Origin of the sequence: Desulfolithobacter dissulfuricans (genome assembly GCF_025998535.1) — a bacterium.
In the GTDB taxonomy this organism is placed as follows: domain Bacteria; phylum Desulfobacterota; class Desulfobulbia; order Desulfobulbales; family Desulfobulbaceae; genus Desulfolithobacter; species Desulfolithobacter dissulfuricans.
Genome location: NZ_AP024233.1, coordinates 1,614,802 through 1,845,487 on the forward strand (window position 1 = coordinate 1,614,802; position 230,686 = coordinate 1,845,487).

The window sequence follows — 230,686 nt, forward strand, 5'->3', positions numbered from 1 at the left end:
CAGAATGGCCGTCCTGATATCATACATGAATCCCTGGATGCCGGTGGCGATGGGCGGGGACTTGGCAATGGCAGCGGCGGCATAGGCAGCCAGGCCCACCGGCGGGGTGTCATCGGCCAGGATACCGAAGTAGAAGCAGAACAGGTGCGCTGCCATGAGTGGAACGATAAAGCCCTGCATGCCACCGATGTTGACGATGGCAGGCGCGGTCAGGGAGGCCATGACGATATAGGTGGCGGTGGTGGGCAGCCCCATGCCGATGATCAGGCTGGCGAGAGCGGTAATGACGAGCATCAAAAAGACATTGCCCATGGACAGCACGTCGATGATCTCCGAGATCAGGTTGCCAAGACCAAGGGCCACCACGCCGACGATGATGCCGGCCGCGGCGGTGGCCAGGGCCACGGCCACCATGTTGCGGGCCCCGGAGGCCAGGGCCTCGAAAATCTGGACAATGGCCTTTTTAAAGGCCGGACCCAGGGGTTTCTTGTTCTTCCAGGCCAGGAAAGGCTCCTGTAAGAGCATAATAATGGCCATGACCCAGATGGCGTTGAAGGCGGCCAGTTCCGGCGAATGGCGTACCACGATCAGCTCGTAGAGGAGCATGAACAGGGGCACCAGGTAATGGACACCGGAGAGCAGGGTCTGGAAAAAGGGCGGCAGTTCGCTCTTTGGCAGGCCGCGGATACCGAGCTTGGAGGCTTCGATATGGGAGATGAAGAACAGGGCCGCATAGGAGGCAAAGGCCGGAACGGCGGCAGCCTTGACGACCTCGATATAGGGCACGTTGACGTACTCGGCAATGATAAAAGCGGCCGCGCCCATGATCGGCGGCGCAAGCTGCCCGTCGGTGGAGGCAGCCACTTCGGTGGCCGCGGCCTTGGTGGCCGGATAGCCAACCTTCTTCATCATGGGAATGGTGAAGGTGCCGGTGGTGACGATATTGGCAATGGAGGAACCGGAGACCAGGCCGGTCAGGCCCGAGCCCATGATCGCAGCCTTGGCCGGCCCGCCCTTGAAACGCCCCAGCAGGCTGAGCGCCAGCTGGATGAAGTAATGACCGGCACCGGCCTTGTCCAGCATGGCGCCAAAAAGGACAAAGAGAAAGACGATGGTCGCCGACACGTCCAGGGGAATACCGTAGATACCCTCGGTGGACATGGTCATCTGCCCGACAAAACGGTTCAACGAGGTGCCCTTGAAGGCGATCAGGTCGGGCATGTAGGGCCCGAGAAAGGAATAGGCGATAAAACAGGAGCCGATAAAGGGCAGGGCAGGGCCGATGGTCCGCCGGGCTGCCTCCAGCAACAGGATAACCAGGCCGATCCCGGCCACCAGGTCCATGGTGTTCGGGGCCCCGTACCTGGTGGTGATACCCTCGTAGTCAATTATTATATAGAGGGCGGCCAGGGCGGCGGTCACGGCCAGGAGCATGTCGAGCAGGGGAATTTTTTTATGCTCGGCGAAATATTTCAGGCCGAAATAGGGTTTCTTGAACAGGGGATAGTTCAGGTAGACGATGGCCAGGGCAAAGGCCAGGTGGATTGCCCGGATATAGGTTGAATCCAGCAGGATCCACTTGGGCAGGGCCAGCTGGAAAAGGGACCAGCAGACCGCAATGGTTGGTATAAGATACTTCTGCCAGCCCTCCGGCTTTCGGCCGATCCCTTCCTCGGCTTCGGCCAGTTTTCTGGCAACCTCAACTCCGTCATCAACCTTTTCGACTCGAATTTTGCTCATATCAGTACCAATCACAATATAAACCAGAAAAAAGCCCCCGATCGGCAGTGTATCGGGGGCGCCTTGTCAAAAAATATACATGACCCGGACAGACGGCCCCATGCAAAGCCATCCCTGACCGCCGGGACAGCGGGGAGACGCAGTACTCTCGGGGAGCCGTTGTCCTTCTGGACAATATCGCGACACCTTCTGCCGCCTGGACCGGACTCCATTTTCCGGGTACCGGCACCGGTACCCGGAAAACGATTTCCGACACGGAAAACCGGCGACAGCAGAGACTGCCGCCGGCTGCGAGCATGGGTTATTTCATCAGACCGACTTCCTTGAAGTACTTCACGGCACCGGGATGCAGCGGTGCGGACAGACCTTCGAGCATGGACTCTTTGGTCAGAGTGGAATAGGCAGGATGCAGTTTCTTGAAGTCGTCGAAGTTGTCGAACACTTCCTTGGTGATGGCATAGACAACGTCATCGGGTACCTTGGCGCTGGTCACCAGGGTGGCCTTTACACCAAAGGTGGGGACGTCCTTGTCGTTCTGGGCTCCGGGGTACATGGCCACCGGGATGACCGAGCTGGCATAGTAGGGATACTTGGCCAGGAGTTTGTCGATACCGGTGATGGATGCAAAACGTACCTTGCGGGCGCCGGAAGTGGCTTCCTTGATGGCTCCGGAGGGATGGCCAACGGTGTAGAAAAAGGCGTCGATACGACCGTCCTGGAGCAGGCCCGGGGCCTCGGAGGCCTTGGCGCTTTCAGCCTGCAGGTCTTTCTTGTAGTCGATACCCACGGTCTCCAGGGCGTCAATGGCATTCTGGCGCTGACCGGAACCGGGATTGCCGATGTTGACCTTCTTACCTTTCAGGTCGCGGATATCCTTGATGCCGGCATCCACCGCAGCCACCAGGGTCACCGACTCGGGATGGATGGAGAACACGGCCCGCAGGTCTTTCTGCGGTCCCTTCTTCTCCCACTCGGCCAGCCCGTGGACGGCCTGGTACTGGCGGTCGGACTGGGCGATACCGAACTCCAGGTCACCACTCATAACGGCATTGATGTTGAATACCGAGCCGCCGGTGGACTCGACAGTGGCCCGGATGCCGTACTGCTTTCTCTTCTTGTTCACCATTTTGGCGATGGCGCCGCCAGTGGGATAATAGACACCGGTGATGCCGCCGGTACCGATGGTGACAAAGGTTGTCTTTGCCTGGGCCGTGGCAAGGGTGAACAGCATGGCTGCTCCCAGTGCAACTGTCGCTAAAATTCCTCGCTTCATACGTACCTCCTGATGAATTTGGTGAGGGGTTTTGGGTGTTGCTTGGTTACCATTTTTCTATATTAAACAAACCGCCAATTGGCAAGCGAATCATCACCCAAAAAAATAAAGAATCCAGCTCCAGATTCTCTTGCTTTTTTTTGGGAGAGTCTGTATTGCGGAGCTATCGATAACCCAGAAAAAAAGGTCGGCCAGAGGCGGTTCCACGGGGCGGAATCTGATCCAAGGGCCGGCCGGAGAGAAGAGATCATGGCAAACAAAACACCCACAGATTCAGGCACTGCCTGCAAGAAGAAAACAGCCCGTAAAACGGGCAAGACAAGAGAGAAGTTTGATGTCGCTTTCTACCTTGCCTGGTGCAAGGCCTGCGGCATCTGCATCGCCTTCTGTCCTCAGAAGATCATCGCGGCGGATAAGAACGGTAAACCCTACATGACCGACTCCGATCGCTGTGTCGGCTGTCGTTTCTGCGAAATCCACTGTCCTGATTTTGCCATCACCGTGTCTGCCCGGACACCCAAGAGGAGGGAGAACGATGCCTGAGACCAACAACCGCCGACTGCTGCAGGGCAATGAGGCCATTGTCCACGGGGCCCTGGCCGCCGGCTGCCGGTTTTTTGCCGGCTACCCCATCACGCCGGCTTCTGAAATAGCCGAGCAGCTCTCTGTCCTGCTGCCCGGTGTGGACGGCACCTTTATTCAGATGGAGGATGAAATCGCCTCCATCGGCGCGGTCATCGGCGCCTCGCTGGCCGGGTCCAAGGCCATGACCGCCACCTCGGGACCAGGTTTTTCCCTGATGCAGGAAAACCTGGGCTTTGCCTGTGTGGCCGAAGTGCCGTGCGTTATCGTCAATGTCATGCGCGGAGGACCGTCCACCGGGTTGCCCACCTGTCCGGCCCAGGGCGACGTGCAGATGGCCCGCTGGGGAACCCATGGCGATCACCCGATCATCGTTCTGGCTGTCTCCTCGGTAAGCGATTCCTTTTCCATCACGGTCAAGGCCTTTAATCTCTCGGAAAAATACCGGGTTCCGGTCATCCTGCTCTCCGACGAGGTGGTGGCCCATACCCGTGAGTGCGTGGAACTGCCCGACCAGAGTGATATCAAGGTGGTTGACCGCATCCGGCCGAGCATGCCGCCGGACTGGTACAAACCCTATGAGGGCGATACCCGCGGAGTTCCGCCCATGGCGCCCTTTGGCGAAGGGTACCGCCATCATGTCACCGGCCTGATCCATGATGAACTGGGTTTTCCCACTCAGAACAGCCGCGAGATCGAGGCTTTCCACGAGCGGATCACCCAGAAGATCTGCCGCGGTTTTCCTGAGATCCAGATGACCAAGGGCTTTATGCTCGACGACGCCGAAGTGGTGGTCATTGCTTACGGTTCCGTGACCAGACCTGCAATGCGCGCGGTCCAGGAGGCCCGGGAAAACGGGGTCAAGGCCGGGTTGTTGCAGCTCATCACCCTGTTTCCCTTTCCGCGCCGGACGGTGAGCCCGCTCCTCCAGCAGTGCCGGGCCGTGCTGGTCCCGGAGATGAACCTGGGCCAGATCAGCCGTGAGGTACAGCGGGTGAACCAGTATGACTGCCGGATCGTCAAGCACAACCGGGTCGACGGCCAGTTCATCACCCCCATGGAAATTTTCAAGAAACTCGTCAAACTTTAAGCGAGAGAGAGGATACATATCATGCCTATTTCGGCTCAGGCGCTTCGCCACGAATATCTGCGCCATAACAAGAAATTCCCCCACGTATGGTGTCCGGGCTGCGGCAACGGCATCGTCATGGGTGCCCTGCTCCGGGCCATCTCCCGGCTGGAACTCAGCAAGGACGAGGTGGTGCTGGCCTCGGGAATCGGCTGTTCCGGCCGCATGCCCACCTACCTGGACTTCAACACCCTGCACACCACCCATGGCCGGGCCCTCACCTTCGCCACCGGGGTCAAGCTGGCCAACCCGGCCCTCAACGTGATCACCATCATGGGGGACGGCGATGCCACTGCCATCGGTGGTAACCACTTCATCCATGCGGCCCGGCGCAACCTGAACCTGACCGCGATCATCATCAACAATTCCATCTACGGTATGACCGGAGGTCAGTACTCACCGACCACGCCCTTTGGTTCCAAGTCCACCACCTCGGTGTATGGTCATATAGAGCACGACTTTTCCATCGCCGAACTGGCCGTCACCGCCGGGGCCTCCTTTGTTGCCCGCTCCACGGTCTATCACGCCGATCTCCTGGACCGGCTCATCGAACAGGCGATCGGCAAACGGGGTTTTGCCGTGGTCGAGGTGATCTCCAACTGCCATATCCAGTACGGACGCCGCAACAAGCTCGGCGGAGCCGTGGATATGCTCAGGAGTTTCAAGGAAAAAGCGGTCACCATCCAGAAGGCGTCAACGCTCACTCCCGAGGAGCTGGAGGGAAAGATCACCATCGGCGTACTGGCCGACCGTGATTTGCCCATCTCCACCGAAGAGTACAAGAAGGTGCGGGAAAAGGCCCGGGCGGCAAGGAGGCAGAAATGAAAAAAACACAGGAAACCAAGAAGAGAGAGCGTTACGAAATCCGGTTCTCAGGTTCAGGTGGCCAGGGGCTGATCACCGCGGCCGTGGTTTTTGCCGAGGCGGTGGGGGTCTATGACGGCAAATATGTCTGCCAGACCCAGAGTTACGGTCCCGAGGCCCGGGGTGGTAAGAGCAAGGCCGAAGTGGTTATCAGCGACTCTCCCATCGATTACCCCAAAGCGCTGGAGCTCGACCTGCTGCTGGCCATGAACCAGGCCGCCTGCGATGCCTATTTCTACGACCTCAAGCCAAACGGTCTGCTCATCGTCGATTCCTACCTGGTGGAGCAGTATCCCACCAGCCGGATCATCACCATTCCCTTTACCCAGATCGCCCGCGAGGAGATCGGCCGGGAACTGGTGGCCAACATGGTGGCCCTTGGCGCGGTGGGCCTGCTCTGCGGACTCGTGAATCTGGACAACCTGGAAAAGGCCCTGCTGGCCAGGGTTCCGCCGGGAACCGAGGAGATGAACTCCAAGGCCCTCAAACGGGGGATCGAGGAGGCGGCCAAGATAGACCTGAACAGCCTGCCCCGATCGATCATGAGCGAAGACGAGGAGGTGTAATATGAAGGTTGTGGCGTTCAACGGCAGTGCCCGCAAGGACGGCAACACGGCCATGCTGATCGGCTATGTTTTCGAGGAACTGGAAAAGGAGGGGATCGAGACCGAGCTGGTTCAACTGGCAGGTAAACATCCCCACGGCTGCATCGCCTGCTACTCCTGCTTCAAGAACAAGGACCGGAGGTGCGCGGTTACGACCGACTGCATCAACGAGTGCATCGAGAAGATGGAATCAGCCGACGGCATCATCCTGGCCTCGCCAACCTATTTCGCCGATCTGTCCACCGAGCTCAAGGCCCTCATAGACCGGTGCGGCATGGTCTCCCGGGCCAACGGCGACATGTACCGGCGCAAGGTGGGGGCGGCGGTGGTGGCCCGGCGCCGGGGTGGGGCCATTCACGTCTTTGACTCCATCAACCACTTCTTCACCATCGGCCAGATGATCATAGTCGGTTCGTCCTACTGGAATATCGGTATCGGCCGAGACAAGGGAGAGGTTGCCGGAGACGAGGAAGGCGTGACGACCATGCGCAATCTGGGCCGGAACATGGCCTGGTTGCTGAAGAAACTCCACTCCTGATCCCTGTCTTTTCTCTGCCTGGGTCCCGGGACCGATTTCGTCGCCTCCGGGACCCAGGTTTTTCCAGCCCCGTATCCTCCGGGCTCTCCCCACCGGATACGGGTTTTTTATTTTCTGCTTTCTTCATGTCCTGCGTCCTGACACGTTTTTCCGCTGGTCATATCCTGCCATCTCCAGGGATTTCCATATTCCCATGTTTTTAATTGACCAGAATTTTTCCAAAACATATAACTGACAGTAGAGGTCACCATTTCCCTTCATCAATGGCCATAAACCCTACTGCAAGTTGGATAACCTGTTGCGGGACAAGGAGGAAGTTAATGCTGGTTATCTGCGAGGAGTGCGCTAAAAAATACAACATCGATGAAACACGGATGAAAGGGGACCGGGCCCGGTTCACCTGCCGCCAGTGTGGACACCTGATCATCGTGGAAAAGCCGGCACCCAGAAAAACCACTCCGCCTGGTCCCAAACCGAGACCCGCTGCCAGGGGGGAGAATGACCGGGCAGAGCAGAAAAACAAAAACGATAAGGAGCAGGACTCCGGGACCATGCCCAGGGACTCTTCCGCGGCTCCGGAAGCGGCAAAGGATGATAAGTCCAGAGCCGTTCCCGCGAACCGTGGCCGGGGAATGCCCATCTCGGTTTACCTGCTGCTGGCGCTCTTTGTCGGTGTTCTTTCCATCTCCTCTGCCCTGGCTTATATCTCCATGCAGTATATCCCGCAGTTGGTCAACGAACAGGTCGGGCTGCGGACCGCGGCCATCGCCATGGCCTTCAAGGGTTCTATCACCAAACCGCTGCTGATCCGCAACTATCTGCAGGTGAATAAAGAGGCGGAACGGATCAGCCGCCTGCCCGGAGTCGCCTATGCGGCGGTGGTCAACGACCGCGGGGTGGTGGTGGCTGGATTTTTCAGTGATCCTGGTCGATTTTCCCCTGAATTTGCAGCCAGTATCCGGAAAAAGGGCTTCCCGAAGGGTATCATCGGGCAAAACAGGCTCAAAAAGGGCCAGCAACAACAGGATGCCGAGCTGCTGATCGGTGGCCAGCGGATCCATGACCAGGTCCTGGCCCTGGATGAAACCGGTGGTGAAATTCACGTCGGCATCTATGGAGCGGACATCGACAGAACTATCAGAAAAGCCCTGCTCTCCTCATCCTCCCTGTCCCTGCTCGGCCTGATCCTGGGTAGTGGCATCCTGATCTTTCTCCTCCTGGCCCGGGCCATTTCCAGGCCCCTGCAGGAACTGACAGAGGTTGTCAACCGGATCAGTCTTGGCGAGGTGGACCTGGTGGTCCAGCCCAGGGGGCCAAGGGAAGTCCGGGAGCTGGCCCTGGCCTTCGAGAGGATGCGTTATTCCATAAAAGCCGCCATTGAAAGGCTGCGCAGCCGCTGATTTTTTTCTCTTTTCTGTCAGCCTGTGCAGGACGAGAGGTCTCCCGTGAAGATGCTGCCTGAATGTACGCTCCTGGCGCTCCGCCTGCTCCTTTGTCCGGTGCTCCTGCTGGTTTGATGGAACTCCGTGAAGGGAATGCTGTCCTGCAGGCCTTGAAGATCAGGTCCTTCAGGCCAGCCCGCGACAGTGAGTACGACCCCGTCCGGCGGGCTGCCGGCCTGATGGATTCTTCAGAAAACAGGTTCGGCCAGACCAGATAACCACAGTCCCTCGCACGATCTACCAGGTGACGGGAACCTGGCGTCAGTCTGCCCGGTGCCGATCAGTCACAACTACCACCGTAACCCACAGGTTGTCCATGCTCATTCCAAGGGAAAAACCACATCTCACTGGTCTCAACAGTTATTATCTCCGGATTGACAAGTTTGTCGAGCATCTTCAGGGCGAAATAGGCAGCGGCTGTATCTACTGTCGGGCTGTCGATCAGGAACTGCTGATCTATTTCGATGAACAGGAAATTTTGCGCGGGGTTGTCCAGGATGATGGTGCCCAGTCAAGGGTCTCTCCTTCGCTGAAACCAGTGCTCGAAGCCCTGAACGCCAAAAATTTTGTGGTTAGCGTCTATTACCTGGACCCTAATGCGATTTTTTTCTGGAGCCAGATGGGACCGTTTCGCCGGGCCAGGAACCTGCTCACCTCCAGGGACATCGGCCTGCCGGAGCTCATGTACAGACTGGAACAAAAAGAGTTTTCAGGCTTTGTCGATGTGGAGCTGCAAAACGGCGAGAGCGGCCTGCTTTTTCTCCACCGGGGAAAACGGGTAGGCGGTTCCTACTCCTGGGGGCAGGGCGGGTTGAGTCCGGCCAGGGAGGCCTACCAGGGCCTGGTAGAGCGGTTGGCCGGAACCGAGGCAACCTACAGAGTGGGACATTTTCAAAGGGAGCAGGTGGAAGCGGAGGTCCGGACCGGGAACAGCCATCCGGAAGAGACTGCGGGGCCGCAATCCTTTGCCGATCTGGCCACCGCCCTGGAGGAATTTCTTGAGATTTATGGTCGGATCATGAAACGGCGCAGCCGGCAGGATCCTGTCATTCTGCTCAAGCAGTGTTTTCTCGACCACCTGGACAAGTACCCCTTTCTCGACCCCTTCAGCTCGCCGTTTCAGTACGAAAACAACCGGGTGACCCTGGCTGACGAGGCCAGGGGAGAGGAGATTGCCGAGGCCGTGGTCGGCTGCGCCTGGGAGGTGGCCTCCCGCCACCGGGCAGAAAAAAAGTTCCGGACAGAGCTGGGCAAGTGGGCCTACCGATCGGCCCTGGAAGATCGCGGTATAGCTGTGGAACGCTGACAGACAGGGATAAGGGAAAGGCTCAGACCGGCGGAGAGCTGTGCCTGCCCGCGAGCTGGCCGCAGGCGGCGAGAATATCTTCGCCCCGGCTGTGGCGGATGAACACGGAAAAGCCGTGTCTGCGCAGGATCTGCTGAAACCGCAGCATCCTTTCCCGTCCCGGACTGCGAAACTCCTCATTATCAGTGGCATTCATTGCGAGCAGGTTGATCTTGCTGGGAACCCCTCGCAGCAGCCGGGCCAGTTTTTCCGCGGTTTCGTCCGAATCGTTGATACCGGCGAGCATGGTGTATTCAAACATGATCCGCTGCCGTTTTTTCATGGGAAATTTTTTGCATGCCTCGATGAGCTCGGCCAGGGGGTAGCGGTCGTTAACCGGCATGAGCCGGCTGCGGGTCACGTCATCGGCCGCGTGCAGGGAGACGGCCAGGTTCACATCCGTGGCCTGGCCCAGTTCCATCATCTGCGGGACCAGCCCACAGGTGGAGACCGTGATCCGTCGGCTGGCGAAATCAAGACCCCGCTGCTCGGTGAGGATGGAAAGCGCGGTGAGCAGGTTTTTCAGATTGGCCAGCGGCTCCCCCATGCCCATGAAGACCAGGTTGGTCAGCCTGCCCCGGTCGTATTCCAGCATCCAGTCGCGGACCGCGCAGACCTGGTTGACGATCTCGGCCGGTTGCAGGTTACGGGTAAACCCCATGCTTCCGGTCATGCAGAACCGGCAGCCCATGGCACAGCCGGCCTGGGACGAAACACAGAGCGTGTTGCGGTCCTCATCGGGGATGAGAACCGATTCGATGACAAAGCCGTCCTCGAGCCGGAACCCGAACTTGGCCGAGCCATCCCGGGACTGCTGGACAACGGGCTCTGTGAAGCGACTGATCCGCGCATGACGACCCAGGACAGCCCGGAACTCTCTGGCCAGGTCCGTCATCTGAAAAAAATCCGTGACTCCGGGGCGATACAGCCAGGCAAGGATCTGCCGGCCGCGGAAGGCCGGCTGGCCCAGCGATTCGACAAACCGAATCAGGCCCTGCTGGTCGAGATTTTTGAGATCGGTGAGTTCTTGTTCCATATATTTTTTTATCCGAAAATCACCACAAGTTTGGATAATTCCATTGTTATTTTCATATGTCGAAGTCTTCGCTATCTGTTGTGGCTGGGCCGTGCCGAAACCCGGAGTCTCCCTTCGGTCGCTTACCTGGTCCAGCCATGCTGGTTTATGTGAAAGTCTCGTCCCACCCTCCAAGGGGACAACAGCTCGATGACAGCTGAGCTTTGTAGGTAATCACCTTTTTTTGTATTCCGCACTGCCTGCGCTACAGCGCTCGGAGTGGTTCCGGTTTCAGGGCCAGATGCCCCTCCAGGGCCCGGTCGATGATGGCGAGAAATTTTTCCCGGTCGCGGGGTAACCGTCCGTCCAGGCTGAAATAGTTGGAAGCATGGTTGGCCTGGAACTGGGCCCTTTTGACCTCGATGGCCGCGACCAGGGTCCGCAGCTCGGCAAAGAGCTGGTCCGGCGGCGGCAGGACAAAGCGGCCTTCGGCCGCGGCCCGGCCAAGTTCGGTATTTTCGAGCAGCATCAGGGTCAGGACCGCGATCTGGCTCGGTTCCATCCGGCCAAGCACCCGGGCGGTGGCCAGGGCGTGTTCCCTTGACCGATCGACCCCGCCAAGACCGAGCAGGCAACTGACCGAGAGAAAAAGACCTGCCTCCCGCACCTGCCGTCCTGCCCGGACCATGGACCGGGCATCAGCACCCTTGTGCACGGCCTTCAGGACCGTGTCGTCCCCGCTTTCAAGTCCCATGTATACCCGGCCAAGTCCCAGAGAGCGCAGTTCACGCAGCTGGTCCACATCCAGGCGGAGGATATCCCGGCAGTTGGCATAAAGGCTGATCCGGCGGACCCAGGGCAGGCTGGCCCGTATCTGACCAAGAAGTTCCACCAGTCGGGCATGGGGCAGGACAAGCACATCGCCGTCAGCCAGAAACACTGTCTTCTGGCGCCGGCAGTACCGGGCGGCAAAGGCGAGATCCCGGGCAATGGTCTGCCGGTCCTTGACCCGAAAGGTCTTGTCCCGGTAAGCGCCGCAGAAAGTGCACCGGTTATGGGAACAGCCCACCGTGACCTGGAGAATGATGGAACCGGCCTCGGATGGGGGCCGGATAATGGTTCCTTCGTACTGCACGAAATCCCTCAAGGGTTGCCGGCAGCTGTCAGGGCCGGAAGCAGGTCGATATTTTCTCCTTCAGGAGAAGGAGGGAAAAAAAAGAAAGAGAAAAAGAGAGCTCAGCCGTTTTCCCTGGCAAACCGGTCCATGAAATCCACCAGCTTTTCCACCCCTTCACGGGGAAAGGCGTTATAAATCGAGGCCCGGCATCCGCCGATGGACCGATGTCCCTTGAGACCGTCCAGCCCCTGCTCGGCGGCCTCGGCTATGAATTTTGCCTCCAGCTCCGGAGAGGGGAGGTTGAACGAGACATTCATCATGGAGCGGGACTCCTTCTGCGCATGTCCGCGATAGAAATCCGTCGCATCGATGGCACTGTAGAGCAGGGCTGCCTTTTCCTCGTTGCGGCGCTGCATGGCTTCGACACCGCCCTGCTCGCGGAGCCAGTTCATGACCCGGCCCACGCAGTAGATGGCAAAACAGGGCGGGGTGTTGAACATGGAGCCCTTGTCGGCATGGGTTTTATATTTCAGCATGGTGGGCAGGTTGTCCGGAGCCCTTTCCAGCAGGTCCTCACGGATGATGACCACGGTCACGCCGGCCGGCCCCATGTTTTTCTGCGCCCCGGCAAAGATGATCCCGAACCTGCTCACGTCTATGGGCCGGGAGAGGATGTCGGAGGACATGTCGGATACGAGCATGCAGTCGGCCCTGGGCATGTCCTTGAACTGGGTCCCGTAGATGGTGTTGTTGGAGACAAAATAGAGGTACTCGGAATCCGGGGCCACCGTGTACTCGTCATCCCGGGGCACCCGGTTGAACTTCTGCTCCTGGCTGGAGTATGCCACCTCGATATCGCCAAAGAGCCTGGCCTCCTTGATCGCCTTGTTGGACCAGGTCCCGGTGTTGAGGTAGGTTGCCTTCTTGCCCTCGCCGAGCAGATTCATGGGAATCATGAAGAACTGGGACGAGGCGCCGCCCTGGAGAAAGAGGACCTTGTAGTTGTCCGGTACGGCCAATAGTTCGCGGATGAGCTGCTCGGCTTCCTCGGCCACGGCCATGAATTCCTTCGACCGGTGGCTCAGCTCGATGAGGCCGATGCCCCGGTCTTTGTAGTTGACAATATCTTTTGCCGCCTCCTGGAGTACGGAATAGGGCAGGGTGGCTGGTCCGGGGCTGAAGTTATAGATACGTTCAGGCATTGGTTTACTCCTTGTTAGGCTGAAAGTTACAGGTCACTGATCCAGATCAACTAACTGTTCCTGCAGCAGGAAGAAGAGATCGCCTGCTGGCGCAGGGCCTCGTAGAGGACAATCCCGGCGCTCATGGCCAGATTGAGGCTGCGGATGTTGGGGTTGGTCATCGGGATGGTGTAGCAGCGGTCCTGGTAGAGGTCCAGGATCTCCTCGGGCAGTCCCCTGGTTTCCCGGCCGAAGACCAGGCAATCGCCGGGACGGAAGTGGGCCTCGTAGTAGGGCCGGCGGGTCTTGGTGGTGAAAAAATAAAGCCTCTGTTCATCCTGGGCCTCAAGAAAGGCATCCACATCCGGCCAGTGATTGATCCGGACATGTTCCCAGTAGTCGAGTCCAGCCCGTTTGAGATGTCGATCGTCGGTGGAAAACCCCAGCGGATGGATCAGGTCCAGGACCGAATCCGTGGCCCCGCACAGCCTGGCAATGGAACCGGTGTTGGGCGGAATTTCCGGCTCCACCAGGGCAATATGAAACGGAGAGCTTTTTTTTCCGGTGTCTTGCATGAATGATTCTTCTTTTCGAACAGGTTTCTGAACCGTGGTTTTTACTGAACCGCATACAGTACCAGTATATATAGAGCTTGCAAAATTAAAAATACGTCTTACATTCGGTTTTTCAGCCCGAAACTGGAATCAGGTCCGGACCGCCACGTGTTTCCTCTTCTTTTCCCTTCAGGCAGACCGAACCTGAAATCCCGAAACCTCAAACCTAACTCAAGTGAACTGATCATGGCGCTTATAGTCCAGAAATTTGGTGGAACGTCCGTGGGGTCCACCGACAAGATCAAGGCGGTGGCCAGGCGGGTCCTGGACTGCCAGCAGCAGGGCAACCAGATGGTGGTGGTCCTGTCTGCCATGTCCGGTGAAACCGACCGACTCATCGGCCTGGCCAATGAAATCCAGAAAATTCCCAGCCTCAGGGAAATGGACATGCTGCTCTCCACCGGCGAGCAGGTCACCATTGCCCTGTTTGCCATGGCTGTCAAGGAGATGGGCGGCGACGCGGTTTCCCTGCTCGGCGATCAGGTCCGGATCCAGACCGACACCATGCATACCAAGGCCCGGATCAAACATATCGACACCGACCGGATAAAAAAACACCTGGATGAGGGCAGGGTGGTCACCATTGCCGGCTTCCAGGGGGTGACCGACGACGGCGACATCACCACGCTCGGCCGCGGTGGCTCCGATACCACGGCGGTGGCTCTGGCCGCGGCGCTCAAGGCCGATGCCTGCGAGATCTTCACCGATGTGGACGGGGTCTTCACCACGGATCCCAATATCTGCAGGAATGCCCGCAAGATTGACCGGATTTCCTATGACGAGATGCTGGAGCTGGCGAGTCTGGGGGCCAAGGTCCTTGATATCCGTTCAGTGGGGCTGGCCAAACGCTACGGCGTTCCCCTGCATGTACGTTCAACTTTTACCGACAATGAAGGCACCTGGGTTGTGGAGGAGGAAAAAATCATGGAGTCCATGCTGGTTTCCGGTGTAACATACAATAAGAACGAGGCCCGAATCACGATTAACAACGTTCCCGATCAGCCCGGGGTGGCGGCCAAGATCTTTCTGCCCATCTCCGACGCCGGGATTATCGTTGACATGATCATCCAGAACACCGGCACCAGGGCCAATACGACGGACATGACCTTTACCGTCCTGCGTAACGACTACGAGCGGGCCATGAAGCTGCTCAAGGAGATCAGCAGTGAGATCGGGGCGGAAAGCGTGACCGGCGACGAGGACATCGCCAAGGTTTCCATCGTCGGGGTCGGCATGCGAAACCATTCAGGTATCGCCTCAACCATGTTTCAGATCATGGCCAAGGAAAATATAAACATTCACATGATCTCCACCTCGGAGATCAAGGTTTCCTGTATCATAGACGAAAAGTATACAGAACTTGCGGTCCGGGCCCTGCACGATGCCTTTGCGCTCGATAAGGAGCCGGTACACGAGAAACTTCCCGAACCGGACACGACACAGCACGGATAAGCCCTCGCTTGCGAGGCAGGAGTGACGCATGAACATAGAGGTATATGATACGACCCTGCGCGACGGTACCCAGGCGGAGAACTTCAACCTTTCCGTGGACGACAAGATCAAGGTCAGCAGGAAGCTGGACGAGCTGGGTATAGACTTCATCGAAGGGGGCTGGCCCGGTTCCAATCCCCTGGCGGTGGAGTACTTCGAGAAGATGAAAACCGTTGAGCTCAAACATGCCAAACTGACCGCATTCGGCTCCACCAGACATTTTCAGAATCCACCGGAAAAAGATCCCAACCTGCAGGCCCTGCTGGCAGCCAGGACACCGGCCATAACCATCTTCGGCAAGAGCTGGGACGTGCATGTCTTTGATGCCCTGCGCATCGAGCTGGAAGATAACCTGCAGATCATCGAGGACTCCCTGGCCTACCTGCGTCCCCGGGTCGAACATCTGATCTATGATGCTGAACATTTTTTCGACGGCTTCAAGAACAACCGGGAATACTGCCTGGCAACGCTCGGCCGGGCGGTGGCCGGCGGGGCGGAAACCATCACCCTCTGCGACACCAACGGCGGTACTCTGCCCCATGAGATCCAGCCCATTGTCGAGGAAGTAAAAAAATACCTGGACCGGCTGGATCGGCCGGTACGGCTGGGTATCCACTGCCACAACGATTCCGAGTGCGCGGTGGCCAATTCGCTCCTGGCGGTCCAAAGTGGTGTCACGCAGATTCAGGGCACCATGAACGGCTATGGGGAACGATGCGGGAACGCCAACCTGACCTCCATCATCCCGGCCATTGTCTTCAAGATGGGCCTGGAATGCGAAGTGGCCAACCATATTGACAGGCTCTATGAGACCTCCCGCCTGATCAACGAACTGGCCAACCTGCCCCACAACCGGTACCAGCCCTATGTGGGTGAATCCGCCTTTGCCCACAAGGGTGGCATCCACGTAAGTGCCGTGGAGCGCAATCCACTCACCTACGAGCATATCGAGCCGGAAAAGGTGGGCAATATCCGCCGGATCCTGATATCCGACCAGGCGGGGAGGTCCAATGTCCTCCACAAGGCCAAAAAATACGGTCTCAAGCTGGAGGCCTCGGATCCGGTGGTGGCGGCCATCATCAACGAACTCAAAGAGCTGGAGAACCAGGGCTACCAGTACGAGGGGCCGAGGCCAGCTTTGAACTCCTCATGCGCCGCGCCCTGGGCCTCCAGCGGCGATTTTTTGACCTGGAGGGTTTCCGGGTCATGAACAACAAATACCGGATGGATAAACCACCGCTGACCGAGGCGACCATCCGGCTCTATGTCGGTGGGAACGAAGTGCACACCGCCTCCATGGGTGACGGGCCGGTCAACGCCCTGGACCGCGCCCTGCGCAAGGCCCTGACCCGCTTCTACCCGAGCCTGGAGGAAATGGAACTGGTGGATTACAAAGTCCGGGTCCTCTCCGGCGAGCACGGCACCGGGGCCAAAGTCCGGGTCCTCATTGAAAGCCGGGACCACAAATGTTCCTGGGGCACGGTGGGGGTCTCGGTTAATATCATCGAGGCCAGCTGGCAGGCACTGGTAGATTCGGTCAACTACAAGCTGATGAAGGATGAAAAGGACAAGTAGCCAGGTAGGCCACGCCCATGCCACCGAGGGCTGAACACGACCTCTGAACCGGGACTGAAGGGACGAACAATCATGACCGGGTCACGACTTTTAAAGAAGGACAAGCGCTTGCTTGTCCTTCTTGCGTTTGGCTGGTGGTTTCTGGCCGAGCCGTTTCTTCCCTGGTCGTGGCCTCCATCTCCGGAGCCGTCCCTGAGCCCGGAAGGAGGGCAGGGGATTCAGGGCCTCCTCAGTGAGACCGGCGGGAGTGACGACCGGGAAAAGGTCGCGGATGAAGGGGAACCGCCGCCCCGGCTGGCCCTGCTGCTGGGCCGCCCGGTAGCTATCAACCGGGCCGACGCCAGGACGCTGGGCATGCTGCCGGGCATTGGCCCCCGGCTGGCTGAAAATATCATCCGCTTTCGCCGGGAGCACGGGTCCATACAGGATGACGAAACCCTGCTGCAGGTTGCGGGAATCGGCAGGGAAACTCTGAAACGGCTGCGCTCCCTCATCATTTATGACCAAGAGCCATGACACCATTACCGATAAATGAACCGGTCCTGGTCCTGATCGGCCCGACAGCCATCGGCAAGACCGACCTGTCCCTTGAGATCGCCGACCGCTTTGGATGCGAAATCATCTCCATGGATTCCATGCAGGTCTACCGGTACATGGATATAGGCACGGCCAAAGTCTCGGCTGCAGAGATGGCCCGGGTCACCCACCATCTCATTGATATCATCAACCCGGATGAACAGTATGACGCGGCCCGCTTTGTCCACGACGCCCTGGAGGCCGTGGACAGAATCCGGAGCCGGAACAGGATTCCCCTGCTCACAGGTGGCACGGGCCTCTACCTGAAATCCCTGGTCCACGGCCTGTTCGATATCCTGCCAACAGACAACGACCTGCGCGACAGGCTGCGGCAACGTCTGCAGGAAGAGGGGAGGGAGGCCCTTTTTTCCGAACTGGCCCAAGTGGATCCGGAAACCGCCAAACGCATTCACCCAAATGACAGCCAGCGGCTCCTGCGGGGGCTGGAGATCTTTTACCTGACCTCTGTCCCCTGGTCTGTTCATCTCCGCAACCAGCGGCAGCAACAGGAACGGTCGAGGTTCACCAACATCCTGCAGCTTGGCCTGCGCTGCGAGCGGGACCTGCTCTATGAACGCATTGGCCGGCGGACCACCATCATGCTGGACCAGGGGCTGATCGAAGAGGTGGAGCAGCTGCGCCGGATGGGTTATGGACCAAAGCTTGGTTCCATGCAGTCCATCGGTTACCGTCACGCCAACAGATATATCGACGGGATATGGGACGCAGCCACCATGCAGGAGACACTTGTGCGTGATACAAGAAGATATGCCAAGCGACAGATGACCTGGTTCACAGCCCAAAAGGATATCGAGTGGTTTGAACGAACCAGGACCAGGGACGTTCTGGCCAGGATCGAGGTTTTTCTCGCAGGGTGCGGTGGTCCTGAATCTCTTGCTGTCTGAAGAAAAATTTTTCTGATTACCATCAATCTTCAGCATTGAAACCGGTGTCGACCTCGTGTGCCAGGCGAAGCTCTGGCGAACCTGGTGGCTGCGATGCCACCCGCGGTAATTGCCTGTTCACCGCGAAATCGCCGACCCGGCGTGTAGGGGTAACCCGAATCGTCAAGCAGGGTCGGAAAAGGCCGTAAGGTCAGATAGAGTATAGGCCGTAACATCTGTGAACTCGATTCGGCCTCGTTACACATTTGGCGGCGGCGACCCTCCGAGGTCATGGGGAAGCCAGTCATTGACGCGATGAGACAACAGGAGCGTTGCGTTGGGCCGCCCGGGGTGTTTGGAGATGGCATGTACTCAAGGGAGCGCCAGGGAACCTGGGAGACCCGGCGGGACGGGCAGGGCAGCAGATAGCCCGAGTCCAAACGCTGGAGGGGAATGCATAACCCTCTGTGCGGTTCCGGCCGGGAGTCGGACCTGCTCATAGTAGTTTTGAAGCGGGGTAACTCCCGTGGAGCGAAGGGGCAGGACTTTGATCGTGTTTCTGACAATGGAGGAAGTCCCGCTTGGAGTACACATGTTTGTCTCACACTACGGATAAACGGGCAGGGCAGGAGTTCGGCCTGAGCCCGAAAGTCTCCCTCTTGCGAAAGAAACTGGGCCACAAGGCCAAGCAGGAACCGGAGTTCCGATTCTATGCCCTGTACGACCGGGTGTATCGCCTGGATGTACTGCAAAGTGCCTGGAACCGGGTTTACGCCAATCGAGGCGCTGCCGGGGTGGATGGAGTAAGCCTTGCGTCCATCAAGGAGAGTTCGGAAGGCGTATCTGGCCAGCTGCGAACAATACAGCAGGAATTGAAGGGTAAGACCTACCGGCCCATGCCGGTGAAACGGGTCTATATCCCAAAGGCGAATGGCAAGATGCGTCCGCTGGGCATCCCGACCGTCAAGGATCGGGTCGTGCAGATGGCGGTCCTGTTGATCCTGGAGCCGATTTTCGAGGCAGACTTTGAGGACTGCTCGTACGGATTCCGCCCGGGCCTTAAGGCCCATGATGCTCTCGCCGCGATTCGGCAGGCGCTCAAGGCGGGATTTACCGAAGTTCTGGATGCGGATCTGAGCAGCTACTTTGACACGATTGACCATGGCAAACTGATGCAATGCCTGGAGCGTCGAATAGCTGACCGATCCGTTTTGAAGCTGATCAGGATGTGGTTGAAAAGCGATATCGTGGAAGCGGATGGGCAGGGCGGTCGCAAGATCACTCGCTCCCGCAAGGGTACGCCACAGGGTGGAGTCATCTCGCCTCTGCTGGCCAACATCTTTCTCCATGAATTCGACCAACGCTTTCACAGCTCGGAAGGTCCCCGCAATTTTGCCAACGCAAGGCTGGTACGATATGCCGACGACTGGGTTATCATGGCTCGGTACATCGGACCTCGCATTCACGCCTTTGTTGACAAGACGCTGGGGGAACTCGACCTGATCCTGAATCGGAACAAGACAACCATAGTTAACTTGAAAGATCCCGGCAGTAGTTTTGATTTCCTTGGATTTACGTTCCGCTTTGACCGCAGTCTGTACGGAGCGGGCCGGTACCTGAACATTGTCCCTTCTGCCAAGAGCTTGAAACGGGCGCGAGAAAGGATACATGCTCTGACGATTCGCAGGATTCAAAAGCCGGTAGAAGAAGTAATTGACCACGTCAATCGATTTCTGATTGGCTGGGGCAACTACTTTTCCTTCGGATACCCGAAGGTATCGTTCAAGACGCTTGACTGGTACGTGCAGACCCGGTTCAGTCGCTTTATGAGGACACGGAGTCACCGGCACTGCCGGCACCTTGATGGAGCGTCGTTGTACAGGGCGCTCATGTCTAAGGGGCTGGTCTATCTGCATAAAAGAGCCGTCAACTCCCTGTGAATGCCTTGAGGCGAGAGATCATCGGAGAGCCGGATGCGGTAAAACCGCACGTCCGGTTCGACGAGGGGGCGCTGTCCGCAATGAGACCTCCTCTGATATGTAGTAGCCGCGTGCGGCAGGGCATAGTCGTTGAAGATCATTGTTGACAGCGCTCTACTCTACACTTGTTTAACGGGACGCCATAAACCCGTCCCTGGGGGCTTGACTGTGGCCATCCAGGCCACAGACACCCGTGAAACAAGTGAGGCCGACACCTTCAGGCATCGGTGGCTGAATTTCAGTGGTAATCACAAAAATTTTTTCTTGTTAAAAAAACGTGGCCTGGGAACCGACCGTGCCTGATTGTTAAAGTGTTACTTTAAGTTTCTCAATGAATCCAACCAAGACAGTATCAGTTCTGCAACCGGTCCGCACCAGCCATGACCTGAGGACGCATCAGAAACTGGCAGAAAAACTGGGAATTCCTCTCCCGCTGGCGACCCTGCTCTGCCAGCGGGGGTTGTGCGAGGCCGAAGAGGCCGCCCGTTTTCTCCATCCCCAGCTTGCCCAGCTGCCTCCACCTGAAAAAATGCAGGACATGGACCGAGCCGTGGACCAGATTATGCGGGCCTTCCAGGAAAGGCAACAGGTCATCGTCCACGGCGATTATGATGTGGACGGCATTTCCGCCACAGTGCTTCTGGTCAGTTTCCTCAAAACCCTGGACATGGATGTCCGCTGGCATATTCCAAACCGCCTGGTGGAAGGCTATGGCCTGCACCGGGATGTGATCGGCTCGCTGGCAGCCCAGGTGCGGATGCCGGCCCTGCTCATCACAGTGGACTGTGGGGTGGCGGCTGTGGAAGAGGTGGCCTATGCCCGGCAACTGGGATTCAACGTGGTGGTCACCGATCATCACCTGCCCACCGAGACCCTGCCACCGGCAGAGGCCCTCCTTAATCCACGGCGCAAAGACTGCGGATTTCCTTTTCCAGCCCTGTCCGGGGTCGGGGTAGCCTTTTACCTGGCCTGGGGTATACGCAACCGGTTGATCAGGGAGGGATTCTGGAGCAGGGAAAGTGCGCCAAACTTGAAGAGATATCTGGATCTGGTGGCCCTTGGTACCGTGGCGGACGTTATGCCCATGCTTGAGACCAACCGTATCCTGGTACGGGCCGGGCTTGAAGTGCTGACCGAGCGGGCCCGGCCTGGTATCTGGGCCTTGTGCGAACAGGCCGGCCTCAGTGAAGGTCGCATCCGAGCAGAAGATATCGGTTATCGGTTGGCCCCGCGTATCAATGCCGCCGGAAGGCTTGGTAAACCCGAGCTGGCCATACGGCTTTTGCTCTGCCAGGAAGCTGATGAAGCCCTGGAAATTGCCGCCAGCCTCGAACAGGCCAACCTGGAAAGGCGAACCATCGAAGGCCGCTCGACCGATGACGCCCTGGAAAAAGCCAGGGATCTGGTAGTGGCCGGGAAACGGGGCCTGGTTGTGTACGGAGCCGACTACCATCCGGGCATCGTCGGCATCGTGGCCTCCAGGGTAGTGGATGCCTTTGGTTTGCCTACGATCATTCTCACCAGGGACACCGGTGAGTCCACAGGAATCCTGAAAGGCTCGGGCCGGTCTTTAGAAGGACTTAATTTGTGCGATATTTTAAAGAGATGTGGAAAACACCTCATGCAATATGGAGGGCATGCCATGGCTGCGGGATTAACCCTGGAAGAGAGCCGGCTCCAGGAGTTTACCGAGATGTTTAGCCGCCTGTGTGCCGAAATAGTCAGTGGGGACCGGGAAGGCCGGGTTGTCTACGATTACCAGGCAAAGAGCGCAGAAATCTTTTCCCGGCAATTTATCCAGACGTATGAATGGCTCGAACCTTTTGGTGAAGGGAACCCTGAACCGGTTTTTCTGCTGGACAGACTGAGGCTGCTGCAACCGGAGATCTTGAAAGAACATCTCCGGTTTCGAATCAAACTCAACAATACAATCTACCGCGGCATTGGTTTCGGTATGGCCCCCAAACTCAGTCAGGCCCGGTCCCGATCCGTGCGCCTGGCGTTCAGATTAAAGAGATCTGTCTACCGGGGAGAGGAACGGATCGAGCTCCATGCGGTACACATCGAGCCAACCGATTGATTTATATAGAAGTATTAAAATTTAACATAATATATATTATGCGACATTGTTAATATGGCCATAAAACTGCCGGCTCGAAACCGTTGCAGGGCCACCTGGAGCCCATTTTCCTGCTGGACATTTTCAGGGCCCTGCTGTCTAATATCTGACCCCGGCGGAACCATCCATCACTCCCGCCTGACACCAGGTATAAAATTTAACGCTCATTCAGGAAGTAACAAATCGTTTTTCATATTGCATTGTAAGTTTGCAGCGCCCAATTCTTTCAAGGAGATAATGTTATGAACCGGGACGTGTACCAGGAACCCCTTGTCAGCCGGTATACCAGCCGTGAGATGCAGGAACTCTTTTCTGAAAAGTTCAAGTTCACCACCTGGCGCCGCTGCTGGGTCGCTCTGGCAGAAGCACAGCATGAACTGGGTCTTTCCCTGGTCACCAGGGAGATGGTCGACGAGCTGAAAAGTCATATCGAAGATGTGGATTTCGAGCTGGCAGCAAAAAAAGAAAAAGAGATCCGCCATGATGTCATGGCCCATGTCTATGCCTATGGCAAACAGTGTCCCAGGGCCGAGGCCATCATCCACCTGGGCGCCACCTCCCAGTTCGTGGTCTGCAATACCGACCTGATCATCCAGAAAAAGGCGCTTGGGCTGGTCAAGACAGCCCTTGTCAACGTTATAGCCAATCTGGCTTCCTTTGCCAGGAAGTACAAAGAGATGGCGACGCTGGGCTTCACCCACTACCAGCCTGCCCAGCCGACCACCGTGGGTAAACGCAACACCCTCTACATCCAGGACCTGCTCATGGATCTGGAATACATCGAGATGCTAGAAAAACAGCTCAAGGCCCGGGGCGCCAAAGGTACGGTCGGAACCCAGGCCACCTTCCTGGAACTCTTTGGCGGCGATCATGCCAGGGTGCGCGAGCTGGACCGGCTCGTTTCGAAAAAACTCGGGTTTGACACTGTTTTTCCCGTGACCGGTCAGACCTATCCCCGCAAGCTGGACATGAAGACCGCTGAAACCCTGGCTGGTATCGGGGCCTCAGCCCATAAGTTCGCGGTCGACATGCGGCTGCTCTCCAACCTGAAGGTCCAGGAAGAACCGTTTGCCAAGAAACAGGTCGGCAGCTCAGCCATGGCCTACAAGAGAAACCCCATGCGTTCCGAGCGGATGACCGGGCTGGCAAGAAAACTGATGGGCCTGCCGGCAAATTTTGCTGCCACTGCCGCCAATCAGTGGTTTGAGCGCACCCTGGACGACTCTGCCATCCGCCGCATGGACATGGCGCAGGCCTTCCTTCTCACCGATGCCATATTGAAGCTCTACGTCAATATTACAAGTGATATGGTTGTATATCCGAAACAAATTGAAAAATATCTGCGCACGGAACTTCCGTTTATGGCAACAGAGAAAATCCTCATGGCCTGTGTGGAACGGGGCAAGAGCCGCCAGGAAATGCACGAGGTCATCCGCGAACACTCTGTGGCCGCGGGTCTTGCGGTCAAGGAGGAAGGCCGGGATAATGACCTGCTGGACCGGCTGGCAGCCGATGAACGGATTCCCTTTGACCGGGAGGAACTCAGCGGCCTGCTCGGCAACTACCAGGAGTTCACCGGCCGGGCCACTGAACAGACCGAGGAATACCTGGACGAGGTGGTGCAGCCGGTACTGGAGAAGTACCGGGAGATGATCGGCCAGGTGGACTCCAGCCTCAAGGTGTAAGGTGACAGAGGAGCGCATCACAGAGCTGTACCTGCGGATCCGTCCGGCGAGTATAGGATTCTTCAAATTCCTCCTCGAGGGGTATGACGGTCTTGCCACTCTCTCGACCCTCGATCGTACCAGGGGGCTGGTCCGGCTGATGGTCCCCTCTTCCAGGTACAGCGAACTGCTCGATGTGGTTTCGGCCCTGGCGCCCCGACTCAGGAACGAACCAGACAATCAACATGAAAATTAATTTTTATTTTTATCTTATTGTGATAGCGATATAATGTCAGGATTTGTATACATCAAGACCTTTGGCTGCCAGATGAACGAGCGCGACTCGGAAATCATGGAGCACCTGCTCGGCCAGGCCGGGTACGTCACCACCGAGGTCATGGAAGAGGCTGATCTGGTCATCCTCAACACGTGCAGCATCAGGGCCAAGGCAGAACAGAAGGTCTTCAGCCTGCTGGGGCACCTCCGCCAGCTCAAGGAAAAAAAGGAAAGAAAGAATAAACCGCTGTTCATCGGGGTGGCCGGCTGCGTGGCCCAGCAGGAAGGGGAACGGATCATCAGGCGGATGCCGCACGTGAACATCGTGGTCGGCACCCAGCAGTTCTATCACCTGCCCGATATGCTTGGCCGCCTGCAGCGTGGCGAGTCCACCAGCGAGGTGGCCACCGACCTGTCGAGTTCCTTTGCCATTCCCGCGCTCCAGGAGATGACCTCCCCCCCTGCCCCGTCCCAGTTCCGCAAGTTCGTTACCATCATGCAGGGATGCAACAACTACTGCAGTTACTGCGTGGTTCCGGAAACCCGGGGCCGGGAGATCAGCCGCCCGGTGCGGGATATCCTGGAAGAAGTTGAAAAACTGGTCTCGGCCGGAGTCCGGGAAATCACCCTCCTTGGTCAGAACGTCAACTCCTATGGCCGGACCAACCAGGTGGCCAGTCAGGATGTAACGTTCAGCGATCTTTTGCGGTTGGTCGCCAGGACACCGGGCCTTGAGCGGCTGCGGTTCACCACCTCCAACCCCAAGGATCTCTCCACCGAACTGATGCGTTGTTTTGCCGAGATAGATATCCTCTGTCCCCAGTTCCACCTGCCGGTCCAGTCCGGTTCCAACCGGATTCTGGCCCGCATGAACCGCAAATATACCCGTGAACTCTACCTGGAACGGGTTGCGGACCTGCGCAGCTTTCGCCCCGATATCGCCCTGACCACCGATGTGATTGTGGGCTTTCCCGGCGAGTCCGAGGCAGACTTCGAGCAGACCATGGACCTGCTCCGGGAGGTCCGCTACCACGGATCCTTTTCCTTCAAGTATTCCGATCGACCCGGGACCCGCTCCTCGGGTTTTGACGATAAGGTTCCCGAAGAGGTCAAAAAGGAACGGTTGGCCCGCTTCCAGGAACTCCAGGACGAGATCAGCCTGGAGCGCAATACCGAATATGTTGGAAAAACTGTGGACATTATGGTTGAATCAATTGGCAGAGAAGGAATTTCCGGGAGAACGACCACAAATCACATCGTCCACTGCCCTCCCCTGCCCGGGGTCGGGCCCGGAGATACCGTTCCTGTCCGCGTCGTCCAGGCAGGCAAGCACTCGCTCAAGGGAGACTTTGTCGGGCCTCAGCTGGAAGCCGGCGGCCGGAAATAAAAAAAAATCTGATTACCATCAATCTTCAGCATTGAAACCGGTGTCGACCTCACCCGTTTCACGGGACGCCATAAACCCGTCCCTGGGGGCTTGACTGTGGCCATCCAGGCCACAGACACCCGTGAAACAAGTGAGGCCGACACCTTCAGGCATCGGTGGCTGAATTTCAGTGGTAATCACAAAAAAAATGCAACCGACAGCTGCCCATGATTGATCTGCACACCCACACCTTTTTCAGCGACGGCGCCCTGGTACCGGCCGAGCATCTGCGCCGGGTCGAGGTTCTTGGTTATGAAGCTGTGGCCATTACCGACCACGCCGACTCGTCCAACCTGGACTTCATCATTCCACGGATTGTCAAGGCCGCCCAGGACCTGAGTCCCCTCTCCAGTACCCGCCTGATTCCAGGTATCGAGCTGACCCATGTCCCCCCTGAACTCATTGGCCCGCTTACCGCCCGGGCCCGGGAACTGGGAGCCCGGATCGTGGTTGTCCATGGCGAAACCCCTGTGGAACCGGTGAAACCGGGCACCAACCGGGCCGCCCTGGAGGCCGGAGTGGAACTGCTGGCCCATCCGGGTTTCATCTCTGAAGAGGATGCCGCCCTGGCGGCGGAAAAGGGCATTTTCCTGGAACTCTCCGGCCGCAAGGGACACAGCCTGACCAACGGTCACGTGGCCAGGATGGCGGAGAAGACCGGCGCACTCCTGGCCGTCAATGCCGATGCCCACGAGCCCGGTGACTTCCTCACCAGCGAGATGGCGAGAAAAGTCGCCCTTGGAGCCGGCCTTTCCGAGGAACGCTACAAGAAGCTGCGCCGGGACATGGCCGAGCTCGTTGATTGCCTGAAATAAGCTCAATGTCATAAGCGAGCCTGGAGACTCCGAAATACAATTTTTCAAGGTAGCCATAAAAAGATAGAAAGAACAATTGCCGTCACCTGTAAACTGACGACGGCTGCCGATCTCTTCTGTCCAATCCAGGTAATTCCGCATCTCTTGCATGGCCAACCGGGGCTTGCCACCCTCCTGCCCCGGTCACGGACCACTCAACTCAGATTCAGCCAACGAAGGTTCCGATAACGGATCTGCTGGGTCCACTGTATAGCTGCCATATCAGGTGGTTCATGGAAGAATCCAGCTGCCCGGGAAAGTAGACATTTCTCACTGGTGAATGCTATACCTGAAATGAGAATGTTATTCGTTATCAATCCAGACCGCTGCATTGTATGAAGCCACAGAAGAAACAGCGAAAAATACTTGTCGTCGAGGATGACATCTCCCAGCGCATGCTGTTGAAAATGGCCCTGGAAGCCACCGGTTTCCAGGTCATCGAGGCGGCCAATGGCAGCGAAGCCATTGGGTTCTTTGAAAGCGATGTCGATATCCGCTTTGTCATAACCGATCTCAACATGCCGCTGATGGACGGTTTTGAACTGATAAGCGAAGTCCGACGCAAGGAGCGGCGCTACACGTACCTCATTGTTCTGACCAACAGGGACAACAAGGAAAGCGTCACCAGGGCCCTTCGGGCCGGGGCCGACGACTACCTCACCAAGCCGGTATGCCAGGACGAACTGAATCTCCGGTTGACCGCCGGCGAACGGCTGCTTCGCCTGGAAAGCCAGGAAGAACTCATCCTCTCCATGGCCAAACTGGCCGAATACCGGAGCCAGGAAACCGGCTTTCATCTGGAAAGAGTCCAGTACTACACCCGCCTGCTGGCCATGGACATCCATGGTCATCATCCCGAGCAGAAGCTTTCGGTATCCATGGCCGACGAGATAGCCCGGGTCAGCCCCCTCCATGATCTCGGCAAGGTCTCCATCCCGGACCATGTGCTCCACAAACCCGGCCGTCTGACCGATGAAGAATTCGCAATGATGCAGAAGCACACGGTCTTCGGGGGTTCCATTCTGCTTGAGCTGTACGAGAAAACCCATGACAATTACCTGCTGGTAGCCTACCAGGTGGCCATGTACCATCATGAGAAATGGGACGGCAGCGGCTATCCGCACGGACTCAAAGGCGAAGATATTCCGCTGGCGGCCCGCATCGTTGCCTTGGCCGATGTGTATGACGCGGTGAGCAGTAACCGCTGCTATAAAAAATGCATGGACCACAACCTGGCCAGATCCATCCTGTGCAACGGCCGGGGCACTCATTTCGACCCCATGGTTGTCGATGCCTTTCTCCGTCAGGAAAATGTGTGGTTGACGATTCGGGAAAAATATGTCGATGAAGACCATGTTCAATGATATAAGCTCCCCGTTCCACCTCCCCCCTTTCCCCTTTTCCAAGCAGACCTGCCCCCGGGCCGCCTTATGAAAAAATCATCACCCATTGTCTACGGCTCCGTTCTGGCCGTGGTGACCCTCATTATCGCCGCCCTGATCTTTATCGGCAAGATCAACCGCCAGAGACAAGCCCGCGAGATTGATGTCTACCAGCAATTCGTGGAATTTGAGACCAAGGGACTCCTGGGCCGCTTCGAACAGCTCCGGACCCTCAACCACCTGCTCACCAGTGACCCGACGATTCTCGATACCCTGGGCCGGTACAAGAAAGGACTTACTCCCGATTCGGGCGCCATCGACACCATTGACACCCTGCTCCACAATATTGCCCAGATCCAGCATGTTTCCACCGCCTACCTGCTCGATACCTCCGGGACCTGCGTATTTTCCAGCCACCCGAGTTTTATCGGCCATGATTACAGCTTCCGGCCCTACTTCACCCAGGCCCTGACCAGGGACCATGCGATCTATGTGGCCCGAGAGATAACCTCCCACCAGCTCGGAATCTATCTCGCCCACCCTATAGCCGCCGGCGAGAACGTCCTCGGGGTCGCGGTATTGAAAATCGATCCGGCCTTTTTTGATGTATCCCCGATTTTTTCCTTCACCGTCCTGCCGCTGGACCAGAACCAGCTCCGCGTGGGGTTGGTGACGGAGCAGGGTGTTTTTGTCGATATCCTCGGCAATACCCTGCATGCCATGGAAACTCTGGACCCTGAACAGATAAAACAGCTCGAAATCTCCAGGCAGTTTCCGGTCAAGTCCATCCAGAATCTTTCCTTTCCTCCCGGAACCTGGGCCACGGTCAAGCGGTCCGGTTTTTTGCAACAGTCGGCCGGTGGCCAGCAATACTATCTCTTTGCCCGCCCGCTCGGTACCACCGGGCTCTTTTTTGTCCACATGGCCGAGAGCGCCTGGTTCCACAGCGCGGTCCAGCCCATCTCCGGTTTTTACAAGGCTCTGCTCCTGGTTTTTGCCTTCATGCTGGTCATTGCCTGCGCGCTGATCTATCTCTTTGACAAACGCCACCGGACAATCCTCGAACAGTCCACCGTCCTGGCCGAGAGCGAAGATAAACTGCGGCTCTTCTCCAAGGCCGTCGAACAAAGTGGCAACAGCATCATCATCACCGACAGCCGGGGCGACATCATCTACGTCAATCCCCATTTCACTCGGGTAACAGGATATACCCTTGCGGAAGTGCGCGGAAAAAACCCGCGGGTGCTGAAGTCGGGCTCCCAGGATTCCTCGGTCCACCAGGAGCTGTGGCAGACCCTGACGCGGGGCGAGACCTGGAAAGGAGTCCTCCACAATAAAAAGAAGAACGGGGAGCTCTACTGGGAGGAGGCCACTATCTCGCCGATCTTTGGCTCGGATGGCGAGACGACCCATTATATCGCTATAAAAGAAGATATCTCTGACCGCGTTGCCCTGACCCAGCAGCTGCGCGAGGAAAAGGAAAAACTGCAGTTGATCGTCGAGCATGCCGGCCTTGGTATCGCTATCATTATTGAAAGACACATAAGCTGGGTTAACCAGGCCGGCGTGGACCTGTTCGGCTACGATTCGGTAGATGAGGTAATCGGGAAATCAGTCATGCTCATCCATGCCAGCGAAGAAGTTTTCCAGCAGGTTGGCAGACAGGCCTACAAACAACTTTCTCAGGAAAATACGGTCTTTAAAACAGAGATTCGTATGCGGAAAAAAGACGGCTCGCTTTTCTGGGCCGCGATCACCGGCAAGGCCCTGGACCATAAGAGACCGGACCAGGCTGTTATCTGGATTGTCGAGGATATCGATCAACGAAAGAAGGACGAAGAACAGCTGAAACAGGCAAAGAGGGAAGCGGAAGAGGCCAACGCCATGAAAAGCAGGCTTCTGGCCAACATCAGTCACGATATCCGGACGCCTCTTCATGGGATACTGGGCACCTTTTCCCTGCTTCAGGCCCAGCCGCTTGGCAAGGAACAGGAAAAGCTGGTTATCACCGGCAACCGGGCGGCCGAGTTCCTTCTCAACCTGCTCAACAACCTGCTGGATCTTTCCAAGATCGAGGCCGGACAGCTGGTGCTGGATAACTATCCCTTCAGCATCAGGGAACTGCTGGGCGAGGTCGGAGAAATCCTCGCCGGTCAGTTCAGCCAGAAATCCGTCGCCTACCGCTACCAGGTTGCCAGCTCCATTCCCGAGATCCTCATCGGTGATGCCCTGCGGATAAAACAGATCTTCATCAATCTGGTCGGCAACAGTCTCAAGTTCACCGAGCAGGGCTCGGTGAACGTCTCGGTGGCAGGAGAAAGAGAGGAGGACGGCAACATCCTCCTCACCTGCCAGGTCCGGGATACCGGCATCGGTATTGCGGCCGACAGGCAGGAACGACTTTTCGAGGCCTTCACCCAGGCTGACAATTCCATTACCAGGCAGTTCGGCGGCTCGGGTCTGGGTCTGTCCATATGCCGGGAACTGTGTACCCTCATGGGCGGCAGGATCTGGTTTGAGAGCAGGGAGGGCAAAGGCACCACATTCTACTTCACCCTGCGTTGCACCATCGCCAGCGACCAGAGCCTCGACAGGGACATGGTCGAGAGCAACGAGTCGGCCCCGAGCCTCCCGAAGTCCCCGCTGGCCATTTTGATTGTCGACGACAATGAGGCCAATCAGGATATCCTGCGCATGATGCTCGAGCGCGATGGCCACCGGGTCCACATCGCCGCAAATGGCCTGCTTGCCCTGGAAAAGCTGGTCGACTCCTCCTATGACCTCATCTTCATGGACATGCAGATGCCGGTCATGGACGGACTGACCGCAACGCGGCTGATCCGCGAATGCGAGGCCGGCCTCCAGCCTGATAAAGCCAGACTGGTGGACCCGGAACTCCTGGGCACCCTCAGCCGATCCCTGCGCCACACCTATACACCCATCGTCGCCCTGACGGCCAATGCCCTCCAGGACGACAAGCGACGCTGTGAGGAGGCGGGGATGGATAGTTACCTGATCAAGCCGTTTCAGCGCGAGCAGCTGCTCCACATCCTGGCCGATTTTGCCCCTGCACCGGCCCCGGGAAGCGGTGACGCCGAGCAGACCGGCGCTGGTCACCCCATACCCGATCTTGACGTACTCAAGGGATTCATCCGCGAGCGCTACCCCTTTTCAGAAGAGCAGATCACCACCCTGGTCACCACCACCATCGAGACCATCTCAGGCGACCTGGAACTGCTGGCCCGCCATGCCGGGGCCGGGGAGATGAAAGAAATCGGGGCGCTGGCGCACAAGATAAAGGGGTCGGCCCTCAACATGGGACTGGAGTATCTTGCCCGGGGACTGAGCTGCCTGGAAGAGGCCGCCGCAGAGGGGGACAGCGGAACCTGTCAACGAACACTTCGCGATCTTGAGCTCTGGTGGTACAGGTTCAGCCACCAGCTCGACCAGAATAGATAGCTGGTCCCGACCCGCCTGCGTTCAGCCAGACGTGGCCGGAACAGACAAAAAACAACGGTTATTTTGCGCCGGGTTTGACAATGGGATAGCCACGCCGGGCCCAGTCATAGATGCCGTATCTCAGGTTGTAGATCCGCTTGAAACCATGATCGGCCAGGATCTTGGATGCCACCGTGCTCCTGTTGCCAGTGGCGCAGTAAACAAAAATGTCATCGTTCTTGTACGCTTCAAGCTCCCCTATCCTGGCCTGGAGGAGCTGGATCGGCAGGAGGTGGGCTCCCTTGATGGCCAGCTGGGCATACTCCTTCGGGGTCCGGACATCGAGGATAAAGGGCTTCAGGTTGGCCAGAATCCTTGCACCCTGGGCCGCATCCACCTCGGTGTAGTTGGGTCGCACCAGTTCAATTACCCGGATCGTTCCCGTATAGTCTCCCAGGGTGTAGGCATAGGACCCGGCTTTCTTCATCTTGAAATAGGGTGATTTGCCCGGGTCCGGCTGCACGATCTGTCTGTAGCCCAGCTCAGGCACGGAAAAGAGCAGCGGTCCGAGCCGGGAATCGTAGCGGAACTTTATGTAATCGCCGCGATACACGGTAAAATCATATGTTTTTTCCATGGGCGGCACGGTCAGTATCCGATAACCGCCGACAATTCTACCGGAAACCCGCTCACCACTCTGGCTGTCCACAGGCAAGGTGAGAAAAGAAACAAGCAACAGCAGGATTGAAAAACGGCTGATATTATGAAACATGACAGGAATTCTCTTCAGTAATTTTTTTTATTGATAGTTTGCCAGGACGGTTTATCAGGCCGTTGAAAAACTACTGCGCTTGATGATACTGCGTCAAAATTCGGCTCAGGTAAGCGACCGAAGGGAGACTCCGAATGCTCATGTACTTCCCGTACACTGCGCTTTTCGCCTCATTTTTCCTTGTCTCATCTTCGCTCGCTACGTCTTTCAACAGCCTGTTATGCGTCATCCTCTGAGCCCGGGCCTTCGAAACCAGGCAGGGGCGAAAGGACCGGCTTGGCGGTGGCGGGCTTGCCGGTGATGTTGCTGACCCGGCGCACAACCCGGTTACTCACCCGCCTGCCCTTGGCGCCCGGTCCCTTGATCAGGTAGTCGTCCATCTCGATCTCAATGGCATTGTACCGGGCCCGGCTCGAGGGCACCAGGCTGACTCTGGCCCGGATCCCCGTCTCGCCCACGGCCAGGAACTGGATGAGCGAGCGCTTGTGCTCGGGGAAAAGGCGGTACTCCCGGTTGATGATGTACTTCGGGGTCCTGAACCGCTTGACATATGACATGTTTTCCGCGCCAAAACGGTAAATTACATTAAATACCTGATCCTTTCTCACAACTCCCATCCACAAAAGATCGCTACCGACAAAGAGCTTGTCGGCCACGGAGATGACCTTGTAGCGCCCATCCTTGTAGATGAGCAGGATCCTGTCGTATTCCGAGCAGTGCAGGTCCAGGTCTTTTTTAGGATTTTCTTTTTTGACCTTGTAGCCCAGAAAGCCGCTGTCCCGGTGATAGCAGAGATGAAGGTTGGACAGGGCCGCCGCCCGGGCATCCACTTCGTCAAACTCCCTGATCTCGCTCTTGCGCGGGAATAACTTGCCGTATTTTTTGAGCAGCCCCCGAAGATAGGTAATGGTGAAACCGACGAGGTCTTCCAGGTGTTTCTCGATGATCCGGATATTCTTTTCCAGGGTATCGATTTCCTTCTGCTGGCGGTTGATGTCATAGCGGGAAATTCTTTTGATCCGGATCTCCAGCAGACGTTCGATATCGTCCTTGGTTACCTTGCGCTGCAGTTCGTCTGCATATGGCAGCAAGGCCTGGCGGATAGTGGAGATAACCTCCTTGTAGCTGATCTGTTCCTCGATCTGTTTGTAGAGCCGCTCTTCGATGAAGATCTGCTCGAGCTTGCGGGCATGCAGTTTTTCCTGCAGCCTGCCAAGCTCGATGCGCAGTTCCTTTTCCAGGTCCGCCTTCAGCTTCGCGGTGTTGTGCCGCAGTACATCCTCCACCTTCATCAGGCAGGGCATGGAATCCTTGATCACGACCAGATTGGGTGAGATGGCCAGTTCGCAGTCGGTGAAGGCGTAGAGGGCGTCGATGGTCTCCTCGGCGTGGACGCCGCGGGGCAGTTTGATCTCCACCTCCACCTCTTCGGCGGTGTAGTCATTGATGGAGACAATTTTGAGTTTGCCGGCCTTGGCCGCCTTTTCCACCGAATCAATCAGGGTCTGGGTAGTGACGTTGTAGGGCAGCTCCCGGATTACGATGGTCTTGTCGTCTTTGGTCTCGATCCTGGCCCGGCAGCGCAGCCGGCCATGGCCGCTCTGGTAGTCAGAGACATCAATGATCCCGCCGCGGGGAAAATCGGGATACAGGGTGAACTCCTGGCCCTGGAGGCAGTCGATCATGGCCTCGAGCAGTTCGCAGAAGTTATGCGGCATGATCTTGGTGGCCATACCCACCGCAATGCCCTCGGCCCCCAGGAGCAGGAGCAGGGGCAGTTTGGACGGCAGGGTCACCGGCTCCTGCATCCGTCCGTCGTAGGAGTCCACGTACTCGGTGAGATCACGGTTGAAGAGGGTCTCTCGGGCCAGCGGCGTGAGCCGGCATTCGATGTAGCGGGCCGCCGAGGCCTGGTCGCCGGTGAAAATATTGCCGAAATTACCCTGGCGATCAATGAGGTAGCCCTTGTTGGCCAGGTTGACCAGGGCGGCGAAGATGGACTGGTCTCCGTGGGGATGGAGCTTCATGGTCTCGCCGACCACGTTGGCGACCTTGTGATAGCGGCCGTCATCCATGTTATACAGGGTCTCGAGAATCCTTCGCTGCACGGGCTTGAGGCCGTCATCGATGTCTGGGATGGCCCGTTCCCGGATCACGTAGGAGGTGTAATCCAGGAAGTTGGTATCAAAGAGGCGGTGCAGCCGGCCGTGGCCTGTCTTCTGAGTAGTGTGCTCGCTCATACCGGCCTCAATACAAGATGGTCCATGATGTACTGACGGCGTTCCGGGGTGTTTTTGCCCATGTAGAACCGGAGCACCCTGCTCACCTCGGAGACCGAATCGATGTCCACCCGGTCAAGGCGCATGTCCGGGCCGATGAACTGCTTGAACTCGGGCGGCGAAATCTCGCCCAGCCCCTTGAACCGGGTCACCTCCACGTTGTCCGCCTTGCCCCGCCCTTTGAGGGCCTTGATGGCTGCTTCCTTTTCCTCTTCCGAATAGCAGTAGGTGGTCTGCTTCCGGTTCCGGACCCGGAAAATCGGGGTCTGGAGGATATAGACATGGCCAAGTTTGATCAGCGGCTCGAAATAATGGAGAAAAAAGGTCAGCAGCAGGTTGCGGATATGGAGCCCGTCCACATCGGCGTCCGTGGCCAGAATCACCTTGTCGAACCGGAGGTTGCCCACCGACTCCTCGATATCCAGGGCCCGCATCAGGGCATACATCTCATCGTTTTTGTAGAGCAGATCCAGCCGCTGGCCAAAGACGTTCATGGGTTTGCCCTTGAGTGAGAACACGGCCTGGGTCATGGGATCGCGGGAGGAGACGATGGAACCGGCAGCCGACTGGCCTTCGGTGATGAAGATCATGTTCTCCCGGCCTTCCCTGGACGGCTTGCCCCTGCGGGGATGGTACTTGCAGTCCTTGAGCTGGGGAATCTTGAAGGCCACCTTCCGGGCCTTGGCCTTGGCCTCCCGGCGGACCGACTGCAGCTCCCGGCGGACCCGCTCGTTTCGCTGGACCTTGTCCATGAGCAGTTCCGCGGTTTCAGGATGCTTGTAGAGATGGGTCGCCACAGCTTCCCTGACCGTGTTGACGATCCAGGGCCGGATATCGGTGTTGCCCAGCTTGTTCTTTGTCTGGGACTCGAACACCGGTTCCTGGACCTTGACTGCCAGGGTGCCGACAATGCCGTCCCGCACATCCTTGCCGGTGAATTTCTTGCCGGAAAACTCGTTGACCCCTTTAAGGATCCCCTCCCGGAAGGCCGAGAGATGGGTGCCGCCCTCACTGGTGTAGGTGCCGTTGACAAACGAATAATAGGTATCGGAATAGTCATCGGTGTGGGTGAAGGCGAACTCCAGCGACTTGTCGGCAAAATAAAAGGGCGGATAGAGCTCCTTGCCGTCCAGTTCATCGGCCAGCAGATCCAGCAGCCCGTGTTCGGAGTAGTAGCAGTTGTCGTCGAAATAGAGCCGCAGCCCGGCATTGAGATAGGCGTAGCGCCAGAGTCGTTTGTCGACGAACTCCCGGTCAAACTTGAAACCGGAAAACAGCTCGCCATCGGGCAGAAACTCGATCAGGGTACCGTTCTTCTCGTCGGTTTCCCCTTCTTCCTCGGACTGCAGATCACCGCAGGAAAAAACGGCCTTCTTGTAGCGGCCGTCCCGATAGGCGCAGACCATGAAATGGGAAGACAGAGCATTGACCGCCTTGGTGCCCACCCCGTTGAGACCGACCGAGAACTGGAACACATCGGTGTTGTACTTGGCACCGGTATTGATCACCGAGACGCATTCCACCACCTTGCCCAGCGGAATGCCGCGGCCGTAATCGCGGACCCGACACAGACCATTGTCCTCGATGGAGATATCGACCTGCTTGCCATAGCCCATAATGAACTCGTCCACGGCATTGTCGATAACCTCCTTGAGCAGGATATAGATCCCGTCGTCCGGGTGGGAGCCATTCCCGAGCCGACCGATATACATACCGGGTCGCTTGCGGATATGCTCAAGCGAACTCAGGGTTTTTATCTTTGATTCGTCGTAGAGATGGGAGGACACGTTTTGCAATGAAGAATTGTGAATTATGGATTATGAATCAATGTCAGCCGGGATACGGTTTGTTTTATGCTTTTCTCCAGTCAGAAACAGGGGTTTTCTTTTGTTTTCAGCATGATGCATTCATGGCCACCGGTGCAGCCGCTGCCTCGGTTCAGGCCTGTGCGGCCCCGGAATGAGCGACATGAAAGCGCCATGCACGGGTAGGAAAGCGGATGCCGATGATCCCCGGAACTAATCAAAACAGTTTACCCACTTGTCCCCAACAAGTCAAAAGATATGACACGCACGGTTCTCACCATAGGCGGCTCCGATCCCACCGGCGGTGCCGGGATTCAGGCCGACATAAAAACCCTGACCATGCTCGGAGTGTACGGGGCTGCGGCAATCACCTGCGTCACGGTGCAGAATTCCCATGGCGTCACTGCTATCCAGCCCCTGGATCCGGAACTGGTGGCAGCGCAAATCAGGGCCGTACTCGACGACCACCACGTGCACCATGTGAAGATAGGCATGGTGGGATCCACCCCCATTGCCCGGGCCATAGGAGAGAGCCTCGCCGGTTTTGAGGGGAGGTTATCTATGATCCCGTCCTCAGCGCCACTACCGGTCAACCCCTCATGGAGGAATCCGGACTGGACTCGCTCAGGCGGGAACTGTTGCGCCGTACAACTATTCTGACCCCGAATCTTCCCGAACTGGCCAGATTGACCGGGGCCGACGGGCCACTCGATGTCCGGCGGGCGGTGGAAGAACTCCTCACCACCTCGAACTGCTTGCGGGCAGTGATCGTCAAGGGGGGCACCTCCTGGATCCGCAGCTTACCGACACACTTTTCCTACGAAATAACAATGAAATACAGAGCATATCTGTCGCACACCATAAGATTCTGACCACCAACACCCATGGCACCGGATGTACCTTTGCCTCGGCTCTTGCCGCGTATCTCTGTCGAGGGTTTTTCCTGGAACAGGCTTTCCGGAAAACGGTCGCCCTTCTCCAGCATCTGCTTGCCCGGAGCGCCGATAAAAACATTATTCGTCATCCAGGGGATGTGGCCCCATGCTACATTCCGTTGGCATGGTTTAGAAGGAATATTGTCAAATGCACTCGCCTCATCCCTGTCCCTGTTCTCGCTCTTTGGTAGCCGGTCTGGCGCTGTGCCTGTGGATCTCTCTCTTCCTGCCGGCCGGTCATGGTCTGGCCGGGGACAACCCGCCTCCCACGTCAAAACAGACACAAGCTGTTCAGGAGATGCAGGACAATATCCTGCCGACCCTGAAATCCATTCTGGAATTACGGGCTGATCTGCAAAAACAACTGAGAGAAAAGAAAAAACAGCTCAAGCGAAGCTCATCAGACAGCGAAAAGCTGCAGCTGCAGGCGGAAATAGCATTGCTGGAGCAACAGCTCAAGGAATCCGGGGATGATTTCACCCGAATCGCCACCGGCATCGATCCAAGGGATTTCCAGCCGAAGAAAAAAGAGGAAAAATTCGATTTGAAGCAGGAAATAACCTTCCTCCTCAAGCCTCTAATCAGCGAAATGAAGCAGATGACCGCCAGGGTCAGGCAGCAGGCCCAGCTCAATGTGGAGATTGAACAGTACTCCAAGTTACTGCCGGAAGCCGAGGAGGCTGTCCGGAACATTACAGAACTTCTCAAAAAAACCAAAGACAAGGCCCTGAAAAAACAGCTCGGGAAGGAACTGACAGCCTGGAAGAACCGACAAAAAGAGCTAGAAAACAAACAAAATATCGCCAGGATGCAGCTTGAGCAGTTGAGCCGGAGCAAGACGTCCGTGCGTGAAGATCTGCAGGAGTCCATCAAACATTTTTTCCGGACCAGGGGAGCGTACCTGTTTCTGGCCCTGGCCACTGTCACACTTGTCATCTGTACCTGTTGGCTGCTGCACAGATTCCTGGTCAGAATCCTGCCCGGCTATCGGCGGGAACATATCCCCCTGCGGCTCCGCATCCTGGATCTGGTCTTCAGGGCCATGACTTTCATCCTCGCCGTCACCGGCCTTTTCGGTGTCCTGTACGCAGCCCAGGACTGGGTTCTTCTGAGCGTGTCGATCATCTTCCTCATGGGGATCGGCTGGACCGCCCGGCAAACCATACCCAAAATCTGGAATCAGAGCCAGCTGATGCTCAACATCGGTTCTGTCCGGGAAGGTGAACGGCTCGTGATAGATGGAATTCCCTGGTTTGTTCGAAAAATCAATGTGTTTACCATTCTGGAAAATCCTGACCTCGGGGTGACGCTTCGCGTGCCCATCGGCAAGCTGCTCGACATGGAATCACGGCCTTTCAATCGCTGGGAACGGTGGTTCCCCTGTAAACGGGATGACTGGGTAATTCTTGCCGATGGAACCCGTGGCAAGGTGGTCAGCCAAAGCCATGAAGCCGTGGAACTGGTCCAGCGGGGCGGGGCGCGAAAGATCTATCGGACCGCTGATTTTCTCTCCCTGTCCCCCTGAATCTCTCAAGCAACTTCAGGCTCAAGGTACCCTTTGGCATCAGTTATGACCTGCAGGAACAGGCCACCGCACGGATCCCCGACACCCTGAGCCGATATATTTCGGACAGGATTGGCGAGGAAGGTTATGGTGACTATCTCAAAAACCTGAGGGTGGAGTTCATGGAAGCCGCTGACTCGTCACTGAACCTGGTGGTCATCGCTGATTTTGACGGCGAGATGGCTCCGCTCTACAACCGGCTGCGGAGAGCCTTGCAAAAATGGTGCGTCGAGGCCTGTACCAGGGAAGACTGGGAGATTCCCTTCCCGCAGCTGACTGTCCACAAGGTCTGAAACGAACAGCAGAAAACAAAAAAAGTGTCGAAAAAAAGGGTGTTGTCAGCCTAGTCTCAAGGGCAGGCCGGGTAGCGGCTATTCCATCATATGGATGCGCTCGCAGTCCGGACAGATCCAGGTGGGGCCGTTACTCATGCCCCATTTGTTTTCCTCGAAGCATTCCGGGCAGATCTGAAAACCACAGGTGCAGTTCCAGCAAAAGGGTTTTTCCTGCCGGCAACAGTGGCAGCGGAATTCTTTTTTCCGTCGCCGGCGGTTCCCGGCTCCGGTTGTCTTTTTTTTCTCGTCAGTCATCTTGTTGTGGAAGAAGTTCTCGGTCAAGCCAGTTGAGATACTCTGGACTGGCATCGATGATTTCCGTGGCAACGATCTCCGGCACCTCGTAGGAGTGCATGGACGTGATGGCCTCACACAGACGGGGAAAAAGATCGAGCCGCGATTTCATGGTGCAGACGATCTCATGGGCCGATTCCACCTTTCCCTGCCACCGGTAGACCGAGTGACAGTTGGGCACGATCTGGACACAGGCGGTGAGCCGGGCCGCCACAAGCTGTTCGGCCACTTTTTTCGCCTCTTCATACTTCTCAAAGGTCGTCACTACCTGAATATATTTATTCATGATCACGCCCCCGCACACTGGTTTTTTTTTATGTTATGGAATATTGTAATCATCCCGGAGTAACTTGCAACATGCGGATGAAATCTCCCCCTGCCCGGACGTACACCACGCGGTGAGCAGGGAACTCACTCCACAGGCTGAGGTTTTTCGTTTTTCACATCACTTGGTACCCGGTAGGCGACAAAATGCTCCTTGCAGTTGATGTGGGCAATTCCCACACGGTGAGCGGTGTTTTTGCGGGAGAACGGCTGATCTGCCAGTGGCGGCTCAAGTCGGATCAGGACCGGACCGCCGACGAACTGGCCATCCGCTACCATGCCCTCTTTCAGATGGCCGGCGTGGACCTGGGACAGATAGACGGCTTTGTGCTTGCCTCGGTGGTCCCCACCCTGGAGAGCAGCTGGCTCGGATTTGCCGAAAAATACCTTCGCCATCTCCACTCCGCCCCACTGTCTGTCAACCATAAAACCGATACCGGCATCACGGTCAGAACCAGGAATCCCGCTGAAGTGGGCGCCGATCGGATCGTTAACGCTGTGGCGGCCTGGGACCGTTTCCAGGACCGGCTCATCGTGATTGATTTCGGTACCGCCATCACCTTTGACTGTGTTTCCCACAGGCGGGAATACGTGGGCGGCACCATCCATCCTGGTATCGGCATTTCCCTGGACGCCCTGGCCGGCCGTACGGCCAAGCTGCCGCGGATCGATATCGACCGCAAACCTGACCAGGTCATCGGCGATACCACGGCCAGCGCCATCCGCTCCGGTATTCTCCATGGATTCGGCGGGTTGGTAGACCGTATGGTGGATCTGATCAGCGAGCAGCTGGGACCTGCCGGCGAGACCGTCCACACGGTGGCCACCGGCGGCATGGCCCACCTGATCGCGCCCTATGCCCGGACCATCAGCCAGGTCGACCCCCTGCTCACCCTCACCGGACTCCGGCTGATCCATGAACGTTACCAGGGCTGAGATGGAAAAAAAAGCAATCCCTGTCCTGCCCCCACCCCTGCGCCCCGGCGACACCATCGGCCTGTGCGCTCCGGCCGGACCAGTCCGTGAGCCAGGCCGTCTGCAGCGGGGTATCGCCCTGCTCCGGGAGGCGGGTTTCCGGATCAAAACCGTCCGCCCGGCTGATCAGTACGCGCCAGAGGAGATGTACCTGGCCGGACCGGATCGCGAACGGCTGGACGAACTGCACCGCCTCTGGGCTGACGAAGAGGTCAAAGCCGTCCTCGCCGTCCGGGGCGGATACGGCTGCCTGCGTCTGCTCCCCGGTCTTGACTTCAGCTTCATCCGCACCCGGCCCAAGTGGCTGATCGGCTTTTCCGATCTCACCGTCCTGCTCAACACACTTTTCAGGGAAGCCGGCCTCCTCACCCTCCACGGACCCACCGCCCACTCGCTCACCGGGCTTGACCGGGATTCCATCGAACGGTTTTTCGCCATCCTGGGTGGCAGCTTTCCCGCCATGGAGAGCCGGGACCTGGAGATCCTCAAACCGGGTCGGGGGCGGGGGGAACTTGTCGGCGGCAACCTGTCCACCCTGGTTCACCTGCTCGGCACCCCCTGGGAGGTGGATCTGCGCGGCCGCATCCTGATCCTGGAAGATACCGGCGAGCCGCCCTACCGGTTGGACCGGATGCTGACCCAGCTGGCCATGAGCCGTGGTTTCAGCGACCTGACCGGCCTGATCCTGGGTATTTTCGATCCTGGCCACGATGACCGTCTGGAGACCCTCCGGCTGCAGGAGATGGTATGGCAGCGAGTCCTGGAACTGTGCCATGATCTTGCGTTCCCGATCTGGGGCGGCCTGCCCTTTGGCCACCTGGATCGGAACCAGGCCTTCCCCATCGGCATGGAAACAGAGATGGACGATCTGGCCGGCAGGCTCCAATTCCATCCGGGCTCAGCCCGGCAGGCGGGATAGGACGATGATCGGACGCTGGCTGAAAACCATTGGCGCCACCCTGCCCCTGCTGCTGGTCTACTGGCTGATCCTGTGGCCGGGGTTGCTGGCCAGGGACCAGATGACCACCGGCCAGTTTCTCACCTATCTCATGATCTGGGTGATCCTTTTCATCGTCTCCCTCCCCCTGCTGCTCAGCGGTCTCATCCGCCGATTCTGGTTTTTCCCGGGCAACGGCGAGCCGGTGGCCCCGGAACTTCTCCAGTCGCTGCTGCTTTCGGTCAACGAGATGCACGCCGGTCCTGTCCGGGCCCGGAAAAAGAGAAAAACCATCGTTGTTTCCTGGCGATGCGAAAAGGGGTTGTGGTGTGAACGGATGGAACAACTGGGACTCAAACGACTCTTTGAGCTCAAACTCCGGTTCGATCCGGCCACCCGGACCGTGATCGTGAGCGGCCGTACCAGGTCGGTTGACCTGAGCCTGTGCCCGGTCAAGGTGAAACAGGGCTGGCTGAGCTTTCCCCGGCCCTTTTTCGGCATCCGCCTGGGAAGCGACTGGGGGTTTGCCATCTATCGCCAGACCCGTCCCGAAGACTACAGCTTTACCCCCGGCGAGCTCCTCAACCCCGTGGTCAACGAAATCCTCCGCAACGGCTGGAACATCCGCCTCTCCGTGCTCTGAATCTGCCGGGCACGGTGTCTCAACAAAAAAGAAAATTGGCAAATCGAGTAGGGTGAGGCAAGGTAATTAAGCTTGCCTCATCCCTCTCACAGAACCGTACGTACGGGCCTCGTATACGGCTCCTGTTTATTTTCCTTCATACTGAAACAGAAATTCCGGTCTGTACAGATGCGAAGTCAAAGAGACCCATTTCCCCATGCAGGTAGCTGTTGGGTAGGGCATAATGGCTCAGTGGACTTGCTGCGTTGGCCCAGGAGTTCATCTTGATACTTTTGAATTCTCCTTTATAGCCCAGCTGTCTCAGTCTGCGGTGTAGCCTGCACGGCTTTTTCCACAGCTTCAACTGAACAGCACGCAGCCGTCTTCTGATCCACCTCATCAGCCGAGAAAACTCACCCTTGCAGTTCGCTATTCGAAAGTAGTTGGCAAAACCCCTCAGCAACCGGTTGAGATCGGCTATCACCTTCTCAAGGTTCACCGGGGAGTTACGCCGGGTCATCGCCTTGACCTTCGCCTTGAAGGCCCTCACCTTGCCTCGCTGTATTCGGGTCATTACGGAGTGGATACAAACTCCGAGAAATTTGATTCCCTTAAGGCTGTGACTTATGTGGGTCTTCTCCTGATTGACGGTCAACAGCAATTCCTCTTCAAGATAGCGACGGGCCTGGTTCAGTGCATTTTCGGCTGCGCTCTTTGACTGGCACAGGATCAGGATGTCGTCCGCATAGCGGACGATGCGGTGGCCACGATTCTTCATAAACTGATCGAAGGAATCAAGGTATACGTTGGCAATCAACGGGCTGATAACTCCGCCCTGCGGACTGCCGACCTCGCTGGCCTGCCAACCATCTCCTGTCAGAACACCGCTTTTCAAAAACTTCTCCAGCAGACCAAGAATACTTCCATCGCTGACCCGGCGACGGAACGAGGCAAGGATCAGGTCATGGTTCAACGTGTCGAAACATTTCGACAGATCCATGTCCACTACCCATTTCCGCTCGTACGTCCGGATGAACATCGTGGCTTTGCTGATTGCCTGGTGACAACTCCGACCAGGACGGTAGCCGTAGCTCGACGGATGGAAATCGCGGTCAAATATTGGTTGAAGTATATCCAGCAGGGCCTGCTGTACCACACGGTCACGGACTGCAGGTATGCCGAGTAGCCGTTTCCCGCCGTTCGGCTTCGGGATCTCAACCCGTCGCACGGCCAGCGGTTGGTAGCTCTTGTTCTGCAGTTCCGTCAGGAGATGATCAATGTTGGCCGCTAATGATCCGGCAAAATTATCAATGGACTGGCCGTCTATACCGGCAGCTCCTTTCGAGGATTTCACCTTGTAAAATGCCTTGAACAGGTTCTCCCGGCTCAGCATTCGATCATATAGACTGTACCAGACTTCAACCATACTCCTGTCCTGCGTTTCCCTTCCTCTATTTCAACCTGGAGACTTCGGTTCTTCAATGGGCGCGACCGCTTTCTATCCTCATGGGCAATATACGATCAACACTCCCATCTACTCCGATGAACGGCCGAAATCGGCAGAGGACCTGTCACGGTATACCGCCGATAGCGTGCCCCGTCCCGTCGGACGGCTTGTGCTCAGCCTGCAGGTGTTCAAGCTTCCGGAAAACCTTCAAATAAACTTCATCCCTTCGCAACAGATATGGCTTTTGGCTCATAACTGCCCCCAACGAACCAGGCCGTTGGGTCACTCCGGTTTTATCCTCCACACTGTTACCAGGCTTCACAGGCCGGAATTTCATCACTACTACGGAATCATCTGCCACCTCACACCGCTTCGATCCGCCTTGGATTTCTCCTTGTGCTTCTCTTTTTCCGTTAAATGCGGAAACAGTGCAAGGCTTCCCCGGTTAAGGCGAACTCCCTGTGAGCGACCGCATCCTCAATCACGTATCAGGACTGACCAGGTATCGGGCTTCGCGCTATTTGGGACGCTTACCCTCCTGATACGCCGAATCAGGTTCGCTTGCGCTATGTGCCGCTCACCTCCTATCGCTTCCTTCAGACTCTGCCGTTACCAGCAACGCCCTTACGATTCGGCTTGTCTTCCCCCTGGTCAGGGTGACGCCTGCGTAACGCAGGCTGGGTTTGCCCGCCATGCCGGGCAAACTAAAAAAGACCCGGCCACCAAAGTGACCGGGTCTTTTATCTTCTTTCTTTTTTTTGAGGGTCAGGCTTCGACCTCTTTCTCCAGCAGCCGGGCCAGCCCGGCCTGGGCGAACTCGATATCAGGATCCATGGACAGGGCAATCTGGTAGTTGTGGATGGCCTCGTCGTGCCGGCCGAGCCGCTCCAGGTTGATGGCCAGATTGGCATAGTCGATGGCCGACACCGGGTTGAGCTCGACGGCCCGGGAAAAATGAAAGGCCGCCTGCTCATGGTTATCCTGTTTGAAGTGACAGACACCGAGGATGTTATGGATATCGGGCCGTTCATCATCGAGCCGGCGACCAAGCTCCAGGACCTCCACCGCCTCGCTCCACCGGCCGAGATCCCGCAGGCAGCATCCCTTGTAGGAGTAGATATAGGGCAGGTCTTCCTCTTCAGGATTGCGCTCAAGAGCCCGGTCAAAACAGCCCAGAGCCTCTTCCACCATTCCCTGATCGTAGAGATTGCGACCGCGATAGAACTCGAGATAATAGGCCTCGGGCAGCATCTGCTGCATGGCTGAAAGTTTCTCTTCCAGGGCCGCGGGTTCAAGCAGCTCGGCTGCCAGCTTGGCGGCAAAAAGCGCCGCATCACCACCGGCGGCCCGCTCCCGGAAATGGGCCCCGGGAACAATCGTGTAGATGGCCGGGATCTGCAATTTATCGTGGATGGTGTTGACCACCAGAACCTCCATGCCGATCCGTTCCAGGGCCCGCAGCGAGTTGTCGATTTCCTGGCGCATATCCGGCGCACTGATATCAACCATCTCATCGAGACGAATCATTCTCTCCGGCCGAACCACATAGTCCACCTCGTCCAGGCTCAGGGGCTTGGGCAGACCGGAGGCCACATAGTTGGCCTCGGTGTTGAAGTCGCCGGCCAGCTGGGCCACCTCGGTCAGGGCCCGAATCAGCGCCTTGGTCGGATCGGGCGTGGTGCCGGCGGTGTAGACGATCTCGCTTTTCTCCGGGAAGGTGGAGGGATCCCAGGCCAGGGCCGCAACCGTTGGCATGCCGGTATCCAGGGAGAAATCGTTCAAGTAAAGCTCGATGCCGCACCGCTGGAACCGCTCGATCAGCCGCCGGGCCACCGGATCGGTGACCGATTCGGGATCGATCCCCGGGGTCCGGATCCTCTCCCTGGTCACCACGGCACAGACGTGACGTTCCACGATCTCGGAGATGCCCTGGAGAATCGCCTCCTCATAGGTATTGCCCGCCGAAGGGCCATTGAACTCGTTGATGGCATAGAACCAGGAAAAAGGTACCAGGACCTCGGTCTCCCGGGTCAGGGAGGTGGCCCAGGTCCAGCGCATGGGCAAACCTTCCAGAAGCTGCTCGAGCAGCCCGGAATCATTCTTGGTGTCATGTACCGATCGGAGCAGGACATCCACGTCGAGAACCGGATAGCCGGCCTCGCGCATGGCCCGGTAGTCACCGACGACGAAGTTGTCGGGATTTTTCAGAAAGCTGAAAAAACTGAACCGCTCGCCAAGCTCCATGCAGGCACTGGCCCGGGACTGCTCCGGGGTTGAGCCCTTGCCCATCTGTTTCTTCGTGCCGATGGTCTTGAGGGCGTCCTCGCCGCAGACACTGAAATAAACGGGGATATCAAGCCGCCCGGTATCGATGCGCCGGACCTCTTTGAGGATATCAAGGCCGGTGGCCTTGAGCCGCTCGTGGAAGCGGGCAACGGTTTCTTCCGGCGTACAGGCCTTGTCCTGGTCATAGGTATACACCTTCTGACAACTTGAGATGCGTATTGGTTGTTTTCTCATGGGAAGTATTGGTTTTTAGTTAATGAAAAAAGGCTGGGATGCAGGTCCCGACATCCCACATTGTGGTTTATTTGCTCCGGCTATACTGAGCATAAAATGACAATTCATGCAAGAGAGATATGCAGGAAAATAACATTTTTTATTTTTATTTTTACCTGAATCACTGAAACTGGAATTTCCTCTGTCTTCGATACCAGGAAGAGACCCATTGATCAGAGTACACTCTATCTTTATTCCTCCTGATTTCCGGCTGTGAACAGGTCAGCCCAGGCGATGGACTTGATATAGAGGTGCATTATCTCATCCGGATCCACCCCGATATCGGCCAGGAGTTTACGACTCCGGTCCCAGTCCCCCTGTTCCTGGGCGATCACCGCTTCGAGCAGAGGGCGCATGGGCCCGCGCCGGTGAACCAGGGCCTCCTTGATCTCGGCCGTCACGGGCAACTGCTCCATGATGTTTTTCATCTCGGCATCCAGCATGGCATCCAGGAGAGAAAAAAGACCCAGGAGAAAATAATTGCTCTTGTCGCCGGCCATCCGACCGCGCTCTGCCAGCAGCTCGCAGAGCCGGGCCCGGATAACCGAGACCCGCAGCAGCTCTTCGGGTTTATCCCCGGCCATGAAACTGGTAGCCACCAAGGAAACGAACTGCCGCACTCCCTTTTCGCCCAGATAGACCAGGGCATGCCGTATGGAGGTTACCTCGCTGACCAGGGAATAATAGGCCGAATTGATATAACGGAGCAACTTGTAGGAGAGCGATGCATCGGAGCCAACCAGTTTTTCGATCCGGCCTATGGAAAAATCCGGCTTGTTCACCTCGATGAGCAGGTTGAAGAGATTGATCTTGGTGGAGCCCACCTCCCGGCGCTTGAGGACTTCGGGCCGGCGGAAGAAATACCCCTGAAAATAGCTGAACCCCAGTCGGACCGCCTGGTCAAACTCCTGGTAGGTTTCTATCTTCTCCGCCAGCAGGCGGATACCGCGGCCCCGCAGGGAGCGGCAGATATCCTCCACCCCGTCCAGGGGCGTCTGCATGATATCCACCTTGATGATGTCGGCCAGGTCGATGAGCGGCTCCATGCCGGGGGAAAAGACAAAGTCATCCAGGGCCAGCATGTACCCCTGCTCCCTGAGCCGCAGACAGGCGTCGATGATCTCCGGACTTGGCGGTACATGCTCAAGTATTTCCACCACGATCATGTCCGGGGGAAAAAAGGTCGGGAGATTCTCCAGGAGCAGTTTTTCCGTGAAATTGATAAAGGCGCGTCCGGTACCGACCAGGGTCTGCATGCCGATGGAGAGGAGGCTGTTGGCCGCCACCCTGGTGGTGGCCAGGTCCCCATCGGTTTCCTGGTAGACATTCTGCCCGGCGGTGCGGTAGAGGAGCTCGTAACCGAAGACCCGCTTGTTCCGGTCAAAGATGGGCTGCCGGGCCACGTAAACATCCATGCTCACGGGAGTCCCTCCTGTTCATGAACAAAGGATTCAAGGATATCGGCGACCCGCTCAGGCCAGTCCCCGCCATGGCCCTTGAGGTAAACTGTCCGTTCCTGCTCGTCGGGACCGCGCACGAGGGTGATCTCCAGCCGCTCCTCCGGCACCAGGCTGCCGAGCCGTTCCGGCCATTCCACCACGGTCACGCCGGAGGTGGTCAGATACTCGTCCAGGCCGGCGGCCAGGATATCATCCTCGCCCATGAGCCGGTAGCAGTCCATGTGGTAAAGTGGCAACCGGCCGTGATATTCATGGAGCAGGGCAAACGAGGGGCTGGACACATACTGTTCGCCAGGCACTTCCAGCCCCTGGCTATGGCCTGGGTCAGGGTGGTCTTCCCCCGCCCAGGTCGGCGGAGAGCAGGATCAGGTCACCGGGCCGGGACCGGGTTCCCAACAGATGGCCAAACCTCTCTGTATCGGCCAGCGATCGGAGGTGAAGAATCATGTTATTTTCTGAACTACCCATCGCACTGTTTCTGAAACTGACTGTCCGCGGCCGGGACCGGGATGGTGAATACCACCAGCGTGCCCTGCCCCCGGGCCGACTTGATCCGCACCTCGCCGCCGAGCATGTTGGCCCGCTCGGTCATGGCGGTCAGGCCGATTCCCCGTTCGGAAGCACACTGCTGCTCGATTTCCTCCAGGTCAAACCCTTCCCCGTCGTCCTGGAGACGGATAACGAGCTGTTCCTCGCCAAGCAGAAACTCGATGTCCATATTCCGGGCATTGGAGTGGCGGCCCACGTTGTTGAGCGTTTCCTGGATCAACCGGTAGATCAACCGCTGGGCATCGTGGCCGAACAGGTGTCCCAGCGGACAGGGCTGAAAGGCGCAGCGGATACCGTAGATCTTGCTGAAGTTGAGGACCAGATTCTCGATGGCCGCATCCAGACCGAGGTCATCGATGATCACCGGGCTCAAGTTCTTTGACAGCCGGCGGACGTTCTCGATGATCTCATCGAGCACGCCGCGGAGCTGCTCCAGGTTTCTGTTGATCTCGACCATCGATATCTCACTGGAATCATGCAGCTTGTTCTGCAGCACCTTTATCTGCAGCTTGACCGCAGCCAGCGACTGACCCAGTTCATCGTGGAGTTCCATGGAGATCCGTTTGCGTTCACTCTCCTGGGCCTTGATCAGGGCCGAGGAGAGAAAACGGAGCCGCTCCTCGGAATTGCGCAGCTGTTCATTGGCTTCCTGCAGGAGTTCGTTGTTGCGCCGGAGCTTCTCGGCCAGCAACCGGTTTTCCCTCGTCAGCACCCAGGTCTGTACCGCCTGGTCGAGGATCAATCCCAGCTGGACTATATCCCAGGGCTTGAGCACATACTGATAGATATGGCCCTTGTTGATGGCATCAATGATATCGGAGACATCCACATAGCCGGTAACGATGATACGCACGGTCTCCGGGCTTTTCTCATAGACCCGGCAGAGAAAATCCACCCCGCTCATCCCGTCCATTTTCTGGTCAGAGAGGACAATGGCGATGTCCTTTTCCCGCTGAAAGATCTCCAGGCCCTCCTCGCCGGAAGCCGCGGTCAGGATATCGTACTGGTCACTGAAACTGACGACAAAGCTTGTGGTGTTGATAGGATCGTCGTCAACAAAGAGTACCTTGATCTGTCGATCCTGGATGGAGCCTGGAATGTGTCCTGATATCATCTGCAGTGTCCCTTACTCGATCCACCAGGTCATGAGCAGCTGGTAGGGGTTATAGTACAGGGGCAGGGTTTCGGGCTGGTGGAATCGGGCAGAATACGCCAGTCGGTGGCTGGCGAGATACCAGTTGGGCACCACGTAGTACCCGTACCAGAGAACCCGGTCCAGGGCCCTGCAGGCAGCGGTGAGCTCCTCCCTGGTCCAGGCGTAGACAATCTCATCCACCAGAGCGTCCACCACAGGCGAGCGCACCCCGGCCAGATTCCTTGATCCCTTGCGCGTAGCCGAGGTGGAATACCAGTAGTCGCGCTGTTCATTGCCCGGCGACTGGGACTGGCCAAAGACGTTGACGACCATGTCAAAATCGAAATTCTTTATCCGGTCCGTGTAGAGAGCCGGGTCAATGGTCCGGTAGGTGGCCTTTATACCGAGTTTATGGAGATTTTTCACATACGGGGCCATGACCCGTTCAAAGGAGGGGCTGATGAGAAGGATTTCGAACTGAAACGGTTGACCGGCCCGGTTCTGCAGCAGGCCGTCCTTGACCCGCCAGCCGGCCTGCATGAGCAGCCTGCGGGCCTGGCGCAGGTTGCCGCGCAGACTGTTTGGCGGACTGGTGGAAGGCGGCGTGAGCGGAGTGGTGAACACCTCCGGCGGCAACTGGTCGCGATACGGTTCCAGCAACTTGAGTTCCCGGCCCCGGGGCAGACCGGTGGCCGCCAGATCCGAGTTGGAAAAATAGGAGTTGCTGCGGGTGTACTGGTTGAAGAACAGGGTCCGATTGGTCCATTCAAAGTCAAAGGCCAGGCCGAGGGCCTGGCGGACCAGCGGATCCTGGAACAAGGGCCGGCGGGTGTTGAAGACAAAACCCTGCATGCCGGCATTGTTCTTGTGCGGAAACCGCTTCTTGACCAACTCGCCGTTGTCGAAACGTCGTCCCTTGAGATCCCGCACCCACTGTTTGGCGATGTTGACCACCATGAAATCGAATTCGCCGGCCTTGAAGGCCTCCACCGAGACGATCTGATCCTTGAAATACTTGATGGTGATGGTGTCGAAATTGAACATGCCACGTCGTACGGGATGGTCTGCGGCCCAGTAGTCTGGGTTTCTCTTGTAGGTGATCGATTTGCCCGGCTTCACCGCCGCCACCACATAGGGCCCCGAGCCAAGTGGCGGGGTTCGCATGTCGTCCAGGGAGTCAAAGGGATGGCGGGTGTAGTAGGCTTTACTCAGGACCGGCAGCTGGGCGACGATCATGTGCAGCTCCCGGTTGGGCCGGGAAAAGAGAAACTGGATCCGGCGATCGTCGAGGATCCTGGCCTCGGCGATGTCCTGGAGATAGATCTGGTAGAAGGGGTGCGCCTTGTCACTTTTGAGGATATCAAAGGAAAATTTCACATCCTCCGGGGTCACCGGCGTGCCGTCGGAAAAACGGGCCCGGGAATCGATGGTGAAGGTCACCGAGGTCCGGTCACTGGCCAGGTCGATATCACTGGCCACCAGGCCGTATTCGGCAAACGGCTCATCAAGGCTGGCCACGGCCAGGGTCTCGAAGACAAACATCTCCAGGCCAAAGGGCGCGCTGCCCTTGAGGGTAAAGGGGTTCATCTTGTCAAAGCTGCCAAGATCATGCAGGACCAGGCTACCCCCCTTGCGGGCCTTGTCCGAGGTGTAGTCAAACCGGGTGAAATCAGCGGGATATTTCAACTTGCCGTCAATACTGATCCCGTGAGCCGCCAGGGCCTGGAGCGGAGCGAAAAGACAGAAAAACAAGATAAAGATCCACTGAAAAACTGGCATGAAATCTTATGGTCCGGGAAAAAGTTACAGGGTGAGCATATCCTTCGTATTATACACCCGATTCAACCCCGGTCAACAACGGTGGAGAAGGGAAAAGAAATTCCCTGGAAATAATTGACCAATTTCCAGCACAGGTGTAAAAAGGAGAATTCATTTTTCATTTTCGCGTACCGCGCTGAAGGAGGTGTCCGCCGCCCCTCAGCTTCCTGCAGATCATCCCATGGAGGACAGGAATGGGACAGACGATAACCCAGAAAATATTTGAAGCCCACCTTCGAGATACCCCGACCCCGGGCAACATGGTGCTGGATCTGGATGTGGTCATGTGCCACGAGATCACCACCCCCATCGCCATCATGGATCTCATGGACAAGGGCATGGACCGGGTCTTTGATCCGGACAAGATCAAGGCCGTCATCGACCATGTCACCCCGCCCAAGGATTCCAAGACCGCGACCCAGTCCAAGATCATGCGTGAATGGGCCCGGCGGCACGGCATCAAAGATTTCTTTGATATCGGCCGTAACGGGGTCTGCCACGCCCTGTTCCCTGAAAAAGGTTTCATCCGGCCCGGCTACACGGTCATCATGGGCGACTCCCACACCTGCACCCATGGTGCCTTCGGGGCCTTTGCCGCCGGAGTGGGGACCACGGATCTGGAAGTGGGCATCCTCAAGGGGGTCTGCGCCTTCCGCGCTCCCAAGTCCATGAAGATCGAGATCACCGGAACCCTGCCCGAAGGGGTCTATGCCAAGGACATCATCCTGCGGCTCATCAAGGAGCTGACCGTCAACGGTGCCACGGATCATGTCATGGAGTTCCGCGGCCCGGTGGTGGAGCAGATGGACATGTCCTCGCGGATGACGCTTTGCAACATGGCGGTGGAGGCCGGGGCCACCTCTGGTCTCTGCCTGCCCGACGAGACCACGGCCCGCTACCTGTGGGAGTTCATAAAGGATGACTATGAATCCCTGGAGGCGGCGGTGGAGGATTTCAAAAAATGGCATTCAGATCCCGATGCCGACTATGCAGCCTCGCTGACCCTGGATGTCTCTGACCTGGAGCCCCAGGTGACTTTTGGCTTCAAGCCTGACCAGGTCCGCGATATCGGCGAGATGGCCGGCACCCGGGTGGACCAGATCTACATCGGGTCCTGTACCAATGGCCGTATCGAGGATATCCGGGCCGCAGCCTCCATCCTGAAAGGCAGAACCATTGCCGATACGGTGCGGGGCATCCTGACCCCGGCCACCCCGGCCATCTATTCCCAGGCCCTGGACGAGGGGCTGATCAAGATTTTCATGGACGCCGGCTTCTGCGTCCTCAACCCCACCTGCGGCGCCTGCCTCGGCATGAGCAGCGGCGTGCTGGCCGAAGGGGAGGTCTGCGCCTCGACCACCAACCGTAATTTCAATGGCCGCATGGGCAAGGGCGGTATGGTGCACCTGATGAGTCCGCTCAGTGCGGCGGCGGCCGCGATTACCGGCGAGATCACCGATCCGCGGCAGTTTCTGTAAGATTTCCGTAATACGTGAGTGGCTACTTTCTGTACTGATTGCCGGCATTGACCTGCAACTCCGGCAGAGCCAACCCTGGAGAGAAAAAATGAAAGAATTCGGTGGACCGGCATTCTTTATCGATAGAAACGACATCAATACCGATGAGATTATTCCGGCGAAATACCTGACAGAGATTTCCAAACAGGCGCTGAAACCACACCTGCTCGAAGACCTGCACCTGGAAGGCCAGAACTTTGATCCGGCCAGCGAGGAACTGCAGAAGGCCCGGGTCCTGGTGACCCGTTCCAACTTCGGCTGCGGCTCGTCCCGGGAACACGCGGTCTGGGCCCTGGAGGTCAATGACATCAACGTGGTGATCGGCGAGAGTTTTGCCCGCATCTTCCGCCAGAACATGTTCAACTGCGGCATCCTGGCCGTGGAGCTCGACCCGGCGGACCTGGACAGGCTCTTTGCCCTGCCCGGCGAGGTCTTCATCCGGGTGGACCTGGAGCGTGAGGAACTCACCGCCACCGCCGGTGACGAGTCGGTGACCTGCTCCTTTGGCCTCAACCCCTTTGACAAGAAGCTGGTGGCCGCCGGCGGCTGGCTCGCCTACGCGGACCAGAACTATTAGGCCCTTCGGCCACGTCTGTTTACGACCCCAAAAAAAAGGCCGCCAGGCACGGGAATTTTTTCTTTTCTCATCCCCGTGCCTGGCGGCCTTTGGCGTTCATACGCCAGTTACCGGCCTACCCTACAGGCCCACCTCGGCAAGCTGTTTGACCAGCTTTTTCTGCTCCCGGGTCAGTTTCTTCGGGATCTGCACCAGGATCCGGACATAAATGTCGCCCCGCCGGCCAATGGGTCCGGACGGCAACCCGTGACCCTTGATCCGCAGCCTGGACTCCTGCTGCACCCCGGCCGGGACCTTGACACTGAAGGTCTTGCCCTCCAGGGTGGTGATTTTGACCGTGGTACCGAGGCAGGCCTGGCTGAAGGGGATCTTGCGCTCGACGATCAGGTTGTCCCCGTCCCGGGCAAAATCCGGGTGGGGGGCTATATTTATTTTCAGGTACAGATCTCCGGGAGGACCGCCGGCAGAACCGGGCTGGCCCTTGCCGGTGAGCCGGAGCCTTTTGCCGCTCTCGATACCCTTGGGTATCTTGACCGAGACATTCTCGGTTGTGCCATTGTGGCGCAGCGAAATCGTCTTTTCTGCCCCGTGTAGCACATCCTCAAGCGAAATGGTCAACTCGTAGGTGATGTCAGCGCCCTTGACCGCCTGGGTCCGGCAACTCCCGCTCTGGCAGCCGCCACCCATGCCGCCCATGCCGGCGGCATGGCCGAAGATCGATTCAAAGGGATTACCCCCCTGGGAGGAGCGGAAACTCCCGCTGGTCCGAAACGAGCCCGCACTGAAACCGAACTGACGCAGGATGTCATTGATATCAAAACCCCGGAAAATGTCCTCCTGGGAATAGCGCTGATGAAACTCGGTGGAGCCGAAGGTGTCATACTGTTTGCGCTTCTCCGGATCGGAGAGCACCGCATAGGCCTCGTTGATTTCCTTGAACTTGGCCTCGGCCGTCTTGTCCCCCTTGTTGCGATCAGGGTGGTATTTGAGGGCCAGTTTACGGTAGGCTTTTTTGATCTCAACGGCTGAGGCGGTCTTTGAAACACCAAGAACCTCGTAATAATCCATGGACATTGTGTGGTATTTTTTCTAGGTACGAATTGACGTGCAGTAACCGTTTCTTCTCCGACAGATTCATTGCGCCTAAACTATAATACCGATTTACAGCTTGTCCATTTTGCGGACGCAAAAAAGGTGGAAAGGTCACCCCTTCCACCTTGTGTGGATACCCCCTGCGGCCGACCCGGCAATCATGCAGAGCCGGCCGCTGTCCGGTTCATACCAGCGGCGCTGTCTGGCCGGGCACCCCGTTAAAAGGGGACGTCGTCGCCAACCCCGGGAGGCGGCTCGTAGGAGGACTGTTCCTGGGTAAAGTTGCTTCCCCCGCCACCACCGTACTCTCCGCCGCCGCCACCGGAACGGGGCGAGAGAATCTTCATCTCCCGGGCCTCGATTTCCGTGGTATAGCGGGGATTGCCGTCCCGATCTTCCCATTTCCTGGTTCGGATGGAGCCCTCGATATAGACCCGGGTACCCTTGTTGAGGTATTCGCCGCAGATCTCTGCCAGCCGACGCCAGGCCACGATCCGATGCCACTCGGTGCGTTCTTCCTTGGAGCCATCCTGGTTGCGCCATGTCTCGGAGGTTGCCAGGTTGAAGTTGGCCACCGGCGTGCCGCTCTGGGTGTAGCGAATCTCGGGATCTGCTCCCAAATTACCTATTAATATTACCTTGTTAACCATTTTTCCGTCCTTACATTTACCGTGGGTGTAGTGGAAATTTTATCAGGCTGTATAATACCTGGCACCGGGGAAAAATCCAGTGCGATTTTTGTTCCCGCGTTTGTTTGTTACCCGGTGCTTGTCGAAAAATACCATATTATGGGCAGGCACTGCCTGAGAGTGTCCTGTCCAGCATGGCCGGCAGGCCACCCCGCTCTCCGGGGGTAAATCCCAGCACCTCCTGCCATACCCGGTCACTTTCCATGCAGAAATAGAGACAGGTCCGTGGATGGAGCCGTGGCAGGAGGGCGTCGGCAAGCACCTTGTACATCTCGAGCCGCTGGCTGATGAAATATCTGGCCTTGCCGTCCAGCCCGTCGACGAATTCCTCGTAAAAAAACCGCGACTGCGGGAAACGGGTAGCGGCGATACCTTTAAGCGGCGGCAGGTAGCGCAGGGCCCCCATGCTGATCCAGGCGATCCGTTCGGCCGGGACAGTGGCGAAGAGCCGGTCAATGGTCTCTCGGTATCCCTGCTCCCAGCCCTCGTGCCAGATGATAGGATCGAAATGGAAGGCCAGGTGGTAGCCCCATTCGGCGCAGGTGACTGCGGCCTGGAGGCGTTCATCGAGGCTGGCGGTCCGGATCTCCTCGCTGGCCATCACCGGCGGGCTGTTCAATGACCAGGCCACTACGGTCCGGCCGCGGTGGTCGAGACCCTGCAGGTTGTCGATAACCACGCTCTTGGTCTTGAGCTCCAGGACACAGTTTTCCTTTTTCCCGGCCCTTCTTGCCATGTACTCCACCAGGTGGCGGCTCAGCCCGGTCAGCCGGTCCAGGGCCAGGCTGTCGGTGAACTCGCCGGTGCCGATACGAAAAAACTCCCTGGGTCCGGCCCGGTCCAGGGCCTTATCGAGTTCCGCGAACATATCCTCGATATTGACAAACACCGAGAGCCATGGATTGTTGAGATAGGCCTGAAGGATGCAGTAGACGCAGTCCATGGGGCAGTTCATCCCCACACTGAGGACCTGGTACTCGCAGCACCGGTACTCCCTGGTCGCCGGACAGGGCTTGAAAAAAGTGCCCCGGTTACGGCAGAGCAAAAGATGGTGTTTGCCGCGGGTCAGGTTGTCAGGGTACCTCCCCGGCACCTCAGGCACCTGGCCTTCTTCGAGTACGGTTACCGGCAGCCTGCTGCGATCGATGATCTCGCGGGCATAGGGCAACTCGCAGCAGTCACGGTTCACGTAGAGATGGGTGACATAGGCGGCGGGATCGCCGTAGGACATAAAAAAACCTCTGTATATGCTTTATGCCTTTAATCTTTGTGATTACCACTGAAATTCAGCCACCGATGCCTGAAGGTGTCGGCCTCATCCGTTTCACGGGTGTCTGTGGCCTGGATGGCCACAGTCAAGCCCCCAGGGACGGGTTTATGGCGTCCCGTGAAACGGGTGAGGTCGACACCGGTTTCAATGCTGAAGATTAATGGTAATCAGATTACGTTTTCTAATGTTTCAGGCCTTTTCTCGGCGGAGCAGACAACCATGTCAGCAATTGTCTGCTTCGGTGAACCGGTCCGGGAGTTCGAGATAATACTGCCCTTCCCCGCTCCGGCCGTGCTTGAGGCAGCCACGGCCGTAAATGGTACATTTTCTGCGCAGTTCAGCCAGGGCCAGCCGGAACATCTCCCGGTCTTCAAGGCCGTTTTCAAGCAGCTTGACCAGCGAGCGGATACGGTACCGGTCCATGCCCTGGCGGTGGATGGCGGAGAGCTGGTCAGGTCGGCCGCCGTCCTTGATTGTCAGCGGTTCACCGACCAGCAGAAAGGGAACATGGACACTGGCCCGGAGCCAGAGATCATAATCCTCGCAGCAGACCATGTCTTCATCAAAAAGGCCGAACCGGTCAAAAAACTCCCGGCGTACCATGACGGTAGACATACCCACCACGCACATGGCCAGGCAGCGGGCAAAAATATATCCGTGGGGCGGGTCATGCTTCTTCTTCTGGTTCACCCGTTTACCCTGGCGAAACCATATTTCCCGGGTATGGGAAATCAGGTAGTCCGGCAAACGGTCCATGGCCCGGCGCTGCACCTCCAGCTTTTGCGGAACCCACTGGTCATCGGAATCGAGGAAGCAGAGCAGGTCCCCCCGGGCTTGGCGGATCCCCAGGTTCCTGGCCGCCGAGGCGCCCCGGTTTTCCTGGTACAGGTACCGCACCGGAAAGTCCGCTCCGGCCGCCACGGAGGCCACCACCTCGGCTGTGGCGTCGGTGGAGCCATCATCCACCACCAGAAGCTCATCCGGTGGCCGGGTCTGAGCCAGGACCGAGTCCAGGGCCTTCTTCAGCAGAACGGCCCGGTTGCAGGTGGGAATGATTACAGAAATCATGGTACTCCGGTCAACGGACGGGAATTTGTTATGGCACAGACCTTATGATCTCGGGTATACTGAACAGTTACGAGACAGAAAATCTTTTCTGGTCACGGGCCCTGATCCGAGCCAGCCACTCCTGCACACCCCACAGGTCAAAAACATACATGTACACAGACATCCTGATCAACGCAACACCCTATGAAAACCGCATTGCCCTGGTGGAGGCCGGTAACCTGCTGGAATTTCATCTTGAAAGGCCGGCGGAAAAGGGTCTGACCGGTAACATCTACAAGGGCCGGGTGGTCCGCGTCCTTCCCGGAATGCAGGCGGCTTTTGTCGATATCGGCCTGGAGCGCACCGGTTTTCTCTACGTGGACGATATTCACATCGCGGCGACCGATGATATCGAAAATCGCATGACCAACGGCGACCAGCCCTGCACCCAGTACACCCTGGACTCCCCTGAGCAGGACAGCCCTGGCCAGTCGACCGGTGCGCCGAGTATCGATGAACTGCTCAAGGAGGGCCAGGAAGTCCTGGTCCAGATTTCCAAAGAGCCCATTGGCACCAAGGGCGCCCGCCTGACCTGCCACATCACCCTGCCCTGCCGCAACCTAGTTTTCATGCCGCTCACCGACCATATCGGTATCTCCCGCAAAATAACCGACGAGGAGGTCCGCCAGCGGCTCAGGGAAACCATTGAAAAGCTGCGTCCACAGGGAACCGGGTTCATTGTCCGCACCGTGGCGGAAAACGTCAGCGACGAGGAGCTGGAGGCAGATATGGAGTTTCTGCTCGTGCTCTGGGACGAGATCAAGAGCGCGGCCGCCAAGGCTCCGGTCCCCAGCCTGGTCTACAAGGACCTGGACATGGTGCTCCGTTCGGTCCGCGACCTGTTCACCAAGGATATCAATGAACTGATCGTCGACTCCAGGCCGGTGTACGAACGGTTGCTCTCCTTTGTCCAGACATTTGCCCCGGAACTGCAAAGCAGGATCATCCACTATGACGGGGCCACGCCGCTGTTCGAGTCCTACGGTATCGAGGTGGACATCAACCGGGCCCTGGACAAGAAAGTCTGGCTCCGTTCAGGCGGCTACATCATCATCGAGACCACCGAGGCCCTGACCGTCATCGACGTCAATACCGGGCGCTACGTGGGCAAGAATGATCTGGCCGAGACAATATTCAAAACCAACATGGAGGCGGTCAAGGAAATCGCCTACCAGCTGCGGCTGCGCAATATCGGCGGGATCATCATCATCGATTTCATAGACATGGACAGCGAGCAGCACCGCGAGGAGCTGTTTACCGCCTTCCAGGAGGCCATGCGCAAGGACAAGAACCGGGTCAACATCCTCAGGCTGTCCGAGTTCGGCCTGGTCCAGATGACCCGCAAGCGCTCCTGCGAAAGTCTCTCCCAGCTCATGAGCGAGCCCTGTTTCTACTGCGGCGGCGACGGGATCATCAAGTCCAGGCGCTCCATCTGCTACGAGATCTTCCGCAAGATCTCCCGGGACGCAAAAAAAATCGGAGGCCGCAACGTGACCATCAAGGTCCACCCCCGGGTGGCCGACATGCTGCTGCGAGAGGAAAGCTCCAATATTGAACTGCTGGAGCAGGAGACAGGCAAGCGCTTCACCATCATCCCGGTCCGGGATATTCATATCAAGCGCTATGAGGTCATCTGGAAGGAATAGATTTCAATTAGTCCTGGCCACCGCCGCGCTGGCAGACATCCAACCACTATAAACAGATTTTATACCGGAAAGGCCGGTTTCAGACATGGCACGACATAACAGACTCAGAAAATCCAGAAGAAGTGGCGGCCTGGGCCGCAAAATCCTCTTTTTCCTCCTGATCATCCTGATCTGCGGGCTGGCGGTCGGCGGGCTGATCCTCTTTGAAAACGAGGAGCCCTCCATCGCTATCGACACCGACATCCAATACCTGGGCAGCAACGCCACCCTCCCCTGGCATGCCCGGGACGGGAAGAGCGGCATCTCCTCAATTGTCATTTCCATCGTCCAGGATGGCAAATCCGCCGTCCTCCTGGAGAAAAAGTTTTCGCGCCAGGCCTGGTTTTCCCAGGCCGGACCCGCCAGCGAGAGCGGTACCTTTTCCTTTGACGCCCGCAAGGCCGGAATCAAGGACGGCAAGGCGGAGCTGGTCCTCCAGGTCCGTGATTTCTCCCTGAACAAGACGTTTCAAGGCAACAGCGGCGAGCAGCGGCTGGAGGTGGTTGTCGATACCCGCGCTCCCAGGGTCACGGTGGCCCATGCCCAGCGCTACATCCGCCCGGGCGGTTCGGGAATCGTGGTCTACGACCTCTCGGAAGAAACCGTCCGTCACGGGGTTCTCATCGATGACAACTTCTTTCCAGGCTATCCTCTGCCCATCAGGGAAAACCGGTACATCGCCTACATCGCCCTGCCCTGGAACGCCGGACCGCCGCAAAAAACCGAGGTGATCGCCGAGGACAAGGCCGGGAACCGTGGCAAGGCGGTCTTTTCCATGATCTACAAGAAGGTCCGGGAAAAGAAAGACCGGATCAATGTCAGCGACGGTTTTCTCAAGCGTAAGATCCCCGAGTTCGAGGCCCATTACCCGGAGATGAGCGGTTCCGAGGTGGAAAAATATCTCTTTGCCAACAACGAAATCCGCCAGCGCAATGCCGAGGCCATCAGGGAGCTCTGCGCCAACCCTGTGCCCGAACAGCTGTGGAAAGACCGCTTCCTGCGCATGCCCGGGGCCGGCCGGGCCGGATTTGCCGACCAGCGGACCTATTATTACAAGAACAAAGCCATTGACCACCAGGTGCACCTGGGAATGGACATCGCCTCCACGGCCAGGGTGCCGATCAAGGCAGCCAATAACGGCAAAGTTATCTACACTGATTACCTGGGTATCTACGGCAACACGGTGATCATCGACCATGGCCAGGGGCTTTTCAGTCTCTACTCCCATTTAAGCCGCATCGACACCGAAACCGGGACATTGGTCAAGAAGGGCGATCTGATAGGTCATTCCGGGGCCACCGGCATGGCCGGTGGTGATCACCTCCATTTCTCCATGCTGATTCACGGCATCTTCGTCACCCCGGTGGAATGGTGGGATCAGCACTGGATCGATGTCAACATCAATGCCGTGCTCAGTGACAGTCAGCTCTAAATCCCTGCCACCCACTGTTGCCTCCGGGATGACAGCGAGCTCCTACCCCGGCCGCCTCGCCGTCATCCCGGAACTGTGACCCGGAGCCCATCTACCTGCCATGCCGCGCCTCCGCCTGCCGCTTCTGCTCTACAGCTACATCGCCACCGAACTTCTGGCGCCGTTTTTCGCCAGCGCGGCCATCCTCTACTGTGTCTTTTTCCTGGTCCGGCTCATGCCTATTCTGGAAGAGGTCCTGGCCCTGCGTATCGGCTTTGGCGACTTCGTCCGCCTCTTCACTTATCTTTCCCCGCATATGCTGCTCTATGTCCTGCCCATGGCCAGTATGACCGGGGTCATCATCGGCTTTACCAGGATGACCACCGAACGGGAGATCCTGGCCCTCAAGGCCTGCGGCGTCAGTATCTACCAGCTGGTCCTGCCCGTGGTCCTGGTGGCCGCGGCCATCACCGGGATAACCCTGCTCTTTTCCGTCCATCTGGTTCCGGCGGGCAAGGTGGCCATGCGCCAGCTCATGTTCCAGCTGGCCAGGGAAAAGATCGACCGGGGTATCGAGGCCGGCACCTTCACCGAAGCCCTGGGCAACCTGGTGATCTATGTCGACAGTGTGGACCGGGACAGACAGTGGCACGGGGTCTATGTCTCGGACATGCGGGGCCGGAAACAGCCCATGATCACCATGGCCAGGGGCGGACACATGGAGGCCGATGTGGAACGGATGCTGGTGACCGTGGTTCTGGAGGACGGAACCCTGCACCATGCGAGCGGTCCGGACAGCCAGGTTATCCGTTTTCAGCGCTACCTGCTGCAGATCCCGGTCGGGACTCCCGGCGGCTTCAAGAGTGTCAAGCAGGGCAAGGGTTCCATGACCACGGCAGAACTCAGAGACGCGTCAAAGCAGGCCGGTCCAGGGACCAGGCAGGGTATCCGCTACCTGGTAGAGCTGCATAAACGACTCACCCTGCCAGTAGGCTGCTTCATCCTCAGCCTGCTTGGTGTCCCCCTGGGACTGCAGGCTGTTCCCGGCAAGAGGGCCATCGGCATTCCTCTGGGGCTGGGTTTTTTTATCTTCTATTATATCCTGTTCACCACCGGCACCAACCTGGTGGAAAATCTTAAACTGCCCCTGATGGTCGGGATGTGGATGGCCAATGGTATCCTGGCCCTGACCACAATCTATCTTTTTTACCGGACCGAACAGGAAAAAAGCCTGGTGCCCGAACCGATGCAGGATCTGTTTTTCACCCTCTGCCGGCGATACCTGGACCCGGCCGGACGCGTGCTGGGCCAGCTGTTCGCCCGCCACATCCAGGGACGACGGCCTTCTCCCCAGGGGGGTGCGGCGCAGGAGATGTCGCTGCTCATCCATGCCGATCCCCACCGCCGCATCTTTCACCTGCCCCGCTGTGCCCTTTATCATGACCAGCGCTGTACCATCCATTTCAAGGATATCGAGGTTGCAAAAAAGGCCGGCTTTGTCCCCTGTCCCTTCTGCCGGAACCTGCTTGAAAACGAGCGGAAAAAATAAGAGACCCGCCTGCCGGGGGTGGGGGCGGAATCAGCTCCCCTTCTTCTCTTCCTTCCGGGCCTGGTCAATACCCTTCTGGAGCGCGGCCCGGTGCACATGGCCGGCATAATGGACGGGGCTCTTGCCACTTACAGGATCAAAACGGGACGGGTTGGCCACGCAGAGATACTGAATTTCCCGCGGCAGCAGACTCAAGGCCTCGTCGACCTCGACGCCGACCACTTGAGAGAGCACGTCCCAGGTGGCACCGCAGGGCGCCCCGCGCAGCACCTCCAGGCCAACAATGCGGTTTTCTTCCAGCTGAACCCGGTATTCGGGCAGCCCGAACTGCTCGCCATAGGGACCCAGATTTTGGTGGCGGCCAAGTCCGCAGCATGTGAACGGGGTCAGAGCCCCCTCGCTTTTGCGGCCCGAGGCAATGACCGGTATCCCCTTCCGGACGCAAAGCGAGACCAGATAATGGGATAGATCGGGATGGGTCAGGTAATCGAGCACCAGATCGGCGCTGAAATCATCCTCAATGTAGACCTCCGGTTCATCGATGAAATCAGGCAGCGCCTCGTCGATGCGGACAATCCGGCTGATCTCGATTCCCCGGCCAAAACGTCCTATGCCATCTATTTTTTCCCGCCCCGAACCATTCTGTTCAAAAACAACTATCTGCATACAAATTGCTCACCAGCCAAAAAAGATATATAGTTTGTACTAACACCCATGCAGGCTCCCACGGCCTGCACAACGAAACATGAAAGCTGTTGTCCCCCTGGAGGATGGGACGAGACTTTCATATAAACCAGCACGGCTGGACCAGGTAAGCGACCGAAGGGAGACTCCGGGTAAGCGACCGAAGGGAGACTCCGGATTTCGGCACTGCCCAGCCACAACAGATAGCGAAGACTTCGACCTATGAAAATCACTATGGAATTATCCAAACTTGTGGTGATTTTCGGATAATCCGTTGTACTCTATCCTCTGCAGCAGAGATTGTCGAACAGGGAATTTTTCCCCAGTCCAGACCCAGCCCTTGTCTGGCAACTGAGCACAGCCAGGAACACGCCATGAAACTTGCCACCGCTTCACAGATGCAGGCCCTGGACCGCCGGGCCATCGAAGAGTTCGGGATTCCGGGAATCGTCCTCATGGAAAACGCCGGCCGGGGAACCCTGGAGTTCATCTGCCATGAACTCGGGCCTGTGGCCGGCCGGACCGTGGTCCTCTTCATCGGTCCAGGCAACAACGGCGGCGACGCCCTGGTCATCGCCCGCCACGTCCATAACCGGGGCGGCCATCCCCTGCTCTTTTTCCTGGTCCACCCAGACAGCCTCCGCGGTGATGCCGGGATCAATGTCCGGATCGTCCAGGCGCTGGACCTGCCCAGTGAGGTGGTGGACGACGACACCGATCCAGCCCGGATGCGGGAGATCATCCTCCACCACCATGCCCGCAACCCGGTCCTTGTCATGATTGATGGACTGTTCGGCACCGGGCTGACCCGGGAGATACAGGGCCGCTTTGCCCGGGTCATAGAGCTGATAAACGACCTCTCCCGGCATGCGGGCTGGCCCGTGGCCGCGGTGGACATCCCTTCCGGTCTCCACGCCGACACCGGCCAGGTTCTGGGCACCGCGGTGCGGGCCGACCTGACCGCCACCTACGGCGTGGCCAAGCCGGCCCATTTTCTCAACGGGGCCGAGGCCGTGGGCCGCCTCCAGGTGATCGACATCACCATTCCGTCCCGGGTGGTGGCTGAAGCCGGACTCGAGGGCGAAACGGTGGGTCCGGAAATCGGCCGCCTGCTGCGGCCCCGGACACCGGCGACCCACAAGGGTACCTACGGTCACCTGCTCATCGTCGCCGGCTCCATCGGCAAGACCGGGGCGGCCATTCTCAGCGCTCTGGGCGGACTCCACTCCGGCACCGGTCTGGTCAGCCTGGCGGTGCCCCACGGACTGAACCCGATTTTCGAGACCGCCCTGCCCGAGGCCATGAGCATACCCCTGCCGGGCAGCGAAACAGTCCCCGGTTATGAGGACTACGACCTGATCCTGGAGGCTACCGGGGGCAAGAGCGCCCTGGTCATCGGCCCGGGCCTGGGTACCGATTCCCGGACCAGGGAACTTGTCCTCCACCTGTACCGGGACGTGACCCTGCCCATGGTACTCGATGCCGATGCCTTGAACATCCTCGCACTTGAGCCCCACCTCATCGACAACCCGCCGGCCCCACGGATCCTGACCCCCCATCCCGGCGAAATGGCGCGCCTGACCGGCCTCTCCACCGGCGCCATCCAGGCCGACCGGGTGGGGGCCGCGACCTTTTTTGCCGGACGGGCCGGCCAGAGCGAGATTATCACCGTGCTCAAGGGCGCCGGCACCATGATCGGTGATTCCCGGGGTTCCTGGGCCGTCAACACCAGCGGAAATCCCGGCATGGCCACCGGTGGCATGGGCGATGTGCTCGCCGGCCTTATCGGCGGTCTCCTGGCTCAGAAATACGCCCCCTGGGATGCGGCCCGCCTGGGGGTCTACCTCCACGGCCTTGCCGCCGACCTGCTGCAGGACCGCAAAAAGGTCGGCTTCACGGCCTCGGAGGTTGCGGCCATGCTGCCGGAAGCCATGACAGAACTCATGGCGCAAACCAGCCACTAACAGTACCGGATATTTTTCAGAAAAGACAACAACTACTGACAAGAGACCAACATGCTGCAGGCAAAAGACATCATGACCCGCGAGGTCATCACGGTAAACGAGGATCTCCCGGTAAAGGAACTTGCCAGGATCCTGTCGGAAAACAGGATCAGCGGCGCCCCGGTCCTGGACGAGCAGGGCAAGGTGGTCGGCGTGGTCACGGAAAGCGACCTCATCGATCAGAACAAGAAGGTCCATATCCCGACGGTGGTGGCCATCCTCGACAGCTTCATCTTCCTGGAGAGCCCGGAAAAGATGGAAAAGGATCTTCGCAAGATGGCCGGTACGCGAGTGGGTAATATCTTCACCCGGGAACTGATCGCCGTAACCCCGGACACCCCGCTGGATGAAATCGCCACCCTGATGTCGGAAAAAGGGGTGCATACCCTGCCGGTCATGGAGGGAGAAAACCTGGTAGGGGTCATCGGCAAATCCGACATTATCCGGTCCATCTACTCCTGAACCCGCCCAGGCTTGCCGACCGGGCCCGGAACCCTATCCACCGGTGGTGGGCAGCTCGGAGCGGTCTTCGGCGTAGAGCTCGAAGCGGTTTCGGCCCTTTTCCTTGGCCCGGTACATGGCGATATCGGCATGGCGAAGCATGGTTTCCGCGTCCTCACAGTCCAGGGGATAGATGGAGATACCGATACTGGCGCCGATGTAGCACACGTGCTTGCCCGCTTCGATGGGTTCGCTGAGCAGATCGATGGCCTTCTGGGCCACGTTCCTGGCCCCTTCCACCGAGTTGGAACTCTCGAGCAGGATGACGAACTCGTCCCCGCCAAGCCGGCAGACCGAGTCCGAGGAACGGAGCATGCTGGTCAGCCGGCGGGCCACCTCCTTGAGGACCAGGTCCCCCACCGCATGGCCGTAGGTATCGTTCACCGGCTTGAACCGGTCCAGGTCGATGAACAGCAGGCAGAGCATGCGGCCGTACCGCTTGGCCAGGGAAATGGCCTGGGGCAGCCGCCGGTGGAAATAGTTGCGGTTGCGCAGACTGGTTAGGGAGTCGTGATTGGCCATGTAGCGGATGATCTCGGCAGCGGCGTGGCGTTCTGTGATATCCTGAAAGACGATGACCCCACCCTTGATCCGGCCGTCCCGAAGTATCGGCGTCGCCCGGTAGTCGGCCAGGAAGCTGCTGCCGTCGTGGCGGACCATGCGGATCTCGTCGTGATGGATGGACGCGGGCTGAAAATTTCCCGGGACCAGAAAGGGGCAGGCATTGACATTGAAGTCGTCGGTGCCCGGCATGGAAAGCTTGAAGATGGTATCGCATCGCCGGCCGATGACCTCGTCGCGCTCGTACCCGAGCATGGTCAGGGCGGCCGGATTGATGAAACTGATGCGCCGATCCTCATCGACCCCGCATATGCCGTTGGCCGCCGCGTCCAGGATCATCTCGTAATTGCGGGAAAGCTGTTCCAGCTCATGGCGGGCCAGGCTGGCCCCGAGGATGTAGCGGATCCGGTTCTTCAGGACCGACCACTGGATGGGCTTGCGGATATAGTCCACGGCCCCGGCCTTGAAGGATCGATCGACGCTCTCTTCGTCCTCCAGGGCGGTCACCATCAAGACCGGCGGCGGATTTTCCAGGGAGGCCCGGATGTTCTCGCAGATGGTATAGCCGTCGTAGTCGGGCATGGCTATGTCCAGGATAATCAGATCAAAGGTGGCCGCGGAAGCCATGTCCATGGCCTCCCTGCCGTTAGCCGCTCCCTGGACCTCATACCCCTCGCCTTCCAGAAACTGGATCAGCAGCATCCGGATGACTTCGTCATCGTCGGCGACCAGAATACGGGGAATGCCACCTGAAAACAGAGCTGCTGTCACGGTCTTCTCCTCCCTGTAAGAGCAAGAGCCCTTCTACCTTGCCGTCGTCTTCATTCTGCAGGAAAACTTACTTATTTTCAAGGAGTTTCATAAGTTTTTCCCGAACCATTTCAGCCTCACGGCCGATCTGGCCGATCAGCGGCCAGATATTGTCCAGGTTTCCGGCCCGTCCCATCTGTTCCGCCTGCTGACACAGTCGGGTCAGCTGCCGGGCCCCGAACTGGCTGCAGCTGCCCTTCAGGGTGTGGGCCGCCCGTTGCAAGCTTTCCCCGTCCCCGGCCCAGGCCGCCTCTTCCATCTGCTGAACGCGGTTTACCAGATCCTCTGCAAACACCTCAATAATCACATCTATCTTCCCGACATTACGGACAAGCCTGTCAATCACCTCCTGATCGAGAACCTCGGTTTTACCGGTGGTGTCCTGCCGGGAAGGTGCTTCTCCACCGGTCTCCTCTTCCAGGACAACCCGGATGGCTCCGGGCGACAGCCAGGTGTCGAGAACCTGCTGCAGATCCTGGCGTGAAAAGGGCTTGGCCAGGTAACCCTCCATGCCGCACCGCTGGCATCGCCTCCTGGTTTCCTCGGTGATATCGGCGGTCAGAGCGATGATAACCGGACAGCGGTCACCGCTGGATTCGGCATTGGCCCGAATCTGGACCGCGGTCTGGAAACCGTCCATGACCGGCATCTGACAGTCCATGAAGATGAGGTCAAACTCCTCTTTCAGGCAGCGGTCCACGGCCTCCGGCCCGCTGCTGACCGCAGCCGACACCACCCCGCTGCGCTTGAAGATCTCCTCGATGACGATCCGGTTAGTGCTATCGTCATCAACGATGAGGATCCGGGGGGACCGGGAGACGGCCGGTACGGGTTGATTCGATCGATCCGGCCCTGATCGGGGATCAGAGACCGTGCCATCGGTCTTTTTCTCCCTTCGCTGAGACGCATTGCTGCGGATGAGAGGCAGTGAGAAGAGAAAGGTGGTTTTCCGTTCAGGAACGGAATCCACCCCGATCTCGCCCCCCATGAGCGAAACCAGGTCATAGCAGATGGCCAGTCCCAGACCGGTACCGCCGTGGTGCCGGGTGGCCGAGGTGTCGACCTGGCTAAACGGTTCAAAGATGGTGTCGATCTTGTCCCGCGGGATGCCGGGCCCGGTATCGCTTACAGAAAAAAGGACGGCGTCATGACGGTCACGACGGGACGTGACCTGGACCTGGAGGGAAATGGTCCCTTGGTCGGTGAACTTGACCGCGTTGCCGACCAGGTTCGCCAGCACCTGGCGGATCCGCTGGGGATCCCCCACATATCTCCGGGCCAGGGCGGGGTCAATCTCGGTATCCACCTTGATCCCCTTTCGGTCCGCGGTCGGGGTGTAGAGCTCGCTGACTTCCCTGACCAGCCGACGCAGATCAAAGGAGCGGGATTCGATGATCATCTTCCGGGCCTCGATCTTGCTGAAATCGAGCAGGGAATTGATCAGGGTCATGAGGCTCTGGGCCGAGGTCAGGATGAGGCGGGCGAAATGACGCTGTTTGTCATCCAGGCCGGTGCCGAGCAGCAATTCGGTCAGGCCGATCACCCCGTTCATCGGGGTCCGGATCTCGTGGCTGATCATGGCCAGAAAATCGGATTTCGCCTTGCTGACCGCGTCCGCCCGGGCCACCTTTTTCCGCAGAATTCTGTTTTCCTGTTTCAGCCGGGCAACTTCCCGGCTGAGCTCTTCGATACTGAGCTGGGTATCTGACTGCTGGGTCATATCAGAAAAGTCGCAGTTGACGTGAGGACCTTTTCTTCCGCCTGGTCCGGGGAGCGGTATGGGTTATCTCATGCAGGGCGGCCGGGCCGATTTCATCGATAAACCGGGACCGGGTGCACAGGCATCGCTTTCCATGCACCATGCGCGTCCGGCAGTGAGAGAGAAAAAGCAGCCGACTGCTCCGTGTCATGCCCACATAGAAGAGTCGCCGCTCCTCTTCCAGGTGGGTCATCTCGTCCCCGGCATCGGCGCTTTCCCCGCAGTCCTGCCCGGCTGGCTGCCGGCGCCCCATGGGCAGGAGATCCTCCTCCACACCCACCAGGAAAACCACGGGGAATTCCAAACCCTTGGCGGCGTGAAGGGTCATCAGGGTGACGGCTTCGGCCCCGGGATCATATACCGGGGAGGTGCTGTAGTCCTGCAGATGACGGGCAAACCCGTCCAGGTCCTGACCAAAGGTCGCCGCCAGCTGGAAAAAACGCACCATCTCAGGTTCCTGCCGGTCAAGCTTGTACCGGTCGATGAGCTCTGAGAGAAACGGTTCCGGATCTCCCTGGTTCCACAGGTCCCGCATCCGGCGGGCCAGGGAAAGAAAGGAGCTCAGCCGCCTGTCCGCTCCAGGTTCGACACCGGAGGCGATGAGGTCGGCAAGATCCCCGGCGGGAATCGGTCCGCTGCACGGCAGTGTCCCCTCCAGGCCGGCAAGAGTCCGGCTGCCGACACCCTCTTCCCTGCGCAAAAGATCGAGCAGCTGGCCGCTGTCCGCCCGGTCGGCCGCCAGGAGAATCCAGTGGTAGAGTATCCGCAGATCGCCCTTGCTGTAATAAGGCACAAGGTCGACCACCTGTACCGGAATGGAGGCCTCACCGCAGGCCGTGGCCAGAACCTCGGCCTGCCGGCCTGTGCGATAGAGGACGGCTATATCGCCAAGACCTGCCTCGAACCCTTTCTCCTCACTGTCGACAAACAGCTGATTATGCTGCAGCCCGTCAATGACCCGGTGGCTGGTCCCGCCGAGGAGATCCTGGATCCGGCCAACGACAAAGCGGGCCTCGGCCGACTCGTTGTCGGCCTGGTGGTGGTATATCCGGCCCTCTGCTTTCCGGTGACAGACCACGGGTTGTCCGGTTGAACTCCTCCGGTTGTTGGCAATGACCCGGGCGGCCGCCCTGACTATGGTCTCGCCGGAGCGGTAGTTACGAAAGAGATGGTACTTCTCCGGAGCCAGCTCGTCGATGAAGCGGAAAAACCAGCAAGGATCGGCGCCGCGGAAGCCGTAGATGGCCTGGTCCGGATCACCGATCACAAAGACCGGACATTCGCTGGCAAGTTCGCGGACCAGGAGATACTGGGCCTCGTTGCAGTCCTGGAACTCATCCACGAGGAGATGGCCGGTGTGGCGGACGATCTGATCCCGGATGGTGGCATCTCCCAGGAGCTCAAGCATGGCCGGCACCACCCCATCGATATCGACCAGGTGGTTATCTTCCAGGTATTCCATGTAGGAGGCAAACCACGCCGGTCGAGGGCTTGAACGATGCCCGAGAAGGACCCCGATCCTGGTGGCCCGCTGGCGCAGCCGGGTGATCGACAGATCGGGAAACAACCGGCGAAGAACCAGGCGCCGCAGCCCCGGTCCGGCGACCTGGAGCTGTGGCCGGTACTGTCTGAGCCAGTGGAGACAGTAGCCGTGGAAGGTGGCGACCCGGACATCGGCCCCGCTACCGACCGCGACCAGGATCCGTTCCCGGACCTCATCGGCCGCCTTGTTGGTGAAGGTGATGACGGTGTGGGCCGTATTCGGTTCGGCCCGAAGCTGGTGGATGACCCGCTGGACCAGAGTGTAGGTCTTTCCGGTTCCCGGCCCGGCGGTGACGATGATGCGGCGGCCGGGACTGTGGATGGCCGCCTCCTGCTCCGGATTGGCAGTTGCCGCCGGCTCAGCCCGATCCTTTTGGGTCAGGGCTTTTTCGGGGAAGGCCGGCGGCCGGGATTCTTTTTTTTTGCGCGGCCGGGCCGGGGAGACCCCGAAGAGCTGCAACTGGCCGGCCAGCCGATCCCGTTCCTCCGGGGAGAAGACCTTGATCACCCCGAACTGGCCATCAAAGCCTGGCTGACGGATCACTCGCCCTTTTCGGACCCGGTCGATGGCCTCGGCCAGCATCGGCGAACCATGGTCGGCAATGTCTCCGATCGGCAGCTGCAGAAGAATATCAAATTCCGAGCCGAACCGGTTGATCAGCCCGGCATAGGCAGTCATGACCCTCTTGGTCGCCGGGCCGGTACCCAGCAGTTCGCTGAGGATTTCCGGCAGGGGGATCAGGCTGTGGACCGCCGGCGAGCCGGGCGGGTAGACCGCTTCAGGCCGGTCTGCCAGTTCCATGACCCGGTAGAGGACGCCGATGGTGAGCGGCCGGCCGCAGACCGGGCAGATTCCCCCATGCTCCACAGACTGGGCCGGCTCCAGGCAGACACCGCATTTTCGGTGGCCGTCGCAGTGATATTTTCCTTCTTCCGGGTAGAACTCGATGGTGGCCGCAAAGACCTGTTTACCGGATTCGTCCTGCGGCCTGCGGATGGCAGCCATCATCTCCGGGTAGCTGAACCCGGTATCGAAGAGGTTGGCCTCGCGGCCGAGCTTCTGGGGAGAGTGGCAGTCGGAATTTGAGATCAGGGTATAACGGTCCAGACCTGAGATCCGGCGGTTCATGTCCGGATCCGAGGAGAGTCCTGTTTCCAGGGCAAAGACGTGCGGCGTCAGATCACCGAAACACTCTTCGATATCATCAAAGCCGGACTTGGAACCAAAGAGGGAGAACCAGGGGGTCCAGATATGGGCCGGGACCAGGACACCGTCGGGCACGGTCTCCAGGACAATTTCCAGCAGGTCGCGGGAATCGAGCCCGAGAATGGGGCGGCCGTCGGCTTCCAGGTTGCCGATGCCGGCCAGCCGACTGTTCAGTCGTCTGACCGAGGCGAAATCCGGGGCGAAGATCACGTTATGAACCTTGCGCACCCGGCCGCCTCGTTTATAAATCAGACTGATCTCGGCGGTGAGGACAAAACGGATTTGGGAGGTATCGGGGGGCTGCACCCCCACGGGCAGGATCCTGCCCAGGTCGACCGGCCGTACATCCTGGCGCAGCCGGTACAATCCCGGTTCGGCCTCTTCCAGGTGCTCCTGGAGATGGGCGAACCAGGCCGGATGGGTGAAATCACCGGTTCCGAGGACCTGGATACCCTTGATGGCGGCCCAGGCGGCAAGACCGGGGATGTGGCTGGCCTTGCTCGTGGCCCGCGAATACATGGAATGAATGTGCAGATCAGCAATATAGCGCATCGGCCCTTCCGGATCAGTTTACAAAATCCAGCCAGCGGACCGGAAACCGGTCTGCCACCTGATCGGTGTCCCACGGTGCATAGATTGTCAATCCCCGGTTTCTTCCCCCTGGCACCGGTAGAGCCCGTGCTTTTCGATATACTCCAGGACCACCGGTGCGACCATGGCCGGCCGTCGTCCGGCCGCAAGTTCCTGGCGGATCCTGGTGGAGGAGACCGGTACCTGGACCGAGTCGATGTAGGTGATGGTCCTGTTGCTGCCCGGGACCGAGGAGCGCCAGATATTCGAGGAACCATGGCGGACATATCCACCGGGCAGCCTGTCGATGGCGTCCTGTACGGCGGCCGGGGAGATACCGGGCCGGGCGGCCACCAGCAGGTGACATCTCTGCAGAATTTCCCCGTAACGGTACCAGAGATGCAGCTCCACCAGGGAGTCGGCCCCGATGACCAGGTGGAAAACAGCGGGCCCCAGTCGTCCTTCCAGCCCTTTCAGGGTATCAATGGTGTAGGACGGTGTCTTCAGTTCGGCCTCGATCCGGGAGATAACGACCTCGACCTGTCCGGGCCCGGGCCAGCCGGTGCGGTTTTTTTCGTCCAGGGCCAGCTCCAGCATGGCGACCCGATGGTGAAAGGGGGCCACGGGAACACGTTTATGGGGCGGGAGATAGGCCGGGACAAACAAGAAGAGATCCAGCCTGGTGCAGGCCAGGACCGCCTCGGCAATCCGGATATGCCCCTCGTGTACAGGGTCAAAGGTGCCGCCGAACACCCCGATATGGTGTTTATTTTCCACCTTTCAGCTGGTCCGGTAACCACCAGGTGCCGGAGCGAAACCTGAGCCGAGCACAACCGCGACACACCGGGACACGGCTCCTGGCCCCATGGCCCTACGAGCGGACCTCACCTTCCCCGTAGACAATGAACTTGCGGGTGGTCAGCTCCTTGAGGCCCATGGGGCCGTAGGCGTGCAGCTTGGTGGTGGAGATGCCTATCTCGGCCCCGAGGCCGAACTGGCCGCCGTCGTTGAACCGGGTCGAGGCATTGATCATCACCGCCGAGGCATCTACCTCGCGCAGGAACCGCTGGCCGTTAAAGTAGGACCGGGTAACAATGGTCTCGGTGTGCTGGGAGCCGTACTGCTGGATGTAGGCCATGGCCTCGTCCATGTCGTCCACTACCCGGACCACCATGATCAGGTCGAGAAACTCGGTACCCCAGTCCGACTCGCTGGCCGGAACCATATCCGGAACAATGATACAGCTGCGCTTGCAGCCCCGCAGTTCCACCCCGGCCTTCCGCAACTCCGCCGCCACCACCGGCAGGAAGGTTTCGGCGATGTCCCGGTGGACCAGCAGCCCTTCCAGGGCATTGCACACTCCGGGACGCTGGGTCTTGCCGTTCATGACAATGCGGACCCCCATGTCGATGTCCGCATCCGCGTCCATGTAGACATGACAAACCCCCTTGTAATGCTTGAGTACCGGAATCCGCGAGGTTTCGGCGACAAAACGGATCAGCCCCTCCCCGCCCCGGGGGATGATGACGTCCAGATACTCCTCCTGGGCCAGCATGACATTGACCGCCTGGCGGTCGGTGGTGGGGATGACCTGGATCACCGCCGGATCGACCCCCTCTTCCCGGAGAACGTCCTGGACAATGGAGGCCAGGGCAAGGTTGGAATGGAGGGCCTCGGAACCGCCCCGCAGCAGGATGGCGTTACCCGACTTGAGGCAGAGCGCGGCCGCATCGATGGTCACGTTGGGCCGTGATTCGTAGATCATGCCCACGACCCCCAGCGGCACCCGCATGCGGCCGACCACGATCCCGGAGGGCCGGCGCTTCATGTCATCGACCTCGCCCACCGGATCGGGCAGGGCTGCCACCTCGCGAAGGCCCTGGACCATGGAATCGATGACCTTGTCGGTCAGCGCCAACCGGTCCAGCATGGCCGCGGACAGTCCTTTCTCCCGGCCGGCGGCCAGGTCGAGCTCGTTTTTACGACCAATATAGTCCCTTTCCTCCTGCAGCCGCTCGGCTGTACGCAGCAGAACCCGGTCCTTGACCGAGCCCGGCAGAGCGGCCAGCTGCCGCGACGCCGTTCTGGCGGCCCGGGCCATTTCCACCACTGTTTCTTCTATGCGCCCCTGGTCCATACTGTTTTCCTCCTTCACTCCTTCAGGCAACATCGCGTGGCGCGATATTGTCGCTTCTGTCGAGCAGCACCAGGTTATCACGGTGGATAACCACGTCACTGTCCTTGAATCCCAGAATACCGGCGATCTCGCTGGACCGGTGCCCCTTGATCTTCCTGGTATCATCGGCACTGTAATTGATCAGCCCGGCAGCCACAAGCCTTTCCCGCCGGTCCAGGCAGTGCACCGGCGCCCCGACCCCGAAATCCCCCCGGACCTCGAGGATGCCGGAGGGCAGCAGGCTCTTGCCCTGGTCCCGGACGGCCCGGCAGGCGCCGTCATCCAGGATCAGAAATCCCTTGGGCCTGAGCACATGCCCGATCCAGTGTTTGCGACTGGTTATTTTGTCACGGGCCGGGAGAAAGAAGGTGCCCACCATGTCGCCGCTGAAAAGCTGGCGGAGAATATCCCGGTTCCGCCCCGGACCGATAAAGGAAGAGCCGCCGCAGACCGAAACCATCCGCGCGGCCCGGATCTTGGTCTGCATACCGCCGGTCCCGAGCCGGCTGGTGGTATGACCGGCCATGCACTCCACATCCGGGGTGATCTCGGCCACCGTGTAGACCGGCTCGGCCCCGGGATCGGTGACAGGATTGGCGGTGTACAACCCGTCCACATCGGTGAGCATGATGTACATGTCGGCCCCGATCATGTTGGTGATCAGCGCTCCCAGGGTGTCGTTGTCACCGAAACGCAGCTCCTTGACCGACACGGTGTCGTTTTCGTTGATGATGGGGACAACCCCGAATTCAAACAGGGTATAGATGGTATTGCGAACATTGAGGTACCGGTCCCTGTGGGCCAGATCCTCGTGGGTGAGCAGTACCTGGGCCACCAGCTGATCGTAACGGCCGAATGCCTGCTCGTAAGCCTGCATCAGCAGTCCCTGCCCCATGGCGGCCAGGGCCTGTTTGACCCGCAGCTCCTCGCCGGGCTGCCTGCTGATCCCCAGCCGCTGACGGCCTGCGGCCACGGCACCGGAAGAGACCAGGATCACCTCCCGGCCAGTGGAACAGAGAAAGGAGATCTCCCGGGCCAGGTTGTCGATCACCTCCTGGTTCAGACCGTCTGCATCGGTCAGTACCGCGCTGCCAACCTTGATCACCACCCGCCGGGCCTGATCAAACAGGGTCTGACGATAAAAAAGCCCATCCTCGCGGTTCACCTGGAAGGTCATAGGGCCTCTCCGCGCTCCAGGAGCTCGGCCAGCAGTTCCTTGAGCTCTTCGATACCCTCACCGGTCTGGGCGGAAATGGCGTGCACCGGCTTGCCGGTCTGACCAAGCAGCTTCAGCAGCTCCGCCCGCCGCTCCGAACCGATCAGGTCGATCTTGTTGAGCAAAACGATATGCTGGCGCTCCAGGAGCTCGTCCTTGTACTGCTGGAGCTCATTTTCCAGCACCCGGTAGTCAACGAGCGGCTGATCGTCTTCACTGGAGCCATCAATCACATGCAGGAGAATGGAGGTCCGCTCCACGTGACGCAGGAACCTGTGGCCAAGGCCCACCCCCTGGTGGGCACCCTCGATGAGCCCGGGAATATCGGCGATGATGCAGGACTCACGGTACTTGAACTGGAGCACCCCGAGCTGGGGCTCCAGAGTGGTGAACGGATAGGAGGCGATCTTGGGATTGGCGGCCGAGAGCCGGGACAGCAGGGTCGACTTGCCAGCGTTGGGCAGGCCGATGAGTCCCACATCGGCCAGCAGCTTGAGCTCGATCTTGAGCCACCGTTCCTCGCCCGGCTGGCCAGGGGTTGCCTTTCTCGGGGCCCGATTGGTGGAGGTGGCGAAACGGCTGTTGCCAAAACCACCTTTGCCGCCCCTGGCGGCGAGAAAGACCTGGTCCGGCTCCACCAGGTCGGCGAGGATCTCGTCGGTCTCGGCGTCCCGGATCACGGATCCCAGTGGCACCGGAACATAACAGTCCCGACCACTCTTGCCATGCTTGTCCTTACCCATGCCGTTGGCGCCGCGCTCGGCCTTGAAATGAGAGCGGTAGCGGAAATCCATCAGGGAGATCTTGCGCGCATCCGCGACAAGATACACGTTGCCGCCCCGGCCGCCGTCACCGCCGTTGGGCCCACCCCTGGGCACATATTTTTCGCGCCGGAACGACACGCAGCCATTGCCGCCGTCACCGGCCTTGACGAAAAATTTTGCTTCATCCGCAAATGCCATAACTCATCCACATATCATGCCTGCACCGCATACCCGTCCAAATACGGGATAAGGTCGCTCCAGGTTTTTTTCTTTTCTGATACAGCTTGTCCTGCAAAAATATGTTTACCACCAAAGCTTGGCCGTTATCAACCTGAGGGCTGACATCGCTCCTTTCCTTCCTGCGGAAAAATTGTAATTGCGAAACGTTACGCCATTACTGCTACCGTTTTCCGGCAGTTGGCGATGGTCTTCCTTATCCAGGCTGAGTTTCAACGGTAATCAGATACAAAAAAGACTCGATACCAGGATGGCCTGGTATCGAGTCTTTGAAACTTCTTGCCGTTCCGACACCGATGCCGGAGGGCAATATATTATCGCCGGTAAAAACCTTTTTCAGGCAGCGGGATACACGGAAACCCGCTTACGGCCCTTCCCGAAGGATTCAAACTTGACCACACCATCAATCTTGGCAAACAGGGTGTAATCCTTGCCGCAACCGACATTTTCACCCGGATGGATCCTGGTCCCCAGCTGCCGGACAAGGATGTTTCCTGCTTTGACTTCCTGACCGCCGAAACGCTTCACGCCGCGGCGCTGTCCTATACTGTCGCGACCGTTACGTGAGCTGCCGCCTGCCTTTTTATGTGCCATGGTTGTATCTCCCTGTAAATCGGCTATGCAGAAATTTCCTCGATGGTCAGAGCTGTATACTGCTGACGATGACCACGCTTGACCTTATAGCCCTTCCGACGTTTCTTCTTCATCACGAGCACTTTCTTGGCCTTGCCGTGCTCGGCGATCCGGGCCTTGACCACGGCGCCGTCGACCACAGGCTGACCGATCTTGACATCGTCTCCGTCGGCCACCAGCAGAACATCGGAAAGCTCGATTTCATCACCCACATTGCCCTGCAGTTTTTCCACACGCAGTGTATCGCCGGCGGCAACCTGGTACTGTTTGCCTCCGGTGCGGATTATAGCATACATGCGACTCCTCCATATAATCGAAGCATAAAAACAATCTAAAAGCTCAGCGAAATATCATAATAAACTCTATAACCCAGGTTCATGTCAAGTACAAATGTCGTTCACCATGGATCGATACCTTTTTTCCGTCCTTTTGGCCGGAAAAAGCGCCCGACCGTACCACATATTCATGATTTTCCCTTGAACAGGGAACTTATTTTCGATAGCCTGTGAAAGAATCAGATTTGTTCAAGTCAACATACTCAAAAAACAACACCAGACAGAGGCAAAAACCATGCAGAAATACGAATGTCCCTGTGGCTACGTCTACGACCCCGAGGAAGGCGACTATGAAAACGGGATCGATCCGGGTACCCCGTTCGAGGATCTCCCGGACGACTGGGTCTGTCCAAAATGCGGGGCCGAGAAAGAACACTTTTATCCGGTTGACTGACCCGGCCACGGCTCCGGTCCCGCGTACCTTCCCTGTGCACCGGCAAGCCGTCTCCTCCCCAGGGAGAATCTCCTGACGCTGCCGCTGCGCCCCCGGCCGTGCGGCAGCGACCTTCATCCGCCCAGCCAGACGGGGAGCCCCTCCCCTCGCCACCTGCAAAGCCCTGCCGTCAACCGCAGCGAAAAAATATCTCTCACCGATTCCGGTTGTGTATTACGTTTTTTTTTTATACTATTTCCTGAGAAACTGAAGAGAAAAAAACTAGTTATCTTCAATCCTGAATTAAGCGATTTTCATTTCGCCGTTTCACTGCTGCCCCAAGATGCGAGTCTTGCGGTGTTTAATTGTAGTTTAGCCTACATGGAAGGCTGCAAGGCGAAGCAGGTAAGAGCAGCGAATCGTAGACTCCGGATTGGGGTAGAATGGAAACCCTCAATTCAGGTTCAATAACTCCAGGAGCTGCATCAATGTTTTCACAGCAAAAACAACTGACTGGGATACTAACCTTAATTCTTGTCCTGACCGTGGGGATCACCACCTTGCAGGCCAGGGGCTTTGACAAGCCCGAACAGCTGGTCCTGCAGAGCGAAGGGGTGTTCAAGAGTTTCATGAATGATCCCAACATGGAATGGTTCCGGAAAAATATCGATCGCGCCAAGGGGATCTTCATTGTCCCGCAGATGCTGCGCGGCGGCTTTTTCATCGGCGGTTCAGGCGGTTCCGGCGTGGTCCTGGCCCGGGACCCCCAGACCGGGGAATGGAGCTATCCCGCCTTCTATACCATAGGCTCCATCTCTTTCGGTCTGCAGATGGGGGCGGATGCATCGGAAATCATCCTGATGATCATGACCAACTCCGGCATGGAGGCTTTCCTGTCCACGGAATTCAAGCTGGGCGGCGACATTTCCATCGCCGCCGGCCCTGTGGGTGCCTCAGCCAAGGTTCAGACCGTGGATATCCTCGCCTTCGGCCGTTCCAAGGGTGCCTTTGGCGGGCTCAGCGTCGAAGGAGCGATCATCGCTCCCCGGCATGAATGGAACGAGATGTACTACGGTCGACCGGTTCTGCCGGCGGATATTCTGATCAGACATTCGGCCAGGAACCCGCAGGCGGACAACCTGGTGGCGGCCATGCCCGGAACCGGGGTCCTGCTGCCGGAGAGAAAAAAGGTAAAGGCCCCTGGAAAACCACTGGGCTATTGACCCCCCGCTGGAGCAAACGCGCCCCGGCACCACCGCAGGCAAACCGAAAAACACCCCGATGCCATCGCGCATCCGGGTGTTTTCCTGATCCCCCCATAACCATACGAAAAAATAGGAGGATACGTGAAGGCGAGAGATATAATGGTCACCATCAGTGACTATCTGGCCCCGGATATGCCACTTCGGGAAGCTGTGCTCCAGATGCGGAACAGCAAGCGGCACCACGGACTGGCGGTCAAGGGCATGCTGGTCCGGGACAAACAGGACAATGTGGTCGGCATCCTGTCGATCAAGGACATCATGCGGGCTGTGATCCCCCCCTACCTGTCTGTGGATTTAAGTGTTTTTTCCTGGGATAATATGCTCGAGGACATGACGAGAAGGGCCAGGGAAAAGACCGTGGCAGATGTCATGACAAAAGAGGTTGTTTCTGTTGCGGACGACGACCCGCTCATGGTCTGCGTTGACATAATGATCAGAAAAGGGTTGCAGCGTCTGCCGGTCAAAGATGAGGACGGGGAGATCATCGGCATGGTTTACATCCGCGACGTCTACAACCTGATTGCTGATATTCTGGTCAAGGAGGAGAACTGATGGCCCATGGTGAAGCGGTGCAGGCCGCACAGACTCTTGTCCTGGATTCTTCTTTCTGGCTCGCATGCGGCATCTTTTTTGTCGCCCTGGCCATCATTATTTCCGAAAAAATCCACAAGACCGTCGTCGCCCTGTTCGGCGCCTCGCTGGTCCTTGTCCTGAAACTGCTCGAGCAACACGAGGCATTTCATCTGGAAGAATTCGGGGTGGACTGGAACGTCATCTTCCTGCTGATCGGCATGATGACCATCATCAACCTGATGCGACCCACTGGTTTTTTCGAGTACATCGCCATCAAGAGCGCCAAGGTGGGCAAGGGTGATCCGCTGCGGATCATGGTCATCTTTGCCGTCATCACCGCCGTGCTCTCGGCCCTGCTCGACAACGTGACCACTGTCCTCCTGTTGGCCCCGGTGACCCTGCTCATCGCCGACGCCCTGGAGGTGGACCCCATTCCCTACCTGCTCGTCGAGGCCCTGGCCTCCAACATCGGCGGCACCGCCACCCTGATCGGTGATCCGCCCAATATCATGATCGCCTCCAAGGCCAAGCTCAGCTTCCTGGACTTCGTCATCCACCTGACTCCGGTGGTCATCGTCATGATGGTCGTCTTCGTGCTACTGATAAAGCTGGTCTTCGGCAAACGGCTCAAGACCCGTGATGAACTCAAAGAGCGGATCATGATGATGGACGAGAAGGAGGCCATCAAGGACCCGGTCATGCTGACCAAGTCCCTGGTCGTCCTGAGCATTGTCCTGATCGGATTCGTCCTCCACGGGGTCTTTCATTACGAGCCCGCCACCATCGCCCTGTTCGGGGCCGGACTCCTGCTGCTGCTCTCCGGCACCCATGAACCGCACCATGTTCTGGCCGAGGTGGAGTGGCCGGTGATCTTCTTCTTCATCGGATTGTTTATAATGGTCGGCGCCATGGTCAAGGTCGGCGCCATCAGTCTGATGTCCCAGAAGATGCTGGCCCTGACCCAGGGCAACCTGTTCGCCACCTCCATGGTGATCATGTGGTTCTCGGCCATCGCTTCGGCCGTGGTGGACAACATTCCCTACGTGGCCACCATGAACCCGCTGGTCATCGATATGGCCCGGGAGATGTGGCCCGAACTCTCGGGCAAGGCCCTGCTCCAGCATCCCGACCTCATGCCCATCTGGTGGTCCCTGGCTCTGGGCGCCTGCCTGGGCGGCAACGGCTCGCCCATCGGCGCCTCGGCCAACGTGATTGTGGTCGGCATGGCCGAGAAAGCAGGGCACCGGATCAGTTTCATGAAATTCGTCGCCTACGGGGTGCCGATCATGTTCCTGACCGTGTTTATCTCCATGATCTATGTCTGGCTCAGGTACTACGCCCTGGCCTGATCCTTCCTGGTACCGGGGCTGTCCGATGGTCCCGGTACCCGCATCTCATCCAACCGGATACCTGCTCCATGGAGCCGCCCACCTTTCACAGCAAACGGTCTCCTGACGGCGAAACGGTGCTGATTTTCCAGGGCCAATGGAAAACCAGCCAACCCCTTCCCCCGCCGGACGCCGCCACCGCGACCCTCAAGGGTGCCAGGCAGATCCGTTTCGACTGTCGCGGCCTCCGGGGCTGGGACTCGGCCCTGCCGGTCTTTCTTTTCACTCTGCTCAAACCGGCTGCCGACACCATCACCATCGATTTCTCCGGCCTGCCCGACGGGGTCCAGACCCTGCTCAAGCTGGCCTTCGCGGTCGAGCGCACGGAACCGGCCCGGGAACAGCCCAGCCGTTTCCCCCTGCTGCACAAGACCGGTCTCAAGGTCATCCGCCTGTACCGGGAAGGAGGTGAGCTGGCCGCCTTCACCGGTGAGCTGGTGACCGCCCTGTACCAGATTCTCCGCGGCCGGGGCGGATTCCGGCGCCAGGACCTGTGGTTTTTCATCCAGGAATGCGGGGCCAACGCCCTGCCCATTGTCTCGCTGATCGCATTGCTGGTCGGCGTCATCCTCGGCTTTGTCGGCGCCATCCAGCTCCAGCTTTTCGGGGCCCAGATCTACGTGGCCGACCTGGTCGGTATCTCCATGCTGCTGGAAATGGGGGCCATGATGACCGGCGTGATCATGGCCGGCCGGACCGGCGCCGCTTACGCGGCCCAGCTCGGAACCATGCAGGTCAACGAGGAAATCGACGCCCTGCAGACCCTGGGCCTCTCCCCCGTCGCCTACCTGGTCCTGCCAAGGATGATAGCCCTTATCCTGATGATGCCGCTGCTCTGTCTTTATGCCGACCTGCTCGGTATCATCGGCGGGGCCGGTATCGGCATCGGCATGCTGGACATCTCGCCGGTCAGCTACCTGCAGCAGACCCAGAATGCGCTCCAGCTCGACCATCTGGTCGAGGGCTTGATCAAGGCCACGGTCTATGGTTTCCTGGTCTCCTTTGCCGGCTGCCTGCGCGGCATGCAGTGCGGCCGCAGCGCCTCGGCGGTCGGCGACGCCACCACCTCGGCGGTGGTGACCTCCATCGTCCTCATTGTGGTCTCCGATGCGATCATGAATGTTGTTATCCATTTCATCAAGACGGTGTTCTGATGACAGGCGGCCCGCAAGAGAAAAAACAGCGCAACCAGGACGAATGCCCGCTCCGGGTCGAGAACCTGACCATGGCCTATGGCAGTTTCATTTTGATGCGCAACATCAGCTTTGAGGTGCGAAAAGGGGACATTTTTGTCATCATGGGAGGATCGGGTTGCGGAAAATCGACCCTGCTGCGCCATCTCATCGGCCTCAAACGGCCGGCTTCTGGCAGGATCTGGTACCGGGAGACGGATTTCTGGGGTGTGGACGAGGCGCAGCGGGCCCGGATAATGCGGCGGGCCGGTATTCTCTACCAGTCCAGCGCCCTGTGGAGTTCCATGACCCTGGAGGAGAACGTGGCTCTGCCCCTGCAACTCTATACGGACCTGTCGGAAAAGGCTATCGCCGAACAGGTGGCCTTCAAGCTGGCCCTGGTAGGGCTGGCCGGCTTCGAGTCCTTCTACCCGGCCCAGCTTTCCGGCGGGATGCGCAAACGGGCAGCCCTGGCCCGGGCCATTGCCCTGGATCCTGAATTTCTTTTTTTCGACGAGCCCTCGGCCGGTCTGGACCCGGTCAGCGCCCGGCGGCTCGATGAACTGATCATTGAACTCAGGGATTCCCTGGGAGCGACCGTTGTCATGGTCACCCACGAACTGGCATCCATCTACTCCATCGCCACCAATTCCGTGTTCCTGGATGCCGGATCGCGCACCATGCTGGCCACCGGCAATCCCAGGGATCTGGTCCGGGAGAGCGACCAGCAACCGGTGATCGATTTCCTGACCAGGGGCACCGGAAACAGAGAGGTACGGCTGATATGAGCAAAAAGGCAAGCCCGACCCTGATCGGAACCTTTGTCGTCGGGGCCCTGTTCCTGCTTGTCGCCGGAATCTTCATCATCGGCAACATCAAGCTCCGCGAACAGACCAACCGCTTTGTCCTCTTTTTCAACGGCTCTCTCAACGGCCTGGACACCGGGGCGCCGGTAACCTACAAAGGGGTTCCGGTGGGCCAGGTGGCCGGGATCGAGATCGTCTACGACAAGGACACCGGCGAATACCTGACCCCGGTCTATGTCGACATCACGGTCAAGGATTCCAGCGGCAGATCCTATTTCGAGGAGGCCGGTTTCAAGGATGCCGGTTCCTTTTTCCAGGCCCAGATAGAAAGAGGACTTCGGGCCAAGCTGAAGATGCAGAGCCTGGTCACCGGCAAGCTCTACATCGAGCTCTCCTATTTCCCGGACACCGGCACCAGGCTGCGTAAAACAGAAGGGCCCTTCATGGAGATCCCCACGGTACCGTCGGAACTGGAACGGCTGACCCAGGCCCTGGAAAATCTCCACCTGGAGGAGATCATCAACAAAACTGTCTCCATCCTCGACAACATCAACTCCATCCTGACCTCCAGCGCCTTCCACGAAGGCATGGCTACTCTCAACACCACCCTGAAGGATCTTGACATCCTGCTGGTGGACCTGGACCGGGAACTGCCCCTGATCAGCAGTGAGCTGCGCCAGACCCTTGACCGGTTTGCCACCCTGACAAACAATACCGATACCCTGGTGCAAAATACCAACAGAAACACCGATCTGCTCAGTAAACAGCTGCAGAAGAGCCTGAACAATGCCGACAAGACCATGGCCAGCCTGGAGACAACACTTAAAAGCCTGCGGGAGACGGTCTCCGAGGATTCGCCCTTCTTCTTTACCCTGATCCGGACCGTGGACGAAATCTCCCGTACCTCGACCTCTGTGCGCCAGTTCATCGACTATCTGCAGCGTCACCCCAACGGTCTTATCGCCACCCCCAGAGAGGAAACAAGATGAAATCCTTTCGTTCCCTTCTCCTGCCCGTACTCGGGCTCCTGCTCCTGTTCGGACAGGGCGGCTGCATCACCCAAAGTGTTCCTGTCAGTCAGTACACCCTGGTGCCCCTGGCCCGGGAACCGCTGGCATCGACACGGGAACTGCCCGGTCTGCTCCTGGTGGGACCGGTACAGCTGCCGCCCTACATCGACGGGCCCGGCATCGTAACCCGGACCGGGGACAGTCGCATAAACCGCTCCAGCCGCCATTTCTGGGCCGGACCCCTGGATACCGTGGTCAGGGACACTCTGGCCGCCGATCTGTCCCGGCTTCTGGATTCCAGCCTGGTGGCTCCCTGGCCCGGCCCCCGGTTCGGTGACCCGGCCCTGCAGGTAGAGATCACCCTGCTCTCTTTTATCGGTGAACCGGGCGCAGAGTTCACCTGCGAGGCCATCTGGAGCCTGGGTGACACCCAGGCCAGACAGATGCTCCGCCGCCGCACCTTCCGCACCGTCCTGCCCCTGGATGATCCAGGCTACGAGACCTATGCCCGGACCGGTTCCCAGGCCCTGCACCAGCTGGCCCGGGAAATCGCCCGCGCCGTTATCGCCTCCGAGAGGCCATAGACAGGACGAGCCCGGCGATCCAGGCACCGGCTCAACCGGAGGCCCCTTTTTCCAGAGGCTGCATATCCAGCTGTACCAGGTGGTAGTAGCTGCCCCTGCGGGCCATAAGTTCGTCATGGCTGCCCTGTTCCACGATCTGCCCCCGGTCCATGACCACCACCCGGTCCACCCGTCGGATGGTGGAGAGACGATGGGCAATGATAATGGAGGTCCGGCCCTGAAAGGCCTTGTCCATGGCCTGTTCCAACAAATTTTCCGTCTGGGTGTCCACCGAAGCCGTGGCCTCGTCAAAGATGAGCACCGCCGGGTTGCGGTAATGGATCCGGGCAAATCCCAGCATCTGCTTTTCTCCGACCGACAGGGTGCGGCCGGTCTCGCCGATGCGTGTTTTCAGGCCATCGGGCAGCCCGGCCACGAACTCCTCCATCCCGGCCAGCCGGATCACCCGGGCCAGCCGGTCGCGATCCAGGGGGTCATCCAGGACGATATTGGCCTCCAGGCTGTCGGGCAGAATGAAGACCTCCTGGAGGATGACCCCGATCACCCGGCGGAGATAGTGGAGGTCAAAGACTCGCAGGTCGACCCCATCCAGGAGGATCCGGCCGCGGAGTGGATCGTGGAGCCGGACCAGCAGCGAGAGGATCGTCGACTTGCCGGCCCCGGTGGAGCCCACCAGGGCTATGGACTCACCGGCGCGGACCTCCAGGTTGAAATCCCTCAGCACCAGTTCCTCCTCCTGGTAGCCAAACGCCACATGCTCAAAGAAAATCCGTCCCCGTATCCTGGGCGGCCGCACCGGCCTGGTCACGCCGGGGGCGGCCGGTACCGTCTCGATGGTCGGTCTGGTGTCGAGCAGGGCAAAGATCCGCTCGGCAGAGGCCAGAGCCGACTGGACAATGGAATATTTCTGGGACAGTTCGCGGATGGGTTGGAAAAAGAGCCGCATGTAAGAGAGAAAGGCGGCCAGCTCGCCGAAGGTCAGCCGGGTTTCGAGGATTTCATGCCCTCCGTACCACAGTATGGCGGCCACGGCCACCGTGCCCATGAGTTCGGTAAGCGGCATGAAGACGGCAAAGAGCCGGATCTGGGCCAGGGTACAGTGGAGGTAGCCCGTGTTGAGGCGGTGGTACTTCTCCATGCTTCTCTGCCCGGCGCCGAAAAGCTGGAGAATGTGCACTCCGGACAGGGCCTCCTGGAGGAAACTGTTCAGCCGGGCCAGCTGGGTGCGGATGGCGCGGAACCGTTCCCTGGCAAGCCTGGAAAAGACCATGGTCATCACCAGGGACAGGGGAAGAAACAGCGCCATCAGAGATGCCAGCCTGGCGTTCATCCAGAACAGCAGACCGACGATACCGCCGAGCTTGAGCAGGTCCCCCACCAGGGTCACCAGCACCGAAGTGAACATTTCGTGCATGTTCTGGATATCGTTGGTCAGCCTGGTCACCAGCCGGCCGGCCGGCTGGTGGTTGAAAAAGTTCATGTCCAGGCGGAGCATGTGGGCAAAAAGCTGCTGCCGCAGACCGTGCATGATGGCCTGCCCAACCCGTTCAAGGACCACGGTCTGCAGAAAACCGGCAACAAAGATAAAAACCACCAGTGCCGCGTAGACCGCGGCGATCCGTCCCAGACCCTGTATCCGGGTGGCCGGGTCCAGGGTCTGGGCGGTGATGTAGCGGTCTATACCGGCCTGCATGAGCCTGGGCAGCCACAGACTTGCCGCCGTCACCAGCAGGGCCAGGACCAGAGCCAGGCCAAGGCGAGGAGCATGATGGCGCACGTAGCCAAGTATCCGCCGCCAGAGCCTGACATCGGTCAGGCTGCCTACCTGCTCCCCTTCAAAATAACCGAAGTTTCGCATTTACCCGCCGAGCTCCCCGCTGCTGTGCTGTTTCTCGTACATGATCCGGTAGAGCCGGCTGCGCTCAAGCAGTTCCCGGTGGGATCCCTGGTGGATCACCCTGCCCTGTTCCAGGACCACGATCCGGTCCATACTGCGCAGCAGTTTTATCCGGTGGGAGACGACCACCACGGTCCGGTCGGCCCGGGGCTGGCATAGCCAGGAGAGAATCTTCTCCTCGGTATCCACGTCAATGGCCGACAACCCGTCGTCGATGATGAGTACCGGCCTGTTGCTGAGCAGGGCTCTGGCCAGGGCAAGACGCTGGCGCTGACCGCCGGAGAGGTTGACTCCGCGCTCACCGACCGGGGTCTGGTACCCCCGGGGCAGCTCGAGGATCTCCCCGTGGATGGCCGCCTGCCGGGCCGCCTCTTCCACCTCGTCCCGGGTGGCTCCGGGCCGGCCCAGGAGAATGTTCTCGTAGATGGTATCTCCAAACAAGGTGGGTTCCTGGTCCACCCAGGCGATATGGCGACGCACCAGATCAAGGGTCAGGGTGTTGACATCGCGGTGATCGAAAAAAAGCGTTCCATCGGCCACCGGATACATGCGGGCAAGCAGCCGGCAGAGAGTGGACTTGCCGCTGCCGCTGCGTCCAGTGATCCCGATAAGCCCGGGACCGATCTCCAGCTCGATATCCCGCAGAACCCGTCGGCTGGTACCGGGATAGGAAAAATCCAGCCGGCGCAAGGTAAAGACCGGCTCCCGCACCGGCCGCTCGTCGGGCCGGGGAGGATCAGTCAGTATTGGCCTTGCCCGCAGCAGGGTCTGGATTCGGCGCAGCGAGGTCACCCCCCGCTGCATGATGTTTGTCACCCAGCCCACCGCCATCATGGGCCAGATGAGCATGAAGAGATAGGAAATGAAGGCGACGAACTCGCCGAGAGAGATCACCGAGAGGATGACCAGCCTGCCGCCGAAATAAAGAACCAGCAGCATGCCCAGGTTGCCTACCAGGGTGGCGGCCGGAAAGAGAAGACCCTGAATCGTGGCCACCCGCAGGCTCTCCCGGACCAGTCCCCGACCGAGCCGGTCAAAATGACGGGTCTGCAGCCTTTCCAGGGTGTAGACCTTGATCAACCGGATGGAGACCAGGGTGGTGCGGGCAAACTCGGTGAGCAGGGCAAACTGCTGTTGGACCCGGTTGAATCGCCGGTGCATCCTGGTGGCCAGTATCCGGGTGAAGAGTACCAGAAAGGGCATGGGCAGAAGGGCCATGAAGGTGAGAGAAACGTTGATGTGGAGCATGAAGCCGATCACGGCCACGGCCATGACCAGGGCATCGATGGCCGCCACCAGCCCCATGCCGCAGGCCATCTGTACCGAAGCGGTATCATTGGTGGCGTGGGCCATGATGTCGCCGGTGGAACAGCGCTCGAAGAAAACCCGGTCCAGTCCCAGGACATGCTCAAATATCCTGTCGCGGAGAATCCGTTCCAGGCGGCGGGAAAATCCGATGATCTGATATCGCCAGACAAAACGCAGCCCGGCCACCCCCAGTCCGGTGAGCAGGATGAGCCCGCCGGTCTTGAGCAGGGTCTGGCCGGTGGCCGTGCCGGCATCCAGCCGGTCGACACCGGAACCGAGCAGGCGGGGGATGAGCAACTGGAGGAAATCCACCCCGAGAAGGGCAATGAAGCCCAGCAGGAGCCGGGGCGGTACCGGTGAAAAATCGGCAGGATCAGGCCCAGAGCCTCGGTCGTGGTGGTCTCGGAGGATTCGGATGCGCTGTCCTTTTTCTGTGGGGTATTGCCTTGCAAGGGATGTTGTCGCCTGATAGACCGAGTAGTGAATTCCCTGGGATTTCCCGGGCTATCTCCTCCCTTTGAGAAGCTCCCGGTAGGCATTGGTCAGCTCGATAAACCGGTCGTGATCGCCCCCCTTGTCCGGGTGGAGTTCATGGGCCTTTTTCCGGTACAGGGCGGTCAGGGCCTTTCTGTCCATGGTCGCCAGTTCCTTCCGGCTGATCCCGAAGACAGTGCTGGCTTCCCCCACGGACATGGATACCCGGCCTCCGGCGGGCCGGCGATGGCCGGAGCCGATGAACCGCCGGGAGAAATCGTCCCAGCTGTGACGACCGGGAAAACCGTAATCAAAATACATGACCACGTAGCGAACCAGGTAGGGGGCGAGCCTTGCGTGACGCTCAATGCCCAGCCAGAAATCCGCTTCCCTGTCCAGGCGGCAAACCTCATCGAGGAAGAAACGATCAAGCTGCTCCTCATCCAGGGCTTCGGGATGGCTACGGGAGACCGTGGTCCTGAAAAACCGCTGCAGGTTGAAGATGGTGAACACGTAGCGCTTATACTCGTGTGGTTTCAGGCTCTGTTCCTGTTCTATGAAATACTGCTCCAGTTCATCACGCGATTTGTCCAGCAGGACCCGAAACAGGGCCGGGGAGCGGTTGAGTTCCCGCTGATCGGTCTGGCCGAAGCGGAGAAAATGCTGCCTCCTCCGATCAAATTCATGGGTCTCCTGCACGGCCCGCCGCCGCAGTTCGCCGTTCATCGGTTTCCAGCGCCGATGACTCTGACGGTCCATGAAGGGGGTGATACGATCCCGGATATAGGGATCGAGAAAGATGAAGAACAATTTCTCCACTTCAAAGGGATCCGGCTCCAGGCCGCACCGGCGGAGGCGCTCGATGACCTCGGAATCGATGTAGTAGGAGGTTCCCCCGGGATAGACGATATAATCCCCGGGCGACGGACCGAGCTCCACCAGATCCCGGTGGACCAGGCGCCCGTCCAGCTCACAGCTCTGGCGGATGGTGTAGTGGATCTGTCCGGCAACGAACCGGCGTGCGAGATACATGGGTGCTGACATCTCCTTTTATACCTGCAGAGATCTCAAACCCTGCCCCTTTCCACCTGCTGGAGAATATCCTTCACCATGTCGATGGAATAGGGCTTGACCAGGGTTCCCTTGAAATGATAGGCCCCGGGATTGAGGATAACCTGGTCGGCGGAGTCGCCGCTGGCGGCAATCATGTTGGCGTCCGGATCAAGGCTGCGGATCTGGCTGGCCGCTTCCCGACCGCCCATTCCGCCGGCGACGCGCAGGTCAAGGACCACCAGGTGGAACGGACTGTTTTCCTCCAGGGCCTGTTCGTAGAGACGGACGGCCTGTTCACCGTTCTCGGCCAACTCGACCGAGCAGCCCAGGTGGGAAAACATCTTGGAGCTGACAATGCGCATCATCTCGTCGTCGTCCATGATCAGGGCCCGTATGGTGTTATCATCCGGCGAACAGGTCTGGACCAGGTTCTGGCCGGAGGCCAGCGGAAAGTAGAGATGGACGGTGCATCCCCTGCCCGGCTCGGATTCGATACGGACAAAACCGCCGTGTTTCTTGACAATGGCATGGACAATGGTCAGTCCCAGGCCCATGCCTTTCTGGACCCCCTTCTGCTTGGTGGAAAAATAGGGATCAAAGACCCGGTCGAGCAGCTCCGGGTCGATTCCCGGGCCGTTATCAGTGATGGCCACATGGGTATAGGGTCCCTGGCGGAAAAGAAGCCCGGTTTTCTCCCCTTCCCGGCCACCATCCACACTGTCCATCCGGATGGTGATCTCGCCGTCATGTCCCACCGCTTCCAGGGCATTCTGGAGGATATTGGAAAAGACCAGAACGATCTGGGCCGAATCCACATCCACGGGCTCCAGATCATCAGTAGCCTCAAACACGGTCCGCACATCGGTGCCCTGGACGGTGCGCTCCAGCACATCGGCCAGCAGGGCCCGTATGTCCACCTGGCTCCGGGATGGCAGATAATTGTCGGAAAAGGTCGTGAACTGCCGGATGAGAGCGGTGGTATGCTGCAGGGCCTTGTCCGCCTCCTTGAGGAGCTCCACCATTTTGGGACTTTCCTTGCAGCAGAGCAGGGCCATTTCCACGTTACCGTTGATTATGGCCAGCAGGTTGTTGAAGTCATGGGCAATGCCGCTGGCCATCATGGACATGGCATCCAGTTTCTGGATCCGCTGAAGTTCCCGCTCCAGCTGCTGCTGGCGCTCCTGGGCCAGCTTGCGCTCGGTGATATCACGGAAAATACCGATGATGAAGATCTGGTCCTCTTCGACCAGGGGGACGAGATTGACCGTCACCTGGCGGTCCAGGAGGTGCAGAGGGGTATCATCGTCGTAGACAAGCGGCTGGAGATCATCTTTGTCCAGGGCCTCCAGCCAGTCCTCCATCCGCTTGCCTTCATCGGCGGACAGATATTCGGGGAACCGGCAGGTCAACACCCTGGCTTCTGGCTGACCAAGGATTTCCAGCATGGCCCGGTTGGCCATGAGCACCCGCCCGCTGCCATCGAGCTCCACCACCCCTTCGCTCATTCGATCAAGGATGATCTCGTTATGGCGCTTGGCCATCAGCAGTTCACGGGTCACCTCCCGGGCATGCAGGCCGTCCAGCCCCTTGACGTCGCGGTCGTGCCGCTCGCCCCGGTGGTATTGGGCCAGGGCGTCGAGAATGTACTGACGCATGATCGAGGCCGGTCCCTTGGCGATACAGACATCCGCCTCCAGTTCCTGGACATTCATGCCGTCTTCCAGGGCGATACCCGAGAGGACTACCAGGAATATATGTCTGTAGCGGGGAGTACTGCGAATGACGCGGCAGAGCTTGGCCCCGTCGATCTTGGGCATGACCAGGTCGGTGAAGATGATATCGGGTTTGAACTGCGGCACCATATCAAGGGCCAGCAGACCGTTATCAGCCGTACAGACCTCACAGCCTTCCTGCTCAAGGATGACGCTGAGAATTTTGAGTACAACAGGACTGTTATCAACTACTAGAACCTTGAGCTTTTTCATCACCGAGAAGTTCCCTCACGGCAGTGACCATTTCCTGGACATCAAAAGGTTTGCAGAATACCCGATCGGCACCGAGTTCGGACGCTGCAGGCAGATAGGCTTCGGGCCCGATCCTGCCCCCTCCTGAAATGGCAATGATTTTCACACTGCTGTATTCTTTTTTCAGACTGCTGATGGTTTCCAATCCCTCCTGTTCGGGCATAATCAGGTCCGTAATCACCAGATCGGCAGGATTTTCTCGCTGCATCTCCATGGCGATGCGCCCGTTTTCCGCAAGCATCACTTCGTAGCCGGCCCATTTAATGACGTGGCTGAGCAATTCTCGCATATGTTCATCATCATCTATAACCAGGATCCTCATTCCTTTCTCCGACTGTTTACTGTTTTGCGGATGGTCTGGGCAAGAAGACGCATATCAAGCGGTTTCATCAAAAAGGTGCTGATGCCGGCGTTGCGGGCCTCGTCCGGGGTCACGGCCTCGCTGAAGCCGGAACAGAGGATTATCGGCATCTCCGGCTGCAGCTTGTGGATTTCCCGGGCAAGATGCAACCCGGTCATGCGCGGCATAGTCTGATCGGTGATCACCAGGTCGATGCGCTCCCCCTCGGTCCGCACGTACTCGAGGGCCCGTTCAGGCGAAGTGGCCGGCAGAACGGTGTAGCCAAGATATTGAAGCATTCTCGTACGCATGGCAACGATCTCCTCCTCGTCGTCGACAAAGAGGATGGTTTCCTTACCCAGTGGCAGGGCGACAACCACATCGTCCTGGGCCTCGGACTCCTCCGCCGCGCAGGGGATAAATACGGTAAACTCGGAACCCTTGCCCTCCCGGGAGCGGACATCGATGATGCCGTCGTGGCTGGTGACGATTCCGTGGATCACGGCCAACCCCATGCCGGTCCCCTCGCCCACCTCCCTGGTGGTGAAAAAGGGGTCAAAAATACGTTCAAGAAGGTCGGCCGGGATCCCGTGACCGTTATCCTTGACCTGAAGCATCAGGTACCTGTCCGGCCGCAGGTCAGGGTAGCGTTGCAGCTCATCGGGGCCGGCATCCACATTGCGCAGGGTTATCTCCAGCCGACCCTCTTCATGGTCGATGGCCTGGGCAGCGTTGGTGCACAGGTTCATGAACACCTGATGGATCTGGGTAAGATCGGCATGGATACGGCAGACATCGGGATCGATATCGGCCTTGATCTCGATGGTGGCCGGCAGGGAGGAACGCAGCAGCTTGATAGCCTCCTTGATGGCCGGGACGATGCTGACATTCTTGCGCCTGGAGGCAGACTGGCGGCTAAAGGCCAGAATCTGGCTGACCAGATCCTTGGCCCGGTTGGCGGCCTTCTTGATGGCCTGCAGATGCTGGGTTATCTCCGGCAGGGTGAGCGTGGGGTCGCCGTCGTTGTTCTTTCCCGGCAGACGATAGAGCAACAGATCAGTGTTACCGAGAATAGCCCCGAGGATATTGTTGAAATCGTGGGCTATACCACCGGCAAGGGTGGCGATGGCCTCCATCTTCTGGGCCTGGATCAGCTGCTTTTCCAGGGTCCGCTGCAGAGTGATATCCTTGGCGGTGTAGGCATAACCGAGGAGTTGCCCATCTTCGACGATCGGGGCGCAGTTGACATGGAAGGTCCGGCCCAGGTACCGGTGCTCCACTTCCTGTTCCTGCATGTCGCCACTGGTACTGCTTTCCGGGACCGGACAGATGCGGCAGGTTTCCTTACTGCCGGCAAAGAGCTCGTAACAGTATTTGCCTTCAAGGGGTTTGCCGCCGCCGAGCAGTTTTTTGGCCGCGGCATTGCCCTTCCTCACCTTCAGGTCCGGGCTCAGGATGATAACAGGATCCTTGATGGCATCGAATGTCCGCTGCCATTCCCGTTCCGTCTGGCGCAGAGCGCGGAGGGTCTGGCGGTGGCTTTCGGTCTCCCGCTCCAGTTCCCGGCTGGCTCGCTGCGGGGCAGCGGTGATGTCTGGGTTCGATGTCTGATGTATACTTTTCTTTTTCTTCCCAAACATGAATGCTCTCGTTTTAAAAAACATTAACCGCCAAGGTTGAAGCGGGGTCAGGCGGCGACCTTTCCCCCGGGATACCGATGCGTTGCTGTTCCCCTGCGGCCTCGCCGCCCGGGAAATGAAAGGGGTTCTGCTCTGCCCGCCAGCCGGTCCAATTGCCCGGACTCGCCGGACAGGGGCGGCTCCACTGGCCCCTACAGCCGGTCCTCGGTTGCAGATTCCCAGGGATGCCGAAACACGGTTTCACGGAAAAAACGGATCAGACCTTCCCTCCGCCCGACGATACGGATCTGCTCCGGAATCAAATTTGATATTTTATTCCGCATAATTGACATTTTATATTCTATATGGGTGGCGAACCTGTTGTCCAGGTACCAGGTATAAAAAAGTCCAAAAAGCAGACCCGGCGGAGTAAATCCCTCGTCGCTGTTCACCAGGCGGGAATAGCATCTGGATCTTCTGGTAGAGGGCTGCATCCGGGCCAGACGGAGGAAGGTATCCAGTTCGTCACAGGAGAAAAAGCTTTGCAGGTGATGCTGTTCGCGGACCGTGAGCCGAAAGATGCGCCCAACCTTCTCCCCGTCCAGCAGCACATCCTCCATCTCTTTCTTCTCCGCGTAATTGCCCAGCAGAGACTGGCCAAGGGCGAGAAGAAAAGCCATCTCGAATCGCTCCAGGCTCTCGGTCATGTCGCAGCGGATCTTGATCCGGCGATCGCGGGGATCGTAGAACGAGAACACATTATCCCATTTCTGGCTCCGGTGCCAGCAGTCCCGATCCACCAGGGAAATCCCCTGCACGTACTCCAGGTGCTCCAGGAGAATATCGGGATGGTTCCAGATGATCTCGGAAATCCGCTCAAGGAGCCACTGCCGTTCGGTGGCCGGCATGCCCTCGTTGAACCGGGAGTTCTGGGATATCTGTTCGGTGCTGAGATACTGGAGAAACACCCGCACCTGTTCATACCGCTCACAGGGAACCTGGTAGTCCTTGCGGATCACCGGCTTGAGTCCCGTGGGCCCGTTCAGGGTCAGGGGGCGGCCATGGTCCGGCAGGTAGCCACTGATCTTGAGTCCCCACAGGGTCTGTACAGCCCGGGCCAGGGCATCGGGGTCATGCTGGACCACCCGGCGCTGGTTGAGCAGCTCGCGGGAAAAAATGGAGGCCTCGATGACCTCGAACCCCATTTCCCGGAGCCGGAACCGGTCCAGGTAGATGGGCTCCTTGGACTCCAGGGCATAACTCTGAAGGACAGAGCCGGGAATATCGCGCAGATTCAGGGCCAGGACATGGGAGAAAAGGCCATTCACCCCACCGGGGATATTGCGATGATAGGCCTGGATGAGGTCCGAGACATGAAACTTGCGATGGGGCGCGTCACGGGCCACATCGGTCTCGCCCTTCTGGACCCAGATGTTGGCCACCAGCAGTTTCATGGCCCGGGTATTGTCACGGACGGCCTCGGGCAGGCCGGATACCTGCATGATGGGGATGATGGAGGTATAGAGGCTGCCGGGAGCAAAGATGATGATATCGGCCTCCCGGATCTGCTGCAGCACCTCGGTGGGCAGAAAGGGCTGCCGGGCGAACTCGACCAGGACCCGGTCCACCGGATAGCCACGCTGGGCGCGGGAGGACTTGTCCTCCGAGGTCACCCGCACTCCGTTGGCATACTGGACCTGGAGCCGGGCATTGGTGGTGGTGCAGGGCAGGACGCTGTACTTGCCGGCCCCCATGTTCACCGCCAGCTCCCCCAGCCCCTTGATCATGGCGGTCCGGACAATGCGGTGGCCGGCCACCAGATCCGTGATGGAAAGGGTGGGATCGAGCTGGAGAAAAACCGAGCTGGCCAGCAGCAGGTTACCCAGGCACTGGGGCCGCTTGAGAGACGGGTAGAGCCGCTGGTCGGTAAAGAGCTGTTCGGTGAGGATGGTAAGCAGTCCGCGGAGCTCGTCCGGAAGGATATCGAGCCGGGCATCGGTGTCCTCGAGGAGCCGGGCTGCGGAACCGGGCATGGAGATGAACCGGTAGTTGAATATCGCGTGCAGTTCCCGGGCCACCTCCTCGGCGTGCAGCCGGTCCAGGTTGTAGCGCTGCTGCAGGCACTGGCGTCGGATGGAGGAAAGCAGCACATGGCGGATATCCCCCAGGGCCACCAGCGGCAGATCCTTGAGCAGTTCCCCGGTGGAGCCGCCGTCATCGGTGACACAGACAATGGAGTGCAGGTCCGGAAAGACCTCCTTGAGACCGGTGAAAGGACGGTCACGCCAGGCCGGTCGCCGGGAATCACCGCCGATGATATTGGACAACCCGGTCCCGCCGCCAAAGACCACGACCTTGACCTCATCGGTATTGACCGAGGAGAAGGTCTGCACCAGGCGCCGCAGGCGGCGGCCCAGGTCCGAGGCCAGGAAATCCGGGACCCCGGACAGGGACAGGTCGATGATTTTTTCCGCCAGATTATCGTGCAGCAGGAAATCGAGCACAGGAACCGCCTGGGTGGTCAACTCCTGCAGTTCCTGGCTCAGGATATGATGCGGCTCGATTCTGGGCATGGAGTCCGGGATTACAGTCCGGTTGCGGCCATCTGCCGGGAAACCGCTTCCACGGAATCCTTGAGGGCGTTCTTTTCTTCTTCGGTGAGCTCAAATTCGATGATACGCTCGACCCCGTTGGCCCCGAGGACCACCGGTACGCCGAGGAAATATCCGGAGATGCCGAACTCCCCTTCCAGGTAGGCGGCACAGGGCATGACCCGCCGACTGTCGCAGAGCACGGCCTCGGCCATCTCGATGGCGGCCAGACCAGGGGTGTAGAAGGCGCTGCCGGTCTTGAGATGGTTGACGATCTCGATGCCGCCCATCTGGGTCCGCTTGACAATGGCGGCGATCTCCTCCTCGGAGAGCAGGTCGGTAATCGGCACTCCGGCCACGTTGGCCAGCCGGACCAGCGGCAGCATGTTGTCACCATGGATACCCATGACCATGGCCGAGACATCCTGGGGCGCTACCCCGATGGCATCGGCAAGAAAGGTCCGGTAGCGGGCCGAATCCAGGACCCCGGCCATACCGACGATCCGGTGCTTGGGCAGGCCCGAGACCTTGAAGGCGGTATGGACCATGGCGTCGATGGGATTGGTGACCACGATCATGAAGCAGTCGGGCGAGTGTTTGACCGCCTCCTCGGCGCAGGCCTTGACAATGGCCACGTTCTTGGCCAGCAGGTCGTCACGGGACATGCCAGGTTTGCGGGCCAGGCCGGCGGTGATGATGACCACGTCGGAGTTCGCGGTGTCGGCGTAATCATTGGTGCCGGTTACGGAACCGGCAAAGCCGTCCAGGGGACCGGACTGCCAGAGATCCAGGGCCTTACCCTGGGGAATGCCCTCCATGACATCCAAAAGGACGATGTTGCCGAGTTTGCGGGCCAGGGCCCAGTGGGCCGCGGTGGCACCGACATTTCCGGCGCCGATGATGGTGATTTTTTTCTGCATGTTTTCCTCCTGAACCGGCATGGCCGATGGTTGGATATGGGTTGTCAGGTTGTCAACGTAAATTCTGGTGTAGCTGGAAAAGAATCAGACTGCGAAGGTTCGGGGCATCGGCACCTCCGGCTCCATCCTACGCCCCTTCCCCGCGGAGCAGCGCTTCCACCCGCTCGGCATCCCGGGGGTATCGACCTCGATGGAGTCGTGCTCGGTGAGCACCACCCGAATGGTATAGCCGTATTCCAGGGCTCGGAGCTGTTCGAGTTTCTCGAACCGTTCCCATTCACCCTCGGGCAGGCCGACAAAAGTCAGCAAAAAGCCCTTGCGGTAGGCATAGAAGCCCAGGTGCTTGTAATAGGTGGGTTGCCGGGGTTCTTCGGGGTTGCGCTGAAACGGGATCGGCGAACGGGAAAAGTAGAGCGCGTTGCCGTGGCAGTCAAAAACCGTTTTCACGTGGTTGGGATCGGAGATCTCTTCCGGACGGATGATCTTGTATATCAGGGTGGCCATGGGCAGGGCCGGATCCTCGAGAAGGGGGCTCGCCACCTGATGGACCACTTCGGCCGGAAACAGGGGCTGATCGCCCTGAATATTCACCACCACGTCCTGTTCCGGGATATCAAGCAGCTCGGCCGCCTCGGCCAGCCGGTCGGTACCCGAAGCGTGATCGCTGCGGGTGAGCACCACCTCGCCGCCGAAATCCCTGACCTTCGCGGCGATCCGTTCGTCATCGGTGGCCACCACGACCCGGGAGAGCATCTCCACCTGCCAGGCCCGTTCCACCACGTGCTGAATCATCGGTTTTCCGGCAATGAGCGCCAGCGGCTTCCCCTCGAAACGATTGGACTGGTAGCGGGCCGGAATAATGGCCACCACTCCTGGCTGTTCTTCTTTCATCTCCTGTCCTGCCTGCACGCCATCCACCCTCTCTGGCCGGACGGCTGGTAATGATTGACACTCCCTTCCTGATGGTCTTGTAACATGATATATTGCACAACAAGAAATAGCAATATAACATGACTGTATGACTTGGAAAAACAAAACCCGACCAAACCCTCTGGCCGGGGTGATCACGAGCGGTGACGGGCCTGCCCGAAGAGCTGCCGAACTGGCCGCCCGACTGGACGTCCCGCTCCTCGCCCATCCGCCTGCTGATTCCCTGGTCGTGCGGGTTGGAGCGAACCATCTGGAGCTGGTTCATTGCCAGCCGCATGGTGATCTGGCCGTACGGGTGGAATTTGTCCTGGGAGCGGCGGGATACCGGAGGCAGAAAGGTGGCCGGGAGATGCTGCTGCGGGCTGTGGGCGCCAGGAAGGGCGAGCGGCCGGATGTCCTGGACGGAACCGGCGGCCTGGGCCGGGACAGCTTTGTCCTGGCTCAAGCCGGCTGCCGGGTGCAGCTGTTCGAACGTCATCCGGTGCTGGCCCTGCTCCTCGAAGACGGCCTGCGCCGGGCGGCGGACAGCCCGGAAACCAAGGCCGCGGCGGAACGGATCACCCTGCACGGCCAGGATGTCCTGGAATACCTGAAAGTACCGGGGCCGGACCTGAGGGAGAAGACCCCGGTCATCTATCTGGACCCCATGTATCCAGGACGAGACAAGGCGGCCAAGGCCAAAAAGGAGCTGCAACTCCTCCAGCTCCTGCTGGGCGATTCACAGAACCGGGAACATGAGGAAGCGATCCTGCTGGAGGCCGCCCTCCAGGCGGCCGGAAAGCGGGTCGTGGTCAAGCGGCCGCGCAGGGGACCCTTCCTGGGCAGGCAGAAACCCTCCTACTGCCTGGAGGGCCGCTCTACCCGGTTCGACATCTACCTCACCAGAGGGCGTTGAAAAACCCGGCTCTGTCCCGGCCGGACGGCAGCCGGCAAGGCCTGTTTACAAGGCGGCAGCCTTGGCCAGAGCAGCGGTGATGGTATCGAGCTGCTCGTTTTTCATCTTCACCGGTATCTGGTAGACCAGGGTCCGGGACATCAGCTCCGCCGACTTCGGCAGGGCCTCGGGATCATAGATCACCCGCCGTTTTCCCTCCAGGCTGAAGGGCCAGCCGTTGTGGCAGAGGGTGGAACCGGCCATGAGATGCTCCCACTTGGGGTAGAAATGCCAGGTGTTCTCGCCAAAGGCGATGGCCCCGGCTCCGTTGTCCCGCAGCACCTGGTTCACGGCCGCGGCCTGCTCTGCACTCTCCAGCATGAAGGCCAGAAAGGTGGCCGAATCGCCCTCTTCGTCGAGGATGGTGCGGAAACTGACCCCGGGAATGGCGGAGGCTGCCTCCTTGAGCCGGGCCTTGGTTTTCTTCTGACTGGCCACCATGTCGTCGAGCTTGGCCAGCTGCGCCAGCCCCATGGCGCCCTGGAGCTCCATCATCCGGTAATTGAAGCCGATAAAACGGCGCCCCTCGCCGCCGCGACCGCCGGGATTCACCACGTGGTCGTGGCCATGGTCGTGGTATTCCGACATGTTGCGCCACAGCTCTTCGTCGTTTGTAATCACCATTCCACCCTCACCGGTGGTCATGGTCTTGACCGAGTCAAAGGAAAAGGTGCCGCAGGCGCCAAAGGTGCCCAGATGCTGGCCGTCGAGCCGGGCTCCGGCGGCCTGGGCCGTGTCCTCGATCACCGGGATCCCGTGTTTGTCGGCAATGGCCTTGATCTCGCGGATCCTGGCCTGGGCACCCAGCATGTGCACTGGAATGATAGCCCGGGTCCTGTCGGTGATCTTCTTCTCCAGGTCGGCCGGATCCATGTTCAGGGTTTCATCCACCTCGGTGAACACCGGCACCGCGCCGGCATCGAAGATGGCCTCCCAGGTGGCGACAAAGGTGAAACCCTGGGTGATGACCTCATCCCCGGCTCCGACGCCCAGGGCGGATAAAGCCACCTTGAGGGCGGCGGTTCCCGAGGTTACGGCCTGGGCATGACTGGCACCGGTGTAGCGGGCAAAGGCCTCTTCGAACTCCCGGACCTTGTAGACCCCCCGGCGCTGCTCGCCAAATTCGTAGCGAAACAGGACCCCTGTTTCAAACACTTCCAGGACCTGCTGCTTCTCCTCTTCCCCAAACACTTCAAAACCAGGCATGATGACCCCTACTTATCCAGCTTGTCTTTAATCTTGTTCTGCTCGTCCAGGAGCAGGATGACCGGCCGAAACCCGTCGAGCTCCTGCTCGTCCACCTGGACATAGGTGACGATGATGATCAGATCACCCACCAGCCCCTTGCGGGCCGCAGCCCCGTTGAGACCTATCACCCCGCTGCCGGGAGCACCCTCGATGGCATAGGTATCAAACCGCTCGCCATTGTTGATATTGTACACCTTGACCCGTTCGAAAGGAACGATGCCGGCGGCATCCATGAGCTCCCGGTCAATGGTCAGGCTTCCCTCGTATTCAAGGTCGGCCTCGGTGATGGTCGCCCGGTGTATTTTTGCCTTTAGCAGTGTTCGTTGCATATCCGTGCTTCAAAGTTCATGATTCGACCAGCATCCCGTTGTCGATCAACCGGACCCTGTCGCGGATTCTGACCGCCAGGGCCAGCAGGGTATGGTCGTCGATCCGGGAAACCGGTTCAAGAGTCCGGCAGTCCACCAGTGTAACATAATCAATGGTCGTGACCGGATGGGATAGAATAAAGGTGGTTATCTCTTCCTGCAGCAGGCCGGCATCGGTGAGCCCTCCGGCCACAAGCTGCCTGGCCCGGGCGATGGCCCGCGACAGACTCAGCGCCGATTCCCGGTCTTCGGAGGCCAGGTAGGCGTTTCGCGAACTCATGGCCAGACCATCACTCTCCCGGACAATGGGATGCCCGATGATCTCCACATCCATATTGAGATCCCGGACCATGCGCCGGATAACGGCCAGCTGCTGAAAATCCTTTTCGCCGAACACGGCGCAGTGCGGCCGGACAATATTGAAAAGCTTGCAGACAACAGTGGTGACGCCGGCAAAATGTCCCGGCCGGTCGGCCCCGCAGAGATGGTCAGTGAGACCGGAGACCGCGACCCGGGTCTGGAAACCGTCCGGATAGATCTCCTCCGGGGTGGGCGCGAACAGTACGTCCACGCCTTCGCCTTCGGCCAGTTGCCGGTCCCTGTCGAAATCGCGGGGATAGGTGTCCAGATCCTCGCCGGGGCCGAACTGGGTCGGGTTGACAAAGAGGCTGACCACCAACCGGTCGGCCCGCTCACCCCCGAGCCGCATGAGCGAGAGATGGCCTTCATGGAAGTAGCCCATGGTGGGCACCAGGGCCAGTTTTTCCCTCCGGCCGCGGCATTCCCGGGCCCAACGGGTCATCTCATCGACGCTGCGTATAATCTTCATTTTTCCTGCAAGCCGGCAGAATCCGGCCCCGCTGTCACTTGAGTCGGCCGAGACGGTACTGGATGATCTCCGCCTCCGGATCACCGTTCACGCCGCTTTCCTGTCCACTTCTGGCTTCAAGAAATTTCTCATACATTTCCCTTGCCCCGGCGGTGTTGCCCTGCAGTTCGTAAATCCGGCCAAGAGCCCGGTACGACTCCACTTCAAAACCCTTGAAATCGCCAAGCGGCTGATAACTGGCCAGGGCCTGTTCCAGCTGGCCCTGTTTTTCATACAGAGCCCCGAGATTGTAGAGCAGGAGCGGCTTGAGCGGGTTGGAGTTGCGCACCTTCCTGTTCACCGCCATCAGCTCACCAATAGCCCGGTCGACCTCGCCCCGGTCGGTCACCAGGTGGGCGATCTCTATCCTGGCCCAGGTGCCGGAAGGGGTGGAGCCGTACTTGTCGACCACCTCTTCCAGGGCCGCAAGCCGTTTGTCCGTATCAGCCATCAGGGCGGCGTCAAGGGCAGAGGCGGCTTTTTCCAGCCGGTACTCCCGCCAGGATCCGTACAGGGCCACCCCGGTCACCAGGATAACCACCGCGGCCACCGCGATCCAGATGGCCCGCTGGTTTTTGCGGATAAAGGCGATGGCGCCCGGTGGCAGATTCAACTGCTCCAGCAGTCCGGATGTTTCCACCAGGGCGGTCTGTTCAACATGCTGTCTGTCAAAGGCGCTCTTATCTGCCATGTCTATCCTGCCTGTACCTTGAATATTGGCCCGGAACCGCGCCCTGGCCTGTAAATCGAAATTGGTATTGCACTTGTCATGTAAACCGATAACTATACCCGCTACCGGGCTACGCCGGAAGAGAAAAGTGCATCCAGGGGGAGGAAAAAACAAGACATGACCGGCCAGAGAATTTTCACCGTATCCGAGCTGACCGGCTCCATCCGCGGCCTCCTGGAAACCCGCTTTCCCCATGTCAGCGTGGCCGGGGAGATCTCCAACCTGCGCCGTCCCCGCTCCGGTCATCTCTATTTCACCCTCAAGGACGACCAGGCTTCCATCAGGGCGGTGCTTTTCAAGATGCAGCAGCGCTACCTGGAAAGGCTGCCGCAGGAGGGCCAGCAGGTGGTTTGCCGGGGCCGGATATCGGTCTACGAACCCCGGGGCGAATACCAGCTGATCATCGACACCATGGAGCTCCAGGGAGCCGGAGACCTGCGGCTGGCCTTCGAAAAGCTGAAGCGCAAACTGGCCGCCGAGGGGCTGTTTGCCAGTGAAGCCAAGAAGGAGGTACCCTCCTGTCCGGCGCACATCACCCTGGTCACCTCGCCCAGCGGAGCAGCGGTCCACGACTTTATCCGGGTGGCCCGCAGCCGTTTCCCCCTGGTTCGCCTGGCCATCTACCCGGTGACCGTCCAGGGTGACCAGGCCCACAAAGAAATGATCCAGGCCATCCGTGACATCAACCGCCACCTCGACACCGACTGCATTGTCCTCTGCCGGGGCGGCGGCTCCATCGAGGACCTGCAGCCGTTCAACGAAGAAGAGCTGGCCCGGGCCATCTTCGCCTCGGAGATTCCGGTGGTCAGCGGTGTGGGCCACGAGATCGACTTCACCATCTCCGACCTTGTCGCTGACCTGCGTGCCCCCACTCCCAGCGCAGCGGCCGAAATACTCCTGCCCGATATAAGCGAAATCAGGACCCGGCTCGCCCGGCTACGCGCCACCCTGACGCGGGCCATGACCCGCCTGCTGGACAGCTACCGTGACCGACTGGCCCTGCTGCGGGAAAAGCTCCGCGACCGGCTCCACCCCGTGACCACCATGCTTCTCAAGGTCGATCATCTTGCCGAGCGGCTGATCCGGGCCATGGAGGTCCTGCTCAACTCCAGACAGCGGCAACTGGACCAGCTCGAGACCAGGCTCAGGTCCCGCAGCCCGGCCCCGACGATCGACCTGGCCGGCCGACGCGTGGACGAACTCCACCGGCGGATATCCCAGGCCATGCTCAGTATACTGGAGGACAAACAGGCCCGCCTGGCCCATCTTGCCGGGGTCCTGGACGCGGTCAGTCCGCTTGCCACCCTGGCCAGGGGGTATGCCATTGTCAGAAAAGAAGGAAAACAGGGACAGGTGGTCACCAGCAGCGGAGAAACGCGGATCGGCGAGCGGCTGGAGGTCCTGCTCCACCGGGGTCGGCTGCGGTGCCGGGTGGAAGAAACCATCGGGCCCGAGGAGAAGGACAAAAAAGGTTAATTGAGGATTTCGTTGACTTTCTGGTCGATTTTCCGGATCGTTTCGGCCAGCTTGCGGGGATCTTCCTCGGCCGCCTGCTTGAGTTTTTCACCCCACTGCCTGAGCATCCTGGTGTCGATCCTCCGCACCTGGTTGTCACGGCACCATTCCCGGCCGATCTTTTCCCCCAGGATCTCGAGCACCTTTTTCTGCTCTTCCTGCATCTCCCGGGGGGTTTTGCTGAGAATCTCCTCGGTGACCCGCTCCCAGCCGTCGGCCAGCATGTTGCCCTTGTAAAAGGTTTCCAGCCAGGCCCTTTCCCTCTCGGTCAACTCCTGCTCCCGGGCAGGATGTTCATCATGGGACCGGGAAGAATGAATCGAGGCGACCGCCTCGTCAACGGCATGGCTGTAATCTGCCAGAAGGACGGAGAGGAAACCGGCAATGACAACGGCACAGATTTTTTTCATGGCGCTGGATCTCCCGAGTATTTTATACCCGGAATTGGTACCATCGCCAGCGCCCGTTGTCAAGCTACCAGGGAAAAAGATCCCACAATGTGTCACCTTCCCGTACGACCGGCCCCTGACACAGACCTGCTCCGCCGCCGAAACGGAGCTAAGGCAAGCGATTGCCAGCTCTTCGGCAGGATACGAACTCAACCAGTCATGCGGCCTGCTTTCTCGACCTGCAGTTATACCCGACCAGGCCAAAGAGACCACTCCCGAACAGCAACATTGTCCCAGGCTCGGGCACAGGAGCGGGGACCTCGACAACACCGTATATGCCTGCCACAATGTCCGGAGCGTCGTTCCATTCGCCGGCATTGAGATACGAAAAATCCTGCGCCAGCATGAAGGCGAAATCTTCGGACACTGGCGGCGATAACGGCGCTCCGTCATTGGGTTCATCGAGACCCCAATTCGTGAACGTTACCGGTTCGCCACTGGCCCAGACAAAATCACCTTCACTGGCCGCGTTATTGAAACCGATCCAGAGATCACGGGCGACACCTCCATAAAAAGCAAACGTATCGATAAAAATCCCGGCAACACACGGTGGTGCCTATAACTTGTGAACAAACCATAATCTATCAGACAGATCCCTTCGCCGGACTCTTCCGTGGCCGCCCTGCTCGTCAAGGCGTCGCCTGTCGACCTAGCATTGCACTAATCTGCTCCTGAAAATGGCTGTTGCCGAGGGCGAAATTGCCGTTAGTGGTTTTCCGTATCTCATCAACTACCCCGTCCTCGAGTTCATGCCGAAACAACTCCCGATACGCATCCTGTCTTTCCCCATCTGACCGACCAGGTTGCCGATAAAGCGAATGCGTGACTACAAGATCGGTGCCTTGCCCCTGCCCGTTGACCAAGTAACTTGACCAGCGGTATTCGCCGGGATGCTCGCCTCATGAGTAAACCGGCACTGCCACGTTCATCCGGAGTCAGCAACAGGTGAACATGGTTTGTCATCAGGACATACGCATGGATCTGGCAACCCGCATCTGCGGCATATTCTTCCAACCACTCCTGGTAAAATAGACAGCCAGTCTCGGAAAAGAAACAAACCTGCCTGTTGTTCCCCCGCTGAATAACATGAAGCGGCACACCAGGTACCACGATACGGGCTCTTCTTGGCATGATTCATTCCCAGCATAAAAAACGTGGTCTGTCCCCTATTGTCATTCGGGATACCAGTGCGTCCCTGCAGGCCAAAGCGGGCAGATTATACCACCTTGGATTATTGTCTGAAAATTGTGGCCGTGGCGTGTTTGATCCCTACTTTTGCTACGGGGTTCTTTTCTGTTGCTTATCCTGCTTCCTCTTTGCCTTTTGTTCCTGTTTCTTTATCTTCTGTTTTTTGCTCTTGTCCTTGTCCTTTTTGCCACCTTTGTCTCCCATTGTGTATCTCCTTTCTGATTGGTATTTATCTTCTCGCCCGGATACTTTTTCGATCGTTGCGTATGTCACCAATGCACCAATGTATAAACGGAGTCTGACCCCTATTGTCACTACTATTATCACTAGAATTGTGGTCTGTCCCCGTTTTGTGTTTTGACCATCCAATCACCAACGCTCAAGTGGAATGGCTGGTCAATAAAATCAAAACACTCAAGCGACAGGACTATGGCTTCAGAGACATGGAATATTTTCAACTCCGGCTTTACCATCTACATCAGTCCAGGTACTCATTTGCCGAATGAACCTAAAAAACGTGGTCTGTCCCCTATTTTCTGTGTTTCCGTTACCCGGGCGGTTGACCCTCAACAGGTGTTTGGTGCAGGATCTGCCACCGAATAGGAAACCCAAGCTAGACCTTTTCAAAGATCAGTCAGCCGGTATCCGACTGAAGAGTGAAGGAAATTTCGCCCCTACCTACTTTTGTCGCTTGGCAACCGGGGGCCTCTAGGTGTTAGCCATTATTTTTTGTTTAAACAGCATTTCTTATACTTCTTTCCGCTACCACATGGGCAGGACTCGTTTCGACCAACTTTTTTACTTTTATTTGGTGTTTGATCAGGTTTCTCACTCTCTGCTGTTGGCGGTAAAATCTGGTAAATATTGTTTATAACATTATTAACTTCTATTTTTCGTGGTTCACTTGACGAATCTTGACCAACCAACAATGCAATAATGGATATCACTATTACAATAAAGGCATAAAGTTCACCCCGTGTTTTGGGAAGAATATCTTTTAATGAAGATAATTCAGGAAGCTCTTTTTCAATCTCCCTTGATATATCTTGATAAGACAGCAGTTCCCGATTTGCCCCCTGCTCAACCAGCGAACAGGACGATTTGAGAAATTTTGACCCTGTTGTCCAAGTTTCCTGTCGATTTTCGGCATGAAACGACAGGGAAGGCGGTTTTCCCGGAGAAAAAACCGAATTTTTGACGTACTTCTCCAGTCATCCTTCCGGATGTTGTCCGCAAGAATACGTTCTTTGACAACCTGATTTTTTCGATCGGCGACTCACTCCCATTGGAACTCCAGTTTCGGCTTGCGGACGCCGTTGACGATACAGTGGAGTATCAGCTCCATTGACGGGACGAAATTCTCATTAAAGCAGCTGCGAACTCGTTCCCAGAGGTACCGTCTCGTTCTATATTTTGCCTGGGCCGCCTGGAACAGCGGACAACACATCTGCTGAACCTGATCCACCAAGAAGGCCAGCAGCATCAGATGGGCAAAAACAGCGCTCAGGTGCTTCTTGCCGAGTCCATAGTTGTGCTCCAGGTTGTAGCCCTGGTTTTTCAAGGTATTGAACGTCTCATTCTCGATCCGCCACCGGGCACGGCCGGCACGCATGATGTCAAAGGCGTTTTCCCCGCTGATCGGGATGTCCGTCACCCAGCCGAACCGGTTCTTTACGTTACCTTCACTGTCCGTCTCCCAGTATTCCAGGAAGTTGACCGTCAGAGAATCCTTGCTGGACTTGTTGAGGGGAACATTGTTGAGAAAACGAAAGCAATGGTGCACATTGGTCTTGTTGGAATCCGCTATGTGCAACTCGGTGATTTCGCCCCTGTCAGCCGCCTCGTCGACCGATTGGTACAGATTCTCATGATCCTTGGGCTTGGCCCCGAGGATGTAGCGCAGGTCATGTTTCTGCAACTCCTGGATATGCGGCGCGTTGGACGCCAGGGCATCTTCAATGACAATGGTCTTGAGATGGGGATGCTCGCGCCGGAAATCAGTCAGGTAACGCTTGGCCGCATTTCGTTCACAGTCGTTCTTGCTGCTGCCGTCCTGCTTGACGATCATCTCCGGGCAGGTGGGAATCACTTCCGAACGGTCCGGATGGACAAAGGCCCCGGCAAACATCTGTTGGTAATATTCGACCTTGCCGTTGCGCTTCCTCTTGCTCAGGCAATAGTCGGAGCCCATCTTTTCAGAGGTGTAAATACCGGTGCCGTCCAGGGCAAGAAGATAATATCCGCCCAGCCAGGTCATCTTCTCCAGTACCTTGCCACGCTGAAGCTGGGCAAAAATACTTTTGAACGGACGACGCAGATCCCTGACGGAAACCTCATCCAGAACAGTGCGCATCTGGCTGTCGCTGGGGATGCGGCTGACACCGAATACTCCCTGCAGGCTGTCGGGCTCTTCCCGGCGCCGTTCATCAAAAGCAAGCAGCGATGGATCTTTCAGGCAAAACATGGCAAAACCGGACATCAGTACATCGGGCAAAGATATTGAACTGTTGGCGGCCCGATGATCCACCACTCGGTTAAAATCCTCGCGTATGCGGGAATACAAGGTATCGGCATTGAGGTGACAGCGCATTTTTATCCGACGAAATGTTTTTCCGCTGTTACGGTAGTTGCGAATGAATCTGCTGAGTGTCGACATGGCATATCTCCTTGTAACGAATTGATATTACAAAGAAAAATGCCGCCGATCTTTTCAGCCATGTCAAGTAAAAAATCAAGTTCTTGAGAAAAAATTATGTTGTGATTACACCATGCTACGACACAGAAGTTTACGAAACCGCTCTCCCGGAAGCCGCATTATTTATGCGTTCCGGGCATAACGGGAATTGCTGTATTTATTCTTAGTAGCTAACAGTTAACTAGACAGAATGGGCCAATATGGTGATAGGCAGATTCTGTCTAACACGCCTATATTCGTAATATAAAGAAACAAGACACTGGATTACCCACGGTCCTCATGCGCCGCCAACAGGAGATGGTCTGGTCCTGAAACAGCGTTGTGTGGAAATATCCTGGCACATTGAAAAAGAATGATGCGTTTTGGTTATTGTATCGCGAAACGACATGAAACGCGTTCCTGGCACCATGATCCGGTCTCTGTTTTTTCATCCAGACCGGGTTTAAAAAAATTTTCTGGAACAATTAGTTGTCTGTTTTCTCTTAGAATTTCTTCATCTGTAACTTGCACATTCTACTGGTAAACCAGATAATGCATTTTTTTGAAAGCACAAAAAAATGTCAAAGGTGGTTCGATTGCGGAAGCGGAGTGCCTGGATCAGGGGACTTCTATTGCACAGGAGAGGATATCAGGAATAGATGAAAACGTTTATCAACGGGCATATAATTTTTCAACAGCCTGATACAGACAGTCGTACAGTGCAGGATTACAGAGGAAGCGGGTCAGGAGATGTCAAGTAGGAGGAACAGAAGTCCGCTGAGGAGCACGGCCAGCAGCGAGCCGAGAAAGACGATCCGGTTGGCCTGGCGGATATGTTGGGGAGTGGGAGTCTGCAGCGGCTCGCCGAGGGTTGGTTTTTCCACTGTCTGGCCGAAATAGACCGACGGACCGCCGAGCTGGATGGAAAGCGCCCCGGCCATGGCCGCTTCGGGATGGCCGGCGTTGGGGCTGGTGTGGTTGTGGTGGTCTCTTCGCCAGGTGGTAAAGGCACGGGCTGCGTTTCCTCCGCCCGGCCAGGCTGCGGCGATGATCAGCAGGGCTGTGAGGCGGGCCGGCAGCAGGTTGGCCAGGTCGTCGAGGCGGGCGGCGAAGCGGCCGAAATGAAGATACTGCTCGTTCTTGTAACCAAACATGGAATCCATGGTATTTACGGCCTTGTAGAGCATGCCGCCCACCGCGCCGGCAGCCGGGCTGTACTGGGGGTAGCCGGTAACGACCGCTGCCAGGGCGACCAGACTGCTCCAGAAAAGCGGGGCGATCACCCCGTCGGCCATGTTTTCCGATACGCTTTCCACGCAGGCCCGGACAATGCCCGGCCCATCCAGGGTGGTGGTGTCGCGGCCGACGATCATGGCCACCTTTTTCCGTGCCTGGTCCAGATTCCCTTCGTTGTCCTTGAGCGCCCTGTACACCTCCCGGGCATGGTGGAGCAGGTCGCGCACCGCCAGGGTGGTATAGAGGAGAAAGACCGCCAGGACGAAAAGGGCGGCCTGGGAAAAAATCGCCGCCAGGCCAAGGAGTCCGGCCGTGGTCAGCAGAACGGTGGCTAGCAGGGTCAGGGCGGTGACAGTTCCGGCCAGGCCCGGATCCCGGAACAGGCGCCGGAAGGTCCTTTCCAGGAACAGGGCAAACCGGCCCATGAGCTGAACAGGATGGGGGAACCAGCGGGGATCGCCGAACAGGAGATCGAGGAGGAAGGCCAGGTAGATGGCAACACAAAAGGTCATAGATCCAGGAGACGGAAAATCTCGTCCAGGTCCACGTGGGCGCGGAACACCTCAGCCAGCCGGTCCAGAGCCGGTTCCAGGTCATAGGTCGCCCCGGGTCCCTGCAGGGGTTCCAGGCCTTTTTCTCGGCGCAGTCGGTCGATAAACCAGCGCCGGAACGGGTCGCTGTCAAAGATGCCGTGCAGGTAGGAGCCCCAGACCCGGTCAGCGGCCAGGCCGCAGGTGGTGTCATCGTCAAAGACCAGGATCGGCTCTCCCCTGCCCCGGGTCACCCCGTGGTGGATTTCATAGCCGTGGACCGGGGTTCCGGAGGGCGCGTGGGTACCCTGGCGGCGGGTCAGGGTTTTTTCCGGGGCCAGCTCGGTTCGCATGTCGAGCAGGCCAAGCCCCTGGCAGACCGATCCTGGCTCTCCTTCCAATCCCAGGGGATCGCCGATCTCCCGGCCAAGCATCTGAAATCCGCCGCAGATACCGACGATCTCGCAGTTCCGGGCGGCCAGTTTCCGCAACCGGGCGGCCAGGCCAGACTCTTCGAGGTAGGTAATGTCGTTGATCACGTTCTTGGAGCCGGGCAGAATCACCGCGTCCGGATACCCCAGGTCTTCGGCCCTGCGAATGATGCGCAGGTCCACATCCGGCTCGGCCAGCAGCGGCTCCACGTCGGTGAAATTGGAGATATGGGGCAGATCGATGAGGGCCAGGGTCACGTGCTCCTGGTCCGGCTTTGGTTTGTCAAAGAGACCGGCCTTGAAGGAGACCGAATCCTCCTGGGGCAGGCCCAGGTCACGGATGTAGGGCAGGACACCCAGCACCGGCTTGCCGGTCCGCTTCAGGAGATAGTCGTGGGCCGCGGCCAGGAGCGAGCTATCGCCCCGGAAGCGGTTGACCAGAAACCCGGCCACAAGCTGCCGTTCCCACTCTTCCATGACCTCCATGTGGCCGACAAAGGAGGCATAGACCCCGCCCCGGTCGATGTCACCGGCCAGCAGTACCGGGCTTTCGGCATAGCGGGCCATGCGCATGTTGACGATGTCATGCGACTTCAGATTGACCTCGCCGGGACTGCCCGCTCCTTCCAGGACCAGGACATCGAAGTCCGCCGCCAGCTCGTCGTAGGCCCGGCACACCTCCTGCCAGGCTCTCTCCTTGTAGCGCACATACTCGGCCACCCGCATGTTGCCCACCGGCCGGCCGTGGACGATGACCTGGGAACCCACGTCCGAGGAGGGCTTGAGCAGCACCGGATTCATCCGCACGTCCGGATCCAGGCGGCAGGCCTGGGCCTGGACCACCTGGGCCCTCCCCATCTCGCCCCCGTCGCGGGTAACATAGGAGTTGAGCGACATGTTCTGGGCCTTGAACGGCGCCACCCGTATCCCCTCCTGGAGCAGGACGCGGCAGAGCGCGGCCACGAGCACGGACTTACCCACGTCCGAGCCTGTGCCGACAAACATGATGGAGCGGACCCTGGCCGGCCTGCGGCTGTTCCTGCTGTTGTTTTTGTTTCTCCGGTCAGGGTCGGTGGTCCGGGCCTGGGCCAGAACCTGCTCCAGGGCCGAGACCAGGGCGCGGTTGTCCTCCTGCGGCCGCACTGCGACCCGAAAATAGCTCTGGTCAAGGCCCGGATAGCCCCCGCAGGTCCGGATGGCGATCCGGTGATCGGCCATCAGCCGGTGGGCCAGCTCGTCCGTCCCAGGGTTTGTGACCTGACCAGCAGGTAGTTGGCCTGACCCGGGTAAACGGTGAGACCCGGCAACCGTCCAAGCTCTTCCCCGAGCTTCTCCCGCAGGGTCCGGGTGGTTTCCACCGTCCTGGCCAGGTAGTCACTGTGGTCGAGAAAGGCGGCCCCGCAGGCCTGGGCCAGGGTGTTGACGCTCCAGGGGGCCAGCTGGTTGCGGATACGCTCAGCCAGGGCGGGATCTGCAGCCAGAAAGCCCAGCCTCAGACCGGGAATGGCGAATATCTTGGTCAGGGAATGGAGAGTGACCAGGTTGTCGGCCGCCCCGGCCAGGGAGCGGAAGCCGGGGACAAAACCGCCAAAGGCCTCGTCCACTAGAAAAAAAACATCGGGATGGAAGAGGATACACTCCAGCAGGGCCCGGGGATCGCTCACCACGCCGGTGGGGTTGGCGGGCTGACCGAGCAGGACAAGGTCCCCGGGCGCAAGCATTCCTGCCAGTACGTCCAGGTCCAGGGTGAAGCCGTTGTCCGGCCCCAGGACCAATCGCTCCACCGGGAGACCGCTGGCCCGGCAGGCGGTCTCATAATCGATGTACGAGGGCACCGGGATGACCCCGCGGCGGACCGGCAGAGTACGGACCGCAGTGAACAGCAGCTCCGAGGTGCCGTTGCCGGCCACCAGCATGGCCGGATCCAGGTTCCAGGTCCGGGCGGCCCGGGCAAGGAAAATGCTGGAGTCGGGATCCGGATAATGGACCAGGTCACTGACGTGGCGGGAGATGATGTCCCGTAGACCGGGCGGCGGTCCCAGGGGATTGAGGTTGGCGCTGAAATCAAGGATCTCACCTGGATCACAGCCATACTCGCTGGCCAGCCGGGTGAGGTTGCCCCCGTGTCCGCTGCTCATCCCGCACCTCCTGCCACCGCGGCAAAGCCAAGGGCCATGAAGGTCTCGGCCAGTTCGCAGGCCGCCCCCAGGGTGTCACCGGTGGCGCCGCCGATCTTCTTACGACAGAACCGGGCAAAGAGACAGATGGTGCCCATGGTGAAGACGAGCACGCCCAGGCCGCAGGTTCCGGCCAGCCACACGGTGACCAGACCGGCAAAGGCAAGGCTCCCCAGGGCGGCAAGCCGGGAACGCCTGGTGTAGAACAGCCCCCCCAGCCCACCCTCGGGCCGGGCATAGGGCAGAAGCCCCATCATCAGGACAATGGCACTGCGGCCGGCCAGGGGCAGGAGCAGGGCCGTGACCACGACTGTGGATCGATCCAGGGTGGCCAGGGCCGATGTTTTGAGAAGCAGAAGAATGATCAGGGCGATCACCCCCATGGCGCCGATCCGGGAATCGCGCATGATGGCAAGGATCTGCGTCCTGTCCGGCCGGGCACTGAAAAATCCATCCGCGGTGTCGGCCAGTCCGTCCAGGTGCAGCCCGCCCGACAGGGCCAGCAGCAGCAGGGTCAGACAGACTGCCGCCGGCAGGGACGGCAGAACCAGCCACAGGACCCAGGCCCCGGCAGCGCAGATCAACCCCAGCAGCAATCCGATGAGTGGGAACGAGCCCACGGAGCCGGCCAGCTCCTCTTCCGTGGTCCCGAGCCTGCCGGGCAGAGGCAGGATGGTGAGAAAACGGAAGGCCGCCGCCAAATGGCCGGGACTGAGGGGCGAGCGCGAGATCACTCGACCGGGGTGCCGGTGACGCCGGCCTCTTCAAAGGTAGCCACTTCGGTGAGCACGGCCACGGCCGCCTCGACCAGGTTCATGGCCAGGGCGGCGCCGGTGCCCTCGCCCAGCCGCATGTTCAGGTCCATCAGGGGCCTGAGCCCGAGCCGTTCGTGCATGGCCCGGTGGCCCTGCTCCACGCTGCGGTGAGCGCAGATGATGAAGTCGCGGACAAAGGGTTCCAGGGCATAGGCGATGAGCGCGCCGGCGGTGGAGATGAACCCATCCACCAGCACCGGCTTTCGGTGGGCGGCGGCGCCGATGATGAGCCCGGCAATGCCGCCGATCTCGAACCCGCCCACCTTGGAGAGCACGTCGATACCGTCCGACGGATCCGGGCGGTTGATCTTCAGGGCCCGTTCCACCACCTGAATCTTCTGCTGGAGTTGGTCGTCATCCAGGCCGGTGCCACGGCCGGTGACCTCGGCCACAGGCGCGCCGGTCATGGCCGCGACAATGGCCGTGGACGGCGTGGTGTTGCCGATCCCCATGTCGCCGGTACCGAAGACATCGGTCTCCGGGGCCAGTTGGTTGGCCACCTCGATCCCGGCCTCCACCGCCATGACCGCGTGGGTCCTGGTCATGGCCGGGCCATGGGCCATGTTCTGGGTTCCGTTACCGATCTTGCGGGCGATGATCTTGCCCGCTTTGACCAGGTCGTCGAGATCGGCGGCCGTGCCCATATCCACCACTGTGACCTCGGCTCCGGCCTGCCGGGCCAGGGCGTTGATCCCGGCCCCGCCGTTGACGAAGTTGTAGACCATCTGGGCCGTGACCTCGGAAGGATACCTGGAGACACCCTCGGCGGTGACCCCGTGGTCCCCGGCCATGACCACCACCCGCTTGCGCTTGACCGGTGGCTTAAGCGAGCGGGTAATGCCGGCCAGGTCCACGGCCAGGTCCATGAGATCGCCCAGAGCCCAGTGGGGCATGGTCAACTGTTCCAGCCGGGCCCGGGCCTTCTCCCGGTACTCGGTGTCCTGGGGAAAGATCTTGCGAAACGTTGCCTCAAGAAAGTTTACCTGCTCCTGCCTGGGCTGAAATGATTTTGGTCGCATGTTCCTGTGTTGTTTTTATTTTTTATTATTTAATATTATATCAACTTGTTATCCTGGTTGCCATTTACAATTCAGCCTGCACGGGACGCTATTGGTTGCGGGCCGCCGAAACCGGCAGTGCCAGAAACCGGCCGGGCGTCGTCCCCGCGGAGCGAGAGCATGGGGTTCTGCGTTTCTATGGACTGCCGCTTCCTTTGTGTGACACCGCCGAGGTAAAATGAGAAGGCTGATTCCCCGCGAGCTGTGTTATAAACACGCTCAAGAATAACCGCAGTCGAATGCTGCACAACCTGGGAGAACCAGCCATGCACAATGTAACAATCGGAATGGACCTTGGCGATAAAAATCATGTTATCTGTATTGTTGATCATGCAGGCCGAATCGTGCGTCGAGATACGGTTACTAATACCAGAGAGGCGTTGAGTGAGTTTTTCTCACCCCATAAAGGGGCAACTGTTGCCCTTGAAGCCGGTACCCATTCGGCCTGGATCAGCAGGCTGTTATCCAGGCTGGGCTGCCATGTTTTGGTTGGCAACCCTCGTAAATTACGCGCCATCTGGGACAGCAACGATAAATCAGATACCAGAGACGCTGAAATGCTGGCCCGCATAGCCCGGATGGATCCTGATCTGCTCTATCCGGTCAACCACAGGGGCGAACAGGCCCAGATTGATCTGGAGATATTGCAGGCCAGGGATGTCCTGGTGAGGAACCGCTCCAGCCTGATCAACCATGTTCGTGGCAGTGTCAAGGCGCTGGGATATCGCCTGCCGGGATGCAGCGCAGACAGTTTTCACCGGCAGGCAGATGAACATCTTCCTGAAGACTTACGTGGCGCTCTGGAGCCTGTATTGACAATTATCGGCCAGATTACGTCCCAGATCAAAGAATTTGACAGGGAAATAGAGCGTATCAGTGCGGAGCGATACCCGGAGACCGAATTATTGCGGGCCATAAAAGGAGTTGGTCCTCTGACGGCCCTGGCCTTTCTATTAATCGTGGAAGACCCGGCACGATTTGGCAAAAGTAGACAGGTTGGATGTTTTCTTGGCCTGACTCCCCGCCGCGACCAGTCAGGAGAAACCGACAGGCAGCTTCGGATAACCAAAGCGGGCAACCCCTATCTGCGGAGGTTACTGGTCGGTTCGGCCCAGTACATCCTGGGACCTTTTGGAGAGGATTGCAATTTACGAAGATTTGGTCTTCGCCTGGCAGCCAGGGGAGGTAAAAACGCAAAGCGTCGTGCCGTGGTTGCCGTAGCCAGAAAACTGGCGGTACTCATGCATCGCCTCTGGCAGCACGGTGAGATATATGACCCTTTTTACAAACCGCAATCTCGCCCCCTGGCAAAGGCTGCGTAGAAAACCCGGTTGAACCAGAGAGTGAACAAAGGGAAAAAAGGATGTTTTTCCTTCTGTTTCCAAAGGCAGTTGAGAGTTTTTAATATCTCCCTCAAAAAAACGTCCCGTCCGGAAGACTGCGTGACACCGCTCGGTCCGTCATCAGCCAGTGACATATTCAAAGACCGCCGCGGAGGTTGCAGCTTCCACGACGGATTGTACGATGCATCGAGCTTATGGCTGAGCTCTTTATATGAATGCGAATGGAAGCCTGACGTTACAGGGATTTATAAAAAAAATGGTTCGCCACGTCGAACTTTTCTTGACAAGCCTTCTCATGGAAGCGGATGTCACGAGGAATGAGAGGAGGCCATCACCTGAACACCACCAGGCCGCGCAGGGACGAAGGGGTGTCAGCCTTTCAGCTTGAGAGGGACGCCGCAGCTGACCAGGTACACCTCGTCCGCCTCCCGGCCGATACACTGGTTGCAGCGCCCGACCAGGTCCCGGTAGCGCCTGGCCAGCCGGTTTTCCGGGACAATGCCAAGGCCCACCTCGTTGGTCACCATGATCACCGTTCCCGGCCGCTCACGGCAGGTCAAAAGCAGCTCTTCCGCTTTACCGCGAACGGTTTTTTCGTCAAGCAGTTTGCCCTCTTTTTCAGCAAGATAGAGCATATTATTAATCCACAGCGTCAAACAATCAAGCAGGATCGTGGCCCCGGGCGGACTCTCCCTGATGATCCGGGCCGGACACTGTTGTTCCTCCACTGTCTGCCAGCCCCGATGGGCCCGCTCTTCCCGATGGAGCCTGATCCGTTCCTGCATCTCCCGGTCCAGGGGCGGACTGGTGGCGAGAAAGAGGAGCTGGTCGCCGGTCTCTTCGGCCAGCTGCTGGGCAAAGGCGGATTTTCCGGAGCGGCACCCGCCGGTTATCAGGATAACGTGACCCATGATCAGAGATTGAGTCCTGTAAGAATGCCACCCCGGGAATAGAGTTTCAGTTCGGTCATGGTCCCGGGCTGGACATCAAAGAGAAGATAATGGCGCACCGGAAGCCCCAGGGCCAGGCAGATCATGGTCCGGATCACTCCGCCGTGGGTAATGGCCACCACTTCCCTCTCTGGTCCCTGCTGGACCGCGGCCAGAAAACCCCCTACCCGGGCGGTGAAATCAGCCACGGCCTCGCCTTCGGGAAAGACAAAATCCCCGTACTCGGCCCAGCCGTCCAGCAGGTCCGGGTCCCGGCGGGAAATTTCAGCAAAGGAACTCATCTCCCAGCGACCGAAATCGATCTCCCGGATCCGAGGGTCCATGCGGATCTGCTGCGGTGCCCAGCCAGGGTCCACCGCCTCCAGGGTCTCCCGGGTGCGGCGCATGGGGCTGACGTAAACCGGTCCGCAGTGTGGCTCGAGCAGGGGCCGGAGCCGCTGCAGGCGGTCCCTTGCCCCGGGTTCCAGGGCCACATCCCTGCTGCCGACAAAGACCCCATCAGGGGCCACGGTCCGGCCATGGCGGATAAGTCGCAACTGGACAGCCATGTCAACCGTCTCCCTGTATGCCGACCTGCCGGTACATAGCATACATTGTGGAACATTTGCAACTACTTGGTGTCGGTGAGAACACGGTCATAGAGTTTGCCGATCCCGTATTCCTGGCGGCGCTTGAATTTTTCCCATGGCGGCCCGATGAGCTGCATCTCGGGATATTTCTGCTGCATCTCCAGGGCTATCTGCATCTCCTTGGTGCAACCGGTGGAATAGGTGGCGTCCTTGCCGGTCCATTCCGGCGGCACCTTTTCACCCATGAGCTCAAAGGCCTTCTCGATGTCGGAATAAGTCTGAAAACGCCATATATCGATCACCCCTGAGCGCTGGAAAATCTCCCACATGTACATGATATCGTCGGCATCCATACCCTCTTCGAAATGCTCACCGGGATTGATGATCACCACGTCGGTGAGGGTGGAGCGCAGGTGCTCGACAAAGACGTTGAGGATCTTCTTAGCGGTTTCGAGCTGGCCGGGGATGGAGCCGACGATGGCCGAGTAGAACATGATCTTCTTGCCCTTTTCCTTCTCCTTGCGGGCCATGTAGATCAGGTGCTGGGCCTTGGCCCGCAGGTCGGCTTCTGAAAAACGGATCACCGCCGGATGGTGCGGCTTCAGATGGATGGCCAGTTTTCCGGTGTCCTCGCGGAGGATGGAGACCAGGTCCCGGGTGAACTGAAAGTGGTTGTTGATGCATTCCCGACTCTCCGGGCAGCGGCTGATCACCAGGTCCGACTCCTTGAAGGCCCGGGCAAAGGTGACCGAGGTCAGCAGCGGGTTGAACTGCTCGCCGGTGCCGTCGGAGATCACCAGCAGCCGGTTGTCCTTGTCCAGCTTGCCAAGCAGCTCCTTCTTGGAGATCCGGGAATCGCCGATCACCTCGGCCCCGGACATGGCCTTTTCCAGGACCGGGTCTTCCAGGACGTCGGCAAAGGAGATGTGCTCGTAGTAAAAGGCCTGTTTGACCGCCAGGATCACCTTGATCCCCAGTTTCATGAGGATGCGGATGATGGCCAGGTCAAAGACGATCTCCCCGGCCCGTCCGCCCAACCAGAGCAGGTAGGGTTTGTGCTGGCCGGAGAGCACCTGGGCGAGCCGTTCGCAGAACCACTGCCAGCCCTCGGTCTCGATGGGGGTGTTCATGATCCGGCGCAGCTCGTTCATGTCCGGCGGCTGTTCCTCTTCCCAGATCTCCTTGACCGTGGAGAGCAGCAGCAGTCGCTGGAGCCGAAGGAGATGTACCTGGAGATCGATATCATCCAGGGTCGTCTCCTCGTTGATCCTGAGGCCCTCGCGGCCGTTGAAGGCGTCGAGAAAATCCCGCGAGGCCAGGAATCGGGCCACCCGCTTGTTTTCCAGTTCCCGGCGGGCGGCCAGCGGCCGGCTGATGTCCGAGATGTTGGTGAAGATGCCCAGCAACCGTTTCTCGAGCCTGGAGGGCAGCAGGACCATGGAAGAGGTATCGTGCTGGTACTTGATGGTGAGCAGGCTCAGGAGGTATTGCCGCCGGTAGGGGTCGATGATCACCTCCCGGACCAGCTTTTCCAGCCGGCTCCAGATACGGATAAAGGCCGGGGTCAGGAGGGTGTCGGCCCGTTTCTCGATGATGGCGGTGAACAGTTCGTCCGAACAGGGGTAGTAGTACTGCTCCCCGTCCATGTGGACGATGAAGTTGAGCTGTTCCGGCGAGGCGACCATGTCCGGGAAGGCCTCATAGGCCATGTGGTTTTCGGTATAAAAGTTGGTCAGCCAGGCATCGCGGTCCGGATCGGTGCCACTGGTGATTATTTTTACAGATTCACGCATGACATGGTTTTCCCGGTCTTTCATCACAGGCAGCTGGCGATCTCGGCCGCCACCTCATCAATGGTTCTGCCCTCCACGTTGATCTCCCGATCCGCGGCCCGCCGATAGAGCGGCAGCCGCTGGCAATAGAGTTCCCGGGCCCGGTCCAGGTCCTGAAGCAGGGGACGTTTCTTTATCTTCTTCTTGGCTTTGGGGTGCATGCTGATGGCGTCCAGGATGCCTTCCACCGAGGAATGGAGGTAGAACACCCGGCCCAGGCGCTGCAGGTTGCCGACCATGAAAAAACCGCCGCCGGTGGAGACGATGGTCTGCTGCACATGATGCTCCAGCCATCGGGCGACCTGTTTTTCCAGCTCGCGGAAACGGGCCTCACCCTCTTCGGCAAAGATCCTGCGGATCTTCTTCTTGACCATGGTCTCGATCAGATCATCGGTGTCCACGGTGACAAAACCGGTCCGGCGGGCCAGTTCCCTGGCCGTTCGCCCCTTGCCCACCCCCATGAAGCCAATAAGTATGATGTTGTCAGCCATCTTGTCCTCGTTTATTCCTGGTACGGCAACAGCCCTGCTGCCCTGAAGTACAAAGTACACCGTTCTCTTTCCCTTGCTTTCCGGTCACCGGCCCGGCTCAGGTGAAAAAATGGCTTTCTTTGCCAACCATCCCCAGGCCTGATGATAAACCCGGTTCATCAGGTCCTCCACCAGGAGCCGCTGTTCCTCCAGCCCCTGGCTGTCCAGGCCCGGCGGGACCAGGTAGGGCTCGCCGTAGACCACATGGACCCGGGACAGAGGCATGGGCACCGAGAGCCGGTCCCAGCTCCCGAAGGCCAGGTGGCGGCTGGCCGACCAGGCGACCGGGACAATGGGAACCCCGGTCCGGCTGGAGATCAGGATGACACCGGGCTGCAGGACCCGGGGGGTCCCTGGGAGCCATCGCCGATGATACCGCCGTTATAGCCCTCTTTCATGGCCTTGAGCATGCCCTTGAGGGCACCAGGGCCGCCCCGGTTGCGGGAACCGCGGACCGGAAAGTGGCCCATGCGCTCGGTGATCCGGGCCACGTACTCGCCGTCGCGGCTGGCGCTGACCATGACCGCGGCCGGGTAGCGCCGCAGGTGGTGCAGTGTGTAGAGAACCGAATAATGCCAGCAGCAGACGACCACCGGCCCCCTGTCAAGCCACGGGGTCACGCCCTCGAACCCGTAGATCCGTTCCCGGCAGCTGCCAAACCAGAGACGGCTCAGACCCAGGTAGAGCCGGGGCAGAACACCAAGGGAGAGGTTGTAGAGGGTATCAGCCAAGTTCGAGCTCCAGCTGTTTGAGCTTCTTGACCTGGTCCCGGTACATGGCAGCCTCCTCGAATTCCAGTTCCGCCGCTGCCTCGTGCATCTTTTTCTCCAGCTCGCGGATCCGGGAACGGAGATCGCCAAGATCCCGGTAGTCCAGCTCGGGTTCCGCGGCCTCCAGGAGACCGGGATCACGGTCCGCGCTCTGTCCTTCCCAGCCCGAAGCCTTGAGATGTTCGGTCATGGAGTCCTTGACCGCCGAGATGATGGTCCGGGGCTCGATCCCGTGTTCCCGGTTGTAGGCATCCTGTATAGCCCGACGGCGGTTGGTCTCGTCGATGGTGTACTGCATGGACCGGGTCACCCGATCGGCATAGAGGATGACCATGCCGCCCGCGTTGCGGGCTGCCCGGCCGCAGGTCTGGACCAGGGAACGCTCGGAGCGGAGAAAACCCTCCTTGTCGGCGTCGAGGATAGCCACCAGGGATACCTCGGGGATATCGAGCCCCTCGCGCAGCAGGTTGATGCCGATCAGGACGTTGAAGGCGCCGCGGCGCATCTCGCGGATCAACTCCACCCGTTCCAGGGTATCGATGTCCGAGTGGAGATAGCGGACCCGGACCCCGACATTTTCATAGTATTCGGTCAGGTCTTCGGCCATCCGCTTGGTCAGGGTGGTTACCAGCACGGCCTCGCCCCGCTCCTCCCGTCGGCGAATCTCTTCCAGCAGGTCATCCACCTGGGTGGAGGCTGGTCGAACCTCGATCCGCGGATCGAGCAGGCCGGTGGGCCGGATCAGCTGCTCCACCACCCGGCCGTCGGCCCGCTGCATCTCGTAGTCTCCCGGCGTGGCCGAGACATAGATCACCTGGTTGACGCGCTCCTCGAATTCGTCGAACCGCAGCGGCCGGTTATCCAGGGCCGAAGGCAGGCGGAAACCGTATTCGACCAGGGTCTTCTTGCGGGATCGGTCACCGTTGTACATGCCGTTGATCTGCGGCACGGCAATGTGCGACTCATCGATGAACATGATGTAGTCGTCGGGAAAGTAGTCGAGCAGGTTGGGGGCGGTGCCCCGGGCTCCTTGCCGGTGAGATGACGGCTGTAGTTTTCGATCCCGTTACAGTAGCCCAGTTCCTGGATCATTTCCAGATCAAACATGGTCCGCTGCTCGAGCCGCTGGGCCTCCACCAGCCGGCCCGCGGCCTGCAGTTCGTCCAGGCGCAGCCGCAATTCCTCGCGGATGGTATGCATGGCGATGCGCAGCCGCTCCTGGCTGGTGACAAAATGGCTCCCCGGGAACACGGTAAGTTCATCCATATCCTGGAGCACCACCCCGCGCAGGGGATCGATGAGGGAGATGGTCTCCACGGTGTCACCGAAAAACTCCACCCGGACGGCCACGTCCTCCTCGTGAACCGGAAAGATCTCGATCACATCACCGCGCACCCGGAAAGTGCCCCGATGAAACGAGATCTCATTGCGTTCATAGAGCATGAAGGCCAGCCGCCGCTGGACCTCCTCCATGGGATAGTCCTCGTCCCGGCGCAGGAACAGGTGCATGTCCCGATACTCATCGGGGGAACCAAGGCCGTAGATGCACGATACCGAGGCCACGATCAGCACGTCACGCCGGGTCAGCAGCGAGCGGGTGGCCGAGTGGCGCATCTTATCGATGGCATCGTTTATGGATGAATCCTTTTCAATGTAGGTGTCGGACTGGGGAATGTAGGCCTCGGGCTGATAATAGTCGTAATAACTGACAAAATATTCCACCGCGTTATGGGGAAAAAGCTCGCGGAACTCGGAAAAGAGCTGGGCCGCCAGAGTCTTGTTGGGGGCAATGACCAGGGTGGGCCGCTGAACCCGGGCCACCACCTGGGCCATGGTGAAGGTCTTGCCCGAACCGGTCACACCCAGGAGCACCTGGTCCCGGACTCCCTCTTCGATCCCCCGGCTGAGCAGATCAATGGCCCGCGGCTGGTCCCCGGCAGGGATGAATTCCGAGACAAGCTCAAAGGGTCTGTTCATACGTCCAGATGCAAATCAAAAAAAGTGAAGAAAAGAAAAAGACAGATACGCCCGTTGCCCGATCTCCAGGCAACCTTGTCACAATACTCGGATTGTCGCTGGGCCGCAACGGTGACAACCATCATCCCTTGTCAAAAAAGGCCAAAACAGGTAGCCTTGCAGGCCGATTGCCGGAGTCCGGACCCGGGTTTCCGGATCCTGCCGGCGGGGAAGAACCCGTACCACGACTCCGGCCCCAGCTTTCCGGTGCCCCGGAGGCGGTCCGACAAGATGATGACCCGAAAGAAAAAGAAAAAAAAGTCCGCAGACCCCGGCTCTGTGCACCCTGCCCTGCAGCAGCTGCTCCATGACCATTCCGCCAGCTGCGTCCATTGCGGTCTTTGCGTCAGGGAATGCGCTTTTCTCCAGGAACACGGCTCCCCTGGGACCATTGCCGCCTCTTTTGACCAGCGGACATTTGGTACCGCCTTTGGTTGCAGTCTCTGCGGATTGTGCACCGCGGTCTGCCCGACGAAAATAGGACTTGATCCGGCGGCCCTCTTCCTGGCCATCCGCCGGGAAGCGGTTGCCCGCGGACTGGCGGATTTTTCCCGCCACCGGGGAATCCTGTTTTATGAGCGGGCCGGGAGTTCGCCACTCTTAACCTTCCATGGTCTGCCCCGGGGCTGTGACACGGTGTTTTTCCCCGGCTGTGCCCTGCCCGGCACCCGGCCCACCCGGGTCCGACAGCTCTTTGATCACCTCCGGCAGACCATCCCGCGCCTGGGCATGGTCCTGGACTGTTGCAGCAAACCATCCCATGATCTCGGCAGGGAGCGGTATTTCCAGACCATGTTTCGGAAACTGACAGGTTCACTCCTGGAACGGGGCGTCAAAAACGTCCTGGTGGCCTGTCCCAACTGCCACCGAATCTTTTCCGAGTATGGTCAGGGACTACAGGTGACCTCGGTGTACGAATATCTCGATATGACCGCACTTCCCAAGACCCCGGACATTGCCGCCGAGATCACCATCCATGACCCCTGCGGCACCAGGCTCCGAACAGATATCCACCAGGTCATCCGCCGACTGGCCGGAAAAAAATCACTCCAGGTCCGGGAAATGGCCCATCATGGCAAAAGAACCCTCTGCTGCGGCGAAGGGGCTCGGCCGGCTGTGTCTGTCCGGAATTTGCCAGCAAATGGGGAGAGCGCCGCAGCCGGGAAGCCGAGGGTATGGTCATGTTGACCTATTGTGCCGGCTGCACAGGATTTCTCAATCCGCTCACGCCCACTGCTCATATCCTCGACCTGCTCTTTGAACCGGAACAGACCCTTGCCGGCCGGGTCCAGGGTGCCAGGACGCCCTGGACCTATCTCAACCGCTGGCGGCTGAAACGTTTTTTCCGGAAGATCCTCAGGAAAGCCTGAACCTGGCCCGGAAACAGAATTTTCTGACCAAAATAAAAACCACCGTCTGGCCCCGAGAAAAATCCGCACATAAAGGGACCGCTACCTGCTCCTCTCCGAATCTGCTCTGCAGGGCAGCCATCGCCAGTCACTTGCATATTTCATACCTGCCCACAGATTGATCGATAACACAAAAAACTACTTTGTGTTACCAAGCTTTGACAGCTCCACGCCCACCTGTTATTAGAAATGTTAGAGGTTAAAATTGGGCGCTCAGTATTCCTGCCCGGGCTCGCCTCCCCCACTGATCGCGATCCGCAGCCATGGATGTCAACAGGGCTAACGGATGATTTCCACCAGGGAATCCAAACCCTACTGGAGGAACAGATGAAACGGTTTATACTTCCGGGTATCACTCTTCTGATGCTCGCGCTCTTTTTTTCCACCACCGTTGTGGCGGTGGAAAAAGAAGAGGAGAAGGTACTGACCGTTGTCTCTCCCTGGCGCCTGAAGGGGATGAACCTCCATAAGTCCGGCTTTCTCTTTGCCAGGATGGGCTGCGTCGAGACCCTGACCACCACCGACAACCGCGGCAAGATTGTCGGCCTGCTTGCCAGGTCGTGGACGGTGAGTCCGGACCGGCTGACCTGGACCTTCACCCTCAGGCCAGATATCACTTTCCACGACCAGACCCCCCTGACCGCCGGGGCGGTGAGCAAAAGCCTCAATATCGCCCTGAAAAACCGGGGAGTCCTGGCCAAGGCAAAGATAGCCGAAATAACCCCCATCTCACCCCGGACCCTGCGCATCACCACAACCCAGCCCTTTGCTCCCCTGCCCGCCTATCTGGCCCATTACTCCGCTGCCATTGTCTCCGAGGGCTCGTTCGATGAACAGGGACGCCTCAAGCATATATACGGCACCGGACCGTACATCCTCACCGGGCAGCAGGGTGACATCCGGTTCGATTTCAAGGCCAATCCCTCCTACTGGGGCGAAAAACCGCAGGTGCAATACGTCCGTCACCTGGGGATTCCCGAGGCCAAAACCCGGGCCAACATGATTCTAAACGGCGAAGCGGACATGGCCTTTACCCTCTCGCCGGCCGACATGGAAGAACTGCAGGCCGCCGAGGGCGTCCGGGTGGTGGCCTTGACCATCCCCCGCACCAGGCTGCTGGTATTGAATTGTGCCCTGCCCTTTTTCTCCACAGTCCGCAGCCGTCAGGCCCTGAGCCTGGCCATTGACCGTCGTGGTATCGCCGCTGACATGTTGCGCAACCCGAATTCCATGGCCACCCAGCTGCTGCCCTATGCCGCGGCCATGTGGCACACCCCGGAGCTGATACCCCTGGAGTACAACCTGCTGCAAGCCCGAAAAATGCTTGAGGAGGACGGTTGGCAGCCCGGGGAGGATGACATCCTGGAAAAAAATGGCCAGCGGTTTGAATTTGAACTGCGGACCTACTCCACCCGACCCATGCTGCCCGTCATCGCCGCCTCGCTGCAGCAGCAGTTGCGCAAAGTCGGCATAGAGATGCACGTTGTCGTGGGCAAGGGTTCGGATATCCCAGCCCACCGGGCCGACAATACCCTGCAGGCCGCCCTGATTGCCCGCAACTTCGCCCTGATCCCCGATGCCATCGGCACCATCTACAACGATTTTGGTCCCGATCCCGGCAACTGGGGCGCCTTCCACTGGCAGTCGGACGAACTCAACGAGCTGCTGGAGAGGTACCTGGAGACCTTTGACCAGGAACGGGCCGAGGCCTTACGTGTGGATATCCTGACCGTCCTCCAGCGGGAGCTGCCCGTTATCCCGATCTCCTGGTACGAGCACATCATCGGCCTGAGCGACCGAATCGAGGGAGTGAACATCGATCCTTATGAGCTCAAATCCTACCTGAACGGCGTGCGCTGGGCCAGGTGATCCTGCCGGCACCGCGGCCGCCGCCGATCCGGTCACAGAACGATCATTTCCCCGAAAAATCCCGCAAGTCCCCGGGACCGGATTGCCATCACTTCTTTTTTCTTTTAGTACCCCTGTCCAGCCACCACCGTTGACAACATCCGCCAAGGCGGATATATAGCGACCATGAAAGATACCGCCGCCCTGTTCAAGGCCCTGTCCGAGGAGATACGACTCCGCATCCTGGTCCTGCTGACCCGAGGTGAACTCTGTGTCTGTGACCTGATGGAGGTTCTGGACCTGCCGCAATCCACCATCTCCCGGCACCTGGCCTACCTGCGCCACGCCGGGTGGGTCGAAGGACGCCGTCAGGGGGTGTGGATGTATTACCGGCTGGCCCGGGGAACCACCCCCTTCCAGGAGGGACTGGCCGAATTTCTCATCCAGTCGCTGCCGAACCTGGACACGGCCCGGCAGGACCTGGAAAACCTCGAGTCCCATCTGCAACAGAAAGACCACGGCAATTGCCGCTGATTGCTTTCCCTGCCACCCGTCCTTCAGGCTGACACCGTTTCCGGAGAAATTTGGCAACTTATTCCGGGTCGACACATCCGCCTATACGGATAAAAAGATTAAGAGGAGGCTGACCATGATCCATTCCGGCAAAAACAAAAAACTTTGTGATTACCACTGAAATTCAGCCACCGATGCCTGAAGGTGTCGGCCTCTCTTGTTTCACGGGTGTCTGTGGCCTGGATGGCCACAGTCAAGCCCCCAGGGACGGGTTTATGGCGTCCCGTGAAACGGGTGTAGAGTAGAGCGCTGTCAACAATGATCTTCAACGACTATGCCCTGCCGCACGCGGCTACTACATATCAGAGGAGGTCTCATTGCGGACAGCGCCCCCTCGTCGAACCGGACGTGCGGTTTTACCGCATCCGGCTCTCCGATGATCTCTCGCCTCAAGGCATTCACAGGGAGTTGACGGCTCTTTTATGCAGATAGACCAGCCCCTTAGACATGAGCGCCCTGTACAACGACGCTCCAGCAAGGTGCCGGCAGTGCCGGTGACTCCGTGTCCTCATAAAGCGACTGAACCGGGTCTGCACGTACCAGTCAAGCGTCTTGAACGATACCTTCGGGTATCCGAAGGAAAAGTAGTTGCCCCAGCCAATCAGAAATCGATTGACGTGGTCAATTACTTCTTCTACCGGCTTTTGAATCCTGCGAATCGTCAGAGCATGTATCCTTTCTCGCGCCCGTTTCAAGCTCTTGGCAGAAGGGACAATGTTCAGGTACCGGCCCGCTCCGTACAGACTGCGATCAAAGCGGAACGTAAATCCAAGGAAATCAAAACTACTGCCGGGATCTTTCAAGTTAACTATGGTTGTCTTGTTCCGATTCAGGATCAGGTCGAGTTCCCCCAGCGTCTTGTCAACAAAGGCGTGAATGCGAGGTCCGATGTACCGAGCCATGATAACCCAGTCGTCGGCATATCGTACCAGCCTTGCGTTGGCAAAATTGCGGGGACCTTCCGAGCTGTGAAAGCGTTGGTCGAATTCATGGAGAAAGATGTTGGCCAGCAGAGGCGAGATGACTCCACCCTGTGGCGTACCCTTGCGGGAGCGAGTGATCTTGCGACCGCCCTGCCCATCCTCTTCAACGATATCGCTTTTCAACCACATCCTGATCAGCTTCAAAACGGATCGGTCAGCTATTCGACGCTCCAGGCATTGCATCAGTTTGCCATGGTCAATCGTGTCAAAGTAGCTGCTCAGATCCGCATCCAGAACTTCGGTAAATCCCGCCTTGAGCGCCTGCCGAATCGCGGCGAGAGCATCATGGGCCTTAAGGCCCGGGCGGAATCCGTACGAGCAGTCCTCAAAGTCTGCCTCGAAAATCGGCTCCAGGATCAACAGGACCGCCATCTGTACAACCCGATCCTTGACGGTCGGGATACCCAGCGGACGCATCTTTCCATTCGCCTTTGGGATATAGACCCGTTTTACCGGCATGGGCCGGTAGGTCTTACCCTTCAATTCCTGCTGTATTGTTTGCAGCAGGCCTGCTACACCTTCCGAACTCTCCTTGATGGACGCAAGGCTTACTCCATCCACCCCGGCAGCGCCTCGATTGGCGTAAACCCGGTTCCAGGCACTTTGCAGTACATCCAGGCGATACACCCGGTCGTACAGGGCATAGAATCGGAACTCCGGTTCCTGCTTGGCCTTGTGGCCCAGTTTCTTTCGCAAGAGGGAGACTTTCGGGCTCAGGCCGAACTCCTGCCCTGCCCGTTTATCCGTAGTGGGAGACAAACATGTGTACTCCAAGCGGGACTTCCTCCATTGTCAGAAACACGATCAAAGTCCTGCCCCTTCGCTCCACGGGAGTTACCCCGCTTCAAAACTACTATGAGCAGGTCCGACTCCCGGCCGGAACCGCACAGAGGGTTATGCATTCCCCTCCAGCGTTTGGACTCGGGCTATCTGCTGCCCTGCCCGTCCCGCCGGGTCTCCCAGGTTCCCTGGCGCTCCCTTGAGTACATGCCATCTCCAAACACCCCGGGCGGCCCAACGCAACGCTCCTGTTGTCTCATCGCGTCAATGACTGGCTTCCCCATGACCTCGGAGGGTCGCCGCCGCCAAATGTGTAACGAGGCCGAATCGAGTTCACAGATGTTACGGCCTATACTCTATCTGACCTTACGGCCTTTTCCGACCCTGCTTGACGATTCGGGTTACCCCTACACGCCGGGTCGGCGATTTCGCGGTGAACAGGCAATTACCGCGGGTGGCATCGCAGCCACCAGGTTCGCCAGAGCTTCGCCTGGCACACGAGGTCGACACCGGTTTCAATGCTGAAGATTGATGGTAATCAGAAAAAACTTTCCTTCCTGGACCGCTTCCTCACCCTGTGGATATTTCTGGCCATATTTGCCGGGGTCCTGGGCGGCTACCTGTTTCCGCTGGTCAGGGACCAGATAAACAGGCTGCAGGTCGGCACCACCAATATCCCCATCGCCATCGGCCTGATCCTGATGATGTACCCGCCCCTGGCCAAGGTCCGCTACGACAAGCTGCATCTGGTTTTCCGCCACACCAGAATCCTGCTCCTTTCCCTGGTCCAGAACTGGGTGGTGGGACCGGTCCTGATGTTTTTCCTCGCCGTGACCCTTCTCCAGGGTCACCATGAATACATGGTCGGACTGATCCTCATCGGCCTGGCCCGCTGCATTGCCATGGTGATCTTCTGGAACGACCTGGCCGACGGGGACCGGGAATACTGCGCCGGCCTGGTGGCCTTCAACTCAATCTTCCAGATTCTCTTTTTCTCGCTCAATGCCTATATTTTTATTACCGTGCTGCCGGAACGGCTCGGTATCGAGGGGACGGTGGTGAACGTCTCCATGGCGGAGATCGCCCGTTCCGTGCTGATCTACCTGGGGATCCCCTTCCTGGCCGGTTTTCTGACCCGGCTTACAGGTGTGAAAATAAGGGGGGAACAATGGTACGAGCTGAACTTTCTGAGTTGCAACAACTAGTTGTTTCTTCATTGTTTTAAGATGTTGAAGGCGCCGGTGGTTTCAGCATATCAATAGCCACTGACATTACTGCATCAAGGATGTTTGATATAATATTTTCTGGTAACACGCCGATTTTCCGTATTTTATCAAGCGCCAGGCTCAATATTCGCTGGAGCGCCTCCAAGACAGAGAGGTCCTGCAGTTCATCGGAGCAGGCGTAAAACAAACTGCCAAGGGTTCTGGGGTCGTCGTGCAACCGTTGCTCAAAAGCCAGAAACAGATAGCGAAGCATGACAATGGTCGTGTGGCCGATAAGCCCATCATAATCACGCAGTTGCATCTCCCGCTCCAGGTTGAGATAGTGTTTCGCCATCTTGAAGAAGACCTCTATATCCCACCGCTTCCCGTAAATCCGCACAATCTCTTCAGCGGACAACTCCAGATCGGTGGACAGGATGGCCAACCAGCCCCGTTTCTGCCGGTGCCGCACAAACACAATTTTCACCGGCAGCCCATCCCTGGTCTCGACGATTACGCTTGCCAGAATTTTTGCTTTGCCCCGGCGTTTCTTGATCCGCTTGTAAAGTTCCCCGAGACGAATTTCCGTGTGGCAATGCCGGTAAAGGATCGTCGGCATATCTTTGAGCATGCAGATCACCGGTCGATGCCGACTCAACGCCTGAATGACCGACGGAAAAGCAAACCAACTGTCCATGAGGATATGGGACGCATCAATTCCGGCCGCCAGCACCCTTTTTATCATGGGCACCAGAAGTTCCGTCGCCTTGGTCATGGCCTCCTGACGCCGCTTGTAGCCGATGCTTCTCTTGTCCAGCTTTTTGGTGATCCCCTGCAACCTGTTTTGGCTGTTTGCCGACGACAGCATAGAAAAATCCAAGGGCAAAAACGTGGCGCCGTCGCTCCACCCCAGGCTGAGCATCTTGAAGCCGTTCAGAAATCGATTTTCGGTGTGATCATGGACTCTGGCCAGGAGTTCAACAAATTTCGAATGCGACCTGTCATAGGTGCTGTCGTCAATTATGAGCACCTTCTTCCTGTCACAATCGGTAAGCAGATCGCAGAAGTTCACCAGCTTGGCCGCCAGGAGCAGAAGCAGTTTCCGCCAGTTGTAGCGCGGATTTTTCAGCAGCTGGTATGCCGCGTCCTTCTTGAAACCGTGGTTGTTGCCGGCAACGATACTGCGGAAAAAGTTGTTGTTTTCAAACGGCAACACGAAAATGGCCTTGAGCAGCACCAGCGGCGAAGCACCGCGTATCTTGCGGATGCCTGCCCTATTGAGCAGAGTGCCGATGGCAAAGTTATCAAAGAACGAATCGATTCTGTGGTGCAGACGTATTGCTTCTTGCTGTTTCTGCGAATTTGGTATACTCTTCATTTCGGCCCTTTCTTTTTGATTTTATTGAGGATTTTGGAAACTCCAATATATCAAAAAGCAAAGGGCTTTTCACGTTTATTTTAATGATTTCGGCATATTATTCTGTTTTTGTCACAAGTCAGAAAGTTCAGGTACGAGGAAAGATTGCTGCCGAGAATAAGTCCTCTGACCCTGGTTTTTCTCCTCTTCACCATCATGGTCATGTTTTCCCTCAAGGGTGAAAACATGGTACAGTTACCGCTGGATGTTATCCGGGTGGCCATCCCGCTGACCATCTATTTCCTGGTCATGTTTCTGGTTTCGTTTTTCATGTCCATGAAGGCAGGGGCCACCTATGAACAGGCCACGGCCCTGTCGTTCACCGCCGCCTCCAACAACTTTGAGCTGGCCATTGCCGTGGCCATCAGTGTGTTTGGCCTCGAATCGGGACAGGCCTTTGCCGCCGTGATCGGCCCCCTGGTGGAAGTACCGGTCCTGATCAGCCTGGTCAGCGTGGCCCACCGGTTCAGGAAGAAACTGTTTCCGTACCGCCTGCAGACAGCGACGACCATCTCTCATCTCCATCGACAACCCTGAAAAACCAGAAGCCAATGAATCGCAAACTGAAAATTCTCTTTCTCTGTACCGGCAACTCCTGTCGCAGTCAGATGGCCGAAGGCTGGGCCCGGGAGCTGAATTCCGACACCATCGAGGCCTGGTCCGCCGGCATCGAGCGCCATGGCCTCAACCCCAAAGCGGTCCAGGTCATGGCCGAGGCCGGGGTGGATATCTCGACCCAGAGCTCGACCCTCATCGAAGAGCTGCCGGAGCAGGACTTTGACTACGTGATCACGGTCTGCGGCCATGCCCACGAGTCGTGCCCGCTCTTTCCCGGCAGGACCCGGGTCATCCACCGGGGTTTTGACGATCCTCCCAGGCTGGCCGCCACGGCAAAGAGCGAAGAAGAGGTCCTTGCCTGCTACCGGAGGGTGCGCGATGAGATCAGGGCCTTTGTCCTGGAGCTGCCGGAGATCCTCTCCGGGACAAGTTCCTGCAGCTCCGGGGCGAGCGCCGACTAAAATTCGATCTCGAAGCTGTAGACCCCCTCCTCCAGCCGGCTCTTGACCTTGTAGCCCGAGTGGTTGAAGATGGCCTGCATCCGGTAGTTGTCCCGCAGGACCTCGGCCGTGAACCCGGCGATGCCGTTACGCTTGGCAATGGTGATCAGGTGCCGGAAGAGGAAGGTGCCGATCCCCTTGCCCTGCCACTGGTCCTGGATCACGAAGGCGACCTCGGCCTTGTTGGTCCGCTCGTTGAGATAGTAGCGTCCCACCGCGATGATCGCCTCTCCATGGGCCTCGGGCAAGGTGCCGACGATGGCCACATCCTTGCGATGGTCGATATAGACAAAATCGTGCAGCTGCCGGTGGGTGAACCGTTTCTGCCGGCTCATGAACCGGTAGTAGACGGTCTCCTGGGACAGGTTGTACATCAGTTCGCGCATGTGCGGCTCGTCGGTGGGCCGGATGGAGCGGAAAGTGACCAGGTTCCCGTCGTCGAGCAGCATGGTGGTGCGCATGTAGTCTTCGCCGGGAATGAAGAGACGGTCACCGAATTCCTCCATCTCCGGATGGATCAGCCGGGTCTCGATGGCTTCCCGGAAGAGCTGTTCGCGGAAATCGGGATGGGCGATGGAGATCAGGGCAATGACCCGTTCCTGGATGGACTTGCCGTGGAGAAAGGCCACCCCGTACTCGGTGACCACGTACTGGACCGTACCCCGGGTTATGACCACTCCGGAGCCGGGCTGGAGCCGGGTGACGATGCGTGAGCGGCTGCCGTCCTCGTTGACAGAAGGCAGGGTCAGGATCGACTTGCCCCCTTCCGAGCGGGCCGCGCCCCGGTTGAAATCCACCTGGCCGCCGATCCCGGAATAGAACCGGCCGCCGACGGAATCGGAACAGACCTGGCCGGTGAGATCGATTTCCAGGGCCATGTTGACCGCCACCATCCGTTTCTGCCCGGCTATCACCTCGGAGTTGTTGACATATTCGGTGGGACGGAAACAGACACCGGGGTTGTCGTTGACAAAATCATAGAGCCGCCTGGTACCCATGCAGAACGAGGTGGTGATCTTGCCCCGGTCGATGGTCTTGCGGCGGCCGGTAACCACCCCGCACTCCACCAGGTCGATGATGGAGTCGGTGATCATCTCGGTGTGGACCCCCAGGTCCTTCTTGTCGTAGAGATGATCGAGCACCGCATGGGGCAGCCGGCCGATGCCCGGCACCCGGCCAAGACCCAGCTCCAGGGTGGCGCCGTTGGGGATGAGGGCAGCCGCGTACCTGGCTATTTTGTCGCTGATCTCGTGGGTGGGATGATGTTCCCGCTCGATGAGCGGTGACTCCACCGGAACCAGGATATCGAGATCATAGACATCCACCTGCGAGCTGCCATGGGTCCAGGGCATGTTGGGATTGACCTGGGCAATGACCAGGGAGGCGTTCTCCACCGCGGCGCGGACGATATCCACCGAAATACCCAGGCTCATCTTGCCCCGGGCATCGGGCGGGGTCACCTGGATGAGGGCCACGTCCAGCGGCAGCCGCCCACTGTGAAAGAGATCGGGAATGTCGGAGAGAAGAATGGGTGTGTAGGCCCCCACCCCTTCCTGGATCACGCCGCGGACATTGGAACCGATGTAGAAGGAGTTGATGGTGAAACACTCGGCCAGGTGCTTTTCGGCATAGGGCGCATCACCCTTGGTGATAAGCTGGACGATCTCCACATCGGACAGTTCGCCGGCCCGATCGGTCATGGCCCGGACCAGTTCCACCGGCTCGCCGCAGCCGGTACCGATGAACACCCGCTGTCCGGGGCGCAGATGGGAGAGCGCCTTGGCCGGGGTGGCGATCATGTCACCGTAGCGCTCTTTCCAGTCACTGTTATATTCCATGGGTTCCTCCTACCTCGGTGACGGAATATTTTTCGCTGGCGCCAGGGTCATCCTGGCATCTGCTGCCGTGGGCACGGTCCCGATTTCGCCGACGATCAGGGGATTGATATCCAGCTCGATAATCTGGGGAAAATCCGTCGTCAGCTGGCTGATCCGCTGCAGGGAGCCGGCAATGGCATCGATATCCACCTCCTTGCGGCCCCGCTTGCCCTTGAGCATCTCGTAGGAACGGGTTGATTTGAGCATCTGCACCGCCTCCTCCCGGGTAATGGGTGCCAGATGGAAGGTCACGTCCTTCATTACCTCGACAAAGATACCGCCCAGGCCAAACATCAGCATGGGACCGAACTGGGGATCCCTGGTCATGCCGATGATCACCTCCAGGCCCGGATCGGCCATCTTCTCCACGTATACACCCTCGATCACCGCATCGGGCACCTGCTTGCTGATCCGCAGCATCATAAGGTCATAGGCGTCCTCCACCTCCTGGGCACTGGACAGCCCGAGGCGGACTCCACCGAGATCGGTCTTGTGGATGATGTTGGGCGAAACGATCTTCATGGCCACCGGAAAACCAATGAACCGGGCAATCTCGATGGCCTCGTTCACGCTGCCGGCCAGGCTGCCATCCATGATGTGAAAACCGTACGCCTTGAGGATATCCTTGCTCTTCACCTCGCTGAGCTGAAGCTGGCCGGTGCGCTGACGGCGGGAGATGATCCGTTCCACCCGCCGCCGGTTGACCGGATAGCGGGTCACCTGGCGCGGCGGCCGCCGGCGCCAGACATTGTAATCGTACATGGCCTTGAGCGCCGACACTGCCCGTTCCGGCGATTCATAATCCGGCAGCCCGGCCGCGGCCAGTTCCTGGCGACCAGGCAGCACGTCCTTGCCGCCCATGAACGACGCCAGCACCGGCTTGGAGCCATCCAGGGAGGCGGCAATGGCCCGGGCGGTCTCCACCGGCTTGGTCATCGCCTGCGGGGTCAGGAGAACCAGGATGGCATCCACGGACTCATCTTCCTGGGCTGCTTCCAGGGCGGCCACGTACCGATCCGGATCGGCATCGCCCAGTACGTCCACCGGGTTGCCCACCGAGGCACTGGCCGGCAGCCGGGCCCGCAGGGCCGTGGTGGTGTTTCGATCCAGGACCGCCACCTCAAGGCCGATCTTCTCCACGGCATCGGCGGCCATGGTCCCGGGGCCACCGGCATTGGTGATGATGAGCACCCGCTTGCCCCGGGGCAGGGGCTGCATGTCCAGCGCGGTGGCGTAGTCGAAAAGCGCATCGAAGGTATCGGCCCGGCAGACACCCGAACGCTTGAAGGCGGCCCCGTAGGCTGTTTCCGCCCCGGCCAGGACACCGGTATGGCTGGCTGCGGCCTTGCGGCCGGCGGCCGTGGTTCCGGACTTGAGCAGGATCACCGGTTTCTTGAGACAGGCCCGTTCCGCTGCCTTGACAAAATGGTCGCCGGAACTGATATCCTCCAGGTAGCCGACAATGACCGATGTGTCCTCGTCATCGGCCAGGGCCCGGAGCAGGTCCACCTCGGTGATGTCGGCCTTGTTGCCGATGGATACCAGCTTGGACAACCCGAGGTGCCGCTGGGCAGCCATGTCGAGCATGGCGGTGCACAGGGCGCCGGACTGGGAGAAAACCGCGATGGAGCCCGGCTCGGGCATGCGGCCGGCAAAAGATGCGTTGAGATGAGTGGCGGTATTGATCAGTCCCAGGCAGTTGGGGCCAAGCATCCGGGCCCCGCCCCGGCGGACGATGTCGGCCAGTTCTTTTTCCCGCTTACGCCCTTCGTCACCTACCTCCTTGAACCCGGCGCTGATAACCACCACTCCGCCGGCCCCCTTGGCTACCGCCTCCCGGGCCGCCTCCAGAACCAGCTGACTGGGCAGGACGATCACCACCAGGTCAACGGTCTGGTCATAATCGGCCAGACGTTTGTAGACCTTCTGGCCGAGAATTTCCCCGCCGGCCGGATTGACCGGGACAATGGGACCCCCGAAGCCGGATTCCACCAGGTTCTTCAGGATATCATAGCCCACCTTGCCCGGTGTCCTGGAGGCACCGATGACCGCCACGGAACCGGGGGCAAAGAGTTTTTCAAGTGTCATGAACCCATCCTCCTCTCGCCCGGCAGGTGCACCGTAAAACCGGCCTGTTCGATGAGCCGGTGCACTGCGGGTATATTACAGGTACTGATCCGGAAATAGAGCATGTCCGGTTCGTTCTCCCGATGGTCGGAGCGGATCACCCGGGTCACATGGATATCGTGTTCCTCGAGGGTCAGGATCAAGCGGCCCAAAGCTCCCGGCTCCCCGCTGTCGGTGGCCGCCACCAGGCAGGACCCCCTTTCCCTCAGGCCAAAGAGCGAACTGTAGGCCGAGACCAGATCGTTGAGGGAAAGGATACCAATCAGCCGCCCCTCCTGATCCAGAACCGGCAGGGCCCCCACCTTGTGACTCTGGAACAGGAGCAGGGCATCATCCAGGGTCGAACCGGTGGAGAGGGTGACGAATTCTCTGGTCATGATGGCATGAACCGGCGTTCTCTTGACCCGGTCCAGGACCAGCTGCCGCTCATCTTCGTCAAGCACCGACGACGGATAGGCCAGGCGCAGGTCCCGATCCGTGACCATACCCTGCAACCGGTTCCCGTCATCCACAACCGGCAGGTGCCGAAACCCATGCTTTAGAAGGATCTCTCTGGCTTCGGGAATGCAGACATCCGGTCCGACGGTCATCGGATCCGGGGTCATATGGTAGGTTACAAACATCTTTGTTTTTCTCCACTTTTCTCCCGGCCGGGATGACTATTGCCTTCCGACCCGGTTACTGCTGATAGCTGACCTGCCAGGTAGGCCTCCACACTGGCGGCCAGAGAGTCTGGATGATAGCCACCCTCGAGGATGGAAATCATCCGCCCGCGGCAAAAACGCGCTGCCCAGTCGCCCAGCCGGAAACCGATAATCCGGTACAGGTCCGTGGACCAGGCCAGGCCCGACATGTCATCGAGCCGGTGGGCGTCAAAGCCGGCGGCCACCACCAGGCACTGGGGCTGGAACCGCTCCAGGGCGTCTTGCACCGGTCCATCCAGGACCTCGATAACCCTGGCATCGCCGGCGCCCGGTGCCAGGGGGATATTGAGCACCGTCCCCCGGGCCGGGCCGGTCCCCTGCTCTTCCTGGTAGCCGGTCCCCGGATAGCTGAAACTGGGATGTTCATGGATGGATATGTAGAGGGTGTCCACGTCCTTGTCAAAGGCGGTCTGGATGCCGTTGCCGTGGTGGGCGTCAAAATCAAGCACACAGATCCGGCGTCGGCCATACTCCTTTTGCCAGTAACGCACCGCCAGGACGCAGTTGTTCAGAAAACAGAAACCAAGCGGCATCCCCGGTTCGGCATGGTGTCCCGGCGGCCGGGTACAGGAGAAGACCGGCCCGGAAAAGCCCCCTTCCACCAGGTCGACTGCCACCATACCGCTCCCGGCGGAAAGCTGGGCCACCTGGTAGGTCTCATAACCCACCTGGTTGTCGGGATGGTCGATATAGGTGCGGCCGGCAAGAACGGCCTCTTCGAAACGGAAAAGCCAGGCTTCGGAATGAAAGGAGAGCAGGTCTTCCCGCTGCGGCATACGGGATGAATGAAAAACAAGATGGGGGGCCAGTGGTCCGTTGCAGAGCTGCTGCTCGATGGCCAGCAGTCGTTCAGGGGTTTCCGGATGGTCGCCGCCCCCGGTATCGTGTTCGAGGAAGCGGGGATCCCTGATAAGTGCTATCTGTGGAACCGTCGTCATGACCTGTCCTGAAGGAAAAAGTAATATGCATGGTGTAGCGGGTTTACCGGCGCAAGTCAACGACAATCCGCAGGGGAAAGCAAATTTAGTTTTTATTTTAAATTCAGTGCGTTATAATAGTAGATACAACTGGCAATTCAGACAGGGGAGCAGGGCACATGAAAGATACGAACAGAGAAATAACCTTTTACAAATCAAGCCTCTGACCGCGCTGCATGCTGGTCAGCCGGGAGCTGAAAAAACTGGAAAAGGAAATGCCGGGGCTTACAATCAACCGGATCGATATCGTGACTCATCCTGGCCGAGCCTGGAAAGACGGGGTGCGGATGATCCCAACCCTGCGGGCAGGCGAACAAACCCTCAGCGGCATCTTCCTCAGTCCTGAGCAGATCCGGGCCTTTGTTGCAAAGGCAAGGGAAAAATAATTCATGTGAAAGTCCCGTCCCGCCTCTGGGAGGACGCGTAGACGCCGAACCAGATCTGCCATCCTCCATGTGTGTTCGGTAAAGGTTGTGCGGAAAGAGGTTCAGGCCTTTTGCTGATCTAGCACTCTGCGTACCGTTCGAAGGAGTTCATGCATGACCAGGGGTTTCTGCATGTATTCACTGATGCCCAGGGACAGAGCCTTGTCCCGGCTCATGGTTTCACTGTAACCGGTACAGAGAATAACCGGCAGGTCGGGATATTTTTCAAAAATGCGTGCTGCCAGCCGATCACCGGTCAATCCGGGCATGGTCATATCGGTTATAACCAGATCGACGCTCTGACATTTATTCAGAAAATCAAGGAGTGCTGCAGGCTGACAGAATGAGGTGACCCTGTATCCGTAACGGCTGAGCATTTCCTCACACAGTTCGACAATTTCCTTTTCATCATCCACAAAGAGAATATGTTCCTTCCCGCCTGCAATCTTCGGCACCTCTTTTATCTCAGCATCCGACGTATCAGAGTTTACGATACGCGGCAGATAAACCTGAAATAAACTGCCCTGGTCCGGGCTGGAGTGTACCACGATCTGCCCTCCATAACTCTGCACAATTCCGTGTACCACTGCCAGACCAAGTCCGGTGCCCTCTCCCGCCTCCTTGGTGGTAAAATAGGGTTCAAAGATATGAGCTCGGGTCTCTTCATCCATACCTTCACCGGTGTCACTGACTTCCAGCAGCAGATAGGGACCTGGCGCCGTGTCCGGAAGCCTGATTTCGCTGTCCGCGGAGATATCGACCTCGTGCAGGGCAACGCCCAGCGTTCCTCCATGTCGGCGCATGGCATGATAGGCATTGGTACAGAGATTCATGATGATCTGCTGAAGCTGGGTAGTGTCTGCCAGGATGGTTGCCTTGCTCTGGATATCCTGTTCGATGGTAATATTTGACGGAATCGAGGAGCGGAGCAGCTTCAGCGCCTCCTTGATCACCAGTTGCGCCTCGAGGGGTTTGCGTTCTTCCTTGCTTCGTCTGCTGAAGGCGAGTATCTGCTGGACAAGTTTCCTGGCCCGTTCCGCTGCCACGTGCACCTGAACCAGGTCCTGCCCGACGTCACTGTTTTCCCCGACTTTCAGCCGTGCCATCTCGATATAGCCAAAAATAACCGATAGAATGTTGTTAAAATCATGGGCGATACCGCCAGCCAGTGTGCCGATGGCTTCCAGTTTATGGGCCTGGCGCAGTTCCTCCTCCATCTTCTTGCGGGCGCTGATCTCTTTGGCCATGATAAAGAGGTATTCCTGGCCTCTGTACTGGAAATAGCTGGTGCTCACCTCTATGGGTCTCAATGAACCGTCTCTGTGACGAACTTCTGTCTCATAGGAGGAAAAAACGTTTTTCTTCAATCTCTCAACAAGCTGTGCATATTTCTCTTCCAGGGAATCATGCCCGATATCTGCGGCGCTCATCTGCAGCAACTCTTCCCGGGAATATCCGAGATTTTGACAGGCGGCATCGTTGACATAAACGATTCTTGTCTCGCCCGCTGTCTTGCCCGGCTGATACCAGACGACGGGGATCCCACTGGAATCCAACGCATATTTGGCCATATACAGTTCCTGCTCGGTCCTGCGCTGACGGGTCAGGTCCTGGAGTATGACCTGTAGATACGACCGTTCCCGGTCAATGGATATAACGGTCATGCACACATCTATCAGCTTGCCATCCAGGCGACGACAGACCCATTCAACATGTTGTGTCCCCTGCTCATGGCACCTTTTCTCCAACTCGATGAGCTGTTCCCGGGATGTCTCCCCTTCAGGCTGTTTTTCCGGAGCCAGATCCACGGGCCTTGCTCCGAGCAGATCTTCCCTGCTGCAGGCAAAAATCTCTGCCGCCTTCTGGTTGCAGTCATCTATCACCCCGTTTTTCAGTAAGAAGACACCTTCCGGGGTATTATGGAACAAATACTGGTACAGTCTCTGGTTATAACGGTACTCGGTGATATCATGGCCTTCCGGCAGGAGATAACGGGTTTTCCCTCCCTGGTCTTTTACAGGGCGCATGGAAAAATCTATATACTGGGGCTCACCGTTCTCATCATGCACGTAGGCCTCAAAGCGTACCTCCCGGCCACGGCGAGCCAGCCGTACCGCACCCCTGACCCGTTCATGCTGACTTGGGCAACGACTCCACCACGGGGCTTCCCAGAAAAGTTTCCCTCGTATCTCCCCTTCCTGGCAACCGGCCAGAACAAGAGCCGCCTCGTTCACATAAAGAACAGTGCCGTCGGAATCGAGCAGAGCTGCGGGGTGGCGGAGCTGTTGAAAAACAGCCTGAAACTTGTTTTCCAACTCCTGGTTTTCCCGGCGGTGCTGATTGATCTTGTTCCTGAGACGTTGATTGTACAGAACAAGGCCAATGATAAGGACCAGAATCAGCAAATCGAAAAACACCACGGCCAGGACTTCCGGACTGGCCCACAGCAGGCCTATGACAGACGCATCGGATGCCAGGCTGGCGTTTGGCGTGAAAATAAGCAAGGACAGAAGCCAGGCGACAAAACGACTGGATGTGATGGAAAAACCGCACCTGCGTGATGGTTTCCTGTTGCGGCTGTAAACTATCATGGCCCCTTTTTCTTAAAAAAATTACTTACCTGCCTGCATCACATTGAGAAGCCACAAGGCAATGCGGTTTTCAATCCCTTCCACACGGCCAAACATCCTGGTGCCGTGAATCCCGTCCTGCTTGAGCACAACCAGTTCGGCACCACGATTTTTTAACGCCCTGTGTATCTGAACCGCGTCACGATCCTGTTCTTCGATACTGCTCAGGATGAGAAGAGACCTGTCCGGCCAGGACTTTATATGTTGCATGGTAGGTACCCCGAGATAATTGGTCCCAGGCGTCATGAGCACCACCGCAGCCGGGATAACAGCCCCCGATGCCACGGCATGCATCGCCACACTGCAGCCCACACTGGCACCGACAAGGGCCAGACGATTGCCGCTGATATGGCGGTGTTCTCTAAGCCAGTCCACTGCCGCAGCAACATCGAGATACATGGCATTAAAAAGTTTCGGATCACGGTCCAGCACCCGCGCCCCATCATCGCTGCCGTCTTCTGCCTGGCGGCTTTCGCCGTGGCCGCGCAAATCCATGGCCAGGGTGGTGAATCCGGCCCGGTTCAACTCGCTGACAAGCGGCTGCTGTTTCAGTGGTAATCAACTATGCTTATTACTGTCAATTACACTGGCTTTGGCGTAGACGTGCCAGTACCGTTTTTCTGGTGTTGTCCTGCTGGTTGAGCAAAATGACAAAGGGACGGCCATCCTCCAGGTATCCTGCGTAGTTGTATACGCCCTCCAGGGTTCCGGACTTCAGGAATATCCCCCTGCGGGAGTCGAGCAGGTCTTTGTATGGAGCAAAGGCGTGCAGGACCCGAAGCATAGCCCTGGCGGTAACCCGGTTGTCACGGGACAGGCCGGAACCTTCCTTCTGGATGATCGCCGCCGCGGTATCAGCTCCGAGCTCTGCCTGCAGGGCCTCGGTCACAGCACGATGTGCCTTTTCCCAGGTGGCCGGATAACCAAAACGGTTGGCGCCGCAGCTCAGGTACACTGCATTGGCAATGACATTACTGGAAAATTTGAGCATCGAAGCAATCACCCCGCCAAGATCTCTGGAATTTTGGTGTGTATAAACAAGCCTGGCATCCGGAGGTACTCGTTTTCTTGCCCAGCGGCCCGTTCCGGGGATACCAGACTGCTGCTGCAGGCCGCGGAACAGCTCGGCCGTCAGCCGGGCCATCTGCTCCCGGGGCTCGCAGCCGTTTTGACAGATATTGACCCGGTAGTGTGTCGGAACGACAGACGTCTGTGTCGAAGACAGACGGTGCTCCTGCCCGAGGGCCAGGGAGCGCATGATCGGCAGGGTCGGCGTCTGCTCCTCACCGGAACGTACCTTTCCATCCCCATCTACAATGATGTCAACGGTATTGAAATTAACAAATACAGCACCAACCGGCGCATCATAGGGATTGGCGCTCTTGCCGAGGCCCGGTGTCTGCCTGGACAGGGCAAAGGCGGAATCATCAATAAAGATACTATTTATCTCCCGCACATTGTGCTCGCCAAGGCGAGTCAGAATCAGGGCAACCTCCTCCGAAGTCAGCAAAGGGTCGCCATAGCCCTTTATGTAGAGATTGTTTTGGGTGTCCTGAAAAAATTCCGTCCGGAAACGGTATTCTCTGCCAAGAATGTGCAGGGCTGCCAGGGCAGTGGGGATCTTGATGACAGAGGCGGGGATAAACGGGGTGTCAGGCCGGCAGGAACTGACAATCCGTCCCCTGTGGTCTGCCACGCCATATCCGCCGTTACGGATCAGATCTGAAAAAAAATGGCAGGCTGCAAACGCAGCCTGCCAGGATACACTAAGAGCGATAAGGGCCAGCAAAAAAACCAGGATCCGTGGTCCGGCTGACGGCCGCAACAGAACAGGTCTCCTGCTCAGTCGATTTCGTCTGTCTTCGACACGTTCGGCAGCCTGGCTAGGGACTTCTCGATCTGCTCCTTTGGATAGGAGTAATCATGGAGTTCACCGGCAAAATAACTGTCATAGGCTGCCATATCGATGAGACCATGGCCTGAAAAGTTAAAAAGAATGGTCTTGGGCTCGTCGGGATCTTTCATGGCTTCGATAATAGCACCGCGGATGGCGTGGGTGGTCTCGGGTGCAGGAATGATACCTTCAGTCTTGGCGAACAGGACCCCGGCCTCGAAGCATTCGAGCTGATGGACGCTTTTTGGCTCGACGATATTATCCCGGATAAGGGCCGAGACGATGGGCGCCATACCATGGTAGCGCAGGCCACCGGCATGGATACCCGGGGGCATGAAATCATGGCCCAGAGTGTACATGTAGAGAAGCGGGGTCATCATGGCCACGTCACCGGAATCATAGGCAAGCTTGCCAGCGGTCATGGACGGACAGGAGGCTGGCTCATAGCCCACGAAACGAATTTTCTTCCCTTCCAGGTAATCCGGGACAAAGGGGGCCAGCAGCCCGGCAAAGTTGGAGCCACCGCCACAGCAACCGACGATCACGTCCGGATACTCGCCCGCAATTTCCATCTGTTTTTTGGCTTCCAGGCCAATAATGGACTGGTGCAGCACCACATGGTTCAATACAGACCCGAGTGCGTAATTGGTGTCGTCATGGATGGCTGCATCCTCCAGGGCCTCGGAAATGGCAATCCCCAGAGAGCCCGGCGTATCAGGATCCTTTTCAAGGATGGCCCGGCCGGTATTGGTATCCTGACTCGGACTGGCCACGATATCGGCGCCAAAGGTCTGCATGATGGATTTTCTGTACGGTTTCTGATCAAAAGAAACCCGCACCATGTACACCTTGCACTCCAGACCGAACTTGGAGGTGGCCAGCGATAAGGCGGATCCCCACTGGCCGGCACCGGTCTCGGTGGCGAGCCGCTTTACCCCTTCACGCTTATTATAATAGGCCTGGGCCACGGCCGAGTTGGGCTTGTGGCTGCCCACCGGCGAGACCCCCTCGTTCTTGAAAAAGATCTTCGCCCTGGTGCCCAGGGCCTCTTCCAGCTTCCGGGCCCGGACCAGGGGGGAGGGACGCCAGATCTTGTAGACCTCCAGCACTTCCTCGGGGATATCGATCCACGGCTCGCTGCTCATCTCCTGCTCGAGCAGGGCCATGGGAAAGACGGCGGATAGTTTTTCCGGGCCCATGGGCTCCTTGGTCTCGGGGTCCAGGGGCGGCTGGAGGCCACCGGGAATATCGGGCACCACGTTATACCAGCGGGTGGGCATCTCGTCTTCACGCAGAATGATTTTTTTCATGATCGCTCCTTGTCAGGTTCACTGCCTCATGGTCTGCCCCTGGCCACAGGGGCTTTTCCTTCTTTCCGTACATGTCCGGCAATCGAACCTCGAAACAGGCACATCCGCTGCGCCCGGCTCACGGTTTCATGCTCGACGTACTTTTTTCCTGTACCACCATAAACGGTTCCCCGAAACCGTCAAGTCCTCTCCGTCATGGCCGTGGCCCCGACCTTGCGAATATCGGCGAGGAGCGCCTCCCTGGCGGAAAAACCAAGGACCTTCTCCAGGATTTCCCGCGGCCCGGCTCCGGCCCGGCCGTGGGGATTGAGCATCTCGAGCATGAGCATGTCATCCTGCACCTCCAGGCCGAGGACCAGGGGCCGCAGATCGAAAGTTTTTTTCCTGCCCTTGCGCAGCCGCTCCACCGGAAAGGTATCCCGGGCCAGAAAGTCCTCCAGCCGCTTAGTTGTTTCGGGGGAGAGTGGCGAGGCCGGACGGACTTCGTAGGTGACCCGCAAGTCGGTCTGTTTTTTCTTTTTCGCCACCGGCTCCACCCGGTGCACGCGAATGAAATGGGGCAGCTCCCGGTTGAGCTGCTCTCGGACCGAGGCCAGGTCGGCGAGTGGCTCGCCGAGATCCATGTCGAAATATTCCACCAGGCTCTCCACACCCACCGGCAGGGCCGGACTGAAGGAGACCCGGGGTGACGGGTTGTATCCCTGGGAGAAGAGCACCGGCAACCGGGCCCGTTTCAGAACCCGGAAGACCAGCTGGAGGATCTCCAGATGGCCCAGGTAGCGGCTGTCACCGCCTCGCTCGTAATGGACCCGGTAGGTGAAAATCCGCTCGTCGCCACTGCTCTTCCGTTTGCGGCGGCTGCCCCGGCCCACCACCCGGGCCGCGTCCTCTTTCTCCCGGGGACCATCCGACCGTTCCTCTTCTTTTTTGCGGCCATGGACCACCGGATAAATGGTCTTGAAGTCGCACAGGCCGCATTTCTGGCAGCCGTGGTTACGGCAGTCCGGGGTATATTCCCGGGCCAGGGCCCGGTGCCACTCCTGCTCGAGAAATGATCGCTCGACGCCGGAGTCCAGGTGATCCCAGGGCAGAATTTCGTCCATCTCCCGCCTGAGCAGATACCATTCCAGATCGAGCCCGATCTCGGCCGCAGCGGCCCGCCACTCATCCAGGCTGTAATGCTCGGACCAGCCGTCCAGTCGGGTTCCCCGGCGCCAGGCGGTTTCGATGAGCCTGGAGAGCCGGCGGTCACCACGGGAGAAAACCCCCTCCATCACCGACTGGTGCGGGTCATGCCATTTAAGTTTGAATCCCTTGCGGGGCAGGAGCCGCTTGAGCAGATTGATCTTTTCCCTTGATTCGTCCAGGCTGATCTGGTGGTGCCACTGGAACGGGGTGTGCGGCTTGGGCACAAAGGTGGCCACCGAGACATTGATCTGGACCCGGCGGCTGGCCTTGCCCGCTTCCTGCCGAGCCCGTTTGGCCAGCTCGACAATGGCCTCCACGTCCTCCACGGTCTCTCCGGGCAACCCGATCATGAAGTAGAACTTGATCAGGTTCCAGCCCAGACTGAAGGCGTCGCGGCAGGTGGCCAGGAGATCCTTTTCAGTGATCCCCTTGTTGATTACCTCCCGCAGCCGGTCAGTACCCGCTTCGGGAGCGACGGTGAACCCGGTCTTGCGGACCCGGCGTATCTGGTCCATGATCTCCGGTGTCAGGGTACCCACCCGCATGGAGGGCATGGACACCGAAACATAGCTGTTGGCAAACCGGTCCATGAGCCGCGTCATGAGCTGGGGCAGACAGGAGTAATCGCCGGTGGACAGGGACAAAAGGGCCAGCTCGTCAAAACCCGAGGCCTCGATACCCTGCTCGGCAATGGCCAGGACCTCGTCCATGGTCCGCTCCCGCGCCGGACGGTAGATGATGCCGGCCTGACAGAAACGACAGCCCCGGGTACAGCCGCGGGCGATCTCCACCCCGAGCCGGTCATGGATGGGCTTGACCAGCGGGACCAGCGGTCGGCCCTGCTCCTCGGGCCCGGTCAACCGCGGCAGCACCCGCCGCCGTACCCGCTCATAACCGGAACGCAGCGGCTCGATACCACAAAGCGTTTGGCCCTGGTACCGGGGCTTGAAAAAAGAGGGGACATAGACTCCGGGAATCTCGGCCAGGGCTTCGAGCTGTTCCTGTCGTGGGGCGGAGCGTTCCCGGGCCTGGCGCAGGGCGGTACCGATTTCCAGGATGATCTCTTCGCCATCGCCAAGGACAATGGCATCGAAGAACTCGGCCACCGGTTCGGGATTCATGGAACAGGAGCCGCCACCAAGCACTAGGGGATACCGTTCGTCCCGGTCCGCGCTACGCAGGGGAAGACCAGCCAGGTCCAGGATGGTCAGGATGTTGGTGTAGCACAGTTCATAAGGCAGCGTGATGCCAAGGACGTCGAATTCGCTCAGCGGCCGGCGGCATTCGACGGAAAAAAGGTCCACCCCATGGGTCCGGAGCTGCTCTTCCATGTCCACGTCCGGAGCATAACAGCGGTCGGCCAGGAATCCCTGGTGGTGGTTGATGACGTGGTAGAGAATCTGCAGGCCCTGATGGGACATGCCGATTTCATACAGGTCGGGAAAAACCAGGCAGAAACGAAAATCCGCCCCATCCCAGCTTGGGCGGACAGCGTTGTGTTCTCCGCCGATATAGCGCCCCGGCTTACGTACCAGGGAGAGGATATGATGAAGTTGTTGCATGAATCGTCCATAATCCGCCGGGCAGGATTCCTGCCTGGCGGTCGTTGTATGAATGAGGGGTGCCGGACCCAGCCAGCCGATGCAGGTCCCAAGACCCGTTGTCTTCCGCCCCTGCCCTCTCCGGGCCAGGGGCTCTTTTACCGAAAATGAGTTGACATTGCAATGGTTGACGATGTAATCCTGATACTATAGCGAAGTCATGGAGTTACCACTCATCCTCCCCACCGGTGCCAATTCATCGCAATGTACATGAAAAATTATCCCTGCACGGTCATCACCCTGCTTGTGGCAGTGCTGCTGCCCGCCGTGCTGTTTGCGGCCACCGATTCGGCGGTGCTTGAAGATATCCGGTTTGAAAAATCCGCTGCCGATGCGGAACAGGTCATCTTCAGTCTGGACAGGAGCACGATACCCAGGGTTTTTGCCATCAAAGGGAAAAAACCGCGGGTGGTTTTCGATTTTCCCGCCACCCGGCCCGCTACGTCGCTGGCCCACCAGATCCAGACCAGTGGCCGCTACATAGAACGCATCCGGATCGGGATCCACAACAAGCCGCAGCTGAAAACCAGGGTTGTCCTGGACCTGCGCCCGGGCCAGCACCTTGATTTCGACCAGCAGTTCCTGCCGGAAAAACACCAGCTTATCCTCCAGGTATTCACCGAAGAGAGCACTACCACAGCGGTGGACCATACCCCGCCTGCTGACCAAACAACACAAAAAACGACCACCCGTCCCCCGGACCTGGTCCCGAAACCAGAATCCGCGGCTGCAGCCATACCACGCGACCCGGCCCGGAAGGTGAAAGAGACAAAGACAAAGGAAGGAACAAAAATATTCCACCCGCCAAATGCTGCGGTCATGCCCACCCTGACCGGGGTGGAATTTGATACTTCCCGCAGCCGGGGCGAGATGATCCTTTTTAAACTCAACGGATTCTACCCCCCCAGGGTTTTTGGTATTGCCGAAGGGCTGCCACGGGTGGTATGCGACTTCAAGGATACCCGCCTGGACAAGTCCGTACAGCGGTTGATCAAGGCAAACGGGCGTTATGTGAAGAGTATCAGGACCGGTCGACACGAGGACAGAATCCGGGTGGTGCTCGACCTGAAGCAGGGAAACAACTACGATCTCCAGCAGGTCTTTTTCAAGGAAGACAACCTCTTTGTCCTCATCGTCAACACCCTGGACAACGCCCCTTCCACCGCCGAGATAGAAAAGCCGCTCCAGCGCCGCTGAGCCGTTTCTACCTGGTGTATGTCCATAAATGAGAATTTTCGTTCGAGTTCAAGGAGCATAGAAAAATAAAAAGCGCAGCATATTAAGCATATGTGAGCGTTTTTATTTTTCGTAGCGACGCAGAAATCGGGCGAAAAGGCCATTTATGGACAGGCACTACCTGACCCTGGTAAGGGTGACATGGGATGGCAGCCTGAGCTGGAACCGCTCCGGCGACACCGGCTCGGTGGAGTAGATCCGCTCAAACTCGAGCACGATCTTGCCGGAAACCCTTTCTCCTTCTATCTCCAGGGTCCGTGGCCAGGGGCAGGGAAAGTCGCCGAGCGTCCCCTCGTATGTTACTTCAAGCTCCAGTTCGTCGCCTGCCAGGATCCGGTGGCACGCCATCATGCCGGAGTCGCTCAGCAGCACCTGGTGGCGGAGGTTGTCCGCACAGCGCAGGGTGTACCAGTAGCCCCTGCCCTCCCGATCCCGGGCGATTTTCTGCACCTTGCACCGACCCGCCTCCAACCGCCCGGCCAGAAGAAAAAAGAGCTCCTGGTCTGCCAGAACCTCCGGCACATATTTCTTCCAGAAACCGGCCTCCACCGGTCCGGTGTACGCCTCTCCTGTCCGGTTATCGACCAGAGTGAAACTGGTGCCATCACCGGTGATAAGCACCACCGGCCGGTCGAGAGGATCGACCAGGGCCAGTCGGAGAAAGGAAGGTACCTGCAGGAGCAGGGTTGCCCGGACCGTTCCCTCCTGCCCCCAGGCCTTCCAGCCGACCCGCAGATCAGCGTCCACGGCCAGACTACAGGAACGATCGATGAAACGGTGCCATATTTCCTCGGCCACCGGTCTTTCCACCCGGTCGAGCGCCACCGTTACCGGCCCCCTGGTCCCGCATCCACCCAGGACAAGAAGCAGCGGAACCAACAGCGCCAGGTAAAACAGTATGGGACCGCGAGACCATCTCATCATCTCACCACGGCCGTGATCCTCTTCCGGCAACCGTTCCGGGAACGTGCCGGAGGCCAGGCGCTCCCACCAGACACTCAACCGGACGGCGCGATGCCATCGGGAGTTCATTCCCTGCCCTGCTCTTTGAGCATCTGCAGCTTTTTCCGGACCCGTTTGATATCTTGCCGGTCTTCAAAAAGATCCAGGGACCGGCGGTAGACCTCCACCGCCTCCTGCACCATATCAAGCTCCAGATAGACATCGCCCAGATGATCCAGAATGGCCGGATCGTCCGGCGATAGCTTCACAGCCTCTTCCAGGGCCTTGCGGGCCTCGTCCAGCCGACCAAGCCGGTAGTAGACCCAGCCGAGGCTGTCGAGGATATAGCCGTTTTCCGGTTCCAGCTGCACCGCCTTTTCGATATACTCAAGGGCCTTGTCCAGATGGACCTTCTGATCGGCCCAGGTGTATCCCACGTAGTTGAGAGCACCGGCATGGCGGGGCTGGACCCGGATCACCTGTTGCATCACCGAGAGCGCCTTGTCATGCTCACCGCTGTGCTCGAGGAAGAGACCATACTCATAGAGCAGGTTCTCGTCATCGGGAAAGGCCTCCAGGGCCCGACTGAAGACGTCCCGCCCCTTATCTTCCCGGTTCTGCATCTGGTAGAGAGCGGCCAGGAGGACAAACATCTCGCTGCTGCGGCCAGTCTCTTCCTGGACAGCCTCCTCGAGAATTTCGATGGCCTGTTCCACCTGCTTCAGGGCCCGGTAGATGCGGACCTGGAGAAAGACCGCATCCTCATATTCCGGGGCCTGCCGGTCGATGTGTCTGAGCTGGGTCAGGGCCTCCTGGTATTTCTTTTCCTGAAAATAGATCAGGGCGAGGAGAAAACGGCCTTCGGACAGATCGTTTTTTTCCAGTACCTGCTGGAGGATGGTGGCAGCCCGGTCAAATTTTTTCTGCCGGGCAAAGAGCCGGGCAATGGTAAGATCCACCCGGGTGGGATTGGAGGATACGGTCTTGAGCCGATTCAGCTCCCGGAGAGCCTCCTGTTCACGGTTCTGAAGAAGGTAGGTGTGGACCAGGGCTATACGAACCCGTTCGTTTTCCGGATCATCGCCAAGGATCTTCCGGTAGAGTTCCACGGCCTCGTCGTAGCGCTTCTGCCTCAGGAAGACCTCGCTCATCTCCAGGGCCAGATCCACGGACCAGTTCAGCTCCAGGGCCTTTCTGTACTCCCTGATGGCCTGGTCAAACTTCTTTTCCTGGACATTGATCCGGGCGAGCAGAATCCGGGCCGGGTAGGATCCGGGATCAATCTGCAGGACCTCGTCCAGGATGGCCCGGGTTTTCTCCATCTTTTCCTGACCGAAAAAGAGACGGGCCAGCAGGAGCAGGGAATCGGTTTCCCGGGGATCCTGGGCGTGGATGGTGCGATACTGCTCGACCGCCTCATCCAGGCGACCAAGGCGTATCAGGACTCTGGCCAACAGCATCCTGCTGTCGGTATCGCGGGGATGGCGGCTGAGGAAATCCTCCAGTCGGGAAACCGCCTCCTGGTTGCGTCCCATGCGGAGGAGGAGAATGGGGATTTTGCGTTCGATGTACACGGCCTCGGGGTCGCAGATAAGGCCCTTTTCATAGGCCTCCAGGGCCTCGGCAAACTTCAGATCCAACTCGGCATGGCGCCCCCAGAGAAAATAGAAGTAACTGCAGCCGAAATCAGGCTCCTCGACCATGTCCGCCAGCTCCATGCCACCGGTCCGACGGCCCGTCTGCCCGCAGCCGCCCAGTAGCCCGGCGGCCAGAACACAGCAGCACAGTATGGCCCACAGTCTCATTGCCCGCATGGATAGTTTCTCTCCCGGAGAAGGGTGTCTACGTGTTTTCGTATCCGTTCCTGGACCAGGCTGACAGAACCCTCGGCAGGGACCCGACAGATGCAGGGATGGTTGAACGAATCAAAGATTGCAGCCACCTGGCGCAACTGGTCCACCTGTTCGAAATCATTTGGTTTCTCACCGCGAATCTCGGCGATGCGACGGATACTTGTCCCGGGATCCATGCTCAGCAGGATCACCAGGTCCGGTTGGGGCGCGAAACGGTTGCAGGCAAAGATGTGGTCCACATCCATACCCGCTGCTCCCTGGTAGGCGGCTGTGGAAAAATAGTAGCGATCGGTGAGGACGATCTTGCCACTGGCCAGGGCCGGTTCGATCACCTCGCGTACATGGTCCCGTCGATCGTTTATGAACATCTCCAGCTCCTCCTCGGGAGTGCAGGAGGAGCGGTCCTTGTACAGTTCCCGGATCCGCCGGCCCCAGGGGCCGTCGGTAGGTTCGCGGGTCACCACCACCTCGCACCCCTTTTGTCGCAGGTAGTCGGCAAGGAGCTTGATCTGGGTCGACTTGCCGGTGCCGTCGATGCCCTCGAGAGCTATGAGGAGGCCCTGTTTCATGATGGTTCCATCGGGTTGGTTTCGTGCTCTGCCCGGTTGCGGACAATCTCTGCCGCCATCTTCCAGGCCGCCTCCAGACTTGAGGGATCGGCCACACCCCGGCCGGCGATGTCATAGGCCGTACCGTGGTCCACCGAGGTCCGGACAATAGGAAGCCCCAGGGTCACGTTAACACCATCATGGAAATGGAGCAACTTGAAGGGAATAAGACCCTGGTCATGGTACATGGCCACCACCGCGTCCCACGCCCCCCGGGCCCCCCGGTAGAACACGGTGTCCGGCGGCCAGGGGCCGGAAATCAGGCTCGGGCCGGTCCGGTTCAGCGCCTCGATCACCGGACCAAGCACTGTTTCCTCCTCCCGGCCGAACATACCATCTTCCCCGGCATGGGGATTGAGACCGGCCACCGCGATCCGGGGCCGGCGGACGCCAAAATCTCGTTCCAGGGCAGCAGCGGTCAGCCTGATACAGCGCTCAACCCGCTCCCGGGTGATCAGTTCGGCCACCCTGGCCAGCGGCTCGTGGATGGTCACCAGAACGACCTTGAGCCGTGATCCGGCCATCATCATCAAAAACCGGTCCGCGCCGGTGAGATCGGCAAGCATCTCGGTGTGGCCGGGGTAGGGATAGCCGCCCAGTTGCAGCGCGCTCTTGGAAATGGGACAGGTGACCAGGCCGGAGAATTCACCCTCCTGGATCGCCCGCACAGTCTCCTGGATATACAGCCCCATGGCACGGCCGGTCTCCCGGTTCGGATGCCCCCACTGCAGGGCTGTGGGATCAAGGGCGGAAAGGGGCCAGACCGGAACCGTGTCAGGTTCGATAGCTGCCCCGGGACGCCAGCGAACAATTTCCGGCTCCAGGCCAAGAAGCAGGGCCGTGGCTTCAAGGATGCCCGGATCACCGGCCACCACCGGAGGCGTACCGCAATCCCGCCCCAGGTGAGTGTAGAGCTTCAGGATAATCTCCGGCCCTATGCCCACCGGGCAGCCCATGGTAATGGCCAGAGGTCGTCTGTCTTCGACACACCGTCTGTCTTCGACACACTGCGGTTTTTTCGTTTCCATCATCCCGTGCCGCCCTCAAAAGCGTTTTCAATCACGTCAATGGTCACCCTGCCGTCCCGGGCCAGGGCCACCGAAACCACGTCAAAGCGGGCCGGGGTTTCCTGCAGCCCGTGGGAGGCCAGGTATTCCTCGGCCACCCGGTATATCTGTTGCTGCTTGCGCCGATCCACCGCCACCAGGGGCCCTCCGAACCGTCCCGAGCGCCTGGTCTTGACCTCGATAAAGACAGTGAAGCCCCTGTGGCGGGCAATGATGTCTATTTCTCCAAACCGACGGCGATAATTGCGGCAGATAATAGTATAGCCATTTTTCTCGAGATACGCTGCGGCCAGCGACTCGCCCTGTCTGCCGGTGGGCAGGTTTTGGCGCCTGTCTGGACCGGTCATTGTCCCCTCACCACAAATCGCGCTGACAAGGGGTCGGCCGCTGCTGATCCGGATCCGAGAATTCCCGTACGCCCTTGAACGACCTCCGGTGGATGGGACAGGGACCATGCTCGGCAATGGCCCTCCGGTGGTCCCGGGTGGGATATCCTTTATTCTTGAGAAAATTATATACAGGATAGGTCTCGTGATAGCCGGCCATGATCCGGTCCCGGGTGACCTTGGCGATAATGGAGGCTGCGGCGATGGACGAGCTTTTGGATTCTCCCTTGACAAGAGCTTGCTGGGGAGCTGCATGGGAATGGTGAACTTGCCGTCCACCAGAAGAAAATCGATAGGGAGGCGTGTTTCGCCGTCCATGCAATCGAGGACGGCCCGCTTCATGGCAAGCAGGGAACCCTGGAGAATGTTTATGGCATCGATCTCCCGGGCGCTGACCACCCCGACGCCGATCCGGGCCCCGCATTCGTGCACGTAGGAGAAAAGTTCCTCGCGCTGGCTGGAATTGAGTTTTTTGGAATCAACAAACCGCTGGTAGCAGCAGTCCGGGGGCAGAACCACGCAACCGGCCACCACCGGGCCGGCCAGCGGGCCGCGGCCCGCCTCGTCGACGCCGGCAATGGTCGCAAATCCCTGGTCATGCAGAACCCGTTCGAAGGCATAGGTATCGTCAGGGATCCTGGCAGTTGCCAGCGACTCAAAGACCGACTGCATATCACAGCGGAACCGGGAACCGGGGGCACGGGCCGAGGAATTCATAACCCTGGACAATGTGCCCCCCGCACCTTGCGTGGAAGAACCACGTCTTATCTGGTACCACGCTCCCGGATACGGGCGGCCTTCCCACGGCGCTCGCGCAGGTAGTAGAGACGCGAACGGCGGACCCGGCCAAGCGCGACCACCTCGATCTTCTCGATCCGGGGTGAATGCAGGGCAAAGGTCTTTTCCACCCCGACACCGTGGGAGATCTTGCGTACGGTGAAGGTGGCATCCATTTTCCCCCGTTTGCGCTTGATCACAACGCCCTGGAAAATCTGCACACGTTCCTTGTTTCCCTCAACGATGCGGATATGCACCTTCACGGTGTCACCGGGACGAAAATCCGGATGATCGAACCGCATCTGCTCCATGTCAATTTTATCGATGATATTCATGATGTCTTGTTTTACGGGATTCCTATTCTTAATGATGATTTCCCGAAGGATGCCTCCACACCATCCAAAGCCGGTCTTGCCGGAGTTTGAAGTTCTTTTTACTTTTTTTACTTATTCCTGACTTGAGGTTGTTACCTGTTTCAATGTATCTCGACAGGCCGGGCCTGTCCTGGTCTTTTCAGGTGCCCAGCAGCCGGTCCAGAATAATGGAGACCGCTGAACGCACGGACAGATGGTTGTACTCCCCCGGCCCCATGATGGGCGGCAGGGTCGCATCCACCCGCTGCAGAATCTCCGGGGCCAGGCCCCAGGCCGTTCCGAAGAGAAGCAGCATCGATTCTCCCCTGGCCAGCCTCTGCCGAGCGGACTCATAACCCAGGGTATTGGCCTGTGGACGGGCGCAGGTGGCCAGCAGCAGGGGTTTTTCCCCCTGTTCGGCCGTGGCCTCTTCCAGCACCTGATCCAGATCATGACAGATTCGGATCAGCTCCAGGGCGTGTTGCCGGTCCGGATTCACGGTGCTGCCGTATCCCCTGGTCCAGTGGTCGACGATCTCCCGGGCCAGCCGGCGCTGCTCGGCAAAGGGCGAGACCACCCAATACCGGCCAATGCCGAAGGTAGCCCCGGCCCTGGCGATATCGTGCAGGTCCAGGTTGGTGATAGCCGAGCCGATAACCTCTCCGCTCCGATTCACCACCGGGTGGTGGATCAGGGCCACATCAAGCATGGTCTGTCCCGCTTTGAACCGTTCGCCGGATCTGCCGATCCAGTCCGGCCCGGCGCAGCAGTTTCTCTTCTTCCCGGGTGAACCGGACATCGGCCAGCAGTTCGGGCCGCCGTTTCAGGGTCTCTTTCACCGATTCCAGGAACCTGTAATCGGCTATGGCCCGGTGGTCGCCGCTGAGAAGAACCTCGGGGACCTCCATGCCTTCAAACTCTCTCGGCCGGGTGTACTGGGGATGCTTGATCAGGCTGCGACTGAAGGTGTCGTTGCGGGCCGAATCCTCGCAGCCGAGAACCCCGGGCAGCAAGCGGGTCACCGAATCCACCACCACCATGGCCGCCAGTTCGCCACCGGTGAGGATATAGTCACCGATGGAAAGCTCCTCGTCGACAAAAGCCTGCCGAATCCGTTCGTCCACCCCCTCATAACGGCCGCAGATCAGCATCAGCCGGGGATAACCGGCCAGACGCCTTGCCTCCTGCTGGGTGTATGTTGTGCCGCCGGGCGACAGGAGGATAACCCTGGCCGGCGGACCGCTGGACTGCACGTCCCGGATACAGGCCGCCAGGGGTTCAGGTTTCATGACCATGCCCTCACCGCCGCCAAAGGGGCGATCGTCGGTCATCTTGTGCCGGTCCAGGGCATAATCGCGGATATTGTGCAGCCTGACATCTATGTGCCCGGCCTGAACCGCCCGACGCAGAATACCTTCCCTCAGGGGTGAGGCCAGGAGCTCGGGAAAAATTGTCAGAATATCAAACAGCATCGGGCCTAGGAGTTGATATCAAGCAGACCCGGGGGCAGATCAACCTCCACCTCGTCGTCACCTATGCTGACAATAAATCCGCTCTGTACCGGAATCAGGTATTCCCTGGTTCCGTCCCGGACCACCAGGATATCGTGGGCTCCGGTTTCAAGTATTCCTGTGATCCTTCCAATCACCCGACCGTCTCGTCTGCCTTCGACATACTCCACGACCCGGAGTCCCTCAAGATCCTGCAGGTAAAATTCATCTTCGTCCACTTCCGGCATTTCACTGCGCCGTACCCAGAGTTCCTGTCCGGCCAGGCTCTCGGCCTGATCGCGACTGGTGCAGTCACTGAGTGTGAGCAAGGCAAACCGGCCCTGCACCCGGCTGCGGACAATCCGGTGGTAGGTTTTTTCCCCGGTATCGCCGGCCAGCCAGATCTGCTCATACACGCCCAGCCCGGCTGGATCACCGGAATAGGGATAGACCTTGATCTCGCCCCGGATACCATGGGGTTTGGTCACCTTGCCTAGAAGAACATATTCGTCCACAGAAAAAGAAGAACCAGCCTGCTACTCTAAAATTTCCAGACGTGACCGCCTGTCCACCCTGCTGGCCGCCGCGGCCAGCACCGAACGCATGGCCCGGGCGGTGCGGCCCTGCTTGCCGATCACCTTGCCGAGGTCTTCCTTGGCCACCCGCAATTCGATGGTCACGGTGTCGCCCTCTTCCCTTTCCGTCACATCGACCGCATCCGGCTGATCGACCAGTCTGCCGGCAATAAAGCCAATGAGTTCCTTCATCAGGCAGTCTCAGTCTGACCGGCACCAACCTTCTTCAGGAGACTCTGCACGGTCACGGTGGGCTTTGCCCCCTTTCCGAGCCAATCCTGGAGTTTTTCCGCATCGATGTTGACCACTGCGGGATCCTGCATGGGATCATAGGTGCCGACGATATCCAGAAACTTACCATCACGCTTGGCCTCATTGCTGGCCACAACGATACGGTAAAACGGTTTTTTCTTACGGCCCATTCTTGTTAAACGAATACGTACAGCCATGTGTGGTTTATCCTCCTGTATACGGATACTTTATTTTTCTATCCCCGGACCCTGGGCCCTGGACGAATTGTGCTGGTAGTTGCTGTGTCTTGTGGTCGGCGCCCCCAGGAAACGTCGCCGTGGTGCAGCCGGGCAGATCAGCGGATCAGGCCCTTGGGCAGCTTGCGGCGCTTGCCGCCACGCACCACCGGTTTACCGCGGAATTTTTTCATCATCTTGAGCATCATGGTATAGCTCTTCAGCACCCGGTTCACCTCAGCGACCGTGGTGCCGGATCCCTTGGCGATGCGCTGGCGCCGGCTGGCGTTGATAATCTTGTGATTGGCCCGTTCCTTCTTGGTCATGGAACGGATGATGGCCTCGGTCTTTATCAGTTCTCGCTCATCGGGCTTGGGAGCGTCCTTGAGCTGCTTGAGCTTGTTGATCCCCGGGATCATGTCCATGAGCTGTTCCAGATTGCCCATCTTCTTGATCTGCTGGATCTGATCGAGAAAGTCCTCCAGGGTAAAGGTGTTTTTCTGGAGTTTACGGGCCAGCTTCCTGGCCTTTTTCTGATCAACGACCTTTTCCGCCTTCTCGATGAGTGACAACACATCACCCATGCCGAGAATACGGGAAGCAGCCCGGTCCGGATGGAACACCTCCAGGGCATCCAGGGACTCGCCCACACCGACGAACTTGATAGGCTTGCCGGTCACCTTCTTGACCGACAGGGCCGCGCCACCGCGGGCATCACCCTCGATCTTGGTCAGGACGACACCGGTGATCTCCAAATCCGAGTTGAACTTGTCCGCCACGGTCACCGCATCCTGACCGGTCATGGCATCGGCCACGAACAGAATTTCGGTGAGCGGGACCGCCCGGGAGATATCCTTGAGTTCGGTCATCAGGGCTTCGTCCACATGGAGTCGGCCGGCGGTATCGATGATGACCGTATCGTACCCCTTGTCCTCTGCCTCGGCCACGGCCCGCTTGGCGATATCCACCGGTCGATCCTCGGTGGTGGAATCAAACACCGGCACCCCGACCTGCTCGCCCAGAACATGGAGCTGCTGGATTGCGGCCGGCCGGTAGACATCCGCAGGCACCAGAAACGGCTTACGTCCCTTTTCACGCAGCATCCTGGCAAGCTTGCCGGCCGTGGTGGTCTTACCCGAACCCTGAAGGCCGGCCAGCATGATGGACACCGGCTGCCTGCCATCCAGGCGAAGGGGCTCCTCGTGGCTGCCAAGCAGCTCCACCAGCTCGTCGTGAACAACCTTTATTACCTGCTGCCCGGGGGAAAGGCTGGAAAGAACTTCCCGGCCCACCGCTTTTTCCGTAACCGCAGCAATAAACTCCTTGACGACCTTGTAGTTGACATCGGCTTCGAGGAGCGCCACACGGACTTCACGCATGGCATCCTGAATATTCTCCTCTGTCAGCTTGCCGTGGCCGCGAAGCTTCTTGAATACGGAGTCTAAACGATCTGTAAGGTTTTCAAACATGGCATCCGAAAAGGCAAAGTGAAAAAACACACGGCCTGCAAGAGGCAGGCAAAATCAAAAATTATTACCCCAGCCCGGCCATCCTGTCAAGAAAGAAGCGTACCTTGCCGGAAAAACCGGCAGGTAGATGGTGACTGCCGGCCAATGGTTATCCGGCCACCGCCTGGACCACCTGCTCCAGCTTTTCCGGGGTATCGGCCTGGAGGCAGACGATACCCGATTTCCGGGGCAGAATCTTCTTCATCAGCCCGGTGAGCACGTTTTTGGGCCCCAGCTCGACGAAAACCTCGACCCCGTCCTCGACCATGCGCTGGACCGATTCCATCCAGCGAACCCGGGAGGCAATCTGCCGGGCCATGACCGAGCGGATGGTATCAGGATCGTTCTCCGGCGCCGCGGTCACGTTGAAGACCATGGGCAGGGAGGGGGCATTGAACAGGACGGAGTCCATGAAATCGGCGAAATCGGCCACCGCCCCGGCCACCAGCGGCGAGTGGTTGGCCACCGAGACCTTGAGAGGGATCACCTTGCCGCCCTTTTGCTGGCACAGAACGCTCAGGCCGTCGAGCCCATCACTGTCACCGGAAATCACCACCTGTTTTTCCGAATTGTGATTGGCCACCACCACGGTACCAGGGCCCTCGTACTCTGCCAGCAGACCGTCAATCTCGTCGATGGTCAACCCCAGCACGGCCCTCATGCCACCCGGGTTGGCTGCCCCTTCCCGCTCCATGAACTCACCACGGCGGGTGACCAGACGAAGACCATCCCGCTCACTGACCACGTCGGCAGCCACCAGGGCGGAATACTCACCCAGGGAGTGGCCGGCAACCCAGGCTGGCCGCAGCTCCGGCAGGGCCTTTTTGAACTGCTGATAACAGATGAGGTTTATAACGGTCAGGGCCGGCTGCAGGTGCACAACCCTGGTCAGGTCCTCCAAGGGCCCCTCACTGCACAGTCGGCGCAGCGGAAACCCGCTCACCTCTTCGCCCAGTTCCATGAGTCTGCGGACCTCGGGGTCGCTTTCCATGAATTCCTGCCCCATGCCCAGATACTGTGATCCCTGGCCGGGAAAAATAACGGCTGTTTTTTTCATTGGTTTCTCAACATATCAGATTGGGAGTTCCCGGTCGGGCCGCAGGCAGGCCACGGTCGGACGGGAATTCACCCGGGAAATTTCTTTCTGTTTTTCTCCACCACAAAACTGGTCACCAGGAACAGACCGACCCCCACGGTGATGGCTGAATCCGCCACGTTGAAGGCAGGCCAGTGATGCCCCCTGAAATAAAAATCGAGAAAGTCGACCACAGCGCCGTAGCGAACCCGGTCGACCAGGTTGCCGAGCGCGCCGCCACCGATCAGACCGAGCGCAACGGTGAACCAGCGGCTCTGGTCGGCCAGCCGGCGGTGCATGACCACGATGGCCGCCAGGGCGACCAGGGCCACACCGACAAAGAACAGCTGGCGCTCCCGGCTCGGCTGCCCGGCCAGCATGCCAAAGGCGGCGCCGGTATTGGTCAGGAAGGTCAGGTTGAACAGCCCGGGGATCACCACCACGGACTCATAGAGGGAAAAATGGTGGACAATCCATGACTTGACCGCCTGGTCCAGGACCAGGACAAGGGCCATTATCCCGAAAAGGCGCAAGAATCACATCCCCAGCTGTCGAACCACTCCGGCGCAGCGGCCACAGAGGGTGGGATGGTCCGGATCCTCGCCCACGGTCTCGGATATAGTCCAGCACCGTTCGCATTTCCGACCAGGCGCCGGATGAACAGCGATGCGTAGCCCGGGCACGGTTTCGGCGACCACCGGCTCCACGTCTGCAGCTGCCGCCGTATCATCCACAAGCTTCAGGCTGGAGACAATGCAAAGCTCCTGCAGCAACGGTTCCCGGCCGGCAAGAAAATCAGCGGTCTCCCCTTCCACATCCAACAGGACCTCGGCATCCAGGGGCAGGCCAATGACCTTGTCGCGCCGGGCGCTCTCCAGTACCCGGGTAATCTCTTTACGGATGGCCAGCAGCCGCTCCCAGCGTTCATCCAGTTCCGGATCGATCTCGATATCGTCCACCTGGGGAAATTCTTCGAAAAAGATCGACTCTTCGACGGGAGCGTTTTGATCCAGCCCCTTGAAGTGTTCCCAGGCCTCGGCCGCCGTAAAACTGAGCACCGGCGCCATGAGACGCAACAGACCGTCCAGGATGCGGTAAATAACGGTCTGGGCCGCCCGGCGAGCGGGATCGTCGGGCAGAGAACAGTAGAGACGATCCTTGAGAACGTCCATGTAGAGGCTGGAAACCACGGTACCGCAGAAATTGTGCAGGTTATGGTAGACGGCATGGAACTCGAAATCATCATAGGCCTTCCGGACCCGGCGGACCAGCTGGGCAAACCGGGCCAGGGCCCAGCGATCGATCTCGGTCAGAGTCTCGGGCCCGACCGCGTCCCTGTCCACCTGAAAATCACTGAGGTTCGAGAGGAGAAAACGGATGGTGTTGCGCATCTTGCGGTAGGCATCCGAAACATGCTTGAGTATCTCGTCCGAGACCTTGACATCATCCCGGTAATCCTCGCTGGAAACCCAGAGCCGGAGAATCTCGGCCCCGTATTTGTCGATCACCTCCTGGGGCGCGACCACGTTGCCCACGGACTTGGACATCTTCTTGCCCTGGCCGTCCACCACGTAGCCATGGGTCAGGACCCCACGGTACGGTGCCCGGTTGCGGGTACCCACCGAGGTGAGCAGCGAAGACTGGAACCAGCCACGGTGCTGGTCGCTGCCCTCGAGATAGAGATCGGCCGGGGAACGCAGTTCCTGGCGCGGTTCCAGGACTGCGGCGTGACTCACCCCGGAATCAAACCAGACATCGAGGATATCGCTCTCCTTGCGGAACCTGGCAGAACCGCACTCACAGCGCACGCCATCGGGAACAAAGTCCGCGGCCTCGTAACGGAACCAGGCATCGGCGCCTTCCTTTTCAAACAGGGATTCGATCCGCTCGCACACTTCGGGACTGCGGAGAACCTCGCCGCACTCCTCACACAAAAGCACGGTGAGCGGCACGCCCCAGGAACGCTGGCGGGACAGACACCAGTCCGGCCTTGCCTCGACCATGCCGTAAATCCGCTGCTGCCCCCAAGCCGGCGTCCAGGTCACCTCGCCGATGGCCTGGAGCGCCTTTTTACGCAGATCATTCTTTTCCATGGAGATGAACCACTGGTCCGTGGCCCGGTACATGACCGGCTCCTTGCAGCGCCAGCAATGGGGATAACTGTGCTCGATATGGCTTTCCCTGACCAGGGAGCCGTCACGGCGCAGATCCTCGTTGATATCGCGGTTGACCTCGGGAATCTTCCCACCGGCATAGGGACCGGCCTCGCTGGTCAGGTGGCCCTCTTCGTCCACCGGAGAAAGCGGTTCCAGGCCGTAGCGCAGGCCGGTGAGGTAGTCGTCGGCCCCGTGGCCTGGAGCGGTGTGCACGCAGCCCGTACCCGAATCGGCGGTCACGTAATCGGCCAGGACCAGGAGCGAATCGCGGTCCAGGAAGGGATGACGGCACTTGCGTCCTTCGAGCCCAGCGGCCTCGAAGGTGGCCAGGACCCGGTACTCGAGCCCGAACTCCTTGAAACAGGGCTCCACCAGGTCCCTGGCCAGGATCCAGACCTCGTCGCCCACTTCCACCGCCGCATAGACGAAATCGGGATGGAAGGCCACGGCCAGGTTGGCGGGCAGGGTCCAGGGGGTGGTGGTCCAGATCAGGACAGAGACATTTTTATCCGCCAGTTCAGGCACCAGGTCACTCAGATCGTCCTTGAGTGGGAACTTCACGTAGATCGATGGCGACGTGTGATCGTAGTACTCCACCTCGGCCTCGGCCAGGGCAGTGCGGCAGGTGGCGCACCAGTACACGGGTTTGCGCGAACGCACCACCGAGCCGGAAAGGAGAAACCTGTTGAACTCCCGGGCAATGGAGGCCTCGTAGGCGAAGTTCATAGTCAGGTAGGGTTCGTCCCAGTCGCCGAGCACCCCGAGCCGCTTGAACTCGGCCTTCTGGGTCTTGATCCATTTTTCCGCATATTTGCGGCAGGCACCCCGTTTGGCCAGGGTGGATATTTTCTCTTTCTTGTCCCCGAGCTCCTTGTCCACGTTATGCTCGATGGGCAGCCCGTGGCAGTCCCAGCCCGGCACGTAGGGGCAGTTGAAACCGGACATCCGCCGGGACTTGAGGATGATATCCTTGAGGACCTTGTTAAAGGCCGTGCCCAGATGGATATGGCCGTTGGCATAGGGAGGACCGTCGTGCAGGATGTAGAGCGGTTTATCGGCCGCGGCCTGCTGCAGCTTGTGATAGAGATTCTCCTTTTCCCAACGCTTCAGATACATGGGCTCCTTCTGCGTCAGGTTGGCCTTCATCTTGAACCTGGTCTTGGGCAGGTTTAACGTGTCCCGGTAGTCCATTTGTATGTTCCGATTGATTTGAGATTGCAGTCCTTTCAAGAAAACGGTCGCACCACACGTCCAGTGTGACTGATAAACAGAAAAGAATACCAAGCTGATGCGAAGTTGCAAGAAAAAAGGGGGGCTGGGGCCAATCAGGGCCCGGCGAGGGGTGCCAGGGGATGGTCAGGCCGGCAAGACGCTCTGCCCCGGCATCCCGGGACTACGGATTCCGGCGACAAGGGCTCAGAATTCGATACCCTTCTGAGCCTTGATCCCCTGGCGGTAGGGATGCTTGATCTCACGCATCTCCGTGACCAAGTCGGCAGCCTCGATGAGCCCATCGGTGGCCCCGCGGCCGGTCACCACCACATGCATGGACTTAGGCCTGGCGGCCAGAGCACGGATCACCTCGTCTTCGCCGAGCATATCATAGGTTATCAGGTAGGTCAGTTCGTCGAGGATGACCAGCTGGTGGCGGCCGGCTGCCAGGGTCTGACAGGCGAATGCCCAGGCCTCTCTGGCCAGGGCGATATCCTTGTCCAGGTCGTCGGATTTCCAGGTGAAGCCCCGCCCCATGACATGGAAATCAAGCAGATCCTCAAAACGCCTGGCCGCCTCGAGCTCGCCATATTTCCAGGAACCCTTGATGAACTGAATCATGGCCACCCGCTGCCCGTGTCCCAGGGCCCGCATGGCCAGGCCGAGGGCCGCGGTGGTTTTGCCTTTGCCGTTGCCGGTAAAAAGCAGAAAAAGGCCGCGGGCCCCGGTGGTCTTGTCAGCCATTCTTTCCTCCTCTGCGGGTGTCGCCGCCCGGATGCTGAACCAACCCCTCGGACAGGGGCCGGCCATGCTGGCGGATATATTCATAAAGGACAATGGAGGCGGCCACCGAGACGTTGAGGCTCTGCACATGACCCCACTGGGGAATGGTAAGAGGGTGGATATCCGGGTAGTCGTCGGGGTTGAAACTCAGGCCGAACTCCTCGTGTCCGAGAATAAAGGCGGATTTTTCCGGCAGACCACCCTTGCCCAGCACTTCCGTGCCGCCGGGCTCGAGGGCAAAGAATGTGTACCCCTGGCGGCGGATCTGATCATGGCAGGAGGCAAAGTCGTCATGGAAGACGTACTGCACCCAGCGCACCGAGCCCTTGGCCGGTTCCGGATCAAAAATTCCCACACCCACCAGGTGGATCTCACGGACGGAGAAGGCGTCAGCGGTGCGAAAAATCTTGCCGATATTGAAGTCCGGTTTCAGGCCGTCCAGAATGACGATGCATTCATGTATTCCCGGCCGGGCATCGACCATATTGCGGCGCCGGGCCCTTTCAAAACGGGTCTCCATGTCCAGGCGCCTGTTGAAACGTCGTCTCATGCTCTTGGTTTCCTTCTCTTTTCTCCTGTTGTTCTTTTTCGGCCCACGTTGTACTCTGGAGAGGAAAAAAAGACAACCATCATGGAGGGAGTGACGTGGAACAGGAACAGAAAACCAGCACCTGCGAGCTGTGCGGGGCCAGAAAAAAAACCAGCCAGAGCCATGGCATGGCGGTGTGTTCCACCTGCCGCACCATCATCAGCAATGTGAAGAATCATCCTGACATTGTCCGCCGGGCCTGGCAGGAGCTCCGGGACGAACCCATCCTCCCGCGCCCGGCCCAGGCTGTCCATACCGAGGATCCGGACCTGCCCGATGTGCTGGATGGCAAGCGATACCGGACCATCGACCGGGACCGCAACAAGTGGTACCTCTCCATCAGCGAGCTCGATGGCCGTCCGGTGGAGGTGTTCGCCTCCACCGCCTTTGACCGGGACCATGAACTGCAGTCCCGTATCTCCAACCTGACCACCATTACCCGGCTGATATCGCTCATCCTGCGCCACATCTTCATCGGCGAACGGTTGACCCTGGAAAAGGTGCTCAAGCAGATCAAGCGCAGTTCGCGACAGAAAAACGACCTGCCCGATATGCTCTACGGCGTACTCAGCCGCTATGACAGCGCGCAAGCGGAGCAGGATCTGCGGCGAAAATCTGCCTGAGCCCGATGGCACTTCCGCCGATCCAGGACCTGGAAAGATGGGTTACTCCCCGGGTGGCCCGCTGTTACTGGAACAGGGACCTCAACTGTACGCCCACGAGCCTGCTGATCCTGGCCGAGGCCTTCGGGGTGGAGCTGGTGGACCAGGTGCTGGCCGCGGCCATCGGCATGCACGGGGCCGGCCGCTACGGGGCCCAGTGCGGCCTGGTGGAAGGAGGGCTCCTCTTCACCGGCATCCTGGGCCGGAAGCTGGGCCTGGCCGACAGCGATATCGAACCGATCTGTCATCGGTTTGCCGCCAGCTTTGAAAAAATATTTTCCAGCCTGCGCTGCTCCGACCTGAGGCCCGGTGGATTCCGGGCCGACGATCCTCCCCATCTCTGCGAACCACTCACCATCCGGGCCATAGCCCATTCCATCGATTTTCTCACCAGATCCATGGGCCAGACACCGCGCCTGGGGGAGCTGGATCGCCGCTGACGACTGCAGGACTTAAGGTCTACTTTTTCCGGAAAATCTTCAACCATTCCCCGTAACCGGCCGCTTCCATTTCCTCCCGGGGAATGAAACGCAGGGCGGCCGAGTTGATGCAGTAGCGCAGCCCGGTGGGCGGGGGGCCATCGTCAAAGACGTGGCCGAGGTGGGAATCTGCCATCTTGCTGCGCACCTCGGTCCGGATGGTGAACAGACCGCGGTCCGGCCGCTCGACGATATTCTCCCTGACCAGCGGCCTGGTAAAGGAGGGCCAGCCGGTACCGGAATCGAACTTATCCGGTGAGCCGAACAGGACCTCGCCGCTGACCACATCGACATAGATCCCCTCGCGTTTGTTGTCCCAGTATGCGTTCCGAAACGGCGGTTCGGTACCGTTTTTTCGGACCACCTTGTACTGCAATGGAGTCAGGATCTTTTTCAGCTCGGCCTCAGACATTCTGCGCCATGGTTTCTTTTCAGCCATTGTATCTTTTCCAGCCCATGTTTTCTCGAGAAAACCGGCCCGACCGGAGCCGGATTTATACATGGAATAGCGCAGGGCATGCTTGCGGTAGTAATCCTGGTGATACTCTTCGGCCTCATAAAAGGGGCCGGCAGGCAGGATGGCGGTGACAACCGGTTTCTCGAAAAGACCCGAGTCCTCCAGCTCCTGTCTGGATTTTTCGGCCAGAATTCTCTGGTTATCGTTATGATAAAATATGGCGGTGACGTACTGGGTGCCACGGTCATTGAACTGCCCGCCGTCGTCGGTAGGATTGATCTGCCGCCAGAACACTGCCAGTAGTTCCTCATAGGTTATCTTCGTCGGATCATAGACAACCTGCACCGCTTCGTAATGACCGGTGGTGCCGGAGGAGACCTCTTCATAGGTGGGATTTTCAGTCCGCCCGCCGGTATAGCCGGCCCGGACACTGACAACCCCGTCCAGGGATTCAAAAGGCGGCTCCATGCACCAGAAACAGCCACCGGCAAAGGTGGCCAGTTCCCGGCCGGCGCCGGCCTGAACCTGGGACATGGAAAGGGCAAGGGGAAGAACGGATAAGAGAAGCAGGGATATCCTGTACATGATAACCTCCTGTGGAAAAACAAAAAACAAGATGATCCGCGGAATTGGCGGACCCCGTTGTGTTTTAATGCACCACAGACTACCACATGCCCACACTAAAAACGATAACTATTACCAGAAACAGTAGGAATTATCCGTCATCCAGCAGACGGAGATAGAGAAACCAGAGAGTGCCGGGCAGGAGAAAGAGCATGGCCAGAACCGCGACAATGGTCCTGGGATCGTAACCCCAGTCAAGCCCCTTGCCGGTGATCCAGGTCGAACCACTGAGGACCAGGGTGAGGAGGCCCATCTCGGCGGCAAAGACCCGCCCCGGAAACGGTCCGGCACAACCCGGTGCAGGAGAGTGGTGGAAAAGACCCACTGGATCGAGCCACCCACATGGCCAAAGAAGACACACAGGGCACCGATCCACAACACCGGTGCCCGGGAAAAAGACAAGTAGGCCAGGGACGAGATGAAAAAGGCCGCCCCGATTGCCCGGCGCATGTTCTGGTCTCCCTCGCCAAAGAGGCGCCAGGCAAGGATCGGCCCCACCGCCGCCCCGAGGCCGCGCATGGAGTAGAGAACTCCGGAGCCGGCACCCTGCCCGTTCTGGACAAAGACCTGTTCGCCAAACACGGTCAACATGACCAGGATCCCACCGGACAGGGCCCATCCCGACTTGACAAGCAGCAGGGCCGCCACCCGGCGGTGGCTGACCACGTAGCCGATCCCCTCAACCAGGTCCTCCAGGCCGAGAAGCCGGCCCAGGGAGAGCGGTCCCACCTTTTTCTTCTTTTCCTGACGGATGGTCACTGTGGAGAGCAGAGCCGCGGAAACCAGGAAGGTAAGTGCGTCGACGATGATGGCCGTCTTCCAGCCAAACAGGGCTGAAACAAAACCGCCCAGCCCGGCACCCAGGGCCAGCATGATGGACCAGGAAGCCCCGGAAAGACCGTTGGCCACAGCCAGTTCTTCCTGGCGGCAGAGGTTGGGCACCGTGGCCTGTCGGGCCGGACTGGCAAAGGTCCAGATGGATTCCTGTACAAAGGCCAGGAGATAGATAATCCACACCTGATCCGCACCCCGGACCAGAAGATAGACAGGGACCACCGCAGCCCGGGCCAGATCGCAGCTGATAAGGATAAAGCGGCGGCTGAACCGGTCGGCCACCACACCGGCCACGGGCCCGAGCAGGGTGGTTGGCAGAAACTTGGCGATCAGAAACCAGCTGACCGCAGAGCCGGAACCGGTGAGCTGGTTGAGGAGAACAAAGATACCGATGTAGTTGAACCAGTCACCGATCTGGCTGATCACCCCGGCCAGCCAGAACCGCCGGAAGCCGGGATTTTGACGCAGAAGAAAGAGGTAGGATCGGAAATGACCGGCTTTCAGATCTCCGGTATCGGGCTCAGCAGAACGACCCATGGGCACTCACCGCTTTTTTGTCCTTTCGTGAATGGTGCTCTTCGTCTTTTCTGAAATGGTCCTGGGACAGAGAAAATCGAGTAGGGTGAGGCAAGGTAATTAAGCTTGCCTCATCCCTCTCACAGAACCGTACGTACGGGCCTCGTATACGGCTCCTGTTTATTTTTCCTTCATACTGAAACAGAAATTCCGGTCTGTACAGATGCGAGGTCAAAGAGCCCCATTTCCCCATGCAGGCAGCTGTTGGGAAGGGCATAATGGCTCAGTGGACTTGCTGCATTGGCCCAGGAGTTCATCTTGATACTTTTGAACTCTCCTCTATAGCCCAGCTGTCTCAGTCTGCGGTGTAGCCTGCACGGCTTTTTCCACAGCTTCAACTGAACAGCACGCAGCCGTCTTCTGATCCACCTCATCAGCCGAGAAAACTCACCCTTGCAGTTCGCTATCCGAAAGTAGTTGGCAAAACCCCTCAGCAACCGGTTGAGGTCGGCTATCACCTTCTCAAGGTTCACCGGGGAGTTACGCCGGGTCATCGCCTTGACCTTTGCCTTGAAGGCCCTCACCTTGCCTCGCTGTATTCGGGTCATCACGGAGTGGATACAAACTCCAAGAAATTTAATCCCTTTGAGGCTGTGGCTTATATGGGTCTTTTCCTGGTTGACGGTCAACAGCAGTTCTTCTTCAAGATAACGACTGGCCTGGTTCAGTGCATTTTCGGCTGCGCTCTTTGACTGGCACAGGATCAGGATGTCGTCCGCATAGCGGACGATGCGGTGGCCACGATTCTTCATAAACTGATCGAAGGAATCAAGGTATACGTTGGCAATCAACGGGCTGATAACTCCGCCCTGCGGACTGCCGACCTCGCTGGCCTGCCAACCATCTCCTGTCAGAACACCGCTTTTCAAAAACTTCTCCAGCAGACCAAGAATACTTCCATCGCTGACCCGGCGACGGAACGAGGCAAGGATCAGGTCATGGTTCAACGTGTCGAAGCATTTCGACAGATCCATGTCCACTACCCATTTCCGCTCGTACGTCCGGATGAACATCGTGGCTTTGCTGATTGCCTGGTGACAACTCCGACCAGGACGGTAGCCGTAGCTCGACGGATGGAAATCGCGGTCAAATATTGGTTGAAGTATATCCAGCAGGGCCTGCTGTACCACACGGTCACGGACTGCAGGTATGCCGAGTAGCCGTTTCCCGCCGTTCGGCTTCGGGATCTCCACCCGTCGCACGGCCAGCGGCTGGTAGCTCTTGTCCTGCAGTTCCGTCAGGAGATGATCGATATTGGTCGCAAGTGATCCGGCAAAATCATCGATGGACTGGCCGTCTATACCGGCAGCTCCTTTCGAGGATTTCACCTTGTAGAATGCCTTGACCAGGTTCTCCCGGCTCAGCATTCGATCATATAGGCTGTACCAGACGTCAACCATGCTCCTGTCCTGCGTTTCCCTTCCTCTATTTCCACGTGGAGACTTCGGTTCTTCAATGGGCGCGACCGCTTTCTATCCTCATGGGCAATATACGATCAACACTCCCATCTACTCCGATGAACGGCCAAAATCGGCAGAGGACCTGTCACGGCATACCGCCGATAGCGTGCCCCGTCCCGTCGGACGGCTTGTGTTCAGTCTGCCAGGTGTCCATAGATTCCGGAAAACCTTCAAATAAACTTCATCCCTTCGCAACAGATATGGCTTTTGGCTCATAACTGCCCCCAACGAACCAGGCCGTTGGGTCATCCCGGTTTTATCCTCCACACTGTTACCAGGCTTCACAGGCCGGAATTTCATCACTACTACGGAATCATCTGCCACCTCACACCGCTTCGATCCGCCTTGGATTTCTCCTTGTGCTTCTCTTTTTCCGCTTAATGCGGAAACAGTGCAAGGCTTCCCCGGTTAAGGCGAACTCCCTGTGAGCGACCACATCCTCAATCACGTATCAGGACTGACCAGGTATCGGGCTTCGCGCTATTTAGGACGCTTACCCTCCTGATACGCCGAATCAGGTTCGCTTGCGCTATGTGCCGCTCACTTCCTATCGCTTCCTTCAGACCCTGCCGTTACCAGCAACGCCCTTACGATTCGGATTGTCTTCCCCCTGGTCAGGGTGACGCCTGCTTAACACAGGCTGGGTTTGCCCGCCATGCCGGGCAAACTAAAAAAAGCCCGCGCATTTATTGCGCGGGCTTCGTCCCTTTTGGTAAGCCTTACCAAAGTTTACCAGCAGAAAAACTCAACAATTAAAACCTTTGAGGCCACAAATCGTTGTGGCCTCAAGGTGATGTGTCGTAAATGGTCGGGAAGAGAGGATTCGAACCTCCGACCCCAGCGTCCCGAACGCTGTAAAATTTCTATGTATAAGGGAAGTTACCGCACTTGTACGCAAAAATAGACGGAAAAAAGTTTTCATAGTTTGTCGAAAAAACAGTTCATAGAATACCTTCCTTGTATGGCCAGCAGGCTTTTGTTATTGCTTTTTCGTATCTCCGAGTGGACAAGGCACGAACTGGAGGCCAGACCTGAAAAACTCCATTTCCGAGACCGTCGAGACATTCTTATATCAAATTTATACCTAATTGTAACGTCCCGCTTGATTATATTCCCTCCTTTCAGGGTGATGGCTGGACTTTCACCAGCTAGCTCGTTAACATGCCGGTCACACGTGGCTGGCTTCGCTACGCACAATCTAACCTTATTCGTTAGGCCATATGGTTTACCAAGAATCCAAAATAATATTTTCGTCTCCTTTCTAAAAATGGGATACTTAATTCACTACATAATTCGAAACATTCTTTATCAATACCTCCAGGTTCACCATCGGTAAGAAATACACACCTTTTATTATAAGGAACCATATTGATTAACTCTGGAATGTGTTCTGAGTCCCACCGTTGTCCCGAACCTCCTTCCCCCCAACTATCTCCTCGATGAAAATAAAAACTCAGCTCCACATCTAATTTCTGTTAGGTAACCCCCCGGCTTTGCCGGGGGTTACCTAACAGAAATTAGCGTGATCATCAGGTGGCTCCATTACGGCGATCATCGGGTGGCCCGATTAAGGTGATCATGAAGTGGCTCTATATGGAGTGTCATTAACACTGGGTGACGGACATCCCGATCAGCGGGGAAAACGCCTTTGACAGGAGTTTAACCGCTAACCCCCGGATCAGCAAAAATACCATTTAATATCAACATGATAGCTACGGCCAACCCGTAGGCCCCTTCCGTTTTACGTTTCCAGCCAATAATTTTTTCGAAAAAACCATCTGATAAATATTTTTTCTTGATCACGTAGGCCCCTACTCGTATAATATCCGTATGGCGCATATACATAAGAAAATTAAAAAGGGGCGACCCTACTACTACATCAGGGAAACCGCCAGGGTTAACGGCAAGCCCAGGGTGATCAACCAGGTCTACCTGGGCTCACCCGAGCGGATCATGAAAATGGCCGCGGGCGAGCTGTCAGGTCCGGATAGAATCCAGATCCAGGAGTTTGGCGCGCTCTGGCTGGCCAACCTGATGGACAGCGAGGTCGATATTGCCGGTATCGTCGATTCCGTTGTCCCAAGGTCCGCGCGGGAGAAAGGCCCCAGTGTAGGTGAATATTTTTTGTATGGCGTCCTGAACAGGATGGTTGACCCTCGCTCCAAAAGGGCGCTGCCCGAATGGTATTCATCAACCGCTGTTCAGCATATCCGGCCAGTGGACATAAACGCCCTTACCTCGCAGAGATTTTGGAAGAAATGGGACCGGGTCGATGCGAATCAGCTGCGGGAGATCGCCAGCCGATTTTTTCAACGTATTGCGGAGCTGGAACCTGGCACATCTGACTGTTTCCTGTTCGATACGACGAACTACTACACGTTCATGGCGAGTGATACTCCTTCCGATCTTGCCCGGCGCGGCAAGAACAAGGAAGGCAGAAACTGGTTGCGCCAGGTTGGCGTTGCCCTGCTGGTGTCCAGGAAAAGCAAGTTGCCCCTGTACTATCGCGAATACGAGGGAAATCGCCATGACTCAAAACTGTTTCTGCGGGTTATGGAGGAGCTGTTTTCGGTCATGAATACGCTCTCCGGGCGGGAGAGCGACATGACCCTGGTTATTGACAAGGGCATGAACAGTGAAGAGAATTTTGCCTTGATTGATGCCAATCCCCATGTGCATTTCATCACCACCTATTCCACCTATTATGCCGAAGACCTGATTCACGTTGATCTCAACAAGTTTCAGCCGGTTGATACGGACAAAAACCGGGTGTTGCGTGAACAAGGTCGCGAGGATGACCAGCTGGTAGCGTGGCGGACAAGCGGTGCGTATTGGGGCCAGGACAGGACAGTGGTGGTCACCTATAATCCCAGGACCGCCACCAGGCAGCGTTACGGTTTTGAGAAAAAGCTCCTGCGGCTTGGGGAAGAGCTTGCCCTGATGCGGGCCAAGGTCAATGGCGGGGAACGGAACTGGCGTAACAGAGACCGGGTTTGGCGGCGGTATGTTGAGCTTTGTGCAGGTCTTCATCTGCCGGACAACCTGTACAAGATGGAGCTGTATTTTGACAATGGACGGTTGCGCATGTCCTGTCGCAAGAATCATTACCGGATAAGCCGTTATATTGACCGGTTCGGCAAGAATATTCTTATCACCGACAACACATCCTGGACAACCGACGAGATAGTTCGAGCCAGTCTTGACCGGTACGGCGTGGAAAGTAATTTTCGGCAGAGTAAGGATACTGGCCTGGTCAGCCTGATGCCGTTACGGCACTGGACCGACAGCAAGATTCGGTGCCATATTTTTACCTGCATTGTTGCGTTGACCTATCTCCGCAGGATTGAGCTGATGGCACGTCGTGCCGGATTAGAGATGAGCTCAGCAACCATCATGGATACCATGCACAGGCTTCACTCCTGTCTGGTGTGGAACAAGGGGAGGAGAAAACCGGAGCGACTGCTTGAGGAACCGAGCGTGAAACAGGCAGCCATTCTGAAGGCGTTCGGGTATTACATTGACGGTGGGGTCTTACAAAGGGCCGGAGAGTAACTTTTTGTTTTTACAAGTTTATGCTGGAGTGTCGGTTTTTATCGGTTAAACTCCTGTTTGACATCATGCGTGCCGGCCGTGCCCAGTGGCGGATCGAGAATGAAACATTCAATACTTTGAAAAACCAGGGCTACCACCTGGAGCACAACTATGGACTCGGCAAGAAGCACTTGAGCGCTGTTTTTGCCCATCTGATGCTACTGGCCTTCCTGATAGATCAGGTTCAGCAGATGTGTTGTCCGCTGTTCCAGGCGGCCGGCCAAAATATAGAAACGAGACGGTACCTCTGGGAACGAATTCGCGGCTACTTCAACGACTATCTTGCCCCGTCAAGGGAGCTGATTCTCCACTGTATCGTCAACGGCGTCCGCAAGCCGAAACTGGAGTTCCAATGGAAGTGAGGCGTGGCTCGAAAAAATCAGGTTGTAAAAGAACGTATCCTTGCGGACAACATCCGGAAGGATGACTGGAGAAGTACGTCAAAAATTCGGTTTTTTCTCCGGGAAAAGCGCCTTCCCTGTCGTTTCATGCCGAAAATCGACAGGAAACGTAGACAACAGGGTTAAAAGTTCGGCTCTTCGTCATTTCATGTGGATTTCAGCAGGTTCTGTAACGGAGCAGCGAGAAGGTAGATGATGGTAATGAATGTCTCATCGTTTCGGTATCCACGAGCCCGCACCTTGGCGGCCTGGAATATTCCGTTGAGGGCCTCTATGCGTCCATTGCTATGTTCTGATATCCATCTGGCAAGAATCTCCTCCCGGTACTTTTCCACTGTGCGCAGCGCCTTTCTGACCGGAGCCAACAGTTTTTTGTCATCGCAAAGCTCATTGGCCAGATTCAAAAACCAGGTCAGCCGCCATCTGGCCGCCCGCAGATTCGTTGCTCGGCGAACCCAGCGCAGTAGCTCTTTGATGCGCCAGGCTTCGGCTGTGTGCAGGTCCATGGCCTCAAGCTCTGCCAGCGCATCAAGCTGCTTTTCCGTGAGGTCGCTTTCCGCTGCCTTGAGAGTAGCCCATCTCGCAGCCCGGGGCATGCGTACTTCCTTTGCTTCCTTGCGGCGCACCTCGTCCACTGCCTTGCTGAACAGCTGGACCACATGGAACCAGTCCACCGTAATATTGCTGTTGACGAAGTGGGTCTTTATGCCGGAGATGAAGGCTCCGGACATGTCAGAGACCACCTCGACCACATTCTCCGCCTTTCCCTGGTGGTCGGCCAGAAACCGCTTGAATGCCTTCAGTGTCTTTTTGCCCTTGCCGGGAGTGGCAAAGACTACCGGTTTTTCCTTGCGGTCCAAGTCGATGAACACGGTGATGTAACGATGACCGCGACGGGATTTGGTTTCATCCAGGCTGAAGGCTTTCAGGCCGCTCAAGTCCATCCGGGCCAGGGCCTGGTTGACATAGTGACGGATGATCCGCCACAACCGCTTGTCTTTCATCTCCAGAATCCGAGCGGCGGTGAGTACCGGCATATCACGGACAAATACCATGGCCGCCTGCTCGAAAAGCAGGGTAAACTTGCTGCCTTTGCGAGCCCAGGGAACGGTAATCTGTTTCACGCCATGGTGTTCACAACGAATCCTGGGGACAGGGGCGGTGATGTAACAGTGATGTTGGAAAAAATTCAGATGCCGCCATGTCTTCACCTTGAAATCATGAGCCTTGCACATGGCTCCACAGACAGGGCAAGGATACTTCGCCCCTCGGTCGGCCTTGATGGTAAGGCGCAGTTCATGGGGAACCTTCTCCGTGTCCAGAATCTGTCCCTTGATTTCCCAGGGGGCTTCCAGGCCAAGTCCAAGACTGATAACGTCACGACTGTTCATCCTGACACCTCCGACGTTTCGAGTGGATTTGGTCACAAAATATACCAAATCCACTCAAAACGTCGAGGAGCCAAAAGTTCTCAAATGGTCCTGTTCGCTGGTTGAGCAGGGGCCAAATCGGGAACTGCTGCAGGTTATTCAGAAGGTACAGACATCCACAACTGATCATCCTCCACAGTGTCGTCTGCGGTAGCAGGTATAGCAGAGACGGCTTCTTTCATTTCCTTTTTTGGCAGTATGGAGCTTCCAATATTTTTTAATAGCGCCCTATAATTGTTATATGTTAGGTCAAAAATTGAATGCAACTCATCCTTTGTCAGATTTTCTTCAAGCTTTGAGTTCTTCAAACAGTGATCCGCCTTAATGCTGTTATATAAACTCGAAAAGATCTGCCTTTGACACTTGTATCGTTCTTGTGAGATATTTTTATTCAATATACTATTTGTTGGATTCCATATTTCTAAGATAAGATATTTATATTTTGGCCACTGATCCGGCTGCATCTCTCCACGATAAACAACATTTCGAAAGGTACTTGGTGTCTTAACAATTTTCCAATCAGCAATTTCTCCTTGAAAATCACCAGTAAAAACACTAACTAATTTTCGAAATTGACTCGAAGTTTTTGGCGTGAAAAAGTCGTTAATCTGGCCGATATATTCATCAAAAGTGCTATCAGTATCTAAAGCGTTTTGAGAAATTTTATCTAATTTTGTATTTGTTTTATCAAGTTCAGTAAAAAATGCACAGATAAGAGCACTCTGAAAGGCTACGGTAGTCAGCACATTTTCATAGAGATCGTTTAGCCAGAAAACAATTTGCTCTAAAAGGTCATCGCCTTTTTTCAGCTTTCTTTTATCTGTTACATTTTTAAAAAATAAACTAGCCCTTTCTCGCTGGAAACTCTCAAGACTTTTTTGAATTCTTTCGGCCGTAGCATCTAGTCTTTTTGCAATAGCTTCTATTTTTGGAACATCGGTAGAAAACTCCCTATTCTTCAACTTCGTCTTCAAATTTTTACGATGTTCATAAAAAACTCTGCTCATGCCCTGTCCTTCAAAAAGGATCGGCTTCAGGGTCCGATCCTCATGGACTTCAAGTTTTGTTTCAAGGTCTAGAACTGCACTGCTATGTACCAAAAATGGTCTAAATTGCTCATAGCAGGCAATGATAAAATTTCCATAACGATGCATGAAACTTTTCTGCAGGGTTTCAGCTGTCGACTGAGAAAAATTATCCCTTGTTGTTATGTTTGCAACATCAGCTCCTAATAAATTTCTTCCATCAAGACGCTCCATGCAAACATAGGAATTAAGATCTTTCCTATTAGAAAACTTTCCCGTACGCGGCGCGATCCCGCTAACATATCCATCATTTAGCATTAGGTGCTCAATAATATAATAAATATGATTAACCCCAGTAAGAGCTATAGGACTCTGGATTTTTACTTTATCCCTGAACTGATCAAGCTCAACATTGAAAATCCTTAAAGAAAATCTGGAACGATCGTCCTTATTTTTTATTTCAGAAAGTGTAGCTCTTAAAAAATAGGCTATTAAATCTTTATCATCCAGTAAAATATTTCTCGAATTAGATACTTTCCTAGCTGTCTTATTTAATGTTAAAAAAATAGATCTTGCGGCCTTCTTAAGATCAAACTCTCCTGAATATCTTTCATCAAGTGTTGGGAATGTGCATAACATCACAGGAAGATTTATCTCTTTTAATGAAAATTTCTGTATGTATTTTTGCGTCCATTCTGAATAGTACTCTTTAAAAGGGGCGCGCTTTTCATCTGACCATCTTTCTTTCAAATTCCTATATAACGCTAATAATGCCATTGCCCTATGTTGACCATCGACAATTACTAGCCTTGTTTTCTTTGTATTTAACCTAAGCCTCACTTTATCGTGCTTCAATAATTTTCCACTTAAAATAGGTTGCTCAAACTCAAAAACCTCCTGGCCAACATTACCTGATCTCAAAATATATCTACCTGGTTTTCCATTTTTACCTTCAACCTGAAATTCATCGACAAAAGGATATTTGTCTGCAGGCTTATTCTCATTTTCTTCTGCAGGTAACACGACAACAACAATAGGAGGAAATAACTTTATCAAATCTCTTGATTTTTCATCAAGAAGATAAGGGATAAGCTCTGATGATACGCGAGCATCATCTATGTCACGCTGCATAATTTCATCAAATCCCAACGACTCAAATGTAAAAATTTCACGAACAGGCGCAAGATGATCGAGAAGAGCTTCTGCAGAACCAGTTGAAAAATCTAAGCCAACGTGTGTTAGCAAGTACTTAACCTCAATAGAATGTTGATCATCAAGGCCCGAGCCAACTTGAAAGCTGCCAGTTGTGCCAGATAAGGTCAAATCAAGCGCTGACTCCTCTTGAAGTTCAAGAACATCTTCCATTTAATTTCTCCCCAACAAAGGATATTGAATTCTATTTAAAATATTTTCTATATCGATATATGGGCGATCTTCCCCAGCTATCTGCTTGATTGTTACAAAAAGCCTTGATGGAGGAATAGCCCTTTTTTTTATCTGCCAAGCAAAATTATGATCCCGTACGTCTTTTGTACCAACACCAGTTATCTGTTTCAGGCCAACAAGATTATTCTCTGAAAAATATTTTTCAATCAAACGTTTATGTTTTGTAACTCTCTGCCTGATATTCTCAGACATACCAATATAAATTGGACTTGCAAAATCAGGGGCGGATTTCTCAATAATATCTTTTATTGTTTTTAGTCGAATAGGGTTTTCAACTATTCTTAAAATAAGTGCTTCAGAAAGTCTTTGCTTATGATTTATCTTTCCGCTGAACTCCGGTTTAAGAGGACCTTTAATTGAAACCAGATATGGCTCCTCAACAAAATAATTAAAAATGAATTTTTCAAGAAATTCTTCTATTTCTTTTTTTGCATCTATATCATACCCGTCTTCTTTCTTCTTTCTAACCAGCTTGATAGTTTGTTCCAGATCAAAATTCGTTATCTCTGGAGCATAGTACCATGCGTATATTCCTGGCCCATTAGGGATTTCATGAATTTCAGTCCAGTTAAATCGATTCATAACGATACGTTACCAGCCCGTTGAAAAACTCTCGTTTTCTCGCAAAGTGATTGAACCCATCGGTTGATCGGTTAAAATGCCGAAAAACGTTGTCATACAAAGGAGTTCCGATGGCCATAGGCAAACGAAACAAGCCTAAACAGAAACCGCACTGGATAGCGGCCATAACCTAGCGCCCAGGAGCGGACACCTTTTTTATACCCGCCTGAACCAGCTTCTCGAGAAAGATGGTTTCGATACATGGCTTGAGGAGGAGTGCGCCCCATATGTTGCCAAGGGTGGAGACCCTTCCATTCCTCCCGGTGTTTATTTCCGGATGCTCTTTGTCGGTTACCTCTGAAGGGTTCCAGTCTGAGCGGTCCATTGCCTGGCATTGCGCCGACCGGATGTCGCTGAAAGAGTTTCTCGGCTGTCAGCTGCACGAAAAGACTCCTGATCATTCCAGCTTCACGGTCTGGCGGAAACGGTTGCCTCTGGATCTTTACCGGTCTTTCAGCGCATCCTTGGCCTGGTGCACCGGCATGGCCTTGTCGAAGTGTATGCCGCAGGAGTGGATTCATCAACCATCGAAGCCAATGCGTCTCTGCGCCGCAAAGACAGCGATGCTTCCTACAGGGAATACGTCAAGGAGCTGATGCGCGAGGCCGGCGAGGACCCCACAGGCTCTGCTGCCGTTGTACGTTTCGACAAGAAGAGGCCCAATAAAACACTTTCCAACCGGGACTGGCAGTCGGAGACCGACCCAGATGCCCGCATCACCAGGATGAAGGACGGTACGACCCTTCTGGCCTATAAATCCGAATATGCGGTCGACCTGAAGACCGGGGCACATCAATACCAGCCAACACCTTACCACCTAAATTCCTGATCGAGAGAGCAAACAGAGGCGGCGCTGGCATGGATACCAGGTTGCCTGCCGTGAGTTTCACAAGAATCGTCGCCGCACCCGTGGCAAGGAGTGCAAACGTCTTGGCCGGATGACTGTCCGCGGTTTGGAGAACATGACCAAGAAGCGGTATCTGATCCACGCCGCCGCGTACAATCTCGGTCTGATAATGCATGCTCTTTTCGGCAACGGTACCCCGAAAGGGATGGCCGATGTCCTGGCGCGGCTTGTTTTTGCACTTTTCGATCTCTCGGCGGCCATTTTCAGGCTAACAACGGTTCTTTTCCGCTTCCTTGAGTTGTTCTGGCTGCGAGTGCCGGTTTCGCCAAAATCTTCTGATGCCGGGTGATCCACGTTGCGAAATTAAATATTTTCAACGGGCTGTTTACGGGAACTAGCTCACAAACTACAAACCAAACATCCTTGATCGTCAGGTTCCCCTTCTTCTAATAAGATCTCCTGCCAGCTTCTACCATCCTCATCTTTTCTTCGTTTGGTGGCTAGGTCAACAATTTCTTTCCTACGCTCTAAAAGCTGACTAAGGCTCATTCCTTCAATCCAAGAATATCCTTCTCCTGTATTAGGATTAAATTTTTCCAGTTCCATTGCCTTGTTAAACAAATCAGGATGGTTATCATAGAGACCAAGCCACTCTTCCTGACGCTGAAAAAAACAGAAATAGCATCCGGATCGACTCCTCCACTTATAATATTCTGGTACGCCTATCGTTTCATCGAGAATCCGGAATACATCCTTACGAGTAATCTCATCATGAATGAAGGGAAAGACGGGGTGGATATTTGGCTTGGTGGAAATATATCCTTCCCTATGTTCATCGGCCCTAATAGCTACATAACTCATAACTTCATCAGTACCTACGAACTTCTCAAAGGGCTCAAGCTTCATTTTGACTGTACACCAGCGCTGCTTAGGAGAAGGTAGCATACCTCCTACCATGAAAAGATGGTGCTCGAAAGGAGCCTCACTGCCTATACGATCTATCTTTTTGCCAAGATATGCCTCAAGTCGGTCTATAAAATCGTAGGTCTCGGGAAGTTCACAGCCAGTATCCGAGAAATAATACTCCATCTCGGGTACTCGACCCTGCTGCTTGAGATAGATAGCTAAGGCAGCACTATCCTTTCCGCCAGAGATACCGCAGACATGCCGGACTGTTTTTTCTTTACTCATTGATTGCCTCAATGTCTGACTTGAAATCCTTTTTCTTTGACTCTATTTTCTTATCTAGAAATTCATCAACAAGGTCTGCAAGTAAGGCTAGACGAGACGTTTCGTTGTCTAAGCTTTCTAAAAGACGCTGAAACTTAATTTTGTTATTCTGAATGTATTTCTTAGTGGAATCATCAATCCAAACAATTTCTTCATGCTCTGTTTTGCCATGCCGCATGGAACGTAGGCGAATCACTTCAAAGCCATCACTAAACCTGGCATTTGCTTTCATATACTGATCCTGCAACACACGAAGATCAATGAGGCGGCGAGAGAGTTCTTCAAGCTTTTTTACAGCCCCATCGCGGTCAACATCACGCCACTTATCTGAAGCGCGGCCCCGAGAAAGAGCAGTAGCCTGCTAAACCAAAGCTCATCACTACCCTTATCGTCTGCCAAATGCTCGATAAAAGGCCGTAAACCTTTTACATCTACCGTGTATTGGCTCAAATCCTCATAGCGAGCGCAGGCCTTCTGCCGCAGGGTCTTTAACTCCATGCCCTTCTTTATATCTGGGAAGAGAGCTTGGGCCATGATATCCTGGAAGTCGGCGATCATCTTGCCGTATGCATCGCGGAGTTCCCTAATAACCTCGACTAACGCTGCAGCAAAACCTTCTATTTTTTTGCCGTCTGACTCGTCAGGATCAATGGCTGAATATCCGCAAGCCATTGGCAGTCTAACAAAAAGAAGATCCATGGGTGATTTGGCTAACTCAAAGGCTTTTCTTGTCTTCCGGCTCGCATCTGAAAGACGGTTGGTCTGTTTTGTATACTCAGGCAATTTTGCCATAAACTGAGCAAGTGGCTTGGCAATAGCAAGAAGTGAGACCTTTTGCGCTGCATTTTCTCCATAAAGTACCTTGATATATTGCTGAAAGAGTGAAGCGCGAATGCCGTGCATCCTAATGCGTTGGACCGTAAAATAATCCGGCCGCTTCATGAAGCGTTCAATATGCTGGTCACTGATGTATGGCGTATAGACCTTGTTCTCATATAGGGCTAGCTCTTCTTGATTGCAAAGAAAGACACTGAGATAAAACAGGGGCAAAACCCCAGCTTTAACACCATAAGGCGGTGCCTGCAAAACCTCATTGAGTTCAGCAAAGGAGCGAGGTGTGTCTTTGGTGCTTTCCAAGAAAGCATCTATTTTCTGCCAGACAGGAAAAAAATTATACGGATTATCTTCTGCCGGAGGCACGAGTTGCCACTTTCCCTCGCTTACCTCCTGATGCAGGCCTGTAGCATGCAGAAAGGCCCGATAGATACCTTTTTCTGCAGGGAATTTTTTAATGCCAAGATCCGGTTTGTCAGCATGGTGGACCATGGCCATAACCAATTTGTTGCGAGCTGCTGAGGCTTGAGCTGATGGTTTATCTCTATTGATAAGCTCATTATAAATCCGCGGCGACTGATCGTAAATTTTATCTAAGATTGAAGAGAGTTCTTGTTGAAAATCTCGTTTATTGGCAATAGTAATTTCTTCAGCATGCCAAAACCACTGAGCATTTTCTGGATATTCCACAAGGCTATGGAGTAATTCATCTTCAAGGCGCCGTGCCGCCGCCAGCCTATCTTTGAACTCACGCTGAGCAACAGGATCTGCCTGAAGGTCGGGACAATTCTGCTCAACCCGATGTAAGGCTAGCACCTCTGCAACCGCCTCACGAAGTTGGGTGCCATTAGGACAGAGTGCGACTAGATCCAATCTTTCGAAATAAGGCACTACTTCTTGTCGGGCCATTTCTAGATCGTCAACAGATTCCACTAGGCAGAAGATAATACGCTGCTGGCCTGCCTGCTTTGGCTCTTTCTGATAATTCGTAAGATCAACAAAAACAGGGATAAAATAGCGCAAGGCTCCTGTCTTGATAGTATGGCGCCTAGCAACAATGGGCAGCAGCGGCTTACGACTGTTGATTGCCGCCGGCAGATCAAATCTGCCTAGCTGGCCAAGTTCGTCCTGCACTGCTGCATCTAGGTCAAAATCGCTGCCCTGCCATACCCGGTACTCATTGCTGAACTTCCGAAACTGGAGGACACAGCGTTCAATAAGGGCATTGGCAGCCATGGTTGCCGCTTTCTTGCTAGTTGTGCAGAGGCTGACAATATTTTTTGATGCCTTGAATCCCCCTGGGCACCAATAATATTTAGCAGACCTATGGTCTTGAGCAGCTTGAAATGCATGGACGGAGCATCTCCAAGACGCTCAATGGCAGTGACCACCTCTGCCCAGCGCCTATGGGTTGTAGGATCAGTAAGGACAGCAGGCTGATTTAGGATGAAGTAATCAAAAATTTCCCAAGGCATGACCCAATCGCCAACTTTCTGTAGACGGGTGAGGCTGTCGCGTAGCCCATGCTGTTCCTTACTGCCTAAATAACTAAAAAGGGTGCGTTCATTCTGGGCCATCTTCTGGCACAGAATAGGAAGGATCAAAACAGTTACAGGGTGTAGCGGATAGCACTGACTGAAAAGATGAGCCGCGGTTTCCTGATCAACGCTACCAGGCAAAGCCCTTTCTTTAGCCAACACCGACGCCATTTTTTTGCATTTTTCAGCAACTGTCTTCTGGTCACTTGTTGGCAGCTTATTAACAAAGGCCCTGCTGATAATACGGAGAGTTTGCTCCGTGGATTCCAGGAATGGAATATTCTCAAAACGCCCTTGAATCTTGCTCCACTCATTTCGAAGGCCCTCGCCAAAACCACGGGCATATTGTTCAAATCCTTGATGCATGAGAGTAAAGACATAGATATTGGCCTTGCGACCAATTGCAGCTGTCTCTGCTAAGGCTTGGAGCAGATAGATATCATTCGCCCCATAATGGCGAGCCTCATATTCGAGAAACTTACCGAGCTCATCAAAGATGATCAGCAAGCCTTTGCCCTTTTTGGCTTCCACGGCATCCCTGACTTCTTCAACAAGGGTCAATATCTCGTGGGTGGTAATATCTTTTTGGGAGGCAGCATCTGTTAATTTGTCAATAATTACCGGCGGACGACCAGGTAAACTTTGCCAAAATCTAATAGCTGCGTCTCGAAGACTTTCCACAAAACGATGACCGAGAGGCTCTGGAGTACCGGTAAGGAGTACGGACAAATAACCCTTAGAGCTTGAAGTATGTCGGTATATATCAACACTTACATCCTCATCTGCATCGCAACAAATTTTTAATGCAGAAATTGTATGTGCGTTGGCAGGATTGCCAAAGAGATGCGCAAGATAAACGGCAAAAGAAGATTTGCCTGAACCATAAGGGCCAATTAAAGCCCATGACCGAGGCATATCCTCTTCATTCAACGTTCTGGCAATACGTTGCAGAGTGATCAACGCCCGGCTCGTAGGGATATAAGCCTTTGTAATTGCCGACGAATCAATATCTCGTTCCAGGTTTATAGAACGGGTATAGACAGTATCGATTTCAATATATTTTTGGACACTCATGCGGCTTTATCATGTTGTTGCAGGGCATTATAATGTTTCTCGAGATATCTGATTGGCTCAACTTCTTGAAGGCGATAAAGTTGATGGATGCCTGCGGTTTCATCAAGCTTAAAAATGCCGGGGAGATAATTGATGAGCTGCTCAACCTTAGCAAGGAGCGCATTTTCGGTCAGGCGAAAAAGAATACCAGGGGCAATATTACCATTACCACCATACATTAAATCTTCGATGGGTATTTCTGATATGCTACGTTTTTGAAAAAGATCAGCTATGGCAAAACCAAGGACGCCAAGAGGCAGGCTATCACGGCGTTCAAGACGGGATTGATAACTCTTGGTTGCAGGTGAGTAGGTAATTAATCGCAGAAGTGAAAGCGGCGAATCAAGGGCCTCTTCAACCGGCGTTTTCATATTGCTCTTTGACTGTACGTAGGTTCGCAAGAGAACAGCACAATCGTTTTTAACCGAGAGCACCGAAAACTTAGCCTTGATGTTCTCTTTAGCAAAATCCACTAAGGCATTAGCTACCTCTTGGCTGGTAAACTCTGGCTTATGAAAAAGATTAAAAAACCAATACCAAGACGTAGCGTGCTCAGGGTTTGTTGCAAGCAACCAATGGAGTAGCCAAATTGTGGCCTCGTCTTCTAAATAGGGATCCTTTCCAGCTTTTTCAGAAAAAAGAAACTCTCCAAGAGGTGTTGTCTCTTTCTTGTCAGGACCAATTACAATAAGCTGGGCAGCCCGAAGCCAATGACGAATGGAGTTGACCATGTTTTTTCCAACACCTAAACGAACAACAGCGTCATCTGCTGAAAAAATACCTTTATTATGCTCAAATTCCTGGAAACCTTTGGTGAGCCAGCCGAAACGTAACGCAAAGGATTCATGACGGCCAAAGGCCACCTGATTTGGTTTAAATTGCATTGAGTCCTCTGTTTTTAACTATCCTTTTATCAGATTATAACTTATCTGGTTTCTCAAATAGTGAGTACCCTCTAATTTTTTTTTGTGATTTTTCCACAAAATTCTCTGCCTTTCCATCCTAAGCTCACCATTGTTTTAGTTCAGTTGGAATTGGAGAATCCTCCTTCCAAAATTAGTGGGTTTGAGCTCCAGTGCCTGAATACTGCCAGGGGCAAGGATGACAAGATCGTTCCTTTGCGTCATCATGTTCAGGTTCAGCTAGCCGGGGCCGGGGTGACAAGGCTGCGTAGCGCCCCGAAGGGGGCTTAGCCTTGTCGGCCCGGTTTCGGCCAGCTATCCGCTGTTGGGAGCACTGAGCAGCTGCCTTTTGACGCCTTTTCAGTGCCCTGGCGGCTCTGGCCGCCTCAAGTTTACGGTCTCGTTCTTTGACAATCTGTGTCTCCCGTCCCTCCAGCTTATCCTTGGGGGGCTATATAGGCCGATGGCACTGTGCAGCCGTTCATCGTTATAGTGTACGCTATATAATCGGCAATCCGGGCCCTAGCCTCAGCAAGGAAGAGTGCCACTTTGGGACGGATACATTCTGTTTTGATTGTCTTGTGGTAACGCTCCAGTTTGCCGTTGCTCTGCGGGTAAAAGGGCGATGTCCTGACATGAGTCATTCCGGCTGCACGAATGTACTCCTTAAAATCTCTGACGATAAACTGAGGACCATTGTCTGAGATAATTCGTGGCATTGCCTGTGGAAATTTCTCCCTCGCACGCTGGAGGATGATCTCCACATCCTGTTCGGTCATTGCCTCGCGCAACTCCCTGTGGACAATATAACGGCTGTAACCATCCAAAATGGTACAAAGATAGTAAAACGTTCTGCAAATATTTACATAGGCAACGTCGATATGCCAGTGCTCATGCGCTTTCAGGGGCTGGACAAATCCTTTCCCCCTTCCTGGAAGGCTTGCTATTCCAACGCCGCAGAAAACCCTCCTTTTTCAGCACACGGTACACACTGCTGGGGCTGACAGCAACAATATCCTGATCCAGCATCATGAAGGTCAGGCGACGATAACCTTCCAACGGGTGCTCAAGGCTGAACTTGATAATGGTCTGCTTCTCCCAACCCTCAAGCCAGAAATCACGGGGAACTAGGCCATTATGCTCACTGGCCTTGCCGTAGCGGTTCTGCCAGTTGTAGTACTTGCTGGGACTGACCCCCAACCATTGGATGAATCGTGTTACAATAATATCAGTACGTTGTGACCAATACCGAACAAAGTCAATGATCCTGTCACGGGTATCATGGGGAACTCACGAGGCTTTCAGGGAACCCCAAGTATTTTTTTAAATCGAACGTGTTCCTCCATGAACTCGAACAGTACTTCGTTTTTAACCTGCAGCTTGGCCTCCAGTGCGTCAATTCGTTTGCGTTCCGATTTTTTCCGCCGAGCCTCGCTCTTGTCAAAAACCGCCGAACCCTATTCGAAAATTTCCTTCTGCCAACGGTAAAACACTGTAGGATGGAGCGAATACTCGTCGCACAGGTCAGATACCGCCACCATGTCAATGAGATGGCGCTTGAGAATAGCTACCTTCTCGGCAGCTGAGTAGGTTTTGCGTTTCCGTTTCATCTTGAATTCCTCCTATCCTACTGAGTAAGTTAACTCAATTTGAGGAATTCTCCAATTCACACTGAACCAAAACATTCTCGCGGCCTGCTGCCGGTCAGGAGAACAAAACGGGAATTGCTGGGAACTTCGTCAATGGTTTCACACCACATTCCAAGATCGTCTGTCGACATTTTGTCCCAAGGTACTAAATTCTCAAGCGACATGAAGTAGTCGATGAGTGAATTGCGCGTCTTAAAAAATAAAGGCAAGTCGGACTCGTATTTATGAAAATAAACGTATAATTTCTCTCCAGGAGCACATTCCGCGTCTAGTATTGCTTTAATGAATGCATTCTGGAAGGCTTGTATCTCGGATTCTTTCATGCCTATATAGGAAAACATTTCTTTCGCTTCAGCCCAAATGTAACCGATTTCCATTCTCTCAAGTGATGCTTCAGAAATCACTTGCCTTGCTGCATCTTTCAAAATTTGCAAATCCTCAGCATGCATAGTAAACGGGCCGTATGCTGGCCAAGCACCGTATCGTCCTAATGTAGTATTTCCACCTTTCGACGAAGCGGCAATATATTCGAGTCCCATATCCATTGTTTGAGCTGTTGGCAGCGCGACAGGCTCATTTATAGATTCCAGCCGCCTCAACAATTGCACACGATCTTGATCCATAATCTCACCCTGAATCAGAGTTGGCCCGAGATCTAGTGGCTCATAAACGCCACTGAGGCCATTTTTTCGAGGTTCAACCGGTTTGCAAATGACTGATTCAAGCCACTAGGCTTTCATGCCAGCATGGTCTTTGAAAATCTGACAATATCTTTAGTAAAAAGGCACACTATCACCTATTATCGGCAGATGAGAATGGAATTTTGAGGTGGACCCCACAGACCCTGCTATCTGGCTGAGTTTCTCCAGAAGCAAGTCCTTGTCATACATAGCGGGCCTCTTTATCTAACCGCTTCTTCAGATAGGGATTCATGCGTGGGCGATAACGAACCAGGTCCACCTTGCAATGCAGTATCTTTTCAAGATCTTCTTTCAGATTCACCATACGCAGGAGATCCGGAACCAGTGTCTCCACCACCACGTCCACATCACTGACCCCTGTGGCCTCATCCCTGGCCACAGATCCAAAAATTCCCAGCTTGGTCACACCATATCGTTTAGCCAGCTCATCCCTGTGCATACCAAGAATTCGTAAGACCTCGGCCCGTTGCAACTTATTCCTGGTTTCAGTCATTTCGCTTCCTCATCCGGCTCTTCCTCACAAACACGAAAAAGGCCCCTTCAGGCGCGCGCAAGCTCACACGTATTCTTTCCTTTTCTCCACCACCACGCCGACGATCCGGAACTCCCTGCCGGTCATGTCCATGATCGGATAACGGTAGTTCAGTGGCTTCAGGTAAATACAGCCACCATCTTTCACAAACTGCTTCAGCGTGGTTTCTCCGTTGCCGTCCGGCCCATTATCCACCCTGGCAACCACAAAGCTGCCGGAGACCGGCTCCCTGGCCGGGTCCACAACGATAATATCCCCTTCCCGAAACTCCGGCTCCATCAAGTCCCCTTCCACACGGAGGGCAAAAGCATCGGGACTGACACGACTCAACGTCGGCACCCACTCTTCATCATCATCCGAATGAGAAGGGTCCGTTCTTCCGGCCCACTCCCCGGCCCGCGTCCATGATATCAGCGGAACGCTGGTCCGGAAATCCTGCCCTGAAGGAAGATTGGAGTCCGCTTTTGCCAGCTGCTCGCGCAGAGTGGCAAGCCTCTGCTCTATCTCATCATCAGAACGTCCGGCGAGGATGAACCGGCCAAGGGCCAGCATCTCCTCGTATGTGCAACCAAGGGCATCGGATATGCGTTCTTTCAGGTTTTGGCCTGCACTTTTTCTTTTCCCGAGAATATCGCTTAAGTGGTTAGGAGAGATACCCACACGGACAGCCAACTTACTTTTCGCACCTCGGCCCTTGGCTTCCAGCCTATTTCGCAGAGCTGCCACAAAACATTCATCTGATGAGTTCATAACTGACTTTTAAGCAATCGGCTTAATTTAAGCAACTCTAAACTAAGCTTAATTTCATATTTGACAAACTTGTGCTTTTTGCATAGTATTAAGCCATGAAAAGAGGAACGCTTAAACATATTGCAAAGTTTTCAGGAATCACCCCTCAACATTTAAGCGACATTCTTGCCAGAAGAAAAACACCATCTCCCCGCCTCGCTGTCACCCTTGAAGAGCACTCCGGTGTTTCACGCGTGCTCTGGGTTTGGGGCACGCGCGAAGAGTTGAGGGCGGCACTCGAAAAGGCTTTTCCTAAGCCGAAGAACACGAACCTAAGCAAGCAGATCAATTCTGGACAGGGCAATGCTGACCAGATGCTAATTACGGTGGACGAAGCGGCGCGAATCACCGGGATGTCGGCTTCCTGGTGGCGTGCAGCAGTTATCGGGCGCAAACCGATGCCGCCCGTCCGGGTGATAAGGTTTGGTAAGTCGGTGCGTCTGCACCTCGGTGATTTGCTGCGATATATAGAACAAGAACAAGAGGGAGAACATACCAAGCAGCGTCGCAAGCCGAAAAGCCCCCCCGGAAGAGTCCCATAACAGACGTCAGCCTGTCCGCCGCACAAAACAGCGCCTCCCGACGAGCCGCTGCATCTCTCTGCCCATAGAGACACATATACGCATATTTAATCTCTTAGAGGAGGGTTAGTGGATACTGGTACAACGGAGATTCGGTATCTGCAACACATTAAAACCAGGAAGCCAAGGAAAAGCAGATGGCGCACAGAAAGATAACAGACCGGAAATACACCAGAGAGGAGGCTGCAAAAATTTGCGGTGTAAGTCTTCGCACCATCGACCGGGCAATAAAAAACGGTGAACTGGAGGCATACAAGCCCGGAAAGGAGGTGCAGATTTTCGAAAGCGATCTGTCCGAATGGTTTTTTTCAAAACAGATCAGCCGCAAACGTATCGGTCGTCCGCGCCGCAAGGTTCGCATAACCAGACCATAAAAGAGGCGACCGTGGCTCATCTCAACGAACATGGCGTGCTGACCGGTGGCCGCAAGATCGTATTGGCCCGAGGAAAGCGGTTCCTGGTGGTCGCCACATTATGCGAGTTTCACGGGCAGTGGTACTTCGGGGTCAACGTTAAGGTCGGACGGACGGAAGTTGACAGTTTCGGGTTCGGTTTTCTCCCGGCTCCGAAAAGAGACAAACCGTACCCGACATTCGACGAAGCCCTGAACGCCGCCCGGTTATATGCGGAACGGGTGATCCGGGACAGGACCAGGAGAAAGCACACTCCCATCAACCCGCCGGTGAAAGCCGCAGCCAGGAAGGCCCTCGAAGCCCTGTACCGGGAACGTCAATTAAAGCTGTTCGGCTGAAAGTATAAGCGCAAGGTGCGAAATGGAGAAGGTAAGAATCTGTGTCATCTGCCGGGAACCATTTTTTTCCAGTGGCAACAGGGCCAAATACTGCTCTGTCCGGTGCCGTCTCGCTGCCCAGAGCACCAGGAAGACCAGGATAGGCCGTCCCCTCTTCAAGACCGTCCCGGAAGGCAAGTCAACAGCCCCGGCCTCAAAGGCCGGGGTCTATCGCGCAGCATGATGAAACAGCGGCTCCAGACCACAGTTCCCCTCTTCCGGTGGGTCCTGACGGCCATGGGCGTAACAGGAGCGTTTCTTAATGCCTTGGGCGATGGAACCTGCTTTGTGATCTGGATTCTGGCCAATATCGGCTGGATAACCGTCAACCTCCAGCGGCGGTCAGGGCCGGAGGTTGCTCTGTTCACGGTCTATTTAGGTACGGCTGTTCTTGGCCTTGTTACCTGGGGGATGCAGTGAGCAAACCGGCTGAGAAGACACGGGAAGTAACGTCGTTCGAATACGACGGCAAACGGATAAGAGTCATCCTGGACAAACAGGGCCGACTCTGGTGGGTGGCGAAGGAAGTCTGCGAGGTGCTTGGGTTACGGAGCCCGTCCGTGATTGTACAGGTACTGGATGATGATGAACGGGTTAAAAAAAATTTAGGCCGCCAAGGCATGACCTGGCTCGTCAACGAGTCCGGGCTTCACGCCTTGATTTTCCGTAGTAACGAGCCCAAGGCCAAATCGTTTCGCAAGTGGGTAACATTGGAGGTGCTGCCCACGATATACGAGACCGGCAGTTACCGGATCAAAGAAAATCAGAATCCCTTCATCCTGTCGCCCATCGACCAAGAATCCAGCAAGTCTTTTCGATTGGCCGGACCTTCCAGCCACGGGAAATGGGAGACAACACCATTAGCCAACCACCCTGTCCAAAAGGAAAAGGTAGAGGCTACCCTGGAACCTGTTAATGACGGCCCCAAACCGCTGCCGGACTCACTTCCGTCCACTGAACCAGTGAACTTGCCGCCATGCTCATCAACCAATCATGTTTCACCAAACATATGCCTGCAATCAGCATTGTTTGGGATCGTAAAAAGAGGACATCGCAGAACAATGAACAACGAGCTGATAGCATCATTCACAGGCGCAACGGTTAAATTTTCGGGTCAACAATTTGACCAGGGAGACATGGATGTCTTCCTACAGGCTGTTCACTTATCTGCCAAGCAGAAAAATCAACGGCCTGATGGATTGGTTCAGTTCACTGTCCGCAGTTTTCTTAAAGCGATAGGAAGGAAGCCAGGAAAATCAGGTCAGGAATGGCTGCTCAATTCGATTCGTCGATTAACGACCTCATTAGTCGAGATTGAAATACGCTCACGTAACCAAGTTGCCGCTCCTGATAGGTACGGAGGATCACTTATTGATGAATTTTATTTCAGAGGTGCTACCCAGACCTATTACTTGAAAATCAATCCCAAATTAGCGGCACTGTTCGATGCTGGCTGGAGCGCTCTGGACTGGCAGCAACGGCTATGTCTTCGGACCGATCTTGCCCGGTGGCTGCACGGATTCTACGCCAGCCAACAGGCGCCCTACCCCTGCAAAGTGTCGACCATCCAAAGGCTGTGTGGCTCCGAAGAACGTAGATTCAGCAACTTTCGCATTAAGCTCAGAAAAGCTCTTGAGCAGCTCGTTGAGTCTGGTGCCATCAGGTCTTGGGAGATAGACAGGGAGGATAAGGTTCATGTGCAACTGCCCAAGAGACTCCCGGAGAGCAATCAACAGCATGGCTGAACAGCGCAAACGGGACCAGGGCTGTTGGATAGCGGTAAACGATAGGTTGCCTCTGCCCTATGTGGATGTCCTGGTTGCTCTGCACAGCCCGGAAGGTCAGATAGTGGACCTGGGATACAGAAACCGGAAAGGCGTTTGGTTTTACGCGGACATCAACAGGGAAAAAATCCTGGCTGCAGTTGCATACTGGCATCCACTTCCAGATCCACCCCGGTGGGGTTGAGACACATCAGGCTTAGGGCGTGGCATATCAGGTGTAAAGGCGAAAATAACGCTACATCAACCCGTTAAAACTAACGACCTAAAAAAACTTAGGGCGTGGCATAGCGGTCGTGAGGGCGTGGCATTTCAGGTGCAAGAGCGTGGCATATCAAGTGCAAAGGCGTGGCATAACAGGTGCAAGGGCGTGGCATATCAAGTGCACCCCGTGGCATTTCAGGTGCACAAGGCGTGGCATAACAGGTGCGTATGGCGTGGCATTTCAGGTGCACAGTTGACATTTTTGACATCGCAAAAATCACATAAAAACAAATTGATCTACTACACAGGCCCCGACCGTAAAAGTTTTTTAAAAGTTTTTTAAAAATAAAACGCGCGCGAGGGGGCCAAAGGCTCGGGCAAGGGAGGGACCATGGAAGAACTCATTCCAGTGCGCTTCCAGGAAGACACCCTCTTCCTGATCAGCTTCGGTAACGAACCTTACGTCCCCATACGGCCCGTGGTGGAAGCCATGGGGCTGGACTGGGAAGGTCAGCGGCAACGGATCAACCGCAACAGGGAGAGGTGGAGAGCCGTTATCGTGACAACCCCTTCTAAGGGTCAACTTCAGAGGCATCTCTGCCTTCCTCTCAGAAAGCTCAATGGCTTTCTGGCCACTATCGACGCCAGCCGGATCAGGAAAAAACTCCGTAAAAAGGTCCTTGCCTATCAGGACGGCTGTGACGACGCCCTCTGGAAACACTGGACCGATTTGGTTGCCGGCTGTCCTTCATGGACCCCGGAGAAGGTCAAGGTTGACATCTTTGCTGAAATAGATTGCCGGGCCAGGGAACTGGCAGACGAATACTGCGAGGCTATGCGGGAACGGATGCTGAAGGACGCCTTCGTCATGACCGGAACCGTTCCTCCCGAGCAATGGGAACCGCTGACCGACTGGAGGCGTTCTCTGGAGTTGCATGAAATAGCCTGGCGGTCCTGCCATTCAAGACTCTCATCTCTTGACGACAAGATTTCGCTCGACGGCACCACCCCCAGGGCCATAGCGGTGGCACAGGCACTTATCGAGGCTTGGTATGACGGAAAACGGTGCGGTGCGAATCCGGAAGGGTATGGCAACTACACCTCTCAGGAGATCGAGGCGATAAAACACGACTACCATGAGTACCTTCCCGTGGCCATCAGGCTGCTGAAGGGTGTCAGGGAGAACGAAGATCCCAGTCAGCCACGGTTGGAGCAGGCCGAGGATGGCAAGTTCTTCTGGCGGAAGGCCAGGTGGTACGTCAGCCAGTCGTTCAAGACCAGGGACCAGGCATGGAGGGCCTTGTCCAGGTCTGTCGTTCTCTGGGCCAGGGAAATTCAAGATTAGTGTCAAGAAATTCAAAACGGACCTTTTCTACGCCAGTTAATGAAAAATCCATACGAAGGTATAAGTGGAGGCTCAAAAAACAAACAGGGGCGAAAAATGACCCCTTGTGGACAGCATGGAGGGAGAGACAGGAGGGAGGTTTATGGATCACTCGACAGGGCTATCAAAGGAGGAGCAATGGCGGGCAGCCTGGGCTTGGGTGGAAGCCAACCGGTACATGGTAAAGGCCATGGCTGCCCGGTATCTCAAATTTATGGCGTCTGATCAGGAAGACATCATCCAGGAGGCTGTCATTGTCGCCTATCAGGTCCTCAACACTCTTGCCAGAAAAAACGTTCCTGCCAGCAGATATGGCGCATATTTCAGGACCATGTTCCGGACACGCTGTATCAAATTGGCCGCAGGTGGGCGTGTCACGACCACCTTTGACCTGGACAAGATTCCGGTAATAAGTCCAGACACCGATTTCTACGAAGTCGACAAAGCCATCATTGAAGCGGCACTGCAAATAATGACCGACCGGCAACGCCAGGTATTCCGCTGGATACTGGAGCAACCTGAACCGATCAACGCTACGGCAGTTGCCAGGAAATTCGGTATCCAGAACCGCTCTGCCCGCAAATTGATCAACAGTGGAATTAAACGAATCAGGAGAAATAAGAACATTGCAGATCAATATCGACCAGTTCGCACAGCAGTCAGTGATTCCCCGCAAACTCTTGCTATGGATGCGGGATAAGAGAATCATCGACGATCCCCTCACCGAGAAAAACATTGCCGGCCTGGAGATGCTGGAGCAACTATGGGGCCGCCACGAGGTTCTGCGGGCGCAACTGGGCCGGCTTTCCAAACCTCGGAGGCAGCGGCTGATCGACACCGCCGGGTTGGAAACCAAATGGGAGCGCTATGCCTATGGCCGCTACATGAACCTCGAAAACGGACAGAAGCTCGCCATGAAACAATTAATAGCTGAAATCGAGGAAACCTATGGTTTCTCCCTGAATAAAATTCAGGTCAGGCGCCTCTATCAGATCAGGGAAAAAATTTATTTCACTCGAAAAAAAAAGAAACGAGGAACAGTGACAGGCTCTCAAAATCATCATTCTTGACAGGCAAAAACATCGGTAATTTGCAACAAACAAAGAAAAAGAAACAAAGTTTCTTATGGTCGGTAATTTTCAGCAGGCCAAAATTCCCAAAACCTTCCCTCGTGTGAACCGCAAGGTTGCGCCACGTAGTGGCATGCCTGCCAAGGCTGTCTCGAAAAAAAATTTCCCTGTTTGAAAAAAAATTCAAAAAAAAGGTTCCGCCCCCGGATAAGAGAGGGTGAAGGGACTCCTCCTTTTTAAAACTCCCCTTTCATGAACGGCGCGATTTTTCCCTCCGTCAACCAGGGAGGGGTGACGTAAAGCGCCGTGTACGTCACCCCTCCCGCAACTGGAAAAAAAGATGCGGATAATCAGGACAACAATCCTGGTGGGAGCTTTGCTGATGCCAACCTTGACCGGGGCACAGACATTTGAAGTCAGGCAGGAAAAACATACATTCCGGATGGAGGTGACACAGGATGTCACCCGAGAGACTTTTGTGATCGGCCTGTTTCCGGAAACCACTCAGGAATCGAAAACTCCTGCCCGGACAGTCACGAGCAAAAAGCCTGTTGCCGTGCGGATAAACGTGCTTCCCACCCATGCCCGGAAAGCAAAAGCCATGAAATGCCGATTACCGGTTGTCCGGTTCAAGATCAACGACGCCACTCTTCAGGCAGGCCAGGAGGATGCAATCCTCTCCGGCCTGAAGAAATGCGGCATTACACATGACACAGGACTGGTAATCGTTGGCCACACATGCGATCTCGGCCCAGCCGAATTTAACCGGAACCTGTCCCTGCGCCGGGCGGCGGTTGTAGCCGATTTCCTCAAGAAGCACGGCTATGCCATAGCCATGGTCCAGGGAAAAGGCTCGGAAAATCCCGTAACACAGGACCCGGCCAGGCGATACCTGAACCGCCGGGTTGAAATCAAAGTACAGGAGAAGAACTGATGCTGAAACGTATTGCGATCTCAGTGGCACTGCTTGCCGCAGCAACAACCACTTATGCTGGCAGTTGTGGAGATGATGAAGCGGCTGACCTGGCAACCAGCGATGTTGCGGCTACGCTCAGGGAGACCTTTCCGAACTATCAGTTCCAGGAAATCAATCCCGCTCCGGTCTCCGGTCTTTACGAGGTGGTATCGAAGAACAATATCATCTATTTCGCCCCGGAAACGGGCCATCTCATTTTCGGGGAAATATGGGACAAGAAGGGCCAGAATCTTACCGCAAAAAGCAGGGACCGGCAGACAGCCAAGATGATTGAGAACCTGCCCCTGGACAAAGCGGTCAAGATTGGCAACGGCAAGCACAAGGTCATCGAGATCACCGATCCAGATTGTCCTTTCTGTCGCAAGGGCAGCAAGTTCTTCGCCAACCGCAGCGATGTGACCCGCTATGTCTTTTTCTTTCCACTGGCCATGCACCCCGATGCAGAGCCTAAAGCCATGTACATCCTCGGGGCTGACGACCAGGTGGAAGCATACGAAAGAGTCATGCAGGGCGAGTTGGACGGCAAGCCTGTTCCGGCACCGACCAAGGCAGCCCGTGACCTGCTGGAGGAACACAAGCGGATAGCAATTCAACTCGGCGTCAACGGTACACCGAGATACTGGATCAACGGCGTCTCTGTCTCCGGAGCAAACATTCAGAAGATCGAGTCGCTGCTTCAATAATCTCCCAATCAAATTCAAGGAGGTAAAAATGAGTAACCGGAACAATCAGATCAAAAACCTTGCAACCCCCGCAGCGGAAAAATGCCGTCAGGCAAAGATGGCCACGGCACTGGCTGTCTGCACCGCCGCCTGCCTGCTGGCAGCCGGAAACGCCCTGGCCTTCACCGCCCGGCGTCCGGCACCTTTGCCTATGACATCTACGACGTGGGGGTCAACCAGATCCTCAAAGGCCCCATCGGTTTTGTCGGCGGAGTCGGTGCGATGGTTGCCGCAGGCGTCATGGCGATCCGGCAGATGCTGTTGCCGGCAGCGGCCACCGTTCTCGGCGGAGCCTTCCTGCTGAAGGCCGACAGCGTTGTATCTACCCTGGGAGCCATCATCAGTTAAGGACAACTAATGTCTGAGGGTACACGAAGAGCATTTCCGCAGTATTTGTCCAACCCGATCCAGGTTCTCTGGTTCGAGAGCGATGAGCTGTCAATTATCGTGCTGTTCTTCGTGCTGGCTATGATTTACGGGGGACTGGCCTGGATACTGTTCTTCGCCGGTCCCTACCTGTACAGCCGAAGCAAGAAGACAAAGCCACGGGGATACCTGTTTCATCTGCTCTACATGATCGGGTTGAACAAAATGAAACACTACCCGGAATATTTTGACAAAGATTTTAACGAGTGAAAACAAATATTTTTCTGCAAAAAACCAGCAACCTGTTTGTCGAGAACAGGGTTTTGAAGTTCACGGTGCTTGTTCTTGCGGCAGCCGTTGCCGTCAACTCGTTCATGGTTTCCCGAGCGGTCAAGTACCAGCGGGTAATCCTCATCCCACCCAAAATGACCGGCACAATCGAGTTTGTCGAAGGCTTGCCGTCCGAGACGTACATCAAGGACATCACCCGCAAGATTATCAACCTGGGGGCCACCTATTCACCGGCGACTGCCAGGGCACAGTTCGACGAGCTGCTGGCCTATTATGCGCCGGAGGAATACCCCAAGGCATCGTCAACCTGGTACGCCCTGGCAAGCAGGGTGGAGGAAGCGCTGGTCAGCTCCGTTTTCTATCCTCAGAAAATCGTCCTGAATGATGGCGAACTGGAGGTGATCGGCAACTACAAGCAGTTTGCCAACAACCAGATCATCGAGTCCGGTCCCAGAGCGTATGTTCTCCGGTACCGGATCGAGGACGGCAGGTTCTATCTCCTGTCGTTTCTGGAAAAAGGAGGAACGCCGTGAACAAGCCCAGATACGGCCTGATCGGAGCAATAATCGCTTCCATGGCCATGCCAGCCATAAGTGTTGCCAACACGCCTTTCAAGGGCAGCGTCACTGTTCCGCCGGAAATAACGACAGCGGTTGAGCTGTCCAGCACGGATATAAACAGGATCGTTTGTCCCGGCACCATGAATGACCTGATTTTTTCTCAGGAAAAAGGGCTGGACGGACATTTTTCCGGCAACAATGCCTTTGTGAAATTCAAAATCACCAAGAAAGGTGAAGAGCTTATCTACAGCACCACTCCCAGCGAGCTGTTTGTGGTGTGCAACAACGTCGTATATACGTTGATCGCCACCCCCAAGGAAATTCCGGCTGTCACCGTTCGCCTGGCACCGGGCATTGGCGACAAGCTGAAAAAAAACATTACCCATTTTCAAAATCTACCTCTTGAGAAACGGGCATTGCAACTGATCCGTGAGGCTTACTCAGGAGAATACCCGTCCGGGTATCAGATGGTACCGGCGGACGTGAAAATTGATCTGTCCTCTGATTTCTCAACCACGCTGTACAGGGTCGTGAATGTTGAAGGGGTTGGGCTGAGGCTCAAGGAGTTTCAAGTTAAACCTCTTGCAGAAAAGCGGCTGACTCTGGATGAAAAAATGTTTCTGACCCCGAACATCAGTGAAACCCTGCTGGCGGTTGCGATTGAACGGCACAACATCAAACCCGGTGAGACAACCAGGGTGTTCGTTGTAGAGCAAAAGGAGAAAAAGCAGTGAGCATCAAGGACAGATTTGACAGCCTTTCCCCTGGTCACAAGAAGGTGGTGGTCTGGTCGATGATCGGGGCTGTATTCCTGGGCGTGACGGTTGTCGGCTACAAGGCGTCCCGCTCCGGGGACGATGCAGCGTCATCGGCTTCTGTGGTGAAAAAGACCCGGGAAATTTCCCTGGAGCCGGATTTGATCCAGAAAACCATGCTCCGGGAGCAGCGGCGGGAAATGGACGCCCTGAAAAAGGAGGTGGAACAGCTCAGAAAGGAGCGGGAGAATTGGCAAGCCACTACAACTCCCCCTGCTGAAACTGCCGAGGAAACCAGGCTTCCGGAAGTACCAACCGCCGACCAGGTGGTGAACATGAACGGTTCCGACAAACTGGAGCCTCTGCCGCTGCCCGGAAGCAGGTTTCCCATGCCGCCCGGCAATACCACTCCCCCGCCCCCGCCCCCGGAAGAAGTGCAGGTCATCGGGGCCATCGGTGTGCTGACGAACCAGGAAGCTGCTGCCGACGTCCAGGTGGCCGGGACGGACAATCAAAAAAAAAAGAAACGGACAGTCTATCTGCCTCCTTCCTTTATGGAGGCGAGGCTGCTGACAGGTTTCGACGCTTCTACAGCCGGTAACGGCAAGAACAACCCCGAACCGATCCTTCTCAGGATTCAGACTCCCGCAGTTCTGCCAAACGACATCAAGGCCAATCTGCGCGGCTGCTTTGTTATTGCCGAGGCGGTCGGACGCCTGAACAAGGAACGGGCCGACGTAAGGCTGGTGTCCCTGTCCTGTATCAGCAACGAGGGCAATGCGGTCATCGACACCACCATCAAGGGATTTGTCACTGATTCGGACAGCAAAGTTGGACTTTCCGGCAGGGTGGTCTCCAAGATGGGCGCGGCCACGGCCAGGGCTGTGGTTGCCGGCCTGTTTGACGGAGCAGGGAGAGCGTTGCAGTCAGGTACCCAAACCCAGGCTGTTTCGGCTCTCGGGGTGACATCCGTGGTTGATACGGATCAGCTTGTCAACGCATCCATTGGCGGCGGGTTGTCCGAGGGGGCCAATACTCTGAGTGACCTGTATCTCGACATGGCGAAACAGGCGACCCCAGTGATCGAGGTTGGAGCCTCCAAGAAAATCACCGTCATTATTTCAGAGGGCAAAGAGCTTGAAATTAAAGAGTTTAAGAATGATGAACTGTAAACATCTCTGCAAGTATGGATTGGCGATTCTGGCCTCGGTCACGCTTACCGGGTGCGGTGCAGCGCTGAATCCGTACCACGAGGACTTCAACTGCAAGGCCCCGGCCAGTGACGGGCGGTGCCTCGATACCCCGACAGCTTATGAAGAAGCTGTCAAGATCAACGATATGGTTCTGGTTGATAAATCGGACGCCAAAATTGATCCAGAACGGGAAGTACAGGCCAGCCGGTACGAAACTCTGGCGAAACTTCTGAAAAAACCACGCAAACCGATCCTGGAGCCGCCCAAGGTGCTTCGAGTGCTCCTGCTTCCCTACAAGGGGGATGGCAATGAACTGTTCATGTCCCGTTACGTTTATGTAACCGTGGAAGAGGCACGCTGGGTACTGACTGATCGCCATGAATAGTCAGCTCAGGGAAGTAATAAATGTCCTGGCAGAAGTTGTTGATGCCAAAGACAAGTACACAATCGGGCACTCCCAGGCGGTGGCGACCAAAGCAAAAGTCGTTGGTCATTGTCTCGGACTTGACAGCCAGCAGCTCGATAAGCTGGAGGTGGCCGCTTTCATGCACGATCTTGGCAAGATCGGCATACCTGACATAATCCTGGCCAAGCCGGACAAGCTCTCCCGTGAAGAGTTCAATGTCGTCAAGAAACACCCGGTGTTGACCCGCAAGATACTTGAACCTTTAAACAGCCTGTCAAACCACGTCATTCTCGGGGCAATACATCATCACGAACGCCTGAACGGTACCGGATACCCGTTTGGCCTGGCGAACGGCCAGATATCCAAATTCGGACGAATCATTGCTGTTGTGGATGTGTTCGACGCCCTCACTTCGGACAGGCCCTATCGCAATGCCTTGTCAGAGAGGGAATCGCTGCGGATCGTATGGAACGGCGCTGGAGAACTGTACGATTTCGATGTGGTTCACTGCCTGATCAAATCAGTTGATAACGGATTGATATAACGATGTTTATAGAGCTGGTACGCAATATCGTTTTTGGTAAATACGGGGGAATGCGTTTCGCTGACCTGGATGAAATGACCAGGAGGCAGTCGTTTTCCAACTACCTGAATTACGTTTCCTATGATCCGGACACGAAATCCTACCTGAACCAGGACGATACCGTAGGGCTGCTATGGGAATGCAGCCCGATCACCTTTGCCGGGACCAAGACCATCAAGACCATGGAGGGGCTGTTTCGGGCCGGGTTGCCAATGGATTCAGTAATTCAGCTCATCCTCCACGCCGACCCGCATATTGATCCTATCCTGGACCAATACAAACAGAACAGAGTCAGGAAACATCCCCTGATTACCGCCAATACCGAAGCAATTATGGACTTCTTCTGGAAGGGTAAGAAGGGACTTGAGGCGTGTGGTAATATCCCGGTACGCAATTTCCGTCTGTTTGTTGCCGTCAAACTGCCCCGGAAAAGCCGGGAGGCCAGGGGTGCTCTTCTCAAAGACATCCAGCGGCAGATAACGGAGACACTTCATGCGGCCAGGCTCTATCCAAGACACATGGAACCCGGCGAGCTGCTTGAATGGTGCCGCCGGCTTATCAACCATTATCCGAAAGACTACCCGGACTCCAATTTCAATGCCTATGGCCCGAATATGCCTATCCGGAAACAGGTTATCACCAGTGACACTGTGATCCGGGATGAGGGCGAGTACCTGAGAATCGGGGATAATTATTTCTGCTGTACCACGCCCAAGGTGTTTCCCAGGGAAGTTGATCCGCTCCAGACCAACACACTGTTCGGTGGAATATGGGGCGTGACTTCGGATGCTGACCAGATCAAGACAGGTTTCATCTATGCGTTCAATATAATTTTCGAACCACTGAACGCCAAGCTCCATGCCAAATGTAACCTCGTCCTGAACCAGGAGGCCGTTGGATCGCTCTCCCCGTCGCTCAGGCGAAAACAGCAGGAATATCTGACCGCCACCGATGAGCTGGAACGGGGAGTTCAGTTCGTGAAAATCATGCCGATAATGTGGACCTATGCCGAAGACCCCGACCTGGCCAAGGATTCATGTGCGCGTGTACGAAGGATTTGGGAAAACAACGGCTATGTAATGCAGCAGGATCAGGTTATCCTGAAAATTCTTTTCCTGGCGACACTTCCCTTCGGCCTTTATACCGCAGGCAAAAATCTTCAGAATATCAATCGGGATTTCATAGCCCCTGTAACGTCCGTCACCCCTGTTCTGCCGATACAGGGCGACTTCAACGGGGCCGGGGCACCAAAACTTCTTTTCCTGGGCAGAAAGGGTCAACTGGCAAGCCTGGACTTTTTCGATACAGGCGCGGTCAACCAGAATATCTTCTGCTGTGCTTCATCCGGCACCGGCAAGTCGTTCCAGGTAAACTTCATCGCTTTCAACTATTACGCCAGCGGAGCGCTGGTGCGGATAATCGACATTGGCGGTTCGTACAAGAAAATGGCAAATATGCTCGGTGCCCGTTACCTGGATTTTCACCCGGATATTCCCATTTGCCTCAACCCGTTTACCCATATCGTTGACCCGAACGAAGAGCTGAAAAGCGTAGCAGCGGTTTTCGCCCAGATGGCCTATTCCAACTCGGATGACGCCAAGCCGGACGATACCGAAATGAACCTGATCCGCAATGCCGTGCGCTGGGCCTGGAAGCAGAAACAGAGCCAGGCCGACGCTGACACCGTGTACGAGTTTCTCCTGCGATTCCCTGACGTACCGGACACCGAGCTGTCCGACCTGGCGGATAACAAGGAGCTGGTGGAAGTGGCCAGGAAACTGGCTTTCAATATCCGGGAGTTTACCAGCCAGGGTGCCCATGGCCGTTTTTTTACAGGACCGAGCACCTTTGACATTCGCAATGACGAGTTTGTCGTGCTGGAGCTGGAAAACCTCAAGGTGCAGCCCGACCTGTACCGGGTTGTCACTCTGCTTGTCATCAACGCAGTCACCCAGGACCTCTACCTGTCGGACCGTTCCCGGCCACGGCTCATTATATTCGATGAAGCCTGGCAGTTCCTTGGCCGGGCGGCCATGATGGCATCGGTGATAAGCGAGGGTTACCGCCGGGCCCGGAAGTACCAGGGCAGCTTCATGGTTATCACCCAGTCAATTCTCGATCTCGAAGCCTTCGGGGAAGTGGGAGATGTTATCAGGGGTAATTCCGCTTTTAAAATCTTCCTGGAATCACCGGATTTCGACGCCGCAAAGAAGAAGGGTCTCATTGACTATGATGATTTCACCATGAACCTGCTGAAGAGCGTGAAAAGCAACCCGCCAAGCTATTCCGAGCTGTTTTTTGATACTCCGTTTGGAACTGGCGTACTTCGCCTTACTGTAAATCGTTACGCTTATTACATCTATACATCAAAGGCGAGCGAGATTGCACAAATCGAGAGCATGGTGAAAGACGGGAAAACCTATGATGAAGCGATTCGTGAAATGTTACGGCGAGATAAATTGCGCGATAATAGCGGCGACAGCAGCCCTGACACTGACCATATCAACCTGCCCTGAAGCTGGCTGGGCCGGCAATGCAACCGCAACGGCTCAGAACTCGGCCAATGCGGTGATGAACGAGTTTGGATCGAGCGAGGGAATCCGCCAAAACGCTACGGTTCCACTGACCGGCGGCGGCCAGATGTCCTCCATCGACGGTTCCAGCCAAGGCACCGTACAGCTTGTTCAACCCTCCTCGACGGCCTTCATGACCATGCTCATACAGCCGGGGCCGACCGGGGACCTGACCACCGTGCAGGTCATGCAGGACCTGAATTTCGATAACACAAATGATTATTCATACAGGGTTCCTGTTCCGGTATCCGGTGTCTGCGCCAATGGCATCATTTCCTGCGATCCGGGTACGTGGGACAACTGCGACTACTTTAAATGGACAGCGGATGATAACGGAAAGGTTTCCGTTGCCCCATCCGTGGTTTCAGAGCTGGGTGGGTGTTACTGTATCAATTCATCCTGCGGATCACACCTGGCCTGGAACAATGTCAGCCTTCTTTTGCAGGACCTGGGTGGCGGGGCCGCCGGCGCTATTCAGCAGAAAAAAAGTGGCTATGTCATCACCCAGGTAGAGGCTGACGGGCCAAGCATTGCCTATTACGGCCAAGACACCACTTCCTCCAGCTCTACCGCCGGTACCGGCTCAAATCCTCAGACCAGGTATCTCAATAATCCTGCCATGTTGACCAGTGACGCCGAAACTCTGGTTATGACTCAATCAGCCAATCCGGATAGCTATTATTCTCTGATTTCAGACAACATGGCACAAAGAGGTGGAGATTCACGAGCTTATACTTGCAGAATAAATAGAGTTTACACGATAGATGAAATTGTAAGATCATCTGGCGCTCCAACGATTACAGACGGAACATATACATATACACATTATTATGAGTATCATATCGGCGGTGAAGGGGGAGATAATAGTGCAGGTACAACAGAGAGGCATTCGTTTCTTTACGGTTATCAGGTAAGTTCAGGTATGGTAAGGGCTTATCCTGATGGACCTTGGATTTCTCTTTCATCAGGAAGTGCATCATCATGCAGATCATACAGTTACTCCACCGGCATATATCATAGAGTTAGCGGAACTATATGTTTTCAAGTTGAAAATGGGCAATGGAGATTTGACGGGTTAAGCACAGATACTGGATGGACAAATTTATGCCCTCCTGGAAGCAACTATGAAAGTGGCGCTTGTGTCACTATTGAGTGTGCAAACAACGAAGTAATTGCAAATAACTGTTTATCTTATGAAAATAACACCGATTGCAGGCTTAAAGAAGAAATTGTTGATGGTGTTATAACATACAGAAACTACAACCCTACCAACCTGATACCACTTCCAAGCAACAGAACCGTTGGTGAAAATTCCTGCATAAACACCGTTACCCGTGACTGGTGGTCAAAAGAGCGTACCTATCTGTGCCAATCTGACGAAAATTTCAACTTTGATGATACAGCTCAGAGGGTTCACACCATCACAAGCTCAACGCTTGATAACGATTACAACCCCTCGATCACCTATGATGACATGCGGAGAGACCTGGACACCGGGGAATGGATAGCAGATTCCGGGACTATCAACTTACCGGATGTGCTCCAGGTGGATGAATGTCAATTCGTCTGCAAAACCAGGAGGCTGGTGGAAGATACCGAGGTCAGCCTGGCTGGGACGACCACGGATTACCAAATATCAAACGATAGCTGGGAATTTCTTTACAAAACTTGTATCGACCAAACCACTTGCCCCACGGAACCGGGAGAGGAAATCCTTACACCTTGCAGTTGCATAGATGAATTTGCCGAGGCCGCTTCGGTCATGTCCGTGCTTGAGGGGGCAGCCAACGATATGATTTGTTCCGACGGGGTAGAAAGGTAATGTTTCTAATCGTATTGATCTTTTTTGTTTTAACGTTTCCTACAACCACAAGCCTGGCGGCTGTGGCAGTAGGTGGTAGTCTTACCACAGAACCGACAACCAATTTTGTATGTGGTAAAGATTTAAATGGGGACGGATATTTTGATGCGGAAGGAGAAATAATAGAATGCGTCAATGAAGTGTGTCCCCATGATGCTGTTGAATGTACAGGTACATTTTCAGCACCGAGTTGCCCAAGGGGAGGAACTCTCAATCCGGACCGGGATATGTGCCAGGCAGAACCTGTCAGCATTACTTGTTTGCCTGGCTTCACCTATGATTCAAGTATCGACAAATGTGTCAAAGATGTTGACTGCCCAGATGGCGGAACATTTAATCCTGTTGCAGATCAGTGTGAAAAACTGGTCAGAAATGAATGCCCTTCTGGATACACTTACGATGCGGCCCGGGATGTATGCAGAAAACCCGTAGATTGCGGAATCGGGACGTTTGTGGCCACTCGTGATCGTTGCGAAGTATCTGTCACGTTGGTTTGTCCAACAGGCTACAGATTAAGCGGTGAACTATGTATAGCCAGTCCAATATGCTCAAACGGAACATACAGTGCCCGATATAATAAGTGCCTGGAACCTTATACAATAGGATGTCCGACTAGAACCACTTACAATTCAGCCAGAAATCGCTGTGAAGCTGCTCCTGTTTGCTCTGAAGGTACTTATGACGCTTCAAGAAATCAATGCGTCGTTTCAACAACCAGTACCTATCCAGCCACCATGACACCGAATTGCCCGGCTGGAACCACTTACAATTCAGCCAGAGATCGCTGTGAAGCTGCCCCGACTTGTTCTTCTGGTACTTATAATTCTTGGACAAATAGATGCGTCGGAACAGACACCACTACTTACCCTGCTTCTCAAGCAATTGCTAACGGAACATATTATAAAACCTCAAAAAATTGTGAAGTATGCAGTGACAATGGATGTAGGCTTATAAAAAGAATTAAATGTGGGTATATTGTAAGTGGCGCATCGGTGAAAGCTGTGTGCGATACTTTTGATAGATATGGGCGAAAAATATCTTCAACTTATGGCCCGGTCTTGACATCAACAGGAAGGTCTTGCGCTTCGGTATATACAACTTGTGGCGGTGGGACTGAAATGCAATATGAATCAATAAGCTATTGTGTCACTGTATCATATCGAAACACATGGCTTTTAAATGGGAGTCCATTTTTTTCGTGTCCAAATGGAGGAACAATAAGTGGTGCTACCTGCACAACAACCACTACTGTAAGTATAAACCCAACCTGTCCTTCGGGAGCAAGTTTGGATACGTCAAGGGATGTTTGCTGGGCAAGTTACACACCAACTTATTCATGCCCAGATGGTGGAGTGTTAAACGGCACAAATTGCGTTGTAAGCGGCACTGAGTATGCCAGCCCAACATGCCCATCCGGAACAACAATGGATTATAGCGCTGATGTATGCTGGGCGAATTATTCCCGTGAATGTCCCTCCGGGATGTCTTATGACTCAGCCAGTGATCAATGTGCGATGAATGCACGATGTGCAGGTTCTGGAGTTTTGAATACCAGAACCGATAGGTGCGAAATACAAGTTACCAGAGAGTGTCCTGCCGGAACCACTTTTGATGCGGCTCGTGATTTATGTTATTCACCTCCAATTTGTAATAATGGATCTTATAATACTGCATCAAATGAATGTCGGGCTTCAATAACCCGTAACTGTGGTTCTGTTTACACCTGGAATTTTTCAGAGTTCAAATGTGTCTTGCCCGTATCCTGTCCCAGAGGAAGTTCTTTTTCTGATGTGTTGGATAAGTGTGTTTCCGAGGCTGATCATTTGTGTCCAAGAGGATACTCCTGGAACGGCCTCCCTGTTGCAATGTGCGAGGCTGCTGTATTCTGTTCATCTGGGACTTATGATCAAGATGAAAACAAATGCTATGAGGGTAATTATACCTGTCCAGAAGGAGATTATACCTGTGCTGATATAGATGGTTCAGGAGTTAACAGATGCTCAAGTTATCCATGTGTTGACATAAATATCCCTGAAAACATACAAGAAAATAACGCTGATACATCAAGTTACCATAATGATGGTGAAATTGACCCTGAAACTGGTGAATGTGAAGGAATGTATATTATATTCAATGGTCATGGTGGTGAGTGCCTGAAACCTGGATGGGATACCATCTTTTTCGACTGTTGTGATACAGAAGTTGACTCATTTCTGTTTCTGGAAGAAGCATGTCCAGAAGAAAGTATTGAAACCGCCCAGGCCGTGGCTGCCGGAGTAACACATTACATCGGAGATTATTGCAAAATAGATATTCCGATAATCGGCTGCATTCAACGGGCCAAAATGTATTGCGTATTCAATTCTAAGATGGCGAGGATTATCCACGAACAGGGACGGTCACAGTTGCAACAATTTGGACGTTCAGGAGGCTGGGGGACACCTGAAGCGCCTAACTGTGCAGGTTTCACCCCTGAAGAATTTCAGATGCTCGATTTTTCCCAAATCGACCTGTCGGAGATGTTTGACGAAATGGTTCCGGCTACCGACATGACCCAGATGCAACAGGATATTGAGGAGTCAATAGAGAATTATTACAACAACATAGTTTATTGATCGTTCTGCGCGACAGACCCCTTCCTCCAGGGAGGGGTTAGCAACTGTTTCCTGAATCCTGCTCGATTTTGATCTATCATGCTTGTTATGAGCAAGCTAATACCCATCTCTGAAACCGCGAAAATAGCCGGTGTGTCACCCAGCACGCTGCGGCCTCGAGATCGACCGCGACCTGAACGCGGCGGTCAACCTGGAGCGATACGCAGTACGGCAAGCTCTGCCGGAATTGACGCCTGTGGAGAGATCAGCGCTGGCGCGGTAGCCCCTCCCGGTTGTCGCGTGAAACTGGCTCGGTGAAGCAGGAATTCAACAGCGATCAGGATCGGACAGCTCCGGTCAGGATTGCGTAAGTTTGAAAGAGCGGAAGGATAGCGCACAGCCCGCAGGGCGGTTGTAATCGGTGACGGCGAAAAATCCGGCCCCTGTACCGGACATCATCCCCGCTGCCTTTACTCTTCATGTTTATTCAACTCTATGTTATCATGGAATTATGAATCCTGATAAACCGGACATAGAAACGGACGTTAAACCGGTCGCGAATCGTCACGAAGCGGTTTCCCTGATGGAACCTCTGCTAATCCCGCCGGAGTCTCGTTTTTCGGGTAAAATCAATGATCTCACCGTGGAGCTTGCCGCCAGAGCAGCCGGTTTTCGACGCAGCATGCCCGATGGTATGACCCGTTCCCTGGCCGACCTGGTCAGGGCCATGAACTGTTATTACAGCAACCTGATCGAAGGGCATGATACGCATCCGGTCGACATAGAGCGAGCCCTGCAAAAGGATTACAGCTCAGATAAAGAAAAAAGAAACCTGCAGCTCGAAGCCAGGGCGCATATCGAGGTTCAGGCCTGGATCGACCATGGCGGCTTAAAAGGAAGAATATTCACCATTGATGGAATCAGGGAAATCCACCGCCGTTTTGCAGAACTTCTGCCGGATGAATTACTGTGGAGCGAAGATCCCGACAGTGGAGAACGAGTCCATATCAAACCCGGCGCTCTCAGGGATCGGGATGTCAAGGTCGGTCGTCATGTTCCTGTCAGCCCAGGCGCCCTGCCAAGGTTTCTCCAACGGTTCGAGCAGGTCTATTCCAATCTGGGCAAATCGCGGACCATTGCCATGGCAGCGGCGGCGCATCACCGATTGTTGTGGGTTCACCCCTTTATCGACGGCAATGGCAGGGTGACACGTTTGATGTCTCACGCGATCTTTTTAGAGACTCTCAACACTGGTGGCGTATGGTCCATTGCCAGGGGGCTTGCCCGGAACGTAAAAAAATACAAGGCCCTACTGGCCAATTGTGACCTGCCCCGGAGGAATTCCCTGGATGGTCGAGGGAACCTGAGTGAAGAAGCCCTGGCACAGTTTACCATATTTTTCCTTCAGACCTGCCTGGATCAGATCGATTTCATGGAAACGCTGATGCAGCCGGATCGACTGCGCCACCGTCTGCTCGCCTGGGCGTCCGAAGAGGTGGCCATGGGCACCCTGCTGCCTAAATCGGAACGAATCCTGGAAGCTCTCCTCTACCGAGGACAACTGCCTCGCGGTGAGGTCCCGGCCCTGCTGGGAGTGGGTGAGCGCCAGGCACGCAGAGTGGTTTCCGCCTTGAGCAAACAGGACATACTGACGTCCACCAGTCAGCGAGCACCGCTTTCTCTTGGTTTCCCGCCGCGACTTGCTCCGCGGCTGATGCCGGGGCTTTTTCCGGATAAATAGCAAGACCTGTACCTTGCGCCGCATCTCAAAAATTGCGCTACGCTTAATTTTGAACTTTCGTGGTTCAGGTGCAGGGCAACCGACCGGTGGTTCACAACAGTGGCCTGGTGCCGCGAACCCTTAATTCCGTGAAGGAACTGTCAGCCCTCTACCACCTGGCCCACCAGCTTGCCAGGCAGTGGTCAACCAATCCTGTTTCAAGTTCGACCTCTTGAAAATCCAGAATCACCCCCCACACCGGTCAGACAACGCCGGCCAGCCCGCCGCTCCATTTTTTTTGAAAAAATCACTTTTTTTCCGAAAAAAGGTTCCGCCCCCCGGTAAGAGAATATAGAAGCGGGCACACCTCCAACCTTCAAGACGTTTCCAAAAAATATGTTTTCCGTAAAGACGGTTCGATATGGTGTCAGTGCCATGGCCATTGTTCTGGCTGCTGTCGCACCGGCGCAGGCGTATAAACATCTTGGCACGGCTGGCCGGACATTCCCGATTGTGGAACCGGACGCGCTGACTGAAATCAAAGAGGCGGCGGCCCGTGTCAATTGGGAAAAGGTTTGGGACAAGCAGCAATTCCCGGACAAGCCTGAAACGTAGGTATAGCGTGAAATCTTACGACATTTTTCGTAAACTTTTTATCCAATCCAGAGGATCGGACCCAACATGCAAATATCGACGGTGTCATCATAACCTACTGGAATAACGACGATAAAAAACAAGATCCCGGTTATTTTTTTCTTGACAAGGCCTTGAAAGGGCGGTTCGCGTTTTTCTATGTGATTTCAATTAGTTGCATAGGAGAACGCCATGGACCAAATCAAACTCTACAACGTGGAACGTATTGTCAGCCTCATCACGGATCAGACCAAAACGGTGCGAAAGCATTGCAATGCTGATAACTTTATCCGAGTATTGCGCCGATGTTTTCAGGCGATCCCTGATCACCGCCAAGTCAGCAAAACGAGCATCTCCCTCGATGATGCTCTCATGTCAGCATACGCCATGTTCTCCCTCAAGGATCCCTCGTTGCTGGCTTTTGAAAATCGACGTCTCAACGAGGCCGAAAATCTGCGTGCCGTATTCGGTATCGAAAACATCGCCTCCGACACCCAGATGCGGGAAATCCTCGATCCTCTTTCGCCGCGTGAATTCAGATCAGGTTTTACCGCGGTATTCCGCATCCTCCAGCGCGGCAAAGACCTCGAAGCCATGACCTGTCTGGATGGACACTACCTGATCAGCGGTGACGGTACCGGTTTCTACTATTCGACAAAAGTCGGCAATGATTTCTGCCTCAGAAAGAAACAGGAAAACGGTAAACATGCCTACTACCAGCAGATGTATGGAGCAGCCATTGTCCATCCTGACAAACGGGAAGTCATTCCCTTCTGTCCCGAAATGATCAGCAACCAGGACGGCACCAGCAAGCAGGACTGTGAGCGGGCTGCTGCCCAGCGTTTCTGGCGAGAGTTCCGTCGCGAACACCCTCATCTTCCAGTCATCGTCACTGAAGACGCTCTGAGCAGCAATGCACCGCATATACGGGAGCTCAAGGCCTTGAACCTGCGTTTCATTCTTGGTGTCAAACCAGGTGACCATCAGTTTCTGTTCGAGCAGTTCGATGCCTCTGTCGAGACGGGTAAAGTGACGGAATTCAACATGGATGATCCCAGGGATCCAAAGAAATATCATGTCTTCCGCTACGTCAATGGCCTGTCCCTGAACAAGTCCAACCAGGATCTGAAGGTCAACCTGCTCGAGTACTGGCAAGCTGACGACAAGGGCAATGAACTGCGGTTTGCCTGGGTGACCGACCTGGAGATCACCAGGGAGAACGCCTATGAGATCATGCGGGCGGGCCGGGCCCGGTGGCGTATCGAAAATGAGACGTTCAATACCTTGAAGAACCAAGGGTATCATCTGGGACACAACTATGGCCTGGGGGCACAACATCTTTCAATGGTATTCACCACTCTGATGGTGCTGGCGTTTCTGGTTGACCAGGCTCAGCAGCTGGGATGCTGGCTTTTCCGCAAGGCCTGGGAAGAGTCCAGAAGCAAACGTCAGCTCTGGGAGAATGTCCGTAGTCGATTCAGGGAACTTCCTGTAGACTCGATGGAAACACTCTACCGGAGCATTGCTTTTGGCATCAAGGGGTACGTCGTCGAGGTGATCGAACCTGACGATGTGATGACCTGACCCGCCGTCAATCGGTGGGCTATATCAAAGAGCACGACCTGCCGCAAACAGGAGCGGCAAGGTAAGGGTGCAACTATGCTTAATTGTCAGGATATATCCCTTTTTTGGTTAACAACTTGGCGCATGATGGCGTGATCAAAGCGAAATAGCTTTACCGTCCCCCTTGGGTGAACATAAATCTGCGCCTACCATGGCTCAGAATGCCCTTCACCGGGAATAGCTGTGGGACAAGAAGAAGATGACAGCTCTGATAAAGAAATACCAGCCAAAAGACCTGCAACGCCTTCCTGCCGCGACTGAAAACAAGAAGTTTCTGGTGGACCTGACCTACACCCTGAACCGCAACATACCGGATGGGCAGGGAGGGATACTCTATCCCAAAGGATATTCCTTCAACCCCCTGGATTACGTCAACCTGTCCAGCATCCTGGTAGTCATTGACGGGTCCGACCGGCGGCAGGTGGAATGGTTCAAGGATTCTCCCTATGCCGATGATTTCCGGTGCAGGCTCCTGTTGTCAGGTGGAGATTTTTACGACCTGATTATGGACCTGGGCCGGCCAGCCTTTTACTTATCAGCGGAAATTGCCGACAGGCTTAAACTTGCTGCGGTCCCGTCTGTTGTCGTGCAACAGGGCAACAAGATGCTGGTGCAGGAAATCCTGGTGCCAGACAAAGAGACGCAAAAGGAGAGCACAGGTGAAGACAAATAGAGTGATTGCTGCTGTAATCGCTGGCATTCTCGTCGCCACTCCTGTCCGGGCTGAAATGAAGAGCGGGGATTTCATGAACCCGATTACGGACGTGGCCTGGCAGGAGATTTTTCCCATAAAGATAGGCGGGATAAGTATGTTTGGAGGGAGCAACTACGATACCGATGATCCGGCGGATTTCCCCATCTGCATCTGCCCGGCCCCTCCCCCCATGTTTATCAAAGTCGGTATCTCCATGAGCTTCTGGGAGCCGGCCCGGCTCATCGAGACGGTCGCCACCCCTTACTATTTCCCCAACATGGGTTTTGGCATAAGCATGGGCGGTACGGAAGGTTTCCTGTCCGGCAAGAACCAGGAAATGAACAACGCCTCAAACGAGCAGTCTTCATTTGCCCAGGCACATTACATGATCTTTGCTGTCTGGAGCATGTTGGGACTGCTGGTTGACTTCGTGTGCGTTGAGCAAAGCGGATTTGACATTGCCTACCTCACCGAGCTTGATCCCCTCTGGCAAGACGATGAGCTGGCTTTCATCATCCAGCCAGAAGCCCTGCTTTTTGCAAATCAATACGCACAAATGGCCTGCATGTCTGATTCAGCATCGGTTAATACCTATAGCCCCCTTGATCCGCTTTTCTGGTGCATAGGTAACAATTCCGCATATCCCATGACCGGGCATGTCGGTGATGAAAATCTGATCCAGGCCAACGCAACGATTGCCGCCCGCATGATATTCAAGCTGGCCCGAGAGATGCTCATTTGCGATACGGGTATTGATCTCTGCGGCTGTCAACCGACACCGATATGGCAAAAATCTCATTACAAGATGCACGCCGCTCGTCCGACTGTCCGGCAGATCGCTTACCCTGTCGGCAAAAGCCAGTTTTTCTACGGGTCCAATCTCAACCCTTCCTTCAAGGGACCAAAAGGACCAGGAGACGAATTTCTCTGGGTGCTTTTCAGAAAACGTGCCTGCTGTGCGTTCAGTTACACCATGATGGACTCTATACCGATAGACGATCTTTCCGGAGGGTTACCGTAATGCGTCGTCTCTGCTTTGTGATTGCCATGGCTGTCATGGCCGGAACTGTTCATGCCGGTGATAGCTCACGAATCGGCGTGAAAGATATTTCAGGTGTCCTGAAGCAGGCTAAGGAAAAAGCCGAAACCTTGTCATTGCCTGAAAACCCGCAGACAGATGCAGCTCGGGAAGCTGCGGAGCGGGTTGTGCGTCAGTTTCGTTCACCAGAGTACCAGGCCCGGCTCCAACGCGAGCAGGAACGGCTAAAACAGGAGGTATTCAAGGATTACCTGGCTGCCAGTGGAGACAAGCCGGACCGGAAGCAGGATTCCGGACAACCGGATGGCCAACTTTCGGCAACAGAGAGGGTGTACCTGTTTTTTTCAAGTTCTGTCCCCATGGATACGCTCCACTCTTACATGGACCTGATCGAAAAGGCGCATGACCCGAATGTAATCATGGTGATGCGTGGGTTTGTCGGGGGCATGAAGAAGGCGAAGCCTACCCTGGAGTATCTCACCAGCCTGCTTAAAAAAGATCCTGACTGTGATTTCGGGAAGAAGAAATGTGAAGCCTATCGTGTCAACATCCAGATAAATCCCATGCTTTTCCGGAAATATGCCGTCAACAGGGTGCCGACGGTTATCTATGCTTTCGGCCTCTCACCGGAGAGTGGCCTTGGAAATGACACGGCAACGGGCCGGGCATACATCATCGAGGGAGATGCTGGGCTGGATTATCTTCTGGAGCGAATCAACCGTGAGGCAAAAAGAAAGTCCCTGGACAGCCTGGTCAGAGTCATGCGAAGTGGAAACCATTGATGAGGAGGAAGCTCGTCATGGCTGAAGGTGGAAAGCATGATGGTTCGATTAGTGAGGCAGAAACAGTAAAACAAAAGCTCCACCAAATCCATGTGCTTGAATCAATAATCAACGATCTCACCCTTGCATTGGAATTATGGCTGGATGATTATGCTTTTGACGAGCACCACAAGATAAAACAGCGAAAATTGATTGAAAAGGCGTGTCTATTGATCGGCAAGCCAAGGAGCATGGAAGAATTGAAGGATATGGTTAATAAATCAGAAGGTGCTTTATGAGCGAAGAAAAACAGACAAGAGACAAAAAGAAACGAAGCAGGCCCGGATATACTGCGGCGCCAGAATCAGGATATTCCTTCCGAGAGGAAAAGAATGTCAAGCAATGGATAGTTTGCAGCCAAGCGCTTTTGTGATCTTGCTGATGGTAGTGAATCTTGGATTGCCATCTTCGGATAGAGATTTGTACAGACTGGCTCTGGTGACCCCTGCTTTTTTGGCTATTTCGGTCATCCCTTTCGCCCTTGCTGCAATACTCAGGGCATGGATAAAGTCGGCTTCGTCTCCGGTAGCAGCTACCTCCTGCAAGAAAAGGCGAATATCCTCAGCAGTCTTCAAATGTTCGGCAATGTCAAAAGGTTTTGTTTTAAGGGCCATAAGTTAATCCTCCAGTTCGGATAAAAGCTCTGTAGCTTTGGCAATGTTTTTTTCCTGGCTCGATTTTTCGCCACCAACCAACAACAAAACAACGCTATTGTTCTTGATGGTGTAATAAATGCGCCAGCCTGGGCCAAAAAAGAAACGCAGCTCAAACAGATTGGGACCAAGCGGCTTGTAGTCTCCAAAATTGCCGTTTTCAACTCGGCTGAGCCTGGCCAGTATCCTGATTTTGGCTTGGGAGTCCTTCAACCTGGCAAACCACTTGTCGTATTCTTTTGTGCTGCGCAACGTGTATTCCATATCTAATTGTATCCCAGAGGATACGATATGGCAAGGGAGCTAGTAAATTATGAGCACAGAAAAACCAAAAAAAACAAACAAGGTAGGAAGCAGGCCCGGATATGCGGCGGTTATCGGAATTTCCCTGTTGACTGCCGTTGTCACCGCCACAGTAACGGTGGCGGTCTATGACACCCGCTACGCCCAGAAAGTGGTGGCCATGGATCTCAAGGGTTATGTCAAGACCCAACGGGACCGACTACTGGCAGGTGAAATTGATGACGAGGGCCTGCGGGCCAGTTTCGATGCAATGGAACAGGCCCTGCTCAATGTACCCCCCAACCATACCGTGATTCTGAAGGAGGTGGTTTTACGCAATGCTCCGGAAGTTACTGTCGATACAGTTAAGCAATAGGGAAAAACGGCTTGTCGCCGTGGTAGTACCAGCTCTGCTCATAGGGGCCTGGCTGCCGGGACGTATCAGTGTCTCAACCAGTCCGTCGCTTCATCACCGGATTTTCTTTCTATCGGCTGCACCGGACACGAGCCGGATCAAAAATGGTGACTACATCGTGTTTCAGCAGGATGGGAAGCGGCTGATTAAAATTGTCGGCTGTGCTCCGGGAGAATGGCTTGATGTCCACCGAGGCGAATACTTTTGTGGGGACCGATTCCTTGGCAAAGCCCTTACCCGTGACAGCAAGGGTAATCCACTGCCAAGATTTGTGTACAAAGGGGTTGTTCCTCCAGGGAATTTTTTTATGACCGGAGAGCACGTGCAGAGCTACGACAGCAGATATACAGGATTTGTCCATGCTGACGATGTGGAATACAAGGCATACCCGCTCTGGCCGATCTGGTAAACGGTTCCTGCTGCTTGGCTGCCTGGTCATGGTGGCCCTGACAGGGACGGCTGTAGCGGAAGAAAAAAAGTTTTACGACGACTCAAAACGAGGTTGGTTCTGGTACGAAGACCCGCCTCCGGAAGAGGAACCGGAAAAGCCGGAGGAAAAGCCGGCCAGGCCGGTTCCCTCCTTGCAGGCGTACACTACCGAGGAGCTGTGGAACATGCACCCGGATGATTTCCAGGAGCTCCTGATGGCCCTGCAAAAAAAAGCGGTGCAGTATCCCACCGAAGAAAACGTCCTCGAATACCTGACCATCCAGGATATTGCCAGGCGCAAGGCCGCGGCCTATGCAAATGTGGCTGCGTATGTGGTCCAGAAGCATGGGCAGTTTGATGTGGCCCAGGCGTATCCGGCGGCCATGCCTGGTGTCAAGGCCAGGGTACGTCAGCAGCGCCAGGAAATCGCTTCGGTCATAACGAATGCAAAGGATGACCATGCCTTGCTCTTTTTCACAAATCCGGATTGCGGTTACTGTGCTGAACAACGCCAGATACTGGCATATTTCACGGAACGATATGGATGGCAGATTAAAACCATCGACACCACTATTGATCCGGGAATCGCCGCCCGGTTCAACATCAGCATCACCCCTACCCTTATGCTTATCAGGCGTGACAGGCCGGATTACCTGACCGTAACCACCGGCGTGGTTTCGCTTGCAGACCTGGAACGCAGGCTTTACCGGGCCATACGGCTTCTGCGGGGAGACATTACCCCGGAGAACTATTCGACATATGATTTCCAGAAAGGTGGAGCACTTGATCCCACCGCAATTTTGAACGAGAGGAACGATCAGTGGATCAAGCTGAAAGACTGAAATACTTCAACCTGGAAACTCCGCCGCCGTTTGCCAAAACCATCCTCAAGGAGTGGCCAGAGGAAAAATTTCGGGAATTTGAACCGTATATCATCGAGGAGCAGCGGCACGGCAGCGCTTCTGTGAACGTCTTCCGGGTAGTGGGGACGCGGCACCCTGACTATGCGGGTAAAACCTGGCTCGATCTCCTGATGAACGGACGGCGTATGATGGTCAACCTGCCGCTGTTTCAGGACAATCCAGGCTATTACCTGGAGACCGGGACCAAGGAGCCGTATATGCACTACCAGTCCATTGATGGTGGTGACGTGTACATCGGTGCTGAAGGAAACCACCGCACCTGTATTGCCCGGTTTTTTTTCTTTACCCAGGGAATGACTACGTTGCACGGGATCACCCTGGATGATTACCGGATTGACTGGGCCTTCAAGGAGGTTTGTGATGAACTGATGTTTGAGGTCAAGAAGCTAAGACTCCCGTTTCATCTCACTGTGACAAGAAAGCTCATCGACCGGCAGGATGCCGCAGACTGGCGGCTTGACAGGTTTGCCTTGACAGCCAGGGTTTTCGATGCGCGGCGGCAAGAAACCTTTGAGCTGGACAGGGAGGGATTGTGCCGGTTTATAGATGAGGTAAAAAAACCGTGGTGGAAAAAAATATCATTCACCCGGAAATCAGCCCCGGTCAGGATTGCGTAAGTTTGAAAGAGCGGCAGGTTGCGCTATCCCTCCTCGGCCTGAAGGCCGGGGTCTCTCTCGCAGTATTAGGAGGTAACGATATGAAAAAAATCATGAAACGAGCCTTTGCCCTGACCTTGGCGGCAACGCTGCTGCTGCCGGGTTCCGGTCTGGCCGGTGGCTGGGTGGATGACTGGCTTTCCCAGAGCACGACCACTTCCCCGGATTACTTTTCCGGGCAAAAACGCGGCTACTATTCGGCAGGCAGCTTCAATGCCCGCTGGCGCAGCAATGCGGACTATCCCATCACAGTGGAAATGCCCAGGATCAAAAGTGGCTGTGGCGGCATAGATATGTTCATGGGGGGGTTCAGCTTCATGGACTTCGAGTATCTTGTCGAGAAATTTGAACGCATACTGGCAAACGCCGGAGCGGTGGCCTTTGATCTGGCCTTGAAGACCATGTGTGAACCCTGCGCCACCACGGTCAAGGCCATAGACGCCCTGGTCAACCAGCTCAACAGTATGCAGCTCGATGAATGTGCGACAGCCAAAAACATGGTAGCGATCCTGGATGATGGCAGTGGCGGTTTTGCGTCAATGGATGCCATAAGCCAGAATTTGTCCACCGCTCTCAAGGAAAACAAGCTGACCCAGGGCATCGAGGACCTCTATCAGTCCATCACCGAGACAGATCGCGCCAACCAGAATGTTCCGCAACAGGCTGACGTGGAACGTGCCGTGAGTGGCTGCAATGCAGAGATCAAGGAAATCTTCCTGTCTGATCTTGCACCTGGCGGCAGTTCCCTGCTGTACAACCTGGGTGTGGTCAAGATGGGGCTTAACGAACAGTATATTGACCTTATCAGGGGGCTGATAGGTGACATACGCATCGAGGGACCGGAAAAAGCGTTTCTCGTGCATTTTATCTCACCGTGCCCCCAAAATGACCCTGATGACGTGAAATCGTTCATAGATGGCAATGTAGTGGCCCGAAATCAGGCTGGAACCTGTTACCAGATTACCGACGCCAACAGGGACCTGGTGGATTATGTTCAGAGCACTATGGAGAGAGTGGCAAACGGTATTCGCAGTAAATCCGTACCAGCTTCGAACGATCTGGCTTTTATAGAATCCAGCCCCCTGGCGCCGCTGCCGGTACTCAAGGTGGCTGTGTCCACGGAGATGGAATCGTCCACCATTGCCTCCATGAGCGAACTGACCGCCAAAGCCTACACCTTGCAGATTTTCAGTGATCTGTACAGCCGGGCAAACAGGATCATGGAAAAGACAAAAGAGATGATGGGCAAGAAAGCCGTGGCTGCTGCCGGCCAGGATTCGGAAAACTGCACCGCTGCGATATTTGCCGATAATCTTGACAAGCAGGTGTCCGGGATGATGGAAAGCATCAACAAACTGAAATATGCTGCCCGTGACAGCTATACCACCGCTGCAAAGGAGATGACGACAATCATGGATATGTTGAGATACATGCAGCAGGCCGAGTCAAAAGTATATGCCGAGATAACCAGGAGATACGGCAAAGACATTGCCGACAGGGTGAAGGAGTTATAACTTGGTCGTCTCCCGCAATAACCACCCACTGCCCCATTTGTGCAAATTGCAACCTTTAACTCCCGATTTGCACAACTTCCTGTATTTTGGCAGGTGACCGGAAATCTTTGAAACAGTATATTGAGCAACAAAAAAGCCCCGTTATATCCCCTACCTGAAGGAAGGGGTACGGGGCAAGATAGATAAACTTTACCATTTTGCGCGGAAAGCCCCGTCCTCCAGGGCGGGGAGGACGTTAGTCAGTAACTACAGTTTGCCTGACCACGATTTTGTCCGGGGGTACAAGACGCCTGGCAATATCGTAGGAGGCCCGAACCACGATATCACGGGCGACTTCTTCCATAGCTGTACCGGAAAGGCCGCTCAACCCTCCGAAGCCAACACCTCCAGCAACAACTCCGGCTCCAACCCCATAACTGGTCTTTCCGGACTCGGCAGTGTACGTCTTGCTGAAGATCACCTCGCCGGTCTTGACCTCGATTAAACGCACGTCCATACCTAGGGTCGCTTTTTGCTTGGTCTGGCTTATGGCCCCGAGAACAGGGATGAAGCCACCACCCAGGGAACCGCTTTTGTTCTCAAAATTGATGGATGTAACCGATCCCATGACAAGGTAGTCGGCTGCCTCCAGCGATGCGGTCTGCTGAGGGCCTCCGGCCAGAGCCAACTCCTTCTGAACTGCCTCCATTGCTTTCCGGTCAAATATCCTGAAACAGCCTGTGTTTTGAATAGATCCAGTAAACATATCCTGAAGTCCGTCTCCGATCCCCTCAAAGCTGGGGGTGCCTGCAAGCCGTAGCAGGGCAAAAAGACCACTCTGCTGGCTCGCCCCTTTTGATCGACACGCCGCAGCGTCGCAGGAGATATTTCCAATGGATATTTTGATGTTAGACCTGTCCGAACAACTCAACTGCTCGACAGTTCCCTTGTCGTCCACAGCCACTCCAATGGTCCTTTCCTTGACAGCGGTCGGCCCCTGTGTGGAGACGCATCCAGTTACCAGTAAACCGATCATTCCAACTGCTGCAACAATATTTTTTTTCATAGAGCCTCCATAAAAAAAATTCCGACTTCATCTGGAAAAAAACACAAAATTGCAACCCAAGCTATACTCGTCGTTTCAATCATAAACACCAAGAATGATATTATCAGAATCGCTGGTAAAGCTGTCTGACGAGCTACTGTCGCTCTCGATAGAATCATTATTATCGTATGACGTATCACCAGATTTGTAATGGTTAAGTTTAACACCTGTAAAATGCAAGAAAGGGAGTGCAACGAAAATAAGATACATCAAAAAGAGTATAACACCTCCTCCGTCAAAAATAGAGCTTGACAGAAAAAAAACAACAATAATGCTAAAAGCAACCAACTTGGCGACATTAGGGTATTTCCCCCATTTTTCATCTGGATTTCCAGTCAACCACTTGTTATCATTAACCATTAAGTAATCATCCTCAACTTCAGCACCACAAAATCGACATATTTCATCATCAATATCAATCTCAGCCCCGCAGGACCCACAAACTACCTTGTCTCCGATGTCCTCTTGAGAGCAAAACTCTAAAGTGGACGTGGGCTGGACCGGTTCTTTTGACACAGAATAAACCGGAAGCCGATCCATAACTTCCAATCCTATCGCAGCAGCCTTAACCCGGACGTTCGTGTCTCCGGAGACGAAGACGGTTTCCTTGCCTTTGTCATGCAGGGTATAGGCCACGGACAGGATGCGGTTGTCCGGCGAACTCATGTCGAGACCGGGATTGCGCCCCCTGCCGACAAAGATTTTCAGCTTGCCGCCGTTATCAAGTTCCACCCCTTTATTAAGGCTTCCCTTGGATCTCAGAGTATCCAGCAGCCGGATCACCTGCCGGGCGTTTCGGCCCAGATCGTCCTCATTGGATTTGAACCTGTCCAGCTCCTCAATCACCTGCATGGGCAGAACCACGACGTTATCGGGAAAAGAGTTGATGGAGCCTGGATTGTCCAGAAGTACGTTGGTGTCAAGAACATAGTGTTTCATCTTGCCCTCCTCGTGCCTTATGTACCTTTTAATAACCGATGATATATGGGGGCAAACCCAATGTCAAATATCCTACCTTACCTATATATATCATATGATATGGTACAATATGATATCAAGAAAAAAATTCAAAAAAGTTTTCTTTCCTCCACTTTTTTTCCGAAAAAAGGTTCCGCCCCCGGTAAGAGAATATAGAAGATCGTCGCTCCGCCAGGGGCAGGCAACAAAAAGTTCAGGAGATACAAGAATGCCCAGACTTAGGATCAGTTCTTTTCCGGTTCCGACAATGTTGGCCACCTTGCTGATGCTGTTGATCCAGGCCGATCCCGCCCTGGCCCTGCATATGGAATTTTATACTTATGGCGGTTTCGGGCCGGTGACGCAGGCGTTTCGCAAGATCGCCCTGATTTTTACCGATTCGGCCTACCTTGGCCTGTTTTTTACCGTAGTCGTGCTGGGCATTGTCGCGGCGGCATCAGCCTGGACGGTAAAGATGGCCACCGGCGTCAAGATTGTCCCCCTTGTATGGGCAGCCCCCGTGTTGATCGGAGTAGTCATATACCTTGGGCTCTTTGTACCCAAGGGCAGCTTGACAGTTTATGACCCCGTACTCAACAGGTTTGAAACCATCGGCAATATACCCAATAGCATTGTATTTACGGCAGGTACACTAAACACCATCGAGAGGGGATTGGTCGAAATTATAGATACCGCCGGGATTCCAGGAGCAAAGTATCAGGAAAATGCCGGAGGTATTGGTTTCAACGCATTGAAGGCTGCGGGATGGACGGACCTGAAAAACGATTACGCCAAGGCAAGTATGGCCCGGTACATCAGGGATTGTGTCATGTTTGAATTAACCAGGCCAGGCACCACGCTGTCCCTGGATACTCTCAGAAATAACACAACAGACTTTATCCCGGAACTGGAGAAAGCTATCAATCCCTGGATATACACAGTCTATTATGACGCCGCCAACCCGGAAGGCGTTTCCATGACCTGTACTGACGCATGGAACAACATCAAACCCATTTATACTGACCCCAACTTTTACAGCGATGCTATCAAGGCTCTGTGCGGCCAAACGCTGTTTGATCCATCACAGGCATCAGATCTGAACACATGCAAAAATCTGGTCACCAACACCTTGAACGCGACTGTTGGATTGTCGGTTACTCCCGAGAAATTTATCCAGCAAAGGAAACTCTCCGAACTTCTCTATCAGTTCCTTTTTCAGTCTGACTACCAGTTATCCACTCTTCTGGATGCAAACCGCAGGATTACCACTTCCGGGATGGGCATGGGGATCACCATGAATGCCTGGATTCCGATCATGCGGGCGGTCATGACATCCGTGGCAATCGGCCTGATTCCGTTTCTCACTCTGTTCATTCCCACACCCTTGGCAGGAAAAGCCCTGTCTGTCATGGCAGGATTTTTTGTTTTCCTTACCACATGGGGGATCACTGACGCTGTGCTTCATGGTGCGGCCATGGATTTCGCCGTAGATGCCTTCGAGGATATACGGCAGGCCGACCTGGGCGTATATGCCAGCTTCGCGTTCCCTGAAACATCGACCAAAATCCTGGCCATGTTCGGCGTAATCCGTTCGTCCGGTATCATGCTGGCCAGTTTTCTCTCCATGATGCTTATCAGGTTCGGGGGACATGCCCTGGCCATGCTTGCCGGCAATCTGAGTGGAGTAGCCCAACGTGCCGGAGCACAGGCCGGGCATACTGCCCTTACCGGCGAAGGAATGACAGATGCTCTGCAAAAACAGGTCAACACCGCTGCACTGGCAGACGCTATACCGGAACATCGTTTCGATAATCAGGCAGCAGCCAAAGCATGGGCTATACACAAGCAGATAGGACGTGCTGAAGCGGAAATGGCTGCTGTTGATGGCGCTGCAAAGGCGGGGAAACTGCCCGCTGGCATGAGCATGAAAGATCAGGCACGGGCCGTTGCAGCCGGAAAGGGAACTCCGATGGGAACCGAGAGAGGACCTGTAACAGTCTCCACGGGACCTGACGGAAAAACAACTATGATCGCCGGTGAGACTCCGGTTAGCTGGAACTTTGTCCGCTCAGAAACACTCGGTGCGGATGGTTCCGGCAAGGCCACGGAAAAAGGTGCTGCCGGTAGCATCGAGTACGCTGTTGACCAAAATGGCAACTATACTGCAACTTCTGCGTCGGTCAACGGGGTGAATCCAATAAATTTTGCCACATCGTTACAAAAGCAACGTGTTCAGGCTGCCGCGCATAACCTGGCGAGCAACGAAAATTACTCAAACTTGCTCAACCAACTTTCACAGGACAGCCTGACCAGTACTGAAGCTCGTTCCTTCCAGGATCAACTCAAGAATGTTGAGCAGGAAAAATGGAGCCGTGCCGTAGAAGATGGCTCGGCGTTCTCGATGATTAAAAATCAGTCTGTAAGACAGGCACTGGAAGGTCATCTTAAAGCAGGAGGAGGATGGAATTTTCTGGTTAAATTCGACGCAGGAGGAAAAGCAAGTATTACAGCCCAAGGAGAATCCGGTGAAAAAGTGAGTTTCAATGTATCGGAAAAAGAAGCCCAAATGTTTGAGCAACAGCAAATGCGGCTTCGTACCGAAGCTCTCAGTGAAACATTGCAGGATTCCAAAAATCTTTCTTATGCCAGCAATCTTGCCAAAAACATTGGTGCATCTGATGCTCAGTCCTATTTGGAGCAGGCTAAAACCGTAGAGACAGATTCTGCTACTTATGGAGCAAATCTGATGACAGCTTGGGTGAGGAACTACGCTATCAACAGATTTGGTGATGATTCACCGGAAAACATGCGCCGTGCAGTTGACCATTTTAATTTCCTGGCCACCAGGGGCGGTGAATCAGGAGTGGAACAGCTCCGAAAGGACATAAAAGGTTTTGCAAGCGGATATGATGCGTGGGGTGATACATCTGGATTGGTCAATGAAACCATATCCAGCACGAAACAACAATTGGAAGCTGAAAAGGTCGCATTGCAAGACCAGGTAAATCCGGTTGCAGACATTGCAGCGGACAAGGCCGCAGCAATCAACGACAACACTTTTACTGATCCGACGAAAGGAAATCTTCAAGAACCAAGCAGAGATAAAACAATAAAAGCTGCTGATGAAGTCAGAACGTTCAATGAAAAAGAAAAAAATGGTGAAGGACGGATACAAACAAGCATCCCAAATATGACAAAAGAAGGACTAAGTTCTGCTATACAGAATATTACCAGCGAATACATGACAAGCATTAAACGTGATGTTCCAAAACCATTTTCTCCGAAAGACGTAGTAAAAACAACGACTGTTCCACTTGACTTTGATGAAGCGTTGCGTCAAGAAAATTTGCAAACACAGAGTCACCAGCAAAAACAAGATATAACTTCAATACCAGACAATGCGCGGAACATTGCATCTATAAGCGACGGGAAGGTTGAATATACGCAATCTCCTGCCGGAGCCACACCACTGGCTACGGCGACAACATCTTCTTCAGGGCCAGTCACGCCCGAAGAGGATCAGAGCCAGGTAAAAGCCACCATCGCCGCTTCTGCGTCCAACGCTGATACCATGCCAAACAGCCAACCGGTTCAGGCTCCTGAACAGCCTACCGAAGGACCGCAGGGAGCCCTGCCGAACGAACAACCCTATATCGCTCCCCAGGGAACAAAGCAGTCCGGCCAAGCTATTGCCGAACAGTCCCAAAACACCGAACAGCCCAAACAGGAGCAATCTCTGCCGCGTTTCCCTGAGTGGGTTACGCAATACATGGAAAACCGCGCACCCGAAGCAACCGGGCAACCTACGGCTCATGGAGCCACAGGAGACACCGGAACCGGAGCCGGACAGGAACAAGTCATGCCCCATATCACTCCACAGGCAACAAAACAACCTGTTGCTTCGCAAGGTGCAGGGCGATCCGGTCAGGCTTCAGAACAAGCTACAGAAGCCGTACCTGAACAGCCGACCGCGGAACAGGCTTATCTTGCTTCGATAAACGCTGAACAAGGTACAGCAGCTTCCGAGCAGGTAACGAACCAGGGTGCTTCTTTGGAACCACAGCCGGGCGACCAATCTTTTGTCGCTTCGAGGGGGACGGAACAAGCTGCCGAGCCAGTAGGTTCAGGACAACCCGCCAGCTCCGATACCAAGGGAACCGGAGCCGGGCAGGAACAAACCACGAGCGCATCTTCAATGACTGATGGTGCCCAGCAAAATACTCCGACAACAGGAACCTCAGCCCAAGGGCAACCGTCGGAATCACGGTCGGCTGGACAACCACAACCCCATGTAGCTACCCAGGGCACAGAAAAGCCCGAACAGGCACAGACTGCATCTACCCCACCTGAAGGCACACCGGCAATGACGAACATGATGACGGGAGCCAACGGATCGGCTGCTGACCTTGGAACCGCTGGAAACAATATGGAGGCTGGCCCGACCCGACAGCCCGTTACGAGCCAATCCTCGACCCCCGGAACCGCCACTGAATACCAGGGGATCAATGTAGAGTAGAGCGCTGTCAACAATGATCTTCAACGACTATGCCCTGCCGCACGCGGCTACTACATATCAGAGGAGGTCTCATTGCGGACAGCGCCCCCTCGTCGAACCGGACGTGCGGTTTTACCGCATCCGGCTCTCCGATGATCTCTCGCCTCAAGGCATTCACAGGGAGTTGACGGCTCTTTTATGCAGATAGACCAGCCCCTTGGACATAAGCGCCTTGTACAACGACGGTCCATCAAGGTGCCGGCAGTGCCGGTGGCTCCGTGTCCTCATAAAGCGACTGAACCGGGTCTGCACGTACCAATCAATCTTCTTGAACGACACCTTCGGGTATCCGAAGGAAAAGTAGTTGCCCCAGCCAATCAGAAATCGATTGACCTGATCAATTACTTTTTCTACCGGCTCTTGAATCCTGCGAATCGTCAGAGCATGTATCCTCTCCCGCGCCCGTTTCAGGCTCTTGGCAGAAGGGACAATGTTCAAATACCGACCCGCTCCGTACAGACTGCGATCAAAGCGGAACGTAAATCCAAGGAAATCAAAACTACTGCCGGGATCTTTCAAGTTAACTATGGTTGTCTTGTTCCGATTCAGGATCAGGTCGAGTTCCCCCAGCGTCTTGTCAACAAAGGCGTGAATGCGAGGTCCGATGTACCGAGCCATGATAACCCAGTCGTCGGCATATCGTACCAGCCTTGCGTTGGCAAAATTGCGGGGACCTTCCGGGCTGTGAAAGCGTTGGTCGAATTCATGGAGAAAGATGTTGGCCAGCAGAGGCGAGATGACTCCACCCTGTGGCGTACCCTTGCGGGAGCGAGTGATCTTGCGACCGCCCTGCCCATCCTCTTCAACGATATCGCTTTTCAACCACATCCTGATCAGCTTCAAAACGGATCGGTCAGCTATTCGACGCTCCAGGCATTGCATCAGTTTGCCATGGTCAATCGTGTCAAAGTAGCTGCTCAGATCCGCATCCAGGACTTCAGTAAATCCCGCCTTGAGCGCCTGCCGAATCGCGGCGAGAGCATCATGGGCCTTAAGGCCCGGGCGGAATCCGTACGAGCAGTCCTCAAAGTCTGCCTCGAAAATCGGCTCCAGGATCAACAGGACCGCCATCTGTACAACCCGATCCTTGACGGTCGGGATACCCAGCGGACGCATCTTTCCATTCGCCTTTGGGATATAGACCCGTTTTACCGGCATGGGCCGGTAGGTCTTATCCTTCAATTCCTGCTGTATTGTTTGCAGCAGGCCTGCTACACCTTCCGAACTCTCCTTGATGGACGCAAGGCTTACTCCATCCACCCCGGCAGCGCCTCGATTGGCGTAAACCCGGTTCCAGGCACTTTGCAGTACATCTAGGCGATACACCCGGTCGTACAGGGCATAGAATCGAAACTCCGGTTCCTGCTTGGCCTTGTGGCCCAGTTTCTTTCGCAAGAGGGAGACCTTCGGGCTCAGGCCGAACTCCTGCCCTGCCCGTTTATCCGTAGTGGGAGACAAACATGTGTACTCCAAGCGGGACTTCCTCCATTGTCAGAAACACGATCAAAGTCCTGCCCCTTCGCTCCACGGGAGTTACCCCGCTTCAACACTACTATGGGCAGGTCCGACTCCCGGCCGGGACCGCACAGAGGGTTATGCATTCCCCTCCAGCGTTTGGACTCGGGCTATCTGCTGCCCTGCCCGTCCCGCCGGGTCTCCCAGGTTCCCTGGCGCTCCCTTGAGTACATGCCATCTCCAAACACCCCGGGCGGCCCAACGCAACGCTCCTGTTGTCTCATCGCGTCAATGACTGGCTTCCCCATGACCTCGGAGGGTCGCCGCCGCCAAATGTGTAACGAGGCCGAATCGAGTTCACAGATGTTACGGCCTATACTCTATCTGACCTTACGGCCTTTTCCGACCCTGCTTGACGATTCGGGTTACCCCTACACGCCGGGTCGGCGATTTCGCGGTGAACAGGCAATTACCGCGGGTGGCATCGCAGCCACCAGATTCGCCAGAGCTTCGCCTGGCACACGAGGCCGCACCCGGTATTCAACCGGCTGAACAGTCTCATGCAGTTCCGCAGCAAGGTATGGAACAAACAGCACAGGCTCCTGAAACATCCTCGATACCTGAAGGTATGCCGGGCATACCGAATGTCATGATGCCTGCCCATGAACCAGGCACCGCCCAGGTCATGGATGATCAGGTCAGAAACAGAGGAGAACAAGTTGCAGGTGAATCTTTATCGCAAGGAGATACCCAGCAACAGGTTATAGCTACAACCGGCTTCTATAATGTGGAGCATCAAGACAGCATCCAGGAACAGTCTTCCGTTCAGGGACAATCCGTGGCAACACAGCCGGAAGCTCCCCAGCCGGCTGAACAGTCTTATATAGCCCCACAAGGCACTGGCCAGCCAACCCAGAGCATGGAAAACACCCCGGCAACGGCAAGTTACCAGAGAACAGGACAGCCTGCCTGGCCGGCAGGTGCCTCCGCTACAGGTCCCGCTCCGAATGCCGACACCATGGCCGCCAGTCATCAGGCCCAACCCACTGAAGCACAGCAGGAAACCAAACCAACAGGACAATCCTTTGTCTCTTCTCAGGGTTTAGAGCAAACCGGCCAGATTGCCACAGGCCAGGCCCAGGTTTACGCAGCACCCGGACCCCAGGTGGCCGCCAGCGGATTGTCAAGTCCACAACCCCCTGAACAAGCCACAGGCGTTTCCCCTGCAACTGAAGGTGACCAACAAAACATTTCTGGTCAGGCCGATGCGCTGACCACAGGCCAACCGGCTGGACAGTCTTTTGCGGTCAACGAAACAGGACAGCAGGGGCCGATTACCGATCAAGGAGCCGAAAACACCCCAGGACCCCAGCCGGTCGAGCAGCCTTATATAGCTGCCCGTGGTGCGGGACAGGCACAGGGCGAATCCCAGACAGCGGAAACCACTTCAGGCCCGGTCTCGTCCGGGTATTTCAACCTGGAAGACGGATACAGCGCTCCGGAACAGTCGGATGCGCCCCGGTCGTTTGTTCGTTCCGGCTCCGGCTTCAACACTGAAGCCCCTGCCCCAGAGCAAACTGTTGTCCAGGCCGGCGGGACCCCGACGGAGCCTCAGCAAGTTGAACAGCCTTATGTAACCCAACAGGGCATGGAACAACCCGGCCAGGATTTTACAGGACAGCACCAGGGCACCGAACAGCCTGTTGGGGCCATACCGGAACCTCATTCTGGTGACCAACCCTTTGCAGCTCCGCAAGGCGTAGAACAGGCGAGCCAGGTTCAGGAATCCCCTTCAATGCCTGAAGAAGCACCAGTCATGCCGAATGACACGGTATCGTCTCTCCAGGGACCGGATTCCAGCCAAGGCGCAGATTATGGAGCCAACGGAAGCATCATACCGGAAGCTCAGCCGGTCGAGCAGGCCAATGTAATCCCGCAAGAAGGCGGACTGGCTACCCACGTACCTGAACAACCTACAGGAAGCACCCCGGAACCCGAACCGGCTGAACACCAGGTTCAGGCCGTTGAAGATACACAGGCAACGGTGAGCTTTCAGGAGCCGGGACAACCTGCCGAGCCGGTAACTACTCCCGCCGGTAATCCCATGATGGATACTTCTCCTGTTGATATGCCAAACAGCCAGCCGGCTCAAGCTCCTCAACAGACGGTAGAAGAATCGCAGGAACCCCAGCCGGTTGAACAGCCCAATGTCGCCACGCAAGATGATGGGCAAGCTCAGGATGTGTCTTCGGAGCCTGGAGGCCTCCAGGATAAGACTTCAGGAGAAGAAGGATCTCAAGGGTCGGCCATGTCCGGAGAGACACCCAACCAGGAGCAGCAGGCTCCTGTAAAAAAGTCCAAAAGTTCTTCGAGCAAGATGGACGATTTAATGGCTGACATCCTAACACAGGACGATCAACAGGCTACTGAATCCCGACAGGACGCCTTGCCGTCCGAGGAACCCCAGACAAAATTGCCTTCTTAAACGCTGAACAAGGTTTTCCTCGCGCACAATATAACCTTGGAATTTTGCATACAGAAGCTGGCGAGTACGATAAGGCAGCCTATTGGTTTCAGAAAGCTGCTGAACAGGACTTTCGAACGCACAATATTAAAATATTGATTAACACAAATTTATGAACGAACACATTATTGCTTGCAAGGATCGTCGTAAATTCTCAAGGATTAACCTATGCAGCACTGCCGTAATCTATTGTGATGATGGACGCTATAAACTTGTGCTTACAAAAAATTTAATCCTTGGTGGTATATATGTTTTGGGAGAATTTAACATAACAATCGGTGAAATATGTACTATAGAAATATTCGCAAGAGATAAAAATATAATCATTACCATGATGGTTACTGCCGAGGTTGTGCGCAAGGATGATAATGGCCTTGCGCTTAATTTTCTTGAAATGGAACAAGGAACATATAGTCAGCTTCAGGAAATAATCTTGGACAAAGAGCAAGATGACGAGGAATTTTGACAGTTGTGTCTATGTTTTCAAGGAGGTGTAGTTCATGCAGCATTTGAAAAAGAAAATTCAATTGAACTATCGCCCAGGTACCTGGGTGCGTCAATGCGATATTTGCGATTACTTCGTGCCGGACTTTGAGGTCCGCGACAGCCAATCCGGGTCTTTGCAGTTTGAAGGGCGATGCTCGCTTGTCGGCCTCAGGAACGACCGGCGCTTAAGGGTCCAGCCGCATTTCGTTTGCGACCGGTTTAGCAACACCCAGCGCATTGCCAGATTCAACAGGCCCTGGCCCTGTTGAGATTGAAGCTCCCCTGCCGGTCAGGCATGGATCGAATCGTTCCGCCGCAAAAAGGAACAGAAGAAAGAAATAAACAGGTGGGTGTTCCGGTAGATGTCAGACAAAAATACAACCGGCAGAGGACGCCGCAGATTCTCCAGAGTAAATTTCAACCGGCTGGCTCGGCTTTATCTGGGAGGCAGGTGGCACGAATACGCGCAGATTAAAAATCTGAGCCTTGGAGGTGTGTTCATCGAGGGACAGTACGAGGCCGACGTGGGAGAAACCTGCGAGCTGGAATTGTATGAGAATGCCCGCAGTTCAAGCTTGGTTTTGACGCTTACCGCAAGAGTAGTGCGTGTGGATGACGACGGACTGGGACTTGAATTTGTTGATGTGGAGCCGAATACCTATATGTTTCTCCAAACCATAGTTCTATATCATTCAGATGATCCGTATGACATTGCCCTGGAATTTCCTGGTAATTGACACTTTTCCCTTCCCCCTGCCAGAATAATCTCCTTTTTCTCTCAACCAAGAATATCGGGCTTCTCGACGTTTCGTGTGGATTTGGTCAAAATATACCAAATCCACACGAAACGTCGAGAAGCCATTTTTTTTATAATCAGCGTCAAAATAGGTAATTCTACCTATATGAAAAAATCCTGAATTGTGATTAAATGAATGGCTGTTCATTTCCGGAGATAAAATCCGGAAAAGTACCATCCTTAAAGTTGACAGAAGATTAAGCTTACCGCTGGAAAATTTTCCTTATGGCACGTGGTATTAACTCGTTTCGAAGTATTACTCTCATGTTAATGACACCAGATTAAAAAACAAATGGATAGGGGCAGTTTTTTTGTCGGTTGTTACAGATTAGTCAATATATTAGGATAATATATTAATTTGCATTAATAAAGGTACACTATGAAGCATAAGAGAAGGGATAAAGCGGTTTACGATGAAGCAAAAAAATTTCTGATTTCTAATACACCTGATGAAATTACAGAAGAGGTCATTGAATCTTACTTGTCGGTTCCAAGGCCAACACCTGACGCACTATCATTAAATAAAATTTATCACAGGCTCTTGGAATCGGCTCAAAATTCCAATATGAAAACAGGCGTAATTGGTGGCTCGATAGGTGGCGTAGACAATCTTAGGCAGGTTCTATTTGGTTTTGACCCAAACAAGGTGTTGGAGCAATATTCAGATAATGATGAAGAATTGCTTGACAACATCATAAAAACATTAAAACCAAAAGGCAAAATTAGAAGAACCCCAAAAAGCATTTGGCCTAAGTATTGCAAAACTATAATATCTGGAGCTGAATTCTTTTGGCTCTTCGTCATTTCATGTGGATTTCAGCAGGTTCTGTAACGGAGCAGCGAGAAGGTAGATGATGGTAATGAATGTCTCATCGTTTCGGTATCCACGAGCCCGCACCTTGGCGGCCTGGAATATTCCGTTGAGGGCCTCTATGCGTCCATTGCTATGTTCTGATATCCATCTGGCAAGAATCTCCTCCCGGTACTTTTCCACTGTGCGCAGCGCCTTTCTGACCGGAGCCAACAGTTTTTTGTCATCGCAAAGCTCATTGGCCAGATTCAAAAACCAGGTCAGCCGCCATCTGGCCGCCCGCAGATTCGTTGCTCGGCGAACCCAGCGCAGTAGCTCTTTGATGCGCCAGGCTTCGGCTGTGTGCAGGTCCATGGCCTCAAGCTCTGCCAGCGCATCAAGCTGCTTTTCCGTGAGGTCGCTTTCCGCTGCCTTGAGAGTAGCCCATCTCGCAGCCCGGGGCATGCGTACTTCCTTTGCTTCCTTGCGGCGCACCTCGTCCACTGCCTTGCTGAACAGCTGGACCACATGGAACCAGTCCACCGTAATATTGCTGTTGACGAAGTGGGTCTTTATGCCGGAGATGAAGGCTCCGGACATGTCAGAGACCACCTCGACCACATTCTCCGCCTTTCCCTGGTGGTCGGCCAGAAACCGCTTGAATGCCTTCAGTGTCTTTTTGCCCTTGCCGGGAGTGGCAAAGACTACCGGTTTTTCCTTGCGGTCCAAGTCGATGAACACGGTGATGTAACGATGACCGCGACGGGATTTGGTTTCATCCAGGCTGAAGGCTTTCAGGCCGCTCAAGTCCATCCGGGCCAGGGCCTGGTTGACATAGTGACGGATGATCCGCCACAACCGCTTGTCTTTCATCTCCAGAATCCGAGCGGCGGTGAGTACCGGCATATCACGGACAAATACCATGGCCGCCTGCTCGAAAAGCAGGGTAAACTTGCTGCCTTTGCGAGCCCAGGGAACGGTAATCTGTTTCACGCCATGGTGTTCACAACGAATCCTGGGGACAGGGGCGGTGATGTAACAGTGATGTTGGAAAAAATTCAGATGCCGCCATGTCTTCACCTTGAAATCATGAGCCTTGCACATGGCTCCACAGACAGGGCAAGGATACTTCGCCCCTCGGTCGGCCTTGATGGTAAGGCGCAGTTCATGGGGAACCTTCTCCGTGTCCAGAATCTGTCCCTTGATTTCCCAGGGGGCTTCCAGGCCAAGTCCAAGACTGATAACGTCACGACTGTTCATCCTGACACCTCCGACGTTTCGAGTGGATTTGGTCACAAAATATACCAAATCCACTCAAAACGTCGAGGAGCCATTCTTTTCTCAGTTTTCAGACTCCAAAGAATTCCTGGAATGGGTTGACCATTTTTATAAAGACAAGAAATCACTAGCAGCCCTGCCAATGATATTGGAAGCAGAAATTTATGGTATAGGTTTTCCTTTGGCTTGTGATTTTCTTAAAGAGCTTGGCTATATTAATTACGGAAAGCCTGATGTTCATATTATCGAAATTTTTGAGGCAATTGGCCTGGTTGAAAAAGGAGCAAGCAACTATCAAATATTAAAAGCAATTACAAGAATTGCAAAAAATATAAATGTAAGCGTATACAATGTTGACAAATTGTTCTGGCTTATTGGAAGTGGTTATTTTTACAATCATATTCAAGCAGGTAATAAAGGAAAGGTAGGTAGAATGAAGGAAGCATTTATTGAGTATATGAATTCAAAAAATG

At 56.3% G+C, this 230,686-nt stretch carries 209 protein-coding genes and 8 pseudogenes (2 of these 217 running past the window's edge); 104 read left to right on the plus strand and 113 right to left on the minus strand.

All coding sequences use genetic code 11. The annotated features are described in order from the left end of the window. Together GF1_RS07140 and GF1_RS07145 are read right to left on the minus strand one after the other, a co-directional pair. A protein-coding gene (locus GF1_RS07140; RefSeq protein WP_267928938.1) for a TRAP transporter permease crosses the window boundary here: on the minus strand, positions 1-1,740 show its 5' portion. Its footprint begins 345 nt before the window's first position; only the first 1,740 of its 2,085 coding nucleotides appear in the window; the start codon lies at positions 1,738-1,740; the stop codon falls past the left edge of the window. Positions 1,741-2,041: 301 nt separating this feature from the next. Continuing rightward, complete coding sequence (locus tag GF1_RS07145; protein ID WP_267928940.1) at positions 2,042-3,013, minus strand: TAXI family TRAP transporter solute-binding subunit; 972 nt, start codon at positions 3,011-3,013, stop codon at positions 2,042-2,044. Positions 3,014-3,262: 249 nt separating this feature from the next. On the opposite strand from GF1_RS07145, the gene GF1_RS07150 reads away from it, so the two are divergent. The 7 genes from GF1_RS07150 (at position 3,263) to GF1_RS07180 (ending at position 9,479) form a co-directional block, all read left to right on the plus strand. Next, complete coding sequence (locus GF1_RS07150; RefSeq protein ID WP_267928941.1) at positions 3,263-3,556, plus strand: 4Fe-4S dicluster domain-containing protein; 294 nt, start codon at positions 3,263-3,265, stop codon at positions 3,554-3,556. Continuing rightward, entirely contained in the window at positions 3,549-4,685 is a 1,137-nt protein-coding gene (locus tag GF1_RS07155; protein WP_267928942.1) for a 2-oxoacid:acceptor oxidoreductase subunit alpha, read from the plus strand. The genes GF1_RS07150 and GF1_RS07155 overlap by 8 nt, the downstream gene beginning before the upstream one ends. Before the next feature lie 21 nt (positions 4,686-4,706). Next, positions 4,707-5,549, plus strand: a complete 843-nt coding sequence (locus GF1_RS07160) for a 2-oxoacid:ferredoxin oxidoreductase subunit beta (RefSeq protein ID WP_267928943.1) — start codon at positions 4,707-4,709, stop codon at positions 5,547-5,549. Next, entirely contained in the window at positions 5,546-6,154 is a 609-nt protein-coding gene (locus GF1_RS07165) for a 2-oxoacid:acceptor oxidoreductase family protein (RefSeq protein WP_267928944.1), read from the plus strand. The genes GF1_RS07160 and GF1_RS07165 overlap by 4 nt, the downstream gene beginning before the upstream one ends. Position 6,155: 1 nt before the next feature. Further along, the gene (locus GF1_RS07170; RefSeq protein WP_267928945.1) at positions 6,156-6,731 is read left to right on the plus strand and encodes a flavodoxin family protein; all 576 of its coding nucleotides are present in this window, start codon (positions 6,156-6,158) and stop codon (positions 6,729-6,731) included. Between the two features lie 320 nt (positions 6,732-7,051). Further along, the gene (locus GF1_RS07175) at positions 7,052-8,131 is read left to right on the plus strand and encodes a HAMP domain-containing protein (RefSeq protein WP_267928946.1); all 1,080 of its coding nucleotides are present in this window, start codon (positions 7,052-7,054) and stop codon (positions 8,129-8,131) included. 358 nt (positions 8,132-8,489) lie between these two features. Then, entirely contained in the window at positions 8,490-9,479 is a 990-nt protein-coding gene (locus tag GF1_RS07180; protein ID WP_267928947.1) for a hypothetical protein, read from the plus strand. A gap of 22 nt (positions 9,480-9,501) precedes the next feature. Here GF1_RS07180 and rlmN read toward each other — a convergent pair whose 3' ends face one another. From rlmN to GF1_RS07200, 4 genes are all read right to left on the minus strand, one after another. Continuing rightward, on the minus strand, positions 9,502-10,554 hold the full coding sequence (gene rlmN / locus GF1_RS07185; protein WP_267928948.1) for a dual-specificity RNA methyltransferase RlmN: 1,053 nt from the start codon (positions 10,552-10,554) through the stop codon (positions 9,502-9,504). Positions 10,555-10,798: 244 nt separating this feature from the next. Next, positions 10,799-11,668 (minus strand): radical SAM protein, encoded by an 870-nt coding sequence (locus tag GF1_RS07190; protein WP_267928949.1) that lies wholly within the window; start codon positions 11,666-11,668, stop codon positions 10,799-10,801. 101 nt (positions 11,669-11,769) lie between these two features. Next, positions 11,770-12,852, minus strand: coding sequence for a 3-phosphoserine/phosphohydroxythreonine transaminase (serC, locus tag GF1_RS07195; RefSeq protein WP_267928950.1), 1,083 nt, complete (start codon positions 12,850-12,852; stop codon positions 11,770-11,772). 50 nt (positions 12,853-12,902) lie between these two features. Further along, entirely contained in the window at positions 12,903-13,406 is a 504-nt protein-coding gene (locus GF1_RS07200) for a tRNA (cytidine(34)-2'-O)-methyltransferase (protein ID WP_267928951.1), read from the minus strand. Positions 13,407-13,631: 225 nt separating this feature from the next. On the opposite strand from GF1_RS07200, the gene GF1_RS07205 reads away from it, so the two are divergent. The 12 genes and pseudogenes from GF1_RS07205 (at position 13,632) to GF1_RS07260 (ending at position 31,130) form a co-directional block, all read left to right on the plus strand. After that, complete coding sequence (locus GF1_RS07205) at positions 13,632-14,897, plus strand: aspartate kinase (RefSeq protein WP_267928952.1); 1,266 nt, start codon at positions 13,632-13,634, stop codon at positions 14,895-14,897. Positions 14,898-14,925: 28 nt separating this feature from the next. Further along, positions 14,926-16,511: pseudogene (cimA, locus tag GF1_RS07210) on the plus strand (citramalate synthase). A gap of 72 nt (positions 16,512-16,583) precedes the next feature. Further along, positions 16,584-17,027 carry a ComEA family DNA-binding protein gene (locus GF1_RS07215; RefSeq protein ID WP_267928953.1) on the plus strand — a complete coding sequence of 148 codons (444 nt, stop codon included), beginning with the start codon at positions 16,584-16,586 and terminating at the stop codon, positions 17,025-17,027. Continuing rightward, positions 17,024-17,992: a tRNA (adenosine(37)-N6)-dimethylallyltransferase MiaA gene (gene miaA, locus GF1_RS07220; RefSeq protein ID WP_267928954.1), complete on the plus strand. Its 969-nt coding sequence runs from the start codon at positions 17,024-17,026 to the stop codon at positions 17,990-17,992. Before GF1_RS07215 ends, miaA begins: the two co-directional genes overlap by 4 nt. A 575-nt stretch (positions 17,993-18,567) precedes the next feature. Beyond that, positions 18,568-19,911: a group II intron reverse transcriptase/maturase gene (gene ltrA / locus GF1_RS07225; protein WP_267927091.1), complete on the plus strand. Its 1,344-nt coding sequence runs from the start codon at positions 18,568-18,570 to the stop codon at positions 19,909-19,911. 370 nt (positions 19,912-20,281) lie between these two features. Next, a complete protein-coding gene (gene recJ, locus GF1_RS07230; protein ID WP_267928955.1) occupies positions 20,282-22,030 on the plus strand; it encodes a single-stranded-DNA-specific exonuclease RecJ in 1,749 nt (582 codons plus the stop codon). A gap of 281 nt (positions 22,031-22,311) precedes the next feature. Continuing rightward, on the plus strand, positions 22,312-23,754 hold the full coding sequence (gene purB, locus GF1_RS07235; RefSeq protein WP_267928956.1) for an adenylosuccinate lyase: 1,443 nt from the start codon (positions 22,312-22,314) through the stop codon (positions 23,752-23,754). A 1-nt stretch (position 23,755) separates the two neighbouring features. After that, positions 23,756-23,989, plus strand: a complete 234-nt coding sequence (locus tag GF1_RS07240) for a DUF4911 domain-containing protein (RefSeq protein ID WP_267928957.1) — start codon at positions 23,756-23,758, stop codon at positions 23,987-23,989. Positions 23,990-24,022: 33 nt separating this feature from the next. Further along, entirely contained in the window at positions 24,023-25,396 is a 1,374-nt protein-coding gene (gene miaB / locus GF1_RS07245; protein ID WP_267928958.1) for a tRNA (N6-isopentenyl adenosine(37)-C2)-methylthiotransferase MiaB, read from the plus strand. Between the two features lie 206 nt (positions 25,397-25,602). Continuing rightward, positions 25,603-26,250, plus strand: coding sequence for a histidinol phosphate phosphatase domain-containing protein (locus tag GF1_RS07250; protein WP_267928959.1), 648 nt, complete (start codon positions 25,603-25,605; stop codon positions 26,248-26,250). A gap of 374 nt (positions 26,251-26,624) precedes the next feature. Continuing rightward, complete coding sequence (locus tag GF1_RS07255; protein WP_267928960.1) at positions 26,625-27,653, plus strand: HD-GYP domain-containing protein; 1,029 nt, start codon at positions 26,625-26,627, stop codon at positions 27,651-27,653. 66 nt (positions 27,654-27,719) lie between these two features. After that, positions 27,720-31,130, plus strand: coding sequence for a PAS domain S-box protein (locus tag GF1_RS07260; protein WP_267928961.1), 3,411 nt, complete (start codon positions 27,720-27,722; stop codon positions 31,128-31,130). Positions 31,131-31,188: 58 nt separating this feature from the next. Here GF1_RS07260 and GF1_RS07265 read toward each other — a convergent pair whose 3' ends face one another. The 3 genes from GF1_RS07265 to GF1_RS07275 all read right to left on the minus strand — a co-directional run bounded on the left by GF1_RS07265 (position 31,189) and on the right by GF1_RS07275 (position 35,947). Further along, a complete protein-coding gene (locus GF1_RS07265) occupies positions 31,189-31,881 on the minus strand; it encodes a rhodanese-like domain-containing protein (RefSeq protein ID WP_267928962.1) in 693 nt (230 codons plus the stop codon). A 218-nt stretch (positions 31,882-32,099) separates the two neighbouring features. Beyond that, the gene (locus GF1_RS07270; protein WP_267928963.1) at positions 32,100-34,121 is read right to left on the minus strand and encodes a DNA topoisomerase IV subunit A; all 2,022 of its coding nucleotides are present in this window, start codon (positions 34,119-34,121) and stop codon (positions 32,100-32,102) included. Then, a complete protein-coding gene (locus tag GF1_RS07275; protein ID WP_267928964.1) occupies positions 34,118-35,947 on the minus strand; it encodes a DNA topoisomerase IV subunit B in 1,830 nt (609 codons plus the stop codon). The genes GF1_RS07270 and GF1_RS07275 overlap by 4 nt, the downstream gene beginning before the upstream one ends. A gap of 276 nt (positions 35,948-36,223) precedes the next feature. Between GF1_RS07275 and thiD the strand changes: the two genes are divergently transcribed. The 4 genes and pseudogenes from thiD (at position 36,224) to GF1_RS07290 (ending at position 38,757) form a co-directional block, all read left to right on the plus strand. Continuing rightward, positions 36,224-36,625, plus strand: a complete 402-nt coding sequence (gene thiD, locus GF1_RS07280) for a bifunctional hydroxymethylpyrimidine kinase/phosphomethylpyrimidine kinase (RefSeq protein WP_267928965.1) — start codon at positions 36,224-36,226, stop codon at positions 36,623-36,625. Continuing rightward, positions 36,565-37,091, plus strand: a pseudogene (locus tag GF1_RS16420) (bifunctional hydroxymethylpyrimidine kinase/phosphomethylpyrimidine kinase). Before thiD ends, GF1_RS16420 begins: the two are co-directional and overlap by 61 nt. Before the next feature lie 107 nt (positions 37,092-37,198). Continuing rightward, positions 37,199-38,425 (plus strand): AAA family ATPase, encoded by a 1,227-nt coding sequence (locus GF1_RS07285; protein WP_267928966.1) that lies wholly within the window; start codon positions 37,199-37,201, stop codon positions 38,423-38,425. A gap of 161 nt (positions 38,426-38,586) precedes the next feature. Further along, a complete protein-coding gene (locus GF1_RS07290) occupies positions 38,587-38,757 on the plus strand; it encodes a hypothetical protein (RefSeq protein WP_267928967.1) in 171 nt (56 codons plus the stop codon). Between the two features lie 289 nt (positions 38,758-39,046). On the opposite strand, the gene cutA is transcribed toward GF1_RS07290, so the two are convergent. Next, a complete protein-coding gene (gene cutA, locus GF1_RS07300) occupies positions 39,047-39,379 on the minus strand; it encodes a divalent-cation tolerance protein CutA (protein WP_267928969.1) in 333 nt (110 codons plus the stop codon). A gap of 185 nt (positions 39,380-39,564) precedes the next feature. Between cutA and GF1_RS07305 the strand changes: the two genes are divergently transcribed. From GF1_RS07305 to GF1_RS07315, 3 genes are read left to right on the plus strand one after another with little or no spacing between them, the layout of a single operon-like run. Further along, entirely contained in the window at positions 39,565-40,353 is a 789-nt protein-coding gene (locus tag GF1_RS07305; RefSeq protein ID WP_267928970.1) for a type III pantothenate kinase, read from the plus strand. A gap of 1 nt (position 40,354) precedes the next feature. Then, positions 40,355-41,311: a S66 peptidase family protein gene (locus GF1_RS07310; RefSeq protein WP_267928971.1), complete on the plus strand. Its 957-nt coding sequence runs from the start codon at positions 40,355-40,357 to the stop codon at positions 41,309-41,311. 4 nt (positions 41,312-41,315) lie between these two features. Beyond that, a complete protein-coding gene (locus GF1_RS07315) occupies positions 41,316-41,972 on the plus strand; it encodes a hypothetical protein (RefSeq protein WP_267928972.1) in 657 nt (218 codons plus the stop codon). A gap of 136 nt (positions 41,973-42,108) precedes the next feature. Here the strand turns inward: GF1_RS07315 and ltrA (GF1_RS07320) are convergent, their stop codons facing one another. The 6 genes from ltrA (GF1_RS07320) to GF1_RS07345 form a co-directional block, all read right to left on the minus strand. Next, a complete protein-coding gene (gene ltrA, locus GF1_RS07320) occupies positions 42,109-43,377 on the minus strand; it encodes a group II intron reverse transcriptase/maturase (protein WP_267928973.1) in 1,269 nt (422 codons plus the stop codon). Between the two features lie 786 nt (positions 43,378-44,163). Beyond that, complete coding sequence (locus GF1_RS07325) at positions 44,164-45,918, minus strand: YcaO-like family protein (RefSeq protein ID WP_267928974.1); 1,755 nt, start codon at positions 45,916-45,918, stop codon at positions 44,164-44,166. 230 nt (positions 45,919-46,148) lie between these two features. Beyond that, the gene (locus GF1_RS07330) at positions 46,149-47,372 is read right to left on the minus strand and encodes an EAL and HDOD domain-containing protein (RefSeq protein ID WP_267929119.1); all 1,224 of its coding nucleotides are present in this window, start codon (positions 47,370-47,372) and stop codon (positions 46,149-46,151) included. A gap of 2 nt (positions 47,373-47,374) precedes the next feature. Continuing rightward, the gene (gene tsaE / locus GF1_RS07335; protein WP_267928975.1) at positions 47,375-47,716 is read right to left on the minus strand and encodes a tRNA (adenosine(37)-N6)-threonylcarbamoyltransferase complex ATPase subunit type 1 TsaE; all 342 of its coding nucleotides are present in this window, start codon (positions 47,714-47,716) and stop codon (positions 47,375-47,377) included. A gap of 161 nt (positions 47,717-47,877) precedes the next feature. After that, positions 47,878-49,080, minus strand: coding sequence for a response regulator (locus tag GF1_RS07340; protein ID WP_267928976.1), 1,203 nt, complete (start codon positions 49,078-49,080; stop codon positions 47,878-47,880). Between the two features lie 12 nt (positions 49,081-49,092). After that, positions 49,093-50,880: an extracellular solute-binding protein gene (locus GF1_RS07345; RefSeq protein WP_267928977.1), complete on the minus strand. Its 1,788-nt coding sequence runs from the start codon at positions 50,878-50,880 to the stop codon at positions 49,093-49,095. Between the two features lie 233 nt (positions 50,881-51,113). Here GF1_RS07345 and GF1_RS07350 point away from each other — a divergent pair, with 233 nt between their 5' ends. Both GF1_RS07350 and GF1_RS07355 read left to right on the plus strand, forming a co-directional pair. After that, positions 51,114-52,397: a 3-isopropylmalate dehydratase large subunit gene (locus GF1_RS07350; RefSeq protein ID WP_267928978.1), complete on the plus strand. Its 1,284-nt coding sequence runs from the start codon at positions 51,114-51,116 to the stop codon at positions 52,395-52,397. An 88-nt stretch (positions 52,398-52,485) separates the two neighbouring features. After that, positions 52,486-53,013, plus strand: a complete 528-nt coding sequence (locus GF1_RS07355) for a 3-isopropylmalate dehydratase small subunit (RefSeq protein WP_267928979.1) — start codon at positions 52,486-52,488, stop codon at positions 53,011-53,013. 120 nt (positions 53,014-53,133) lie between these two features. Here GF1_RS07355 and GF1_RS07360 read toward each other — a convergent pair whose 3' ends face one another. From GF1_RS07360 to GF1_RS07375, 4 genes are all read right to left on the minus strand, one after another. Beyond that, positions 53,134-54,081 (minus strand): DnaJ C-terminal domain-containing protein, encoded by a 948-nt coding sequence (locus GF1_RS07360; protein WP_267928980.1) that lies wholly within the window; start codon positions 54,079-54,081, stop codon positions 53,134-53,136. Positions 54,082-54,323: 242 nt separating this feature from the next. After that, positions 54,324-54,755, minus strand: coding sequence for a single-stranded DNA-binding protein (locus GF1_RS07365; RefSeq protein ID WP_267928982.1), 432 nt, complete (start codon positions 54,753-54,755; stop codon positions 54,324-54,326). Positions 54,756-54,891: 136 nt separating this feature from the next. Further along, entirely contained in the window at positions 54,892-56,025 is a 1,134-nt protein-coding gene (locus tag GF1_RS07370; RefSeq protein WP_267928983.1) for an SPL family radical SAM protein, read from the minus strand. Between the two features lie 261 nt (positions 56,026-56,286). Then, on the minus strand, positions 56,287-57,132 hold the full coding sequence (locus tag GF1_RS07375; RefSeq protein WP_267928984.1) for a glycosyltransferase family 2 protein: 846 nt from the start codon (positions 57,130-57,132) through the stop codon (positions 56,287-56,289). A 149-nt stretch (positions 57,133-57,281) separates the two neighbouring features. Here GF1_RS07375 and GF1_RS07380 point away from each other — a divergent pair, with 149 nt between their 5' ends. From GF1_RS07380 to lptF, 3 genes are all read left to right on the plus strand, one after another. Continuing rightward, the gene (locus tag GF1_RS07380) at positions 57,282-58,817 is read left to right on the plus strand and encodes an Rne/Rng family ribonuclease (protein WP_267928985.1); all 1,536 of its coding nucleotides are present in this window, start codon (positions 57,282-57,284) and stop codon (positions 58,815-58,817) included. Between the two features lie 85 nt (positions 58,818-58,902). Then, the gene (locus GF1_RS07385) at positions 58,903-60,288 is read left to right on the plus strand and encodes a M23 family metallopeptidase (protein ID WP_267928986.1); all 1,386 of its coding nucleotides are present in this window, start codon (positions 58,903-58,905) and stop codon (positions 60,286-60,288) included. A 100-nt stretch (positions 60,289-60,388) separates the two neighbouring features. Then, positions 60,389-61,816: an LPS export ABC transporter permease LptF gene (gene lptF / locus GF1_RS07390; RefSeq protein WP_267928987.1), complete on the plus strand. Its 1,428-nt coding sequence runs from the start codon at positions 60,389-60,391 to the stop codon at positions 61,814-61,816. Between the two features lie 30 nt (positions 61,817-61,846). On the opposite strand, the gene dfsP is transcribed toward lptF, so the two are convergent. Beyond that, positions 61,847-62,482 (minus strand): DUF166 family (seleno)protein DfsP, encoded by a 636-nt coding sequence (gene dfsP, locus GF1_RS07395; protein ID WP_267928988.1) that lies wholly within the window; start codon positions 62,480-62,482, stop codon positions 61,847-61,849. A 392-nt stretch (positions 62,483-62,874) separates the two neighbouring features. Between dfsP and GF1_RS07400 the strand changes: the two genes are divergently transcribed. Together GF1_RS07400 and GF1_RS07405 are read left to right on the plus strand one after the other, a co-directional pair. Further along, the gene (locus tag GF1_RS07400; RefSeq protein WP_267928989.1) at positions 62,875-64,464 is read left to right on the plus strand and encodes an NAD(P)H-hydrate dehydratase; all 1,590 of its coding nucleotides are present in this window, start codon (positions 62,875-62,877) and stop codon (positions 64,462-64,464) included. 51 nt (positions 64,465-64,515) lie between these two features. Further along, positions 64,516-64,965 (plus strand): CBS domain-containing protein, encoded by a 450-nt coding sequence (locus GF1_RS07405; protein ID WP_267928990.1) that lies wholly within the window; start codon positions 64,516-64,518, stop codon positions 64,963-64,965. Positions 64,966-64,998: 33 nt separating this feature from the next. Here the strand turns inward: GF1_RS07405 and GF1_RS07410 are convergent, their stop codons facing one another. From GF1_RS07410 to rplU, 9 genes are all read right to left on the minus strand, one after another. Beyond that, positions 64,999-66,336, minus strand: coding sequence for a two-component system response regulator (locus GF1_RS07410; RefSeq protein ID WP_267928991.1), 1,338 nt, complete (start codon positions 66,334-66,336; stop codon positions 64,999-65,001). Positions 66,337-66,403: 67 nt separating this feature from the next. Then, positions 66,404-68,095, minus strand: a complete 1,692-nt coding sequence (locus GF1_RS07415; RefSeq protein WP_267928992.1) for an ATP-binding protein — start codon at positions 68,093-68,095, stop codon at positions 66,404-66,406. Position 68,096: 1 nt separating this feature from the next. Next, positions 68,097-71,435, minus strand: a complete 3,339-nt coding sequence (locus tag GF1_RS07420) for a UvrD-helicase domain-containing protein (RefSeq protein ID WP_267928993.1) — start codon at positions 71,433-71,435, stop codon at positions 68,097-68,099. An 87-nt stretch (positions 71,436-71,522) separates the two neighbouring features. Further along, positions 71,523-72,230 (minus strand): nicotinate (nicotinamide) nucleotide adenylyltransferase, encoded by a 708-nt coding sequence (gene nadD, locus GF1_RS07425; protein WP_267928994.1) that lies wholly within the window; start codon positions 72,228-72,230, stop codon positions 71,523-71,525. 94 nt (positions 72,231-72,324) lie between these two features. Further along, on the minus strand, positions 72,325-73,590 hold the full coding sequence (locus GF1_RS07430; protein WP_267928995.1) for a glutamate-5-semialdehyde dehydrogenase: 1,266 nt from the start codon (positions 73,588-73,590) through the stop codon (positions 72,325-72,327). A gap of 22 nt (positions 73,591-73,612) precedes the next feature. Further along, positions 73,613-74,806: a glutamate 5-kinase gene (gene proB, locus GF1_RS07435; protein WP_267928996.1), complete on the minus strand. Its 1,194-nt coding sequence runs from the start codon at positions 74,804-74,806 to the stop codon at positions 73,613-73,615. Beyond that, positions 74,803-75,807 (minus strand): GTPase ObgE, encoded by a 1,005-nt coding sequence (gene obgE / locus GF1_RS07440; RefSeq protein ID WP_267928997.1) that lies wholly within the window; start codon positions 75,805-75,807, stop codon positions 74,803-74,805. Before obgE ends, proB begins: the two co-directional genes overlap by 4 nt. A gap of 375 nt (positions 75,808-76,182) precedes the next feature. Continuing rightward, positions 76,183-76,440 (minus strand): 50S ribosomal protein L27, encoded by a 258-nt coding sequence (gene rpmA / locus GF1_RS07445; RefSeq protein WP_267928998.1) that lies wholly within the window; start codon positions 76,438-76,440, stop codon positions 76,183-76,185. Between the two features lie 23 nt (positions 76,441-76,463). Further along, a complete protein-coding gene (gene rplU / locus GF1_RS07450) occupies positions 76,464-76,775 on the minus strand; it encodes a 50S ribosomal protein L21 (RefSeq protein ID WP_267928999.1) in 312 nt (103 codons plus the stop codon). A 274-nt stretch (positions 76,776-77,049) separates the two neighbouring features. Here rplU and GF1_RS07455 point away from each other — a divergent pair, with 274 nt between their 5' ends. The 8 genes from GF1_RS07455 (at position 77,050) to GF1_RS07490 (ending at position 83,985) form a co-directional block, all read left to right on the plus strand. Then, complete coding sequence (locus GF1_RS07455) at positions 77,050-77,208, plus strand: rubredoxin (RefSeq protein WP_267929000.1); 159 nt, start codon at positions 77,050-77,052, stop codon at positions 77,206-77,208. A gap of 467 nt (positions 77,209-77,675) precedes the next feature. After that, a complete protein-coding gene (locus tag GF1_RS07460) occupies positions 77,676-78,410 on the plus strand; it encodes a lipid-binding SYLF domain-containing protein (protein WP_267929001.1) in 735 nt (244 codons plus the stop codon). Positions 78,411-78,533: 123 nt separating this feature from the next. Further along, entirely contained in the window at positions 78,534-79,004 is a 471-nt protein-coding gene (locus GF1_RS07465) for a CBS domain-containing protein (RefSeq protein ID WP_267929002.1), read from the plus strand. Then, a complete protein-coding gene (locus GF1_RS07470) occupies positions 79,004-80,374 on the plus strand; it encodes an ArsB/NhaD family transporter (protein ID WP_267929003.1) in 1,371 nt (456 codons plus the stop codon). The genes GF1_RS07465 and GF1_RS07470 overlap by 1 nt, the downstream gene beginning before the upstream one ends. Before the next feature lie 68 nt (positions 80,375-80,442). Then, positions 80,443-81,567 carry an ABC transporter permease gene (locus GF1_RS07475; RefSeq protein ID WP_267929004.1) on the plus strand — a complete coding sequence of 375 codons (1,125 nt, stop codon included), beginning with the start codon at positions 80,443-80,445 and terminating at the stop codon, positions 81,565-81,567. After that, positions 81,567-82,373, plus strand: coding sequence for an ABC transporter ATP-binding protein (locus tag GF1_RS07480; protein WP_267929005.1), 807 nt, complete (start codon positions 81,567-81,569; stop codon positions 82,371-82,373). The genes GF1_RS07475 and GF1_RS07480 overlap by 1 nt, the downstream gene beginning before the upstream one ends. Beyond that, on the plus strand, positions 82,370-83,380 hold the full coding sequence (locus tag GF1_RS07485; protein WP_267929006.1) for an MlaD family protein: 1,011 nt from the start codon (positions 82,370-82,372) through the stop codon (positions 83,378-83,380). Before GF1_RS07480 ends, GF1_RS07485 begins: the two co-directional genes overlap by 4 nt. Then, positions 83,377-83,985 carry a PqiC family protein gene (locus GF1_RS07490; protein ID WP_267929008.1) on the plus strand — a complete coding sequence of 203 codons (609 nt, stop codon included), beginning with the start codon at positions 83,377-83,379 and terminating at the stop codon, positions 83,983-83,985. Before GF1_RS07485 ends, GF1_RS07490 begins: the two co-directional genes overlap by 4 nt. A gap of 31 nt (positions 83,986-84,016) precedes the next feature. Here GF1_RS07490 and GF1_RS07495 read toward each other — a convergent pair whose 3' ends face one another. The 9 genes from GF1_RS07495 to kdsB form a co-directional block, all read right to left on the minus strand. After that, entirely contained in the window at positions 84,017-85,843 is a 1,827-nt protein-coding gene (locus tag GF1_RS07495) for an ABC transporter ATP-binding protein (RefSeq protein ID WP_267929009.1), read from the minus strand. After that, on the minus strand, positions 85,844-87,487 hold the full coding sequence (locus tag GF1_RS07500) for an ABC transporter ATP-binding protein (RefSeq protein WP_267929011.1): 1,644 nt from the start codon (positions 87,485-87,487) through the stop codon (positions 85,844-85,846). Positions 87,488-87,694: 207 nt separating this feature from the next. After that, entirely contained in the window at positions 87,695-88,696 is a 1,002-nt protein-coding gene (locus GF1_RS07505; protein ID WP_267929012.1) for a J domain-containing protein, read from the minus strand. Positions 88,697-88,731: 35 nt separating this feature from the next. Then, on the minus strand, positions 88,732-90,702 hold the full coding sequence (locus GF1_RS07510) for an ATP-binding response regulator (protein WP_267929014.1): 1,971 nt from the start codon (positions 90,700-90,702) through the stop codon (positions 88,732-88,734). Then, the gene (locus tag GF1_RS07515; protein ID WP_267929016.1) at positions 90,674-91,063 is read right to left on the minus strand and encodes a response regulator; all 390 of its coding nucleotides are present in this window, start codon (positions 91,061-91,063) and stop codon (positions 90,674-90,676) included. Before GF1_RS07515 ends, GF1_RS07510 begins: the two co-directional genes overlap by 29 nt. After that, a complete protein-coding gene (locus tag GF1_RS07520) occupies positions 91,060-92,721 on the minus strand; it encodes a hybrid sensor histidine kinase/response regulator (RefSeq protein ID WP_267929017.1) in 1,662 nt (553 codons plus the stop codon). The genes GF1_RS07515 and GF1_RS07520 overlap by 4 nt, the downstream gene beginning before the upstream one ends. 191 nt (positions 92,722-92,912) lie before the next feature. After that, positions 92,913-95,273 (minus strand): gluconeogenesis factor YvcK family protein, encoded by a 2,361-nt coding sequence (locus tag GF1_RS07525; RefSeq protein ID WP_267929018.1) that lies wholly within the window; start codon positions 95,271-95,273, stop codon positions 92,913-92,915. An 11-nt stretch (positions 95,274-95,284) separates the two neighbouring features. After that, positions 95,285-96,211 (minus strand): malate dehydrogenase, encoded by a 927-nt coding sequence (gene mdh, locus GF1_RS07530; RefSeq protein ID WP_267929019.1) that lies wholly within the window; start codon positions 96,209-96,211, stop codon positions 95,285-95,287. 84 nt (positions 96,212-96,295) lie between these two features. Further along, positions 96,296-97,102 (minus strand): 3-deoxy-manno-octulosonate cytidylyltransferase, encoded by an 807-nt coding sequence (kdsB, locus tag GF1_RS07535; protein WP_326491608.1) that lies wholly within the window; start codon positions 97,100-97,102, stop codon positions 96,296-96,298. A 127-nt stretch (positions 97,103-97,229) separates the two neighbouring features. Between kdsB and GF1_RS07540 the strand changes: the two genes are divergently transcribed. Beyond that, a complete protein-coding gene (locus GF1_RS07540; protein ID WP_267929020.1) occupies positions 97,230-98,036 on the plus strand; it encodes a class I SAM-dependent methyltransferase in 807 nt (268 codons plus the stop codon). Positions 98,037-98,081: 45 nt separating this feature from the next. Here the strand turns inward: GF1_RS07540 and GF1_RS07545 are convergent, their stop codons facing one another. From GF1_RS07545 to GF1_RS07560, 4 genes are read right to left on the minus strand one after another with little or no spacing between them, the layout of a single operon-like run. Next, the gene (locus tag GF1_RS07545) at positions 98,082-99,281 is read right to left on the minus strand and encodes a DegT/DnrJ/EryC1/StrS family aminotransferase (RefSeq protein ID WP_267929021.1); all 1,200 of its coding nucleotides are present in this window, start codon (positions 99,279-99,281) and stop codon (positions 98,082-98,084) included. 8 nt (positions 99,282-99,289) lie between these two features. Continuing rightward, the gene (gene panD, locus GF1_RS07550; protein WP_267929022.1) at positions 99,290-99,652 is read right to left on the minus strand and encodes an aspartate 1-decarboxylase; all 363 of its coding nucleotides are present in this window, start codon (positions 99,650-99,652) and stop codon (positions 99,290-99,292) included. Between the two features lie 16 nt (positions 99,653-99,668). Further along, entirely contained in the window at positions 99,669-100,520 is an 852-nt protein-coding gene (gene panC / locus GF1_RS07555) for a pantoate--beta-alanine ligase (protein ID WP_267929024.1), read from the minus strand. A 34-nt stretch (positions 100,521-100,554) separates the two neighbouring features. Further along, a complete protein-coding gene (locus GF1_RS07560) occupies positions 100,555-101,250 on the minus strand; it encodes a YfgM family protein (RefSeq protein ID WP_267929025.1) in 696 nt (231 codons plus the stop codon). Between the two features lie 156 nt (positions 101,251-101,406). Here GF1_RS07560 and xseA point away from each other — a divergent pair, with 156 nt between their 5' ends. Next, complete coding sequence (gene xseA / locus GF1_RS07565; RefSeq protein WP_267929026.1) at positions 101,407-102,765, plus strand: exodeoxyribonuclease VII large subunit; 1,359 nt, start codon at positions 101,407-101,409, stop codon at positions 102,763-102,765. Here xseA and GF1_RS07570 read toward each other — a convergent pair. From GF1_RS07570 to GF1_RS16430, 3 genes are all read right to left on the minus strand, one after another. After that, positions 102,762-103,214 carry a hypothetical protein gene (locus tag GF1_RS07570; protein WP_267929027.1) on the minus strand — a complete coding sequence of 151 codons (453 nt, stop codon included), beginning with the start codon at positions 103,212-103,214 and terminating at the stop codon, positions 102,762-102,764. The two genes, xseA and GF1_RS07570, sit on opposite strands and share 4 nt — an antisense overlap. Positions 103,215-103,410: 196 nt before the next feature. Continuing rightward, complete coding sequence (locus GF1_RS16425) at positions 103,411-103,599, minus strand: PEP-CTERM sorting domain-containing protein (protein WP_353740429.1); 189 nt, start codon at positions 103,597-103,599, stop codon at positions 103,411-103,413. A 401-nt stretch (positions 103,600-104,000) separates the two neighbouring features. Then, positions 104,001-104,384, minus strand: coding sequence for a transposase (locus GF1_RS16430; RefSeq protein ID WP_353740430.1), 384 nt, complete (start codon positions 104,382-104,384; stop codon positions 104,001-104,003). A 413-nt stretch (positions 104,385-104,797) separates the two neighbouring features. Between GF1_RS16430 and GF1_RS16435 the strand changes: the two are divergent. Next, positions 104,798-104,947, plus strand: a pseudogene (locus GF1_RS16435) (transposase); the annotation flags it as partial. A 216-nt stretch (positions 104,948-105,163) separates the two neighbouring features. Here GF1_RS16435 and GF1_RS16440 read toward each other — a convergent pair. The 7 genes from GF1_RS16440 to cobT form a co-directional block, all read right to left on the minus strand. Next, on the minus strand, positions 105,164-105,388 hold the full coding sequence (locus GF1_RS16440; RefSeq protein WP_353740432.1) for an SEC-C metal-binding domain-containing protein: 225 nt from the start codon (positions 105,386-105,388) through the stop codon (positions 105,164-105,166). Positions 105,389-105,717: 329 nt separating this feature from the next. Further along, on the minus strand, positions 105,718-107,097 hold the full coding sequence (locus tag GF1_RS07580) for a transposase (protein ID WP_267927923.1): 1,380 nt from the start codon (positions 107,095-107,097) through the stop codon (positions 105,718-105,720). 761 nt (positions 107,098-107,858) lie between these two features. After that, the gene (cbiB, locus tag GF1_RS07585) at positions 107,859-108,863 is read right to left on the minus strand and encodes an adenosylcobinamide-phosphate synthase CbiB (RefSeq protein ID WP_267929028.1); all 1,005 of its coding nucleotides are present in this window, start codon (positions 108,861-108,863) and stop codon (positions 107,859-107,861) included. Then, entirely contained in the window at positions 108,860-110,530 is a 1,671-nt protein-coding gene (locus GF1_RS07590; RefSeq protein WP_267929029.1) for a cobyric acid synthase, read from the minus strand. The genes cbiB and GF1_RS07590 overlap by 4 nt, the downstream gene beginning before the upstream one ends. Next, on the minus strand, positions 110,530-111,450 hold the full coding sequence (locus tag GF1_RS07595) for a pyridoxal phosphate-dependent aminotransferase (RefSeq protein WP_267929030.1): 921 nt from the start codon (positions 111,448-111,450) through the stop codon (positions 110,530-110,532). Before GF1_RS07595 ends, GF1_RS07590 begins: the two co-directional genes overlap by 1 nt. Beyond that, positions 111,447-112,190, minus strand: a complete 744-nt coding sequence (cobS, locus tag GF1_RS07600) for an adenosylcobinamide-GDP ribazoletransferase (protein WP_267929031.1) — start codon at positions 112,188-112,190, stop codon at positions 111,447-111,449. Before cobS ends, GF1_RS07595 begins: the two co-directional genes overlap by 4 nt. Positions 112,191-112,219: 29 nt before the next feature. Next, positions 112,220-113,323 (minus strand): nicotinate-nucleotide--dimethylbenzimidazole phosphoribosyltransferase, encoded by a 1,104-nt coding sequence (cobT, locus tag GF1_RS07605; protein WP_267929032.1) that lies wholly within the window; start codon positions 113,321-113,323, stop codon positions 112,220-112,222. 305 nt (positions 113,324-113,628) lie between these two features. Here cobT and GF1_RS07610 point away from each other — a divergent pair, with 305 nt between their 5' ends. Then, positions 113,629-114,684 carry an IS110 family RNA-guided transposase gene (locus GF1_RS07610; protein WP_267926464.1) on the plus strand — a complete coding sequence of 352 codons (1,056 nt, stop codon included), beginning with the start codon at positions 113,629-113,631 and terminating at the stop codon, positions 114,682-114,684. 392 nt (positions 114,685-115,076) lie between these two features. Here the strand turns inward: GF1_RS07610 and cobU are convergent, their stop codons facing one another. The 7 genes and pseudogenes from cobU to uvrB all read right to left on the minus strand — a co-directional run bounded on the left by cobU (position 115,077) and on the right by uvrB (position 121,333). Next, positions 115,077-115,616: a bifunctional adenosylcobinamide kinase/adenosylcobinamide-phosphate guanylyltransferase gene (cobU, locus tag GF1_RS07615; protein WP_267929033.1), complete on the minus strand. Its 540-nt coding sequence runs from the start codon at positions 115,614-115,616 to the stop codon at positions 115,077-115,079. A 2-nt stretch (positions 115,617-115,618) separates the two neighbouring features. Next, complete coding sequence (locus GF1_RS07620) at positions 115,619-116,203, minus strand: histidine phosphatase family protein (protein ID WP_267929034.1); 585 nt, start codon at positions 116,201-116,203, stop codon at positions 115,619-115,621. Between the two features lie 62 nt (positions 116,204-116,265). Continuing rightward, a complete protein-coding gene (locus GF1_RS07625; RefSeq protein WP_267929035.1) occupies positions 116,266-118,017 on the minus strand; it encodes an ARMT1-like domain-containing protein in 1,752 nt (583 codons plus the stop codon). 23 nt (positions 118,018-118,040) lie between these two features. Continuing rightward, positions 118,041-118,547 (minus strand): shikimate kinase, encoded by a 507-nt coding sequence (locus GF1_RS07630; protein WP_267929036.1) that lies wholly within the window; start codon positions 118,545-118,547, stop codon positions 118,041-118,043. 84 nt (positions 118,548-118,631) lie between these two features. Continuing rightward, the gene (locus GF1_RS07635) at positions 118,632-118,811 is read right to left on the minus strand and encodes a lysophospholipid acyltransferase family protein (protein ID WP_267929037.1); all 180 of its coding nucleotides are present in this window, start codon (positions 118,809-118,811) and stop codon (positions 118,632-118,634) included. A gap of 92 nt (positions 118,812-118,903) precedes the next feature. Then, the gene (locus GF1_RS07640) at positions 118,904-119,317 is read right to left on the minus strand and encodes a lysophospholipid acyltransferase family protein (protein WP_267929038.1); all 414 of its coding nucleotides are present in this window, start codon (positions 119,315-119,317) and stop codon (positions 118,904-118,906) included. Continuing rightward, positions 119,310-121,333: pseudogene (uvrB, locus tag GF1_RS16445) on the minus strand (excinuclease ABC subunit UvrB). Before uvrB ends, GF1_RS07640 begins: the two are co-directional and overlap by 8 nt. A 270-nt stretch (positions 121,334-121,603) precedes the next feature. Here uvrB and GF1_RS07650 point away from each other — a divergent pair. The 4 genes from GF1_RS07650 to GF1_RS07665 all read left to right on the plus strand — a co-directional run bounded on the left by GF1_RS07650 (position 121,604) and on the right by GF1_RS07665 (position 125,163). After that, the gene (locus GF1_RS07650; protein WP_267929039.1) at positions 121,604-122,560 is read left to right on the plus strand and encodes a heterodisulfide reductase-related iron-sulfur binding cluster; all 957 of its coding nucleotides are present in this window, start codon (positions 121,604-121,606) and stop codon (positions 122,558-122,560) included. Continuing rightward, on the plus strand, positions 122,554-122,742 hold the full coding sequence (locus tag GF1_RS07655; protein WP_267929040.1) for a hypothetical protein: 189 nt from the start codon (positions 122,554-122,556) through the stop codon (positions 122,740-122,742). The genes GF1_RS07650 and GF1_RS07655 overlap by 7 nt, the downstream gene beginning before the upstream one ends. 366 nt (positions 122,743-123,108) lie before the next feature. Next, entirely contained in the window at positions 123,109-124,650 is a 1,542-nt protein-coding gene (locus GF1_RS07660; RefSeq protein ID WP_267929041.1) for an ABC transporter substrate-binding protein, read from the plus strand. Between the two features lie 165 nt (positions 124,651-124,815). Next, positions 124,816-125,163 (plus strand): ArsR/SmtB family transcription factor, encoded by a 348-nt coding sequence (locus GF1_RS07665; RefSeq protein ID WP_267929042.1) that lies wholly within the window; start codon positions 124,816-124,818, stop codon positions 125,161-125,163. A gap of 437 nt (positions 125,164-125,600) precedes the next feature. On the opposite strand, the gene ltrA (GF1_RS07670) is transcribed toward GF1_RS07665, so the two are convergent. Beyond that, entirely contained in the window at positions 125,601-126,944 is a 1,344-nt protein-coding gene (gene ltrA / locus GF1_RS07670) for a group II intron reverse transcriptase/maturase (protein ID WP_267929043.1), read from the minus strand. 539 nt (positions 126,945-127,483) lie between these two features. On the opposite strand from ltrA (GF1_RS07670), the pseudogene GF1_RS07675 reads away from it, so the two are divergent. Next, positions 127,484-128,155: pseudogene (locus GF1_RS07675) on the plus strand (arsenic resistance protein); the annotation flags it as partial. Positions 128,156-128,186: 31 nt separating this feature from the next. Here GF1_RS07675 and GF1_RS07680 read toward each other — a convergent pair. Next, positions 128,187-129,548: an IS4 family transposase gene (locus tag GF1_RS07680; RefSeq protein WP_267927913.1), complete on the minus strand. Its 1,362-nt coding sequence runs from the start codon at positions 129,546-129,548 to the stop codon at positions 128,187-128,189. A 132-nt stretch (positions 129,549-129,680) separates the two neighbouring features. Between GF1_RS07680 and GF1_RS07685 the strand changes: the two are divergent. Beyond that, a pseudogene (locus GF1_RS07685) lies at positions 129,681-130,124 on the plus strand (arsenic resistance protein); the annotation flags it as partial. Positions 130,125-130,138: 14 nt separating this feature from the next. Continuing rightward, positions 130,139-130,606, plus strand: a complete 468-nt coding sequence (locus GF1_RS07690) for an arsenate reductase ArsC (protein ID WP_267929044.1) — start codon at positions 130,139-130,141, stop codon at positions 130,604-130,606. Here the strand turns inward: GF1_RS07690 and GF1_RS07695 are convergent. From GF1_RS07695 to GF1_RS07710, 4 genes are read right to left on the minus strand one after another with little or no spacing between them, the layout of a single operon-like run. Next, on the minus strand, positions 130,603-132,483 hold the full coding sequence (locus GF1_RS07695) for a bifunctional acetyl-CoA hydrolase/transferase family protein/GNAT family N-acetyltransferase (RefSeq protein ID WP_267929045.1): 1,881 nt from the start codon (positions 132,481-132,483) through the stop codon (positions 130,603-130,605). The genes GF1_RS07690 and GF1_RS07695 overlap by 4 nt on opposite strands. 9 nt (positions 132,484-132,492) lie before the next feature. Next, positions 132,493-134,610 (minus strand): acetate--CoA ligase alpha subunit, encoded by a 2,118-nt coding sequence (acs, locus tag GF1_RS07700; RefSeq protein ID WP_267929046.1) that lies wholly within the window; start codon positions 134,608-134,610, stop codon positions 132,493-132,495. Beyond that, positions 134,607-135,272 carry a CBS domain-containing protein gene (locus GF1_RS07705; RefSeq protein ID WP_267929047.1) on the minus strand — a complete coding sequence of 222 codons (666 nt, stop codon included), beginning with the start codon at positions 135,270-135,272 and terminating at the stop codon, positions 134,607-134,609. Before GF1_RS07705 ends, acs begins: the two co-directional genes overlap by 4 nt. Then, the gene (locus GF1_RS07710; RefSeq protein WP_267929048.1) at positions 135,263-136,291 is read right to left on the minus strand and encodes a histone deacetylase family protein; all 1,029 of its coding nucleotides are present in this window, start codon (positions 136,289-136,291) and stop codon (positions 135,263-135,265) included. The genes GF1_RS07705 and GF1_RS07710 overlap by 10 nt, the downstream gene beginning before the upstream one ends. A gap of 254 nt (positions 136,292-136,545) precedes the next feature. Between GF1_RS07710 and GF1_RS07715 the strand changes: the two genes are divergently transcribed. After that, positions 136,546-136,716: a hypothetical protein gene (locus GF1_RS07715; protein ID WP_267929049.1), complete on the plus strand. Its 171-nt coding sequence runs from the start codon at positions 136,546-136,548 to the stop codon at positions 136,714-136,716. Positions 136,717-136,817: 101 nt separating this feature from the next. Here GF1_RS07715 and GF1_RS07720 read toward each other — a convergent pair whose 3' ends face one another. The 5 genes from GF1_RS07720 to GF1_RS07740 form a co-directional block, all read right to left on the minus strand. Beyond that, a complete protein-coding gene (locus tag GF1_RS07720) occupies positions 136,818-139,346 on the minus strand; it encodes a PAS domain-containing hybrid sensor histidine kinase/response regulator (protein WP_267929050.1) in 2,529 nt (842 codons plus the stop codon). A 21-nt stretch (positions 139,347-139,367) separates the two neighbouring features. Beyond that, positions 139,368-139,937 (minus strand): alpha/beta fold hydrolase, encoded by a 570-nt coding sequence (locus GF1_RS07725; protein WP_267929120.1) that lies wholly within the window; start codon positions 139,935-139,937, stop codon positions 139,368-139,370. Between the two features lie 25 nt (positions 139,938-139,962). Then, positions 139,963-141,081, minus strand: a complete 1,119-nt coding sequence (dacB, locus tag GF1_RS07730) for a D-alanyl-D-alanine carboxypeptidase/D-alanyl-D-alanine endopeptidase (protein WP_267929051.1) — start codon at positions 141,079-141,081, stop codon at positions 139,963-139,965. A 146-nt stretch (positions 141,082-141,227) separates the two neighbouring features. Then, on the minus strand, positions 141,228-142,589 hold the full coding sequence (locus GF1_RS07735; RefSeq protein ID WP_267929052.1) for a TrpB-like pyridoxal phosphate-dependent enzyme: 1,362 nt from the start codon (positions 142,587-142,589) through the stop codon (positions 141,228-141,230). 179 nt (positions 142,590-142,768) lie between these two features. Beyond that, positions 142,769-145,339, minus strand: a complete 2,571-nt coding sequence (locus GF1_RS07740) for a TIGR03960 family B12-binding radical SAM protein (protein WP_267929053.1) — start codon at positions 145,337-145,339, stop codon at positions 142,769-142,771. 249 nt (positions 145,340-145,588) lie between these two features. Here GF1_RS07740 and GF1_RS07745 point away from each other — a divergent pair, with 249 nt between their 5' ends. After that, positions 145,589-146,575 (plus strand): AMIN domain-containing protein, encoded by a 987-nt coding sequence (locus GF1_RS07745; protein ID WP_267929055.1) that lies wholly within the window; start codon positions 145,589-145,591, stop codon positions 146,573-146,575. A gap of 156 nt (positions 146,576-146,731) precedes the next feature. Here GF1_RS07745 and GF1_RS07750 read toward each other — a convergent pair whose 3' ends face one another. The 18 genes and pseudogenes from GF1_RS07750 to GF1_RS07835 all read right to left on the minus strand — a co-directional run bounded on the left by GF1_RS07750 (position 146,732) and on the right by GF1_RS07835 (position 162,416). After that, positions 146,732-147,646: a hypothetical protein gene (locus GF1_RS07750; protein ID WP_267929056.1), complete on the minus strand. Its 915-nt coding sequence runs from the start codon at positions 147,644-147,646 to the stop codon at positions 146,732-146,734. Continuing rightward, a complete protein-coding gene (locus GF1_RS07755; RefSeq protein ID WP_267929057.1) occupies positions 147,643-149,370 on the minus strand; it encodes a tetratricopeptide repeat protein in 1,728 nt (575 codons plus the stop codon). The genes GF1_RS07750 and GF1_RS07755 overlap by 4 nt, the downstream gene beginning before the upstream one ends. Further along, positions 149,358-149,978 (minus strand): dTMP kinase, encoded by a 621-nt coding sequence (tmk, locus tag GF1_RS07760; protein ID WP_267929058.1) that lies wholly within the window; start codon positions 149,976-149,978, stop codon positions 149,358-149,360. Before tmk ends, GF1_RS07755 begins: the two co-directional genes overlap by 13 nt. After that, positions 149,975-151,048: a 4-hydroxythreonine-4-phosphate dehydrogenase PdxA gene (gene pdxA, locus GF1_RS07765; protein WP_326491612.1), complete on the minus strand. Its 1,074-nt coding sequence runs from the start codon at positions 151,046-151,048 to the stop codon at positions 149,975-149,977. The genes tmk and pdxA overlap by 4 nt, the downstream gene beginning before the upstream one ends. Then, a complete protein-coding gene (locus tag GF1_RS07770; protein WP_326491622.1) occupies positions 151,045-151,539 on the minus strand; it encodes a YraN family protein in 495 nt (164 codons plus the stop codon). The genes pdxA and GF1_RS07770 overlap by 4 nt, the downstream gene beginning before the upstream one ends. Then, positions 151,439-152,142, minus strand: a pseudogene (rnhB, locus tag GF1_RS16450) (ribonuclease HII). Before rnhB ends, GF1_RS07770 begins: the two are co-directional and overlap by 101 nt. Before the next feature lie 92 nt (positions 152,143-152,234). Further along, a complete protein-coding gene (rplS, locus tag GF1_RS07780; RefSeq protein ID WP_326491613.1) occupies positions 152,235-152,582 on the minus strand; it encodes a 50S ribosomal protein L19 in 348 nt (115 codons plus the stop codon). Between the two features lie 178 nt (positions 152,583-152,760). Continuing rightward, positions 152,761-153,309 (minus strand): RNA methyltransferase, encoded by a 549-nt coding sequence (locus tag GF1_RS07785; protein ID WP_267929060.1) that lies wholly within the window; start codon positions 153,307-153,309, stop codon positions 152,761-152,763. Then, complete coding sequence (gene trmD / locus GF1_RS07790; protein ID WP_267929061.1) at positions 153,302-154,072, minus strand: tRNA (guanosine(37)-N1)-methyltransferase TrmD; 771 nt, start codon at positions 154,070-154,072, stop codon at positions 153,302-153,304. Before trmD ends, GF1_RS07785 begins: the two co-directional genes overlap by 8 nt. A gap of 5 nt (positions 154,073-154,077) precedes the next feature. Continuing rightward, positions 154,078-154,605 carry a ribosome maturation factor RimM gene (gene rimM, locus GF1_RS07795; RefSeq protein ID WP_267929063.1) on the minus strand — a complete coding sequence of 176 codons (528 nt, stop codon included), beginning with the start codon at positions 154,603-154,605 and terminating at the stop codon, positions 154,078-154,080. A 21-nt stretch (positions 154,606-154,626) separates the two neighbouring features. Then, positions 154,627-154,860, minus strand: a complete 234-nt coding sequence (locus GF1_RS07800; RefSeq protein WP_353740453.1) for a KH domain-containing protein — start codon at positions 154,858-154,860, stop codon at positions 154,627-154,629. Continuing rightward, on the minus strand, positions 154,857-155,114 hold the full coding sequence (gene rpsP / locus GF1_RS07805) for a 30S ribosomal protein S16 (protein ID WP_267929065.1): 258 nt from the start codon (positions 155,112-155,114) through the stop codon (positions 154,857-154,859). Before rpsP ends, GF1_RS07800 begins: the two co-directional genes overlap by 4 nt. 137 nt (positions 155,115-155,251) lie before the next feature. Beyond that, positions 155,252-156,601, minus strand: a complete 1,350-nt coding sequence (gene ffh / locus GF1_RS07810) for a signal recognition particle protein (RefSeq protein ID WP_267929066.1) — start codon at positions 156,599-156,601, stop codon at positions 155,252-155,254. A 148-nt stretch (positions 156,602-156,749) separates the two neighbouring features. Further along, positions 156,750-157,697: an ACP S-malonyltransferase gene (gene fabD, locus GF1_RS07815; RefSeq protein ID WP_267929067.1), complete on the minus strand. Its 948-nt coding sequence runs from the start codon at positions 157,695-157,697 to the stop codon at positions 156,750-156,752. Positions 157,698-157,765: 68 nt separating this feature from the next. Then, complete coding sequence (gene lspA / locus GF1_RS07820) at positions 157,766-158,230, minus strand: signal peptidase II (RefSeq protein WP_267929068.1); 465 nt, start codon at positions 158,228-158,230, stop codon at positions 157,766-157,768. Between the two features lie 21 nt (positions 158,231-158,251). Continuing rightward, positions 158,252-161,062 (minus strand): isoleucine--tRNA ligase, encoded by a 2,811-nt coding sequence (gene ileS, locus GF1_RS07825; protein WP_267929070.1) that lies wholly within the window; start codon positions 161,060-161,062, stop codon positions 158,252-158,254. A gap of 225 nt (positions 161,063-161,287) precedes the next feature. Further along, positions 161,288-161,827 (minus strand): cob(I)yrinic acid a,c-diamide adenosyltransferase, encoded by a 540-nt coding sequence (cobO, locus tag GF1_RS07830; protein WP_267929071.1) that lies wholly within the window; start codon positions 161,825-161,827, stop codon positions 161,288-161,290. Next, positions 161,820-162,416: a TrmH family RNA methyltransferase gene (locus tag GF1_RS07835; RefSeq protein WP_267929072.1), complete on the minus strand. Its 597-nt coding sequence runs from the start codon at positions 162,414-162,416 to the stop codon at positions 161,820-161,822. Before GF1_RS07835 ends, cobO begins: the two co-directional genes overlap by 8 nt. Positions 162,417-162,511: 95 nt before the next feature. Here GF1_RS07835 and GF1_RS07840 point away from each other — a divergent pair, with 95 nt between their 5' ends. Both GF1_RS07840 and GF1_RS07845 read left to right on the plus strand, forming a co-directional pair. Next, positions 162,512-163,078, plus strand: a complete 567-nt coding sequence (locus tag GF1_RS07840; protein WP_267929073.1) for a TSCPD domain-containing protein — start codon at positions 162,512-162,514, stop codon at positions 163,076-163,078. 5 nt (positions 163,079-163,083) lie between these two features. Continuing rightward, positions 163,084-163,557 carry a C-GCAxxG-C-C family protein gene (locus tag GF1_RS07845; protein ID WP_267929074.1) on the plus strand — a complete coding sequence of 158 codons (474 nt, stop codon included), beginning with the start codon at positions 163,084-163,086 and terminating at the stop codon, positions 163,555-163,557. A gap of 19 nt (positions 163,558-163,576) precedes the next feature. Here GF1_RS07845 and msrA read toward each other — a convergent pair whose 3' ends face one another. From msrA to GF1_RS07865, 4 genes are all read right to left on the minus strand, one after another. Next, entirely contained in the window at positions 163,577-164,587 is a 1,011-nt protein-coding gene (gene msrA, locus GF1_RS07850) for a peptide-methionine (S)-S-oxide reductase MsrA (protein ID WP_267929123.1), read from the minus strand. A 162-nt stretch (positions 164,588-164,749) separates the two neighbouring features. Next, the gene (locus GF1_RS07855; protein WP_267929075.1) at positions 164,750-166,048 is read right to left on the minus strand and encodes an MFS transporter; all 1,299 of its coding nucleotides are present in this window, start codon (positions 166,046-166,048) and stop codon (positions 164,750-164,752) included. Between the two features lie 170 nt (positions 166,049-166,218). Beyond that, positions 166,219-167,487: a group II intron reverse transcriptase/maturase gene (gene ltrA / locus GF1_RS07860; protein WP_267926063.1), complete on the minus strand. Its 1,269-nt coding sequence runs from the start codon at positions 167,485-167,487 to the stop codon at positions 166,219-166,221. Positions 167,488-169,206: 1,719 nt separating this feature from the next. Further along, entirely contained in the window at positions 169,207-169,350 is a 144-nt protein-coding gene (locus tag GF1_RS07865; RefSeq protein WP_267927355.1) for a hypothetical protein, read from the minus strand. A 27-nt stretch (positions 169,351-169,377) separates the two neighbouring features. Here GF1_RS07865 and GF1_RS07870 point away from each other — a divergent pair, with 27 nt between their 5' ends. Further along, a complete protein-coding gene (locus tag GF1_RS07870) occupies positions 169,378-171,099 on the plus strand; it encodes an IS1634 family transposase (RefSeq protein ID WP_267927356.1) in 1,722 nt (573 codons plus the stop codon). Between the two features lie 59 nt (positions 171,100-171,158). Further along, a pseudogene (locus tag GF1_RS07875) lies at positions 171,159-171,500 on the plus strand (transposase); the annotation flags it as partial. A gap of 185 nt (positions 171,501-171,685) precedes the next feature. Here the strand turns inward: GF1_RS07875 and GF1_RS07880 are convergent. The 3 genes from GF1_RS07880 to GF1_RS07890 all read right to left on the minus strand — a co-directional run bounded on the left by GF1_RS07880 (position 171,686) and on the right by GF1_RS07890 (position 176,022). Further along, positions 171,686-172,930, minus strand: coding sequence for an ISL3 family transposase (locus GF1_RS07880; RefSeq protein WP_267926041.1), 1,245 nt, complete (start codon positions 172,928-172,930; stop codon positions 171,686-171,688). A 134-nt stretch (positions 172,931-173,064) separates the two neighbouring features. Next, positions 173,065-175,359 carry a ParB N-terminal domain-containing protein gene (locus tag GF1_RS07885; RefSeq protein WP_267929077.1) on the minus strand — a complete coding sequence of 765 codons (2,295 nt, stop codon included), beginning with the start codon at positions 175,357-175,359 and terminating at the stop codon, positions 173,065-173,067. Beyond that, positions 175,360-176,022, minus strand: a complete 663-nt coding sequence (locus GF1_RS07890; protein ID WP_267929078.1) for a hypothetical protein — start codon at positions 176,020-176,022, stop codon at positions 175,360-175,362. A gap of 151 nt (positions 176,023-176,173) precedes the next feature. Here GF1_RS07890 and GF1_RS16640 point away from each other — a divergent pair, with 151 nt between their 5' ends. From GF1_RS16640 to GF1_RS07900, 4 genes are all read left to right on the plus strand, one after another. Then, positions 176,174-176,362, plus strand: coding sequence for a transposase (locus tag GF1_RS16640; protein WP_492226176.1), 189 nt, complete (start codon positions 176,174-176,176; stop codon positions 176,360-176,362). Continuing rightward, complete coding sequence (locus GF1_RS16455) at positions 176,289-176,657, plus strand: transposase (protein WP_353740433.1); 369 nt, start codon at positions 176,289-176,291, stop codon at positions 176,655-176,657. Before GF1_RS16640 ends, GF1_RS16455 begins: the two co-directional genes overlap by 74 nt. Further along, positions 176,573-176,890 carry a hypothetical protein gene (locus tag GF1_RS07895; protein WP_267929079.1) on the plus strand — a complete coding sequence of 106 codons (318 nt, stop codon included), beginning with the start codon at positions 176,573-176,575 and terminating at the stop codon, positions 176,888-176,890. The genes GF1_RS16455 and GF1_RS07895 overlap by 85 nt, the downstream gene beginning before the upstream one ends. A 133-nt stretch (positions 176,891-177,023) precedes the next feature. Continuing rightward, entirely contained in the window at positions 177,024-177,257 is a 234-nt protein-coding gene (locus tag GF1_RS07900; protein WP_267929080.1) for a hypothetical protein, read from the plus strand. Positions 177,258-177,307: 50 nt separating this feature from the next. Here the strand turns inward: GF1_RS07900 and GF1_RS07905 are convergent, their stop codons facing one another. The 11 genes from GF1_RS07905 to GF1_RS07955 form a co-directional block, all read right to left on the minus strand. After that, positions 177,308-178,099, minus strand: a complete 792-nt coding sequence (locus GF1_RS07905; protein ID WP_267929081.1) for a phosphoadenosine phosphosulfate reductase family protein — start codon at positions 178,097-178,099, stop codon at positions 177,308-177,310. Beyond that, positions 178,092-178,370: a hypothetical protein gene (locus GF1_RS07910; protein WP_267929083.1), complete on the minus strand. Its 279-nt coding sequence runs from the start codon at positions 178,368-178,370 to the stop codon at positions 178,092-178,094. The genes GF1_RS07905 and GF1_RS07910 overlap by 8 nt, the downstream gene beginning before the upstream one ends. Positions 178,371-178,429: 59 nt before the next feature. Continuing rightward, a complete protein-coding gene (locus tag GF1_RS07915; protein WP_267929085.1) occupies positions 178,430-180,208 on the minus strand; it encodes a hypothetical protein in 1,779 nt (592 codons plus the stop codon). Then, entirely contained in the window at positions 180,115-181,584 is a 1,470-nt protein-coding gene (locus GF1_RS07920) for a hypothetical protein (protein ID WP_267929086.1), read from the minus strand. Before GF1_RS07920 ends, GF1_RS07915 begins: the two co-directional genes overlap by 94 nt. Then, the gene (locus tag GF1_RS07925) at positions 181,581-182,507 is read right to left on the minus strand and encodes a DUF4007 family protein (RefSeq protein ID WP_267929087.1); all 927 of its coding nucleotides are present in this window, start codon (positions 182,505-182,507) and stop codon (positions 181,581-181,583) included. Before GF1_RS07925 ends, GF1_RS07920 begins: the two co-directional genes overlap by 4 nt. 455 nt (positions 182,508-182,962) lie before the next feature. Beyond that, positions 182,963-183,472, minus strand: coding sequence for a DDE-type integrase/transposase/recombinase (locus GF1_RS07930; protein ID WP_326491624.1), 510 nt, complete (start codon positions 183,470-183,472; stop codon positions 182,963-182,965). Beyond that, positions 183,417-183,725 carry a hypothetical protein gene (locus GF1_RS07935; RefSeq protein WP_267925988.1) on the minus strand — a complete coding sequence of 103 codons (309 nt, stop codon included), beginning with the start codon at positions 183,723-183,725 and terminating at the stop codon, positions 183,417-183,419. Before GF1_RS07935 ends, GF1_RS07930 begins: the two co-directional genes overlap by 56 nt. A gap of 257 nt (positions 183,726-183,982) precedes the next feature. Next, positions 183,983-184,135 (minus strand): transposase, encoded by a 153-nt coding sequence (locus tag GF1_RS07940; protein WP_267925989.1) that lies wholly within the window; start codon positions 184,133-184,135, stop codon positions 183,983-183,985. Positions 184,136-184,191: 56 nt separating this feature from the next. Next, a complete protein-coding gene (locus GF1_RS07945; RefSeq protein WP_267925990.1) occupies positions 184,192-184,797 on the minus strand; it encodes a hypothetical protein in 606 nt (201 codons plus the stop codon). Between the two features lie 259 nt (positions 184,798-185,056). Next, positions 185,057-185,368: a nucleotidyltransferase family protein gene (locus GF1_RS07950; protein WP_267925991.1), complete on the minus strand. Its 312-nt coding sequence runs from the start codon at positions 185,366-185,368 to the stop codon at positions 185,057-185,059. Positions 185,369-185,431: 63 nt separating this feature from the next. Continuing rightward, positions 185,432-186,079 (minus strand): LexA family transcriptional regulator, encoded by a 648-nt coding sequence (locus GF1_RS07955; RefSeq protein WP_267925992.1) that lies wholly within the window; start codon positions 186,077-186,079, stop codon positions 185,432-185,434. Between the two features lie 173 nt (positions 186,080-186,252). Between GF1_RS07955 and GF1_RS07960 the strand changes: the two genes are divergently transcribed. From GF1_RS07960 to GF1_RS08095, 29 genes are all read left to right on the plus strand, one after another. Then, complete coding sequence (locus GF1_RS07960; RefSeq protein ID WP_267925993.1) at positions 186,253-186,738, plus strand: MerR family transcriptional regulator; 486 nt, start codon at positions 186,253-186,255, stop codon at positions 186,736-186,738. A gap of 176 nt (positions 186,739-186,914) precedes the next feature. Further along, positions 186,915-187,151: a helix-turn-helix domain-containing protein gene (locus GF1_RS07965; RefSeq protein ID WP_267925994.1), complete on the plus strand. Its 237-nt coding sequence runs from the start codon at positions 186,915-186,917 to the stop codon at positions 187,149-187,151. Between the two features lie 11 nt (positions 187,152-187,162). After that, positions 187,163-187,528: a hypothetical protein gene (locus tag GF1_RS07970; RefSeq protein WP_267925995.1), complete on the plus strand. Its 366-nt coding sequence runs from the start codon at positions 187,163-187,165 to the stop codon at positions 187,526-187,528. Between the two features lie 22 nt (positions 187,529-187,550). After that, complete coding sequence (locus tag GF1_RS07975; protein WP_267925996.1) at positions 187,551-187,751, plus strand: hypothetical protein; 201 nt, start codon at positions 187,551-187,553, stop codon at positions 187,749-187,751. Next, the gene (locus GF1_RS07980; protein WP_267925997.1) at positions 187,748-187,987 is read left to right on the plus strand and encodes a nicotinamide mononucleotide transporter; all 240 of its coding nucleotides are present in this window, start codon (positions 187,748-187,750) and stop codon (positions 187,985-187,987) included. Before GF1_RS07975 ends, GF1_RS07980 begins: the two co-directional genes overlap by 4 nt. After that, positions 187,984-189,312, plus strand: coding sequence for a plasmid replication initiator TrfA (gene trfA, locus GF1_RS07985; RefSeq protein ID WP_267925998.1), 1,329 nt, complete (start codon positions 187,984-187,986; stop codon positions 189,310-189,312). Before GF1_RS07980 ends, trfA begins: the two co-directional genes overlap by 4 nt. Then, entirely contained in the window at positions 189,305-189,535 is a 231-nt protein-coding gene (locus GF1_RS16460) for a DUF551 domain-containing protein (protein ID WP_353740405.1), read from the plus strand. The genes trfA and GF1_RS16460 overlap by 8 nt, the downstream gene beginning before the upstream one ends. Positions 189,536-189,943: 408 nt before the next feature. Continuing rightward, complete coding sequence (locus tag GF1_RS07990) at positions 189,944-190,897, plus strand: phage antirepressor N-terminal domain-containing protein (RefSeq protein ID WP_267925999.1); 954 nt, start codon at positions 189,944-189,946, stop codon at positions 190,895-190,897. 142 nt (positions 190,898-191,039) lie between these two features. After that, positions 191,040-191,636: a sigma-70 family RNA polymerase sigma factor gene (locus GF1_RS07995; RefSeq protein WP_267926001.1), complete on the plus strand. Its 597-nt coding sequence runs from the start codon at positions 191,040-191,042 to the stop codon at positions 191,634-191,636. Then, positions 191,626-192,006, plus strand: coding sequence for a hypothetical protein (locus GF1_RS08000; RefSeq protein WP_267926003.1), 381 nt, complete (start codon positions 191,626-191,628; stop codon positions 192,004-192,006). The genes GF1_RS07995 and GF1_RS08000 overlap by 11 nt, the downstream gene beginning before the upstream one ends. Positions 192,007-192,448: 442 nt before the next feature. Then, positions 192,449-192,940: an OmpA family protein gene (locus tag GF1_RS08005; protein ID WP_267926004.1), complete on the plus strand. Its 492-nt coding sequence runs from the start codon at positions 192,449-192,451 to the stop codon at positions 192,938-192,940. Then, positions 192,940-193,665, plus strand: coding sequence for a DsbC family protein (locus GF1_RS08010; RefSeq protein WP_267926005.1), 726 nt, complete (start codon positions 192,940-192,942; stop codon positions 193,663-193,665). Before GF1_RS08005 ends, GF1_RS08010 begins: the two co-directional genes overlap by 1 nt. Positions 193,666-193,746: 81 nt before the next feature. Then, positions 193,747-194,052: a hypothetical protein gene (locus GF1_RS08015; protein WP_267926006.1), complete on the plus strand. Its 306-nt coding sequence runs from the start codon at positions 193,747-193,749 to the stop codon at positions 194,050-194,052. Between the two features lie 9 nt (positions 194,053-194,061). Next, positions 194,062-194,340, plus strand: coding sequence for a type IV conjugative transfer system protein TraL (traL, locus tag GF1_RS08020; RefSeq protein ID WP_267926007.1), 279 nt, complete (start codon positions 194,062-194,064; stop codon positions 194,338-194,340). Next, complete coding sequence (locus GF1_RS08025; protein ID WP_267926008.1) at positions 194,337-194,894, plus strand: TraE/TraK family type IV conjugative transfer system protein; 558 nt, start codon at positions 194,337-194,339, stop codon at positions 194,892-194,894. Before traL ends, GF1_RS08025 begins: the two co-directional genes overlap by 4 nt. Then, complete coding sequence (locus GF1_RS08030) at positions 194,891-195,655, plus strand: type-F conjugative transfer system secretin TraK (RefSeq protein ID WP_267926009.1); 765 nt, start codon at positions 194,891-194,893, stop codon at positions 195,653-195,655. The genes GF1_RS08025 and GF1_RS08030 overlap by 4 nt, the downstream gene beginning before the upstream one ends. Beyond that, positions 195,652-196,848, plus strand: a complete 1,197-nt coding sequence (locus tag GF1_RS08035) for a TraB/VirB10 family protein (protein ID WP_267926010.1) — start codon at positions 195,652-195,654, stop codon at positions 196,846-196,848. The genes GF1_RS08030 and GF1_RS08035 overlap by 4 nt, the downstream gene beginning before the upstream one ends. Further along, on the plus strand, positions 196,835-197,254 hold the full coding sequence (locus GF1_RS08040) for a TraV family lipoprotein (protein ID WP_267926011.1): 420 nt from the start codon (positions 196,835-196,837) through the stop codon (positions 197,252-197,254). The genes GF1_RS08035 and GF1_RS08040 overlap by 14 nt, the downstream gene beginning before the upstream one ends. Further along, positions 197,247-197,819 carry an HD-GYP domain-containing protein gene (locus tag GF1_RS08045; RefSeq protein WP_267926012.1) on the plus strand — a complete coding sequence of 191 codons (573 nt, stop codon included), beginning with the start codon at positions 197,247-197,249 and terminating at the stop codon, positions 197,817-197,819. The genes GF1_RS08040 and GF1_RS08045 overlap by 8 nt, the downstream gene beginning before the upstream one ends. Positions 197,820-197,821: 2 nt before the next feature. Next, positions 197,822-200,374 carry a TraC family protein gene (locus GF1_RS08050; protein WP_267926013.1) on the plus strand — a complete coding sequence of 851 codons (2,553 nt, stop codon included), beginning with the start codon at positions 197,822-197,824 and terminating at the stop codon, positions 200,372-200,374. Next, positions 200,280-202,253 carry a hypothetical protein gene (locus tag GF1_RS08055; RefSeq protein WP_267926014.1) on the plus strand — a complete coding sequence of 658 codons (1,974 nt, stop codon included), beginning with the start codon at positions 200,280-200,282 and terminating at the stop codon, positions 202,251-202,253. Before GF1_RS08050 ends, GF1_RS08055 begins: the two co-directional genes overlap by 95 nt. After that, positions 202,253-204,907 carry a conjugal transfer protein TraN gene (gene traN, locus GF1_RS08060; RefSeq protein WP_267926015.1) on the plus strand — a complete coding sequence of 885 codons (2,655 nt, stop codon included), beginning with the start codon at positions 202,253-202,255 and terminating at the stop codon, positions 204,905-204,907. The genes GF1_RS08055 and traN overlap by 1 nt, the downstream gene beginning before the upstream one ends. Positions 204,908-205,469: 562 nt before the next feature. Further along, positions 205,470-206,627 carry a Fic family protein gene (locus tag GF1_RS08065; RefSeq protein WP_267926016.1) on the plus strand — a complete coding sequence of 386 codons (1,158 nt, stop codon included), beginning with the start codon at positions 205,470-205,472 and terminating at the stop codon, positions 206,625-206,627. A 414-nt stretch (positions 206,628-207,041) separates the two neighbouring features. Then, positions 207,042-207,221 (plus strand): hypothetical protein, encoded by a 180-nt coding sequence (locus GF1_RS08070; protein ID WP_267926017.1) that lies wholly within the window; start codon positions 207,042-207,044, stop codon positions 207,219-207,221. Positions 207,222-207,431: 210 nt separating this feature from the next. Next, complete coding sequence (locus tag GF1_RS08075) at positions 207,432-208,823, plus strand: transposase (protein ID WP_267926018.1); 1,392 nt, start codon at positions 207,432-207,434, stop codon at positions 208,821-208,823. A 238-nt stretch (positions 208,824-209,061) separates the two neighbouring features. Continuing rightward, positions 209,062-209,535 (plus strand): hypothetical protein, encoded by a 474-nt coding sequence (locus GF1_RS08080; RefSeq protein ID WP_267926020.1) that lies wholly within the window; start codon positions 209,062-209,064, stop codon positions 209,533-209,535. After that, positions 209,522-210,577 carry a TraU family protein gene (locus tag GF1_RS08085; RefSeq protein ID WP_267926021.1) on the plus strand — a complete coding sequence of 352 codons (1,056 nt, stop codon included), beginning with the start codon at positions 209,522-209,524 and terminating at the stop codon, positions 210,575-210,577. The genes GF1_RS08080 and GF1_RS08085 overlap by 14 nt, the downstream gene beginning before the upstream one ends. Beyond that, positions 210,577-211,377, plus strand: coding sequence for a type-F conjugative transfer system pilin assembly protein TrbC (locus GF1_RS08090; RefSeq protein ID WP_267926022.1), 801 nt, complete (start codon positions 210,577-210,579; stop codon positions 211,375-211,377). Before GF1_RS08085 ends, GF1_RS08090 begins: the two co-directional genes overlap by 1 nt. A gap of 17 nt (positions 211,378-211,394) precedes the next feature. Continuing rightward, entirely contained in the window at positions 211,395-211,655 is a 261-nt protein-coding gene (locus tag GF1_RS08095; protein ID WP_267926023.1) for a hypothetical protein, read from the plus strand. A 96-nt stretch (positions 211,656-211,751) separates the two neighbouring features. On the opposite strand, the gene GF1_RS08100 is transcribed toward GF1_RS08095, so the two are convergent. Together GF1_RS08100 and GF1_RS08105 are read right to left on the minus strand one after the other, a co-directional pair. Next, a complete protein-coding gene (locus GF1_RS08100) occupies positions 211,752-212,030 on the minus strand; it encodes an addiction module antidote protein (RefSeq protein WP_267926024.1) in 279 nt (92 codons plus the stop codon). A 3-nt stretch (positions 212,031-212,033) separates the two neighbouring features. Then, a complete protein-coding gene (locus GF1_RS08105; protein ID WP_267926025.1) occupies positions 212,034-212,333 on the minus strand; it encodes a type II toxin-antitoxin system RelE/ParE family toxin in 300 nt (99 codons plus the stop codon). A gap of 49 nt (positions 212,334-212,382) precedes the next feature. Between GF1_RS08105 and GF1_RS08110 the strand changes: the two genes are divergently transcribed. From GF1_RS08110 to GF1_RS08130, 5 genes are all read left to right on the plus strand, one after another. Next, entirely contained in the window at positions 212,383-212,727 is a 345-nt protein-coding gene (locus GF1_RS08110; RefSeq protein WP_267926026.1) for a hypothetical protein, read from the plus strand. Beyond that, positions 212,690-213,175 (plus strand): S26 family signal peptidase, encoded by a 486-nt coding sequence (locus GF1_RS08115; protein WP_267926027.1) that lies wholly within the window; start codon positions 212,690-212,692, stop codon positions 213,173-213,175. Before GF1_RS08110 ends, GF1_RS08115 begins: the two co-directional genes overlap by 38 nt. Then, entirely contained in the window at positions 213,126-214,037 is a 912-nt protein-coding gene (locus GF1_RS08120; protein ID WP_267926028.1) for a conjugal transfer protein TraF, read from the plus strand. The genes GF1_RS08115 and GF1_RS08120 overlap by 50 nt, the downstream gene beginning before the upstream one ends. Continuing rightward, entirely contained in the window at positions 214,016-214,735 is a 720-nt protein-coding gene (locus GF1_RS08125) for a hypothetical protein (RefSeq protein WP_267926029.1), read from the plus strand. Before GF1_RS08120 ends, GF1_RS08125 begins: the two co-directional genes overlap by 22 nt. Before the next feature lie 80 nt (positions 214,736-214,815). Beyond that, positions 214,816-216,288 carry a conjugal transfer protein TraH gene (locus tag GF1_RS08130; protein WP_267926030.1) on the plus strand — a complete coding sequence of 491 codons (1,473 nt, stop codon included), beginning with the start codon at positions 214,816-214,818 and terminating at the stop codon, positions 216,286-216,288. A 235-nt stretch (positions 216,289-216,523) separates the two neighbouring features. Here the strand turns inward: GF1_RS08130 and GF1_RS08135 are convergent, their stop codons facing one another. Beyond that, a complete protein-coding gene (locus GF1_RS08135) occupies positions 216,524-217,333 on the minus strand; it encodes a CsgG/HfaB family protein (protein ID WP_267926031.1) in 810 nt (269 codons plus the stop codon). A 75-nt stretch (positions 217,334-217,408) separates the two neighbouring features. Next, positions 217,409-218,311 carry a PIN domain-containing protein gene (locus GF1_RS08140; protein ID WP_267926032.1) on the minus strand — a complete coding sequence of 301 codons (903 nt, stop codon included), beginning with the start codon at positions 218,309-218,311 and terminating at the stop codon, positions 217,409-217,411. A gap of 247 nt (positions 218,312-218,558) precedes the next feature. Between GF1_RS08140 and GF1_RS08145 the strand changes: the two genes are divergently transcribed. Further along, positions 218,559-222,845, plus strand: coding sequence for a conjugal transfer protein TraG N-terminal domain-containing protein (locus GF1_RS08145; RefSeq protein WP_267926034.1), 4,287 nt, complete (start codon positions 218,559-218,561; stop codon positions 222,843-222,845). A gap of 153 nt (positions 222,846-222,998) precedes the next feature. On the opposite strand, the gene ltrA (GF1_RS08150) is transcribed toward GF1_RS08145, so the two are convergent. Then, the gene (ltrA, locus tag GF1_RS08150; RefSeq protein ID WP_267926035.1) at positions 222,999-224,342 is read right to left on the minus strand and encodes a group II intron reverse transcriptase/maturase; all 1,344 of its coding nucleotides are present in this window, start codon (positions 224,340-224,342) and stop codon (positions 222,999-223,001) included. 577 nt (positions 224,343-224,919) lie between these two features. Here ltrA (GF1_RS08150) and GF1_RS08155 point away from each other — a divergent pair. The 6 genes from GF1_RS08155 (at position 224,920) to GF1_RS08175 (ending at position 228,977) form a co-directional block, all read left to right on the plus strand. Beyond that, positions 224,920-226,824 carry a hypothetical protein gene (locus GF1_RS08155; protein ID WP_267926036.1) on the plus strand — a complete coding sequence of 635 codons (1,905 nt, stop codon included), beginning with the start codon at positions 224,920-224,922 and terminating at the stop codon, positions 226,822-226,824. Next, a complete protein-coding gene (locus GF1_RS16465; RefSeq protein ID WP_353740454.1) occupies positions 226,812-226,979 on the plus strand; it encodes a tetratricopeptide repeat protein in 168 nt (55 codons plus the stop codon). Before GF1_RS08155 ends, GF1_RS16465 begins: the two co-directional genes overlap by 13 nt. Then, entirely contained in the window at positions 226,976-227,329 is a 354-nt protein-coding gene (locus GF1_RS08160; RefSeq protein WP_267926037.1) for a PilZ domain-containing protein, read from the plus strand. Before GF1_RS16465 ends, GF1_RS08160 begins: the two co-directional genes overlap by 4 nt. Before the next feature lie 34 nt (positions 227,330-227,363). Further along, positions 227,364-227,618 carry a hypothetical protein gene (locus tag GF1_RS08165; RefSeq protein WP_267926038.1) on the plus strand — a complete coding sequence of 85 codons (255 nt, stop codon included), beginning with the start codon at positions 227,364-227,366 and terminating at the stop codon, positions 227,616-227,618. Between the two features lie 93 nt (positions 227,619-227,711). Beyond that, on the plus strand, positions 227,712-228,086 hold the full coding sequence (locus tag GF1_RS08170) for a PilZ domain-containing protein (protein ID WP_267926039.1): 375 nt from the start codon (positions 227,712-227,714) through the stop codon (positions 228,084-228,086). 438 nt (positions 228,087-228,524) lie between these two features. Further along, a complete protein-coding gene (locus tag GF1_RS08175) occupies positions 228,525-228,977 on the plus strand; it encodes a hypothetical protein (protein ID WP_267926040.1) in 453 nt (150 codons plus the stop codon). On the opposite strand, the gene GF1_RS08180 is transcribed toward GF1_RS08175, so the two are convergent. Then, entirely contained in the window at positions 228,951-230,195 is a 1,245-nt protein-coding gene (locus tag GF1_RS08180; RefSeq protein ID WP_267926041.1) for an ISL3 family transposase, read from the minus strand. The two genes, GF1_RS08175 and GF1_RS08180, sit on opposite strands and share 27 nt — an antisense overlap. Before the next feature lie 22 nt (positions 230,196-230,217). Between GF1_RS08180 and GF1_RS08185 the strand changes: the two genes are divergently transcribed. Then, positions 230,218-230,686, plus strand: the 5' portion of a protein-coding gene (locus GF1_RS08185; RefSeq protein WP_267926042.1) for a hypothetical protein. The gene runs 5 nt beyond the window's last position; 469 of the gene's 474 nt are visible here — the first part of the coding sequence; it begins with the start codon at positions 230,218-230,220; its stop codon lies beyond the right edge, outside the window.

Excerpts from the sequence above, each read along its gene's own strand:
- GF1_RS07145 (WP_267928940.1), bottom strand. The coding sequence starts at position 3,013 with ATGAAGCGAGGAATTTTAGCGACAGTTGCACTGGGAGCAGCCATGCTG.
- GF1_RS07150 (WP_267928941.1), top strand. The coding sequence starts at position 3,263 with ATGGCAAACAAAACACCCACAGATTCAGGCACTGCCTGCAAGAAGAAA.
- GF1_RS07155 (WP_267928942.1), top strand. The coding sequence starts at position 3,549 with ATGCCTGAGACCAACAACCGCCGACTGCTGCAGGGCAATGAGGCCATT.
- GF1_RS07160 (WP_267928943.1), top strand. The coding sequence starts at position 4,707 with ATGCCTATTTCGGCTCAGGCGCTTCGCCACGAATATCTGCGCCATAAC.
- GF1_RS07165 (WP_267928944.1), top strand. The coding sequence starts at position 5,546 with ATGAAAAAAACACAGGAAACCAAGAAGAGAGAGCGTTACGAAATCCGG.
- GF1_RS07170 (WP_267928945.1), top strand. The coding sequence starts at position 6,156 with ATGAAGGTTGTGGCGTTCAACGGCAGTGCCCGCAAGGACGGCAACACG.
- GF1_RS07175 (WP_267928946.1), top strand. The coding sequence starts at position 7,052 with ATGCTGGTTATCTGCGAGGAGTGCGCTAAAAAATACAACATCGATGAA.
- GF1_RS07180 (WP_267928947.1), top strand. The coding sequence starts at position 8,490 with ATGCTCATTCCAAGGGAAAAACCACATCTCACTGGTCTCAACAGTTAT.
- rlmN (WP_267928948.1), bottom strand. The coding sequence starts at position 10,554 with ATGGAACAAGAACTCACCGATCTCAAAAATCTCGACCAGCAGGGCCTG.
- serC (WP_267928950.1), bottom strand. The coding sequence starts at position 12,852 with ATGCCTGAACGTATCTATAACTTCAGCCCCGGACCAGCCACCCTGCCC.
- GF1_RS07200 (WP_267928951.1), bottom strand. The coding sequence starts at position 13,406 with ATGCAAGACACCGGAAAAAAAAGCTCTCCGTTTCATATTGCCCTGGTG.
- GF1_RS07205 (WP_267928952.1), top strand. The coding sequence starts at position 13,632 with ATGGCGCTTATAGTCCAGAAATTTGGTGGAACGTCCGTGGGGTCCACC.
- GF1_RS07215 (WP_267928953.1), top strand. The coding sequence starts at position 16,584 with ATGACCGGGTCACGACTTTTAAAGAAGGACAAGCGCTTGCTTGTCCTT.
- miaA (WP_267928954.1), top strand. The coding sequence starts at position 17,024 with ATGACACCATTACCGATAAATGAACCGGTCCTGGTCCTGATCGGCCCG.
- recJ (WP_267928955.1), top strand. The coding sequence starts at position 20,282 with ATGAATCCAACCAAGACAGTATCAGTTCTGCAACCGGTCCGCACCAGC.
- purB (WP_267928956.1), top strand. The coding sequence starts at position 22,312 with ATGAACCGGGACGTGTACCAGGAACCCCTTGTCAGCCGGTATACCAGC.
- miaB (WP_267928958.1), top strand. The coding sequence starts at position 24,023 with ATGTCAGGATTTGTATACATCAAGACCTTTGGCTGCCAGATGAACGAG.
- GF1_RS07250 (WP_267928959.1), top strand. The coding sequence starts at position 25,603 with ATGATTGATCTGCACACCCACACCTTTTTCAGCGACGGCGCCCTGGTA.
- GF1_RS07255 (WP_267928960.1), top strand. The coding sequence starts at position 26,625 with ATGAAGCCACAGAAGAAACAGCGAAAAATACTTGTCGTCGAGGATGAC.
- GF1_RS07260 (WP_267928961.1), top strand. The coding sequence starts at position 27,720 with ATGAAAAAATCATCACCCATTGTCTACGGCTCCGTTCTGGCCGTGGTG.
- GF1_RS07265 (WP_267928962.1), bottom strand. The coding sequence starts at position 31,881 with ATGTTTCATAATATCAGCCGTTTTTCAATCCTGCTGTTGCTTGTTTCT.
- GF1_RS07270 (WP_267928963.1), bottom strand. The coding sequence starts at position 34,121 with ATGAGCGAGCACACTACTCAGAAGACAGGCCACGGCCGGCTGCACCGC.
- thiD (WP_267928965.1), top strand. The coding sequence starts at position 36,224 with ATGACACGCACGGTTCTCACCATAGGCGGCTCCGATCCCACCGGCGGT.
- GF1_RS07285 (WP_267928966.1), top strand. The coding sequence starts at position 37,199 with ATGCAGGACAATATCCTGCCGACCCTGAAATCCATTCTGGAATTACGG.
- GF1_RS07290 (WP_267928967.1), top strand. The coding sequence starts at position 38,587 with ATGGAAGCCGCTGACTCGTCACTGAACCTGGTGGTCATCGCTGATTTT.
- cutA (WP_267928969.1), bottom strand. The coding sequence starts at position 39,379 with ATGAATAAATATATTCAGGTAGTGACGACCTTTGAGAAGTATGAAGAG.
- GF1_RS07305 (WP_267928970.1), top strand. The coding sequence starts at position 39,565 with ATGCTCCTTGCAGTTGATGTGGGCAATTCCCACACGGTGAGCGGTGTT.
- GF1_RS07310 (WP_267928971.1), top strand. The coding sequence starts at position 40,355 with ATGGAAAAAAAAGCAATCCCTGTCCTGCCCCCACCCCTGCGCCCCGGC.
- GF1_RS07315 (WP_267928972.1), top strand. The coding sequence starts at position 41,316 with ATGATCGGACGCTGGCTGAAAACCATTGGCGCCACCCTGCCCCTGCTG.
- ltrA (WP_267928973.1), bottom strand. The coding sequence starts at position 43,377 with ATGGTTGAAGTCTGGTACAGTCTATATGATCGAATGCTGAGCCGGGAG.
- GF1_RS07325 (WP_267928974.1), bottom strand. The coding sequence starts at position 45,918 with ATGAGAAAACAACCAATACGCATCTCAAGTTGTCAGAAGGTGTATACC.
- GF1_RS07330 (WP_267929119.1), bottom strand. The coding sequence starts at position 47,372 with ATGGATGTTTACGTGGCCCGGCAGCCCATCTTTGACCGGAACAAGCGG.
- GF1_RS07340 (WP_267928976.1), bottom strand. The coding sequence starts at position 49,080 with ATGATATCAGGACACATTCCAGGCTCCATCCAGGATCGACAGATCAAG.
- GF1_RS07345 (WP_267928977.1), bottom strand. The coding sequence starts at position 50,880 with ATGCCAGTTTTTCAGTGGATCTTTATCTTGTTTTTCTGTCTTTTCGCT.
- GF1_RS07350 (WP_267928978.1), top strand. The coding sequence starts at position 51,114 with ATGGGACAGACGATAACCCAGAAAATATTTGAAGCCCACCTTCGAGAT.
- GF1_RS07355 (WP_267928979.1), top strand. The coding sequence starts at position 52,486 with ATGAAAGAATTCGGTGGACCGGCATTCTTTATCGATAGAAACGACATC.
- GF1_RS07360 (WP_267928980.1), bottom strand. The coding sequence starts at position 54,081 with ATGGATTATTACGAGGTTCTTGGTGTTTCAAAGACCGCCTCAGCCGTT.
- GF1_RS07365 (WP_267928982.1), bottom strand. The coding sequence starts at position 54,755 with ATGGTTAACAAGGTAATATTAATAGGTAATTTGGGAGCAGATCCCGAG.
- GF1_RS07370 (WP_267928983.1), bottom strand. The coding sequence starts at position 56,025 with ATGTCCTACGGCGATCCCGCCGCCTATGTCACCCATCTCTACGTGAAC.
- GF1_RS07375 (WP_267928984.1), bottom strand. The coding sequence starts at position 57,132 with ATGATTTCTGTAATCATTCCCACCTGCAACCGGGCCGTTCTGCTGAAG.
- GF1_RS07380 (WP_267928985.1), top strand. The coding sequence starts at position 57,282 with ATGTACACAGACATCCTGATCAACGCAACACCCTATGAAAACCGCATT.
- GF1_RS07385 (WP_267928986.1), top strand. The coding sequence starts at position 58,903 with ATGGCACGACATAACAGACTCAGAAAATCCAGAAGAAGTGGCGGCCTG.
- lptF (WP_267928987.1), top strand. The coding sequence starts at position 60,389 with ATGCCGCGCCTCCGCCTGCCGCTTCTGCTCTACAGCTACATCGCCACC.
- dfsP (WP_267928988.1), bottom strand. The coding sequence starts at position 62,482 with ATGCAGATAGTTGTTTTTGAACAGAATGGTTCGGGGCGGGAAAAAATA.
- GF1_RS07400 (WP_267928989.1), top strand. The coding sequence starts at position 62,875 with ATGAAACTTGCCACCGCTTCACAGATGCAGGCCCTGGACCGCCGGGCC.
- GF1_RS07405 (WP_267928990.1), top strand. The coding sequence starts at position 64,516 with ATGCTGCAGGCAAAAGACATCATGACCCGCGAGGTCATCACGGTAAAC.
- GF1_RS07415 (WP_267928992.1), bottom strand. The coding sequence starts at position 68,095 with ATGACCCAGCAGTCAGATACCCAGCTCAGTATCGAAGAGCTCAGCCGG.
- GF1_RS07420 (WP_267928993.1), bottom strand. The coding sequence starts at position 71,435 with ATGCGCTATATTGCTGATCTGCACATTCATTCCATGTATTCGCGGGCC.
- GF1_RS07430 (WP_267928995.1), bottom strand. The coding sequence starts at position 73,590 with ATGGACCAGGGGCGCATAGAAGAAACAGTGGTGGAAATGGCCCGGGCC.
- proB (WP_267928996.1), bottom strand. The coding sequence starts at position 74,806 with ATGACCTTCCAGGTGAACCGCGAGGATGGGCTTTTTTATCGTCAGACC.
- obgE (WP_267928997.1), bottom strand. The coding sequence starts at position 75,807 with ATGGCATTTGCGGATGAAGCAAAATTTTTCGTCAAGGCCGGTGACGGC.
- rpmA (WP_267928998.1), bottom strand. The coding sequence starts at position 76,440 with ATGGCACATAAAAAGGCAGGCGGCAGCTCACGTAACGGTCGCGACAGT.
- rplU (WP_267928999.1), bottom strand. The coding sequence starts at position 76,775 with ATGTATGCTATAATCCGCACCGGAGGCAAACAGTACCAGGTTGCCGCC.
- GF1_RS07455 (WP_267929000.1), top strand. The coding sequence starts at position 77,050 with ATGCAGAAATACGAATGTCCCTGTGGCTACGTCTACGACCCCGAGGAA.
- GF1_RS07460 (WP_267929001.1), top strand. The coding sequence starts at position 77,676 with ATGTTTTCACAGCAAAAACAACTGACTGGGATACTAACCTTAATTCTT.
- GF1_RS07470 (WP_267929003.1), top strand. The coding sequence starts at position 79,004 with ATGGCCCATGGTGAAGCGGTGCAGGCCGCACAGACTCTTGTCCTGGAT.
- GF1_RS07475 (WP_267929004.1), top strand. The coding sequence starts at position 80,443 with ATGGAGCCGCCCACCTTTCACAGCAAACGGTCTCCTGACGGCGAAACG.
- GF1_RS07480 (WP_267929005.1), top strand. The coding sequence starts at position 81,567 with ATGACAGGCGGCCCGCAAGAGAAAAAACAGCGCAACCAGGACGAATGC.
- GF1_RS07485 (WP_267929006.1), top strand. The coding sequence starts at position 82,370 with ATGAGCAAAAAGGCAAGCCCGACCCTGATCGGAACCTTTGTCGTCGGG.
- GF1_RS07490 (WP_267929008.1), top strand. The coding sequence starts at position 83,377 with ATGAAATCCTTTCGTTCCCTTCTCCTGCCCGTACTCGGGCTCCTGCTC.
- GF1_RS07495 (WP_267929009.1), bottom strand. The coding sequence starts at position 85,843 with ATGCGAAACTTCGGTTATTTTGAAGGGGAGCAGGTAGGCAGCCTGACC.
- GF1_RS07505 (WP_267929012.1), bottom strand. The coding sequence starts at position 88,696 with ATGTATCTCGCACGCCGGTTCGTTGCCGGACAGATCCACTACACCATC.
- GF1_RS07510 (WP_267929014.1), bottom strand. The coding sequence starts at position 90,702 with ATGAAAAAGCTCAAGGTTCTAGTAGTTGATAACAGTCCTGTTGTACTC.
- GF1_RS07515 (WP_267929016.1), bottom strand. The coding sequence starts at position 91,063 with ATGAGGATCCTGGTTATAGATGATGATGAACATATGCGAGAATTGCTC.
- GF1_RS07520 (WP_267929017.1), bottom strand. The coding sequence starts at position 92,721 with ATGTTTGGGAAGAAAAAGAAAAGTATACATCAGACATCGAACCCAGAC.
- GF1_RS07525 (WP_267929018.1), bottom strand. The coding sequence starts at position 95,273 with ATGCCCAGAATCGAGCCGCATCATATCCTGAGCCAGGAACTGCAGGAG.
- mdh (WP_267929019.1), bottom strand. The coding sequence starts at position 96,211 with ATGCAGAAAAAAATCACCATCATCGGCGCCGGAAATGTCGGTGCCACC.
- kdsB (WP_326491608.1), bottom strand. The coding sequence starts at position 97,102 with ATGAAAGAAGAACAGCCAGGAGTGGTGGCCATTATTCCGGCCCGCTAC.
- GF1_RS07540 (WP_267929020.1), top strand. The coding sequence starts at position 97,230 with ATGACTTGGAAAAACAAAACCCGACCAAACCCTCTGGCCGGGGTGATC.
- GF1_RS07545 (WP_267929021.1), bottom strand. The coding sequence starts at position 99,281 with ATGCCTGGTTTTGAAGTGTTTGGGGAAGAGGAGAAGCAGCAGGTCCTG.
- panD (WP_267929022.1), bottom strand. The coding sequence starts at position 99,652 with ATGCAACGAACACTGCTAAAGGCAAAAATACACCGGGCGACCATCACC.
- panC (WP_267929024.1), bottom strand. The coding sequence starts at position 100,520 with ATGAAGATTATACGCAGCGTCGATGAGATGACCCGTTGGGCCCGGGAA.
- GF1_RS07560 (WP_267929025.1), bottom strand. The coding sequence starts at position 101,250 with ATGGCAGATAAGAGCGCCTTTGACAGACAGCATGTTGAACAGACCGCC.
- xseA (WP_267929026.1), top strand. The coding sequence starts at position 101,407 with ATGACCGGCCAGAGAATTTTCACCGTATCCGAGCTGACCGGCTCCATC.
- GF1_RS07570 (WP_267929027.1), bottom strand. The coding sequence starts at position 103,214 with ATGAAAAAAATCTGTGCCGTTGTCATTGCCGGTTTCCTCTCCGTCCTT.
- GF1_RS16425 (WP_353740429.1), bottom strand. The coding sequence starts at position 103,599 with ATGCTGGCGCAGGATTTTTCGTATCTCAATGCCGGCGAATGGAACGAC.
- GF1_RS16430 (WP_353740430.1), bottom strand. The coding sequence starts at position 104,384 with ATGCCAAGAAGAGCCCGTATCGTGGTACCTGGTGTGCCGCTTCATGTT.
- GF1_RS07580 (WP_267927923.1), bottom strand. The coding sequence starts at position 107,097 with ATGTCGACACTCAGCAGATTCATTCGCAACTACCGTAACAGCGGAAAA.
- cbiB (WP_267929028.1), bottom strand. The coding sequence starts at position 108,863 with ATGACCTTTTGTGTTGCCATCTACCTGGCCTTCCTCCTCGATCTCCTG.
- GF1_RS07590 (WP_267929029.1), bottom strand. The coding sequence starts at position 110,530 with ATGGCCGATCACCGGATCGCCATCCGGACCTGCGGGGGCTATCCGGGC.
- GF1_RS07595 (WP_267929030.1), bottom strand. The coding sequence starts at position 111,450 with ATGAGCAGCGGACACGGGGGCAACCTCACCCGGCTGGCCAGCGAGTAT.
- cobT (WP_267929032.1), bottom strand. The coding sequence starts at position 113,323 with ATGCGACCAAAATCATTTCAGCCCAGGCAGGAGCAGGTAAACTTTCTT.
- GF1_RS07610 (WP_267926464.1), top strand. The coding sequence starts at position 113,629 with ATGCACAATGTAACAATCGGAATGGACCTTGGCGATAAAAATCATGTT.
- cobU (WP_267929033.1), bottom strand. The coding sequence starts at position 115,616 with ATGGGTCACGTTATCCTGATAACCGGCGGGTGCCGCTCCGGAAAATCC.
- GF1_RS07620 (WP_267929034.1), bottom strand. The coding sequence starts at position 116,203 with ATGGCTGTCCAGTTGCGACTTATCCGCCATGGCCGGACCGTGGCCCCT.
- GF1_RS07625 (WP_267929035.1), bottom strand. The coding sequence starts at position 118,017 with ATGCGTGAATCTGTAAAAATAATCACCAGTGGCACCGATCCGGACCGC.
- GF1_RS07630 (WP_267929036.1), bottom strand. The coding sequence starts at position 118,547 with ATGGCTGACAACATCATACTTATTGGCTTCATGGGGGTGGGCAAGGGG.
- GF1_RS07635 (WP_267929037.1), bottom strand. The coding sequence starts at position 118,811 with ATGCCTCTGTCCCGGGTCCATGTGGTCTACGGCGAGCCCTACCTGGTC.
- GF1_RS07650 (WP_267929039.1), top strand. The coding sequence starts at position 121,604 with ATGATGACCCGAAAGAAAAAGAAAAAAAAGTCCGCAGACCCCGGCTCT.
- GF1_RS07655 (WP_267929040.1), top strand. The coding sequence starts at position 122,554 with ATGTTGACCTATTGTGCCGGCTGCACAGGATTTCTCAATCCGCTCACG.
- GF1_RS07660 (WP_267929041.1), top strand. The coding sequence starts at position 123,109 with ATGAAACGGTTTATACTTCCGGGTATCACTCTTCTGATGCTCGCGCTC.
- GF1_RS07665 (WP_267929042.1), top strand. The coding sequence starts at position 124,816 with ATGAAAGATACCGCCGCCCTGTTCAAGGCCCTGTCCGAGGAGATACGA.
- GF1_RS07680 (WP_267927913.1), bottom strand. The coding sequence starts at position 129,548 with ATGAAGAGTATACCAAATTCGCAGAAACAGCAAGAAGCAATACGTCTG.
- GF1_RS07690 (WP_267929044.1), top strand. The coding sequence starts at position 130,139 with ATGAATCGCAAACTGAAAATTCTCTTTCTCTGTACCGGCAACTCCTGT.
- GF1_RS07695 (WP_267929045.1), bottom strand. The coding sequence starts at position 132,483 with ATGGAATATAACAGTGACTGGAAAGAGCGCTACGGTGACATGATCGCC.
- acs (WP_267929046.1), bottom strand. The coding sequence starts at position 134,610 with ATGACACTTGAAAAACTCTTTGCCCCCGGTTCCGTGGCGGTCATCGGT.
- GF1_RS07705 (WP_267929047.1), bottom strand. The coding sequence starts at position 135,272 with ATGTTTGTAACCTACCATATGACCCCGGATCCGATGACCGTCGGACCG.
- GF1_RS07710 (WP_267929048.1), bottom strand. The coding sequence starts at position 136,291 with ATGACGACGGTTCCACAGATAGCACTTATCAGGGATCCCCGCTTCCTC.
- GF1_RS07715 (WP_267929049.1), top strand. The coding sequence starts at position 136,546 with ATGCCGGGGCTTACAATCAACCGGATCGATATCGTGACTCATCCTGGC.
- GF1_RS07720 (WP_267929050.1), bottom strand. The coding sequence starts at position 139,346 with ATGATAGTTTACAGCCGCAACAGGAAACCATCACGCAGGTGCGGTTTT.
- GF1_RS07735 (WP_267929052.1), bottom strand. The coding sequence starts at position 142,589 with ATGAAAAAAATCATTCTGCGTGAAGACGAGATGCCCACCCGCTGGTAT.
- GF1_RS07740 (WP_267929053.1), bottom strand. The coding sequence starts at position 145,339 with ATGCAACAACTTCATCATATCCTCTCCCTGGTACGTAAGCCGGGGCGC.
- GF1_RS07745 (WP_267929055.1), top strand. The coding sequence starts at position 145,589 with ATGAAAAATTATCCCTGCACGGTCATCACCCTGCTTGTGGCAGTGCTG.
- GF1_RS07750 (WP_267929056.1), bottom strand. The coding sequence starts at position 147,646 with ATGAACTCCCGATGGCATCGCGCCGTCCGGTTGAGTGTCTGGTGGGAG.
- GF1_RS07755 (WP_267929057.1), bottom strand. The coding sequence starts at position 149,370 with ATGCGGGCAATGAGACTGTGGGCCATACTGTGCTGCTGTGTTCTGGCC.
- tmk (WP_267929058.1), bottom strand. The coding sequence starts at position 149,978 with ATGAAACAGGGCCTCCTCATAGCTCTCGAGGGCATCGACGGCACCGGC.
- pdxA (WP_326491612.1), bottom strand. The coding sequence starts at position 151,048 with ATGATGGAAACGAAAAAACCGCAGTGTGTCGAAGACAGACGGTGTGTC.
- GF1_RS07770 (WP_326491622.1), bottom strand. The coding sequence starts at position 151,539 with ATGGTCCCTGTCCCATCCACCGGAGGTCGTTCAAGGGCGTACGGGAAT.
- rplS (WP_326491613.1), bottom strand. The coding sequence starts at position 152,582 with ATGAATATCATCGATAAAATTGACATGGAGCAGATGCGGTTCGATCAT.
- GF1_RS07785 (WP_267929060.1), bottom strand. The coding sequence starts at position 153,309 with ATGCTTGATGTGGCCCTGATCCACCACCCGGTGGTGAATCGGAGCGGA.
- trmD (WP_267929061.1), bottom strand. The coding sequence starts at position 154,072 with ATGCTGTTTGATATTCTGACAATTTTTCCCGAGCTCCTGGCCTCACCC.
- rpsP (WP_267929065.1), bottom strand. The coding sequence starts at position 155,114 with ATGGCTGTACGTATTCGTTTAACAAGAATGGGCCGTAAGAAAAAACCG.
- ffh (WP_267929066.1), bottom strand. The coding sequence starts at position 156,601 with ATGTTTGAAAACCTTACAGATCGTTTAGACTCCGTATTCAAGAAGCTT.
- fabD (WP_267929067.1), bottom strand. The coding sequence starts at position 157,697 with ATGAAAAAAACAGCCGTTATTTTTCCCGGCCAGGGATCACAGTATCTG.
- lspA (WP_267929068.1), bottom strand. The coding sequence starts at position 158,230 with ATGGCCCTTGTCCTGGTCCTGGACCAGGCGGTCAAGTCATGGATTGTC.
- ileS (WP_267929070.1), bottom strand. The coding sequence starts at position 161,062 with ATGGACTACCGGGACACGTTAAACCTGCCCAAGACCAGGTTCAAGATG.
- cobO (WP_267929071.1), bottom strand. The coding sequence starts at position 161,827 with ATGGCTGACAAGACCACCGGGGCCCGCGGCCTTTTTCTGCTTTTTACC.
- GF1_RS07835 (WP_267929072.1), bottom strand. The coding sequence starts at position 162,416 with ATGAGACGACGTTTCAACAGGCGCCTGGACATGGAGACCCGTTTTGAA.
- GF1_RS07845 (WP_267929074.1), top strand. The coding sequence starts at position 163,084 with ATGGCACTTCCGCCGATCCAGGACCTGGAAAGATGGGTTACTCCCCGG.
- msrA (WP_267929123.1), bottom strand. The coding sequence starts at position 164,587 with ATGTCCCAGGTTCAGGCCGGCGCCGGCCGGGAACTGGCCACCTTTGCC.
- GF1_RS07855 (WP_267929075.1), bottom strand. The coding sequence starts at position 166,048 with ATGGGTCGTTCTGCTGAGCCCGATACCGGAGATCTGAAAGCCGGTCAT.
- ltrA (WP_267926063.1), bottom strand. The coding sequence starts at position 167,487 with ATGGTTGACGTCTGGTACAGCCTATATGATCGAATGCTGAGCCGGGAG.
- GF1_RS07870 (WP_267927356.1), top strand. The coding sequence starts at position 169,378 with ATGGCGCATATACATAAGAAAATTAAAAAGGGGCGACCCTACTACTAC.
- GF1_RS07880 (WP_267926041.1), bottom strand. The coding sequence starts at position 172,930 with ATGAACAGTCGTGACGTTATCAGTCTTGGACTTGGCCTGGAAGCCCCC.
- GF1_RS07885 (WP_267929077.1), bottom strand. The coding sequence starts at position 175,359 with ATGGAAGATGTTCTTGAACTTCAAGAGGAGTCAGCGCTTGATTTGACC.
- GF1_RS07890 (WP_267929078.1), bottom strand. The coding sequence starts at position 176,022 with ATGAATCGATTTAACTGGACTGAAATTCATGAAATCCCTAATGGGCCA.
- GF1_RS16455 (WP_353740433.1), top strand. The coding sequence starts at position 176,289 with ATGTTGCCAAGGGTGGAGACCCTTCCATTCCTCCCGGTGTTTATTTCC.
- GF1_RS07900 (WP_267929080.1), top strand. The coding sequence starts at position 177,024 with ATGACCAAGAAGCGGTATCTGATCCACGCCGCCGCGTACAATCTCGGT.
- GF1_RS07905 (WP_267929081.1), bottom strand. The coding sequence starts at position 178,099 with ATGAGTAAAGAAAAAACAGTCCGGCATGTCTGCGGTATCTCTGGCGGA.
- GF1_RS07910 (WP_267929083.1), bottom strand. The coding sequence starts at position 178,370 with ATGAAAGCAAATGCCAGGTTTAGTGATGGCTTTGAAGTGATTCGCCTA.
- GF1_RS07915 (WP_267929085.1), bottom strand. The coding sequence starts at position 180,208 with ATGGCTGCCAATGCCCTTATTGAACGCTGTGTCCTCCAGTTTCGGAAG.
- GF1_RS07920 (WP_267929086.1), bottom strand. The coding sequence starts at position 181,584 with ATGAGTGTCCAAAAATATATTGAAATCGATACTGTCTATACCCGTTCT.
- GF1_RS07925 (WP_267929087.1), bottom strand. The coding sequence starts at position 182,507 with ATGCAATTTAAACCAAATCAGGTGGCCTTTGGCCGTCATGAATCCTTT.
- GF1_RS07940 (WP_267925989.1), bottom strand. The coding sequence starts at position 184,135 with ATGAAACGGAAACGCAAAACCTACTCAGCTGCCGAGAAGGTAGCTATT.
- GF1_RS07945 (WP_267925990.1), bottom strand. The coding sequence starts at position 184,797 with ATGGATCAAGATCGTGTGCAATTGTTGAGGCGGCTGGAATCTATAAAT.
- GF1_RS07950 (WP_267925991.1), bottom strand. The coding sequence starts at position 185,368 with ATGACTGAAACCAGGAATAAGTTGCAACGGGCCGAGGTCTTACGAATT.
- GF1_RS07960 (WP_267925993.1), top strand. The coding sequence starts at position 186,253 with ATGAAAAGAGGAACGCTTAAACATATTGCAAAGTTTTCAGGAATCACC.
- GF1_RS07965 (WP_267925994.1), top strand. The coding sequence starts at position 186,915 with ATGGCGCACAGAAAGATAACAGACCGGAAATACACCAGAGAGGAGGCT.
- GF1_RS07975 (WP_267925996.1), top strand. The coding sequence starts at position 187,551 with ATGGAGAAGGTAAGAATCTGTGTCATCTGCCGGGAACCATTTTTTTCC.
- GF1_RS07980 (WP_267925997.1), top strand. The coding sequence starts at position 187,748 with ATGATGAAACAGCGGCTCCAGACCACAGTTCCCCTCTTCCGGTGGGTC.
- GF1_RS16460 (WP_353740405.1), top strand. The coding sequence starts at position 189,305 with ATGGCTGAACAGCGCAAACGGGACCAGGGCTGTTGGATAGCGGTAAAC.
- GF1_RS07990 (WP_267925999.1), top strand. The coding sequence starts at position 189,944 with ATGGAAGAACTCATTCCAGTGCGCTTCCAGGAAGACACCCTCTTCCTG.
- GF1_RS07995 (WP_267926001.1), top strand. The coding sequence starts at position 191,040 with ATGGATCACTCGACAGGGCTATCAAAGGAGGAGCAATGGCGGGCAGCC.
- GF1_RS08000 (WP_267926003.1), top strand. The coding sequence starts at position 191,626 with ATGCGGGATAAGAGAATCATCGACGATCCCCTCACCGAGAAAAACATT.
- GF1_RS08005 (WP_267926004.1), top strand. The coding sequence starts at position 192,449 with ATGGAGGTGACACAGGATGTCACCCGAGAGACTTTTGTGATCGGCCTG.
- GF1_RS08010 (WP_267926005.1), top strand. The coding sequence starts at position 192,940 with ATGCTGAAACGTATTGCGATCTCAGTGGCACTGCTTGCCGCAGCAACA.
- GF1_RS08015 (WP_267926006.1), top strand. The coding sequence starts at position 193,747 with ATGCCGTCAGGCAAAGATGGCCACGGCACTGGCTGTCTGCACCGCCGC.
- traL (WP_267926007.1), top strand. The coding sequence starts at position 194,062 with ATGTCTGAGGGTACACGAAGAGCATTTCCGCAGTATTTGTCCAACCCG.
- GF1_RS08040 (WP_267926011.1), top strand. The coding sequence starts at position 196,835 with ATGATGAACTGTAAACATCTCTGCAAGTATGGATTGGCGATTCTGGCC.
- GF1_RS08045 (WP_267926012.1), top strand. The coding sequence starts at position 197,247 with ATGAATAGTCAGCTCAGGGAAGTAATAAATGTCCTGGCAGAAGTTGTT.
- GF1_RS08050 (WP_267926013.1), top strand. The coding sequence starts at position 197,822 with ATGTTTATAGAGCTGGTACGCAATATCGTTTTTGGTAAATACGGGGGA.
- GF1_RS08055 (WP_267926014.1), top strand. The coding sequence starts at position 200,280 with ATGATGAAGCGATTCGTGAAATGTTACGGCGAGATAAATTGCGCGATA.
- traN (WP_267926015.1), top strand. The coding sequence starts at position 202,253 with ATGTTTCTAATCGTATTGATCTTTTTTGTTTTAACGTTTCCTACAACC.
- GF1_RS08065 (WP_267926016.1), top strand. The coding sequence starts at position 205,470 with ATGGAACCTCTGCTAATCCCGCCGGAGTCTCGTTTTTCGGGTAAAATC.
- GF1_RS08070 (WP_267926017.1), top strand. The coding sequence starts at position 207,042 with ATGGCCATTGTTCTGGCTGCTGTCGCACCGGCGCAGGCGTATAAACAT.
- GF1_RS08075 (WP_267926018.1), top strand. The coding sequence starts at position 207,432 with ATGGACCAAATCAAACTCTACAACGTGGAACGTATTGTCAGCCTCATC.
- GF1_RS08080 (WP_267926020.1), top strand. The coding sequence starts at position 209,062 with ATGACAGCTCTGATAAAGAAATACCAGCCAAAAGACCTGCAACGCCTT.
- GF1_RS08090 (WP_267926022.1), top strand. The coding sequence starts at position 210,577 with ATGCGTCGTCTCTGCTTTGTGATTGCCATGGCTGTCATGGCCGGAACT.
- GF1_RS08095 (WP_267926023.1), top strand. The coding sequence starts at position 211,395 with ATGGCTGAAGGTGGAAAGCATGATGGTTCGATTAGTGAGGCAGAAACA.
- GF1_RS08100 (WP_267926024.1), bottom strand. The coding sequence starts at position 212,030 with ATGGCCCTTAAAACAAAACCTTTTGACATTGCCGAACATTTGAAGACT.
- GF1_RS08105 (WP_267926025.1), bottom strand. The coding sequence starts at position 212,333 with ATGGAATACACGTTGCGCAGCACAAAAGAATACGACAAGTGGTTTGCC.
- GF1_RS08110 (WP_267926026.1), top strand. The coding sequence starts at position 212,383 with ATGAGCACAGAAAAACCAAAAAAAACAAACAAGGTAGGAAGCAGGCCC.
- GF1_RS08115 (WP_267926027.1), top strand. The coding sequence starts at position 212,690 with ATGCTCCGGAAGTTACTGTCGATACAGTTAAGCAATAGGGAAAAACGG.
- GF1_RS08120 (WP_267926028.1), top strand. The coding sequence starts at position 213,126 with ATGCTGACGATGTGGAATACAAGGCATACCCGCTCTGGCCGATCTGGT.
- GF1_RS08130 (WP_267926030.1), top strand. The coding sequence starts at position 214,816 with ATGAAAAAAATCATGAAACGAGCCTTTGCCCTGACCTTGGCGGCAACG.
- GF1_RS08135 (WP_267926031.1), bottom strand. The coding sequence starts at position 217,333 with ATGAAAAAAAATATTGTTGCAGCAGTTGGAATGATCGGTTTACTGGTA.
- GF1_RS08140 (WP_267926032.1), bottom strand. The coding sequence starts at position 218,311 with ATGAAACACTATGTTCTTGACACCAACGTACTTCTGGACAATCCAGGC.
- GF1_RS08145 (WP_267926034.1), top strand. The coding sequence starts at position 218,559 with ATGCCCAGACTTAGGATCAGTTCTTTTCCGGTTCCGACAATGTTGGCC.
- GF1_RS08155 (WP_267926036.1), top strand. The coding sequence starts at position 224,920 with ATGGAACAAACAGCACAGGCTCCTGAAACATCCTCGATACCTGAAGGT.
- GF1_RS08160 (WP_267926037.1), top strand. The coding sequence starts at position 226,976 with ATGAACGAACACATTATTGCTTGCAAGGATCGTCGTAAATTCTCAAGG.
- GF1_RS08165 (WP_267926038.1), top strand. The coding sequence starts at position 227,364 with ATGCAGCATTTGAAAAAGAAAATTCAATTGAACTATCGCCCAGGTACC.
- GF1_RS08170 (WP_267926039.1), top strand. The coding sequence starts at position 227,712 with ATGTCAGACAAAAATACAACCGGCAGAGGACGCCGCAGATTCTCCAGA.
- GF1_RS08175 (WP_267926040.1), top strand. The coding sequence starts at position 228,525 with ATGAAGCATAAGAGAAGGGATAAAGCGGTTTACGATGAAGCAAAAAAA.
- GF1_RS08180 (WP_267926041.1), bottom strand. The coding sequence starts at position 230,195 with ATGAACAGTCGTGACGTTATCAGTCTTGGACTTGGCCTGGAAGCCCCC.